Annotated in this window: 165 protein-coding genes, 3 tRNA genes and 3 pseudogenes; 86 read left to right on the top strand and 85 right to left on the bottom strand. The window is 71.8% G+C overall.

Annotated features, from left to right (window positions below; translation table 11 throughout):
• From ACZ6CL_RS27680 to ACZ6CL_RS27665, 4 genes are all read right to left on the bottom strand, one after another.
• The coding region (locus ACZ6CL_RS27680; protein ID WP_468940091.1) for a type I polyketide synthase at nucleotides 1–9383 on the bottom strand (9383 nt) is incomplete at its 3' end.
• A gap of 349 nt (nucleotides 9384–9732) precedes the next feature.
• Complete coding sequence (locus ACZ6CL_RS27675) at nucleotides 9733–11277, bottom strand: PH domain-containing protein (RefSeq protein WP_468940088.1); 1545 nt, start codon at nucleotides 11275–11277, stop codon at nucleotides 9733–9735.
• Nucleotides 11274–11774 (bottom strand): PH domain-containing protein, encoded by a 501-nt coding sequence (locus ACZ6CL_RS27670; RefSeq protein ID WP_468940085.1) that lies wholly within the window; start codon nucleotides 11772–11774, stop codon nucleotides 11274–11276. The genes ACZ6CL_RS27675 and ACZ6CL_RS27670 overlap by 4 nt, the downstream gene beginning before the upstream one ends.
• A gap of 70 nt (nucleotides 11775–11844) precedes the next feature.
• A complete protein-coding gene (locus tag ACZ6CL_RS27665; RefSeq protein ID WP_468940083.1) occupies nucleotides 11845–12477 on the bottom strand; it encodes a hypothetical protein in 633 nt (210 codons plus the stop codon).
• A gap of 170 nt (nucleotides 12478–12647) precedes the next feature.
• Here ACZ6CL_RS27665 and ACZ6CL_RS27660 point away from each other — a divergent pair, with 170 nt between their 5' ends.
• A complete protein-coding gene (locus ACZ6CL_RS27660; RefSeq protein ID WP_468940081.1) occupies nucleotides 12648–13892 on the top strand; it encodes a sensor histidine kinase in 1245 nt (414 codons plus the stop codon).
• Nucleotides 13885–14517, top strand: a complete 633-nt coding sequence (locus ACZ6CL_RS27655; RefSeq protein WP_468940078.1) for a response regulator transcription factor — start codon at nucleotides 13885–13887, stop codon at nucleotides 14515–14517. The genes ACZ6CL_RS27660 and ACZ6CL_RS27655 overlap by 8 nt, the downstream gene beginning before the upstream one ends.
• Nucleotides 14518–14572: 55 nt before the next feature.
• On the opposite strand, the gene ACZ6CL_RS27650 is transcribed toward ACZ6CL_RS27655, so the two are convergent.
• The 9 genes from ACZ6CL_RS27650 to iolC form a co-directional block, all read right to left on the bottom strand.
• Nucleotides 14573–17395: an AAA family ATPase gene (locus ACZ6CL_RS27650; protein WP_468940075.1), complete on the bottom strand. Its 2823-nt coding sequence runs from the start codon at nucleotides 17393–17395 to the stop codon at nucleotides 14573–14575.
• Nucleotides 17396–17503: 108 nt separating this feature from the next.
• Nucleotides 17504–18265 carry a thioesterase II family protein gene (locus ACZ6CL_RS27645; RefSeq protein ID WP_468940073.1) on the bottom strand — a complete coding sequence of 254 codons (762 nt, stop codon included), beginning with the start codon at nucleotides 18263–18265 and terminating at the stop codon, nucleotides 17504–17506.
• A gap of 122 nt (nucleotides 18266–18387) precedes the next feature.
• Entirely contained in the window at nucleotides 18388–20508 is a 2121-nt protein-coding gene (locus tag ACZ6CL_RS27640; RefSeq protein ID WP_468940070.1) for an FUSC family protein, read from the bottom strand.
• 84 nt (nucleotides 20509–20592) lie between these two features.
• On the bottom strand, nucleotides 20593–21036 hold the full coding sequence (locus tag ACZ6CL_RS27635; protein ID WP_468940067.1) for a hypothetical protein: 444 nt from the start codon (nucleotides 21034–21036) through the stop codon (nucleotides 20593–20595).
• 141 nt (nucleotides 21037–21177) lie between these two features.
• On the bottom strand, nucleotides 21178–22674 hold the full coding sequence (locus ACZ6CL_RS27630) for a CoA-acylating methylmalonate-semialdehyde dehydrogenase (protein ID WP_468940064.1): 1497 nt from the start codon (nucleotides 22672–22674) through the stop codon (nucleotides 21178–21180).
• 28 nt (nucleotides 22675–22702) lie between these two features.
• Nucleotides 22703–24580 carry a 3D-(3,5/4)-trihydroxycyclohexane-1,2-dione acylhydrolase (decyclizing) gene (gene iolD / locus ACZ6CL_RS27625; RefSeq protein WP_468940062.1) on the bottom strand — a complete coding sequence of 626 codons (1878 nt, stop codon included), beginning with the start codon at nucleotides 24578–24580 and terminating at the stop codon, nucleotides 22703–22705.
• Entirely contained in the window at nucleotides 24577–25491 is a 915-nt protein-coding gene (iolB, locus tag ACZ6CL_RS27620; protein ID WP_468940060.1) for a 5-deoxy-glucuronate isomerase, read from the bottom strand. The genes iolD and iolB overlap by 4 nt, the downstream gene beginning before the upstream one ends.
• A 78-nt stretch (nucleotides 25492–25569) precedes the next feature.
• Complete coding sequence (locus tag ACZ6CL_RS27615) at nucleotides 25570–26448, bottom strand: Cgl0159 family (beta/alpha)8-fold protein (RefSeq protein ID WP_468940057.1); 879 nt, start codon at nucleotides 26446–26448, stop codon at nucleotides 25570–25572.
• 42 nt (nucleotides 26449–26490) lie between these two features.
• Nucleotides 26491–27438, bottom strand: a complete 948-nt coding sequence (gene iolC, locus ACZ6CL_RS27610; protein ID WP_468940054.1) for a 5-dehydro-2-deoxygluconokinase — start codon at nucleotides 27436–27438, stop codon at nucleotides 26491–26493.
• A 292-nt stretch (nucleotides 27439–27730) separates the two neighbouring features.
• On the opposite strand from iolC, the gene ACZ6CL_RS27605 reads away from it, so the two are divergent.
• From ACZ6CL_RS27605 to ACZ6CL_RS27570, 8 genes are all read left to right on the top strand, one after another.
• Nucleotides 27731–28741, top strand: coding sequence for a sugar ABC transporter substrate-binding protein (locus tag ACZ6CL_RS27605; protein WP_468940051.1), 1011 nt, complete (start codon nucleotides 27731–27733; stop codon nucleotides 28739–28741).
• Between the two features lie 7 nt (nucleotides 28742–28748).
• Nucleotides 28749–29819, top strand: a complete 1071-nt coding sequence (locus ACZ6CL_RS27600; protein WP_468940048.1) for an ABC transporter permease — start codon at nucleotides 28749–28751, stop codon at nucleotides 29817–29819.
• A gap of 5 nt (nucleotides 29820–29824) precedes the next feature.
• On the top strand, nucleotides 29825–30700 hold the full coding sequence (locus ACZ6CL_RS27595) for an ATP-binding cassette domain-containing protein (RefSeq protein ID WP_468940046.1): 876 nt from the start codon (nucleotides 29825–29827) through the stop codon (nucleotides 30698–30700).
• A gap of 176 nt (nucleotides 30701–30876) precedes the next feature.
• Complete coding sequence (locus ACZ6CL_RS27590) at nucleotides 30877–31797, top strand: sugar phosphate isomerase/epimerase family protein (RefSeq protein ID WP_450873891.1); 921 nt, start codon at nucleotides 30877–30879, stop codon at nucleotides 31795–31797.
• An 82-nt stretch (nucleotides 31798–31879) separates the two neighbouring features.
• A complete protein-coding gene (locus tag ACZ6CL_RS27585) occupies nucleotides 31880–32899 on the top strand; it encodes a Gfo/Idh/MocA family protein (RefSeq protein WP_468940042.1) in 1020 nt (339 codons plus the stop codon).
• 91 nt (nucleotides 32900–32990) lie between these two features.
• Complete coding sequence (locus ACZ6CL_RS27580; RefSeq protein ID WP_468940041.1) at nucleotides 32991–33848, top strand: sugar phosphate isomerase/epimerase family protein; 858 nt, start codon at nucleotides 32991–32993, stop codon at nucleotides 33846–33848.
• Between the two features lie 86 nt (nucleotides 33849–33934).
• Complete coding sequence (locus ACZ6CL_RS27575; protein WP_468940038.1) at nucleotides 33935–34957, top strand: Gfo/Idh/MocA family protein; 1023 nt, start codon at nucleotides 33935–33937, stop codon at nucleotides 34955–34957.
• Nucleotides 34958–35096: 139 nt separating this feature from the next.
• Nucleotides 35097–35300, top strand: a complete 204-nt coding sequence (locus ACZ6CL_RS27570) for a helix-turn-helix transcriptional regulator (protein ID WP_385437676.1) — start codon at nucleotides 35097–35099, stop codon at nucleotides 35298–35300.
• A 4-nt stretch (nucleotides 35301–35304) separates the two neighbouring features.
• Here the strand turns inward: ACZ6CL_RS27570 and ACZ6CL_RS27565 are convergent, their stop codons facing one another.
• Entirely contained in the window at nucleotides 35305–37653 is a 2349-nt protein-coding gene (locus ACZ6CL_RS27565; protein WP_468940034.1) for an MMPL family transporter, read from the bottom strand.
• A gap of 176 nt (nucleotides 37654–37829) precedes the next feature.
• Between ACZ6CL_RS27565 and ACZ6CL_RS27560 the strand changes: the two genes are divergently transcribed.
• The 3 genes from ACZ6CL_RS27560 (at nucleotide 37830) to ACZ6CL_RS27550 (ending at nucleotide 41136) form a co-directional block, all read left to right on the top strand.
• Nucleotides 37830–38480 (top strand): TetR/AcrR family transcriptional regulator, encoded by a 651-nt coding sequence (locus tag ACZ6CL_RS27560; protein ID WP_468940031.1) that lies wholly within the window; start codon nucleotides 37830–37832, stop codon nucleotides 38478–38480.
• A 146-nt stretch (nucleotides 38481–38626) separates the two neighbouring features.
• Entirely contained in the window at nucleotides 38627–38848 is a 222-nt protein-coding gene (locus tag ACZ6CL_RS27555; protein ID WP_385437679.1) for a heavy-metal-associated domain-containing protein, read from the top strand.
• Nucleotides 38845–41136, top strand: coding sequence for a heavy metal translocating P-type ATPase (locus ACZ6CL_RS27550; protein ID WP_468940028.1), 2292 nt, complete (start codon nucleotides 38845–38847; stop codon nucleotides 41134–41136). Before ACZ6CL_RS27555 ends, ACZ6CL_RS27550 begins: the two co-directional genes overlap by 4 nt.
• Before the next feature lie 370 nt (nucleotides 41137–41506).
• Here the strand turns inward: ACZ6CL_RS27550 and ACZ6CL_RS27545 are convergent, their stop codons facing one another.
• Nucleotides 41507–42811, bottom strand: coding sequence for a citrate synthase (locus ACZ6CL_RS27545; protein WP_468940025.1), 1305 nt, complete (start codon nucleotides 42809–42811; stop codon nucleotides 41507–41509).
• Between the two features lie 174 nt (nucleotides 42812–42985).
• On the bottom strand, nucleotides 42986–45193 hold the full coding sequence (recD2, locus tag ACZ6CL_RS27540) for an SF1B family DNA helicase RecD2 (protein ID WP_468940024.1): 2208 nt from the start codon (nucleotides 45191–45193) through the stop codon (nucleotides 42986–42988).
• A gap of 206 nt (nucleotides 45194–45399) precedes the next feature.
• On the opposite strand from recD2, the gene ACZ6CL_RS27535 reads away from it, so the two are divergent.
• The 7 genes from ACZ6CL_RS27535 (at nucleotide 45400) to ACZ6CL_RS27505 (ending at nucleotide 55165) form a co-directional block, all read left to right on the top strand.
• A complete protein-coding gene (locus ACZ6CL_RS27535) occupies nucleotides 45400–46416 on the top strand; it encodes a LacI family DNA-binding transcriptional regulator (RefSeq protein WP_468940021.1) in 1017 nt (338 codons plus the stop codon).
• 83 nt (nucleotides 46417–46499) lie between these two features.
• Nucleotides 46500–48065, top strand: coding sequence for a sugar ABC transporter ATP-binding protein (locus ACZ6CL_RS27530; RefSeq protein WP_468940109.1), 1566 nt, complete (start codon nucleotides 46500–46502; stop codon nucleotides 48063–48065).
• On the top strand, nucleotides 48055–50004 hold the full coding sequence (locus ACZ6CL_RS27525) for an ABC transporter permease/substrate-binding protein (protein ID WP_468940018.1): 1950 nt from the start codon (nucleotides 48055–48057) through the stop codon (nucleotides 50002–50004). Before ACZ6CL_RS27530 ends, ACZ6CL_RS27525 begins: the two co-directional genes overlap by 11 nt.
• 98 nt (nucleotides 50005–50102) lie before the next feature.
• Nucleotides 50103–51029, top strand: a complete 927-nt coding sequence (gene rbsK, locus ACZ6CL_RS27520; protein WP_468940015.1) for a ribokinase — start codon at nucleotides 50103–50105, stop codon at nucleotides 51027–51029.
• Nucleotides 51026–51424 carry a D-ribose pyranase gene (gene rbsD, locus ACZ6CL_RS27515; protein ID WP_468940013.1) on the top strand — a complete coding sequence of 133 codons (399 nt, stop codon included), beginning with the start codon at nucleotides 51026–51028 and terminating at the stop codon, nucleotides 51422–51424. The genes rbsK and rbsD overlap by 4 nt, the downstream gene beginning before the upstream one ends.
• A 384-nt stretch (nucleotides 51425–51808) precedes the next feature.
• Nucleotides 51809–53929 carry a bifunctional polysaccharide deacetylase/glycosyltransferase family 2 protein gene (locus ACZ6CL_RS27510; protein ID WP_468940010.1) on the top strand — a complete coding sequence of 707 codons (2121 nt, stop codon included), beginning with the start codon at nucleotides 51809–51811 and terminating at the stop codon, nucleotides 53927–53929.
• A gap of 33 nt (nucleotides 53930–53962) precedes the next feature.
• Nucleotides 53963–55165, top strand: a complete 1203-nt coding sequence (locus ACZ6CL_RS27505; RefSeq protein WP_468940007.1) for an LCP family protein — start codon at nucleotides 53963–53965, stop codon at nucleotides 55163–55165.
• Between the two features lie 162 nt (nucleotides 55166–55327).
• Here ACZ6CL_RS27505 and ACZ6CL_RS27500 read toward each other — a convergent pair whose 3' ends face one another.
• Nucleotides 55328–56509: a serine hydrolase domain-containing protein gene (locus ACZ6CL_RS27500; RefSeq protein WP_468940005.1), complete on the bottom strand. Its 1182-nt coding sequence runs from the start codon at nucleotides 56507–56509 to the stop codon at nucleotides 55328–55330.
• Between the two features lie 218 nt (nucleotides 56510–56727).
• Between ACZ6CL_RS27500 and ACZ6CL_RS27495 the strand changes: the two genes are divergently transcribed.
• From ACZ6CL_RS27495 to ACZ6CL_RS27485, 3 genes are all read left to right on the top strand, one after another.
• On the top strand, nucleotides 56728–57108 hold the full coding sequence (locus tag ACZ6CL_RS27495) for a hypothetical protein (RefSeq protein WP_468940002.1): 381 nt from the start codon (nucleotides 56728–56730) through the stop codon (nucleotides 57106–57108).
• An 82-nt stretch (nucleotides 57109–57190) separates the two neighbouring features.
• Nucleotides 57191–57802: a SigE family RNA polymerase sigma factor gene (locus ACZ6CL_RS27490; protein ID WP_468940000.1), complete on the top strand. Its 612-nt coding sequence runs from the start codon at nucleotides 57191–57193 to the stop codon at nucleotides 57800–57802.
• Nucleotides 57799–58140: a hypothetical protein gene (locus ACZ6CL_RS27485; RefSeq protein ID WP_468939998.1), complete on the top strand. Its 342-nt coding sequence runs from the start codon at nucleotides 57799–57801 to the stop codon at nucleotides 58138–58140. The genes ACZ6CL_RS27490 and ACZ6CL_RS27485 overlap by 4 nt, the downstream gene beginning before the upstream one ends.
• Before the next feature lie 25 nt (nucleotides 58141–58165).
• Here ACZ6CL_RS27485 and ACZ6CL_RS27480 read toward each other — a convergent pair whose 3' ends face one another.
• Entirely contained in the window at nucleotides 58166–58672 is a 507-nt protein-coding gene (locus tag ACZ6CL_RS27480; protein WP_468939996.1) for a GNAT family N-acetyltransferase, read from the bottom strand.
• Nucleotides 58673–58829: 157 nt separating this feature from the next.
• Here ACZ6CL_RS27480 and ACZ6CL_RS27475 point away from each other — a divergent pair, with 157 nt between their 5' ends.
• On the top strand, nucleotides 58830–59234 hold the full coding sequence (locus ACZ6CL_RS27475; protein ID WP_468939994.1) for a cupin domain-containing protein: 405 nt from the start codon (nucleotides 58830–58832) through the stop codon (nucleotides 59232–59234).
• On the opposite strand, the gene ACZ6CL_RS27470 is transcribed toward ACZ6CL_RS27475, so the two are convergent.
• The 12 genes from ACZ6CL_RS27470 to ACZ6CL_RS27415 form a co-directional block, all read right to left on the bottom strand.
• Nucleotides 59222–59629 carry a DUF6336 family protein gene (locus tag ACZ6CL_RS27470; protein WP_468939991.1) on the bottom strand — a complete coding sequence of 136 codons (408 nt, stop codon included), beginning with the start codon at nucleotides 59627–59629 and terminating at the stop codon, nucleotides 59222–59224. The two genes, ACZ6CL_RS27475 and ACZ6CL_RS27470, sit on opposite strands and share 13 nt — an antisense overlap.
• Nucleotides 59630–59651: 22 nt before the next feature.
• Nucleotides 59652–60482: a sugar phosphate isomerase/epimerase family protein gene (locus ACZ6CL_RS27465; RefSeq protein ID WP_468939989.1), complete on the bottom strand. Its 831-nt coding sequence runs from the start codon at nucleotides 60480–60482 to the stop codon at nucleotides 59652–59654.
• Nucleotides 60479–61636 (bottom strand): dihydrodipicolinate synthase family protein, encoded by a 1158-nt coding sequence (locus ACZ6CL_RS27460; RefSeq protein WP_468939987.1) that lies wholly within the window; start codon nucleotides 61634–61636, stop codon nucleotides 60479–60481. Before ACZ6CL_RS27460 ends, ACZ6CL_RS27465 begins: the two co-directional genes overlap by 4 nt.
• Nucleotides 61633–62793: a Gfo/Idh/MocA family protein gene (locus ACZ6CL_RS27455; RefSeq protein WP_468939985.1), complete on the bottom strand. Its 1161-nt coding sequence runs from the start codon at nucleotides 62791–62793 to the stop codon at nucleotides 61633–61635. The genes ACZ6CL_RS27460 and ACZ6CL_RS27455 overlap by 4 nt, the downstream gene beginning before the upstream one ends.
• A gap of 163 nt (nucleotides 62794–62956) precedes the next feature.
• Nucleotides 62957–64747, bottom strand: a complete 1791-nt coding sequence (locus ACZ6CL_RS27450; protein WP_468939983.1) for a hypothetical protein — start codon at nucleotides 64745–64747, stop codon at nucleotides 62957–62959.
• On the bottom strand, nucleotides 64744–65331 hold the full coding sequence (locus tag ACZ6CL_RS27445; protein WP_468939981.1) for a hypothetical protein: 588 nt from the start codon (nucleotides 65329–65331) through the stop codon (nucleotides 64744–64746). The genes ACZ6CL_RS27450 and ACZ6CL_RS27445 overlap by 4 nt, the downstream gene beginning before the upstream one ends.
• A gap of 6 nt (nucleotides 65332–65337) precedes the next feature.
• On the bottom strand, nucleotides 65338–66213 hold the full coding sequence (locus tag ACZ6CL_RS27440; protein WP_468939979.1) for a carbohydrate ABC transporter permease: 876 nt from the start codon (nucleotides 66211–66213) through the stop codon (nucleotides 65338–65340).
• Complete coding sequence (locus tag ACZ6CL_RS27435) at nucleotides 66210–67172, bottom strand: carbohydrate ABC transporter permease (RefSeq protein ID WP_468939976.1); 963 nt, start codon at nucleotides 67170–67172, stop codon at nucleotides 66210–66212. The genes ACZ6CL_RS27440 and ACZ6CL_RS27435 overlap by 4 nt, the downstream gene beginning before the upstream one ends.
• Complete coding sequence (locus tag ACZ6CL_RS27430; protein ID WP_468939973.1) at nucleotides 67169–68461, bottom strand: ABC transporter substrate-binding protein; 1293 nt, start codon at nucleotides 68459–68461, stop codon at nucleotides 67169–67171. The genes ACZ6CL_RS27435 and ACZ6CL_RS27430 overlap by 4 nt, the downstream gene beginning before the upstream one ends.
• 74 nt (nucleotides 68462–68535) lie before the next feature.
• Entirely contained in the window at nucleotides 68536–69285 is a 750-nt protein-coding gene (locus ACZ6CL_RS27425; RefSeq protein WP_468939971.1) for a cupin, read from the bottom strand.
• A 5-nt stretch (nucleotides 69286–69290) separates the two neighbouring features.
• Nucleotides 69291–70247: a DUF6807 domain-containing protein gene (locus ACZ6CL_RS27420; RefSeq protein ID WP_468939968.1), complete on the bottom strand. Its 957-nt coding sequence runs from the start codon at nucleotides 70245–70247 to the stop codon at nucleotides 69291–69293.
• Between the two features lie 7 nt (nucleotides 70248–70254).
• Entirely contained in the window at nucleotides 70255–71430 is a 1176-nt protein-coding gene (locus ACZ6CL_RS27415; protein ID WP_468939966.1) for a Gfo/Idh/MocA family protein, read from the bottom strand.
• Nucleotides 71431–71701: 271 nt separating this feature from the next.
• On the opposite strand from ACZ6CL_RS27415, the gene ACZ6CL_RS27410 reads away from it, so the two are divergent.
• Nucleotides 71702–72775 (top strand): LacI family DNA-binding transcriptional regulator, encoded by a 1074-nt coding sequence (locus ACZ6CL_RS27410; protein ID WP_468939963.1) that lies wholly within the window; start codon nucleotides 71702–71704, stop codon nucleotides 72773–72775.
• 26 nt (nucleotides 72776–72801) lie between these two features.
• Here the strand turns inward: ACZ6CL_RS27410 and ACZ6CL_RS27405 are convergent, their stop codons facing one another.
• Together ACZ6CL_RS27405 and ACZ6CL_RS27400 are read right to left on the bottom strand one after the other, a co-directional pair.
• Nucleotides 72802–73293 (bottom strand): cupin domain-containing protein, encoded by a 492-nt coding sequence (locus ACZ6CL_RS27405; protein WP_468939961.1) that lies wholly within the window; start codon nucleotides 73291–73293, stop codon nucleotides 72802–72804.
• Between the two features lie 75 nt (nucleotides 73294–73368).
• Complete coding sequence (locus tag ACZ6CL_RS27400) at nucleotides 73369–74076, bottom strand: lytic polysaccharide monooxygenase auxiliary activity family 9 protein (RefSeq protein WP_468939958.1); 708 nt, start codon at nucleotides 74074–74076, stop codon at nucleotides 73369–73371.
• A 119-nt stretch (nucleotides 74077–74195) separates the two neighbouring features.
• On the opposite strand from ACZ6CL_RS27400, the gene ACZ6CL_RS27395 reads away from it, so the two are divergent.
• Entirely contained in the window at nucleotides 74196–74780 is a 585-nt protein-coding gene (locus ACZ6CL_RS27395; RefSeq protein WP_468939955.1) for a class I SAM-dependent methyltransferase, read from the top strand.
• 199 nt (nucleotides 74781–74979) lie between these two features.
• On the opposite strand, the gene ACZ6CL_RS27390 is transcribed toward ACZ6CL_RS27395, so the two are convergent.
• Complete coding sequence (locus ACZ6CL_RS27390) at nucleotides 74980–75306, bottom strand: hypothetical protein (protein WP_468939953.1); 327 nt, start codon at nucleotides 75304–75306, stop codon at nucleotides 74980–74982.
• A 206-nt stretch (nucleotides 75307–75512) separates the two neighbouring features.
• Here ACZ6CL_RS27390 and ACZ6CL_RS27385 point away from each other — a divergent pair, with 206 nt between their 5' ends.
• From ACZ6CL_RS27385 to ACZ6CL_RS27375, 3 genes are all read left to right on the top strand, one after another.
• Nucleotides 75513–76721 carry a methyltransferase gene (locus ACZ6CL_RS27385; protein ID WP_468939951.1) on the top strand — a complete coding sequence of 403 codons (1209 nt, stop codon included), beginning with the start codon at nucleotides 75513–75515 and terminating at the stop codon, nucleotides 76719–76721.
• Between the two features lie 74 nt (nucleotides 76722–76795).
• Entirely contained in the window at nucleotides 76796–77860 is a 1065-nt protein-coding gene (gene rutA, locus ACZ6CL_RS27380; protein ID WP_468939949.1) for a pyrimidine utilization protein A, read from the top strand.
• Between the two features lie 166 nt (nucleotides 77861–78026).
• On the top strand, nucleotides 78027–78824 hold the full coding sequence (locus ACZ6CL_RS27375) for a sugar phosphate isomerase/epimerase family protein (RefSeq protein ID WP_468939946.1): 798 nt from the start codon (nucleotides 78027–78029) through the stop codon (nucleotides 78822–78824).
• Nucleotides 78825–78855: 31 nt separating this feature from the next.
• Here ACZ6CL_RS27375 and ACZ6CL_RS27370 read toward each other — a convergent pair.
• The 3 genes and pseudogenes from ACZ6CL_RS27370 to ACZ6CL_RS27360 form a co-directional block, all read right to left on the bottom strand.
• A pseudogene (locus ACZ6CL_RS27370) lies at nucleotides 78856–79149 on the bottom strand (alpha/beta hydrolase); the annotation flags it as partial.
• Nucleotides 79150–79178: 29 nt separating this feature from the next.
• The gene (locus tag ACZ6CL_RS27365) at nucleotides 79179–79388 is read right to left on the bottom strand and encodes a hypothetical protein (RefSeq protein WP_468939944.1); all 210 of its coding nucleotides are present in this window, start codon (nucleotides 79386–79388) and stop codon (nucleotides 79179–79181) included.
• Between the two features lie 194 nt (nucleotides 79389–79582).
• Nucleotides 79583–80503: an EamA family transporter gene (locus tag ACZ6CL_RS27360; RefSeq protein ID WP_468939942.1), complete on the bottom strand. Its 921-nt coding sequence runs from the start codon at nucleotides 80501–80503 to the stop codon at nucleotides 79583–79585.
• 92 nt (nucleotides 80504–80595) lie between these two features.
• On the opposite strand from ACZ6CL_RS27360, the gene ACZ6CL_RS27355 reads away from it, so the two are divergent.
• Nucleotides 80596–81507: a LysR family transcriptional regulator gene (locus ACZ6CL_RS27355; protein ID WP_468939940.1), complete on the top strand. Its 912-nt coding sequence runs from the start codon at nucleotides 80596–80598 to the stop codon at nucleotides 81505–81507.
• Nucleotides 81508–81974: 467 nt separating this feature from the next.
• Nucleotides 81975–83888 (top strand): glycoside hydrolase family 3 protein, encoded by a 1914-nt coding sequence (locus ACZ6CL_RS27350; protein ID WP_468939938.1) that lies wholly within the window; start codon nucleotides 81975–81977, stop codon nucleotides 83886–83888.
• Nucleotides 83889–84375: 487 nt separating this feature from the next.
• Here ACZ6CL_RS27350 and ACZ6CL_RS27345 read toward each other — a convergent pair whose 3' ends face one another.
• On the bottom strand, nucleotides 84376–85788 hold the full coding sequence (locus ACZ6CL_RS27345) for a S28 family serine protease (protein ID WP_468939936.1): 1413 nt from the start codon (nucleotides 85786–85788) through the stop codon (nucleotides 84376–84378).
• Nucleotides 85789–85980: 192 nt separating this feature from the next.
• Here ACZ6CL_RS27345 and ACZ6CL_RS27340 point away from each other — a divergent pair, with 192 nt between their 5' ends.
• The gene (locus tag ACZ6CL_RS27340; RefSeq protein ID WP_385437732.1) at nucleotides 85981–86424 is read left to right on the top strand and encodes a hypothetical protein; all 444 of its coding nucleotides are present in this window, start codon (nucleotides 85981–85983) and stop codon (nucleotides 86422–86424) included.
• Nucleotides 86425–86531: 107 nt separating this feature from the next.
• Here ACZ6CL_RS27340 and ACZ6CL_RS27335 read toward each other — a convergent pair whose 3' ends face one another.
• Nucleotides 86532–90389, bottom strand: a complete 3858-nt coding sequence (locus ACZ6CL_RS27335; protein ID WP_468940107.1) for an ABC transporter ATP-binding protein — start codon at nucleotides 90387–90389, stop codon at nucleotides 86532–86534.
• 198 nt (nucleotides 90390–90587) lie between these two features.
• Nucleotides 90588–90869 (bottom strand): helix-turn-helix domain-containing protein, encoded by a 282-nt coding sequence (locus ACZ6CL_RS27330; RefSeq protein ID WP_468939933.1) that lies wholly within the window; start codon nucleotides 90867–90869, stop codon nucleotides 90588–90590.
• A gap of 55 nt (nucleotides 90870–90924) precedes the next feature.
• Between ACZ6CL_RS27330 and map the strand changes: the two genes are divergently transcribed.
• Nucleotides 90925–91692: a type I methionyl aminopeptidase gene (gene map / locus ACZ6CL_RS27325; RefSeq protein ID WP_468939930.1), complete on the top strand. Its 768-nt coding sequence runs from the start codon at nucleotides 90925–90927 to the stop codon at nucleotides 91690–91692.
• Nucleotides 91693–91804: 112 nt separating this feature from the next.
• Nucleotides 91805–92830 (top strand): helix-turn-helix domain-containing protein, encoded by a 1026-nt coding sequence (locus tag ACZ6CL_RS27320; protein ID WP_468939927.1) that lies wholly within the window; start codon nucleotides 91805–91807, stop codon nucleotides 92828–92830.
• Nucleotides 92831–93087: 257 nt separating this feature from the next.
• Here ACZ6CL_RS27320 and ACZ6CL_RS27315 read toward each other — a convergent pair whose 3' ends face one another.
• From ACZ6CL_RS27315 to ACZ6CL_RS27295, 5 genes are all read right to left on the bottom strand, one after another.
• On the bottom strand, nucleotides 93088–95823 hold the full coding sequence (locus ACZ6CL_RS27315) for a glycosyl hydrolase family 65 domain-containing protein (protein ID WP_468939925.1): 2736 nt from the start codon (nucleotides 95821–95823) through the stop codon (nucleotides 93088–93090).
• A 140-nt stretch (nucleotides 95824–95963) separates the two neighbouring features.
• Nucleotides 95964–96641, bottom strand: a complete 678-nt coding sequence (locus ACZ6CL_RS27310) for a response regulator (RefSeq protein WP_468939924.1) — start codon at nucleotides 96639–96641, stop codon at nucleotides 95964–95966.
• The gene (locus tag ACZ6CL_RS27305; RefSeq protein WP_468939921.1) at nucleotides 96638–97987 is read right to left on the bottom strand and encodes a sensor histidine kinase; all 1350 of its coding nucleotides are present in this window, start codon (nucleotides 97985–97987) and stop codon (nucleotides 96638–96640) included. The genes ACZ6CL_RS27310 and ACZ6CL_RS27305 overlap by 4 nt, the downstream gene beginning before the upstream one ends.
• A 10-nt stretch (nucleotides 97988–97997) precedes the next feature.
• On the bottom strand, nucleotides 97998–99185 hold the full coding sequence (locus ACZ6CL_RS27300) for an acyltransferase family protein (RefSeq protein ID WP_468939918.1): 1188 nt from the start codon (nucleotides 99183–99185) through the stop codon (nucleotides 97998–98000).
• Complete coding sequence (locus ACZ6CL_RS27295; RefSeq protein WP_468939916.1) at nucleotides 99178–100122, bottom strand: alpha/beta hydrolase; 945 nt, start codon at nucleotides 100120–100122, stop codon at nucleotides 99178–99180. The genes ACZ6CL_RS27300 and ACZ6CL_RS27295 overlap by 8 nt, the downstream gene beginning before the upstream one ends.
• Before the next feature lie 166 nt (nucleotides 100123–100288).
• Here ACZ6CL_RS27295 and ACZ6CL_RS27290 point away from each other — a divergent pair, with 166 nt between their 5' ends.
• Nucleotides 100289–100951, top strand: a complete 663-nt coding sequence (locus ACZ6CL_RS27290; protein ID WP_468939915.1) for a M15 family metallopeptidase — start codon at nucleotides 100289–100291, stop codon at nucleotides 100949–100951.
• A gap of 98 nt (nucleotides 100952–101049) precedes the next feature.
• Here ACZ6CL_RS27290 and ACZ6CL_RS27285 read toward each other — a convergent pair whose 3' ends face one another.
• Nucleotides 101050–101931 carry a DUF8189 domain-containing protein gene (locus ACZ6CL_RS27285; protein ID WP_468939913.1) on the bottom strand — a complete coding sequence of 294 codons (882 nt, stop codon included), beginning with the start codon at nucleotides 101929–101931 and terminating at the stop codon, nucleotides 101050–101052.
• Between the two features lie 117 nt (nucleotides 101932–102048).
• Nucleotides 102049–103035, bottom strand: coding sequence for an agmatinase (gene speB / locus ACZ6CL_RS27280; protein WP_468939912.1), 987 nt, complete (start codon nucleotides 103033–103035; stop codon nucleotides 102049–102051).
• 322 nt (nucleotides 103036–103357) lie between these two features.
• On the opposite strand from speB, the gene ACZ6CL_RS27275 reads away from it, so the two are divergent.
• The 3 genes from ACZ6CL_RS27275 to ACZ6CL_RS27265 all read left to right on the top strand — a co-directional run bounded on the left by ACZ6CL_RS27275 (nucleotide 103358) and on the right by ACZ6CL_RS27265 (nucleotide 106210).
• A complete protein-coding gene (locus ACZ6CL_RS27275; protein WP_365236484.1) occupies nucleotides 103358–103561 on the top strand; it encodes a cold-shock protein in 204 nt (67 codons plus the stop codon).
• 104 nt (nucleotides 103562–103665) lie between these two features.
• Nucleotides 103666–105252, top strand: a complete 1587-nt coding sequence (locus ACZ6CL_RS27270; RefSeq protein WP_468939909.1) for a DEAD/DEAH box helicase — start codon at nucleotides 103666–103668, stop codon at nucleotides 105250–105252.
• Nucleotides 105253–105400: 148 nt separating this feature from the next.
• Entirely contained in the window at nucleotides 105401–106210 is an 810-nt protein-coding gene (locus ACZ6CL_RS27265) for a phosphatase (protein WP_468939907.1), read from the top strand.
• Between the two features lie 77 nt (nucleotides 106211–106287).
• Here ACZ6CL_RS27265 and ACZ6CL_RS27260 read toward each other — a convergent pair whose 3' ends face one another.
• From ACZ6CL_RS27260 to ACZ6CL_RS27250, 3 genes are all read right to left on the bottom strand, one after another.
• Nucleotides 106288–107181 (bottom strand): acyl-CoA thioesterase, encoded by an 894-nt coding sequence (locus ACZ6CL_RS27260; RefSeq protein ID WP_468939904.1) that lies wholly within the window; start codon nucleotides 107179–107181, stop codon nucleotides 106288–106290.
• A 65-nt stretch (nucleotides 107182–107246) separates the two neighbouring features.
• Nucleotides 107247–108404 (bottom strand): acyl-CoA dehydrogenase family protein, encoded by a 1158-nt coding sequence (locus tag ACZ6CL_RS27255; protein WP_468939901.1) that lies wholly within the window; start codon nucleotides 108402–108404, stop codon nucleotides 107247–107249.
• Between the two features lie 52 nt (nucleotides 108405–108456).
• Nucleotides 108457–109143, bottom strand: coding sequence for an SACE_7040 family transcriptional regulator (locus ACZ6CL_RS27250; RefSeq protein ID WP_468939899.1), 687 nt, complete (start codon nucleotides 109141–109143; stop codon nucleotides 108457–108459).
• Nucleotides 109144–109227: 84 nt separating this feature from the next.
• On the opposite strand from ACZ6CL_RS27250, the gene ACZ6CL_RS27245 reads away from it, so the two are divergent.
• From ACZ6CL_RS27245 to ACZ6CL_RS27225, 5 genes are all read left to right on the top strand, one after another.
• Entirely contained in the window at nucleotides 109228–110880 is a 1653-nt protein-coding gene (locus ACZ6CL_RS27245; protein ID WP_468939897.1) for a carboxyl transferase domain-containing protein, read from the top strand.
• Nucleotides 110881–110911: 31 nt separating this feature from the next.
• Nucleotides 110912–113077: an acetyl/propionyl/methylcrotonyl-CoA carboxylase subunit alpha gene (locus tag ACZ6CL_RS27240; protein WP_468940104.1), complete on the top strand. Its 2166-nt coding sequence runs from the start codon at nucleotides 110912–110914 to the stop codon at nucleotides 113075–113077.
• On the top strand, nucleotides 113077–114009 hold the full coding sequence (locus ACZ6CL_RS27235) for a hydroxymethylglutaryl-CoA lyase (RefSeq protein WP_468939894.1): 933 nt from the start codon (nucleotides 113077–113079) through the stop codon (nucleotides 114007–114009). Before ACZ6CL_RS27240 ends, ACZ6CL_RS27235 begins: the two co-directional genes overlap by 1 nt.
• 3 nt (nucleotides 114010–114012) lie before the next feature.
• A complete protein-coding gene (locus ACZ6CL_RS27230) occupies nucleotides 114013–115179 on the top strand; it encodes an acyl-CoA dehydrogenase family protein (RefSeq protein WP_468939891.1) in 1167 nt (388 codons plus the stop codon).
• Nucleotides 115180–115270: 91 nt separating this feature from the next.
• A complete protein-coding gene (locus ACZ6CL_RS27225; protein ID WP_468939888.1) occupies nucleotides 115271–116287 on the top strand; it encodes an RICIN domain-containing protein in 1017 nt (338 codons plus the stop codon).
• On the opposite strand, the gene ACZ6CL_RS27220 is transcribed toward ACZ6CL_RS27225, so the two are convergent.
• A complete protein-coding gene (locus tag ACZ6CL_RS27220) occupies nucleotides 116288–117925 on the bottom strand; it encodes a beta-N-acetylhexosaminidase (protein WP_468939885.1) in 1638 nt (545 codons plus the stop codon).
• A 314-nt stretch (nucleotides 117926–118239) separates the two neighbouring features.
• Here ACZ6CL_RS27220 and ACZ6CL_RS27215 point away from each other — a divergent pair.
• The 4 genes and pseudogenes from ACZ6CL_RS27215 to glmS all read left to right on the top strand — a co-directional run.
• Nucleotides 118240–118791 (top strand): annotated as a pseudogene (locus tag ACZ6CL_RS27215) (RNA-guided endonuclease InsQ/TnpB family protein); the annotation flags it as partial.
• A gap of 156 nt (nucleotides 118792–118947) precedes the next feature.
• On the top strand, nucleotides 118948–119856 hold the full coding sequence (locus ACZ6CL_RS27210; protein ID WP_468939883.1) for a DUF4429 domain-containing protein: 909 nt from the start codon (nucleotides 118948–118950) through the stop codon (nucleotides 119854–119856).
• A 67-nt stretch (nucleotides 119857–119923) separates the two neighbouring features.
• Nucleotides 119924–120199: a hypothetical protein gene (locus ACZ6CL_RS27205; RefSeq protein ID WP_398300095.1), complete on the top strand. Its 276-nt coding sequence runs from the start codon at nucleotides 119924–119926 to the stop codon at nucleotides 120197–120199.
• Between the two features lie 90 nt (nucleotides 120200–120289).
• On the top strand, nucleotides 120290–122134 hold the full coding sequence (gene glmS, locus ACZ6CL_RS27200; protein WP_468939880.1) for a glutamine--fructose-6-phosphate transaminase (isomerizing): 1845 nt from the start codon (nucleotides 120290–120292) through the stop codon (nucleotides 122132–122134).
• 449 nt (nucleotides 122135–122583) lie between these two features.
• On the opposite strand, the gene ACZ6CL_RS27195 is transcribed toward glmS, so the two are convergent.
• The gene (locus ACZ6CL_RS27195; protein WP_385437768.1) at nucleotides 122584–123105 is read right to left on the bottom strand and encodes a universal stress protein; all 522 of its coding nucleotides are present in this window, start codon (nucleotides 123103–123105) and stop codon (nucleotides 122584–122586) included.
• A 572-nt stretch (nucleotides 123106–123677) separates the two neighbouring features.
• On the opposite strand from ACZ6CL_RS27195, the gene ACZ6CL_RS27190 reads away from it, so the two are divergent.
• The 4 genes from ACZ6CL_RS27190 to ACZ6CL_RS27175 all read left to right on the top strand — a co-directional run bounded on the left by ACZ6CL_RS27190 (nucleotide 123678) and on the right by ACZ6CL_RS27175 (nucleotide 126693).
• Nucleotides 123678–124094, top strand: a complete 417-nt coding sequence (locus ACZ6CL_RS27190) for a hypothetical protein (protein WP_468939878.1) — start codon at nucleotides 123678–123680, stop codon at nucleotides 124092–124094.
• Between the two features lie 490 nt (nucleotides 124095–124584).
• Nucleotides 124585–125913 carry a helix-turn-helix domain-containing protein gene (locus ACZ6CL_RS27185; RefSeq protein ID WP_468939876.1) on the top strand — a complete coding sequence of 443 codons (1329 nt, stop codon included), beginning with the start codon at nucleotides 124585–124587 and terminating at the stop codon, nucleotides 125911–125913.
• A gap of 5 nt (nucleotides 125914–125918) precedes the next feature.
• The gene (gene orn, locus ACZ6CL_RS27180) at nucleotides 125919–126527 is read left to right on the top strand and encodes an oligoribonuclease (RefSeq protein ID WP_468939873.1); all 609 of its coding nucleotides are present in this window, start codon (nucleotides 125919–125921) and stop codon (nucleotides 126525–126527) included.
• Between the two features lie 93 nt (nucleotides 126528–126620).
• A tRNA-His gene (locus ACZ6CL_RS27175) sits at nucleotides 126621–126693 on the top strand.
• Between the two features lie 51 nt (nucleotides 126694–126744).
• On the opposite strand, the gene ACZ6CL_RS27170 is transcribed toward ACZ6CL_RS27175, so the two are convergent.
• The 4 genes from ACZ6CL_RS27170 to ACZ6CL_RS27155 form a co-directional block, all read right to left on the bottom strand.
• The gene (locus ACZ6CL_RS27170) at nucleotides 126745–127029 is read right to left on the bottom strand and encodes a hypothetical protein (protein ID WP_468939870.1); all 285 of its coding nucleotides are present in this window, start codon (nucleotides 127027–127029) and stop codon (nucleotides 126745–126747) included.
• A gap of 96 nt (nucleotides 127030–127125) precedes the next feature.
• Nucleotides 127126–128130 carry an NADP-dependent oxidoreductase gene (locus ACZ6CL_RS27165; RefSeq protein ID WP_468939868.1) on the bottom strand — a complete coding sequence of 335 codons (1005 nt, stop codon included), beginning with the start codon at nucleotides 128128–128130 and terminating at the stop codon, nucleotides 127126–127128.
• A gap of 29 nt (nucleotides 128131–128159) precedes the next feature.
• Nucleotides 128160–129215 (bottom strand): aldo/keto reductase, encoded by a 1056-nt coding sequence (locus ACZ6CL_RS27160; protein ID WP_468939866.1) that lies wholly within the window; start codon nucleotides 129213–129215, stop codon nucleotides 128160–128162.
• 38 nt (nucleotides 129216–129253) lie between these two features.
• Nucleotides 129254–129940, bottom strand: coding sequence for an SDR family oxidoreductase (locus tag ACZ6CL_RS27155; protein WP_468939864.1), 687 nt, complete (start codon nucleotides 129938–129940; stop codon nucleotides 129254–129256).
• 88 nt (nucleotides 129941–130028) lie between these two features.
• Between ACZ6CL_RS27155 and ACZ6CL_RS27150 the strand changes: the two genes are divergently transcribed.
• Nucleotides 130029–130613: a TetR/AcrR family transcriptional regulator gene (locus tag ACZ6CL_RS27150; protein ID WP_468939862.1), complete on the top strand. Its 585-nt coding sequence runs from the start codon at nucleotides 130029–130031 to the stop codon at nucleotides 130611–130613.
• A 249-nt stretch (nucleotides 130614–130862) separates the two neighbouring features.
• Entirely contained in the window at nucleotides 130863–131978 is a 1116-nt protein-coding gene (locus ACZ6CL_RS27145) for a methyltransferase domain-containing protein (RefSeq protein WP_468939860.1), read from the top strand.
• A gap of 208 nt (nucleotides 131979–132186) precedes the next feature.
• On the opposite strand, the gene ACZ6CL_RS27140 is transcribed toward ACZ6CL_RS27145, so the two are convergent.
• Together ACZ6CL_RS27140 and ACZ6CL_RS27135 are read right to left on the bottom strand one after the other, a co-directional pair.
• A complete protein-coding gene (locus ACZ6CL_RS27140; RefSeq protein ID WP_468939858.1) occupies nucleotides 132187–132726 on the bottom strand; it encodes a GNAT family N-acetyltransferase in 540 nt (179 codons plus the stop codon).
• A complete protein-coding gene (locus tag ACZ6CL_RS27135; protein WP_468939856.1) occupies nucleotides 132711–133682 on the bottom strand; it encodes a hypothetical protein in 972 nt (323 codons plus the stop codon). Before ACZ6CL_RS27135 ends, ACZ6CL_RS27140 begins: the two co-directional genes overlap by 16 nt.
• Nucleotides 133683–134181: 499 nt before the next feature.
• Here ACZ6CL_RS27135 and ACZ6CL_RS27130 point away from each other — a divergent pair, with 499 nt between their 5' ends.
• Nucleotides 134182–134550, top strand: a complete 369-nt coding sequence (locus tag ACZ6CL_RS27130) for an ATP-binding protein (RefSeq protein WP_468939854.1) — start codon at nucleotides 134182–134184, stop codon at nucleotides 134548–134550.
• Complete coding sequence (locus ACZ6CL_RS27125) at nucleotides 134547–134726, top strand: hypothetical protein (RefSeq protein ID WP_468939852.1); 180 nt, start codon at nucleotides 134547–134549, stop codon at nucleotides 134724–134726. Before ACZ6CL_RS27130 ends, ACZ6CL_RS27125 begins: the two co-directional genes overlap by 4 nt.
• Before the next feature lie 33 nt (nucleotides 134727–134759).
• Here ACZ6CL_RS27125 and ACZ6CL_RS27120 read toward each other — a convergent pair whose 3' ends face one another.
• From ACZ6CL_RS27120 to ACZ6CL_RS27110, 3 genes are all read right to left on the bottom strand, one after another.
• Nucleotides 134760–135365, bottom strand: a complete 606-nt coding sequence (locus ACZ6CL_RS27120; RefSeq protein WP_468939850.1) for a histidine phosphatase family protein — start codon at nucleotides 135363–135365, stop codon at nucleotides 134760–134762.
• Between the two features lie 152 nt (nucleotides 135366–135517).
• Nucleotides 135518–135751: a hypothetical protein gene (locus ACZ6CL_RS27115; protein ID WP_468939849.1), complete on the bottom strand. Its 234-nt coding sequence runs from the start codon at nucleotides 135749–135751 to the stop codon at nucleotides 135518–135520.
• 106 nt (nucleotides 135752–135857) lie between these two features.
• Nucleotides 135858–136625, bottom strand: coding sequence for a Clp protease N-terminal domain-containing protein (locus ACZ6CL_RS27110; RefSeq protein ID WP_468939846.1), 768 nt, complete (start codon nucleotides 136623–136625; stop codon nucleotides 135858–135860).
• 86 nt (nucleotides 136626–136711) lie between these two features.
• Here ACZ6CL_RS27110 and ACZ6CL_RS27105 point away from each other — a divergent pair, with 86 nt between their 5' ends.
• The 3 genes from ACZ6CL_RS27105 to ACZ6CL_RS27095 all read left to right on the top strand — a co-directional run bounded on the left by ACZ6CL_RS27105 (nucleotide 136712) and on the right by ACZ6CL_RS27095 (nucleotide 139678).
• Nucleotides 136712–137284, top strand: coding sequence for a TetR/AcrR family transcriptional regulator (locus tag ACZ6CL_RS27105; protein WP_468939845.1), 573 nt, complete (start codon nucleotides 136712–136714; stop codon nucleotides 137282–137284).
• Nucleotides 137281–138717 carry an MFS transporter gene (locus ACZ6CL_RS27100; RefSeq protein WP_468939844.1) on the top strand — a complete coding sequence of 479 codons (1437 nt, stop codon included), beginning with the start codon at nucleotides 137281–137283 and terminating at the stop codon, nucleotides 138715–138717. The genes ACZ6CL_RS27105 and ACZ6CL_RS27100 overlap by 4 nt, the downstream gene beginning before the upstream one ends.
• A gap of 232 nt (nucleotides 138718–138949) precedes the next feature.
• Nucleotides 138950–139678 carry a hypothetical protein gene (locus ACZ6CL_RS27095; RefSeq protein WP_468939841.1) on the top strand — a complete coding sequence of 243 codons (729 nt, stop codon included), beginning with the start codon at nucleotides 138950–138952 and terminating at the stop codon, nucleotides 139676–139678.
• Here the strand turns inward: ACZ6CL_RS27095 and ACZ6CL_RS27090 are convergent.
• Together ACZ6CL_RS27090 and ACZ6CL_RS27085 are read right to left on the bottom strand one after the other, a co-directional pair.
• Nucleotides 139675–139947, bottom strand: coding sequence for a hypothetical protein (locus ACZ6CL_RS27090; protein ID WP_468939838.1), 273 nt, complete (start codon nucleotides 139945–139947; stop codon nucleotides 139675–139677). The two genes, ACZ6CL_RS27095 and ACZ6CL_RS27090, sit on opposite strands and share 4 nt — an antisense overlap.
• Before the next feature lie 205 nt (nucleotides 139948–140152).
• Nucleotides 140153–143053, bottom strand: a complete 2901-nt coding sequence (locus ACZ6CL_RS27085; RefSeq protein ID WP_468939836.1) for a glycoside hydrolase family 48 protein — start codon at nucleotides 143051–143053, stop codon at nucleotides 140153–140155.
• A 299-nt stretch (nucleotides 143054–143352) separates the two neighbouring features.
• On the opposite strand from ACZ6CL_RS27085, the gene ACZ6CL_RS27080 reads away from it, so the two are divergent.
• A complete protein-coding gene (locus ACZ6CL_RS27080) occupies nucleotides 143353–144846 on the top strand; it encodes a cellulose binding domain-containing protein (RefSeq protein ID WP_468939834.1) in 1494 nt (497 codons plus the stop codon).
• Nucleotides 144843–146273, top strand: a complete 1431-nt coding sequence (locus ACZ6CL_RS27075; RefSeq protein ID WP_468939831.1) for a glycoside hydrolase family 6 protein — start codon at nucleotides 144843–144845, stop codon at nucleotides 146271–146273. The genes ACZ6CL_RS27080 and ACZ6CL_RS27075 overlap by 4 nt, the downstream gene beginning before the upstream one ends.
• A 66-nt stretch (nucleotides 146274–146339) precedes the next feature.
• Here ACZ6CL_RS27075 and ACZ6CL_RS27070 read toward each other — a convergent pair whose 3' ends face one another.
• Complete coding sequence (locus ACZ6CL_RS27070) at nucleotides 146340–147383, bottom strand: LacI family DNA-binding transcriptional regulator (protein WP_468939830.1); 1044 nt, start codon at nucleotides 147381–147383, stop codon at nucleotides 146340–146342.
• Nucleotides 147384–147658: 275 nt separating this feature from the next.
• Here ACZ6CL_RS27070 and ACZ6CL_RS27065 point away from each other — a divergent pair, with 275 nt between their 5' ends.
• From ACZ6CL_RS27065 to qcrB, 5 genes are all read left to right on the top strand, one after another.
• Nucleotides 147659–148993, top strand: coding sequence for an ABC transporter substrate-binding protein (locus ACZ6CL_RS27065; RefSeq protein WP_468939827.1), 1335 nt, complete (start codon nucleotides 147659–147661; stop codon nucleotides 148991–148993).
• Between the two features lie 5 nt (nucleotides 148994–148998).
• The gene (locus ACZ6CL_RS27060) at nucleotides 148999–150015 is read left to right on the top strand and encodes a carbohydrate ABC transporter permease (protein WP_468939826.1); all 1017 of its coding nucleotides are present in this window, start codon (nucleotides 148999–149001) and stop codon (nucleotides 150013–150015) included.
• An 18-nt stretch (nucleotides 150016–150033) separates the two neighbouring features.
• Entirely contained in the window at nucleotides 150034–150939 is a 906-nt protein-coding gene (locus tag ACZ6CL_RS27055) for a carbohydrate ABC transporter permease (protein WP_468939824.1), read from the top strand.
• A 159-nt stretch (nucleotides 150940–151098) separates the two neighbouring features.
• Nucleotides 151099–152505, top strand: a complete 1407-nt coding sequence (locus tag ACZ6CL_RS27050; protein ID WP_468939822.1) for a glycoside hydrolase family 1 protein — start codon at nucleotides 151099–151101, stop codon at nucleotides 152503–152505.
• Between the two features lie 205 nt (nucleotides 152506–152710).
• Entirely contained in the window at nucleotides 152711–154309 is a 1599-nt protein-coding gene (qcrB, locus tag ACZ6CL_RS27045; protein ID WP_468939819.1) for a cytochrome bc1 complex cytochrome b subunit, read from the top strand.
• Nucleotides 154310–154331: 22 nt separating this feature from the next.
• On the opposite strand, the gene ACZ6CL_RS27040 is transcribed toward qcrB, so the two are convergent.
• From ACZ6CL_RS27040 to ACZ6CL_RS27030, 3 genes are all read right to left on the bottom strand, one after another.
• On the bottom strand, nucleotides 154332–155528 hold the full coding sequence (locus ACZ6CL_RS27040; protein ID WP_468939817.1) for a chitinase: 1197 nt from the start codon (nucleotides 155526–155528) through the stop codon (nucleotides 154332–154334).
• 115 nt (nucleotides 155529–155643) lie between these two features.
• The gene (locus ACZ6CL_RS27035) at nucleotides 155644–156540 is read right to left on the bottom strand and encodes a spermidine synthase (protein WP_468939816.1); all 897 of its coding nucleotides are present in this window, start codon (nucleotides 156538–156540) and stop codon (nucleotides 155644–155646) included.
• 109 nt (nucleotides 156541–156649) lie between these two features.
• A complete protein-coding gene (locus tag ACZ6CL_RS27030) occupies nucleotides 156650–157063 on the bottom strand; it encodes a hypothetical protein (protein ID WP_468939815.1) in 414 nt (137 codons plus the stop codon).
• A 186-nt stretch (nucleotides 157064–157249) separates the two neighbouring features.
• On the opposite strand from ACZ6CL_RS27030, the gene ACZ6CL_RS27025 reads away from it, so the two are divergent.
• Complete coding sequence (locus tag ACZ6CL_RS27025) at nucleotides 157250–158608, top strand: tetratricopeptide repeat protein (protein ID WP_468939814.1); 1359 nt, start codon at nucleotides 157250–157252, stop codon at nucleotides 158606–158608.
• A gap of 33 nt (nucleotides 158609–158641) precedes the next feature.
• Here the strand turns inward: ACZ6CL_RS27025 and ACZ6CL_RS27020 are convergent, their stop codons facing one another.
• The gene (locus ACZ6CL_RS27020) at nucleotides 158642–159235 is read right to left on the bottom strand and encodes a histidine phosphatase family protein (protein WP_468939812.1); all 594 of its coding nucleotides are present in this window, start codon (nucleotides 159233–159235) and stop codon (nucleotides 158642–158644) included.
• A 299-nt stretch (nucleotides 159236–159534) separates the two neighbouring features.
• Here ACZ6CL_RS27020 and ACZ6CL_RS27015 point away from each other — a divergent pair, with 299 nt between their 5' ends.
• From ACZ6CL_RS27015 to ACZ6CL_RS26985, 7 genes are all read left to right on the top strand, one after another.
• Entirely contained in the window at nucleotides 159535–160641 is a 1107-nt protein-coding gene (locus ACZ6CL_RS27015) for a phosphatase PAP2 family protein (RefSeq protein ID WP_468939809.1), read from the top strand.
• A complete protein-coding gene (locus ACZ6CL_RS27010) occupies nucleotides 160547–161806 on the top strand; it encodes a hypothetical protein (RefSeq protein WP_468940101.1) in 1260 nt (419 codons plus the stop codon). The genes ACZ6CL_RS27015 and ACZ6CL_RS27010 overlap by 95 nt, the downstream gene beginning before the upstream one ends.
• The gene (locus ACZ6CL_RS27005) at nucleotides 161797–163395 is read left to right on the top strand and encodes a hypothetical protein (RefSeq protein ID WP_468939806.1); all 1599 of its coding nucleotides are present in this window, start codon (nucleotides 161797–161799) and stop codon (nucleotides 163393–163395) included. The genes ACZ6CL_RS27010 and ACZ6CL_RS27005 overlap by 10 nt, the downstream gene beginning before the upstream one ends.
• Nucleotides 163392–164759, top strand: a complete 1368-nt coding sequence (locus ACZ6CL_RS27000) for an AAA domain-containing protein (protein WP_468939803.1) — start codon at nucleotides 163392–163394, stop codon at nucleotides 164757–164759. Before ACZ6CL_RS27005 ends, ACZ6CL_RS27000 begins: the two co-directional genes overlap by 4 nt.
• Before the next feature lie 175 nt (nucleotides 164760–164934).
• Nucleotides 164935–165300 (top strand): hypothetical protein, encoded by a 366-nt coding sequence (locus ACZ6CL_RS26995; RefSeq protein WP_468939801.1) that lies wholly within the window; start codon nucleotides 164935–164937, stop codon nucleotides 165298–165300.
• Nucleotides 165301–165460: 160 nt separating this feature from the next.
• Nucleotides 165461–166078, top strand: a complete 618-nt coding sequence (locus tag ACZ6CL_RS26990; RefSeq protein WP_468939799.1) for a bifunctional DNA primase/polymerase — start codon at nucleotides 165461–165463, stop codon at nucleotides 166076–166078.
• Between the two features lie 56 nt (nucleotides 166079–166134).
• Nucleotides 166135–166208: transfer RNA gene (locus ACZ6CL_RS26985), tRNA-Lys, on the top strand.
• A gap of 19 nt (nucleotides 166209–166227) precedes the next feature.
• On the opposite strand, the gene ACZ6CL_RS26980 is transcribed toward ACZ6CL_RS26985, so the two are convergent.
• The 6 genes from ACZ6CL_RS26980 to ACZ6CL_RS26955 all read right to left on the bottom strand — a co-directional run bounded on the left by ACZ6CL_RS26980 (nucleotide 166228) and on the right by ACZ6CL_RS26955 (nucleotide 171397).
• Complete coding sequence (locus ACZ6CL_RS26980; protein ID WP_468939798.1) at nucleotides 166228–167475, bottom strand: nucleotide disphospho-sugar-binding domain-containing protein; 1248 nt, start codon at nucleotides 167473–167475, stop codon at nucleotides 166228–166230.
• Nucleotides 167476–167488: 13 nt separating this feature from the next.
• Nucleotides 167489–168163 carry an SDR family NAD(P)-dependent oxidoreductase gene (locus ACZ6CL_RS26975; RefSeq protein ID WP_468939795.1) on the bottom strand — a complete coding sequence of 225 codons (675 nt, stop codon included), beginning with the start codon at nucleotides 168161–168163 and terminating at the stop codon, nucleotides 167489–167491.
• A complete protein-coding gene (locus ACZ6CL_RS26970; protein ID WP_468939793.1) occupies nucleotides 168160–168408 on the bottom strand; it encodes a hypothetical protein in 249 nt (82 codons plus the stop codon). Before ACZ6CL_RS26970 ends, ACZ6CL_RS26975 begins: the two co-directional genes overlap by 4 nt.
• A gap of 99 nt (nucleotides 168409–168507) precedes the next feature.
• Complete coding sequence (locus ACZ6CL_RS26965; RefSeq protein WP_468939792.1) at nucleotides 168508–169752, bottom strand: FAD-dependent monooxygenase; 1245 nt, start codon at nucleotides 169750–169752, stop codon at nucleotides 168508–168510.
• Nucleotides 169753–169760: 8 nt separating this feature from the next.
• A complete protein-coding gene (locus ACZ6CL_RS26960; RefSeq protein ID WP_468940099.1) occupies nucleotides 169761–170498 on the bottom strand; it encodes a cyclase family protein in 738 nt (245 codons plus the stop codon).
• 74 nt (nucleotides 170499–170572) lie between these two features.
• A complete protein-coding gene (locus ACZ6CL_RS26955; RefSeq protein ID WP_468052300.1) occupies nucleotides 170573–171397 on the bottom strand; it encodes an AfsR/SARP family transcriptional regulator in 825 nt (274 codons plus the stop codon).
• A gap of 249 nt (nucleotides 171398–171646) precedes the next feature.
• On the opposite strand from ACZ6CL_RS26955, the gene ACZ6CL_RS26950 reads away from it, so the two are divergent.
• The 3 genes from ACZ6CL_RS26950 (at nucleotide 171647) to ACZ6CL_RS26940 (ending at nucleotide 175653) form a co-directional block, all read left to right on the top strand.
• Entirely contained in the window at nucleotides 171647–171820 is a 174-nt protein-coding gene (locus ACZ6CL_RS26950; protein ID WP_468939790.1) for a hypothetical protein, read from the top strand.
• Nucleotides 171821–171834: 14 nt separating this feature from the next.
• Nucleotides 171835–174252 carry a TOMM precursor leader peptide-binding protein gene (locus ACZ6CL_RS26945; RefSeq protein WP_468939788.1) on the top strand — a complete coding sequence of 806 codons (2418 nt, stop codon included), beginning with the start codon at nucleotides 171835–171837 and terminating at the stop codon, nucleotides 174250–174252.
• A 150-nt stretch (nucleotides 174253–174402) separates the two neighbouring features.
• A complete protein-coding gene (locus ACZ6CL_RS26940) occupies nucleotides 174403–175653 on the top strand; it encodes a sensor histidine kinase (RefSeq protein WP_468939787.1) in 1251 nt (416 codons plus the stop codon).
• Between the two features lie 68 nt (nucleotides 175654–175721).
• Here ACZ6CL_RS26940 and ACZ6CL_RS26935 read toward each other — a convergent pair whose 3' ends face one another.
• The 3 genes from ACZ6CL_RS26935 to ACZ6CL_RS26925 all read right to left on the bottom strand — a co-directional run bounded on the left by ACZ6CL_RS26935 (nucleotide 175722) and on the right by ACZ6CL_RS26925 (nucleotide 179593).
• Nucleotides 175722–176327 carry a response regulator transcription factor gene (locus tag ACZ6CL_RS26935; RefSeq protein WP_468939784.1) on the bottom strand — a complete coding sequence of 202 codons (606 nt, stop codon included), beginning with the start codon at nucleotides 176325–176327 and terminating at the stop codon, nucleotides 175722–175724.
• Between the two features lie 132 nt (nucleotides 176328–176459).
• Complete coding sequence (locus ACZ6CL_RS26930; protein ID WP_468939782.1) at nucleotides 176460–178115, bottom strand: AMP-binding protein; 1656 nt, start codon at nucleotides 178113–178115, stop codon at nucleotides 176460–176462.
• Between the two features lie 212 nt (nucleotides 178116–178327).
• Nucleotides 178328–179593 carry a M6 family metalloprotease domain-containing protein gene (locus tag ACZ6CL_RS26925; protein ID WP_468939780.1) on the bottom strand — a complete coding sequence of 422 codons (1266 nt, stop codon included), beginning with the start codon at nucleotides 179591–179593 and terminating at the stop codon, nucleotides 178328–178330.
• 363 nt (nucleotides 179594–179956) lie between these two features.
• Here ACZ6CL_RS26925 and ACZ6CL_RS26920 point away from each other — a divergent pair, with 363 nt between their 5' ends.
• Nucleotides 179957–181882 carry a putative bifunctional diguanylate cyclase/phosphodiesterase gene (locus ACZ6CL_RS26920; RefSeq protein WP_468939778.1) on the top strand — a complete coding sequence of 642 codons (1926 nt, stop codon included), beginning with the start codon at nucleotides 179957–179959 and terminating at the stop codon, nucleotides 181880–181882.
• Between the two features lie 43 nt (nucleotides 181883–181925).
• Here ACZ6CL_RS26920 and ACZ6CL_RS26915 read toward each other — a convergent pair whose 3' ends face one another.
• The 4 genes and pseudogenes from ACZ6CL_RS26915 to ACZ6CL_RS26900 form a co-directional block, all read right to left on the bottom strand.
• The gene (locus ACZ6CL_RS26915) at nucleotides 181926–183005 is read right to left on the bottom strand and encodes an LLM class flavin-dependent oxidoreductase (RefSeq protein ID WP_468940097.1); all 1080 of its coding nucleotides are present in this window, start codon (nucleotides 183003–183005) and stop codon (nucleotides 181926–181928) included.
• Between the two features lie 241 nt (nucleotides 183006–183246).
• Nucleotides 183247–184270: pseudogene (locus tag ACZ6CL_RS26910) on the bottom strand (phospholipase C); the annotation flags it as partial.
• Between the two features lie 263 nt (nucleotides 184271–184533).
• A complete protein-coding gene (locus ACZ6CL_RS26905; RefSeq protein ID WP_468939775.1) occupies nucleotides 184534–185289 on the bottom strand; it encodes a maleate cis-trans isomerase family protein in 756 nt (251 codons plus the stop codon).
• Nucleotides 185290–185372: 83 nt separating this feature from the next.
• Nucleotides 185373–186338 (bottom strand): maleate cis-trans isomerase family protein, encoded by a 966-nt coding sequence (locus tag ACZ6CL_RS26900; protein WP_468939773.1) that lies wholly within the window; start codon nucleotides 186336–186338, stop codon nucleotides 185373–185375.
• 208 nt (nucleotides 186339–186546) lie between these two features.
• Between ACZ6CL_RS26900 and ACZ6CL_RS26895 the strand changes: the two genes are divergently transcribed.
• Entirely contained in the window at nucleotides 186547–187494 is a 948-nt protein-coding gene (locus tag ACZ6CL_RS26895; RefSeq protein WP_468939770.1) for a D-2-hydroxyacid dehydrogenase, read from the top strand.
• A gap of 52 nt (nucleotides 187495–187546) precedes the next feature.
• A complete protein-coding gene (locus ACZ6CL_RS26890; protein ID WP_468939768.1) occupies nucleotides 187547–188959 on the top strand; it encodes an amidase in 1413 nt (470 codons plus the stop codon).
• Between the two features lie 111 nt (nucleotides 188960–189070).
• On the opposite strand, the gene ACZ6CL_RS26885 is transcribed toward ACZ6CL_RS26890, so the two are convergent.
• Entirely contained in the window at nucleotides 189071–189580 is a 510-nt protein-coding gene (locus tag ACZ6CL_RS26885) for a DUF3830 family protein (protein WP_468939765.1), read from the bottom strand.
• 139 nt (nucleotides 189581–189719) lie between these two features.
• Here ACZ6CL_RS26885 and ehuB point away from each other — a divergent pair, with 139 nt between their 5' ends.
• The 6 genes from ehuB (at nucleotide 189720) to ACZ6CL_RS26855 (ending at nucleotide 193912) form a co-directional block, all read left to right on the top strand.
• Entirely contained in the window at nucleotides 189720–190634 is a 915-nt protein-coding gene (ehuB, locus tag ACZ6CL_RS26880; protein ID WP_468940094.1) for an ectoine/hydroxyectoine ABC transporter substrate-binding protein EhuB, read from the top strand.
• On the top strand, nucleotides 190631–191374 hold the full coding sequence (gene ehuC, locus ACZ6CL_RS26875) for an ectoine/hydroxyectoine ABC transporter permease subunit EhuC (protein ID WP_468939762.1): 744 nt from the start codon (nucleotides 190631–190633) through the stop codon (nucleotides 191372–191374). Before ehuB ends, ehuC begins: the two co-directional genes overlap by 4 nt.
• Nucleotides 191371–192021 carry an ectoine/hydroxyectoine ABC transporter permease subunit EhuD gene (gene ehuD, locus ACZ6CL_RS26870; protein ID WP_468939760.1) on the top strand — a complete coding sequence of 217 codons (651 nt, stop codon included), beginning with the start codon at nucleotides 191371–191373 and terminating at the stop codon, nucleotides 192019–192021. The genes ehuC and ehuD overlap by 4 nt, the downstream gene beginning before the upstream one ends.
• Nucleotides 192022–192043: 22 nt before the next feature.
• Nucleotides 192044–192814 carry an ectoine/hydroxyectoine ABC transporter ATP-binding protein EhuA gene (ehuA, locus tag ACZ6CL_RS26865; RefSeq protein ID WP_468939758.1) on the top strand — a complete coding sequence of 257 codons (771 nt, stop codon included), beginning with the start codon at nucleotides 192044–192046 and terminating at the stop codon, nucleotides 192812–192814.
• A 211-nt stretch (nucleotides 192815–193025) separates the two neighbouring features.
• Entirely contained in the window at nucleotides 193026–193787 is a 762-nt protein-coding gene (locus tag ACZ6CL_RS26860; protein ID WP_468939756.1) for an IclR family transcriptional regulator, read from the top strand.
• 51 nt (nucleotides 193788–193838) lie between these two features.
• Nucleotides 193839–193912 (top strand) — tRNA-Lys (locus ACZ6CL_RS26855).
• A gap of 52 nt (nucleotides 193913–193964) precedes the next feature.
• On the opposite strand, the gene ACZ6CL_RS26850 is transcribed toward ACZ6CL_RS26855, so the two are convergent.
• Genes ACZ6CL_RS26850 through ACZ6CL_RS26840 form a run of 3 tightly spaced genes read right to left on the bottom strand, consistent with a single transcriptional unit; the run spans nucleotide 193965 to nucleotide 195972 of the window.
• A complete protein-coding gene (locus tag ACZ6CL_RS26850; RefSeq protein WP_468939753.1) occupies nucleotides 193965–194183 on the bottom strand; it encodes a DUF2277 domain-containing protein in 219 nt (72 codons plus the stop codon).
• A 41-nt stretch (nucleotides 194184–194224) separates the two neighbouring features.
• Complete coding sequence (locus tag ACZ6CL_RS26845; protein ID WP_468939750.1) at nucleotides 194225–195094, bottom strand: alpha/beta fold hydrolase; 870 nt, start codon at nucleotides 195092–195094, stop codon at nucleotides 194225–194227.
• 23 nt (nucleotides 195095–195117) lie between these two features.
• On the bottom strand, nucleotides 195118–195972 hold the full coding sequence (locus ACZ6CL_RS26840) for a 4'-phosphopantetheinyl transferase family protein (RefSeq protein ID WP_468939747.1): 855 nt from the start codon (nucleotides 195970–195972) through the stop codon (nucleotides 195118–195120).
• A gap of 226 nt (nucleotides 195973–196198) precedes the next feature.
• Here ACZ6CL_RS26840 and ACZ6CL_RS26835 point away from each other — a divergent pair, with 226 nt between their 5' ends.
• A complete protein-coding gene (locus tag ACZ6CL_RS26835; protein ID WP_468939745.1) occupies nucleotides 196199–197110 on the top strand; it encodes an alpha/beta hydrolase in 912 nt (303 codons plus the stop codon).
• A gap of 93 nt (nucleotides 197111–197203) precedes the next feature.
• Here ACZ6CL_RS26835 and ACZ6CL_RS26830 read toward each other — a convergent pair.
• Nucleotides 197204–198577, bottom strand: a 1374-nt coding sequence (locus ACZ6CL_RS26830) for an ATP-binding protein (RefSeq protein ID WP_468939742.1), incomplete at its 5' end; no start/stop codon positions are given.

Below are 198577 nucleotides of genomic sequence, written 5' to 3'. Positions count from 1 at the left end.
GCACCGGCCGCCGTCAGATCGGCAGCCAACTCGCCAGCACCGTCAGCATCGGCACCGCGACGGCTCACCAGCAACAGCTGCCGCACACCATGAGCCGAGACCAGATGGCGAGCGAAGAGACCACCCAGAGACCCCGAGGCGCCGGTGACCAGCACCGTGCCGTCCTCATCAAAGGACGGAACGGAACCGGTGTCGCTGTCGGCGTCGTCGGCGACCGGCACCCGGGCCAGTCGAGGCGCGAGTACCGCGCCCCCGCGCACCGTCAACTCCGCCTCGTCCACGCCCAGCGCCGCAGGCACCGAACGGTACGAGTCCTCGTCACCGTCCACGTCCAGCAACACCAGACGGCCGGGGTTCTCCGACTGCGCGGAACGGAACAGGCCCCGCACAGCGGCGTGCGACAGATCCGCCACACCCGCACCCGGCACGGTCTCCACCGCACCCCGGGTCAACAGCACCAACCGCGCCCCGGCAAACCGCTCATCAGCCAACCACGACTGCAGCAAAGAAAGCATGGCCTGCGTCGCCTCGTGCACAGCCGACGCGTCGGCGCCGCCACCAAGACCAGCCAGCACCACGGTGCCCGGCACCGCCGCCCCGGCATCCACCGCCGCACTCAGCGCCGCCAGATCGCCATACGCCGCCACCCGGGCCCCAGGGCCGAACCCGCCCTCAAGCGCCGCGAGTTCACCGGCGTCCGCACCGAGGACCGCCCACTCGTGCGTCGCCGCGCCCGTCGCGGGCGCCGGAACGGCCGACCACTCCAGCCGGAACAGCGACTCGTGCAGCCCACCACGCGCCGCACGCACCTGGTCGGCCGAGGCCGCCCGCAGCGCCACGGACTCGACCGTGGCCACCGCACGGCCCGTGCCGTCGGCCACCAGCAGCGACACCGCATTCGTCGACTGCTCGGACAGCCGTACCCGCAGCGCACCGGCTCCCGCCGCGTGCAACTGCACACCGCTCCACGCGAACGGAAGCAGCGCACCCTCCGCCGACTCCGCCTCACGGGCAGAGTTGCCGAGGCCGATGGCATGCAGCGCGGCATCCAAGAGGGCCGGGTGCAATCCGAACGCCTCGGCCTCGGCGCCCGAGGTCAGCGGCGCGTCCTCGGGAAATCCGACCTCGGCGTAGAGGTCCCCACCGAGCCGCCACGCGCCCTTGAGCCCCCGGAACACCGGCCCATAGCCGAGCCCCTCCCCGGCCAACTCCGCATACAGCCCGTCGACCGCGATCGGCGTGGCGCCCTGCGGGGGCCACACGCCGAGTTCTTCCAGCTCAGCACCCCGAACGCCGACCGCAAGCACACCGGTGGCGTGCCGCGTCCACGGCTCGGCCCCGAGCGCGTCCTGCCGACGCGAATGCAGACTGAACGAACGGCGACCGGACTCGTCCGGCCCCTCCACCACGAGCTGCACCCGCACCCCGGTGTGCTCCGGCAGCACAAGCGGGGCCTCCAGGGTCAGTTCGTCCAGCCGCTCACACCCCACCTGCGCGCCCGCAGCGCTCGCCAGCTCCACGAAGGCCGTACCGGGCAGCAGCACGCTGCCCATGACCACGTGGTCGGCGAGCCAGGGGTGGGTGCGGGTGGAGAGCACCCCGGTGAGCAGGCAGCCATTGGCGTCCGCGAGCGCGACGGCGGCGCCGAGGAGCGGATGGTCGATGTCGCCCAGCCCGATCGACTCCGGGTCGCCCGCCGCCAGGGCGGCGGCGCTGGGCCAGTACCGCTGCCGCTGGAAGGCATACGTCGGCAGCTCGGCGGGCTCGACGCGGGTACGCGTTCCGCCGAAGACGGCGTCCCAGTCCAGCGGCACGCCACGGACGTACGCACGCGCGACGGCAGCCGTCAGCGCCTCGGCCTCGGGGCGGTCCTTGCGGCAGACGGAGGCGAACGCGGCGTCATCATCGCCGGTGACGCACTCCTGCGCCATGGCGGTGAGCACACCGTCCGGACCCAGCTCGATGTACGTCGTGACGCCCTGAGCCTCCAGAGCACGCACACCATCGAGGAACCGCACGGCCTCCCGGACATGCCGCACCCAGAAGTCGGCGGTCGCGATCTCCTCAGCGGAGACGACATCACCGGTCAGGTTCGACACGATCGGAATCCGCGGAGCCTCGTACGACAGCCCCTGCGCGACCTCACGGAACGCCTCCAGCATCCCGTCCATACGCGGCGAATGGAAAGCGTGGCTGACAGTGAGCCGCTTGGTCTTACGACCCCGCTCCTCGAACGACGCCGCGACCTCAGCGACAGCGTCCTCGTCACCCGCGATGACCACCGACGTGGGCCCGTTGAGGGCGGCAATGCTCACCCGCTCACCGAGCAGCGGCACCACTTCCTCTTCCGACGCCTGCACCGCGACCATCGAGCCACCCGCCGGAAGCTCCTGCATCAACCGCCCACGCGCCGCCACCAACGCAGCGGCATCCGCAAGCGACAACACACCCGCCACATGCGCGGCAGCCAGCTCGCCGATGGAGTGGCCGGACAGGAAGTCGGGCCGCACACCCCACGCCTCGACCAGCCGGAACAGCGCCACCTCCACCGCGAACAACGCGGGCTGGGTGAACCCGGTCTGGTCCAGCGCCTGGGCGTCGTCGCCGAACAGCACATCCCGCAGCGGCCGCTCAAGGTGCAGATCCAGATGCGCACACACCGCGTCCAAGGCATCCGCGAACACCGGGAAGGCGTCGTACAGCTCACGCCCCATCCCCAGCCGCTGGCTCCCCTGCCCCGTGAACAGGAACGCCACCTTGCCCTCAACCGCCGAGCCCTCGATCAGGCCCGACGCGGAGTCGCCCGCTGCCAGCACATCAAGCGTCCGCAGCAGCTCATCGCGGTCACCAACGCTGAGCACCGCACGCCGCTCCAGGGCGGCACGACCGACAGCCAAGGCGTGAGCGACATCGAGCAGCGCCGACTCCGGCCGCGTCTCGACAAACGCCCGCAACCGCACGGCCTGCTCCCGCAGCGCCTCGGCGTTCTTCGCCGACAGCACGAACGGCAGCACACCACCCAGGCCACGCGGCTCGACCACCCCACCCGGCTCATCGACCGGCGGCGCCTGCTCGATGATGGTGTGCGCGTTGGTGCCACTGAGTCCGAACGACGACACACCCGCGCGGCGCAGACGGCCCGTCTCCGGCCACTCCTGGGCCTCGCTCAGCAGCGACACCGCACCCGACGCCCAGTCCACATGCGGGGACGGCTCATCCACATGCAGCGTCCGCGGCAGCACACCATGCCGCATCGCCATGACCATCTTGATGATGCCCGCGACACCAGCCGCCGCCTGCGTGTGGCCAATGTTCGACTTGATGGACCCCAGCCACAACGGCCGGTCCCCATCCCGCTCCTGCCCGTACGTGGCCAGCAGCGCCTGCGCCTCGATCGGGTCACCCAGCGTCGTCCCCGTACCGTGCGCCTCGACCACATCCACGTCACCGGCCGACAGCCCCGCACCGGCCAGCGCCTGCCGGATCACCCGCTGCTGCGACGGACCGTTCGGCGCCGTCAGACCATTCGACGCACCATCCTGGTTGATCGCCGAACCCCGCACGACCGCCAACACCGGATGGCCGTTGCGCCGCGCGTCCGACAGCCGCTCGACCAGCAGCATGCCGACGCCCTCACCCCAACCGGTGCCATCCGCACCGGCCGCGAAGGCCTTGATCCGACCATCGGCCGCCAGCCCCCGCTGACGGCTGAAGTCCACGAACGCCTCCGGCGTGGACATCACGGTGACACCACCGGCGAGCGCCATCGAGCACTCACCACTCCGCAGCGCCTGCACCGCCATGTGCAGCGCCACCAGCGACGACGAACACGCGGTGTCCACCGTCACCGCCGGGCCCTCCAGCCCGAAGGTGTACGAGATCCGCCCGGACACCACGCTCGCCGCGTTGCCCGTGCCCAGGTGGCCCTCAAGCCCCTCGGGCGTGGCGGAGACGAGCCCGGCGTAGTCCTGCCCGTTGGTGCCCGCGAAGACGCCGGTACGGCTGCCGCGCAGCGCCACCGGGTCGATGCCCGCCCGCTCGAACGCCTCCCACGACGTCTCCAGCAGCAACCGCTGCTGCGGATCCATGGCGAGGGCCTCGCGCGGCGAAATCCCGAAGAACGCCGCGTCGAAGTCGGCGACGTCGTAGAGGAAACCGCCCTCACGCGCGTACGAGGTGCCCTGACGGCCCGGGTCCGGGTCATACAGCCCGGCCAGGTCCCAGCCACGGTCGGACGGGAACTCCGCGATCGCGTCCCCACCCGCCGTCAGCAGCTGCCACAGCTCCTCGGGCGAGCGCACCCCGCCCGGGAAACGGCAGCTCATCGCCACGATCGCGATCGGATCGTCATCGACGGCCACGGCCACATCGCCAGCCGCCCCCGTGGCGATCTGGGCGGCGCCGACCAGCTCCTTCCGCAGATATTCGGCCAGCGCGGCCGACGACGGGTAGTCGTAGATGAGCGTGGCGGGCAGCGCCAGACCGGTCGCGGCGCCGAGCCGGTTGCGGAGTTCGACGGCGGCGAGTGAGTCGAAACCCAGCTCCTTGAACGCACGCCCCGCCTCGACCGCGTCGGCCCCGTCGTGCCCCAGCACGGACGCGACGTGCGTACGGACCAACTCCAGCAGCGCACGGTCCTGTTCGGCGCGCGGCAGTCCGCTGAGCCGCTCCCCCAGGGGGGAGGCGGCATCGGCGTCGGTGATCACACGTCCGCCATACGGTCCGGCCACGGACTGCTGTGCGGCGGACTGCGGCGCGGCGACCTCCGGCAGTTCGGCGATCAGCGTGCTCGGCCGTACGGCGGTGAGGGTGCCGACGAAGCGGTCCCAGTCGACGTCCGCGACCGTCACGCACGTGTCATCGGCGTCGAGCGCCTGCTGAAGGGCGGCCAGCGCCAGCTCCGGCGCCATCGGCGGCAAGCCCTCGCGACGCATACGCCGCTCCAGCGCATCGTCGGCCGCCATGCCGCCGTCGGCCCACGGGCCCCACGCGACGGACGTCCCCACCAGCCCCTCGGCGCGCCGCCGCTCGGCCAGCGCGTCCAGATGGGCGTTGGCCGCCGCGTAGTTGCCCTGACCGGCCGCGCCCACCGAACCACTGATGGACGAGAAGAGCACAAACGCCGAAAGGTCCAGGTCACGCGTCAGCTCGTCCAGGTGGCGCGCGGCGTCGGCCTTCGCGCGAAGCACCGAGGCGAACCGCTCGGGGGTGAGCGAGTCCAGTACGCCATCGTCCAGGACACCGGCCGTGTGGAAGACGCCGGTCAGCGGCAGTTCCTCCGGCAGCGACGCCAGCAGCTCCGCGAGCGCGTCCCGGTCCGCCACATCGCACGCGGCAACCGTCACCCGCGCGCCCGACGCCACCAGCTCATCGCGCAGCTCCACCGCACCCGGGGCGTCCAGACCACGGCGGCTGCTCAGCACCACATGCTCGGCGCCACTGTCCACCAGCCATCGCGCCACCCGCGCGCCCAACGCACCCGTACCGCCCGTGACCAGCACAGACCCCGGGCCCGGACGCCACGAGCCACCCGACGACGCGGACACCGAAGCACGCACCAGCCGACGTCCGAACACGCCCGATGCCCGCACCGCGACCTGGTCCTCGCCACCGGCCCCGGCCAGCACACCCGCCAGCCGCGCCAACGCACGCTCATCCACCGACTCCGGCAGGTCAACCAGACCACCCCACCGCTCCGGCAGCTCCAGCGCCGCCACCCGGCCCAGACCCCACACCTGCGCCTGACCAGGCACCACCGCGCCATCGGAGCGCCCCACCGACACCGCACCCCGCGTCGCCACCCACAACGGCGCGCCGACACCCGCATCGCCCAGGGCCTGCGTCAAGGCGGCCGTACGCGGCAGCCCATCGCCGCCCCCGAGGGCCAGCAGCGACACCACACCCGTCACCGCCACATCGCCGACCGCCGCGCGCAGCCGCTCGGCCACCGCATCCCGGTCGTCGTCCCCGGCGGCCAGCTCGACGAGCCGCACGTCCACGCCGCGCTCAGCCAGCATCCGCGCCACACCCGCGGACCACACGCCCTCGGCCTCACCGGCCGGAACCACCACGACCCAGCAGCCACCCGGTACCCCGGCAGCAGCCGACCGGTCCCGCACCGGCCGCCACGTCACCCCATAACGCCAGCCCTCCACCGTCGAGCGCACAGCCGCCTGCCGCCGCCACGACGACAGCGCGGGCAGCACCTCACCCAGCGAAAGCCCCGGATCCACCTCAAGCTCAGCGGCCAGCGCGGCCACATCCCCGCGCTCCACCACGTCCCAGAAGCGCCCGTCGACCACACGGCCCGGCGCGGCGACGGCCGCCGTGGCGACCGGGGCGTTGAGCCAGTAGCTCTGGCGCTGGAAGGCGTACGTGGGCAGGTCGACCGTCGTCGCGCCGGTACCGGCGTACGGGGTGGCCCAGGCGACCTTCTTGCCCCGTACGTACGCCAGTGCCACGGCCGCGGTGAAGGTTTCGGCCTCGGGGCGCGCGCCGCGCAGCACCGACGCGTACCGAGCGCCCTCCGCCTCGGGCAGGCAGTCCTGCGCCATGGCGGTGAGCACGGCGTCCGGGCCCAGCTCCAGGAAGGTGGTGGCGCCCTTGTCGGCCAGGGTGCGGACACCGTCGAGGAAGCGCACCGCGTCGCGGACGTGGCGTACCCAGTACTCGGGCGAGCACAGCTCCTCGGCGGTGGCGGTCTGCCCGGTGACGGTGGAGACGACGGGGATGCGCGGGGGCGCGTACTCCAGCACCTGGGCGACGCGCCGGAATTCGGCGAGCATGTCGTCCATGAGCGGGGAGTGGAAGGCGTGGCTGACCGTGAGCCGCTTGGTCTTGCGGCCCTGCGCCTCGAAGCCCGCCGCGACCTCGGCGACAGCGTCCTCGTCGCCCGCGATGACCACCGAGGCCGGGCCGTTGAGGGCGGCGATGTTCACGCGCTCGGTGAGCAGCGGCGCCACCTCGTCCTCGGACGCCCGCACCGCGACCATCGCGCCCCCGGCGGGCAGCTCCTGCATCAGCCGTCCGCGCGCCGCCACCAGCGCGGCGGCGTCCTCCAGGGAGAACACCCCGGCCACGTGGGCGGCGGCGATCTCACCGATCGAGTGTCCGGCGAGCAGGTCGGGGCGCAGCCCCCAGGACTCGACGAGGCGGTAGAGCGCGACCTCGACGGCGAACAGGGCGGGCTGGGTGTAGTCGGTGCGGTCGAGGAGAGCCGCCTCGGGCGATCCCTCCTCGGCGAAGAGCACGTCGAGCAGCGGGAGTTCCAGCTGCTCTTCGAGGTACCAGCAGGCGTCGTCGAGGGCTTCGGCGAAGACGGGGTACGTGGCGTACAGCTCGCGTCCCATGCCGAGGCGCTGGCTGCCCTGGCCGGTGAACAGCAGGGCGAGCTTTCCGGCGGCGGGGGCGCCCCGGACGACGGACGGGGCGTCGCCGCCCGCGGCGAGGGTGCGCAGCGCGGCGAGGGCGCCGTCGCGGCCGTCGGCGAGGAGCACGGCGCGCTGGTCGAAGGTGGCGCGGGTGGTGGCCAGGGAGTGGCCGATGTCGGTGAGGGCGAGCCCGGGGTCGGACTCCAGCAGCGTGTGCAGCCGCTGGGCCTGGTCGCGGAGAGCGTCGGTGGTCTTGGCGGACAGGATCCAGGGCAGTACGGCGGGGGCCGGGGCGGGGTCCCCGGTGACCTCTTCGGCGTCCTCGTCGGCGGCGGGCGGCTGCTCGATGATGGCGTGGGCGTTGGTGCCGCTCATGCCGAAGGAGGAGACACCCGCGCGGCGCGGACGGCCGTGCTCCGGCCAGGGGCGTGCCTCGGTCAGCAGCTCGATGTCACCGGTGGTCCAGTCGGCGTGCGGCGTCGGCTCGTCGATGTGCAGGCTGCGCGGCAGCACTCCATGGCGCATCGCCATGACCATCTTGATGATGCCGCCGACACCGGCCGCGGACTGGGTGTGGCCGATGTTCGACTTGAGCGACCCGAGCCACAGCGGCTGGCCCTCCGCGCGCTCCTGCCCGTACGTGGCGAGCAGCGCCTGCGCCTCGATCGGGTCGCCCAGCGTCGTCCCCGTACCGTGCGCCTCGACCACATCCACGTCACCGGCCGACAGCCCCGCACCGGCCAGCGCCTGCCGGATCACCCGCTGCTGGGCGGGGCCGCTGGGGGCGGTGAGGCCGTTGCTGGCGCCGTCCTGGTTGATGGCGGTGCCACGGACGACGGCCAGCACCCGGTGGCCGTTGCGCTGCGCGTCGGACAGCCGCTCGACGAGCAGCATGCCGACGCCCTCACCCCATGCGGTGCCGTCGGCGGCGGCGGCGAACGGCTTGCAGCGGCCGTCGGCGGCGAGGCCGCGCTGACGGCTGAAGGCGATGAACGAGCCGGGGTTGGCCATGACGGCCGCGCCACCGGCGAGCGCCATGGTGCACTCGCCCGTACGCAGCGCCTGGACGGCCAGGTGGAGCGCCACCAGCGACGACGAGCAGGCGGTGTCGACGGTGACGGTGGGGCCTTCGAAGCCGAAGGTGTAGGCGATGCGGCCGGACGCGACGCTGGCCGCGTTGCCGGTGACCAGATAGCCCTCGAAGCCCTGCTCGGCCTCGTGCAGGCGGGGGCCGTAGTCCTGGGTCTCGGCGCCGACGAACACACCGGCCCGGCCGCCCCGGAGGGTCGTGGGGTCGATCCCGGCCCGTTCGAAGACCTCCCAGGAGGTCTCCAGCAGCAGCCGCTGCTGCGGATCCATCGCGAGGGCCTCGCGCGGGGAGATTCCGAAGAACGCCGGATCGAACTCATCGGCGTCGTGCAGGAATCCGCCTTCGCGGGTATAGCTGCTGCCCGCCTTGTCCGGGTCGGGGTCGTAAAGCCCGTCGAGATCCCAGCCCCGGCTCACCGGGAATTCGGAGATGACGTCTTTTCCGCCCGCGACGATATCCCAGAGTTCTTCGGGGGAACCGACCGAACCGGGGAATCGGCAGCTCATTCCGACAATGGCGATGGGCTCGTCGGCGGCGATCGGGGCCGTATCGGCGTCGTCCGAGGGAGCGTCGGAGGTGTCGTCGGCGCCGAGCAGGTCGGTGCGCAGACGGCGGGCGAGGTCGGCCGGGGTGGGGTGGTCGAAGGCGAGGGTGACGGGCAGCCGCAGCCCGGTGGCGGCGGTCAGCCGGGCGTGCAGGTCGACGGTGGCGAGGGAGTCGAAGCCCAGGTCGAGGAAGGGACGCTCGGGGTCGAGGACGTCCGGCGCCTTGTCCTTGAGGGCCTGTGTGACGACCTCTGCGACCCATGCGGTGAGGGCCTCGGCCCGCTCGGCTTCGGGAAGGGCTGCGAGGTGGTCCCGCCACGGGGAGGCTCCGTCGGGGCCGACGGCCGGTATTTCCGTGTGCTCGGGCGTCAAATCCACGGACTCACTCACCATCACGCGCCCCATTACCTCGCAAGACATACACCTAGACCGTAGGTCAGCCTTACACAGGGCAGGACGGCGGGATACCCCTTCAAACCCCCTATGGACCCCTATTGTTCCTTTAGGGCCCCGTATTCGCCGACCATCCCTTAATGGCCGCGCTTAGCTCACCAGAATGCATGAGAATTTCGGTGACGACAAGGAGTTCGAAGGAACGAGGGGCGTTCAGAAGCGAAGCGGGCCAGGGAAGCGAGCCGCGTCGGCGGGAAGGTGTTCAGAGGTGGAGGGGCGGCCTTTCGGTCCGCCCCTCCACCTCTCGGGGGATCGCCAGTTGGTCAATGGGTGGTCAACCGCGGTCCGGGGCCCGCTCGATGAATGGGGCGAGCAGCCCGGGGGCCGTGGTCTCGGCGAGGGCGATCCCCTGGCCTTCGGTCAGGTCGTACACGTGGTAGACGCCTTCACCGGCCGCGGTGGTGGCGCCGACGGTGAGCAGCCCCGCCCGGCGCTGGAAGGGCGTGCGGGAGATCTTCCAGCCGATGATCGCCTCGCGCTGGAGGGCGACGGTGCGGTGGGCGAACGTCCCGGCGGAGGTGACCAGATAGCGGCCGCGGAGCCCATGGCCCAGGGTGCGGTAGGCGTTGAAGGCGAACGCCACCAGGATCGGGACCAGGACGACACCGGTGATCACTCCGCCGATGACGAGCCCGGTGCTGAGCCACAGCCCCAGCCCCACCGGGACCGCCGCGATCAGGACCGACCAGATGAGGGCGCGGTTGACGCGGCGCCGCAGGGCGGCCCTGGGGTGCCGGGTGAGGCCCTCGCGCTCCATCAGGCCGGGTTCGTCCACCGGCAGCGCCTCGGCGGCGACCCGCAGCGCCTCGGCGCGCGGGGCGGGCGAGGTCAGGGCGCGACGCCTGCGATTCTCGTCCTCGCCGCCCAGGCCGCTGGCGACGGCGTTGAGCTTGGCGCCCCTGGCCCAGCGCAGCGGAATGGGCTCGACGAGTTCGAGGCCGCGCAGATTTCGTTCCGCGATGGTCACGGAGCGGGTGGCCAGCAGTCCGCGGCGGACCCGGAGCGCTCCGCCCTCTTCCCGGCGCAGCTCGTAACCGGCCCAGTTCTCGATGAACGTGGCGGTGGAGCCGACCATGCCGAGGGCGACGATGACGAGGACGGACACCAGGATCCCGTACCAGAGCGGAACGGAGCCGAAGCGGTGCTGGAGGTCCTTGACGATGCCGAGTTCGAGCGGGTTGACCTGCATCTCGTTCAGGGTGCGGTACACACTGCCCGCGGCGATGAAGACACCGCCGACACCCCAGACGGTGAGCGGACCGTAGCGCAGCCAGGACCAGTCCAGCTGGCTGAGCACACCGTCGTTGTCGGCCACCGCCGGAGACCGGCCCGCGTCGCGCAGGGCGATGATCCGGCGGCGCAGCTCGAGGGCCTCGGCCTTGGTGATGCCGTCGAGGGCGAGCTTGCGCGCGACGGCGTCGCTCTGCTCTCCGCTGTCGATCCGCAGCGTGGTGAGTCCGAAGACCCGGTGGACCGGGTTCGCGGTGAGGTCGACACCGCGGATGCGGCCGATCGGGAGCGAGCGTTCGCTGCGGAAGAGCAGGCCCTTGCGCAGCTCGAAGCGGTCCTCGGTGAGCCGGTAGCGGGTGGTGAACAGCCGCATCAGCCCGATGCCGCTGATGACCAGGAAGGTCACGAACAGCGACGCGAGGGTGATGATGACCTGGAGGTTGGTCTCGCCCCCGGTGACCGCGAGGCTGGCGAGGAACATGGCCAGCGGTGCGCCGAGGATGGACAGGTTGACCAGGAGCAGCCGGCGGTTCAGCCTCCCCCAGTCCTGGTCGACCGCGGGGGAGGACACCGTGGTATCAGGTGTCATGTGGCGTCCTCCGGGACCGACTCGACGCGCGCGGCCAGGTATTCGACCAGGTCCTGGGCGACGTTCTGGTCGATGCCCTTGATCTTCACCGCTCCCGAGGAGGAGGCGGTGGCCACGGTGACACCGGAGAGCCCGAACATCTGCTGCAGCGGACCGCGCAGGGTGTCCACCGTCTGGACGCGGGACAGCGGGACGACCCGCCACTGCTGCCACAGCCACCCGGAGGCCGCGTACACGGCCTCGTCGGTGGTCTCCCAGCGGTGGACCCGGTAGCGCCAGGCGGGCATGACGGCCATGTACAGCAGCCCGGGGACGCACGAGATCAGCGTGGCCCACATGAAGAACTCACGCGTCGGGGGGATGGTGGCCCACAAGATCCCGAAGGTGAGGGGCAGGGGCAGGGCGAACAGTGTCGACTGCAGCGTCCACCAGCCGATCGCACGGCGGTCGACCCGGTGACGAGGCGGACGGAGCCTCAGATTGTCATGGCGTTCCACTGTTTCACCCTGCTCTTGCTTCAGATGGGGTGCCGGGTGCGGGCCCGGCGGGGGTTTGCGGCCTATGTAATCAGGCTTCGGCCGATGCCTTGTCCGCGGTCTGCTGGGGCAGCTGGCCGCTTCCGGCGTCCTGGCCGATCCCGGCGCCCTGAGGACCGCTCCCGGTGCCCTGGCCGCTCCCGGTGTCCTGGGCCCGCAGCTTGCGCATCTTGGCCAGCAGGACGGCCGTGCGCGTCAGCACCATGGCCAGCGCCATGAAGATGAAGGCGTTGGAGTAGGTGTCCTGACCGCTGATCCCGTATTCGATGGAGAACTTGATCAGGCCCATGGGGAACCAGTGCTCGGCGCCGTAGACGAAGATGATGCGCCCGCTGGAGAGGATGATCCACACCACCGCGTAACCGATGCCACCGATGGTGTACAACGCGCCCGAGGCGGCGTCCTTATAGGCGGGCAGCAGTGCTCCGGCGATCAGACCGCAGATGACGCCGATGCCGACGCCGACGAGTTGCAGCGACAGGTCGTTGTCGCCCTTGGTCGGGAAGGAATGAACGAAGATCGCGATGACCACGGCCACGGCGATGATCGAACGCGCCATGCGCATCGTGGTGATGCGACGGCGGCCGAGGTCGGTCGCCAGGACGATAGTCAGAATCGTGCCGCTGGCGATCAGCGCGGCCATGAACTGGCTCAGCTGTGGCATATACGACGTTCTCCAAGCCAAGAGGGCGATGTGCTTCGTGGTGTGACGGCTGGTCGTCCCACCGGGATCAACGCTAGAAGCGGGCCCTGCGACGCGCGACGACTGAACGGTGGGTTCGGGCTGTCCACCGACCGGTGGACACGGGGGACACCCGTGGTAGTACTGAGGCCGTGCGCAATCACTCCCCCGGGGACGACTCGCCGACCGGCGCGTATTACGGCCCCGAGTCCGGCACCCGCTGGTTCGGCCTCTGGGACGGCTTCTTCGCCGTCTCCTACCTCGTCACCGCGGCCCTGCTGCTGCTCTCCGGCGGCTCCCAGGTCGACCACTCCCTCCCGATCGCCGCGCTGACCCTGATCGTGCCCTGGTACGCGGCGGTCGGCCGGGGGCTGATGATCGAGGCGAGCTACGGGCCGCGGAACCTGGTCTTCGCGCTGGTCCTGGTGGCGCTGTTCTGCGCCACCACGGCGTTCAACCTGATCGGCGCCTTCGCGCTGTTCGCGGTCATCCCGATGCTGATCATGAGCCTGCCGATGGGACCGGCGGTCGCGCTGGCCACGGTGGCCAATCTGTGCCCCGTGCTGGTGGTGGCGTTCGTCGGTGAGGACGTGGGCCTGAGCGTCTGGGAGGTGGTGCCCATCTCCCTGCTGAGCATCGCGCTGTCCTTGCTGCTGGGCATGTGGATCAAACGGGTGGTGCGGCAGAGCAAGGAGCGGGGGCTGCTCATCGAGGAGTTGCGGCGCAGCCGGGAGCGGGAGGCCCGGCTGTCCCACGAGGCCGGTATCTCCGCCGAGCGCGAGCGGCTGGCCCGGGAGATCCACGACACCCTCGCGCAGGGGCTGACCAGCATCATCAGCCTGGTCCAGGCGGCCGAGTCGGAGGTGTACGACGCACCGGACCAGGCGGTGAACCATCTGGCGCTGACCGGGCGGGTGGCCAAGGAATCGCTTGCCGAGGCCCGGGACTTCGTGGCCGCGCTCACCCCGCCCGCACTGCGCGGCGGCTCGCTGGTGCAGGCGGTGCGGCGGCAGGTGGACGGGCTGATCGCCGAAACCGGCCTGGAGGTGCGGTGCTCGGTCAGGGGCGACGAACAGCCCCTGCCGATGGCGGTCAGCGTCGTCCTGCTGCGCTCGGTGCAGGAGGCGATCGCGAACGTCCGCAAGCACGCCAAGCAGGCCCGTACGGTGGACGTGGTCCTGGTCTTCGACGATGACGGCATCCGGCTGCTGATCCGCGACGACGGCGAGGGCTTCACCCCGGACGGCACGCAGGAAGGGTACGGGCTGCGCGGAATGCAGGCCCGGATGGAGGAGATCGACGGAATGGCGTCCATCACCAGCAGCCCCGGGCGGGGCACCACCGTCGAGGTGAACGTGCCGGCGACGGCGCTGGCCGGGGAGGCAGTGCATGGCTGACCACGAGCCCATTCGGGTGCTGCTGGCCGACGACCACCCCGTGGTGCGGGAGGGCCTGAGCGCCATGCTGGATTCCGCCGACGGCATCACCGTCGTCGGACAGGCCGGTTCCGGTGAGGAGGCGGTGGTCCAGGCGAAGGCGCTGCGGCCGGACATCATCCTGCTGGATCTGCGCATGGGCGGGATGGACGGCGTCGAGGCCACCACGCAGATCCTGCGGCAGGTGCCCGGTTGCAAGGTCGTCATCGTGACCACGTACGAGGACGACTCCGACATCCTGCGCGCGGTGGAGGCGGGCGCCGCGGGCTATCTGCTGAAGGGCAGTTCACGCCAGGAGCTGATCGGCGCCGTGCAGACCGCCGCGCGCGGCGAGACGGTGCTCACCCCGTCCCTCGCGGGCAAGCTCTTCCGCAGCCGGGCGGCCGAGCCGTCGCCGCTCTCGGGCCGCGAGCGTGAAGTGCTGCGGCTGGTGGGCCAGGGGCTGACCAACGCCGAGATCGGCGCCAAGCTGTTCGTGGCCGAGGCCACGGTCAAGACGCATCTGCTGCGCTCGTTCAAGAAGCTCGGCGTCTCCGACCGCACGGCCGCGGTGATGACGGCCATGGAGCGCGGCCTGCTGACCTAGCCGCCTTCACAACCGTGCGGCCCTCACAACCGTGCGCCATCACGCCGTGCGGCCCTCACACCGTGCCGGTCAGGCTGCTGTCGGAGAGCTTGGCGGGCAGGTCCCGGCGCCGCTTGACGTTCAGCTTGCGGTAGATGCGGGTCAGGTGCTGCTCCACGGTGCTGACGGTGACGAACAGCTTCGAGGCGATCTCGCGGTTGGTGTTGCCGTGCGCGGCCAGCACCGCGATCCGCACCTCCGCCTCGGTCAGGGCCTCCACATCGCGCTGCGGCTCGGCCCCCTGGCCGGGCTGGGCGGCGGCCGCCACCAGCTCACCGCTCTCCGCGTGCCGGGGCATCAGCTCGCGGCACAGCGGCTCGGCGCCGCAGGACTTGGCCACGTGCCAGGCCTTGCGGACGAAGACCCGGCCCCGGTTGAAGTCGCCCATCGCGCGGTAGGCGCGGCCGAGTTCGCCGAGGGCGATGGCGAGCTGGATGCGGTCGTCGCCGCCCTCCAGGACCTCGACGGCCTCCTTGAGCCGGGGCAGCCGCTGCCGGAGCTGGTCGGTGCGGGCCATGACGACCAGCAGGCCGCCGCGCAGCCGCCCGTCACCGGCGCCCAGCCGCAGCTGCTCCTCGGCGAGGGACCGGGCCTGGGCGGGGTTGTCGAGGGCGAGCCACGCCTCGGCGGCGTCCAGCCGCCACGACGCCAGCCGGGGCGTGTCCATGCGCCAGGACTCGGCCAGTTCCCCACAGTCCGTGAAGTCGCCGAGGGCGGCGTGGTAGCGGCCGGTGGCCAGGTGGCAGCGGCCGCGGGCGCGCAGGTAGTACAGCCCGGGGACGGTGCGGAAGAGCCCGTCGGGGAGCGGCTGTTCGAGCAGCGCCATGGCCTCGTCGTAGTGGCCCATCCCGGTCTCGGCCTGGATCAGGGAGGACAGCAAGAGGCCGATGCCCACGCCCCAGCCCGGTGCCGGAATCTGCGCGAGGGCGCTGCGCGCCTGGTGCGCGGCCACCTGCAGATCGCCCTGGCGCAGCGCGATTTCGGCCCGTACGGCGGACAGCATCGCCTGCCAGGCGGGGACGCTGCGGGAGGAGCACTCGCCGAGCAGCCGCTCGCACCAGGACAGGGCGAGGTCCAGGCGGCCGGTGACGACGAGCGCGTACAGGGCGATGACCAGCGGCTGGAGCGTGTTGTCGCCGAGGTGGTAGCGCTGCAGGACGCGCTCGGCCTCAATGACCGCCTGATCGGCCCGGCCCTCGGTGAAGGCGGCGGACAGGGTGGCGGCGGCGTGCGCGTGGGCGAGGTCGGCCACGTCGTGCGGGGAGCCGGTGGCCTTCGTGGCCCCGGCGCCGAGGGTGGGGAGGCGGTCGCGCAGCGGCGGGCTGAGCATCGTCAGCCACTGGACGGAGGCGGAGAGGGCGGCGCTCATCGCGGGGTCACCGCCGTCGGTGCCCCCGGGGCCCGCCGCGCGGCTCAGCGCGGTGATGGCGTCGGCAGCCGTGTCCAGCCGCCCCGACCAGGCGAGGTACGAGGTGATGGGGGCGATGTCGCGCGGGGCGAGCCAGCCCTTCTCGACCTCCTCGGTGAGCGACGGCAGATACCCCTCGGCGACCGCCGGGCCGACCCGCCAGGCGACGCTGACGAGCCGCGCCTTGAGAGCGGTGCGGGTGGGACCCGGCTCGCACGCGCGATGGGCGTGTTCGAGGCAGCGGAGCGCGACGTCGAGTTCCTTCTGCACCAGCGCGTATTCGGCGGCCTCGCGCAGGACCGGGACGGTCCAGGGCTCGCCGTCCTGGTGGCCGCGGACCAGATGGCGGGCGACGTCGAGTGCGGAAGCGCCGTCGGCGTGCAGCAGCCGGGCGGCCCGGGCGTGCAGGTCGTGGCGGACGGCGGCGGGCGCCGCGTCGAGTACGGCGGTACGGGCGACTTCGTCGCGGAACCGGCCGTGGTCCAGGACGGCGCACTCGTGCAGATCCTGGACGCCCTGTTCGACCGTGGCGACGCTCAGATCGAGGAGGCTGCTCAGGTGCCGTGGGGAGCGGGCGTCGCCGAGGACGGCGACACCGCGGGCGATCGCCGCCACATCGGGCTCGCCCCGGTACAGACAGCCGAGGACGGCCTGCGCGAACGCGTCGCCGGGCGTGGGGCGCTGCAGGGCCTCGCCGTGTTCGCCACCGGCCCGCCAGTCGTCGAGCAGCGCGCGCAGCAGCAGCGGGTTGCCGCCGGAGAGGCGGTGGCACTCGGGGGCGAGCCGGGAGGCGACGGTGGCGGACAGGGTGCTCGACAGCGCCTCGGCGACGCCCGCCTCGGTGAGCATGGGCAGCCGCATGCGCACACAGTTGGGCTGGCGGAGCAGTTCGGCGTGGAAGGTGAGCTGCCGCTGGCGCAGCCGGGGGGATTCGGTGAGGACGATGAGCACCCTCGCCTGGCGGACCCGGCGCGCGAGGTGGAGAAGGAATTGCAGGGACTGATCATCGCCGCAGTGCACATCGTCGACGGCGATCACCAGCGTGCGTTCATCGACCAGCCGCAGCAGCACCGACGAAATCTGGGACATCACGTGCATGTGGGCCGCGGCGGTACTCTCCGGCCCCATGTCGGCCAGCAGGGCGACCGCCTCGGAGCGGACGTCCGGGGGCATGGCGGCGTTGTCGAATATCTTTCGGAGAATACCGAAGGGCAGTTCGCGTTCGGCCCGGGAACCGGTCACTTCGAGGAGCAACGCACCGCTGTCGATTGCCTGTTCGGCGAAGCTGTCCAGCAGCCGCGTCTTCCCGCTGGCCACCGCGCCGCTGACAAGCGCCAGCCGTCCTCTGCCCTGCGTCGCGCCGTGCAGCATTTCACGCAGGACGGAGAGGCGGCTCTCCCATTCGAAGAGATTTGCGGGCACAGGTCTCATTTCCCGACGAATCATCGCCTCACGCCCCCGGGGCCGATGGCGCCGAGGGCCTGAAACGTGACGTATGGCGATTCTTGCGTTTCGGTCGTGCGATACGAATCGGCCGGGTCAGGGACGTGACGCCGAAAGCGCCCCGGACAGCAGACTCGTGATCTCCGCCTGATGGTTGGCCAAGAAGAAGTGGCCGCCCGGGAACACCCGGATGTCGAACGCGCCGGTGGTGTGCTCCCGCCACGCCTGCGCCTCGTCCAGGCTGGTCCTGGGGTCGTCGTCGCCGGTCAGCACGGTGATCGGAGCGCGGACGACGGCGCCCGGCTCGGAGCGGTAGGTCTCAACCGCCTTGTAGTCACCGCGGATCGCGGGCATCACCATGCGCAGGATCTCCTCATTCCCGAGGACCCGTGCGTCGGTTCCGCTCAGCACCTTCATTTCGCGCACGATGCCGTCATCGTCGCGGCGGTGCACATTCTCGTCCCGGTAACGGGACGGTGCCCGGCGGCCCGAGGCGAAGAGGGCGACCGGGGAGAACTCCGGATCGGCCGCCTCCAGCCGCCGCGTCACCTCGAACGCGAGGACGGCGCCCATGCTGTGGCCGAAGAAGGCGATCGGCAGATCGAGCCAGGGCTTCAACTCCGCGGCGATGGCGTCCGCGTACTCGCCGATGTCCTCGATGCGCGGATCGAGACGCCGGTCCTGACGCCCCGGATACTGCAGCGAGAGGACGTCGACGGCAGGTGAAAGCGCTTGTGACACCGGGAAGAAGAACGGCGCCGAGCCCCCGGCGTGCGGCAGGCAGACCAGCCGCACGCGGCTCTCGGGTGCCGGATGGAACCGTCGTATCCAGACGCTGTCTGCTTGCTGAGCACCCATGTACGTGAAAAGTCTTTCCCTCATCGGGTTCGCGGTCGCAACAGCCGCTCACCCACCAGAAGATGCGTCAGAACAAGCTGCCCCCAAATGTTCTAACACGACAGTAGATGTAGGGGGCACCCCTAACGCTCGGGGCCACCCCCACGAGTGGGGTCTTGGAGTGCGGGCTGCTGCCGCGCGCCCCCGGCAAGCGCCTGCGCCAGGTCGTCCAGCGCCTCCACCAACAGCTCGGCACTGCGCACCGCGACCCCCTGCCGCTCCCCCGCGCGCTCCTGCCAGTGCTCCAGCGACTCCTGTACGGCGGTCCAGTCCAGCGGCCGCCGCTCCCGGACCGCCTCCACGGCCTTCGGAACCGCCGTCCGCAGCGCCGCCGCGAACTCCCCGGCCTCCGGCGACGGGGCCGCGTCGCGGTCCGGAAGATGCGCCTCCAGCAGCATGGTGACCCGGCCCGCGGTGGACAGCGCGGTCTGCGCCGCCTGCGCCGCCCGGGGGCCGAGCCCGCGGTGGCGCACCGGTTCCCGGCGGGCCCGGCCGTCCAGTTGCTCGTACTCGTTGCGGGCCGCCCGCTGGTCCAGCAGCGCCTCCCGCACCTGGCGGGGGCGGCGCTCGGCGGGGCGGGCGTGGGCGTCGAAGACAGCGATGGCGTACTGGCCGCCCGCGGTCAGCCAGTCGGCCAGCCGGTCGCGCAGCAGCGGGGTCTCCCAGGCGGGGAAGACCACGTACGAGGCCATCGCCATCAGCCCGCCCAGCAGCGTCAGCGCCACCCGCGCCTGAACGGTCTGGCCGACCTCCGCGCCCGCGATGCCGAGCAGGAAGACCACGTACGCGCTCACGCACAGCGAGGCCACGATGAAGCCGGTGCGCAGCAGCATGAACATGAAGGCCGCGCACACCACGGCCAGCGTGGCGCTCACATACGGGTCCGGGTGGGCCAGCGTCACCACAAGACCGCCGATCAGGACCCCGGCCAGAGTGCCGAAGAAGCGGGCGACCCCGCGCGAGAAGGTCTGACCGAAGTCCGGGCGCAGCACCATCACCGAGGTCAGCGGCGCCCAGTAGCCATGGCCGAACGGCAGGATGGTGCCCAGCAGATAGCCGCAGACCGCCACCACGGTGAGGCGCACCGCGTGCCGCAGGATGCGCGAGTCCCAGCGGACCTCGCGGCGCAGGGCGCGCAGCGCCACCGGCACCAGGCCGGGGACGGTCGGGCGGGGCAGATGGCGGCGGTCCTTGGTGCCCTCGGAGGTCACCGCCTCCACCCGCTCGTCCGAGGACTCCACGACGTCGTTCACCAGGGCCATCAGCTTCAGCGCGGCGCGGCGGGCCGCACCGTCCAGCATCGGGCCGCTCTCCGGCACCTCCAGCACCGCCATCGCCTCGGGCGGCAGCCGGACCGGCTTGTTCCGGCGGACGCCGTGGGCCACCGCGTCCAGCACGGTGGCGGTCGCGGCCAGCAGCTCGCGCACCCGGTCGCGCTCGGGCCCGAGCATCGGGGCGCCGACCACCGGGTCGGCCATCGACGCGAGCACCGGCCGGATCCGCTCGGCCAGCAGCCGGTAGCCGCGCAGCTGGCTCGGGCGCCGCTTCGCCGCGCGCGGGGTGACGGCGGCGGCGCTGCGGGCGTCCATCAGCGGCTGCGGGTCGAACGGCGCCTGCGGGTCGTGGCGCAGCCGCCGGGCGTAGTCGGCGACGCCGGCGAGCGCGTCCGCGAGGGCGTCGCGCTGCACACCCCAGGGCCGTACCGGGAAGAGCAGGATCAGCGCTGCCTGGACGACGCCGCCCAGTCCGATCAGCGCGGCGTGCTCCAGGGCGCCGAGCACCGAGGTGGGGAGGGTGACGGTGACCAGCATCACCGCGACCATCTGGGTCGACACCAGCCCGGAGACCGGGCCGACCGCCCACGACATGCCGGTCAGCAGCGTCCATACGGCGAGCATCACGACGAAGGTGGCGACGTGGGCGGCGGCCAGATAGCCGAGGAAGGTGGAGACCGCGAGCAGGGACGCCGCGGCGAGCGCCAGCTCCGGGCGGGGCCGCCAGCTCTTCTGGAAGATGGCGATCCCGGCGGAGAACGCGCCGAACGCGGACGACACCGCGAGGGTGGGCGAGCCGAACCAGAGGGTCAGCCCGATGACGATGGCCACACCGCAGGCGCCGCGGACCGCGACCAGCGGCTCCAGCCGGATGCGCTCGATCGTCAAACCGGCCTGGGCCGTCTGCTTCAGCGCGTGTGACCAGCTCATACGCCGAGACTACGACCTTGATCTGCAAGCGAGGAACCGGCCGTCTTTGGCTGATTCCTCGCTTTCCCGCCCTTTCGGCCCGCGTCAGCCCTCAGATGTTGCGCAGTCCACGTCGAGCAGCTCGATGGGCCGGGTCGCGTCGAGGTCGACGTACGCGGTGAAGGAGCCGGTCGCGCCCTGGCCCCAGTGGGTGGTGACCGTCGCCCAGCCGACCCGGGCGGACTGCGCCGTGGTCACCTCGCCGACCTCGATGTCCCGCGGCTCGTTCTGCGCGCACAGCAGCAGGTCGTAGTCGGGGGTCTCGGCGATCCGCTCCTTGAGGTGGTCGGAGACCAGGTTCTCGCGCTCCCAGGGGCGCGGCCCGTGGTTGCCGTAGAAGCCCTCCAGGAAGTGGTGGATCTCCTCGGCGGTGAAGCGGCCGTTCGGATCGGTCGTGGCGCCGTGCGCAGCGGCGGCCGCGGGCGAGCCCGCGGCCAGCACGAGCCCGAGGCCGAGCGCGGCCGCGGAGCAGCAAAGGGTGCGAAGCATAGGAGATCCCCCTGAATGTGGTCGTGTGCCCATTGTTCGGGCGAACACTCAAGAAGACCTACAGGAGGGGTAGATGGTTGCCCTGTGAACGGCGAAACCCCCGCCGGTCCGAGACCGGCGGGGGACGCGACCGTCAGGCGATCAGTGGTTCTTGGGGAATCCCAGGTTGATGCCGACCTCTTCCGAGGGCTCCGGCCAGCGGGTGGTGACGACCTTGCCGCGGGTGTAGAAGTGCACCCCGTCGTTGCCGTAGATGTGCTGGTCGCCGAAGAGCGAGTCCTTCCAGCCGCCGAAGGAGTGGTAGCCCACCGGCACCGGGATCGGCACGTTGACGCCGACCATGCCCGCCTCCACCTCCAGCTGGAAGCGGCGGGCGGCGCCGCCGTCCCGGGTGAAGATCGCGGTGCCGTTGCCCCACTTCGAGGAGTTGATCAGCTCGATGGCCTCGTCGTACGTCTCGGCGCGGACCACGCACAGCACCGGGCCGAAGATCTCGTCGCGGTAGGCGTCGGCGGTGGCGGGGACCTTGTCCAGCAGCGAGACGCCGATGAAGAACCCGTTCTCGTGGCCCTCGACCGAGTAGCCGGTGCCGTCCACGACCACCTCGGCGCCCTGGGCGGCGGCCCCGTGGACGTAGGAGGCGACCTTGTCCCGGTGCTCCTTGGTGATCAGCGGGCCCATCTCGGAGGACGGGTCGTTGCCGGGGCCGATGCGGAGCTTGGCGGCGCGGTCGGCGATCTTCTTCACCAGGTCGTCGCCGATGTCGCCGACGGCGACCACGACGGAGACCGCCATGCAGCGCTCACCGGCCGAGCCGTAGGCCGCGTTGATCGCGTTGTCCGCCGCGAAGTCCAGGTCGGCGTCGGGCAGCACCAGCATGTGGTTCTTGGCGCCGCCGAGCGCCTGCACCCGCTTGCCGTGCTCGACGGCCTTGGACTGGATGTACTTGGCGATCGGGGTGGAGCCGACGAAGCTGACCGCGGCGATGTCCGGGTGCTCCAGCAGCCGGTCCACGGCCACCTTGTCACCGTGGACGACGTTGAGCACACCGTCCGGCAGCCCCGCCTCGGACGCCAGCTCGGCCAGCCGGCAGGAGGCCGACGGGTCCTTCTCGCTGGGCTTGAGGACGAAGGTGTTGCCGCAGGCGACGGCCACCGGGAACATCCACATCGGCACCATGGCCGGGAAGTTGAACGGCGTGATGCCCGCGACGACGCCCAGCGGCTGACGGATCGAGGAGACGTCGACCCCGGTGGAGACCTGGGTGGACAGCTCGCCCTTGAGCTTCTCGGCGATGCCGCAGGCCAGCTCGACGATCTCCAGGCCGCGGGCCACCTCGCCGAGCGCGTCCGAGTGCACCTTGCCGTGCTCGGCGGTGATCAGCTCGGCGATCTCGTCGCGGTGGGCGTCCAGCAGCTCGCGGTACTTGTAGAGGATCGAGGAGCGCTTGGACAGCGAGATGGTGCCCCAGGACCGGTACGCCTCCTTCGCGGACGCGACGGCCGCGTCGACCTCACCGACCGAGGCGAGGGCGACCCGGGTGTCCTGGGCGCCGGTGGCGGGGTTGTACACCGGGCCGTGGTTGCCGGAGGTGCCCTCGACGGACTTCCCGCCGATCCAGTGGTTGACGGTCTTCATGGGTGCGGAGCCTTTCTCTCGAAAAACGTCAGAGGTGGCGGCGGCGGCCGGCGGCGTGCCGGTCGTACTCCTCGCGGGCCTTCACGGCGGCCGGGCGGCTCGCGGTCTCGGCTACGGGCACATCCCACCACGCCTGTGCGTCAGGGGCGCCCGACACTGTGTCGCCCGTTTCGGTCTCCACATAGACACATGTGGGACGGTCCGAGGCGCGGGCCGCCGCGAGCGCCTCGCGCAGCTCGGCCACGGTCGCGGCGCGCAGCACGTCCATGCCGAGCGAGGCGGCGTTCGCGGCCAGGTCCACGGGGAGCGGATCGCCGGTGTAGAGGCCGTCGGCGGACCGGAAGCGGTAGGCGGTGCCGAACCGCTCGGCGCCGGTCTCCTCCGACAGACCGCCGATCGAGGCGTAGCCGTGGTTCTGGAGGAGGACGACGTTGATGTTGATGCCCTCCTGGACCGCGGTGACGATCTCGGTCGGCATCATCAGGTACGTACCGTCCCCTACCAGCGCCCACACCGGGGTGTCGGGGGCCGCGAGCCGTACGCCGATGGCGCCCGGGATCTCGTAGCCCATGCAGGAGTAGCCGTACTCCAGGTGGTACTGGCGGGGCGAGCGGGCCCGCCACAGCTTGTGCAGGTCGCCGGGGAGCGAGCCCGCCGCGTTGATCACCACGTCGTCGTCACCGACCACCGCGTCCAGCGCGCCCAGCACCTGGGTCTGGGAGGGCCGTACGGAGGCGTCCTCGGCGGCGTACGCGGCGTCCACCCGGCGCTCCCACGCGGCCTTGCCGGTGCGGTACTCGGCCTCGTACGTCGTATCGACCCGGTGACCGGCCAGCTCGGCGGTGAGCGCCTCAAGGCCGGCGCGGGCGTCGGCGACCAGGGTGGTGGCGGCCAGCTTGTGGGCGTCGAATCCGGTGATGTTGAGGTTGAGGAAGCGGACGCCCGGGTCCGTGAAGAGGGTCGCGGAGGCGGTGGTGAAGTCGCTGTAGCGGGTGCCGACCCCGATGATCAGGTCCGCGGTGCGGGCCAGGTCGTCGGCGACGGCGGTGCCGGTGTGCCCGATGCCGCCGATGTCGGCCGGGTGGTCGTGGCGCAGCGAGCCCTTGCCCGCCTGGGTGGAGGCGACCGGGATGCCGGTGGCGTCGGCGAACGCCCGCAGCGCTCCCTCGGCCTCGCTGTGGTGGACGCCGCCGCCCGCGACGACCAGCGGGCGCCGGGCGGCGCGGATGGCCTGCGCGGCGGCGAGGGTCTCGGCGTGCTCCGGGACGGGGCGGCGCACGCGCCACACCCGGTCGGCGAAGAACTCCTCCGGCCAGTCGAACGCCTCGGCCTGCACGTCCTGCGGCATGGCCAGGGTGACCGCGCCGGTCTCGGCCGGGTCGCTGAGCACCCGCATCGCGGCGAGCGCGGCCGGGATCAGCGCTTCGGGGCGTACGACGCGGTCGAAGTAGCGGGAGACCGGGCGCAGCGCGTCGTTGACGGACACGTCGCCCGCGTACGGCACCTCCAGCTGCTGGAGCACGGGGTCGGCGGGCCGGGTCGTGAAGATGTCGCCGGGCAGCAGCAGCACCGGCAGCCGGTTGACGGTGGCCAGTGCGGCACCGGTGACCAGGTTGGTGGCGCCGGGCCCGATGGAGGTGGTGACGGCCTGGGCGGCGAGCCGGTTGGACTGGCGGGCGTAGCCGACCGCGGCGTGCACCATCGCCTGCTCGTTGCGGCCCTGGAGGTACGGCATGGTGTCCTGTCCGGCCTCCAGCAGCGCCTGGCCGAGCCCGGCCACATTGCCGTGGCCGAAGATGCCCCAGGTGGCGTTGATCAGACGGTGCCGCTGCCCGTCCCGCTCGGTGTACTGGTGCGCCAGGAACTCGACCAGGGCCTGGGCGACGGTGAGGCGGCGGGTGGTCATCGGGCGTCTCCTGCGGGAGCTTCAGGGGCTGCGTACAGCGGAAGGCGGGGGTCGACGGGCTGGTCGGGCCAGGTGGAGCGGATCCAGCCGTGGTCGGGGTGGTCGCAGATCAGCCAGGCGCGCTCCTCGCCGGGGCCCGCCATGACGTTGAGGTAGTACATGGCGTGGCCGGGCGCGGCGATGGAGGGGCCGTGCCAGCCGTCCGGGATGAGGACCGCGTCCCCGGAGCGGACCTCGGCCAGCACATCGGTGCCGCGGCCGCGGCCGGAGGGCGAGACGCGCTGGTAGCCGACGCCCTCGTTGCCGTGGGCCTCGGCGATCTCGAAGTAGTAGATCTCCTCCAGCTCGCTCTCCTCGCCGGGGCGGCACTCGTCGTGCTTGTGCGGCGGATACGAGGACCAGTTGCCGCCGGGGGTGAGCACCTCGACGGCGATGAGCTTGTCGCACTCGAAAACCCCGGCGGCGCCGAAGTTGTTGACCTGGCGCGAGCAGTTGCCGGTGCCGCGCAGCTCGACGGGGACGGCCGAGGCGGGCCCGTAGCGGGCGGGCAGCCTGCGCTCGCAGCGGGCGCCGGTGAGCGCGAAGCGGCCCCCGGCGCCGCTGGCGATCGTGGCGTGGGCGTCGCGCGGGACGTACGCGAAGTCGCTCACCCCGCTGAACACGCTCTCCCGGCCCTGGAGTTCGAAGGTCTCGCCCTCGGTGATCACCGTGCAGCCGCCGCTGAGCGGCAGCACGATCCACTCGCTGTCGCCGGTGGCCAGCTGGTGCGAGCCGCCGGGCGGCAGGTCGAGCACGCGCAGGCTGGAGTAGCCCCATCCGGCCCGCGCGGGGTCGATGTCCAGCGCGTACGGGCCGTCGGCCGCCTTACCGGCCTGCACATGGAAGCCAAGGGAAGATTCGTGGGTGGTCATGGCGTCAGTGTTTCCTCCGGTTCCGGGGCCGATGCAGAGCGGGCCGATGAAGAGCGGGCCTTCACAGCAGGGGCCGATTCACAGCAGGCCGACGGCGGTGTCCACGGCGGTCTCCACGCTGCCCTCCGCCGGATAGAGCAGCGAGCGGCCGACGACCAGGCCCTGGACGGTGGGCAGCCGCAGCGCCTTGCGCCACTTCTCGTACGCCCCCTCCTGGTCCTTCCCCACCTCGCCGCCGAGCAGCACCGCGGGCAGGGTGCTCGTCTCCATGACGGCGGCCATCTCGTCCGGGTCGTTGGTGACCGGCACCTTCAGCCAGGTGTACGCGGACGTCCCGGCGAGCCCGGAGGCGATCGCGATGGACTTGGTGACGGCCTCGGCGCTCAGGTCGTTGGAGACCCGGCCGTCTATCCGGCGGGAGATGAACGGCTCGACGAAGACCGGAAGCCGCCGCTCCGCCATCTCGTCGATGGCGCGGGCCGTGGTGAGCATGGTGCTGAGCGACCCGGCGTCGTCGTAGTCGACCCGCAGCAGCAGCTTCCCGGCGTCGAAGCGCAGCCGCTCGATGTCCTGCGGGCGGTGGCCGGTGAAGCGGTCGTCCAGCTCGAACGAGGCACCGGCCAGCCCGCCGCGGTTCATCGAGCCCATGACGACCTTGCCGTCGAGGGCGCCGAGCAGCAGCAGGTCCTCCAGGATGTCGGCGGTGGCCAGCACCCCGTCGACGCCCGGGCGGGACAGCGCCAGGCACAGCCGCTCCAGCAGATCGGCCCGGTTGGCCATGGCCAGCTTGTGCCCGCCGACGGCGAGGGCGCCGCGCGCCGGGTGGTCGGCGGCCACGATCATGAGTCGGCCGCTGTCGCCGATCAGCGGGCGGCGGACCCGGCGTGCGGCGGCCTCGGCGATGGCCTCCGGGTGGCGGCTGCGCACCGTCACGAGGTCGGAGATGCTGATACTCAAGAAGGGCTCCCTACTTGGGGTCCGGCAGAACGGCGAACCGCGTCACGATTGGCTGAGCAGGGCCTCGACCTCGGCTTCCGTCGGCATCGCGGAGGAGCAGGCGAGGCGGGACGCGACGATCGCGCCCGCGGCGTTGGCGTAGCGCATGATCCGCTCCGGGTCCCAGCCCGCCAGCAGCCCGTGGCACAGGGCGCCGCCGAACGCGTCGCCCGCGCCGAGTCCGTTGACGACGTCGACCGGGACGGGCGGGACCTCGGTGGAGGTGCCGTCGCGGTGCACGGCGAGGACTCCCTTGGGGCCCTGTTTGACGACGGCCAGCTCAACGCCCGCGTCCAGCAGGGCCTGGGCGCAGGCCACGGGTTCCCGGACACCGGTGGCGATCTCGCACTCGTCCACGTTGCCGACGGCGACGGTGGCGTGGCGCAGGGCCTCGGCGTAGAAGGGGCGCGCCGTCTCGGGGTCCTTCCAGAACATGGGGCGCCAGTCGAGGTCGAAGACGGTGATGCCGCTCTTGGCACGGTGGGCGAGGGCGGCGAGGGTGCTGCCGCGGCTGGGCTCCTCGCTGAGGCCGGTGCCGGTCATCCAGAAGATCCGGGCGGCGCGGACCGCGTCGAGGTCCAGCTCGTCGGGGTAGATCTCCAGGTCGGGGGCCTTGGGGCGGCGGTAGAAGTAGAGCGGGAAGTCGTCGGGCGGGAAGATCTCGCAGAAGGTGATGGGGGTCGGGTAGTCCTCGACCGGCGTGACGAAGCGGTCGTCCACGCCGAACCCCTGGAGTTCCTGGTGGATGTACTCGCCGAACGGGTCCGCTCCGGTACGGCTGATCACCGCGGAGCGGTGGCCGAAGCGGGCCGCGGCCACCGCGACGTTGGTCGCCGAGCCGCCCAGGAACTTTCCGAATGACTCGACCTGTGGCAGCGGCACTCCGGTCTGCAGCGGGTAGAGGTCCACTCCGATGCGGCCCATCGTGATCAGGTCGTACGGCTCACTCATGCGTGCCCCTTCGGGAAAGACGCAGCTCAGGATTGTCGTGGGCGAACACCGGGCCCCGCCCGGCCCCTTCAGGTCTAGACGGACCCACAGGCCGCTGTCAAGGATTTGTCATTACATTCGGACGTAACCACGAGACTCGCCCTGGAGTCGCCGCCCGTGCGTTATAGCCTCGTTACGTCCAGATGAAATGTTGTCATGACAAACTCTTGACAGGCGGCGTCCGCGAGGAGTTGGCTCCCCCTCATGCAACAGCTCTGTTAACACCGGACCTGGCTGAGAGGTGCTGGAGCACATGGACCTCAGATTCGACCGACGCCGCCGCGCGGGACTCACCGCCATCGCCGCCGTAACGGTTCTCCTCGCAACGGGGTGCAGCAGTCAAGGGGGCAAAAAGGCCCAGGACGCCGCGGATGACATCTCGGCGGGCAAGGCCAACACCCCCCGGATGAAGATCGCGATGATCACCCACGCCGCCCCCGGTGACACCTTCTGGGACACGGTCCGCAAGGGCGCCAAGGCGGCCGCGGCCAAGGACAACGTCAATCTGGTCTACTCCAGCAATCCGAACGGTGGCGACCAGGCCAACCTCATCCGCAACGCGATCAACCAGAAGGTCGACGGCATCGCCGTCACGCTGGCCAAGCCCGCCGCGATGAAGGGCGCGATCGCCAAGGCCGAGAAGGCCGGGATCCCCGTGGTCGGCTTCAACTCCGGCCTGGAGGACTGGAAGGCGCAGGGGCTGCTCGAATACTTCGGCCAGGACGAGAACCTCGCCGGTCAGGCCTTCGGCAAGCGCCTCAACGCGATGGGCGCCAAGCACAACATCTGTGTCATCCAGGAGCAGGGCCACGTCGCCCTGGAGGCCCGCTGCGCGGGTGTGAAGAAGACCTTCAAGGGCAAGACAGACACGCTCTACGTCAACGGGACCGACATGCCGTCGGTCAAGTCCACGATCTCCGCCAAGCTCAAGCAGGACTCCAGCATCGACTACGTCGTCACGCTCGGCGCGCCGTTCGCCCTGACCGCCGTGCAGGCCGCCAAGGAGTCCGGCGGCAAGGCCAAGGTCGCCACCTTCGACCTCAACAAGGACCTCATCGCCGCCGTCAAGAGCGGGGATGTGCAACTGGCCGTGGACCAGCAGCCCTACCTCCAGGGCTATCTGGCCGTCGACTCCCTGTGGCTCTACAAGAACAACGGCAACTTCAGCGGCGGCGGCGAGGCACCCGTGCTGACCGGCCCCGCGTTCGTCACCAAGGACAACGTGGAGAAGATCGCCAAGTTCGCCGCGAAGGGAAACCGGTGATCCGGCCATGACCCAAGCCGCCCCGCCCGCCGCCGCCATGCCACCGACCTCCCCCGCGGCGGCCCCAAAGACCCGCACCGCCGACCGCTCGCTGGCCCGCCGGGCCCTCGCCCGGCCGGAGATCGGCGCGCTGGTCGCCGCCATCGGCGTCTACGTCTTCTTCTTCGCCGTCGCCCCCACCTTCCGCCAGGCCGACTCGTTCGCCACCGTGCTCTACCAGGGCTCGACCCTGGGCATCATGGCGCTCGCGGTCTCCCTGCTGATGATCGGCGGCGAGTTCGACCTGTCGGCCGGTGTCGCCGTCACCTCCTCGGCGCTGACCGCGAGCATGCTCAGCTTCCAGATGACCGCCAACGTGTGGGTCGGCGTCGGGGTCGCCCTGATCGTTTCCCTCGGGGTGGGCCTGATCAACGGGCTCCTGCTGATCAAGACCGGGCTGCCCAGCTTCCTGGTCTCGCTCGCCAGCTTCCTGATGCTCCAGGGCCTCAACCTGGCCATCACCAAGCTGCTGACCGACAACGTCGCCACGAACGCCATCAACGACATGGACGGCTTCGACTCGGCCAAGGCGGTCTTCGCCTCCGACGTCCCGGTCTTCGGCGTCGATGTGAACATCACCGTGTTCTACTGGCTGGCCTTCGCCGCCCTCGCCACCTGGGTCCTGCTGCGCACCAAGTTCGGCAACTGGATCTTCGCGGCGGGCGGCTCCAAGGAGAGCGCCCGGGCGGTCGGCGTGCCGGTGAACCTCACCAAGATCGCGCTCTTCATGACCGTGGGCTTCGGGGCCTGGTTCGTCGGGATGCACCTGCTCTTCGAGTACAACACCGTGCAGGCCGGTGAGGGCGTCGGCAACGAGTTCTACTACATCATCGCGGCGGTGATCGGCGGCTGTCTGCTCACCGGCGGCTACGGCTCCGCGATCGGCGCGCTGCTGGGCGCCTTCATCTTCGGCATGGTCAACCAGGGCATCGTCTACGCCAACTGGAACCCGGACTGGTTCAAGTTCTTCGTCGGCGTGATGCTCCTGCTCGCCACGCTCGTGAATCTGTGGGTGCGCCGTCAGGCCACCAGGAGGTGATGGGAATGTCCGCCAACGACCTCACGAAGCCCGCCCCCGCCGCCGGGGCCGAGGAGACGGAGCCGGTCGTCCAGCTCAAGGGCGTCGGCAAGCTGTACGGCAACGTCCGGGCCCTGGACGGCATCGACCTCGACGTCCGGCCGGGCCAGGTGACCTGCGTCCTCGGTGACAACGGCGCGGGCAAGTCCACCCTCATCAAGATCATCTCCGGGCTGCACCAGCACGACGAGGGCGAGTACGTCGTCGACGGCAAGCCGGTACGGCTCCACAACCCGCGCGAGGCCCTCGACCTCGGCATCGCCACCGTCTACCAGGACCTGGCCACGGTGCCCCTGATGCCGGTGTGGCGGAACTTCTTCCTCGGCTCCGAGCTGACCCGCGGCCCCTGGCCCGTCCGCCGCCTCGACATCGAGCGGATGAAGGAGACCACCCAGACCGAGCTGTCCGCCATGGGCATCCACCTGGACAACCTGGAACAGCCCATCGGCACCCTCTCCGGAGGCCAGCGGCAGTCCGTGGCCATCGCGCGGGCGGTGTACTTCGGCGCCAGGGTGCTGATCCTGGACGAGCCCACCGCGGCCCTGGGCGTCAAGCAGTCGGGCGTCGTCCTGAAGTACATCGCGGCCGCCCGCGAGCGGGGCCTCGGCGTCATCTTCATCACCCACAACCCGCACCACGCGTACATGGTCGGCGACCACTTCTCGGTGCTGAGACTCGGCGCCCTGGAGCTGAACGCCGCCCGGGACGACGTCAGCCTCGAGGAACTCACCAACCACATGGCCGGCGGCACCGAGCTGGCCGCCCTCAAACACGAGCTGGCGCAGGTGCGCGGGGTCGATGTGGAGGAGCTTCCCGAGGCCGTCAACACCCCCTCGGCGTGACATGACGTACTGACATTACGTCCGAATGTCCTGACGAAGTCTTGACGGCCCCCGGCCCGGCCCGTAAAGCTGCCCAAACCAGCATGAATCGCGGGCCCCGACCACCATCGAGAGCAAGCGACCCGCACTGCCCCCTTCCCCGGTCCCCCCGGACCGGCGAGAGGAGACCCTCTTCCATGACTGCCGCCGCCTCCCCCGCACCCGCCCTGGACCGCATCCGGGTCGGCTCGGCCCCCGACTCCTGGGGGGTGTGGTTCCCGGACGACTCGCAGCAGGTCCCCTGGCAGCGCTTCCTCGACGAGGTCGCGGAGGCCGGTTACGAGTGGATCGAGCTGGGCCCGTACGGCTATCTGCCGACCGATCCCGCCCGGCTCACCGAGGAGATCACCCGCCGGAACCTCACGGTCTCGGCGGGCACGATCTTCACCTCGCTGCACCGCGGCCCCGACGTCTGGGACGCCACCTGGGAGCACGTCTCCCAGGTCGCGGAGCTGACCCGGGCCATGAACGCGAAGCACCTCGTGGTCATCCCCTCCTTCTGGCGCGACGACAAGACCGCCGAGATCATCGAGCCGCCCGAGCTGACCGCCGAGCAGTGGCGCCACCTGTCCACCGGCATGGAGCGCCTCGGCCGTGAGGTGCGCGAGCGCTTCGGGCTCGACATCGTCGTCCACCCGCACGCCGACACCCACATCGACGGCGAGGAGAACGTGGCCCGCTTCCTCGACGCCACCGACTCCGACCTGGTCAACCTCTGCCTGGACACCGGCCACTACGCCTACTGCGGCGGGGACAGCGTCAAGCTCATCGAGACCTACGGCGAGCGCATCGGCTACCTCCACCTCAAGCAGGTCGACCCCGAGATCCTGTCCGACGTGGTCAAGAACGGCGTGCCGTTCGGCCCGGCCGTCAAGCGCGGCGTGATGTGCGAGCCGCCGAAGGGCGTCCCGGAGCTGGAGCCGGTCCTGGCGGCCGCCCAGAAGCTGGACGTGGACCTGTTCGCCATCGTCGAGCAGGACATGTACCCCTGCCCGCCCGACCAGCCGTTCCCCATCGCCCAGCGCACCCGGCGCTTCCTGCGCTCCTGCGGCGCCTGACCCTCCGTCTCCTCCGATCCCCTCCGATCCCCTCGGATCTCCTCCCCTCCGCCGGACGAGCAGAAAGAGAAAAGAGACACCTATGACCCAGCAGGGCACGCTCGGGATCGCCGTCATCGGGACCGGCAAGATGGGCGCCGACCACGTCCGCCGCATCAACGACGTGATCAGCGGCGCCCGGGTGGCCGCCGTGGTCGACATCGACGAGGCGCGCGCCAAGTCCGTCGCCGACCTCTCCGAGGGCTGTCAGGCGTTCACCGACCCGGCCGCCGCCATGGCCGCGCCGGGCGTGGACGCGGTACTCATCGCCTCGCCCGGCCCCGCGCACGAGGCCGCGCTGCTCAGCGCGTTCGAGCACGATCTGCCGGTGCTGTGCGAGAAGCCGCTGACCCCGGACTCGGAGTCCGCGCTGCGGGTGCTGGAGGCCGAGCAGCGGCTCGGCCACCGCCGCGTCCAGGTCGGCTTCATGCGCCGCTACGACACCGAGTTCATGAAGCTCAAGGCGCTGCTCGCCTCCGGTGAGCTGGGCCGCCCGCTGCTGATGCACTGCCGCCACCGCAACGCGTCGGTGCACTCGTACTTCACCACCGAGATGCTGATCAACGACTCCGTGGTGCACGAGATGGACCAGTCGCGCTGGCTGCTGGAGCAGGAGATCGCCAACGTCACCGTGCTCAAGCCGACCCCCAACTCGAACGCCCCCGAGGGGCTGGCCGACCCCCAGCTGGTGATCTTCGAGACCACCGGCGGCGCGATCGTCAACGTCGAGATCTTCGCGAGCTGCGGCTTCGGCTACCAGGTCCAGGCCGAGGCGGTCTGCGAGCGCGGCACCGCGCGCGTCGGCGACGCCCACGGCATGCTCGTCAACCGCCCCGGCACCTGGGGCGGCGAGATCGCCCCCGACTTCGTGGCCCGCTTCGAGGAGGCGTACGACCGCGAGGTGCAGGCCTGGGTCAACGCCACCAAGCGCGGCGAGGTCGAGGGCCCGAGCGCCTGGGACGGCTACGCGGCGGCCGCCGTGTGCGAGGCGGGCGTGCGCGCGCAGATCACCGGTGAGCGCACACCGGTCGACATGATCGTGCGCCCCGCCTTCTACGCCTGACGCTCCCGGGCGGGCCGGTCGCCGCCACGGTCGGCCCGCCCCGGTCTCCCTATCCCACACGTTCTCCCTGGTGGAAAGGTTTCTCCTTCCAATGAAGATCGCCCTCGACCCGCATATGCTGCGCAAGGGCCCGCTGCTCGAACTCCCGGCCCTCGTCGCCGAGCTGGGCTTCGAGTACATCGAGCTGTCGCCCCGAGACGACTTCATCCCCTTCTTCAAGCACCCGAGGGTCGATGACGGCACGGTGCGGCAGTTCCGCAAGGCGCTGGACGCCGCCGGGGTGAAGATCTCCTCCGTACTGCCGCTGTTCCGCTGGTCCGGTCCGGACGAGGACGAGCGCCAGGCCGCCGTCCGCTACTGGAAGCGGGCCATCCAGATCACCGCCGATCTGGGCGTGGACAGCATGATCTCGGAGTTCAACGGCCGCCCCGAGGACCCCAGCCGCAGCGAGGGCCAGTTCTGGCGGTCGATCGAGGAGCTGCTGCCGGTCTTCGAGCGTGAGTCCATCCGGCTGACGCTGGAGCCGCACCCCGATGACTTCATCGAGGAGGGGTACGAGGCGATCAACATGATCCGGGGCATCAACCACCCCCAGGTGTCGTACCTCTACTGCGCCCCGCACACCTTCCACCACGGCAATGACGCCCCCGGCCTGATCAAGCACGCGGGCGATCTGCTCACCCATGTGCATCTGGCCGACACCTTCGATCACACCGCGTCCTCGGGGCTGCGCTACATCATCAACCCGCCCGGTTCGACGGCCCGTATCCACCAGCACCTGGACATCGGGCAGGGCGAGGTCGACTTCGACGCGCTGTTCGGCGCGCTCCGCGACAACGACTTCGACGGCACGCTGACCTCCTGCGTCTTCGCCTGGGAGGACCGCGCCCGCGAATCGTCCCTCTTCATGCGCCGGAAGATCGACGAATACCTCTCCTCCTGGAATTGACCGCTCTTCGAGGCCGACATGCGCGGCCCGACCCGTTCCACCGCCGCCACCCCATAACGACCCCGACGAGATGGGACGACACTCACATGCGCATCGGATTCCTCGGCGCGGGCCGCATCGGCGCCTTCCACGCCGCCGCCCTGGCCAGTACGGACGGGGTCGACGAGCTGCTGATCGGTGACGCCGACGCCGGGCGGGCCGCCGAGGTCGCCGAGCGCGTCGGCGCCCGGGCCGCCGTGTCGGTGGACGCGGTCTTCGAGGGCGGCATCGACGCCCTGGTGATCGCCACCCCGACCGTCACCCACGCCGAACTGATCACCCGAGCAGCACGCGCCGGGCTGCCCACGTACTGCGAGAAACCCATCGCCCTGGACCTCGCGGGCACGGTCCGCGCGCTGCGCGAGGTCGAACGGGCCGGGACCATGCTCCAGATGGGGTTCCAGCGCCGCTTCGACGCCGGGTACCTGGCCGCGCGCGAGGCGCTGCGGAGCGGGCGGCTCGGCCGGGTGCACACCCTGCGGGCCGTCACCTCCGACGCCTCGCCCCCGCCGCCGGAGTTCCTGCCCCACTCGGGCGGGCTGATCCGGGACTGTCTGGTGCACGACTTCGACGCCGTGCGCTGGCTGACGGGCCGTGAGGTGGTGGAGGTGTTCGCGTCCGGTTCGGACGGCGGCGCCGCCTTCTTCCGCGAGGCGGGCGACGTCGACACGGCGGCGGCGCTGCTCACCCTGGACGACGGCACGCTGGTCACCGCGACCGCCACCCGCTACAACGGGGCCGGTTACGACGTACGGATGGAACTGTCCGGGGAGCGCGACCAGTTCGTGGTCGGCCTGGACGACCGTACGCCGTTCACCTCGGCCGAACCGGGCGGTCCCCCCGGCCCCGCCCAGCCCTGGGCCAACTTCCTGGAGCGGTTCGAGGCCGCGTACCGGGCGGAGCTGGCGGCCTTCGTCAGGGCGGCCCGGGGCGAGGCCCCCAACCCGTGCTCCGGCCAGCAGGCGCTGTACGCGCTGCTGGTGGCCGAGGCGTGCGAGCTGTCCCGCCTGGAGCACCGCCCGGTCCAGCTCGCCGAGATCACCAAACGGATGTCCGACCTGGAGGCGTGAGCCCCCGGGCCGTCGCGTCACCCGGCGGTCACAGGCGTCACATCTCCGCGCGGCTTACGTCACAGGTGTTCAACAGCCCCTAGCCGCCCGTCACCCGGCCTCGTTCACCGGACACAGGCCGAGTGAAAGGGCGCGAGTGATGACCGATCGAAGGCTGTGGTCCTACAAGGAGATCGCCGCACATATCGGTGTGCAGACCGACACCGTACGGTCCTATCGCAAGCACGGTCACATGCCGCCCCCCGATCTGGTGGAGGGCGGCAAACCGTATTGGTACGCGGATACGATCCGGGCCTGGGTGGCCCGCAGACCCGGCAACCGCCGCGCCCGGCGCGAGGACTAGCGGGTCAGTGCGTACTCACCCGGTCCCGGCGCCGGTCCCCCTTTCCCGGGGCCGTGCCCGCCCCCTCGTCGGGTTCGCCGGAGGAACCACCGGACGCATCGCCGGAGGGGTTGTCGTGCGAAGGGGCGGACTCCCCCTCGCTCAGCCCGAACCGGGCGTGCAGGCGGCGCAGCGGGCCCGGGGCCCACCAGGTGGCGCGGCCGGTCAGCTTCATCACCGCCGGTACCAGCAGGCTGCGCACCACCATCGCGTCCATCAGCACGGCCAGGGCGATGCCGAGGCCGAGCATCTTGGTGTTGGTGACCCGCGAGGTGCCGATGGCCACCATGACCACGGCCAGGATCAGCGCCGCCGCCGTGATCAGCCCGCCGGTGCGCCGCAGTCCGAACTCCACCGCCGCCTCGTGGTCCCCGGTGCGCTCGTACTCCTCCTTGATGCGTGAGAGCAGGAAGACGCCGTAGTCCATGGAGAGCCCGAAGGCGACGCAGAACATGAGCACCGGCAGGGTCGTCTCTATGTCTCCGGAGCTGGTGAAGGCCAGCGGCCCGGACAGATGCCCCTCCTGGAAGACCCACACCATGGCGCCGAACATCGCGGTGAGGCTGAGCGCGTTGAGCAGCACGGCCTGGAGCGGGATCAGCAGGCTTCCGGTGAGCAGGAAGACCAGCAGCAGGGTGACGGCGATGATGATCGCGCCCGCCCAGGGGACCCGGTCGCCCAGGGATTCCTTGGTGTCCACCAGGACGGCGGCGGTGCCGGTCACGGAGGTCTGGAACGGGGGGCTTTGGGCCCGGATGTCCCGCACCAGGTCCTGGGTGGCGGGCTCCACGCCCTCGCCCTTGGGCTGCACGCTGAGATACGCCGCGCCACCGGCCGCGCGCGCCGCTTCGGCCGGGCCGGGCTTGCCCACCTGGCGGCCGTCCGCGAAGTGACCGGCCGGGCTGTCCACCCGCAGCACCCCGGGGAGGGCGGAGACCTTGGCGCTGTAGTCGGCGAGCGCCGCGGCGCCGGGCTTGCCCTCGGCGAGGATCTCCACCCCGCCGCCGGGTCCGCCCGCGAAGCCGTCCCGGATGTGCTGCTGGACGACGTGGGATTCGGCGCCGGAGGGCAGCTGGCGGTCGTCCGCGGTGCCGAACTCCACCCGCAGGAAGGGCAGCCCCAGCGCCACCAGCCCGGCGACGGTGGCCAGGGCGAAGAGGGGGGCGCGCCGCATCACCAGCCGGGCGAACCGGCCCCAGCCCGCGCCCGGTTCGGCCTTGGCCGCGGCCCCGTCGGTGGGGCGGCCGCGGCGCAGCAGCCGGGTGAGGTCCCACTTGTTGACGCGGTCGCCGAGCAGGATGAGCGCGGCGGGCAGCACCACCAGGGCGGCGGCCGCGGCGATGAGCACCACGGCGATGCCCGCGTAGGCGAAGGAGCGCAGGAAGTACTGCGGGAAGACCATCATCGCGGCGAGCGAGACGGCGACGGTGAGCGCCGAGAAGAGCACGGTCCGCCCGGCGGTGCGCAGGGTGGTGGCCACGGCCGGGAGGGTCTCGCCGCCCGCCGACAACTCTTCGCGGAAGCGCCGCACGATGAACAGGGCGTAGTCGATGGCGAGTCCGAGGCCGAGCGCGGTGGTCAGGTTCTGCGCGAAGACCGAGACGTCGGTGAACTCGGTGAGCACACGCAGCACGGCGTCGGTGCCCAGGATCGCGATGACGCCGATGCCGAGCGGCAGCAGGGCGGCCACCGCGCTGCCGAAGACCATGACGAGCAGCACCAGGGTGACGGGCAGGGCCATCATCTCGGCGCGCAGCAGGTCTTCCTGGATGGTGGTCTGCATCTCCTGCTTGACCGCGACGGGGCCGCCGATGGAGACCTCGACCGGTCCGTGCTGCCCGCGGAGGTCGGGGGCGATCCGCTCCAGCGCCTTGCCCGCGGCGTTCTCGTCGCCGGTGACGCGCGCGGCGATGAGCGCCTCGCCGCGGTCCTTGCTGCGCAGCACGGAGGCGCCGGTGTCCCAGTAGGAGGTGACGCCGGTGACGTCCTTCTCGCCCGCGAGCTTCTTGGCGAGCGCCCGGGCCTCGGCGGCGACCGCCGGGGCGTCCACCTTCTTGCCGCCGCCGTCGACGAGCAGGATGAGGTTGGGCTGGGAGGCGGGGAAGTGCTTCTCCAGCGCCTTGGTGGCGTACGAGGACTGGGACGCCGGGTCCTCCCAGCCGCCGCCCGACAGCCGGTCGGCGACTCCGCTTCCGGCCACGACGGCGAGCGCCGTGAAGAGCAGGGCGATCAGCAGGGACAGCCGCGGTCTGGCGGTGACCAGGCGGGTCCATCCCCCGATCCGCTCGCCGGGCGGCCGATTGACGTCGGTCATGACGCGGTGTCCCCTTCGCCTGAGCCCATGCGGCCGCCCCCGCTCGGGCAAGCGGACAGGCGGGCAGCATGGGTCGCTGATTGCCACGGACTGGCAAACACGAGCGACCGCTCGCATTTCTCAAGAATGCGAGCGGGCACTCGTGTTTGTCAATCGCACATGGGAAGCTGGGGATTGTGACCGAGAGCCAGGCAGCCCGACCCGCGAACCCTCGCCGCAGGCAGGCGCGCGGCGAGCGCAGGATCCAGCAGTTGCTGGACGCCGCCGCCAGCGTCTTCTGCCGCACCGGATACACCTCCGCGAGCACCAACGCGATCGCCCGCGAAGCCGGGGTCTCCCCCGGCACGCTGTACCAGTTCTTCCCGAACAAGGAGGCCATCGCCGTCGAGCTGGGCGACCGCCTCACCCAGCAGATGCGGGACACCCACGGTGTGGCCTTCTCCGAGGAGAACGCCGCGCTGCCGCTCGGCGAGATGCTGGACGTGGTCCTCGATCCGATGATCGAGTTCAACTGCGCCAACCCCGTCTTCCTCACCCTGATCTGCTCCTCCGACACCCCGGGCACGGTCGCCGAGGAGCACGCGGCGCTGGCGGCCACGCTGCAGACCCGGGTCGAGGAGCTGATCGGCGCCTACGCCCCCGAGCTGCCCCCGGAGCGCCGCACGCACATCGCGACCATGGGGTTCGCCCTGTTCAAGGCCGGGCTGGAGCTGATCCTCTCCCATGAGGGCGAGGACCGGGAGGCGTACATCACCGAGCTGAAGAACTGCCTGTACGGGTACCTGGCCCCCGTCGTCGGCACCGAGGCAGCGCCGATCCGGCACTGACCGCCACCACCCGGCAACCTTTCCCCTGTGGCGCCCCGGCTTCCGGGAATACCCCCTAGGGGTATAAAGTTGGAGTGACAGGAGGCGCTGCGCCAACCGGCGTCCCTCGCGTACCGTCAGCCACTCCCCCACTCAAGGAGAAACCCATGAGCTCCGAGGCGAACACCGTCACCGCCGTCTACCAGGTGACCGGCATGACCTGCGGCCACTGCGAGGGTGCCGTCGCCGAGGAAATCGGCGCCCTCGACGGCGTCAGCTCCGTCAAGGCCGTGGCCTCCACCGGCCAGGTCACCGTGGTCTCGACCGCCCCGCTGGACGCCGAAGCCGTCCGCGCCGCCGTCGACGAAGCAGGTTACGAACTCGCATGACCCTCACGGCTCCCGCCGCCGGGCACGAGGCGCGGGTCGAGCTGGCCATCGGCGGCATGACCTGCGCTTCCTGCGCGGCGCGCATCGAGAAGAAGCTCAACCGGCTGGACGGGGTCACCGCCACGGTGAACTACGCCACCGAGAAGGCCCAGGTCTCCTACGGCAGCGGGGTCGAGGTCGCGGACCTCATCGCCACGGTCATCAAGACCGGCTACACCGCCGAGGAACCGCCCCCCGCCGAACCGGAGCCGGCGCCCGAGGCCGACGGCGCCGAGGCCGGGGCCCCGGCGCCGGGCGGGCGCGACGCGCTGCGCCACCGCATGCTCGTCTCGCTCCTCCTCTCCCTGCCGGTCGTGGTGCTGGCGATGGTGCCCTCGTTCCAGTTCGACAACTGGCAGTGGCTCTCCCTCACCCTCGCGGCGCCCGTCGTCATCTGGGGCGGTACGCCCTTCCACAAGGCCGCCTGGACGAACGCCCGGCACGGCGCGGCCACCATGGACACCCTGGTCTCCCTCGGCACCCTCGCGGCGCTCGGCTGGTCCGTGTGGGCCCTGTTCTTCGGCGACGCGGGCATGTCCGGCATGCGGCACGGCTTCGACCTCACCGTCACCCGTGCGAACGGCTCGTCCTCGATCTACCTGGAGGCGGCCGCCGGAGTCACCACCTTCATCCTCATCGGCCGCTACCTGGAGGCGAAGTCCAAGCGGCGGGCGGGGGCGGCACTGCGTGCCCTGATGGAGCTGGGCGCGAGGGACGTCACCGTGCTGCGCGGTGGCCGTGAGGTGCGCGTCCCGGTGCGCGAACTGGCGGTTGGCGACCGCTTCGTCGTCCGCCCCGGCGAGAAGATCGCCACCGATGGCACGGTGGTCGAGGGCAGCTCGGCCGTCGACGCCTCGATGCTGACCGGCGAGTCCGTTCCGGTGGACGTCGTGGTGGGCGACACGGTCGCGGGCGCGACCGTCAACACGGCGGGCCGCGTCGTCGTGGAGGCCACCCGGGTCGGCGCCGACACCCAGCTGTCCCGGATGGCCCGCCTGGTGGAGGACGCGCAGAACGGCAAGGCCGAGGTGCAGCGGCTCGCCGACCGGGTCTCCGGCGTCTTCGTGCCGGTCGTGCTGCTGATCGCCGTGGGCACCCTGCTGGCCTGGTGGCTGACGACGAACGACGCGACCGCCGCGTTCACCGCCGCCGTCGCCGTCCTGATCATCGCCTGCCCGTGCGCCCTGGGCCTGGCCACCCCGACCGCGCTCATGGTCGGCACCGGCCGCGGCGCGCAGCTGGGCATCCTCATCAAGGGCCCCGAAGTGCTGGAGTCGACCCGCCGGGTGGACACCGTCGTCCTCGACAAGACCGGCACCGTGACCACCGGCAGGATGCGGCTGCACCAGGTCATCCTGGCGCCGCGCACCAGCGAGGACGAGCTGCTGCGGCTCGCGGGCGCGCTGGAGCACGCCAGCGAGCACCCCATCGCCCGCGCCATCGCGGACGGCGCGGCGACACGCACCGGGGCGCTCCCGGTGCCCGAGAGCTTCCATTCCGTGCCCGGGCTCGGCGTCCAGGGCACCGTGGACGGGCACGCGGTGCTCGTCGGCCGCGACAAGCTGCTCGCCCAGTGGTCCGTCGACCTGCCGGAGGAGCTGGCCGCCGCCAAGGCCACGGCCGAGGCGGAGGGCCGTACGGCGGTCGCCGTGGCCTGGGACGGGCGCGCCCGGGGCGTCCTGACCGTCGCCGACGCGGTCAAGGAGACCAGCGCCGAGGCCGTCGCCCAATTGCGCGCCCTCGGCCTCACCCCGGTACTGCTGACCGGCGACAACCGGCGCGTGGCCGAGTCGGTCGCGCGCGAGGTCGGCATCGACGAGGTCATCGCCGAGGTCCTGCCGGAGGACAAGGTCGCCGTCGTGAAGCGGCTGCAGGACGAGGGCCGTACGGTCGCCATGGTCGGCGACGGGGTCAACGACGCCGCCGCCCTGGCCACCGCCGACCTCGGCCTCGCCATGGGGACGGGGACGGACGCGGCGATCGAGGCGGGCGACCTCACCCTCGTCCGGGGTGACCTGCGGGTGGCCGCCGACGCGATCCGGCTGGCGCGGCGGACCCTCGGCACCATCAAGGGCAACCTGTTCTGGGCGTTCGGCTACAACGTCGCCGCCCTGCCGCTCGCCGCGGCGGGCCTGCTCAACCCGATGATCGCGGGCGCCGCGATGGCGTTCTCGTCCGTGTTCGTCGTGAGCAACAGTCTGCGACTGCGGTCCTTCACGGCGTCCACGGTCTCCACCGAGTCCCCATAAGCCGCACAACACCCATACACAAGAGCCCTGATCTTTGAATCGGGGCTCTTGCCCTTTACGCCCGCATATGGCAAGAGACGCAGATCACAGGCAACCCAACGTAACCATTGCGGGGGGTCGCGAGTCTAATGGGGCGGTGAGGATACGTCTTGGGGGACGCATCCTGCTACGCGTGGCCGGGGCGACGTGCCCGGGGAGCTTTGAGCGGCCCTCCCGTACGTACGCGTCCCGGCAGATCGCGTCCGCACAAGCCCGTAGGGGCCCACTGAACGCCCGGGCCGGATCCCGTGGGGGGAATCCGAACCGGGACAAGGGAAGCGCCCCGCTCCGACCCGTGGGGGGATCGGCAGCGGGGCGCTTCTGACTCTCTTTAGCGCTGCTCCACCGGGACGAAGTCGCGCTCGACGACGCCCGTGTAGATCTGGCGCGGGCGGCCGATGCGGGAGCCCGGCTCCTTGATCATCTCGTGCCACTGGGCGATCCAGCCCGGCAGCCGGCCGAGCGCGAACAGCACGGTGAACATCTCGGTCGGGAAGCCCATCGCCCGGTAGATCAGACCGGTGTAGAAGTCCACGTTCGGGTAGAGCTTGCGCTCCACGAAGTAGTCGTCGGCGAGCGCGTGCTCCTCGAGCTTGAGCGCGATGTCGAGCAGCTCGTCGGACTTGCCGAGCGCGGAGAGGACGTCGTGCGCCGCCGACTTGATGATCTTCGCCCGGGGGTCGAAGTTCTTGTAGACGCGGTGCCCGAAGCCCATGAGCTTCACGCCGTCTTCCTTGTTCTTCACCTTGCGGATGAAGGTGTCGACGTCGCTGCCGGACGCCTGGATGCCCTCGAGCATCTCCAGCACCGACTGGTTGGCGCCGCCGTGCAGCGGGCCCCACAGGGCGTTGATGCCCGCCGAGATGGAGGCGAACATGTTGGCCTGCGAGGAGCCGACGAGCCGGACCGTGGAGGTCGAACAGTTCTGCTCGTGGTCGGCGTGCAGGATCAGCAGCTTGTCGAGCGCGCTGACCACGACCGGGTCCAGGTCGTACTCCTGCGCCGGGACCGAGAACGTCATCCGCAGGAAGTTCTCGACGTAGCCGAGGTCGTTGCGCGGGTAGACGAACGGGTGGCCCACCGACTTCTTGTACGCGTACGCCGCGATGGTCGGCAGCTTGGCCAGCAGCCGGGTCGTCGACAGGTTTCGCTGCTTCTCGTCGAACGGGTTGTGGCTGTCCTGGTAGAACGTCGACAGCGCGCTGACCACGGAGGACAGCATCGCCATCGGGTGGGCGTCCCGCGGGAAGCCGTCGTAGAACCGTTTGACGTCTTCGTGGAGCAGCGTGTGGCGGGTGATGTCCTCGCGGAACGCCGCGAGTTCGTCGACCGTCGGCAGCTCGCCGTTGATCAGGAGGAAGGCCGTCTCCACGAAGGAGGCGCGCTCCGCCAGCTGCTCGATGGGGTACCCGCGGTACCGCAGAATGCCCTGCTCGCCGTCCAGATAGGTGATGCCGGACTTGTACGCGGCGGTGTTGCCGTAACCGGAGTCCAGGGTCACCAGACCGGTCTGGGCGCGCAGCTTGCCGATGTCGAAGCCCTTGTCACCAACGGTGCTGTCGACCACCGGGTAGGTGTATTCGTCGTCTCCGTACCGCAGTACTACAGAGTTGTCGTCGCTCACGTCATCCCTCACCGACGTCTGGTTCTCTTCCTCGAGGTGCCCTGACTCCCCCCACCTTCCCCTACTCGGGTGACGAATGTGCACTCGGGGTCGACTGAAGGGCCTTTTGGCGGCACTCAGTGCCGCCCACACGGCCATCCTGCCCCGTTCGTCACCGTTCGGAAACCCTCTTGACACCCTCGACTCCTATGTCCCGCCGAGCCGGTGATCCAGCGCCGTACAGCGTCTGCCCGCCGAGACGGTACGCACCGCCTGCCCGAGCGCGCGGCGCGAGCCGACCAGCACCACAAGGCGCTTGGCCCGGGTCACCGCCGTATACAGCAGGTTCCGCTGCAACATCATCCAGGCCCCGGTGGTCACCGGGATCACGACGGCCGGGTACTCACTGCCCTGGGAGCGATGGATGGTCACCGCATAGGCGTGAGCCAGTTCGTCCAGCTCGTCGAAGTCGTACGGCACCTCCTCGTCCTCGTCGGTCAGCACGGTCAGCCGCTGCTCGTCGTTGTCGAGGGAGGCGACGACTCCCACCGTGCCATTGAAGACCCCGTTGGCCCCTTTTTCATAATTGTTGCGGATCTGGGTCACCTTGTCGCCGACACGGAAGACCCGGCCGCCGAACCGCCGCTCCGGAACGTCCGGCCGGGCCGGGGTGATGGCCTGCTGCAACAGTCCGTTGAGCGTGCCCGCGCCCGCCGGTCCGCGGTGCATCGGGGCGAGGACCTGCACATCACGGCGGGGGTCGAGGCCGAACTTGGCGGGGACGCGGCGGGCCGCGACATCCACCGTGAGCCGCCCGGCCTCCTCCGTGTCGTCCTCCACGAAGAGGAAGAAGTCCGACAGGCCCTGGGTGATCGGCGGGGTCCCGGAATTGATCCGGTGGGCGTTGGTGACCACCCCGGACTGCTGGGCCTGGCGGAAGATCCGGGTCAGCCGGACGGCGGGCACCGGGCTGCCGTCGGCCAGCAGGTCGCGCAGCACTTCCCCGGCGCCGACGCTCGGCAGCTGGTCCACATCCCCCACGAACAGCAGATGGGCACCGGGCGGGACCGCCTTGACCAGCTTGTTGGCCAGCAGCAGATCGAGCATCGAGGCCTCGTCGACGACCACCAGGTCGGCATCCAGCGGGCGGTCCTTGTCGTACGCCGCATCCCCGCCGGGCTTCAGCTCCAGCAGCCGGTGCACCGTGGACGCCTCGGCGCCGGTCAGCTCGGCGAGCCGCTTGGCGGCCCGGCCGGTGGGGGCCGCGAGCACCACCTTCGCCTTCTTGGCGCGGGCCAGCTCCACCACGGACCGCACGGTGAACGACTTGCCGCAGCCGGGGCCGCCGGTGAGCACCGCGACCTTCTCGGTGAGCGCGAGCCGCACCGCCTGGCTCTGCTCGGGGGCCAGGTCGGCGCCGGTGCGCTGGGCCAGCCAGCCCAGCGCCGCGTCCCAGTCGACACCCTGGAAGGCGGGCATCCGGTCCTCCTCGGTGCGCAGCAGCCGCCGCACCTGCCCGGCGAGCGAGATCTCGGCGCGGTGGAAGGGCACCAGGTAGACCGCCGAGACCGGCTCGCCGTCCTCGGGGCCCGGCACCGGCTCGCGCACCACGCCCTCGTCCTCGGTGGCCAGCTCGCCCAGGCAGTCGATGACCAGGCCGGTATCGACCTGGAGCAACTTCACGGCATCGCCGATCAGTTGCTCCTCGGGGAGATAGCAGTGGCCCTGGTCGGCGGACTGGGACAGCGCGTACTGCAGACCGGCCTTGACCCGGTCGGGGCTGTCGTGCGGGATGCCGACCGACTGGGCGATCTTGTCGGCGGTGAGGAAGCCGATGCCCCAGACGTCGGCCGCCAGCCGATACGGCTCGTTCTTCACTATCGCGATCGACGCGTCGCCGTATTTCTTGTAGATCCGCACCGCGATGGAGGTGGAGACGCCGACGCCCTGGAGGAAGACCATCACCTCCTTGATCGCCTTCTGCTCCTCCCACGCCGCGGCGATCATCTTGGTCCGCTTGGGACCCAGCCCCGGGACCTCGACCAGCCGCTTGGGCTGCTCTTCGATGACGTCGAGGGTGTCGACGCCGAAGTGCTCGGTGATCCGGTCGGCGATCCGCGGACCGATGCCCTTGATGAGACCCGAGCCCAGATAGCGCCGGATGCCCTGCACGGTGGCGGGCAGGACGGTCTGGTAATTCTCGACGGTGAACTGTTTGCCATATTGCGGATGAGAACCCCAGCGGCCCTCCATCCGCAGCGACTCGCCCGGCTGCGCCCCGAGCAGCGAGCCGACGACGGTCAGCAGATCGCCCGAGCCACGGCCGGTGTCGACCCGGGCCACCGTGTACCCGTTCTCCTCATTGGCGTAGGTGATCCGCTCCAGAACCCCTTCGACCACCGCGAGTTTGAGCATGCACCGACCGTACCGCCGGGGGCGGACACCTGGTCAGGGCGGACGGCGATCCTGTGGATAACCCGGGGTGAGCGGCAGCACCCCGGAGGGAACGGAACATCACGATCCGATTGCGGGCCGTTCCGGCATCTTGCCCCGGCCCCATGTAATCGATTCCAATCTCCTCGGCGTCATCGATGTAATCGATTCCACGAGGAGGTGGGGCGATGCCGGCCATCAAGGACGTGGCGCAGCGCGCCGGGGTCTCCGTCGCGACGGTCTCCCGGGTGCTCAACGACCACCCGGCCGTCCGTACGGACACCCGGGACAAGGTGCTCGCCGCCGTCGCCGACCTCGACTACCGGCCCAACGCCGTCGCCCGTTCGCTGCGCACCCATCAGACCCGCGCCCTCGGGCTGGTCATCAGCGATGTGCTGAATCCTTTCTTCACCGAGCTGGCCCGCTCGGTCGAGGACGCGGCCCGGGACCGGGGCTACAGCGTGGTCATCGGCAACGCCGACGAGCGGCCCGACCTCCAGGACCACCACGTCCGCACCCTGGTGGACCGCCGCATCGACGGCCTGTTGGTCAGCCCCACCGACGGCGGCTCCCCGCTGATGCTGGACGCCGCCCGCGCCGGAACCCCCATGGTCTTCGTCGACCGCTGGATCGAGGGCGAGGGGCTGGACGAGGTGCCCGTGGTGCGCACCGACGGCGGGGCCGCGGTCCGCGATCTGGTCGCCCATCTGCACGCCCTCGGCCACCGCAGGCTCGCCATCATCGCGGGCCCGGCCGCCACCACCACCGGACGCGAGCGGGTGGACGCCTTCCGGTCCGCCCTGCGCGAGTTCGGCCTCGCCCTGCCCGCCGATCACATCGGCCAGGGCGACTTCCAGGCCGACAGCGGGCGGCGGGCGACCGCCCGCTTCCTCGATCTGCCCCAGCCCCCGGAAGCGATCTTCGCCGCCGACAATCTGATGGCGCTCGGCGCGATGGACGAGATCCGCTCGCGCGGGCTGCGGGTGCCCGACGACGTGGCGCTCGCCGCGTTCGACGACATCCCGTGGTTCGTCCACACCGATCCGCCGATCACCGCCATCGCCCAGCCCACCGGAGACCTCGGCCACGCCGCCGTCCGCGCGCTGATCGACCGCGTCGAGGGGCGGCCCGCCGCATCGGTGACCCTGTCCGCCCGCCTGGTCCCCCGCCGCTCCTGCGGCGAGCCCGAAGGGAGCACGCCATGACCACGACGCCCAGCCCCGAGCCGGAACCGGCGCCGCCCGCGTCCGCGGACCACCCCTCGGACCACGGGGCCGAGATCCTGCGGATGGAGGGGGTCCGGAAGACGTTTCCGGGTGTGGTCGCGCTGGACGGCGTCGACTTCGACCTCCGCCGCGGCGAAGTGCACGTACTCCTCGGCGAGAACGGCGCGGGCAAGAGCACGCTGATCAAGATGCTCTCCGGTGCGCACCGCCCCGACGGCGGCCGCGTGCTGGTCGACGGCAGCCCGGTCCGTATCAACGGGGCGCAGGACGCCGAGCGGTTGGGCATCGCCACCATCTACCAGGAGTTCAACCTCGTTCCCGACCTCAGCGTCGCCGAGAACATCTTCCTGGGCCGCCAGCCGCGCCGCTTCGGGCTGGTCGACCGTACGGCAATGGACGAGCGGGCCGCCGAACTCCTCGCCCGCGTCGGCGTGGACGTCTCCCCGCGGACCCGCGTCCGTGACCTCGGGATCGCCCGGCTGCAGATGGTCGAGATCGCCAAGGCGCTCTCCCTGAACGCCCGCGTGCTCATCATGGACGAGCCGACCGCCGTGCTCACCACGGAGGAGGTCGACAAGCTCTTCCGTATCGTCCGGGCGCTGCGAGCGGACGGCGTGGGCGTCGTCTTCATCACCCACCACCTGGAGGAGATCGCCGCTCTGGGCGACCGGGTGACCGTCCTGCGCGACGGCCGCAGCGTCACCCAGGTCCCGGCCACCACCGACAGGGACGAGCTGGTGCGGCTGATGGTCGGGCGGTCCATCGAGCAGCAGTACCCGAGGGAGCGCCCCACGGCCGAGAGCGCGGCCGAAGACGAGGGCGACGGGACGCCGTTGCTGAAGGTCCGGGGGCTCGGCCGTGGCGGCAGCTTCCAGGACATCGGCTTCGAGGTGCGCGCCGGGGAGGTGGTCGGCCTCGCCGGGCTCGTCGGGGCGGGCCGCACCGAGGTCGTACGGGCGCTCTTCGGCGCCGATCCGTACGACACCGGCACCGTCGAGGTCGCGGGCGTACCGCTGCCCCGCCATGACGTGGTCGCCGCGATGGACGCCGGGATCGGCCTCGTCCCCGAGGACCGCAAGGGCCAGGGGCTGGTCCTGGACGCCTCCGTACAGGAGAACCTGGGCCTGGTCACGCTGCGCGGAGCCACCCGCGCCGGGCTCGTCGACCGGGCCGGACAGCGCCGCGCGGCGGAGCGCGTAGCCGGGCAGCTGGCGGTCCGGATGGCCGGGCTCGACCAGCGGGTGCGCACCCTGTCCGGCGGAAACCAGCAGAAGATCGTCATCGGCAAGTGGCTGCTCGCCGACAGCAAGGTGCTCATCCTCGACGAGCCGACCCGCGGCATCGACGTGGGCGCCAAGGTCGAGATCTACCAGCTCATCAACGAACTCACCGCGTCCGGCCACGCCGTCCTGATGATCTCCAGCGACCTCCCCGAGGTGCTGGGCATGAGCGACCGCGTCCTGGTCATGGCCCAGGGCCGGATCGCCGGAGAGCTGACCGCGCGGGAAGCGACCCAGGACGCCGTCATGGCCCTGGCAGTGAAGGACGTCAAGGGCGTCGAAGGAAGCACAGACGGCGACGACGAAGGAGTCGGCGCCAACGAAAAGGAGGGCTCCCGTGGCCACTGACACGCTCGCGTCCACGAAGGACCCCGGGGGCCCGGCCGTGCTGCGCCGTGTGCTGCTCGACAACGGCGCGCTGAGCGCCTTGGTGCTGCTGGTGGCGGCCATGTCGCTGCTGTCCGGCGACTTCCTCACCACCGACAATCTCCTCAACGTCGGCGTCCAGGCGGCGGTCACCGCGATCCTCGCCTTCGGCGTCACCTTCGTCATCGTCTCCGCGGGCATCGATCTGTCGGTCGGCTCGGTGGCCGCGCTGTCCGCCACCGTGCTCGCCTGGTCGGCGAGTTCACAGGGGCTGCCGGTGTGGCTCGCGGCGCTGCTCGCCGTCGCCACCGGTGTCGCGTGCGGCCTGGTCAGCGGGGCGCTGGTGTCCTTCGGCAAGCTGCCGCCGTTCATCGCCACGCTCGCGATGCTGTCGGTCGGCCGGGGCCTCGCCCTCGTCATCTCGCAGGGCAGCCCCATCTCCGTCCCCGACTCGGTGTCCGGCCTCGGCGACACGCTCGGCGGCTGGCTGCCGGTCCCGGTGCTCGTGATGATCGCGATGGGTCTGATCACCTCCGGGGTGCTGGGCCGTACGTACGCGGGCCGCGCGATGTACGCGATCGGCGGCAACGAGGAGGCGGCCCGGCTCTCCGGCATCCGGGTGGGCCGTCAGAAGCTCGTCATCTACGCCCTGTCCGGCGGCTTCGCCGCGATCGCGGGCGTCGTGCTCGCCTCCCGGCTCTCCTCCGCGCAGCCGCAGGCGGCGGTCGGCTACGAACTGGACGCGATCGCCGCGGTCGTCATCGGCGGCGCGAGCCTGTCCGGCGGCGTCGGCAAGGCGTCCGGCACGCTCATCGGCGCGCTGATCCTGGCCGTGCTGCGCAACGGGCTCAACCTGCTGGAGGTCTCCGCCTTCTGGCAGCAGGTCGTCATCGGTGTCGTCATCGCGCTCGCGGTGCTGCTCGACACGGTGCGACGGCGTGCCGGGGCCCGGCCCGCGGCGCCGGGCGCGTCGGCCGGCGGGCCGTCCGGTGGCGGTCGTAAGGCAGCCATGAACGCGGGGAAGTTCGCGGTGGCCGCCGTGGTCGTCGCCGCCTTCGCCTTCGGTTCGTCGCTGTGGCACTCCGGTTCGGCCAGCGGGGCGAAGACCAAGGTGGGGCTGTCGGTCTCGACCCTCAACAACCCCTTCTTCGTCCAGCTCAAGGCGGGTGCCCAGGCCGAGGCCAAGCACGCCGGGATCAGCCTCACCGTCACCGACGCCCAGAACGACGCCTCCCAGCAGGCCAATCAAATACAGAACTTCACCAGCCAGAACATGAAGTCGATCATCATCAACCCGGTCGACTCCGACGCGGCGAGCCCGTCCGTGAAGACCGCCAACAAGGCCGGTATCCCGGTGCTCGCCGCCGACCGCACGGTCAACAAGGCGGACATCGCGTCCCTGGTGGCGTCCGACAACATCGAGGGCGGCAAGCTCGCCGCCAGGACGCTGGCCGAACGGCTCGGCGGCAAGGGCAAGATCCTGGTCCTCCAGGGCGTCGCCGGTACGTCGGCCTCGCGCGAGCGCGGCCAGGGCTTCGCGGAGGGGCTGAAGGAGTACCCGGGCATCGAGGTCGTCGGCAAGCAGCCCGCGGACTTCGACCGCACCAAGGCCCTGGACGTGACCACCAACCTGCTCCAGGCCCACTCCGGCGTCGACGGGGTCTTCGCCGAGAACGACGAGATGGCACTCGGCGCGATCAAGGCGCTGGGCTCCAAGGCGGGCAAGTCCGTCAAGGTCGTCGGCTTCGACGGCGAACCGGACGGCCTCAAGGCGGTGCGGAACGGCACGCTCACCGCGACCGTCGCCCAGCAGCCCGAGGAGCTGGGGCGGCTGGTCGTACGGAACGCGATCCGGGCCGCGAAGGGTCAGAAGATCGCCGGGACGGTCAAGGTCCCGGTGAAGGTCGTCGCGGCGAAGTGACGTCTCCGGCGACAGCTGACAAAAATCGGCTGACGCGTAACAGCTGACAGGTATCGGCTGACAGCTGACAATCTTGGCCGTCTGAAAGGACATACCGCATGCACGACTACGACCTGCTGGTCGTGGGGTCGGCCAACGCCGATCTGGTGGTCGGCGTCGACCGCCGCCCCGGGGCCGGGGAGACCGTCCTCGGCTCCGACCTGGCCGTCCACCCGGGTGGCAAGGGCGCCAACCAGGCCGTCGCCGCCGGCCGCCTGGGGGCCCGTACGGCCCTGCTGGCCCGGGTCGGCGACGACGGCCACGGCCGACTGCTGCTGGAATCGCAGCGCGAGGCCGGGGTCGACACCACCGGCGTCCTGGTCGGCGGCGCGCCCACCGGGGTCGCGCTGATCACGGTGGACCCCTCGGGCGACAACAGCATCGTGGTCTCCCCCGGCGCCAACTCCCGGCTCACCCCCGAGGACGTACGCGACGCCGGGAGCCTGCTGGCCGCCGCCCGCGTCGTCTCGCTCCAGCTGGAGATCCCGCTGGAGACGGTCGCCGAGGTCGTCCGCACGGCGGACGCGGGCTTCGGCGACCGGCCCGGGCCCCGCGTGGTGCTCAACCCGTCGCCGCCCGCGCCCCTGCCCGCCGATGTGCTCGCCGCGTGCGATCCCCTCGTCGTCAACGAGCACGAGGCGCGCTATCTGCTGAGCGACGACCCGGCCGGGGACGCCACGGACCCCGAGGCGTGGGCGGCGGCGCTGCTGGCGCGCGGCCCGCGCTCGGTGGTGGTCACCCTGGGTGGCGAGGGCGCGCTCGTCGCCGAGCGCGACCGTACGGTCCGGGTGCCCAGCCTGCCGGTCGACGCCGTGGACACCACGGGCGCCGGTGACGCCTTCACCGGTGCGCTCGCCTGGCGCCTGGGCGTCGGCGACGACCTGGAGACCGCCGTCCGGTACGCCGTACGCGTCGGCGCGGCCGCCGTGACCCGGGCCGGGGCGCAGGTGTCCTTCCCGACCGCCGACGAGGTGGCGGCCCTGTGAAGCGTGCGGGGATCCTCAACCGTCATCTGAGCGCCGGGCTGGCGCTGCTTGGCCACACCGACACGGTGATGGTGTGCGACGCGGGGCTGCCGATACCGTCCGCCGGCCCCGTCGTGGTCGACCTGGCCTTCACGGCGGGGGTGCCGTCCTTCGAGCAGGTGCTGGCCGGGCTGCTGGACGAGCTGGTGACCGAGGGGGCGATCGCGGCGCAGGAGGTGAGCGAGTACAACCCCTCGGCGATGGCCCTGCTGGACGCGTACTTCCCGTACCCGGCGCTGGATCTCGTGTCGCACGAGGAGCTGAAGTCCCGTACGGCCACGGCGAAGCTGGTCGTACGGACCGGTGAGACGCGGCCGTACGCGAACGTGCTGCTGCGCTGCGGCGTGCCGTTCTGAATTCATCCGGTGCGGCGCCGGCGAAATGCATTCCACGGCAACGTGAATTACCGCATTACGGCTCGCGGTTGACGAGGCTGGCGATTCGATCACCGAATACGGCGGCCTGTCAACCGCCCCCGGCGCCGCTGGCGCCCTTCCGCCATAAGTGAGTTCTTTGTCACGGCAGACCAACCGGTCAGTAAGAAATCCGGGGTAGCGCCGAAATGGCCGATCGCTACACTCCCTCCACATGTGTAAGGCCAGCCGGAACCGCAAACGACAGAAAACCCGTCTCATAGCGACAAGTCATCGCCTCATGGCGGTGGCCTCCGTGCCCGGCCCCGCGCCGGGCCGAAGACGGATCGTCCGGGCCCTCCGGCGGGCGGCCCCGGGCCTCAGCGGATGAGCCGCAAGCCCAGACGCCGGCACGCCGCGGCCCGTGATCCACGCGGACACTGGCTGTTCCTGATCATCGTCCTCCCTGTGATGTTCGCCATCCTGATGTTCCAGGGGTGGACCGACAACGAGATCGACGCCGCGAAGACGCGGCGCCCCTGCGCCACCCCCGCTCCCCGGGCCGTGGACAAGGGAGGGCCGGTCCTGCGCGTCAAGGACGGCAAGGTGTCGTCCGCCTCGGTGCCCGCGCGCACGGCGGCGCTCACGTTCGACGGCGGGCCCGACCCCGTGTGGACCCCGCGCCTGCTCGACCTGCTGCGCAAGCACCACGCGCATGCCACGTTCTTCCTCTACGGCGCCAAGGCGGCCGAGTACCCGGACCTCGTGCGGCGGATCAAGGCCGAGGGCCACGAGGTCGGGTCGAACACCTACACCGGCGCCGACCTGGGCACCGCGTCCCCCACCCGCACCCGGCTGGAACTGTCGCTCACACAGTCCGCCCTGGCGGGCTCCTCGGGCACCCGCACCCGGCTGCTCCGGATGCCCCAGACGACCGCGATGGACACCCTGTGCGGTGCCGAGTGGAAGGCGGCACAGCGCGTCGCCGCGGACGGATACACCCTGGTCACCGCCGACCGGTGGCACCGCAAGCCGTCGCAGGGCGTGGTCCGGCAGTTCAGCCAGACCGAGACGGCGTACCAGGAGACGAAGAAGCTGCTCGGCGACCGGCGCGTCCACCGGTTCACCACCGTGACCGCCGGGGTCGGGGCTTCCCCGGGCGACACTCCGGCGTCCACCTGGGAGCGCTGGCAGGGCCATGCCCTGCTCTGGGCCGGCACCATCGGGCGGGCGTTCACCGACGCCATGGCCTGGGTGCTCGCGATCGCCGGCGCGCTGGGCCTGCTCCGGCTGATCACCCTCGTCTTCTTCGCCCGCGCACACGTCCGGCGGCTGACCCGCTTCCGCCCCGGCTCGCCCTGGCTGCGGGAGGTCAACGACCCGGTGACGGTGATCGTCCCCGCGTACAACGAGGAGGCGGGCATCGAGGCCACCGTCCGTTCGCTGCTGGCCTCCACTCATCCGTATCTGCAGGTCATCGTGGTCGACGACGGGTCGACGGACCAGACGGCGGACCTCGCCACCTGGATCGACGACCCCCGGCTGTCGGTGATCCGGCAGGTCAACGCGGGCAAGGCGGCCGCCCTCAACATGGGGCTGGCGCACGCGGCCCACGAGATCATCGTCATGGTCGACGCCGACACCGTCTTCGAGCCCGACGCCATCCACCAGCTCATCCAGCCGCTCGCCCACCCGGCCATCGGCGCGGTGAGCGGGAACACGAAGGTCGGCAACCGGCGCAGCCTGCTGGGCCGGTGGCAGCACCTGGAGTACGTCTTCGGGTTCAACCTCGACCGCCGGATGTTCGAGGTGCTGGAGTGCATGCCGACCGTCCCCGGCGCCATCGGCGCCTTCCGGCGGGACGCGCTGCTGGGCGTCGGCGGGGTCAGCGAGGACACCCTCGCCGAGGACACCGACCTGACCATGGCCCTGTGGCGGGCCGGCTGGCGGGTGGTGTACGAGGAGACGGCCGTCGCCTGGACCGAGGTGCCCACCTCGCTGCGCCAGCTGTGGCGGCAGCGCTACCGCTGGTGCTTCGGCACGCTCCAGTCCATGTGGAAGCACCGGAAGGCCGCCGTCGAGCTGGGCCCGGCCGGGCGCTTCGGGCGCCGGGGGCTGTCGTACCTGGTCCTCTTCCAGGTCCTGCTGCCGTTGATCGCGCCGGTCGTCGATCTGTTCGCCCTGTACGGTGCGCTCTTCCTCAGCCCCGCGCAGTCGGCCGGGATCTGGTGCGCGTTCCTCGCCGTGCAGCTCGTGTGCGCCGGATACGCGCTGCGGCTGGACGGGGAGCGGATGCGGTCGCTGTGGTCGATGCCCTTCCAGCTCTTCGTCTACCGGCAGCTGATGTACCTGGTGGTCATCCAGTCCGTGGTCGCCGCCCTGCTCGGCACCCGGCTGACGTGGCACCGCATGCAGCGCTCCGGCACCGCCGCCCAGCAGCTCGATGCCCAGACGGACCACCGGGACCTCGCATCGAGGTGGCGACATGAAGAACGCTCGTCCATTTGATGTAGGACTGGTGAACATGCAGACTGGCGCGCCATGAACGAGTGGCCGGGCGGGTGGAGCGACATGAACCAGTACGGCGGCGGAACGGAGTCGCCGCATGTCATTACAGGCGTGACCTCCGTCCGCCCGGCGACCGCGGGGCGGCCCGCCATTCCGGCCCAGCGCGGGGGCGGTCCCACGCCCCCGCGGTCCGGGGCGGGCTCCGGCGCCGGGCCGGGCATCAGACGCAGACAGCCCAAGCCACCCGCCAGCCGGCGCCGCCGCATCGCGCGGGCGGTGGCCCTCCTGGTCTCCGTGCTGCTCCTGGCGTCCGCGGGCACCTACGTCTGGGCCGACAGCACCCTCAACCGCGAGGTCGACCTCGGCAAGACCGCCGCGGACCGCCCGCCGCACGGCGAGGGGACCAACTACCTCATCGTGGGCTCCGACAGCCGCACGGGACTGTCCGGCGCGGCCAAGAAGCAGCTGCACACGGGCTCCGCCGACGGCGGCCGCACCGACTCGATGATGGTGCTCCACACCGGTGCCCACGGCAGCACACTGATGAGCCTCCCCCGCGACTCCTGGGTGACCATCCCCTCCTTCGTCCGCCCCGAGACCGGCAAGCACTACCGCGCCGCCCGGAACAAGCTGAACGCGGCGTACTCCCTCGGCGGCCCCGATCTGCTCATCCGCACCATCGAGCACAACACGGGTTTGCGCATCAACCACTACGCGGAAATAGGTTTCGCGGGATTCGTGGGACTCGTGAACGCGGTCGGCGGCGTGGACATTTGCGTGAACAGAAATGTACGGGACGAGAAGTCGGGCCTGAATCTGAAGGAGGGCTGTCACACACTCGACGGAACCAAGGCACTCGCATTCGTCCGGCAACGCCACCAAGAGGCCGAGGGCGACCTCGGACGGTCCAAGAATCAACAGAAATTCCTCGCCGCGCTCGCCCACAAGGCCGCCACGCCGGGTGTCGCGCTCGACCCGTTCACGATGTTTCCGACCCTGCGCGCGGGGCTGGACACGCTCATCGTCGACAAGGGCATGGGGATGCCGGAACTCCTGTCACTGTTCGAGGCGATGAAGGGTGTGACGGCCGGTGACGGGCAGCGGGTAGGCGTCCCCGTCTCCAGCTTGGGCTTCCGTACCTCGAAGGGCAGCGCCGTACGGTGGGACACCGCCCGGGCCAAGAAGCTCTTCGGCGAACTGAGGCACGACCGCCCGGTCAGCGCCGACCCGCGCTAGCACGACACGTTCGAGGGGCCCGGTCCGTCGACCAGGCCCCTCGTTTCCCCCTCCTCAGGGCTTCCTCCGAATCCCCCCAGATCCCTCCCCGGGAAGCCCGATGCCAGGTACGACCGCCCTAGGCGCGGAAGGGTTGCACAGCTTTCGGAAGTTATCGATCCGTTACTTCGGGCCGGTCTTCCGGCCCGGTCCGCAGAACTCCGCCTCGATCACGTCGAAGTAGCGGGACGAGTCCGGGAGCCAGTCGCCGTTGGCGTTGAACGTCAGCTGATGCCTGCCGTCCTCCGTGCCCACCACCGCCGACAGCGAGCCATTGGTACGGCCGGTCTTGCCCACCACCGTCACACCGCAGGTCAGGGTGGCCGTCTCGACCCCGAGCCCGTACCCGATCCCGCCCTCCGACGGCACCTCGTTCAGCATCTCGTCCAGCTGGGCGCGGGGCAGCAGCCGGCCGCGCATCAGGGCGCGGTCGAAGCGGCCCAGGTCCTCGGCGGTGGAGATCAGCTCGCCCGCCGCGCCCAGCCAGCTCATGTTCTGCTCGGTGGCGTCGTGGACAGGGGCGCCGGGGGAGTCGTCGTGGAGCCAGGAGTACGCGACGGGGTGCGGCCTCGGCATCTTCGGCCAGGTGCCGGGGAACGACGTCCCGCGCAGCTTCAGCGGCTTGATGATCCGCCGCTTGGCCTCCGAGGCGTAGGAGTGGCCCGTCACCTTCTTGATGACCATTCCCGCGAGGACGTAATTGGTGTTCGAGTACCACGGCTCCCCGCCCGGTGCGGAGTGCGGCGGGTGCTTCATCGCGACGGCCACCAGGTCCTCGGGCGCGTAGGTGTCGTAGCGGTGCTCGGGGAAGCCGCTGCCGGAGGCGTTGACCTGGAAGTCCGGGTCCTCGGTGTAGTTGTAGAGGCCGCTGGTGTGGTTGAGCAGGCTCCGCAGGGTGATCGCGCTGCCGTCGTTCCCGTTGCCCCGCACCACTCCGGGCAGCCACTTCTCGACCGAGTCGTCCAGGCTCAGCCATCCCTCCGCCTCCAGCTGGAGGATGACGGTCGCGATGAACGGCTTGGTGATGCTCGCCGCCCGGAAGTGGTCGTCGGGCGACCGTTTCCGACCGGTGTCGGTGTCCGCGTGCCCCGCCGCCCCGAACCATCTCTTCCCGTCCTTCCACGCCATGGCCGCCACTCCGGGCATCCCGCCCTTCTCCACCCACGCCCGCAGCGCGTCCCGCGTCGCCTCGTGGCCGTCCTTCGGGGCGGCCGGGGCCGCGTGCGCGGGCGTGAGGGTGGTGGCGCCCACAGCCAGGCTCACCACCAGGGCGCATAAGCCCGTGCGTATCGCTCGCTGACTCATCCGTAGACCTCCGGGTCACCGGTGGGCCCATGTGGCCCCGGGTGGGAATGACGCGAGCGGTGTCCCCGGGGTTGATCCAAGAATTTCCGGGGGCGGCGACAACCTCGGGTGGGGCCGCACGTCTGGTGGGGTGAAGGCGAATTCCGGGACGGGTCTTCCGATTCCCGGTCCCGCCTGACTCATCAGCGTTTTCCCGATGTTCCTGGAGTCGTTGACCTATGCGGCACATCCGCGCCAAGAAGCTGAACCGCCCCGTACGCACCTGGGTTCTGGGGTCGGCCGCCGGTATCGCCCTGCTCGTGGGCGGTGGCATGGCCGCCCAGGCCGCCACCGGCGGCCACGCACGGCCCGCCGAGTCGAGCACGCCCACGCCGGGCCCGGCCGAGCCCAAGCCGGTGCCGTCCGCCCCGGAGGCGAACGAGCCCAAGCCGGTGCCGTCCGCCCCGGCATCCACCCGGCCCGAGCCGGTGCCGTCCGTACCGGCCGACCCCGCCGAGCCCAAGCCCGTGCCCTCCGTACCGGCCGACCCCGCCGAGCCCAAGCCCGTGCCCTCCGTACCGGCCTCGACCCAGCCCAAGCCGGTCCCGGCCGACAGCTAGCCGTCAGCCCGTCAGCAACGGATGGGGCAGGGCCGGATCCGGAGTCGGCCCTGCCGCAGCACCGACGAGGTGAACGAGGACGATGCAGCTCACTCTTGTCCTGCCCTGGTGGGCCCGGCTGCTTCGCCGTGCCCGGACGACCGCCCCGGCACCGGGGGCGCGCCTCCGGCTGCTGAGGCCGGTGGACACCCAGGACGACGAGGAACCACCGCCCACGCTGGCCGATCTCTATCGGGCCCGGCGGCTCGACATGATCCGGCTGGCCATCTTCCTGGTGGACGATCTGCACACCGCCGAGGACGTCGTCCAGGACGCGTTCGCCGCCGTCTGCCGCCGACACGGCGCACGGCTGGACGACCTCCAGGACGCACACGCCTATCTGCACACCGCGGTGGTCAACGCCGCCCGCTCGGTGCTGCGCCGACGGCGTACGGCCCGGGCGTACACCCCGCCGTACCAGGGGCCCACCGCGCCGGTGGATGAGCCGCTGCTGCTCGCCGAGGAACACCGGCAGGTGCTCGACGCGCTCGCACACCTCACCGCGCGCCAGCGTGAGGTGCTGGTGCTGCGCTACTGGTCCGATCTGTCCGAGGCGCAGATAGCCGAGAGCCTCGGCGTGTCCCGTGGCACGGTGAAGTCGACCGCGAGCCGTGCGCTCGGCACCCTGGAAAAGCTGCTGGAGGCGGGCCGATGAGCGCTCACCCACCGATCGAGGAACGGCTGCGCGCCGCGCTCGACGCCCGTGCGCGGCTCATCAGCGCCCACGACCTGTCCCCGGCCCGCCCCCCGACCGGCCGGGCGTGGGGGACCCGGCGGATACGCCGCGTCGTGTCGGCCGTAGCGGTGAGCGCGGCGGCAGCCGCGGCCGCCCTCGCCTTCCTGCTGCCGTCCGGCTCCGGCTCCGACTCCCCCGAACGCCCCCACCACCCGGCGCCGCCCGCCCGCGACCCGGCCCCCACCAGCGCCACACCGGAGCCCGTCCCGTCACCGGGCGAGCCCCGGTCGCGCCCTTCGCCCTCCCAGCCGCGCTGAGCCGGAGATCCCTACGGGCCGGTGGTCAACGCGCCTGGTAGCGGGCCGTGTTCTGGTCGGGTGGTGTGCGGGTGCCGTTGCGCTGGAAGCCGGACTTCTCCAGCACCCTGATGGAGGGCGGGTTCGACAGCTCCACGGTGGCGTGCACCGTGTGGACGCCCGGCGCGCCGAGCGCGAAGGCGGTGAGGGCGCGGGTGGCCTCGGGCGCGTAGCCGCGGCCCCGGCGGGAGGGCACGATGCCGTAGCCGATTTCGACGGCGCCTTCACCCGGTGGCCAGAACAGACCGATCGAGCCGACCACCAGACCGGTGGCCCGCTCGATGATCAACCGGTGGCCGTACGGACCCAGCCAGGCGGGGTGTTCGGCGAAGAGCCCGGCGATGACGTGGTCGCCCTCGGCGGGGAAGTCACCGGCCCAGTGCGGTGGCCGGACGCCGTCCAGGACGGCGGTGACCTCGGCGGCGGTCCATGACCGCAGCACGAGGCGGTCGGTGGTCAGGTCAGGGTGAGTCGGTGGGACGGAAGAAAACACGCGGTGCTCCTGGTCGATCGGAAGGCCCGGCCGTGCGGGGCCGGACGAGGGCATGCTGATGAGGGCTGCTGGCAGCCATATTCATCAAGCTCCCTCGTCACCGATGAGCACGCGTCTCTCGCGCCGCGCTTACCCTAGCCTGCTAGCTTCCGGAGACATGAACGACAGCGTGTACGTGGGCAACGCGGGCAAGGACGCGGCCCTGGACCGGGGGTGGATCCTCGGGCACTTCAAGGATGCCGACGACCCTCGCCACAGTGCGGACGTGGAGATCAAGTGGGGTGTCCACCCGCCCGGGGACGAGCGGGCGCGGTGGGTGCGGGGTGAGGAGCGGACGGCTCTGCTCGTGCTCATCAGCGGCCGCTTCCGCGTGGAGCTGCCCGGTCGCAGCGTTCTCCTGGAGCAGCAGGGGGATTACGTCGTGTGGGGGCACGGAGTCGACCACTCCTGGGTCGCGGAGGAGGAGTCGGTGGTGCTGACGGTGCGGTGGCCGTCGGTGCCCGGTTACGCGGTGCCGCGTGAGGACGAGGCGGCGGCGGACGGCGGGCGTCAGCTGCCGTAGAGCCAGCTGTCGAACGCCGCCTCGTCGACCACGTCGTACAGCCCGAACGCGGCGGGCGCCAGGACCAGGGCCACGATGCCGCAGCGGACCATGGCCGGGGCCATGATCGTGACGCCCTCCCACTGGCTGGTGATCGAGCGAAAGTCGCGCCACCGACGGATGTCGCCGCCGCAGCACGCCCAGAAGAACGCGCCGAACACGACGAACACCCCGCCGAAGACGAGCGCGACGCCGCCGACGACCGCGAGGAATTCCTCCCGGTCGCTGTGGTCGCCGACGCACCACATGGCGATCAGCAGGACGACGATCGATGCCAGTCCGTACAGCGCACCGCGCAGCAGGACGTCACGCACCCGCAGCCGTGGCTGGGTGATTCCGCGCTCCCCCGAGTTCATGGCCGCACCCTATCCGGCGCGGCTACAGCACCAGCGCCCGGTAGCGGTCGGCGACCTCGGCCAGGACCTCGGCGCCGTCGCGGGCCCAGAGGTCCGGGTTGAAGATCTCGACCTCGATGGGGCCGTCGTAGCCGGTCGCGTCGACCTGTTCGCGGAACCAGCGGAAGTCGACCGCGCCGTCCCCGAGCTGGCCCCGGCCCAGCAGCACGCCCTCCGGCAGCGGCGTGATCCAGTCGGCGAGCTGGAACGCGGCGATGCGGCCCTCGGTGCCCGCGCGGGCGATCTGGGCGGCCGCGGTGTCGTCCCACCACAGGTGGTAGGTGTCCACGACGACGCCGACCTGGTCGGCCGGGAAGCGGGTCGCCAGGTCGAGGGCCTGGGCGAGGGTGGAGACGACACAGCGGTCGGAGGCGTACATGGGGTGCAGGGGCTCGATGGCGAGGCGGACTCCCCGCTCGGCGGCGTACGGGCCCAGCTCCCCCAGCGCGTCGGCGATGCGCTCACGGGCGGCGAACAGGTCGCGGCTGCCGGACGGGAGGCCGCCGGAGACCAGGACCAGGGTGTCGGTGCCGAGGGTGGCGGCCTCGTCGATGGCGGTGCGGTTGTCGGCCAGGGCGGCGGCCCGCTCATCAGGGTCGATCGCGGTGAAGAAGCCGCCGCGGCACAGCGAGGTGACGGTCAGCCCCGCGTCCCGGATGAGCCGGGCGGTGGCCTCCACGCCGTACTTCTGGACCGGCTCGCGCCACAGGCCCACGCCCGAGACGCCCGCCTTGACGCAGCCCTCCGCCAGCTCCGGCAGCGACCACTGCTTGATGGTCTCCTGGTTGAGGCTGAGACGCGGTACGGAACTCACTGGGCGACTCCATGAACGTTCAGCAGGTGCTTCATACGGGACTCGGCCAGCGCCGGGTCCGGGAACAGGCCCAGCCCGTCGGCCAGTTCGTACGCCCGCGCCAGGTGCGGCAGCGAACGGGCCGACTGCAGGCCGCCCACCATCGTGAAGTGCGACTGGTGGCCCGCCAGCCAGGCCAGGAAGACGACGCCCGTCTTGTAGTAGCGGGTCGGGGTCTGGAAGAGGTGGCGGGAGAGTTCCACGGTGGGGTCGAGCAGGGCGCGGAAGCCCGCGGTGTCGCCCGTGTCCAGGCGGCGTACGGCCTCGGCGGCGAGCGGGCCCAGCGGGTCGAAGATGCCGAGCAGCGCGTGGCTGAATCCGTGGTCGTCGCCCGCGATCAGCTCGGGGTAGTTGAAGTCGTCGCCCGTGTAGCAGCGGACGCCGTCCGGGAGGCGGCGCCGCAGGTCGACCTCGCGCTGGGCGTCGAGCAGGGAGACCTTGATGCCGTCGACCTTGTCGGGGTGGGCGGCGATCACGTCGAGGAAGGTACGGGTGGCGGCGTCCAGGTCGGAGCTGCCCCAGTAGCCCTCCAGGGCCGGGTCGAACATCGGGCCCAGCCAGTGCAGGACGACCGGCTCGCGCGCCTGGCGCAGCAGGTGGCCGTAGACGTCGAGGTAGTCGTCCGGACCCTTGGCGGCGGCGCACAGGGCGCGGGAGGCCATGAGGATCGCCTGGGCGCCGGACTCCTCGACGACGGCGAGCTGCTCCTCGTACGCGGTCCGCACCTCGGCCGCCGTGCGGTCGCCGGGGGCCAGCTGGTCGGTGCCGACGCCGCACGCGATGCGCCCGCCGACCGCCTTCGCCTCGGCCGCCGAGCGCCGGATCAGTTCGGCGGCGCCCGCCCAGTCGAGGCCCATGCCGCGCTGCGCGGTGTCCATGGCCTCCGCCACGCCGAGCCCGTGCGACCACAGGTGGCGGCGGAAGGCGAGGGTGGCGTCCCAGTCGACGGCCGCGGGACTGTCGGGGCTGACGTCGGCGTACGGGTCGGCGACCACATGGGCGGCCGAGAACACGACGCGGGAGGTCAGAGGGGACCCCGTCGTCAGGGACAGCGGCTCGGTGCGGGGCTCATAGGGGCGGGGCGCGCCGCCCGGCCCGGGCAGGTGGAGGGTCACCGGCTCAGCTCCGGGACGTCGAACCGGCGGCCCTCCGCGGAGGACGCGAGGCCCAGCTCGGCGAGCTGGACGCCGCGGGCTCCGGCCAGCAGGTCCCAGCGCCAGGGCTCGTCCAGGGCGACATGGCGCAGGAACAGCTCCCACTGGGCCTTGAAGCCGTTGTCGAACTCGTCATTGTCCGGGATCTCCTGCCACTGGTCGCGGAAGGACTCGGTGGCCGGGAGGTCCGGGTTCCACACCGGCTTGGGGGTGGCCGAGCGGTGCTGGACGCGGCAGTTGCGCAGCCCCGCGACGGCCGAGCCCTCGGTGCCGTCGACCTGGAACTCGACCAGCTCGTCGCGGTTGACGCGGACCGCCCAGGAGGAGTTGATCTGGGCGATGGCGCCGCCTTCGAGCTGGAAGATGCCGTAGGCCGCGTCATCGGCGGTGGCGTCGTACGGCTTGCCCTGCTCGTCCCAGCGGGTCGGGATGTGGGTGGTGGTCTGGGCCTGGACGGTGCGGACGGGGCCGAACAGCTCGTGCAGGACGTACTCCCAGTGCGGGAACATGTCGACGACGATGCCGCCGCCGTCCTCCGCGCGGTAGTTCCAGGAGGGGCGCTGGGCGCTCTGCCAGTCGCCCTCGAAGACCCAGTAGCCGAATTCGCCGCGGATGGAGAGGATCGTGCCGAAGAAACCGCCGTCGATGAGCCGCTTCAGCTTCAGCAGCCCCGGCAGGAAGATCTTGTCCTGGACGACGCCGTGCTTGATGCCCGCGGCCTGGGCGAGCCGGGCCAGTTCGAGGGCGCCGTCGAGGCCGGTGGCGGTGGGCTTCTCGGTGTAGATGTGCTTGCCCGCCGCGATGGCCTTCTTGAGGGCGTCCTCGCGGGCGGCGGTGACCTGGGCGTCGAAGTAGATGTCGACGGTGTCGTCGGCGAGCACGGCGTCCAGGTCGGTGGAGACGTCGGCGACCGGGTCGAGGCCGTGGCGCTCGGCCATCGCCTTCAGGGCGTGCTCGCGGCGGCCGACGAGCAGGGGTTCGGGCCACAGCACGCTGCCGTCGCCGAGGTCGATGCCGCCTTGTTCGCGGATGGCGAGGAGCGACCGGACGAGGTGTTGGCGGTATCCCATCCGGCCGGTCACACCGTTCATGGCGATCCGCACGGTCTTGCGTGTCACGTGGCTTCGTCTCCTCACCAGAGTCTGCAGAGAGTCGTAGTAAGCGTCGTCGTCGGCATCGTAGTAATCGCTTCACAGTAAGCGCTTACTAGTGGCTACGCTAACCGCCCCCGTCACCCCTGTACAGAGCACACACAGGGGTGACACAGGGGCAGTCAGCGCTTCACCGCAGAGTCAAGCGATAGTCGAGAGGCGAACGCCCGGTGATCAGCACGCGCAGCCCGGACACCGGCAGATCGCCGCCCATCCAGGTGTAGCGCTCCCCCGGGTCCACGACGGCGGGCTGGCGCGGGCCGCTGCCGTTGCCCGGGCCGAAGGTGATCACATCATCGCCGGACGTGTACGTTCCGTACCCCTTGACCAGCTGGTACGTGTCCTTCTGGCCGGGCACGGGCTCGACCCCGGTGAGCTTTCCGCCGGCGCGGAAGCACAGTTCGAGGGCGAGCGGGACGTCGGACTCGCCGACCTCGACGTCCAGGTTCCAGCCGCCGTCCGCCTCGGCCGCGCGGACCTCGGTGTGCAGGGTGCGCCACTCCTTGGGGCGGTGCGGGAAGTCCATCGCGGACCAGAAGCGGCCGTCGTTCGTCAGCGGATAGCGGCCGTCCGGACGGCGGTGCTGCGGCGGCAGCGGCAGGTGGTATCCGGCGCGTACGTCCGCCCACAGCCGCCAGCCGTCCGCCGTGCGTTCGACGTCCTCGGCGCGGAAGTGGCCGAGCGAGAAGAACTGCGGGGACAGCCGCAGCGAGTCCAGGATCGCGGCGCCCTTGCGCCACTTGAAGAAGGTCGGGTTGGTGGACAGGCCCGAGGAGATCGCGTGGACGTCGGGGAAGTCCGTACCGCCGAAGAGCGACGTACGGGTGGCGCCCCGGCCGATCCGCACCAGCCCGCTGTCCTTGTCGCGCCACGTGAACTCGGAGGGCGCCGCGGTGGCCTTCGGCAGCGGCGCGGCCAGCTCCGGTTCGTCCAGCACCTCGGCGAGGAAGTCCCCGAGCGGGGTCTCGTCGAAGGTCTGGTCCGCCCCGCGCCGCTGGACGGTCTCGGCCATGGCGGCGAAGCGCCCGTCCTTCTCCCGCAGCGCCAGCGCCCGGTACTGGAGCCAGTACTCGGACAGATGCTTGACCGTCTTCTGGTCCTGGCGGCGCGAATGCACCGTCTCCACGTCGCCGTTGGGCTCCACGAGGTGGAGCGTGGCCTCCAGGTTGCGGCGCACCGTGTCGTACAGCTTCGGGCGGTCGGTGAGCCGGGCGAGGGTCAGCAGCGCGGGGTTGGTGACGATGGGCGCGTACGTGGCGCTGCGCTCGCTGTACTGGCCCGACGCGTACTGGTCGATGCCCTCGGCCAGCCAGGCGTCGATGCGGCGGGTGTAGCGGGCGTCGGGCCAGAAGGAGTGGACGCGGGCCAGTGCGGCGCACACCTTCCAGCGGTGGTTGGGGGTGTGCAGCCCGCCGGTGGCAAGCCCCGAACCGGCCTTGCGGAGGATCGTCTTCAGGGTGGCGCGGATCTTCGCGGTGGACGCGTGGTCGTCGTCGTCCAGCAGCCCGTAGAGCAGGCCCAGGTCCACGATCGAGAACGCGGTGTCCGGCGGGGAGTGCACCGCGCCCTGGTCGAAGAGACCGTCGTCGAACTGGGCGGCGGCCAGGGCGTCGGCGAGCCGGGTCATGGGCGCGATGAGCGCCGCGTCGTGGTGGTGCTCGGCGTCGGACCACACATGGACGGAGGTGAGCAGGCGCAGGCTGCGGGCGGCGGGGCGGGCCTGGCCGAGGTTGTTCAGCTGGGCGAGCGTGGCGTCGAGCCCGTCCACGACCTCGGCCACCCGCTTGTCGGCGGCCTTGGTGAGCAGGTCCAGGAACGGCTTGTCGGTACGGCCGGTGGCGGACGCCCCCGGGGCACCCGCGGCGAGCAGTCCGCTCGCGGCGGCGGTTCCGGCGAGGAAGTGACGGCGAAGCAGGCTCATACGTGGTGCTCCGTGGCTCTGGCGGCGATCGCGAGCGGGCCGGGGACGAGGAAGAGGAGGGGTGGGTAGGCCCAGGCGCAGACGGCGGCGGTGGCCACGGCCAGCAGCAGGACGAGGCTCGCGCGGGGGGCGCGCACGCTGGCGTACGCGGCCGAGCGTAGCGCGCCGCGCCAGCTCGTCGCCGACTCGGGGCGGGCGCAGGCGCGCAGCAGGACGACGGTGAGCAGCCCGCCGACGACGAGCAGGGCGGGCCGGAAGACGGCCGCGCCGGGCAGGCCCGCCCCGGCTGCGAGCGCGTTGAACAGCAGCAGCGCGCCGCCGAGCAGCATCCCGGCCCCGGCCAGCAGGTCGCCGGTGCGCAGCCGGGCCCGCAGGGCGCGGAGGTAGCCGCCCGCGGTGGCGGGGGCGTCCTCCCGTACCCGCCGGTCGAGGACGGCGCAGGCAGTCGACATGGCGGCGGGGGCGGTGATCAGCGGGAGCGAGGCGGCGGCGGTGGCCAGCCCCACCGCCAGGACGTCGGCGAAGAGGGCGAAGCGCGGGCCGGTCAGCTCGCCCGGTTCACGGGTGGTCGCGGAGGACGGCATGGCGGCTCACCCCTTGATTCCGGAGTTGGCCATGCCCTCGACCAGGAACCGCTGGAAGGCGAGGAAGAAGAGCACGATGGGCAGCAGGGCGAAGACCGACATCGCGAACATCGGGCCGAACGCCGACTGGCTGGAGGCGTCCACGAAGGAGCGCAGGGCCAGGGTCAGGGTGAACTTCTCCGGCTCGAAGAGGTAGATGAGCTGGGTGAAGAAGTCGTTCCAGGTCCAGATGAAGGTGAAGATCGCGGTGGTGATCAGCGCGGGCCTGGTCAGCGGCAGGATGACGCTGAAGAAGGAGCGGAAGGGCCCGCAGCCGTCGATCCGGGCCGCCTCCTCCAGCTCGCGCGGCAGTCCGCGCATGAACTGGACGATGAGGAAGACGAAGAAGGCGTCGGTGGCCAGGAACTTCGGCAGGATCATCGGCCAGTAGGTGTTCACCATGCCCAGCTGGTTGAAGATGATGTACTGCGGGATGAGGATCGCGTGGTGCGGCAGCATGATCGTCGCGATCATGAAGGCGAACAGCGGCCCGCGCATCCGGAACCGCAGCCGGGCGAAGGCGTACGCGGCGAGCGAGCAGCTGATGACGTTGCCGAGGACGGCGCCGCACGCGATGAGCAGCGAGTTCCACAGCAGCTGCCCGACACTGACCTCGTTCACGCCCTCCATGGCGGTGGTGTAGTTGCTCCACTCCAGATGGCTGGGGAGCAGCTTGAGGCTGGCGATGACCTCGTCGGCCGGTTTGAACGAGGTGGCCAGCAGCCAGGCCAGCGGATACAGCATCACCAGCAGGATGGCGACCAGACAGACGTGCAGCACGATCCGGCCGGTGGAACGCCCCTGGGCCACAGGCGCGTTGGTGGTGATCGGGGCGGTGGTCATCGGGCCCCCTCGTTGTTGTCGTTGGCGTAGAAGACCCAGGCCCGGGAGGTCCGGAAGAGGATCGCGGTGACGACGCCGATGGCCAGCAGCAGCGCCCACGCCATGGCGGAGGCGTAGCCCATGTGGGAGGCGGTGAAGCCGCGGTCGTAGAGGTAGAGGGTGTAGACGAGGGTGGAGTCGGCGGGGCCGCCCTTGCCCGCGCTGACCGCGAAGGCCGGGGTGAAGACCTGGAACGCCTGGATCATCTGGAGCACCAGGTTGAAGAAGAGCACCGGGGAGAGCATCGGGATGGTGATCGAGCGGAACTGCCGCCACCAGGAGGCCCCGTCGACCGCCGCCGCCTCGTACAGCTCGGCGGGGATCTGCTGGAGCCCGGCCAGGAAGATCACCATGGGGGCGCCGAACTGCCAGATGGTCAGCAGCGCGACCGACAGGATCGCCCAGCCCGGCTTGTTGATCCAGCCGCCGATGTCGATGCCGACGCCGGAGAGGAGGTTGTCGACGGTGCCGCCGTCGTTGAAGATCGCCCGCCAGACGAGCGCGATGGACATCGACGCGCCGAGCAGCGAGGGGGCGTAGAACGCGGAGCGGTAGAAGCCCTTGCCGCGTTTGACGGACTTCAGCGCGATCGCGACGGCGAGGGCCAGCACCAGCTGCAGCGGCACCGCGATCACGACGTACGTCAGCGTCGTGGTGACCGAACGCCAGTAGCGGGGGTCCTCCGTGAACATCTGCGTGTAGTTGCGGAGGCCCACCCACTGCGGGGCGTCGAACATGTCGTAGTCGGTGAACGACAGGTACAGCGAGACGGCCATCGGCAGCAGCGTCAGCACGGTCGCGCCGATCACCCATGGCGACAGGAACACCCAGGCGGCGCCCTGCCTCTCGCGCTTCGGTGCCCGCTTGGCGCCCGCGGCGGGGGGCGCGGCGTCCTGGGGGCGGGTCGCGGTCGCGGTCATTGCCTCAGCTCCGCCTTCGCCTCGGTGATGTAGTTCTCCGCCGCCTCACGCGGCGACAGGCGCTCGTACGACACCTGGTCGTAGTCGCGCGTGAAGGTGGACTGCAGCGAGGCGTCGCCCTTGGGCGGCGCGGCGGGGGGATCCTTGAGCTTGCCCTCGAACTGCTTCTGGTACGCGGAGACGACCTGGTCGAAGCCCTCCAGCTTGGGCAGCACCTTGTCCCGGATGGTGTCGTTGGCCGGGATGCCGCGGGTGGCACCGAGGATGGCCCCGGCCTTCGAGTCGTTGAGCAGGAAGTCGATGAACTGGGCGGCTTCCTTGGGGTGCTGGGTCTTGGCGGACGCCCCGAAGAACATCGACGGCTTGTAGTACAGGGCGGGCTTGCCGTCGTCACCGGCGGGCAGCGGGGCCAGCTTCAGCCCCTTCCCGACGATCGGGTCGTAACCGCTGGAGGGGGCGTCCCAGTTGAAGTCGGACACGGACTTCAGGCGGCCGAGCGGGGTGTTCTCCACCGAGCCGTCCATCTGCGTCGTCTGCTCGGCGGAGGACACCAGGCCCTCCTTGCGGAGCTTGCTGCAGAACTCCCAGTAGCGGGTCAGGTCGTCGGCCGTGAAGCCAAGACCACCACCCTCGGTGTAGAGGGCCTTGCCCTGGCCGCGCAGCCAGATCTCGAAGACGTCCTCGCTCTGGCCCGGGTCGGTGGAGCCCACCCGGCCGCCGATGTCCTTCTTCGACGCCTTCAGCTTGCGCATCGCGTCGGTCCAGTCGGCCCAGGTCCAGTCGATCGTCGGCTCGGGGACGCCCGCCTTGCGCCACAGCGCCGCGTCGTACGGCATGGCCTCGGCGCCGCGGGCGACCGGCAGCGCGTACTGCTTGTCCTCCACGACGCCGGTGGCCAGCAGCCCCTTGTCGATGTCGGCGGTGCGCAGCTCGCGGTGCTTGCCGAGGTCGAGCAGGATGCCGGAGGTGGCGTACTGGTTGATCTGCCGGTAGTCCAGCTGCATCACATCGGGTGCGTCGCCGCCCGCGGCCTGGGTGGCGAGCTTCGCCTTGTACGTGTCGAAGCCCGCGAACGACGTGCTGATGTCGACGTTCGGATGGCGCTTCTCGAACAGCTTGACGGCCTCCTCGGTGCGGGCCGCCCGGTCGGGGTTGCCCCACCAGGTGAACCGCAGGGTGACCTTGCCGCCCGAGCCACCGCCCTCACCGCCGCCGCAGCCCGTGAGGGTTCCGCCGAGTGTGAGGACGAGAGCCAGGGCGCAGGACACCTTTGTCCTTTTCTTGCGCATGGCCGGACCGACCTCCCTCCTGTGATGTGCCGATGTGCCTGTTCGTGCCTGTTCCTGTGGGGGGATGCCGGTGCTTATTCGCCGTAGTACGGGAGCGTCGCGCCGGGCAGTTCGTACTCGTCCCGGCGGCCGCACATGCCGTACCCGCCGCGGCGGCTGGGCCCGGTCGCGGTGACGCGCGCCTCGGCGAGGTGGGCCGGGTCGCCCGCGGCGAGCGCGGTCAGCTGCTCTCCGGTGCGCTGGGCGGCGGCGAGCGCGCCGTCCCGCCAGCGCGGCTCCCAGTCCTTGACCTTGGGCGCGACGATCCGCACCGCCGCCTCGTGGAAGGCGCGCAGCGGAGCGTCGTCGCCCTTCTCGGCGGCGGCGCGCAGCGCGAGATAGCCCTCGACCGCCAGGTCCCGGCGGCGCCGCGCGGCCGCGTCCGCCTCCGGGCCCTCCTTGGCGGGCAGCGCGGCGGCCGCCGCGTAACGCTCGGGGTCGGCCAGCACCTCGGGCGGGAACGTGAACACCGCGTCCCCGGCCTCGGGCAGCCCGCTGTTCTGCATCAGCACGGTCACCTTGAGGCCGCCGCCCTGCACCATGCGGTGCACGGTGCCGGGGGTGAACCACACCACCGCGCCCGGCTCCAGCGGCGTCTCGGTGAAGCCGTCGGCGACGGTCAGGGTCTGGACGGCGCCGCGCCCGGCGGTCACCACGTACGCCTCGGTGCAGGCGAGGTGGAGGTGGGGGCTGCCGCCGCAGACGCCGTCGGCCGCCTCCCAGTCGTACGCGCTGATGTGGGACATCCCCACGCCACCCGGCAGCGGGGCGGGCATCGCGGTCATGTCGCTCACCACCCGTGGTTCTTGAGGTAGCTCTCGGCGCGCGTCCGGTCCCACGCGCCGTCGGCGACCACCACGCGGTAGCGGTAGCCGAAGGACTCCCCCGGCGGGAGCTCGAACTCCTCGAAGAACGCCCAGGAGGGGGCGACCGAGGGGATCGGCTCGGAGCGCACGAACCAGTGCGAGGCGTGGATCGCGTCAGCGTCATCCAGGTTTTCGGGGGCGTGCGCGAACAGCAGCGTCGAGTGCGCGTCGATGGCGTCGTGCTCGGCGGTGAACGCGACCCAGGGGGCGTCGGCGGCCGGGGTGCCCATCAGGTCCGAGGCGCCCGCCTCGCCCTCTCCGCCGCGCCCGTCCGGGCCGAAGGCGTCGCCGCCGGTGAAGTCGCGGGGGCCGCGCCAGTTGAGCCCGGTGTACCCGGCCATCTCGCGGCCCGCGGTGGTCGGGGAGCCGAAGTGCAGCGCCTCGCCGCGGATGTTGGTGAGGCGGATGGACCAGTCCAGGGCCCAGGTGCCCTCGTCCGGCTCGACCGAGTGCAACTCGATGGTGCGCGCCTCGCGCGCCCACTCCTGGCCGCCGTTCTCGACCCAGGTGAGCCGCTCGGTGAAGCGCAGCCGGTCGTCGGTGACCGTGAACTCCTCGAAACCGTCGTGCCGCATGGAGCCGACGCGCTCCTCGACCCGCTGGTAGCCCTGGTCGGGGCCGAGGTAGGAGTTGCCGCCCCAGAAGTTCTGGCCGGACAGATGGCTGGAGGTCATCTGCAGGCCCTTGTGCCAGCGGTGGTCGTTCGGCCGGTAACCGGAGACCGGGCTTCCGGCGAGGGTGCGCAGCGGGTGGGCGTACGGCTTACGGGCCTCGAAGGCGTCCGGGTCGGGCGCGTAGACGTAGGCCATCAGCTCGACGCCGCCGGAGGCTACCGAGATCCGCTCGCCGTGGGTGTGGGTGACGGTGATCTGCTGGGTCATGACGGCCTCAGCTCTCCTTCTTCGCGGCGTTCAGGGCCTTCGGAGCCCACTCGGGGTGGCTTCCGTGCATGGCGTCGTAGTACGGGTCGCCGGGCGCGATCTCTCCCGCGTGCACGGGCTGCCCGGTGAAGGCCGCCTTGTAGAGCGCGGCGATGAATTCGAGGGTGCGGCGCGCGTCCGGGCCGCTGCCCGGGGGCCGTACGCCGTCCCGCATCGCGTCCAGCAGCCCGGCCAGCTGGGCGGCGTGCGAGCTGGGCAGATCGGCGGCCGGGGTGCGCCAGCGCTCCTGCCGGGCGGGCTCGTCGCGGACGTGCGGGGCGGGGGTGTACACCCAGTCGTCGTTGCGGTGCCCGTAGAGGTGGGTCAGCTCGACGGTGGCGTCCGCGCAGTCGACGCGGATGCGGCTGACCTCGTCGGGCGAGAGCACGCTGTTGACGACGGTGGCCATGGCGCCGTTCTCGAAGCGGACCAGGGCGGTGGACACGTCCTCGCTCTCCACGTCGTGCACCAGCCGCCCGGCCATGGCGCGGATCTCGGTCCAGTCGCCGAGGAGGTGCAGCAGCAGGTCCATCTGGTGGATGCCGTGGCCCATGGAGGGGCCGCCGCCCTCGCTGTCCCAACGGCCGCGCCAGGGCACGGCGTAGTACGCGGTGTCCCGGTGCCAGGTGGTCTGGCAGTGCGCCACCAGCGGGCGGCCCAGCGCCCCGGTGGCCAGCAGGTCCTGGGCGTGGACGGCGCCCGAGCCGTAGCGGTGCTGGAAGACCACGGACGCGTACGGCCCGCCCGCCTCCTGTTCCGCGGCCGCTATCTCGTCGTACTCGGCGAGCGTGAGGCACAGCGGCTTCTCGCACAGCACCCACGCACCCGCTTTGAGCGCGGCCACCGTCTGCTCGCGGTGGAGGGACGGCGGGGTGCCGATGAGCACCAGGTCGGGACGCTCGGCCTGCAGCATCGCGGCCACATCGGTATAACCGGCCACGGTGAATCCGGCGCTGTCGGCGGCCGTCGCGCGGAAGGCGTCGAGCCGTTCCGCGTCCACATCGACCGCGGCGACCAGCTCGACGCGGTCGGCGTGATCGCGCAGGGCGGGCAGATGACTGCCCGAGACGATGGCTCCGGTGCCGATGACCGCGGCACGGATGCGGGCGGGTGCTGCTGCGGCGGCGGACTGCGGTGTCGCCATGGAGTGAGGCTCCTCGCCAACGGGACGGAAAGCGCTTGCTGGGGGTCGACCCTAGGCACGGTCCGGATGTCAGGACAAGACCCCGGCGAGCAGATTCCCGCGCCCGTTCCCGGTTCGATATGCGATGGCCGCGACGGCGCTGACCAGTGAGACGATGGACCCGGCCCCACCAGGGGTGCCAGGCATCGGGAGCCCGGCATGATCGGCAAGACACCCCCTTGCGCACGCGGTGTCCCACCAGTGACCCAGGTGACCATCCAACGGAGGAAACATGGCAGTGACCCTGGCCGATGTGGCCGCACGGGCTCGGGTCTCGGCGGCGACCGTGTCGCGCGTCCTGAGCGGCAACTACCCGGTTGCCGAATCGACCCGGGCCCGGGTACTGCGCGCCGTCGAGGACCTGGAGTACGTGGTCAACGGCCCGGCAAGCGCTCTCGCCGCCGCCACGTCGGATCTGGTCGGGGTACTGGTCAACGACATCGCGGACCCCTTCTTCGGCATCATCGCGGGCGCCGTGCAGTCCGAGATGGGCGCTCCGGGCCCGACCGGTGTCAACGGCTCCAGTGGCGAACCGGGGCGCGGCGCCGAGAAGCTGGCCGTCATCTGCAATACGGGCGGCTCGCCCGAGCGCGAGCTGAACTACCTCACCCTGCTCCAGCGGCAGCGCGCCGCCGCCGTCGTCCTCACCGGCGGCGCGGTCGAGCACCCCGACCACGCCGCAGCGGTCGCCGCCAAGGCGTCCCGGCTCGCCGCCTCCGGCACCCGGGTGGTGCTGTGCGGGCGGCCCCCGATCGGGGACGCGATCACCCTCACCTTCGACAACCGCGGCGGCGCCCGCCGCCTGACGGAGCATCTGCTGACCCTCGGCCACCGCCGCATCGGCTACGTCGCGGGCCCCGCCGACCGCACCACCACCCGCCACCGGCTGGAGGGCCACCGCGAGGCCCTGGTCGCGGCCGACCTGGCGGGGGACGCGGAGCAGCTGACCGTCCACGGCCTCTACGACCGCGCCTCCGGCTACGACGCCACCCTCGAACTCCTGCGCCGCGACGCCGGTCTGACCGCCATCGTGGCCGCCAACGACACCATCGCCCTCGGCGTCTGCGCGGCCCTGCGCGACCAGGGCCTGCGCATCCCCGAGGACGTCTCGGTGGCGGGCTTCGACGACCTCCCCTTCAGCGCCGACGCCGTCCCCGCCCTGACCACGGTGCGGCTGCCGCTGCACGACGCCGGGGTACGCGCCGGACGCCTCGCCCTCGGCCGCGAGGCGCAGCCGCCGGGCGGGGTGGCCATGGTGCGCGCCGAACTGATGGCCCGCGCCTCGACGGCCCCGCCGAAGCGCTGACGGCTTCGCCTGCGGGGCGGGGTCGTTTACGCGGAGCCCTCCAGGGCGGCACGCCATACGGGGCTGTCGACGTAGTGGTTGTCGAAACGGTCCGCGGACTCCGCGATCTCCTTCGGGTCGGCCTCCCCGCGCATGACCCGGCCGAGCAGCCGCAGGTAGTCGAACCGGCCCATCCCCGGGGTGAACACGAACAGCACATCCGCCTCCGCGCCGGGCGCCGCCGCGAAGGCGTGCGGGGTGTGCGGCGGCACCGCCAGGAAGTCGCCCTCGTCGAGGGCGGTGACCTCCTCGCCCACCAGCACGCGCAGGGATCCGCCGATCACGAAGAACAGCTCCGTCGCCCTGGTGTGCAAGTGGGCCGGTGCCCCCACGGCTCCCTTGGCGAAGCTGGACCGATAGCTCGTGAAGCCGCCGGGGGTGCCGTCCGACTCGCCCAGCAGGGTCATCACACTGCTCGGATCGGCACAGGTCTCGGCGTCCGCGCGGCGGGTCAGTACCGCCTCGTTGTCTGCAGTCATGGGGTGACCGTACGGCCTGGAATGACCCGCGACGTGGGTCATTCCAGCACCGAAATCCCGGGCCAATTACGGAGGTCAGCCGCCGGGGAAGATCACATCACTGCACGAGTAGAAGGTCTGGTCGAAGTGGCTGGCCTGCCAGACCATGAAGACCACATGGCGCCCGGTGCGCCCGGGGGCGTTCACCGGGATCGAGACCGTGACCCCGTTGAGGCTGGGCTCGGTGGAGGGCTCCCCCGCCCCCGGCGCGATCTTGCCGGTCTGGGCGACGAGTTCGAGGTTGCTCCAGCGCAGCGGCTGGGTGACCGGGTCGTAGCCCTGCTTGGTGACGTAGACGCGGTAGTAGTCCGCGCCGTGTTTGGCCTGGTCGTGGTTCTTGAACGTAAAGCTGTTCCCGACCGAGGTGGCCTCCCACTTCCCGGGCACGTCCATCGCGTTGTACCGCCCGGACGAGGTACGCCCGGCGCTGCACAGCTGCCCATCGGGCAGCGCGGCCTGGTGATTGCCCGCGACGCCCTCGCGATAGAGCCCGTTCCAGTTCCACATGGCGTTGGTGTCGGCCTGCCACGCCTGCCAGCACATCGGGTCCTTGGTCTTCATCTCCGGATTCTGGAAGTCGCCGCCCCACCGCTTCCAGCACCCGTAGTTGCGCGACGCCGGGCCGATGGCCGACCCGTGTGCGGCGGCGGTGTCCACCAGCGCCACGGTGGCCAGCAGCGTCGCGGCGGACGCGACAGCCGAGGCGCGAAGACCCCAGCGACGAACATGCCCATGACAATTCACTGCGCCTCCAGCTCCGCTTTCGGGGGTGTGCGCGGGAGCGCTCCCATGCTAGGACGGGGATCATGAGGCGGCCATACGTATGACGGGGACGTCATCGGCCGGGAGTAGGGTCCGCTCGCATGGTGTTGAACTACAACGACCACTACCACCCGCTGCTGCTGAAACAGGTCCCGGCCGGGGCGCGCACGGCCCTGGACGTCGGGTGCGGCACGGGCCGCTTCGCACGGCTGCTCGCCGCACGGGGGCTGTCGGTCGACGGAATGGACACCAACGCCGACGTCCTCGAAGCAGCCCAGGCAATCGGTGGCGGCCCCCGGTACCGCCAGACCGACGTACGCGAGGCGCGACTACCCGACGCCCACTACGACGTCATTTCCTGCATCGCCAGCCTCCACCACATGCCGTTCGACACGGTGCTGACATTGCGGAAGGCCCTCGCGCCGGGCGGTGTCCTGACGGTGCTCGGGCTCTACGCGATCAAGACGCCCGCCGACTTCGTATGGGCCTTCCCCGCGAAGTCCCTGCTCGAGGCGCAACGCCTCCTGCCCGCGCGCCACCGCCCCGCCCCCTCCGTACAGATGCCCATGGTCTGGCCGCCCCCGCTGACCTACGCCGAAACCCGCACCGAAGCCACCCGCCTTCTCCCCGGCTCCACGCTGCGCCGCCTGTTCTTCTGGCGGTACCTGCTGGTGTACCGGGCCTAGCGCGCCGATGAGTTCCGCCTCCGGGGCCCGTCTGCCTTCTGGATCAACGATGACCGAAGGAGACGAGATGGGTCACGGCTCAACGCCCGGCGGGCGCCCGCAGCGGGTGTTCGCGTTCTTGTTCTGCTCCTTCGATTCGCCGTGGTGGGCCGGTATGTACGGCTCACGGCGGAACGGGCGACGTAGGCGGCGCGCCGCGTCAATTCCTGCGGCGACGCCTTTGTCCATAGGGGCCGTGCCGATCGTGTGCCCGCCATTCCTCCTCGTGAATGTCACGGTCTCCGCTGGCCGCCCTGCTTCCGGGAGCCGCGATGGTCTCCCCGCGTTCGATCCTGGCCGTCATCGAGGCGAGAGAGCGGTCGGCGCGTTCATCACTGAAGCGACCGCCGGCGCGCTCGGGCAGCGGTTCCGGCGGGAGCGGCGGGACCGGCTTGTTGGCGATCTGCTTGACCTTGTGGCGCTGCGGCGCAGGCGTGGCGTTCTCTGCCTTGGCGCCGTTCTGATGCGACCGTGACGTACCGCTCACGCATGCCCCCTGTGTCGCTGAAAATCCCCTCACTGCGTGTAGAGATCATTCCCCGAAAGGAGTGCGAGAAAACGGGAGTTGACCCCCTCGGATGCCTCCTTCCACCTGGCACTGACGATGGCTCAGACGGCCTGCTGTCAGTGACATGAGCGACCCCGTCCTGGAAATCGCTCGCGCCGAGGCGGCCGTGCCGGAAGGATCGGTTCATGCGCGCCGCGGGTGCGCACCGCACAAGAGCAAAGGTGTATCCCCTGAGCACGCAGCAGGTCATCGAGTGGACCGAGGACGGCCAGCCGCAGGCCGCCGCGTGGCGGTCCGAGAGCGGTGCGCCGCCGCCGCGGCGCGTCACGCTCGCGGACGACCGGATGACGGCCGACGCCGCGTACCGCCTCGTCTGCGAGGGCACCGCGCTGCTGTGGCGCGGCGACTACCAGGGCGCCCGGCAGTTGCTCGCCGCGCTGGCGCGGCGGGTGGACCGGGGGCCGCGGCGGCCGCGGGGGCGGCGTGGACCGGCGGAGGGCGCGGCGGAGGCGTTCCACCGGCACCGCCAGGAGCAGGGGCGGCGGGCCCGGCTGCTGGGGATGCTGCTGGTGCCGCTCGACGCCGACCTCGCCGTACCGCTGCGCCGGGCGCCGGACGTACGGGAGGCGTGCGCGCAGGCGTACGGCGCGACGCAGGGCCCGTCGGTGGTCTCGCTGCGGGAATTACTCGGTCTGATCGGCGCGCATGAGTGGCGCGAGAAGGGCGTCGAGATCCCGGCGCTCGGCGGCGACCGGATCCATCCGTACTACGGGGTCTTCTCGCCGGTGCGCGGCGAGTACGTCGACCTGGTGACCGAGGCGCCGCTGCCCGCCTCGCGGGCGGCCGCTTTCGACATCGGCACCGGGACGGGCGTGCTGGCCGCCGTGCTCGCGCGGCGCGGCGTCGAGCGTGTGGTGGCCACGGACCAGGACGCGCGGGCGCTGGCGTGCGCGCGGGAGAACGTGGCGCGGCTGGGGGTCGCCGAGCGGGTGGAGGTGGTCCGGGCGGACCTGTTCCCGCCGGGCCGCGCCCCGCTCGTGGTCTGCAACCCGCCCTGGGTCCCGGCGCGCCCCAGCTCGCCGGTGGAGTACGCGGTGTACGACCCGGGCAGCCGCATGCTGCACGGCTTCCTGAACGGGCTCGCGGACGCCCTCACCCCCGGCGGCGAGGGCTGGCTCATCCTCTCCGACCTCGCCGAACACCTGGGGCTGCGGACGCGCGAGGAGTTGCTGGGTGCCATCGAGGCGGCGGGGCTGCGGGTCGTGGACCGGCTGGACACCCGGCCCGTCCACCCCCGCGCCGCCGACCCCGGCGACCCGCTGCACGCGGCCCGGGCGGCGGAGGTGACGTCGCTGTGGCGGCTGACCACACAATGCGACGATGGGACGAGGTGACGGGACGCCACATTCTCGTCGCCTTTTGCATGTGACGAGTTGTATGCGACGAGAACGACCCGCTGAGGAGCGGCATGGACATCGGCGTCTTCATCCCCATCGGCAACAACGGCTGGCTCATCTCGAAGAGTTCTCCGCAGTACATGCCGACCTTCGAACTGAACAAGGCCATCGTGCGGAAGGCCGAGGAGCACGGGCTCGACTTCGCACTGTCGATGATCAAACTCAAGGGGTTCGGCGGCGATACCGAGTTCTGGGACCACTGCCTGGAGTCGTTCACGCTGATGGCTGGCCTGGCCGCCGTGACGGAACGGATCAGGCTGTACGCCTCGACGCCGATCCTCGCCCTGCACCCGGCGATCACCGCGCGCATGGCCGCGACGGTCGACTCGATCGCCCCCGGCCGGTTCGGCGTCAACATCGTCACCGGCTGGGCGCCCGGCGAGTACTCCCAGATGGACCTGTGGCCCGGGGACGAGCACTTCGGCAACCGCTACGCCCGGGCCGCCGAGTACGTGACGGTCATGAAGGAGCTGTGGCAGGAGGGCGTCAGCGACTTCAAGGGCGAGTTCTACGCCATGGACGACTGCGTGCTGTCGCCGCGCCCGGCGAACGGGCACATCGACATCGTCGCCGCCGGGCAGAGCACCACCGGTATGAAGTTCGCCGCCGAGCACGCCGAGTACAACTTCATCCTGGGTAGCGGCGTCAACACCCCGCTCGCGCTCTCGGACACCACGGCCACGCTCGTGGACGCGGCGCGGGAGACCGGGCGCGACGTCGGGGCGCTCTCGCTGTTCATGGTCATCGCGGACGAGACCGACGAGGCCGCCCAGGCGAAGTGGAAGGACTACCACGACAACGCCGACCACGCGGCGCTGGCGTACATGGCGGGGGAAACGGCCACGGACACGACCTCCGACGGCTCCTCGACCGCCCGGACCATCTCGCTGCCCGAGGGCGCGGTGAACTTCAACATGGGCACGCTCGTCGGCTCGTACGAGACGGTCGCGGCGATGCTCGACGAGGTCGCCGAGGTGCATGGCACCAAGGGAATCATGCTGGTGTTCGACGACTTCCTCGAAGGTCTCGAGAACTTCGGTACGCGCATCCAGCCGCTCATGAAGTGCCGGTCGTGACGTCCCGGTCTTGAGGTCCCGGTCTTGACGTAGGGCGCCGCCTTTCGGCACGGCGGGATTGACCGCGCCCCCGCCGCTGCCTAGCGTCCGGAATGAAGATCCGGCAGGAAGGTACCCGCCCTCCGGAAGCCACCTCCGGAAGCCCCTCACCCCCACGGAGCCCCCCATGAAGCTCGCCTTCTCGACCCTCGGCGTCCCCGGCCTGCCCATGCCCGACGTCACCCGGCTCGCCGCCGCGAACGGGTACCACGGTGTCGAGCTGCGCGCGCACCCCGAGGAGCCCGTGCACCCCGGGATCGCGCCGGACGAACGCGCCCGGGTGGCGGCGGAGTTCCGGGCCGCCGGGGTGGAGATCCTGACCGTCGCCGGGTACGTACGGGTCGCGGCGGAGGGCCCCGACGAGCCGGTCCTGACCGGGCTGCGGGACCTGATCAGGCTCGCCCACGACCTGGGCGCCCGCAACGTCCGCGTCTTCCCGGGCGGTGGCGACCGGAGCGCCGCCGAGGCCGACGCCTCGGCCGCCGCCCGCCTCGGCGACGCCGCGCCGTACGCCACGGAGCTGGGCGTACGGCTGCTGCTGGAGACCCACGACTCGCACCGCACCGGCGCCGACGCGGCCCGCGTCCTCGGACCCGTCGGGCACGGCAGCGTCGGCGCGATCTGGGACGTGATGCACCCCTGGCTGGGCGGCGAGGACCCCGCCACCAGCTACGCGGCGCTCTCCCCGCACCTGGGCTACGTCCAGGTCAAGGACATCGCTTCCGCCGAGGACACCACCCCGCTGCCGCTGGGCGCGGGCGTGCTGCCGCTGACCGAGTGCGTGGAACTGCTCAGCCGTGAGGGCTGGGACGGCTGGCTGTGCTGGGAGTACGAGAAGCGGTGGTACCCGGGGGCCCAGGACCTCCCGCCGCTGCTGGGCCCGGGCCGGGACCACCTGCTGCGGCTGCTCGCCGACGCGGCCTGATGTACGGGCCGGCCGCGGCGCAGCGGCTTCCGTCGCGCGGCACCTTCAGCGCCGTGAGGTAGCCGTCCATCGCGTCGCGGGTGCAGTCACTGCGCCCGTAGACGCTGTGTCCCGCACCCTCGTACGTCAGCAGGACCGTCGTCCCGCGGGTCTGCCGGTGCACGTTGGTCACCCAGGAGTAGTTGTTCGCCGGGTCGTGGCGGGAGTGCATCAAAAGGATCTTGGGGGCCTCGGTGACGCGCAGGCGGTGTTGCGGGGTGTTCACCTCGTCCGGCCAGCCGACGCATCCGGCCACCGCGCGGTGAATCCGGGGTGAGCCGCGCATGTGCGGCGCGGCCCGTCGTTCGGCGGCGGTCAGGCGTGCGTGGTCCGGCCCCCTGGGCGTTCCCAGCCGATGGGAAGGCGCAGGGTTGCGCACTCGGCGGTGGTGTACTCGGGGCACGGTTTCCAGCCGATCGAGGACGGCGGTTTGGGGATCGCCGATCTTTCTGACGTATCGGCGTCCGCCACGCCCGCGCCCAGCGCCATCGCTGCGGCGGCGAGCGCCTTGGTGAACGGTCGCACAGATTCCTCCTGTTGCTCCTTCGAACGCGGATCACAGGAGTGGCCACCCTCGGCGAACCCTCGCAGCAAGGCGAGGGGGCCACAACCGTCCCTGGGCGGGATCAGGGGGATCCTGGAGCCGCCCGGAGCGGGCGGTCAGGGTCGCCCCCCCCCCCGGCGGAACCGGGGGAAGCCCGGACGCGGCGCGTCGTAGGTCAGCGCACCTCGGCGGCCCCCGCCCGGACCGGCTCGCGCGGGAGCGGGCGCGGACGCACGTGCAGCCGTGCCGACGGGAGCGACGTCAGCGCCACGCCGCCCACCAGCAGCGCCGCCGCCAGCCAGCGCAGCGGGCTGACCCCCTCGCCCAGCAGCAGCGCCGCCGAGGACATGCCGAAGACCGGCACCAGCAGGGAGAAGGGGGCCACCGTGGAGGCGTCGTACGTGCGCAGCAGGAAGCTCCAGACGCCGAAGCCCAGCACGGTGGCGCCCCAGGCGACGTAGACGATGGCGCCCGCCCCGGCCCAGTCGAGCGTGGCCAGCGCGTGCAGGCCGGGGTCCGCGCCCTCGAACATCAGCGACAGCCCGAGCAGCGGCAGGACCGGCACCACGCTCACCCACACCATGAAGCTCAGCGGGTCGGGCGGGGCGGCCTTGCGGGTGAGGACGTTCGACACGCCCCAGAAGGCCGCCGCCGCGATGACGAGGACGAAGCCGAGCAGCGGGCCCGACGTGCCCTCGTCGACGGCGGCCACGGCGATACCGGTGAGCGCCACCGCCATGCCGAGCAGCCGTCGGCGGCCGGGGCGTTCGGCGAGGACGACGGCCGCGAACAGCGCGGTGAACACCGCCTGGATCTGCAGCACCAGCGACGACAGCCCGGCGGGCATCCCCTCCCGCATCCCGATGAACAGCAGCCCGAACTTCCCCACGCCCAGCGCCAGCCCGACCCCCGCGATCCACCGCCAGGAGACCCGCGGCAGGCCGACGAAGAAGATCGCGGGCACCGCCGCCACCAGGAAGCGGAGCGCGCAGAAGAGGAGCGGCGGGAAGTGGTCGAGGCCCACCTCGATGACCACGAAGTTGACGCCCCACAGGGCCGTGACGAGCACGGCGAGGCCGATGTGTACAGGTCGCATGAGTCGAGGATCGGGTGGCGGGACCTTTTAGCACCAGCGCGAATGACTTCATGGTTGGATGCAGCATCCGTAAAACGTGAGAGGGGGCGGCAGTGCTGGATCTGTCCCGGCTGCGGGCGCTGCACGCGGTGGCCGTGCACGGTTCGGTCAGCGCGGCCGCCATCGCGCTCGGCTACACCCCGTCCGCCGTCTCGCAGCAGATCGCCAAGCTGGAGCGGGAGACCCGGACCACGCTGCTGGAACGACAGGGCCGCGGCGTCGTCCTCACCGACGCGGCCCAGCATCTGGCCGCCACCGCGCAGCAACTCCTCGCGATCGTCGAACGGGCCGAGACCAGTCTGGAGGAGCGGCGCGGACAGCCGACCGGTCGGCTGGTGATCGGCGCCTTCCCGTCCGCCGCGCGGGGGTTGATGCCCGCCGTACTGGCCCGGCTCGCCGCGGAACACCCGACGCTGGACGCCCGGCTCGTCGAGGTCGACCCGCACCTGTCGGTGGACCTGGTGGCGCAGGGCGTCATCGACCTGGCCGTCGCCCACGACTGGGACATCGCCCCACTGCCCGCCCCGGACGGGCTCCGGCGGGCGGCCATCGGGGACGACCTGTGCGATGTCCTCGTACCGGTGGGGCATCCACTGGCGGGGCGCGCCCCCTTGCGGCGGACGGATCTGGCGGGCCAACGGTGGATCTGCCAGCCGCCGGGGTCGGTGTGCCACGACTGGCTCGTACGGACGCTGCGGGCGTCCGGCAGCGAACCGGATCTGGCGTACCAGGCGGCGGAGAACCACACCCAGATCGCCCTGGTGGCGGCGGGCCTGGGCATCGCCCTGATGCCCCGCCTGGGCCGGGGCCCACTGCCCGAGGAGGTCCGCGCGGTACCGCTGGAGCCGGTGCCGGTACGCCGCCTCTACGCCCTCTGGCGCGAGGGCGCCGCCCGCCGCCCCGCGATCACCGAAACGGTGGCGGCCCTGAGCGAGGCATGGCCAAGCCGCCCCGCCCCCGCCTGACCCCTCCGGCGGGCGCCTGAGGCGCGGCCCGTGCCGCGGGTCCCGGGGTGCCCCCGGTTGGCCCGCCGCGGAACCGACCCGCCCGGCGGGGCGTCCAAGCGGCGTGCTGATGGGGAGTCTCCGCAATGCGGTATCGGCCTCGCTGCTGGCTGCGTCGCTGACCACCCCCCTCGCCGCCTGCGGCCGTCAGCGCCCCGCCGCCGACGCGCACCCCTCCCAGAGCGTCGGCGGCACGGGCCGCATCGACACCGGGCTGGCCCACGTGGCCACCACGACCACCGGATGCGCCCGGTGGCCGTCCGCAGCCCCGCACCGCCCCGTTTCGCCACCTCATGACGACCGAAGACGTCTGATCATGAACGAAGTTGGACCGAATCACCGGTTCCCATTGACCGGGCCCCACCGGGCACACCAGCGTGTCATATGAACGCCAGTCACCCCCTCCAAAGATCATGGAAGGAGTGCGGGTGCACAAGCCGACCTCGCGCCGCACCCTGCTCGCCGCGGCGACCGCCGCCGTCGCCACCGCCTGCAGCCCGCGGACGCTCAGCTCGCCCGAGACGTCCGCATCCACGTCCGCGTCGACAGGCGCCCCCGCCACACCGGAGTCCTCGTCGTCGGCTCCGCGCCGCCCCGCCCCCACCCGGAGCAGCGACCGGGACCGGGATCGCGCCTCGGCCCTCCTCGGCCGTATGACGCTCGATCAGAAGATCGGCCAGCTCTTCGTCCTGTCGGTGTACGGACACTCGGCCACCGCGCCCGACCCCGCCGACGCCGCGGCCAACCGCGAGAAGTACGGCGTCGGCAGCGCCGCCGAACTGGTGGCCAAGTATCACCTCGGCGGGATCATGTACACCGAGTGGGCGCACAACATCCGCAGCCCCCGGCAGGTCGCCGCCCTCTCCAACGGCCTCCAGAAGGCCGCCCTCGACGGCTCGACCCCCGTGCCGCTGCTCATCTCCACCGACCAGGAGCACGGCATGGTGGCCCGGATCGGGGCCCCCGCCACGCTGCTCCCCGGCGCGATGGCGCTCGGCGCGGGCGGCAGCGTGCCGGACGTACGGGCGGCGGCCCGGACCGCCGGGGCGGAGCTGGCCGCGCTCGGCATCCGGCAGGACTACGCGCCGGACGCGGACGTCAACGTCGACCCGGCCAACCCGGTGATCGGCATACGCTCCTTCGGCGCCGACCCCAAGGCGGTCGCCCGGCTGGTCGCGGCCCAGGTCGAGGGGTATCAGCGCGCCGGGGTCGCGGCCACCGCCAAGCACTTCCCGGGGCACGGCGACACCTCCGTGGACAGCCATGTCGGGCTGCCGACCATCACCCACTCCCGCAAGGAGTGGGAGCGGCTGGACGCCCCGCCGTTCCGCGCCGCGATCGCCGCCGGGATCGACTCCGTCATGACCGCGCACCTGCTGTTCCCCGCGCTCGACCCGGCCGACGACCCGGCCACGCTCTCCCGCCCCATCATCACCGGCGTCCTGCGCGACGAACTCGGTTACGACGGCGTCGTCATCACCGATTCCCTCGGCATGCAGGGCGTGCGCGAGAAGTACGGCGACGCCCGGGTGCCGGTACTCGCGCTGAAGGCGGGCGTGGACCAGTTGCTGACCCCGCCCGACCTGCCCGCCGCCTGGAACAGCGTGCGCACGGCGGTACGGAAGGGCGAGATCAGCGAGGCCCGGCTCGACGCGTCGGTGCTGCGCGTCCTGGAACTCAAGGCGCGGCGTGGGCTGTTGGACGAGCCGTACACCAGCGGCCGCGCGGTGGACCGTACGGTGGGCACGCGCGCGCACGCCGAAACCGCCGCCCGGATCGCGGACCGCACCACCACGCTGATCACCAACCGCGGCGGGCTGCTGCCGCTGTCCCGGCGCCGCCACCGCGAGCTGCTCGTGGTCGGCGTGGACCCCGCCGCCCCGACCGGCACCGGCGGCCCGCCGACGGCCGTTCTCGCCCGCGCCCTCGGCGCACTCGGCTTCACGGCGAAGTCCCTGTCCACGGGCACGGGCAGCGCGCCCGATCCGTCCCCGGGGCGGATCGAGGAGGCGGTCGCGGCGGCGCGCGAACGGGACGCGGTGATCGTCCTGACCCGCGACGTCGACGCCGGGTCCGGGCAGCGGCGGCTGGTCTCGGAGCTATCCGCGACGGGGGTGCCGATGGTCCACGTCGCGCTCAAGGCCCCGTACGACATCGCCCAGTTGGGCAACGACCCCGCCGCGTCGCTGGCCACCTACGGCTGGACGGACGTCGAGGTGCGCGCCGCGGCCCGGGTCATCGCCGGAAAGCGGAACCCACGCGGCCGCCTGCCGGTCGCCGTGCGGCGCGCGGATGCCCCGTCCCGGGTGCTGTACGCGATCGGGCACGGGCTGACGTATTGAGTCGCGGCGCGGGCAATCCCCCACCCCGCCCCTACGGGGCCTCGACGCGAGGCTGAAGCCCCCGCCGATCCCCGGGTGCCCCAACCCCGGCTGGCCCCGGCCCGGGCAGCGCCTGAGGGCGGCGCACGGGCCCCGGTGGGCGCGGGGGCGTGTCCGCCGAGGGCTGACGCGGGCTGTCTCAGGCGGCGAGGTGGAAACTGCGGCCACGCCGCCTGAGGACCGCGGGCCCGGGCCGGGGCGCAGCCCCCGCCGCGGGCTCCGGCCCCGGGCGGGGGCTGTGCCCCGGGCGGGGGCTGTGCCCTCGGGCGGGGGCTGTGCCCTCGGGCGGGGGCTGTGCCCTCGGGCGGCGGGCGCGCCCCTGGCAGGGCCGCGCGCCCCCGGGGTGGCCCGGACCGCGCCGGGCCACCCGCCCGGGTGGTGGAGGCGGGGTCAGCCCACCGGGCGTGGCACGCCCCCGCCCGCGCGGGGGCCCGGACCGCGCCGGGGCTTACGGCCGCAGGGCCGGTTCGCGCTCGGTCTCGCGGTGGTCCAGCTTCGCGTTGGGGCGGGCCAGGGGCTTGGAGGTGGCCGGGACGCCCGCCCACTTCTGGACGGCCGCCGTCGCCTTCGCCTTCTCGTCGGGCGTCAGCTGGGCGATGTTGGCGCCGTGGTTGCCGCCGGGGGCCGTGTAGACGTAGGAGTCGCGCGCGCCCTTGCCCGGGCGGAACGGTTCGGCGCCCCACGGGTCGTTCTCGCCGTAGACGAACAGCATCCGCTTCGCGTCATGGCGGACCCAGCGGTCCACGTCCCGCATCGCGCCCGGCTTGAAGCGCATCGGAATGTCGCGCGGGACGTAGTTGCGCGGGTTGTAGATGCCGGGGTAGCGGAGCAGACCGTCCAGGTGGGGGGTCTTGAAGGTGGGGGCGCCCAGTTCGGTGCCCGCCTGGTAGTAGTACGGGGTGTAGGTCTCCAGGCCCTGGTCGGTGTAGGCCGAGAAGCCGGAGATGTCGTCGATGAACGAGTACAGCTCATCGGTCGAGGCGGTGGCCGCGGGGACATCCGCGCAGTCCTTCAGCAGGTGGTACTGCCAGAAGGCCCACACCAGGTCGAGGACGACGTTCTCGTACGCCTTGTCGGCGCTGCCGACGACCGTGAAGGTCTGCTTCTCCTCGTCGGCCCACTTCTGGTAGCGCGCCACGATCTCGTCGCGCCGCACGAGCGCCTCGCGCTGGACCGCGTTCAGCTTGGTGCGGCATTCGGCGGTGCCGACGCCCGCGAAGAAGCGGTCGTAGGCCGAATCCTCGTTGTTGACGACGTCGTTGGGAGCGACGTAGGCGATCGTGCCCGCCATGTCGTTCGGGTAGAAGCGGCGGTAGTAGGTGGCGGTCATGCCGCCCTTGCTGCCGCCGGTGGCGAGCCACTTCTTGCCGTAGACGCGGTGCAGCGCCCGGTACAGCCGGTGCTGGTCGCTGGCGGCCTGCCAGATGTCGAGCTTCGACCAGTCGGCGGGCTGCGGTCGCGACGGCGTGAAGAACCGATACTCCATGGACACCTGGTTGCCGTCCACGAGCTGCGTGGGCTCACTGCGGCGCGGCGTGGTGTTGACGTTGTAGCCGGAGGTGAAGAACACCGTCGGCCGGTCGGTGGCCTTGTGCAGCAGGGTGAACCGCTGCTTGAAGGTGCCCTTGGACGGATGCCGGTGGTCGACCGGCTGCTGGTAGGTGAAGACGAGGAAGCGGTAGCCGTCGTACGGCTGCTCCTCGACGAAGCTCATCCCGCGTATCGCCAGGACGCGTTCCTTGATGTCCGGCTCGGCCGCGCTGGCGGGGGCGGCCGCTGCCGCCGGCGCGCCACCCGTACCGGCGCCGACCGCCCCCACGATTATCACCAGCGACAACAGCCATCTGAGCGCCTTGCCCATTCGCCCTCCCCTTGTATGCACACCATGGGTGCACATCACTTGGTGCACATGATTCGCACAGGTCGCCGAGAACCTATCGGGGCACAGACGGAGTGGCTAGGGGCGTCCGATCACGCCAACCAGCCGCCGAATACGGAGAGTTGTTACCGTCACCCCCTTTCGTAGCGGGCTGTGATGGCGCATCCTGCTGACATGGACCGAGACGAACGGCACGACCGGAGCGAACGGGCCGAGCGGCTGACGCAGTATCTGACCGAATTGCAGGAACGAATCGATCCGCGCTCGCTGGAGCTGCTCATGCGGCTGCTGCGCGAGCTGAGCACCTCACCGGCCGTCCGCGGGGGGACGTACGAACTCGGCATGGGGCCCGAGGAGAAAGAGCTGTTCACCCCCGCCCTCCAGGCCGAGCTGCTGGTGCTGTTCGGCCTGCTCACCTCCCAGGACGAGCGGGTGGTCGTCGACCTCGGCGACAGCCCGCACGCCAAGGGCATGAAGGTGCTGGTGCCCCAGGAGCGGGCCCAGGACCCCGACTTCCTGCACCGCCACAAGCAGCGGGTGGCGGCCGAGGCGGAGCAGCGGGAGGCGGACCGGCGCGAGGTGGAGGGCATCGCGAGGGCGAGCGGCATGGAACCGTGACGTCACGGTACGTGATGAGCGGTGAACGCCGAGAGTTACCGGCCGTATAGTTCACGGCCGGGCGGCGCACTCATGAGGCGGCCGTACCCGCCCCGACGGCGGGGGCGTTACGCCCCCACCGGGGCCGTCTCTCCCGTGAAGGTGCGCCACAGCTCGGCATACCGGCCCCCCGGCCGCGCCACCAGCTCCTCGTGCGTACCGTCCTCGACCACCCGTCCGTGATCCAGGACCACCACCCGGTCCGCGCGGGCCGCGGTGGTCAGCCGGTGCGCGACGACCAGCGTGGTGCGACGGCCCGCCAGCCGGTCCGTGGCCTGGTTGACCAGGGCCTCGGTGGCCAGGTCGAGCGCGGCCGTGGCCTCGTCGAGCAGCAGGATGTCCGGGCCCACCAGCTCGGCGCGCGCGAGCGCGATCAGCTGGCGCTGCCCGGCCGACAGATTGCGCCCGCGCTCGGAGACCGCGTGCAGATAGCCGCCGTCGAGCGAGGCCACCATGGCGTGGGCGCCGACCGCCCGCGCGGCCGCCTCCACGTCGGCGTCGCTCGCGCCGGGACGCCCGTAGGCGATGGCGTCGCGCACGGTCCCGGGGAAGAGATACGGCTCCTGCGGGACGACGCCCAGCCGGTTGCGGTACGCGGTGAGGTCCAGCTCGCGCAGATCCGTGCCGTCGATCCGTACGGCGCCGCCGGTGGGGTCGTAGAAGCGGGCCACCAACTTGACGAGCGTGGACTTGCCCGCGCCCGTCTCCCCCACGAACGCGACCGTCTGCCCGGCCGGGATCGTGATGTCGATGCCCGACAGGGCCTCCTCGCCGTCCCCGTAACGGAAGTGCACGTCGTCGAAGGCGACCTCGCCACGGACCGTCCGCACCGCACGCGGGTTCTCCGGCGCGGGAGTGGTGGTCGGCTCCCGCAGCAACTCCTGGATGCGGCCCAGCGACACCGTGGCCTGCTGATAGCCGTCGAACACCTGGGAGAGCTGCTGCACGGGCGCGAAGAACAGGTCGATGTAGAGCAGGTAGGCGACCAGCGCGCCCGCCGTCAGCGTCCCGTCACTGACCCGCCCGGAGCCGACGATCAGCACCAGCGCGGCGGCGGTGGACGACAGCAGCTGCACGAACGGGAAGTACACCGAGATCAGCCACTGTCCGCGCACCCGCGCCTGCCGGTACGCGTCGCTGCGCCCGGCGAACCGCTCCCCGCCGACGCGCTCGCGCCGGAAGGCCTGCACGATCCGCAGCCCGGCCACGCTCTCCTGGAGGTCGGCGTTGACGGTGCCCACGCGCTCACGGGCGAGTTCGTATGCCCTGACGCTCTTACGGCGGAACACGAACGTGCCGATGATCAGCGGCGGCAGGGTGGCGAACACCACCAGCGCCAGCTGGACGTCGATCACCAGCAGCGCGACCAGGATGCCGAAGAAGGTCAGCAGGCTGACGACGGCGGTGACCAGTCCGGTCTGGAGGAACGTCGACAGCGCGTCCACATCGGTGGTCATCCGCGTCATGATCTTGCCGGTCAGCTCGCGCTCGTAGTAGTCGAGTCCGAGCCGCTGCAACTGCGCGAAGATCTTGACCCGCAGGGAGTAGAGCATGCGCTCGCCGGTGCGCCCGGTCAGCCGCGTCTCCCCCCACTGCGCGGCCCACTGGGCCAGGACGACGACCAGCGCCAGCCCGGACGCGGCCCACACCGCGCCCAGCGCGAGGCGCTGGACGCCCTGGTCGATGCCGTGCCGGATGAGCACGGGCAGCAGCAGTCCGGACCCCGCGTCGATGGTCACCAGCAGCAGACAGAACAGCAGCGGCGCCCCGAACCCGCGCAGCAACCGCCGCAGCCCGTACGCCTCTTCGGGTTGCGCGGCCCGCGCCTCGTCCACATCGGGCGTGTCGGTGGCGGGCGGCAGGGCCTCGACCTTGGCCAGCAGCTCGGGCGTGGCGGGCATCCCGGCCAGCGCCCCGGCCACCCCGGGGGCGGGCGCGGTGGCGGTTCGCGTTTCTGGGCCCTGTTGGCCGTCCCCGTCGCGCCGCACCCATAGCTCCGGGGTAATGCCGCCCTTGGCGCCCGGTGCGGCATGCGCGGGGTCGTCGCCGCCGCGCGCCGTCGGGCGATCCCCGTTCCCGTCACGGCACGGCTCGACCAGCCCGGTGGCGGCGGCCTCGCCGCCGAACGCCCCGGCGAGCCCCGCCGCCGCCGGATCCGCGTGCTCCGGGTCGTCACCGCCGCGCGGCCGTACGGCGAGGTGACCGGCCGGGTCGCGGGTGATGCCGCTCAGCTCGTCCGGGTCCGTCAGCAGGCGGCGGTACAGCTCGCAGCGCTTACGCAGTTCGTCGTCCGTGCCGACGTCCACCAGGCGGCCGCCGTCCAGGACGGCGATGCGGTCGGCGAGGGCGAGGGTGGAGAGGCGGTGGGCGATGAGGAGAGTCGTACGGCCCGCCATGACGCCGCGCAGCGCCTCGTGGATCTCGTGCTCGACGCGCGCGTCGACCGCCGACGTGGCGTCGTCGAGGACGAGCAGCCGGGGGTCGGTGAGGATCGCGCGGGCCAGGGCCATGCGCTGGCGCTGGCCGCCGGAGAGGGTGAGGCCCTGCTCGCCGACCTGGGTGTCGTAGCCGTCCGGGAGGGCGGAGATGAAGCCGTCGGCCTGGGCGGCCCGGGCGGCGGCCCTGATCTGCTCGTCGTCGGCGTCCGGCAGCCCGTAGGCGAGGTTGGCGCGCACGGTGTCGGAGAAGAGGAAGCTGTCTTCCGGAACGAGCCCGATGGCGTCCCGGAGCGACGCGTACGTCAGCTCGCGCACATCGTGGCCGCCGACCCGCACCGCGCCGTCCGTCACGTCGTAGAAGCGGGGCAGCAGCAGGGACAGGGTGGACTTGCCGCTGCCCGAGGCGCCGACCACGGCGACCGTCTCGCCCGGTTCGACGCGCAGCGACACATCGGAGAGCACGGGCCGGTCGGGGTCGTAACCGAAGGTGACGTGATCGAATTCGACCGTCGCGGGCGCGTCCGCGGGCAGTTCGCGCGCGTCCGGGCGCTCCTGGATGACCGGTTCGGTGTCGATGAGTTCGAAGACCCGCTCGACTCCAGCCCGGGCCTGCTGGCCGACGGTCAGCATCATGGTGAGCATCCGCACCGGGCCGACGAGTTGCGCGAGATACGTCGAGAAGGCGACGAACGTGCCGAGGGTGATCTGCCCGCGGGTGGCCATCCAGCCGCCGAGGGCCAGCATCGCGACCTGGCCGAGGGCGGGGACGGCCTGGAGGGCGGGGGTGTAGCGGGCGTTCAGCCGGACCGTGCGCAGCCGGGCGGCGAAGAGGCGGCGGCCGACCTCGCGGAGCTTGCCCGTCTCCTGGCCCTCCTGGCCGAAGCCCTTGACGACGCGGACCCCGGTGACCGCCCCGTCCACCACCCCGGCGACCGCGGCCGCCTGCCCCTGGGCGTACCAGGTGGCCGGGAAGAGCCGGACGCGGCTGCGCGAGGCGAGCACCCACAGGGCGGGGGCGACGGCGAGGGCGACGACGGTGAGCAGCGGGGAGAGCACCGCCATCACGACGATCGAGACCAGGAAGAGCAGCACGTTGCCGATCATCATCGGCGCCATGAAGAGCAGGCTCTGGATCAGCTGGAGGTCGCTGGTGGCGCGGCCGATGATCTGGCCGGTGGACAGCTCGTCCTGGCGGCGGCCGTCGAGGCGGACCAGCGACTCGTACATGCCGGTCCGCAGATCGTGCTGGACGTCGAGCGCCAGCCGTCCGCCGTAGAAGCGGCGGACGTAGGTGAGGGCGTAGACGACGAGGGCGGCCACGATCAGCAGGATCGCCCAGGGTGCGAGCGCCCGGTCGTGCTGGACGATCACCTCGTCGATGATCAGCTTGGTGACGAGCGGGACCAGCGCCATGACGCCCATCCCGGCGAGCGAGGACCCGAGCGCGAGCAGCACGTTGCGGCGGTACCGCAGGCAGAGGCGGGTCAGCCGCCGCGCCCAGCCCCGATCCGCGTCCGCATGGCCGCTTTTGCCGTGCTCGTTCTCTTCGTCGCGTTTGTCGCCCTTGCTGCCCGCCACTCGTGACCTCCCGGTTTCCACTGCTGCCGGAAGGCCCAACACACAGGTGTGCGGATTTCATCCTTCCGCAACAAACCCGACCGGGGCGCGGGGCTTCACACGGGGTCGCTAGGCCGCCTCGTCGCGCACCCCCTCCTCCGGGGCGGCGGCCGCGGCACAGCGCGCGGCGATGTCGTCCAGCCGCAGACCGAGGGTGGCGGCGAGGGCGGCGATGGTGAAGAAGGCGGGAGTCGGCGCCCGGCCGGTCTCGATCTTGCGGAGGGTCTCCGCCGAGATCCCGGCCCCGGCGGCGACGTCCGCCATGCTGCGTTCGCCGCGGGCCTGCCGCAGCAGGACACCGAGGAAGCGGCCGCGTTCACGTTCCAGGGGAGTGAGAGGAGTGCGCACCATGACCGTGATACTAATACCGGTATAAGAATTGGGTCGCACTCAGGGAGGCCACACCGTGGTAGAGATCAAGACGGACGCGTCACTGGACGCCATGCGGGAGGCGGGCCGGGTCGCCGCGGGCATCCTCACGGCGACGCGCGAGGCCGCCGCCATCGGCGTACGCCTGCGTGAACTGGACGAGGTGGCCCGGGAGGTGCTGCGGGACGCCGGGGCCAGCTCCCCGTTCCTCGGCTACCGGCCGCACTTCGCCGCGACCCCCTTCCCCGCGGCCATCTGCGCCTCGGTCAACGACGCGATCGTGCACGGCATCCCGGACGGCTACCGGCTGCGCGACGGCGACCTGGTGTCCATCGACTGCGGCGCGGTCGTCGACGGCTGGGCCAGCGACTGCGCGATCAGCTTCATCGTCGGCACCGCACGCCCCGAGGACCTGCGGCTGGTCGAAACCGGTAAAAAGGCCCTGGAAGCGGGCATCGCCGCGGCCGTCGTCGGCGGCCGGATCGGCGACATCGCGCACGCCATCGGCAGCGTCGGCCGGGCGGCGGGCTACGGCATCCCCGCGGACTTCGGCGGCCATGGCGTGGGGCGCGAGATGCACGAGGACCCGCCGGTGCCCAACGAGGGGCGGCCGGGACGCGGCTACCGGCTGCGGCACGGGCTGGTGCTCGCCATCGAGCCGATGCTCATGGCGGGCGGCCGGGACGCGTACCGGGAGGACGACGACGGCTGGACGCTCCGTACGGTGGACGGCAGCCGGGCGACGCACAACGAACACACCGTGGCGATCACGGACGACGGCCCCCGGGTGCTCACCGCGCCCTGAGGGGCACACAGATCGCCCACTCATACGGACGGTTGACTACCGGATCGTTCAGCGAACACTTATGGAGGCCGACTAGGGTCGCATCAGGCGATTGCCGCACAGCAGAAGGGTGATGATCGAGATGGACATCCAGATCGACGACATCCCGCCCTCGGAACGGTTCGCGGCCTGGCGCGCCCTGTGCGAGGGGCCGATGGTCCCGATGGAACTGCGCAGCGCCCACGAGGACGACTTCAGGGCGACCATGTGGGGCATGGACCTGGGCCGGGTCACGGTGGCCGGGTCCTCCTTCCCCTCCCTGTGGACCCAGCGGACCAGGACCCATATCCGCCGGTCGGATCCGGAGTTGTACCACCTCCAGCTGAACCTCCGCGGGGAGGCCGACATGGAGCACGGGGGCGAGACGACGACGCTGGGCGACCGGCAGTTCATGCTCACCTGCACCTCCCTGCCCTACGAGGGAGCCATCGCGCGCGGCAGGACCGACGAGTTGACGATCGGTATCCCGCCGTCCCTGCTGCCGTTCCCGGCGGCCGACCTCAACAAGCTGCTCGGACGGCAGCTGTCGGGGCGGACCGGGATCGGCGCCCTCCTCGCCGACGTCCTCATCCGGCTGGGCGCGGAGCACGCCGCGTACCGCCCGGCCGACGCACAGCGCCTGGGCACCGTCGTGGCCGATCTGCTGACCGCGCTGCTCGCGCACGAGCTGGACGGCAGCGACGCGGAGACCGGGCCGTCGACCGTCCGGATGGCCCCCGAGAGCCACCGGAACGCCCTCGTCCTGCGGATCCAGGACTTCGCGCGACGGAACCTGCACACGTCCGATCTGACCCCGGCCTCGATCGCGGCGGCCCACCACATCTCGGTGCGCTACCTCCACCGGCTCTTCGAGCGGCAGGGGCACACCGTCGCCGCCTGGATCCGCGCCCAGCGGCTGGAGCGCTGCTGCCAGGACCTGGCCGATCCCGCGCTCAGCGGCACCCCCATCCACGCCATCGCCGCGCGCTGGGGCTTCAGCCACGCGGCGGATTTCAGCCGCGCGTTCCGCGGCACGTACGGCATGCCGCCCCGGGAGTTCCGCCGGACGGCGCTGTCGCGGGGAACGCTCGAACCGCAGGGCGCGCGCGAGGGAGAGTAAGCAGGGCCTCCCCCCGTCGAAGCCCTGCTCACCGTCGGCAGGACCTCCCCCCGTCGAAGCCCTGCGCACCGTCGGCAGGACCTCCCCCCGTCAAAGCCCTGCGCACCTTCCCTGATCAGGATGGACCGGCAGCCGCCGAATGTCGTTGGCACGCAGTGCACAGTTCTTGATGCTCCGTGCACTGCACGCGCGCCGCGCACCAAGCGCGCGACGTGCACCAGACGCGCGCCGCGCACCGCGCGCGCCCGGTGCCGGTGTCACTTGGTGACCTTCAGCTCCTCGATGCCCGCGCGCTTCTTGTCGTCCGCCGAGCGCAGCGTGACGCGGACGTAGCGGGCCGGACCCGTCGCACCGTCGCGCCAGTGCCTGCCGTCCAGCGAGGTCTGGGTGCGATGCGCGGCGGGGCGGGTGCTGGTCCACTCCGGGGTGACCTCTCCGATCCGTACGGTCCGGCCGAGGTCGGCGGTGAGCGTGCCCCGGGCGGCGTTGGGCACCCAGGCGGTGGCCGCGTTGCCGTCGAGGGCGGCGCCCGGCTCCATGCCCGGCTCCCGCGAACTCGCCGTCGCCTCCTGGCAGCGGGCGAGGTTGGTGGTGGGGGTGAGGTCCGGGCGGCGGGTCTTGAGGACGGCGGGGGCGCCCTCGCTCACGACCTGCTTCCCGCCCTGCGGGGTCTCGATGTCGAACGGCGCACCGGCGGTCAGCCGCACCGTCGTCTCGTGCGGGCCGATCGCCACGTCGTACGTACGGCCCTGCCAGCGCAGTCCGCGCAGCGTGACGCCGTCGCGGAGCTGTGGCGGCAGCATCGGGTCGAGCCGCACCGTGTCCTCGCGCATCCGCATCCCGGTCAGGCCGTGCGTGAAGACCTGCAGGAAGCCGCCCTTGCCGGTGAGGAAGTCCTGCGCCGGGGACCCGGCCAGCGGGTCATTGGCGCCCGCCTTCTCGCCGCGCGCCTCCGAGAACTGGTCGAACGGGCCGCGCACGAACGGCTTGATGGAGCGCATCAGATACGTGTACGAGGAGCAGCCGGGCTCCCCGATGGACGCGGCGTCGATCGCGTGCACCGAGTCGGTCATGGCCGGGCCGTCGGGGTCGGTGCGCGCCGCGTAGTAGTCGAGCGTCTTCGCGGCGGACTGCCCGGACATCGGCCACTCCAGCGGATACATGAGCAGCACGGTGTCCGCCTGCTTGATCAGCGAGCCCTTGTAGCCGTCGTACTGTCGGAAGACCTGCTTCTTCTTGTCGTACGGGATGCGCAGCTTGTCCGCGATCCGGGCCCAGGCGGCGGGCGGCTTCTCGCCGAGGACGCGGGCGGCGCGGGCGGCGTCGCGCAGGGCCGTGGCGGCTCCGGCGTTGGTGAACACCGCGTCGTCCACACCGTTGCTGTACTCGTCGGGGCCCGCGACGTCTCTGATGGAGTAGCTGCCGTCGTCGTTGCGGGTGGCGCGCCCGGCCCAGAACTCGGCGATCCCCTTGAGCACCGGCCAGCCGCGCTCGCGCAGCCAGGCGGCGTCCCCGGTGGCCTGGAAGTACTGCCAGGCGGCGAGCGCGATATCGCTCTGGAGGTGGTTCTGGGTGCGGCAGTGCGGCGGGTCCCAGCTGTGGCATTCGCTCCACAGCCCGCCCTTGCTCGCGCTGGTCCAGGGGTAGAAGAGGCCGGGGTAGCCGAGCTTGCGCGCGTTGGCGCGGGCCCCGGCGCGGGTCTTGTAGCGGTACTCCACCACGGACTTGGCCAGTTCCGGGTGGCTCGCCAGCAGCCCGGGGTACATCCAGGTCTCGGCGTCCCAGAAGACCAGGCCGCCGTAGTTGTCGCTGGTCAGCCCGGTCGGGGAGATGCTGTTGCGGGAACCGGCGCGGGTGGCGGACAGCAGCCCGTACTGCGCGGAGCGCACCCAGCCCTGGAGGTCGCGCTGCCTGCGGCCGCCGATCTCGATGTCGGAGCGCCAGAGCTTCCGCCAGGCGGCGGTGTGCTCGGTGAAGAGCGCGGGCCAGCCGCGATCGGCGGCCCGGCGGGAGGCGGCGACGGCGTCGGCGCGCGGGGCGTGGGAGGTCAGCGCGGTGTCGACGCCGACGTACTTGGTGAACTCGTAGGCACGGCCCTGGCGCACCGGGAAGCGGACGCCCTGCCGGGCGCTCAACTTGCCCTCTGCCTGCGGCCGTTGCTCGTTCGCCTTCTGTCCGTTCGCCTTCTGTACGTTACGGCCGGGCCGCAGGGTGGACGCGACGGCGCCGTCGGTCTTGGTGCCGTCCGTGCGGAAGGCCACATCGACCGTACGGTCGCCATGCGTCCCGCCGCCGGTCTGCGTCATGCGCCGCGCGCCGCGCCCGTCGATGCGGTCGGTGACGGTGGCGTCGCCGCTCCAGTGCGGGGTCATGCGCAGTCGGACGGCGCCCACGTGGGCGTCGTTGCGGTCGGCGAGCACGTCGTAGGTGAGGTCGGTCGCGCGGCCGTCGGACGCCGTCCAGGTGAGCGACGTGCGGACGAAGCCGCAGCGCAGGAAGACGGTCTGCCGGTAGTGCGAGATGCGCCCGGCGGACGTGCCGGAGCCGAAGGTCTCCGAACCCTTGCCCCCGGTGGCCACGTTGAGGGTGGACCAGGTGGGGATGGCGGCGGCGACCTGCCGGTTCTCGGTGGTCTTCTTGTTGTGCCCGTACAGGCCGGAGACGAACGAGCCGTCGTACCGGGGCGTGAACAGCGGCCATCCGGTCTTGGCGCCGCCGCCCGTGTAACCGGTGCCGTTCGGTGGCACGCGCTGCCCGAGATAGCCGTTGCCCACGTACGCGTGGTAGCTGTCCTTGGGGTCGATGCGGTCGGAGGTCTGCGCCCAGCCGTCGGACGGCCCACGCGCACATCCCCCGCCGCCGGCACGGGCCGCCGCTGAGGAGTGGGATTCGGGAGCGGCGGACGCCGGGGGCACGGCGGCGATCAGCCCGCAGACGAGCAGCGGGGCGATCAGCCGGGCGGCGCGCGGCAGCCGGGGGTTGGAGTACGTCATTGTTCTCCGTCGTGGTTCGCCGGTGACGGTCGCAGTGACGATAAAGAGGTGAACACAACAGGTCAATGGATGGAGCAACGCCTTCACTAACTGAACACGCGTTCATGGGTCAGGACGCGGGTGGTCAGAACCGGGGGTGGTCAGAACGCGGTGGGGCGCACGAGACCGGTCTCATAGGCGAAGACCGCGGCCTGGGTCCGGTCGCGCAGCCCCAGCTTGAGGAGGATCCGGCCGACATGGGTCTTCACGGTCTGCTCCGCCACCACCAGCCGGGTGGCGATCTCCCCGTTCGACAGGCCCTGCGCGATCAGGGTCAGCACCTCGGTCTCGCGCTCGGTCAGATCACCGACGCGGTTTTTGAGCGGAGCGCGCGGGGCGGCGGCGGATACCCGGGAGAACTCGGTGATCAGGCGCTTGGTGATGTTCGGGGCGAGCAGCGCGTCCCCGGCCGCCACCACCCGTACCGCATGGGCCAGTTCCTCCGCCGACGCGTCCTTCAGCAGAAACCCGGACGCGCCCGCGCGCAGCGCCTCGTACACATACTCGTCGAGGTCGAAGGTGGTGAGGACGAGGACCTTGACGGTGGCGCCGTCCGGTTCGGTGAGCCGACGGGTGGCCTCGATGCCGCCGAGCCCGGGCATACGGATGTCCATCAGGACTACATCGGGGGCGAGTTCGGCGGCCTGGGCGATGGCGCCCTCACCGTCCACGGCCTGGCCGACGACCTCGATGTCGGATTCGGCGTTCAACAGCACCGTGAAGCCCTGGCGGACCATGCTCTGGTCGTCGGCGATCAGGACGCGGATGCTCGTGGTCATACGGGATCCTCGACGGTCTCGGTTGCCGGAGCGGCTTCGGTGGCCGGGGCGGCTTCGGCGGCGTGGCGCATGGGCAGGACGGCGGTCACCTCATAACCCCCGTCCGGCGTGGGGCCGGTGGCCAGCTCACCCCGCAGCATCGCGACGCGCTCACGCATCCCGAGCAGCCCGTGCCCTGCGCCCGGCGAGGGCGGGGTGGGCCGGTCCGGGGCGGTGTTGACGACCCAGACGGTGAGCCCGTCCGGGTGGTACCCGATCTCCACCCGCACCTCCGCCCCCGGTGCGTGCCGCATCACGTTGCTCAGGGCCTCCTGCACGATGCGGAACGCCGACAGCTCGAGGCCCGGCGGCAGCGGCCGCCGCTCTCCACTGATCTCGGTGGTGATCGCGACCCCGGTCCCCCGCACCGTGTCCACCAGTTCGTCCAGCCGGTCGAGGGTGGGCTGCGGGGCATGCCGGACGCCATCGGCGAGGGCGTCCTCGGAGCGCAGCACACCCAGCACCCGGCGCAGCTCGGTCAGCGCCTCGACCGCGCTGCGGCGGATGCCCGCGAGGTTCTCCTTCAGCTCGTCGGAGGGGTTCTCGGCCAGATGCGGGGCGACTTGCGCCTGGATGGAGATCACCGACATGTGGTGGGCGACCACGTCGTGCAGCTCCCGGGCGATCCGGTTGCGCTCCTCCAGCAGGGTGCGCCGGGCCCGCTCCTCGGCGGTCAGCTCCTGCTGCTCGACCAGCCGCGCCCGGGCCACCCGGCGGCCGCGCAGCGCGGTGCCGACCACCACGGCGGTCGTCAGGACCGAGACGAAGAACCCCGCGTCGCTCTCGGGGGACGGCACCGGCTCGATGGAGACGCGGGAGACCAGGCCCACCAGCACACTGATCGCCAGCACCTCGACCGCTATGCGGGGGCGGGTGCGGAGCGCCAGCAGGAACAGCACCAGGGCCTGGACCGTCAGCCCCTCGCCGGACCAAGGGAATGTCGTCTCGGAGATGGACCCGGGCCTCGCGGTCAGAGCGATCACCACCGTCACGGCCGTTATCGCCCACCACGCCGGGACCGGCCGGAACAGCGCCGCCGCGAGCGCCACGGACTGGACCGCGGCGAGCAGGACGCCGACGCCCTGGCCGAACCCGTAGAACTCCCCGTACTTGTCGACGCACGCGATGAACAGCACCACCGCGCCCAGCACAACCGGAAGCGCCAGCGCGGGCAGCCAGTCCAGCCAACTCGGTCCGCCCCGGCGGGGCAGCGGATCGGCCGCCGTCGTCCACAGGTCCTCGCGCAGGATGCCCGGAACCGCCCGCAGCCCCCGCGTCACCTTCACCACCCGCCCCCGCCCCCTCATGGACGCGACCCTATCCACGCCGCACCGCCCCCACGCCCCTCCGCGCCTCCCTCACAGACCCACCCGGGCGACCCTCGCGCACCACCCGGCCTCCCGTGCGCGGCCTGCCCCGCTCGTACGCGCCGAACGCGGCCCGGCATATCAGCAGCGCCGCCGCGAACACCGGAAGCCACATCAGCCGGGCCGCCAGCCAGCCCGGCTCGTCCGGCACGGTGTGCAGACCGGACAGCGGGCCGGCGAACCGCAGCATGGTCGAGGTGACGGCCATCATCGCAGTCTGGTGCCACAGGAAGATGGTCATCGCGGAGACGTTCAGCAGCGCCACCACCGCCCACACGGCGGGCCGCGCCAGCACCCGTCGCAGCGGGCCGAGCAGCAGCAGCGCCGCCCCGCACTGGGCCAGGCCGAAGGTGACGGCGGCCAGGGTCGGCGGGTTGAGGTTGGATATCGCGGCGCCGGGCACCCCGACCATGGCCGCCGGATAGCCGCCGAACAGGACGAGAGCGGCCGTGACCGCCCCGCCCCCGAGCAGCAGCACCCAGCCGGTCATGCGCCCCCGCAGCCCTCCGCGCGCCCACGCCGCGCCCAGGCAGTACGGGACCAGCCAGCCCGCCGCCAGGTTGATCCAGCCGAGCCAGGCGGGCCCGTCGAAGCCGAAGCGGTACAGGTCGACGTAGAGGACGGCGGCGAGCGGCCACAGCGGATGCAGCCGCGCCACCAGCGGGGTCGCCGCCGTGAGCGCCGCGAAGACCAGCAGGAACCACAGCGGTGACAGCACCAGCTTGAGCAGGGTGTGCAGGGTCGTCAGCCCCACCCCCGAGGCCAGCATCGCCCCCGCCGCCAGGGACCACACCGCCAGCACCGCGGCGACCGGCCGGAACAGCCGGGCCATCCGGGCGCCCAGCCACTGTCGGTACGTCACTCCCTTGGCCTGCGCGCACGCATGGCTGCGCGCGCCCATCTGCCCTCCCACCAGGAAGAACACCGCGAGGGTCTGCAACACCCAGGAGAGCGGTACGAGATGGGGCTGGTACACCAGCGGGCTGGCGGCCCGCAGCGTGCCGCTGTCGGCGACGAGAGCGGTCACCAGCCAGTGGCCGAGCACCACGCCGAGAATGGCGAACGCGCGCAGCGCGTCCACGGCGCGGTCGCGGTGGGGCGGGGTGGCGGCGTCGATGCGCCGGATCAGCTCACGCACGGCCGTCCCCCACGATCCGGGCCAGGCTCCGCAGGCTGGTGGAACCGGGCCTCAGATAGTCGCTGTGGCCACCGCCGCCCGCGTCGAATATCCGGGCGCCGAACCCCTTCGAGACGGGATCGGTGCCCAGCCCGACGGTGGTGAACAGCAGCGGAATCCGCACATGCGGGACGCCGCCGATCCAGTCGTGCGCGCCCCGGCCCGCCCAGACCGCGGCCCGGGTGTGCAACTGGCCGACGCTGTCGGCACCGACGCCGGGGCTGCCGTACAGAACGATGCCCGCGACCGCCACCCCGGACGCGGCCCGGGCGCAGACCAGGGAGCCGTAGGAGTGGCAGAGCAGCGATATCCGGGCCCGGGGCACGGTGGTGGCCAACTCCCCGACGAAGGAGGCGAGCCCGGGTGCCGCACGGTCGGCCCGCCCCGCCGTCAGCACCTCGGGGCTCACCGTGCCGGGCGTCTCGTACCCGAGCCAGGCCACGACGGCGCCCCGCTCCCCCAGCTGGTGCCGCAGCGCGAGGGCCCCGGCGCGCAGCCGCCCGTACCGGTCGAGGCTGGTGTCCGAACCCGGCACCAGGACCGCGACCCGCGCGGCGCGCGAGAGATCCCCGAAGACTTCGACGGAACGGCCCCCGTCCCGCCCGTCGAAGGAGAGGAACTGCCGCGCCCGGTCCGCCATCCCCCGCAGCGCGGCCGCCCGCCGCCGGTCCCCGTGATCCGCGGCCATCCGCTCGGCGGCCCGTATGTCCGCGCGGTGGGCCGCATACCGCGCGTCGAGGGCGGCGGGTGTCGCGGCGGTCAGCGGAGGCAGCTCCGAGGGTGCGGGCGCCGGGACCGCCGCGGGCCGCGCGGCTCCCGCCACCGGCACGGCCACCGAGGCCGCGACGAGCACACCGAGCAGAGTGCGGCGGAGGCGGCCGCGCACACGGAATGCCATCGCTGTCCCCTTCCGTACCGGATGTCGTATGCAGGAAAAGTACGGAGCAGGGCGGGTAGTTGGCGTCACTCCGGGGAGTGCACTCGCCACGTAGCTCTCAGGTATTACGGGTACGACGCGGGGCCGCGCCGCGCAGGAGTGGCCCCGCGCCTGCGACGATCAGTCCATGTCTGAAATCACCTTGATGTCCGACCCGAGGGTCGCGGCCGTGCCGGTCAGGGAGTGTGGTGAGCCGCTGGCGGACGTACGCCGCGCACCGCGGCTGCTGGTCGACGGGCGGGCGGCGGACCCCGCCGGGGCGTACGCCTATCTGCGGCGCGGCCTGCTGGAGCGGCTGCTGACGGCGCAGTCGGCGCTGCCGCCGGGGCTGCGGCTGCTGTTCATCGAGGGCTACCGGCCGCCGGAGCTGCAGCGGCACTACTTCGAGCGCTACTCGGCCCGGCTGCGCGCCGCGCACCCGGCCTGGTCCGGCGGGGAGATCCGGGCGGCGGCGAGCCGCTACGTATCGCCGCCCGAACTCGCCCCGCACAGCGCGGGTGCCGCCGTCGACCTCACCCTCGCCGACACGGACGGGCGCGAGCTGGACATGGGCACGCCCTGGGACGCGACCCCGGAGGAGAGCGCCCGCGCCTGCTACACGGAGGCGGTGAACATCCCCGCCGAGGCCCGTGCCCGCCGGGACGCCCTGGTCGCGGCGCTGACCTCCGCCGGTCTGGTGAACTACCCCACCGAGTGGTGGCACTGGTCCTACGGCGACCGCTACTGGGCCCTCCACACCGGCGCCCCGGCGGCGCTCTACGGCCCGCGGGACCTCCCGGAGGCGCCGTAACCGTGCGGGCGGCCGGGACGCAGCGGCACCGCCCCGGCCGCCGCCAGGGGAGGAGACGGTGTCCGGGGCGGCACGGTGAGCGCGACTACCGCGAGGGATCAGCTGGGGTCAGTGACACCTCCGGAGTCCAGTTCGGCGGCGTCAGCGGTGTACGTACGCCGGTAGAGGTGGTTGTCGCGGCCGCGGATGAACAGCTCGATGTTGCCCTGCTTACGGCAGACCGCGGCCGGGTTGTCGTCGGTGCCCGCGATGCCCAGGTCGAGCCAGGCGCTCCAGGTCTGGCCGTTCCAGTAGCGGTGCAGGATCTGGTGGTCCTGGCCCTTCGCGAAGACATCCAGCCGGTCCGGGCCCCAGGTGCAGACGCCCGGGCCGGAGAGGAAACCGGTTCCGATGTCCCGCCAGGTGGACCAGGTACTGCCGTTGAGCACCCGGTGCCACAGGGTGTTGCTGGCGGCGCCGCGCGCGACGAGATCGACCCGGCCGGTGCCCCAGGACGCGGCACCGACGGTGCCCTGGATGGTGCCGCCGATGTTGTTGAACGGCCCCCAGCCGGCGTCCGGCAGCGCGGTCGCGTGGAGGACCTGGTTGGTTTCGTTCAACCCGAACAGATCGATCCGGCCTTCCCGGGCGGAGGCGGCGGCGAGCCCGCTCCAGATCTTGGTGGCCTCGTTGGTGGCCGACCAGCCGCCCTCCCAGCCTGAGCCGTCGATGTACGTCCTGCGGTACACGGACTGCCCGTTGCCCACGCCGTAGACGGTGTAGCGGTCGGGCCGGTAGGCGATGATCGCCGGATCGTAGGCGAACGGGCCGCCCAAGTCGCTCCAGTCGCCCCAGCCGCCGGACTCGGTCCACGACCGGTAAGCGATCTTGTTGGTGGTGTCGCGGGCGACCACGGTGATGCGTTCGGTCGTCCGGGACGCCGCGCTCGGCGCGGACAGGATCGCCCCGCCGACGTCCTCCCAGTCGGTCCAACTTCCCATGCAGGCCCTCCGTTTCACGCGATTCCGCTGATCGGAGAGGCCATTGGAGCGGCAGCCGCTAGAGACCCCGTGGAGGATGACACCAGCACGCCCGCCACAGCTGGCCCGCCAACGCCCTCAGGCGGTGCGCGAGGCCGCGATCTGGCGGGCCATGATCGTCGTCAGCTCGTACGCCGTGTGGGACGCCGCCACCGCGGTGATCTCCGCGTGGTCGTACGCCGGGGCGACCTCGACCAAGTCGGCGGAGACCAGGTGGCAGTCGGCCAGGCCGCGCAGGATCTCCAGCAGCTCGCGGGAGGTGAGGCCACCCGCCTCGGGCGTGCCGGTGCCGGGGGCGTGGGCCGGGTCCAGGACGTCGATGTCGATGGATATGTAGAGCGGGCGGTCCCCGATGCGCTGCCGCAGCTGGTCGGCGACCTCGTCCACGCCGCGCCGCATGACGTCGGCGGAGGTGACGACGCCGAAGCCCATCTTCTGGTCGTCGTCCAGGTCCTGCTTGCCGTACAGCGGACCCCGGGTGCCGACGTGCGAGAGGGCGGCGGTGTCGAGGATGCCCTCCTCGACGGCGCGCCTGAAGGGCGTGCCGTGGGTGTACTCGGCGCCGAAGTAGGTGTCCCAGGTGTCCAGGTGGGCGTCGAAGTGCAGCAGGGCGACCGGGCCGTGCTTACGGGCGACCGACCGCAGCAGCGGGAGGGCGATGGTGTGGTCGCCGCCGAGGGTCATGAGCCGGGCGCCGCTGTCGAGGATGTCGTCGGCGGCGGCCTGGACGGTCTCCACCGCCTCGTCGATGTTGAACGGGTTCGCGGCGATGTCCCCGGCGTCGGCGACCTGGGCGAGCGCGAAGGGGGAGGCGTCCTGCGCCGGGTTGTACGGGCGCAGCAGCCGGGACGCCTCGCGGATGGCGTTGCCGCCGAAGCGGGCGCCGGGGCGGTAGGAGACGCCGGTGTCGAAGGGCACCCCGACCACGGCGACGTCCGTGGTGCCGCCGACCTCGTCGATACGCGGCAGCCGGGCGAAGGTGGCGGGGCCCGCGTAGCGCGGGATGCGGGAGGAGTCGACGGGGCCGACGGGGGCTGCGGTGGGCTCACGGTCTGCTGCGGTCATGCATGCGAGCGTAGGCAGGGCGGCCGTTCCACCACATGTACGTTCCCCAGCACCAAGCCCGGGCGTTTTGGACACCGCGTCCATTGCCGCGTGACCGGCGTCTCTCCCCGTCCGCCCCCATCCGTACCTCCCCGTGCGGGCGCGCGCGTGTTAGAGTTGTGGTAGTTGCAGTTTTGGTACCCATGAACGTTATGTGCGCCTGACGGGATGTAGCCTCAGGCGCATTTTTGTTTTAACCGGTCATTTCCGGATGGGGTCAATGCGGCGACGCGGGTTCCGCGAGGTGTGGAATCCGGATCGGCCCCCATTGAAGGAGAATGACATGGCCACCGGCACCGTGAAGTGGTTCAACTCGGAAAAGGGTTACGGCTTCATCGAGCAGGACGGCGGCGGCGCCGACGTCTTCGCCCACTACTCGAACATCGCCACCCAGGGCTTCCGTGAGCTGCAGGAAGGCCAGAAGGTGTCGTTCGACGTCACGCAGGGCCAGAAGGGCCCGCAGGCCGAGAACATCGTTCCCGCCTGACGCAGCGCATACCGCGAGCCGGGGCCCGCACCTGAAGAGGTGCGGGCCCCGGCTCGTGCCCGCTTTCCGCGGGCCGATCCCCGCCCGTTCCAGGAAGGCGCCGCATGAGCCGTTACGCCCGCTCGCCCCGTAAGCCCCGGTCACACTCCCGCTCCCCCGTTCGTACCAGCCGTCCCTCCGACGGCGGCAACGAATTCGCCCTGCCGCCCGGCACCACCCCGGTGCTGCCCGCCGTCGCCACCTTCGCGGAGCTGGACCTTCCGGATGGCCTCGCCGCGGAACTGACGCAGCAGGGCGTCACCGTGCCGTTCCCGATCCAGGCGGCCACCCTCCCCAGCGCTCTCGCGGGCCGTGACGTCCTCGGGCGCGCGCAGACCGGCTCCGGCAAGACCCTGGCCTTCGGCCTGGCGCTGCTGGCCCGTACCGCCGGACAGCGCGCGGAACCCCGGCGTCCGCTCGCCCTGGTCCTAGTGCCGACGCGGGAGCTGGCCCAGCAGGTCTCCGACGCGCTCACGCCCTACGCCCGACGGCTGCGGCTGCGCCCGGCCACCGTGGTGGGCGGGATGTCGATCAACCGGCAGGCCAACGACCTGCGCAACGGCGCCGAGGTGGTCATCGCGACCCCGGGCCGCCTCCACGACCTGATCGACCGCGGGGACTGCCGCCTGGACCAGGTGCGCATCACCGTCCTCGACGAGGCCGACCAGATGGCCGACATGGGGTTCCTCCCCCAGGTGACCCGGCTGCTGCGGCAGGTGCCGACCGACGGCCAGCGCCTGCTGTTCTCCGCGACCCTCGACGGCGCCATCAGCCGCCTGGTGCGCGAGTTCCTGACCGACCCGGCGCTGCACTCGGTCGACGCCTCGGCGGGCGCGGTCACCACGATGGAGCACCATGTGCTGCACATCGCGGACACCGACAAGCGCTCCGTCGCCACCCGGGTCGCCGCGCGGGACGGCCGTGTGATCATGTTCCTGGACACCAAGCACGCCGTCGACCGGCTGACCCGCCACCTGCTGGCCAACGGCGTGCGGGCGGCGGCGCTGCACGGCGGCAAGTCCCAGCCGCAGCGCACCAAGACCCTGGAGCGCTTCAAGACCGGCGACGTCACCGCGCTGGTGGCCACGAACGTCGCGGCCCGCGGCATCCACGTCGACGACCTCGACCTGGTCGTCAACGTGGACCCGCCCGCGGACCACAAGGACTATCTGCACCGCGGCGGGCGCACCGCCCGCGCGGGCGGCTCCGGCAGCGTCGTCACGCTCGTCCTGCCCGACCAGCGCCGCGAGATGACCCGGCTGATGTCCGCCGCGGGCATCACCCCGAACACGGCCCGGGTGCACTCGACCGACGCCGAGCTGACCCGCATCACCGGCGCCCAGGAGCCGTCTGGCGTCCCGGTGACGATCAGCGCCCCGCCCGCCGAGCGGCAGGCGTCCGGCCCCCGGCAGGCACGCCGCGGCGGCGGGCGCGGCTCCGGCGGCGGATCGGGCCGGGGCTCCGGCGGCGGGGCTGGACGTGGTTCCGGTGGCGGATCGGGCCGCGGTTCCGGCGGTGGAGCCGGGCGCGGTTCCGGTGGCGGTGGAGCCGGGCGCGGGTCCGGTGGCGGCGCGACGAGCCGGGGATCCGGCGGCGCGTCGGGCCGTGGCTCCGGCGGCGGGTCCGGCCGTAGCCGCCGTCCCAGCCGGTAGGGGCCGTCCCAGCCGGTAGGGGCCGTCCCAGCCGGTAGGGGCCCGGCGCGCCCCTACCGGGGCTCGCCGGGGCGCCCCCGGCTCGCCATGGCCGCGTCACGCCCACACGGCGAGCAATGCACCCCATTTCCCTGACCCAGGGGCGACAATGGGCCACATGCCGATACCCAGTACCGTGCCCAGCCGTGCCGAGCTGATCGACCATCTCGTCCGTACGCGCATCGCGGGTGACGTCGCCACCCCGCGCGAGAACAACCTCTCCCACTACCGCAAGCTCGCGAACGGCGACCGCCACTACTGGCTGGGGCTGGAGCTGGGCGACCGCTGGGTGGACGAGCAGGACGTGCTGGCCGTCATGGCGGAGCGGTGCGGAGTGATCGACGACCCGGAGCACCGCACCGGGCAGGACACGATCGACCCGGAGCTGACCGTCGGCGCGCTGGACCGGATGGCGTCGGTGCTGCGGAAGGCGGCGGAGGCGCGGGAGCGGGTGCTGTTCGCCACGGGCCACCCGGGCGGGCTGCTGGAGGTGCACAGCGCCACGGCGTCGGCGCTGCACGCGGCGGGGTGCGAGATCGTCGAGATCCCGGGCGGGCTGCACGCGGACGAGGGATACGTCTTCCAGTTCTGCGACGTGGCCATGCTGGAGCGCGGCGCCACGCTGTGGCACACCCACTCCCCCGCCCCCATGGCGGCCATCCTGGACGGGCTGGCCCGGGAGGGGCGGCCGCTGCCGGACCTGGTGGTCGCCGACCACGGCTGGGCGGGGTGCGCGGGGCAGCGCGGCATCGACGCGGTGGGGTACGCGGACTGCAACGACCCGGCGCTGTTCCTCGGCGAGGCGGAGGGGACGCTTCAGGCGGTGGTCCCGCTGGACGACCACGTCACCGATCCGAAGTTCTACGCGCCGATGACGGCCTACCTGCTGGACGCGGCGGGGCTGACGGCCCAGTTCTGACGCGCGCCGCCCGGGGACGCGCGTCAGGCCGGCCATACGCCGGTGTTGACGCGCGTCACCTCGCCCCACCGCGGGGGCTACTTCTTCGGGCGCGGGACCCGCATGACCCCTTCCTGGATCACCGAGACGGCCAGCCGCCCGTCGGCGGTGAAGATGCGGCCCTTGGCGAGGCCGCGGCCACCGGACGAGGACGGGCTCTCCTGGTCGTACAGCAGCCAGTCGTCCACCCGGAACGGCCGGTGGAACCACATGGCGTGGTCGAGGCTGGCGCCGACGATGTCCCCGACCGCCCAGCCGCCGCGGCCGTGGGCGAGGAGCACCGAGTCCAGCAGTGTCATGTCGGACACATAGGTGGCCAGGCAGACGTGCAGCAGCGGATCGTCGGCGACGCCGTCCAGTTTGCCGTCGGTCCGGAACCAAACCTGCGACTTCGGCTGACGGGGCTGTCCGACGCTGCCGTACGGCGGAGCGTCCACGTACCGCAGGTCGACGGCGGCCCGCGCCTGCAGCATCCGGTCGACCACCCCGGGCCCGGCGAGCAGGTGCTCGTACCGGGGCAGCAGCTCTTCGGCGGTGGGCAGCGAGAGCGGGTCCGGTACCTCCGGCATCGGCTCCTGGTGCTCCAGCCCCTCCTCGTGCAGCTGGAAGGAGGCGGACAGGTGGAAGATCGGCTGCCCGTGCTGGACGGCGACCACGCGGCGGGTCGTGAAGGAGAAGCCGTCGCGGATCCGGTCGACCGTGTAGACGATCGGCGCCCCGGGGTCACCGGGCCGCAGGAAGTAGGCGTGCAGCGAGTGCGGCGGACGGTCATCCGGGACCGTGCGGCCCGCGGCGACCAGGGCCTGGGCGGCCACCTGGCCGCCGAAGACCCGCGGCACGAGGGGTGCGGCATCGCTCGTGCCGCGGAAGATGTCCTCTTCGATCTGTTCGAGGTCGAGCAGGTCGAGCAGGCTCTGTAGTGCGTCATTCATGGTTCAAGCAGTCTTGCAGACCCGTGTTGCGACACCGTTGCCGATGGGCGTGCACATGGCGACCGTCACAACCCCATCGACTTGGCGACGATGGACCGCATGACCTCGCTGGTCCCGCCGTAGATGCGGGTGACGCGGGTGTCCGCGTACAGCCGGGCGATGGGGTACTCCATCATGTAGCCGTAGCCGCCGTGCAGCTGCAGGCACTTGTCGATGACGACGGCCGCGCGCTCGGTGGTGAACAGCTTCGCCGAGGCGGCGTCGGCGGCGGTCAGCTCGTCGGCGTCGTGCGCGTCCAGGGCCCGGTCGACGACCGCCTGCATCGCGTCCACCTCGGCCTTGCAGTCGGCCAGCGTGAACTTGGTGTTCTGGAAGGTCGCCACGCTCTTGCCGAAGACCTCGCGGTCCTGGACGTACGCCTTGGCGAACTCGACCGCCGCGGCGGCCTGCGCGTACGCGCCCACGGCGATGCCCAGGCGCTCCTGCGGCAGGTTGTGCGCGAGGTAGCCGAAGGCCTTGCCCTCCTCGCCCAGCAGGTCCTCCACCGGCACCTTGACGTCCGTGAACGACAGCTCGGCGGTGTCGGACGTCTTCAGCCCCAGCTTCTCCAGCTTGCGGCCGACCGCGTAGCCCTCGCTCGTGGTGTCCACGACCAGGATGGATATGCCCGCGCGGCGGTCCTCGGGGGTGGCGGGGGCGGTCCGGGCGCAGACCAGGACGCGGTCGGCGAGCACGCCGCCGGTGATGAAGGTCTTGGCGCCGTTGAGCACGTAGTGGGTGCCGTCCTCGGACAGCTTGGCGGTGGTCTTCATGCCCGCCAGGTCCGAGCCGGTGCCCGGCTCGGTCATGGCGATGGCGGTCATCAGGTCACCCGAGACGAAGGAGGGCAGCCAGCGCCGCTTCTGCTCCTCGTTGGCGTACTTGAGGATGTACGGGAGACAGAGCGCGGTGTGGACGCTGCTACCGCCGAAGCTCACCCCTGCGCGGGCGGTCTCCTCGGTGATGACCGCGTTGAACTTGAAGCTGGTCTCGCCCGCGCCGCCGTACTCCTCGGGGACCTCGATGCCGAAGATGCCCAGCTCGCCGAGCTTCTTGTAGAAGTCGCGCGGCGCCTGACCGGCCTCCCGCCACTCCTCGTAGTACGGCACCACCTCGGCGGCGATGAAGTCGCGGATGGTCTCCCGGAATGCTTCGTGGTCCTCGTTGAACACCGTGCGACGCATCTCTGCGGCCTCCCTCTGGCTAAGCGCTTGCTCAGCCGAAGCTACCGGCCAGTTACCTCCCCTGTCCAGAGCCGTCCGAGGCGTGGGCGGCGCCGTCCGAAGCGTGGGCGCCGCCGTCCGGGGCGTGGGCGGCGCCGTCCGGGGCGTGGGCGGCGCCGAACGCGCCCAGGGCCAGGCGGTGCAGCAGGGCGGCGGTGGCCTCGCGGCCGGGGAGGGCGCCGGGGCGGCCCAGGTGCGGGGTGGAGTTGAGCAGCCCGAACACGGCGTGGACGCAGGCCCGGGCGTCGGCCTCGGAGAGCCCCGGATAGACCTGCCGGACGACCTCGACCCACAGCTCCACGTACTGCCGCTGGAGCGAGCGCACCAGCTTGCGGTCGGTGTCCCGGAGCCGGTCCAGCTCGCGGTCGTGGAGGATGATCAGCGGGCGGTCGTCCAGGGCGAAGTCGATGTGGCCCTCGATGAGCGAGTCCAGCACCGCCGCCGGGGCGTCCCCGGCCTCCGCCGCCTCCGCGGCGCGCCGCTTGCCGCCCGTCAGCAGCCGGCCGCTGATGCCGACCAGCAGCTCCGCCAGCATCGCCTCCTTCCCTGCGAAGTGACGGTAGAGACCGGGGCCGCTGATGCCGACCGCCGCGCCTATCTCGTCGACGCCGACGCCGTGGAAGCCACGCTCGGCGAAGAGCCGGGCGGCCTCCTTGAGGATCTGTTCGCGGCGGGTCGGTGCAGGGGCTTGCGTACTCATGGAAGCAATTCTAGACAGCGGGGTTAGTGGTCGTTAACCTGATGGGTGAGTTAACGACCACTAACCGCGAGGGGGCCCGTAGCGATGGAGCAGGCACCGGTGCTGCGAAGCGGCGCCGATCCGGGGTCCGACGCCTGGCAGGCCAATGAGGCCGCGCACCACGAGCTGGCCGCGCGGCTGCGCGAGAAGCTCGCCGCGGTCCGGCTGGGCGGCGGCGAGAAGGCGCGGGCCCGGCACACCGCGCGCGGCAAGCTGTTGCCGCGCGACCGGGTGGACACCCTGCTGGACCCGGGCTCGCCGTTCCTGGAGCTGGCGCCGCTCGCCGCCGACGGGCTGTACGAGGGTCAGGCCCCGGCCGCGGGGGTGATCGCCGGGATCGGGCGGGTCGCGGGCCGCGAGGTGGTCGTCATCGCCAATGACGCCACCGTCAAGGGCGGCACGTATTACCCGATGACGGTGAAGAAGCATCTGCGCGCCCAGGAGGTCGCGCTGGAGAACCGGCTGCCGTGCGTCTATCTGGTCGACTCCGGCGGCGCCTTCCTCCCCATGCAGGACGAGGTCTTCCCGGACCGCGACCACTTCGGGCGGATCTTCTACAACCAGGCCCGGATGTCCGGCGCCGGAATCCCGCAGGTCGCGGCAGTGCTCGGGTCCTGCACGGCGGGCGGCGCCTATGTCCCGGCCATGAGCGACGAGGCCGTCATCGTGCGCGGCCAGGGCACGATCTTCCTGGGCGGGCCACCGCTGGTGAAGGCGGCCACCGGCGAGGTCGTCACCGCGGAGGAGCTGGGCGGCGGCGAGGTGCACTCCCGGGTCTCGGGCGTCACCGACCACCTCGCGGAGGACGACGCCCACGCGCTGCGCATCGTCCGTACGATCGTCGCCACCCTGCCGCCCTCCCCCACCCAGCAGGGCGCGCCGCCCTGGCCGCTCACGGCCTCCCAGGAGCCCGCGGTCGACCCCGCGGGGATGTACGGGGCGGTCCCGGTCGACTCCCGCACCCCGTACGACGTGCGCGAGGTGATCGCGCGGGTGGTGGACGGCTCGCGGTTCGCCGAGTTCAAGGCCGAGTTCGGGACGACGCTGGTCACCGGCTTCGCCCGGATCATGGGCCACCCGGTGGGCATCGTCGCCAACAACGGCATCCTTTTCTCCGAATCGGCCCAGAAGGGCGCCCACTTCATCGAGCTGTGCGATCAGCGCGGCATCCCGCTGGTCTTCCTGCAGAACATCTCGGGCTTCATGGTCGGCCGCAGCTATGAGGCGGGCGGCATCGCCAAGCACGGCGCCAAGATGGTCACCGCCGTCGCCTGCACCCGCGTCCCCAAGCTGACGGTCGTCATCGGCGGCTCGTACGGCGCGGGCAACTACTCGATGTGCGGCCGCGCTTATTCGCCGCGCTTCCTGTGGATGTGGCCCAACGCCAAGATCTCCGTGATGGGCGGCGAGCAGGCCGCCTCCGTCCTCGCGACCGTCAAGCGCGACCAGCTGGAGGCGCGCGGCGAGAAGTGGAGCGAAGAGGACGAGGAGGCGTTCCGGGCGCCGGTCCGCGAGCAGTACGAGACCCAGGGCAGCGCGTATTACGCCACGGCCCGGCTGTGGGACGACGGGGTGATCGACCCGCTGGAGACCCGCACGGTGCTCGGTCTCGCCCTCACCGCGTGCGCGGGCGCCCCGCTGCCCGACCGCACGGCCAAGGAACCCGCGGCGCCCGGCTACGGCGTCTTCCGGATGTGAGGGGATGCACCCGATGAGTGCGGCGCATGCGATGTTCGACACGGTCCTGGTGGCCAACCGCGGGGAGATCGCGGTGCGCGTCATCCGCACCCTGCGGCGGCTCGGCGTCCGTTCGGTCGCTGTGTACAGCGATGCCGACGCCGACGCCCGGCACGTCCGGGAGGCGGACACGGCCGTGCGGATCGGCCCGGCGGCCGCCGCGGAGAGCTATCTGTCGATCGGGCGGCTGCTGGAGGCGGCGGCCCGCACCGGCGCCCAGGCCGTCCACCCCGGCTACGGATTCCTCGCGGAGAACGCGGCGTTCGCCCGCGCCTGCGCCGACGCCGGGCTCGTCTTCGTCGGTCCCCCGGCCGGGGCCATCGAGCTGATGGGCGACAAGATCCGCGCCAAGGAGACCGTGCGCGCGGCCGGGGTGCCCGTGGTGCCGGGCTCGTCCGGCAGCGGCCTCAGCGACGCCCAGCTCATCGACGCCGCCCGGGAGATCGGCACCCCCGTGCTGCTCAAGCCGTCCGCGGGCGGCGGCGGCAAGGGCATGCGACTGGTGCGGGACGAGGCGCTGCTCGCCGACGAGATCGCGGCCGCCCGGCGCGAGGCGCGCGGCGCGTTCGGCGATGACACGCTGCTCGTCGAGCGCTGGATCGACCGGCCGCGCCACATCGAGATCCAGCTCCTGGCGGACGGCCACGGCCAGGTGATCCACCTCGGCGAGCGCGAATGCTCACTGCAGCGTCGCCATCAGAAGATCATCGAGGAGGCGCCCAGCCCGCTGCTGGACGAGACCACCCGGGCGCTGATGGGCGAGGCCGCGGTGCGGGCGGCGCGCTCCTGCGGCTATGTGGGCGCGGGCACGGTGGAGTTCATCGTGCCGGGCGCCGACCCGTCCGCGTACTGCTTCATGGAGATGAACACCCGCCTCCAGGTCGAGCACCCCGTCACCGAGCTGACCACTGGGCTGGACCTGGTGGAGTGGCAGCTGCGGGTCGCCGCGGGCGAACCACTGCCCTGCGGGCAGGACGGCATCGCCTTCAGCGGCCATGCGGTGGAGGCCCGTATCTGCGCCGAGACCGCCCGGGCGGCGGGCGACGGCCGGGTGGACTTCCTCCCGTCGGCCGGTCCGGTGCTCGTCCTGGACGAACCGGCGGGCGAGGGGGTGCGCGTCGACTCCGGGCTGAGCACCGGCACGGAGGTCGGCACGGTGTACGACCCGATGCTCGCCAAGGTCATCGCCCACGGCCCGGACCGCCCCACGGCCCTGCGGCGGCTGCGCGCCGCCCTGGGGTCGCTGACCGTCCTCGGTGTGGACACCAACACCGGCTTTCTGCGGCGTCTGGCCGCCCACCCGGAGGTCGTCTCGGGCGAGCTGGACACCGGTCTGGTCGACCGCGCGGCGGCCTCGCTGCTCCCGTCCACGGTCCCCGACGAGGTCTACGCGGCGGCGGCGCTGCTGCGGCAGGCGGCGCTGGAGCCGCACGCTTCGCGGGGCGATGGCGCGGGAGGCGGCGGCTCGGGTGCGGAGGTCTGGGTCGATCCGTTCTCCGTGCCCACCGGGTGGCGGATCGGCGGCGAGCCCGCCTGGACGGTCCACCGGCTGCGGATTCCCGGCCATGACCCGGTGACGGTCCGCGTGCGCGGCCGGGCCCACGGCGCGCGGGTGCGCATCGAGCACCCGGATGCCGCGGAGGCGGACGACGCGCGGCGCCCCGCCGCAGACCACACGGCGGGGACCGGCAGCGGCGGCGCCGCGGCTGCCGAGGCCGACGCTTCGGCCCCGGGCACCGCGGCCCGGCTCGTGGGGATGGACGACGGCTCGGTCCTGCTGGACTTCGGCGGGGTCACCCACCGCTTCCGGCACGCCGCAGACGGCGCGAGCCACTGGCTGGGGCGGGGCGGGGATGCCTGGCGGGTGGCGGGGCATGACCCCATTGAGGAGGCGCTGCGCGGCGGGGCCGCCGCCGCGCACGCCGGGGAGCTGACGGCCCCCATGCCCGGCACCGTCACCGTCGTGAAGGCGGCCGTCGGGGACGAGGTCACCGCGGGCCAGGGCCTGCTGGTGGTCGAGGCGATGAAGATGGAGCACCTGGTCTCCGCCCCGCACGACGGGACCGTCACCGAGCTGGAGGTGACCCCCGGCAGCACGGTCGCCATGGACCAGCTGCTGGCGGTCGTCACCCCCCGCGAGACCGAGGAGCGTGAGTGATGACCCTCCCCATGACCGTCCCGGCCCCGGGGCTGCCCGCCCGGGTGCGTATCCACGAGGTGGGGCCTCGGGACGGGCTGCAGAACGAGAAGACGCTCGTGCCGGTTGCCGTGAAGGCCGAGTTCATCCGGCGGCTGACCGACGCGGGGCTGACCACCATCGAGGCCACCAGCTTCGTCCGCCCGGAGTGGGTGCCGCAGCTGGCCGACGCCGAGCAGCTGATGCCGTTGATCGACGATGTGCGCGCCCGGCTCCCGGTGCTGGTGCCCAATCAGCGCGGTCTGGAGCGCGCGCTCGCGCTCGGCGCGCGCGAGATCGCCGTCTTCGGCAGCGCGACCGAGTCGTTCGCCAAGGCCAACCTCAACCGGACGGTGGACGACGCGCTCGCCATGTTCGAGCCGGTGGTCACCGCGGCGCGCGAGGCGGGGGTGACCGTGCGCGGCTATCTGTCGATGTGCTTCGGCGACCCCTGGGAGGGCCCGGTCCCGGTCTCGCAGACCGTGTCCGTCAGCCGCCGCCTGATCGACATGGGGTGCGACGAGGTGAGCCTCGGCGACACCATCGGCGTGGCCACCCCCGGCCATGTGCGGGAGCTGCTGGCCACGCTGGGCGAGGCGGGCATCCCCGCCGACCGGCTGGCCGTCCACTTCCACGACACCTACGGCCAGGCCCTCGCCAACACCCTCGCCGCGCTCCAGCACGGCGTGACCACCGTCGACGCTTCCGCGGGCGGCCTGGGGGGCTGCCCGTACGCGAAGAGCGCCACCGGCAACCTCGCCACCGAGGACCTGGTGTGGATGCTCGACGGCCTCGGCATCGAGACCGGGGTCGACATCCGCCGTCTCACCGCCACCAGCGTGTGGATGGCCCGGCACCTGGGCCGACCCAGCCCGTCCCGCACCGTCCGCGCCCTCTCCCAGAAGGAGATGTGAGTCATGGCGATCGACCATCGTCTCTCCCCCGAGCACGAGGAACTGCGCCGCACCGTCGAGGCGTTCGCGCACGATGTGGTCGCCCCGAAGATCGGGGAGTACTGGGAGCAGCATGAGTTCCCGTACGAGATCATCCGCGAGATGGGCCGGATGGGGCTGTTCGGGCTGCCCTTCCCGGAGGAGTACGGCGGGATGGGCGGCGACTACTTCGCGCTGTGCCTTGCCCTCGAGGAGCTGGCCCGGGTGGACTCGTCCGTCGCGATCACCCTGGAGGCCGGGGTCTCGCTCGGCGCGATGCCGATCTTCCTCTATGGGACGGAGGAGCAGAAGCGCCAGTGGCTGCCGGGGCTGTGCTCCGGCGAGACCCTGGGCGCCTTCGGCCTGACCGAGCCGGGCGGCGGCTCCGACGCGGGCGCCACCCGCACCACGGCCCGGCTGGACGAGGCCACCGGCGAGTGGGTGATCAACGGCACCAAGTGCTTCATCACCAACTCGGGTACGGACATCACCGCCCTGATCACCGTCACCGCCGTCACCGACCGCACCGAGGACGGCCGCCCCAAGATCTCCTCCATCATCGTGCCGTCCGGCACCCCCGGCCTCACCGTCGCCGCCCCGTACTCCAAGGTCGGCTGGAACGCCTCGGACACCCGCGAGCTGTCCTTCGCCGACTGCCGCGTCCCGGCCGCCAACCTGCTCGGCGACCTGGGCCGGGGCTACGCCCAGTTCCTCCGCATCCTCGACGAGGGCCGTATCGCCATCTCCGCCCTGGCCACCGGGCTCGCCCAGGGCTGCGTGGACGAGTCGGTGTCCTACGCCAGGACCCGCGAGGCCTTCGGCCGCCCGATCGGCGCCAACCAGGCCATCCAGTTCAAGATCGCCGACATGGAGACCCGCGCCCATATGGCCCGCGTCGCCTGGCGCGACGCGGCCTCCCGCCTGGTGCTCGGCGAACCGTTCAAGAAAGAGGCGTCGATCGCCAAGCTGTACTCCTCCGAGAGCGCGGTCACCAACGCCCGCGAGGCGACCCAGATCCACGGCGGATACGGATTCATGAACGAATACCCGGTGGCCCGGATGTGGCGCGATTCCAAGATCCTGGAAATCGGTGAGGGGACGAGCGAGGTGCAGCGGATGCTGATCGCACGGGAGTTGGGGTTCGCGAGCTGAATCGGTTCCCTGCCGGGGTGGTTGACGGTGCAACCGGTGTGGCGCGAAAGGGCGTTGTTACCCGAGCAGCGCACCGTCACTATGTCGGACCATGGGGAGCCAGGGGGAATACGAGCCGCGCATTGCGCGGAACGCCGCTGAATTCGTCGCGCTGCTGCGGGAGTTGAAAGACAGGTCGGGGCTGACCTATCGGCAGCTGGAGGAGCGCGCCGCCGAGCGCGGCGATGTGCTGGCACGCAGCACCTTGGCCGATGCGCTTCGTGCCAACGCTTTGCCGCGCACCGAAACGCTGACGGCATTCCTCCGCGCCTGCGGGGAGGAAGATCGCGTCGGGGAATGGCTTGAGGCTTATAACGATATTGCCGCAGGCCGCACAAGCGTTCGCACAGAAATCGCCGCGCCGGACTCCGATGAGCCGGACTCCGATGAGCCGAACCTCGATGAGCCGGAGCGGAGAGAACCATTACCGGAAAGCCACCGGGGCGTGCCACGTGGCCGGCTGATCGGCGCGGTGCTGGCCGTGGTGGTCGTGGGCGCGGCGGCCTCGCTCGCGGTGGCCATGACGGCCGACGACGGCGAGCCGGCGGCGCGGGGCACCGCCGCGCCGTCCGCCCAGTCCGCTCCGGCCACCCCCGCCCCCGGCACCTACCGCATTCGCTCCGTGGTCTCCTCGCTGTGCCTGTCCGAAGTGGAGAGCAAGAGCGGGGGCAGCATCTTCCAGGCCGACTGCCGTCGTGGCATTCCGGTGTACGCCCTGGAGGAGTCGGCCGACGCCACCGTCCGGCTCCGGTCCCTCCATCCCGTCTTCGGCTACGGATGTCTCGGGGTGGGCCAGGGCAGCACCAAGGGAGGCACGCAGATGATGGACGACTACTGCGGCCACCGGGGCACGGCCGAGTGGTTCCGTATCCAGCGGGTCACCAAGCCGGTGAGCGGCTACCGGATCAGGCCGGTCCACACGGACCAGTGCGTGTCGGTGCCCGGCGGGTCGACCCGTAAGGGAGACCCGGTGCTCCAACTGCCCTGCGCCGCCGACGACACGGGCCAGGTCTTCCGGTTCGATCCGGTCCGGGCGCCGACGGCGATTCCCTCCATCACCAGTAACTGATCACCCGGCGGCAGGCCAGGGCACCTGCGGGGAGCGGTAGTAGTCGATGCCCATCGCGTCCCAGCGGGGCGCCTGCGCGGCGAGCCGCAGCCGGTAGTCGTCCCAGTTGTGCGTGGACCGCGGGGACCAGCCCAGTTCGGCGATGCCCGGGAGGCGGGGGAAGGCCATGTACTCGATGTGGTCGCTGGTGGAGAGGGTTTCCGACCACAGCGGGGCCTCCACGCCGAGGACCGAGGACGACGGGGCACCGGCGATGTAGCTGCCCGGGTCCCAGTCGTAGGACTGCTTCGTCTCGACGTATCCGGCCCAGCTGAGCCCCAGCGGGGTGGTCGGGTCGTACTTCATGTCCAGGTAGGCGCGGTTGGCGGGCGAGAGGATGAGGCGGGTGCCGTTCTTGGCGGCGTCGGCGACCTCCTTCTCGTTTCCGCTCGTCCCCCAGTACTGGGCGACCGCCCCCTTCGCGGGCCGGGCGCCGGTCAGCTGGTGCCAGCCGAGCACGGTCTTGCCGTACTTGGCGACGATCGGCTGGACCCGGTCCATGAAGGCCACGTAGTCGGCGTGGCTGGTGGAGTGCGCCTCGTCGCCGCCGATGTGGAGGTAGCGGCCGGGGGTGAGGGTGGCGAGTTCGCGGATGACGTCGTCCACGAAGTCGTACGTCACCTCCTTGGGCACGCACAGCGAGCTGAAGCCGACCTCGGTGCCGGTGTAGAGCGGCGGGGCGACGCCGTCGCAGTTGAGGTCGGCGTAGGAGGCGAGCGCCGCGTTGGTGTGGCCGGGCAGGTCGATCTCGGGGACGACGGTGAGGTGACGGGAGGCCGCGTACCGCACGATCTCCCGGTAGTCGGCCTTGGTGTAGTAGCCGCCGGGCCCGCCGCCGACCTGGGTGGAGCCGCCGTAGGTCGCCAGCCGGGGCCAGGAGTCGATGGCGATCCGCCAGCCCTGGTCGTCGGAGAGGTGCAGATGCAGCTTGTTGATCTTGTAGAGGGCGAGCTGGTCGACGTACGCCTTGACCTGCTCGACGGTGAAGAAGTGCCGGGAGACGTCGAGCATCGCGCCCCGCCAGGCGTAGCGCGGCACGTCGGTGATGGTGCCGCCGGAGATCCGCCAGGGGCCGGGCTGGCGGGTGGCGCGTTCGACGGAGGCGGGCAGCAGCTGCCGCAGCGTCTGGATGCCGTGGAAGAGCCCGGCGGACGTGCGGGCGCTGATGGTGATGGCGCGCCGGTTCACCTCCAGCCGGTAGCCCTCCGCGCCGAGCCCCTTCGCACCGGGCGCCTTCGCGTCGCGCTGTCGCTCGTCCGCCACGAGCCGCAGCCGGATGCCGTCCGCGCCGCCGCGCGCGGTGACCGGCAGCCGGTAGCCGGTGGAGGGGCGCAGCACGCCCGCCAGATAGTCGCCCGCGGTGCGCGCGGCACGGGACTGGCCCACCCGGATCGGGGTCGCCGAGCGAAGCGTGTACGGGCTCTTACCGGGCCGTACGGAGGCGGGCGCGGGCACGACCCGGTCCAGCGGGACCGGCGCGGCGGCGGAGCCAGAAGCGGAGGCGGCTGAGGAGGCGGGCGAGGCGCTGGCGGCGGTCCCCGCCCCCGCCGCCACGGTCAGCAGGAGGGAGCACAGCAGCCGAGCACGGCGTCGTCTCACCTGGCTCCTCCCAGAATGCCCCGGCCTTCAGCTTCAGGCCGGGGAGGAATCGGACTCCTGCGGAGCAGGGCGGGGATGGCCGAGTCGCCGGTAGGGCGCTTCGGCGTCCACCCCGCATCGTTCCGGGGCAGGTCACACACGCCAGGAACTCTCAACTGTCGTACCTCCCGTTTAGATTGGCGATCGTGTCTGTCGAAGCGAAGACCAGTGAGGGCGCCGGGTATGCCCGGTGGACCTACCGGCTTCGCGTGTCCGCCGGTGCCCGCGTAGCGCTGGAGGCGGAGTGGGACCGGTGCCGGTGGGTGTGGAACGGGCACGGCGCCAAGGCCGCGGCGAAGCTGGGCCGGTACCAGCGGATGATGGCCCGCTGCCGCGCCCCGAAGGGCAAGCCGCAATCGAACGGCTACCGCGCCGCCAAGCGGCCGGCGGCGAAGCCGCACAAGAAGATCGCCCGGCAGCGGCAGGACACCGCGCGTAAGTGGGCGAAGAGGGTTGTGCGTGACCATGACGCGGTGGCGGTGGAGGACTTCCGCCCGAAGTTCCTCGCCAGAACGTCGATGGCGCGTAAGGCGGCCGATGCCGCCACCGGCGCCACGAAGGCGGCCCTGATCGAGATGGGCCGCAAGCACCAGCGGGATGTCCGGCTGGTGCACCCTGCGCACACCACCATGGACTGTGCGCGATGCGGAGCGAGAACCAAGCACGCACTACCTCTCTCGGAACGTACCTACGCCTGCGTCGCGTGCGGAGCCGTGTCCCCCAGGGACAAGAACTCCGCCCGCGTGATGCTCGTCCGGGCTGGTCTGAACCCGGCTGGTGTCGAGGGCGTAAGACCTCCCGGACCGCCGGTCCGGAAGGCAGCCTGAGCCAGAAATCTCCCGCCTTCAGGTGAGAGCAGCCAAAGGGGTTCCCTTCAACGAAGCGTCGCATCGTGGGTACCGCGACATCTTGCGTACCGCGGCGTCCAGTTGGGGTCAAGGTGTAGACCAATGTGTCGCTGCGCGGCTGTCAGAATCCACCCCATGGCGGAAATCACCCAGCGCGATGGTGCTTGGACCTTTGACGGTGAGTCGGTACGGATCGTCCCCGGGCGGGACAAGAGCGTGCACCTGGTGCGGCAGGCGCTCGGCGAACTGACCGTGCCCCTGGAGGCGCTGGCGGGCGTCGCGTACGAACCGGGGCGGAAGTCCGGTCGGCTGCGACTGCGGTTGCGTCCGGGCGCCGATCCGTTGGCGCAGGCCACCGGCGGCAAGCTGCCGGACGCGGCCGATCCGTATCAGCTGTCGGTCGGCGCGGACCGCACCGGCGCCGCCGAGTACCTGGTCGACGAGGTCCGGCAGGCCCTGCTGCTCGACCAGGTGCCGTCCGGACCGCCCTACCGCTATCTGCTGCCCGGTCCGCCGGTGCCGCTGTCGGCGACGGCGGGTGACGCCACCGTGTCCTTCGACGGTGAGCGGATCCGGCTGGAATGGAACTGGAAGACGGAGGAGTCGAAGAAGTCGGGCGGCCCCCGCACCATCCCGCTGGAGGACCTGGCGGCGGTGGAGTGGTTCCCCGCCGCCGGACTGGAGAACGGCTTCCTCCGCTTCACCGTGGACAAGGCGACGGCGACGGCCGCGCCCAAGTACGACCCACACGCCGTCGTCCTGTACGGCTTCCGCAAGGATCCACTGATGGCGCTGGTCGCGGCCGCCGTCACGGCCCGGATGCCGCATCCGTTCGCCCCGCCGGAGCCCGCCGACGCACCCCCGGCCCCGGCCGCGGCTCCCGCGGGACGTCAGGAGACGGAGGGCGACGACGGTGACGCGGATCACGACGCCCTGCTGCGACGTCTGCGCGAACTCGGCGATCTTCACCGGAGCGGGATCCTCACCGAGGAGGAGTTCACCACCGCCAAACAGGCCGTCCTCCGTCGGTTTTCTCGCCATTAAGACCGGAGCCTGCCCGATATCGGGCAGGAATCTTGCGAAACACCCCGAGGGGTCGCAGTATCTACGGATGCTCGATCGCCGTATGTCCCACGATGACCTCATCGACCATCTGGTCCGCAGCACGCCGCTCAGCCGCGGCGAGGCGGCCCGGGTGGTGCTGGACGTACTGGCGTACTTCGACGAGACGACGGAGGAGTTCGTCCGGCGACGCCACCGCGAGCTGCAGTCCGGCGGACTGACCAACACGGACATCTTCGAGCGGATCACGGCCGAGCTGCCGTACCGCGCGGTGGCACCGCCCGAACTCTCGCTGCGCCAGCTGCGCCGCATCGTCTACGGCTGACGTCACCACCACGCCCGGACCGGCGGCCGCCACCGCCGGAGCGACAGGGCGAGCATTCGTGATCGATTCAATCGGGAGGGCCTGAACACCATGTGCGGAATCGTCGGATACATCGGGAAACGCGACGTGGCACCGCTGCTGCTGGAGGGGCTGCAGCGGCTGGAGTACCGCGGCTACGACTCCGCGGGCATCGCGGTCCAGGCCAAGCCGGTCAAGGGCGCACAGAACGGGCAGAACGCCGCCGGGCTGAAGACCGCCAAGGCCAAGGGCCGGGTCCGCGACCTGGAGGCCAGGCTGCCCAAGCGCTTCGCGGGCACCGCGGGCATCGCGCACACCCGCTGGGCCACCCACGGCGCACCCAATGACATCAACGCCCACCCGCACCTGGACGCGGACGGCAAGGTCGCGATCGTCCACAACGGCATCATCGACAACGCCGCCGACCTGCGCGCCAAGCTCGCCGCCGACGGCGTGGAGCTGATCTCCGACACCGACTCCGAGGTCCTCACCCACCTCATCGGCCGCTCGCAGGCGGACACCCTGGAGGAGAAGGTCCGCCACGCGCTCGCCATGGTCGAGGGCACGTACGGCATCGCCGTGCTGCACGCGGACTTCCCGGACCGCATCGTCGTCGCCCGCAACGGCTCCCCCGTCGTGCTGGGCATCGGCGAGAAGGAGATGTTCGTCGCCTCGGACGTCGCCGCGCTGGTCAGCCACACCCGCCAGGTGATCACCCTGGACGACGGCGAGATGGCCACCATCAAGGCCGACGACTACCGCACCTACACCACCGAGGGCAGCCGCACCGCCCCCGCGCCGGAGACGGTGGAGTGGGAGGCCGAGTCGTACGACATGGGCGGCCATGACACGTACATGCACAAGGAGATCCACGAGCAGGTCGACGCCGTGGACCGGGTGCTGCGCGGCCGGATCGACGACCGTTTCTCCACCGTCCGGCTGGGCGGGCTGAACCTGGACGCGCGTGAGGCGCGCGGGGTCCGCCGGGTCAAGATCCTCGGCTGCGGTTCGGCGTACCACACGGGCTTGATCGGCGCGCAGCTGATCGAGGAGCTGGCCCGGATCCCCGCGGACGCCGAGCCCGCGAGCGAGTTCCGCTACCGCAACCCGGTCGTGGACCCGGACACCCTCTACATCGCGGTCAGCCAGTCCGGCGAGACGTACGACACTTTGGCGGCCGTCCAGGAGCTGAAGCGCAAGGGCGCGCGGGTGCTGGGCGTCGTCAACGTCGTGGGCAGCGCGATCGCCCGCGCGACGGACGGCGGCGTGTACGTCCACGCGGGGCCGGAGGTGTGCGTCGTCTCCACCAAGTGCTTCACCAACACCGCCGTCGCCTTCGGGCTGCTCGCCCTCCACCTCGGCCGGATCCGCGACCTCTCGGTCGCCGACGGCAAGCGGATCATCGCGGGGCTGCGCAAGCTGCCCGAGCAGATCGCCGAGGTGCTGCGCGGCGAGGACGAGATCAAGAAGCTCGCCGCGGAATACGCGAATGCAAAGAGCATGATGTTCGTCGGGCGGGTGCGCGGCTACCCGGTGGCACGTGAGGCCTCCCTGAAGCTGAAGGAGGTCTCCTACGTCCACGCCGAGGCGTACCCGGCCTCGGAGCTGAAGCACGGGCCGCTCGCGCTCATCGAGCCCGAGGTGCCCACCGTCGCGGTGCTGCCGGACGACGACCTGCTGGAGAAGAACCGCGCGACGCTGGAGGAGATCAAGGCCCGCAGCGGCCGGATCCTCGCGGTCGCGCACCAGGAGCAGGACAAGGCGGACCACACGATCGTGGTACCCCGCAACGAGGTCGAGCTGGACCCGATCCTGATGGGCGTCCCGCTGCAGCTGCTGGCGTACCACACGGCGCTGGCCCTCGGCCGGGACATCGACAAGCCCCGGAACCTGGCGAAGTCGGTGACGGTGGAGTGACTCCGGAATAGCCCTGGGCTGGCCCTGGAGCAGCCCTGAGGCGCCCTGGAGTTGATCGCCGATCGGCGTGCCCCCGCGTGTGCCACCACGCACGCGGGGGCCGCCCCTTGGGCCGGCGTCGCCCTCCCGCCGGCGCTGGCCACCGCGCGGGAACCGTCACTTCCCGCCCGGCGCCACGCCGAACGGTTTATGCCCGGCACATGTGCCCAATCCACCTCTACGCGCGGGTAGTTTCGGTGGGTGTCAAGAGGGTCCTGGGGCATCTCGGCTGCCCGGAAAGGGAGTTGAGGCTGTCCAGTTCTGAACGTCCGCCCGGGCCGGTGCCCATGCGGAGGTTTCAGCGCGGGGCCACTGGAGAAAAGCTTCGGGCCCCGTACGCCGGGGCCGGAGCCGGAGCCGGGGCCGTAGGCTGAGCCCGGGCCCCGGGCTCAGGGAACGAGGTTCCGGGCTCAGGGGATGACGACGACGGGCCGTTGCGCACGCCGCGCGAGCCGCCCGGCGACCGAGCCGAAGATCCGCCCCACCAGCCCGTGCGTGGAGCCGACCACGATCGCGTCGGCCGCGTACTCCCGGCCGACCTCCTCCAGCTCATGACAGATGTCGCCGCCCCGCTCGACGAGGATCCACGGCACCTCGGTGAGGTGCTCGGCGCAGGCCAGCTCAAGGCCCAGCACCTCGGTGCGGTGATCGGGAACGTCGACGAAGACGGGGGGCTCGCAGCCCGCCCATACGGTCGTCGGCAGCCGGTTGGCCACATGGACGATGATCAGACCTGAGCCGGAGCGCCCGGCCATGCCGATGGCGTACGCGAGGGCGCGCTCGCTCGATGTGGAACCGTCGAATCCGACCACGACGCCGTGCTGGAAGGCTGGATCGCAGGAATGACGTGTTTCTTCCGCCGCTTGGGGGTGCGCCAGGTGATCGGCGACCCGCTTGCGGTCCGCGGGTTCGGGGATTTCGTGACCGGCCATCGGTGTCTCGGCGAAGGGTGTCCTCGTGCGGAGGGATACGGCGGGGACTCAGGTTGAAGTTGGCGGGGGACTAGAGCTCCGCTAGAGCTTGAGACGAGCGCCGAACGAAAAAAATCCGTCCGGGATTCATCTTTCCAAGCCCTTACCCCCAAGGGTACGGCGCCATTCCTCGCCTGCCCAGAGGTTGCCCCGGCAGCGGAGCGGCCGAAGCGTTCCCCGGAGCATGCCGGAGGGCGGCCCGTAACGCAATGCCCCAAGTGGTCCCGACTCAGGCCCCGCCGACCCCTCGCGTACGCCGTGCGGTCGCCCGGCAGTGACCTGTCGGCAGGCGGGACGTTGTAGTAGCCGCGGAGCGATCGCCTCCGTACGGAACAAGCCCGGGCGGGCCGCACCGGTCGCCGCTACGACCTCCCCACGGGCCCCGGCGGACGCCGGGGCCGACCCGCGCCGGAGCCCCGTTCTACCGCTCTTCCACCGTCCGCCGACCCGCCTTCCCCTCGTCTGTCCACCACCTGTCCACCGCCGTCCACTGCCCTCCACCGCTTGTCCACCGTGCGAGAGGAGCCGCCACCGTGCCAGGCATCCGTGAGTACGACGCCCCCGGCGTCCCGCCCGGCGCCCTGCCCGGCGACGGCGCGCGCGGCGGCGCCCGGGGCGACACCCGAGGCGACCCCCGTGCCAGTGGCCCCGGCGGCGGCCCCGGCCATGACCCCGGCGGCGGCCCCGACTGTGACCCCGTGAACGAGGTCATCCGCTGGTCCGCCTTCGGCTGCGCCGTGGTCCCCGCCGTCCTCCTGCTCTGCGGATCACCCCTGAGCGGCGCGGCGGGCGCCGCCGTGGGCCTGGCCGCCGTGACCGCCGCCAGCCGTTCCCTTCTGCGCTACTACGAACGCGCGGCCGCCCGCTTCGACGCCGGTGCCGCGAGCCCGCACCGCGGGCGGCACAGCCGCACCGGCATCGGGACGCACCGGGGCGGTCGGCGGAACTGACGCCGGGGCCCGGTCCGGCGCGGCCCCGGCAGCGTCCCGGAACACCCTCGGAAGCGCGCCACGTCGTACTCCGTAGACACGACCGCGACGCGGCATGAGCCGGTCGTACGCCGGTCGAAGGACCCGTCCGCACGTCTGCGCCCGCTAGTTTTCGGCCAACTTCGCATCCCAGTTCTTCCCTTGGCAAACGCCATGCTCAACCCCCTTCCGGCCAGCGCGGAAAGGGGTACGAGCCACCCGTACCCCCTACGGGAAGTGGGCGTCAGCAGAAGGCCCACTTCACAGCGAGGGCTACGAGTGCAACGCTTCGTGATCGAATGCTTCGCGCCAAGTTGTCATGTCGACATAGTGGCGGGTGGTGAACTGGTCACGGCGACCACACGCGACACAGTAGATTCGATCTTGGCCATGACCGGCGGGGGAACCGTTCAGGACCGAGGGGAAACGTGCAGGACCGAGAGGACGCGACCACCGAGGGGGGCTTAGAGCCATGAGCCAGGACTCCACGACCGTACCGGAGACCTCGCGCAAGCTCTCCGGACGCCGCCGACGAGAAATCGTCGCGGTGCTGCTGTTCAGCGGCGGACCGATCTTCGAAAGCTCCATCCCGCTCTCCGTCTTCGGTATCGACCGGCAGGACGCCGGAGTCCCTCGGTACCGATTGCTGGTGTGCGCGGGCGAAGATGTGCCACTGCGAACGACTGGCGGACTGGAACTGACCGCACCGTACGGCCTGGAGGCGCTGTCCCGGGCCGGCACCGTCGTCGTACCGGCCTGGCGGTCGATCACCCAGCCGCCACCGGCCGCCGCGCTCGACGCGCTACGCCGCGCGCACGAGGAGGGCGCGCGCATCGTGGGCCTGTGCACCGGGGCCTTCGTACTGGCCGCCGCGGGGCTGCTCGACGGCCGCCCGGCGACCACGCACTGGATGTACGCGCCCACGCTCGCCAAGCGCTACCCATCCGTCCACGTGGATCCGCGCGAGCTGTTCGTGGACGACGGCGACGTACTGACCTCGGCGGGCACCGCCGCCGGGATCGACCTGTGCCTGCACATCGTGCGCACCGACCACGGCGCGGACGCCGCGGGGGCCCTGGCCCGCCGGCTCGTCGTGCCGCCGCGCCGCAGCGGAGGACAGGAGCGCTACCTGGACAGGTCGTTACCAGAGGAGATCGGCGCGGATCCGCTCGCCGAGGTCGTGGCGTGGGCGCTCGAGCATCTGCACGAGCAGTTCGACGTCGAGGCCCTGGCCGCCCGTGCCTACATGAGCCGGCGCACCTTCGACCGCCGATTCCGATCGCTCACTGGGAGCGCTCCACTGCAGTGGCTGATCACCCAGCGGGTGCTCCAGGCCCAGCGGCTCCTGGAGACCTCCGACTACTCGGTCGACGAGGTCGCCGGGCGCTGCGGCTTCCGGTCCCCGGTGGCGCTGCGCGGGCACTTCCGGCGGCAGCTGGGGTCCTCCCCGGCCGCCTACCGGGCCGCCTACCGGGCCCGCAGGCCCCAGGGCGGCGCCCCGGAGCGCGGTCCGGACCGGCTGGACCGGCTGGAGCGGGCCGAACGGCTCGGCGGAGGCGACCGTGCCGAGGTGCTCGACCAGCGCCCCGGTGAGCACGCCATGCCGCTGCGCCGCCCCGGTGCGCCCGTCACCCATACGGGTCACCACCATCACCCTCCGCACTCGCCGCATCCACCGGGCGGTACGGAACCGGGCAAGCCGGAATCCGATGCGTACGCCCCACGCCTGCCCGAGCAGGCCACGGGCCGCGCCCCAGGTCGTCCGACCCTGCCCGGCCAGCGGGAACGCCCCGTAGGGTGAGACGTATGAACGATCGCATGGTGTGGATCGACTGCGAGATGACCGGGCTCTCGCTGTCGGACGACGCGCTCATCGAGGTGGCCGCGCTGGTCACGGACTCCGAGCTGAACATCCTGGGCGACGGAGTGGACATCGTTGTCCGGCCGCCCGCCCAGGCGCTGACCACCATGCCCGAGGTGGTGCGGGAGATGCACACGGCTTCCGGGCTGCTCGCGGAGCTGGACGGCGGGACCACCTTGGCCGATGCCGAGGCCCAGGTCCTGGCGTACATCCGCGAGCACGTCCCGGACGTCGGCAAGGCCCCGCTGTGCGGAAACTCGGTCTCCACCGACCGTGGCTTCCTCCTGCGGGACATGCCGACGCTGGAGGCGTACCTGCACTACCGGATCGTCGACGTCTCGTCGATCAAGGAGCTGGCCCGCCGCTGGTATCCGCGGGCCTACTTCAACAGCCCGAAGAAGAACGGCAACCACCGCGCACTCGCCGACATCCACGAGTCGATCGCCGAGCTGCGCTACTACCGGGAGGCCGTCTTCGTCCCCCAGCCCGGCCCGGACTCGGACACCGCGAAGTCCATCGCGGCCCGCCACGTCCTGCCCGCCCGGCAGCCGTAGCGACTCGCTCCCGGCGCGTACGAAAGCCGGGAGCGAGCACCCCCGCCGACCCTGTATAGTTTTTCTCGGCCGGTGCGGAAAGCAGCGGTCATGGTGGGTATAGCTCAGATGGTAGAGCACCTGGTTGTGGTCCAGGATGTCGCGGGTTCAAGTCCCGTTACTCACCCTGCACGATCGAAGGGCTGACCTGACAGAACAGGTCAGCCCTTCGTCGCGTTTACGCGGTGCCCGCCATCTGCCGCTGACGCTCGCCGTTGGCGTGCGCCTTGTCCAGCAGCGAGCCTTCTTCCTGCTCGTAGTGGGACAGGGCGATGCCGAGGCCGAAGAAGGTGGGCGCCCACTCGCCGACGAAGATCCCCCACCGGTCGGCCCGGTCGAGGCCTCGGCCGGGCTCGGCGCGGAGCGAGGCGGCCCACGTCAGCATGGACAGTCCGATGGAGGTGACGGCGGCGGTGTAGGCGTGCTCGCTGCGCAGTCCCATGTCGTGCAGCTTCTTGATCATGGCGGTGCTCCTCCGGGAGGTTCCCCCCTCGGGTCCACCCCCGTGTGCCCAGGCTCGGGCGAGTGACACAGGACGAAGCGAGTTGGTCGCGTGCCCTCAGGTCATCGCGACGACGACCTTGCCGGCCTTCGCACGGCCCTTCTCGACGTACTCCATGGCCTCCCGGGTCTCCTCGAAGGGGAAGACCCGGTCGACGACGGGACGGATCGTCCCGTCGTCGATGAGCGGTGTGAGGGCGCGCAGCTGGTCGCCGTCGGCCCTCATGAACAGGAACGAGTACGTGACGTGGCGGCGCTTGGCGCGGCGCCGGGTCGGGAAGCTCAGCGCGCTCATCGCGATGCGGAGGGCCGCGTTCGCGCCCAGCTCGCGGGCGAAGGCCGCGTCGGGAGGCCCTGCGATGCCGATGACCATCCCGCCAGGCTTGAGCACCCGCAGGGACTTCTTGAGCGTCTGGCCGCCGAGGGGGTCCAGGACGACGTCGTAGCCGTCGAGGACCGTCTCGAAGGCCTGCTGCTGGTAGTCGACGACGATGTCCGCGCCGAGCGACTTCACCAGGTCGGCCTTGGCCGTGCTCGCGGTGGCGGCCACGTGCGCGCCCAGATGCTTCGCCAGCTGGACGGCGATGGTGCCGACGCCTCCGGCGCCCGCGTGGATGAGGACCCTCTGGCCCGGCCGCACCTGGGCCCGCTCGACCAGCGCCTGCCACGCGGTCAGCGCGACCAAGGGGAGGGACGCGGCCTCTGCCATGGTGAGGGTGACCGGTTTGAGCGCCACGTCGTCCTGGTGGACGGCGATGAGTTCGGCGAACGTGCCGATGCGGTCCTTGCCGGGCCGCGCGTAGACCTCATCGCCCACCGCGAACCGTGTGACGGCCGATCCCACCTGGACCACCACCCCGGCGAGGTCGTTGCCCAGGATGAACGGGAGACGGTACGGCAGGATCGCCTTGAAGTCCCCGTCGCGGATCCGCAGGTCGAGCGGGTTGACGCTCGCCGCGTGAACGCGGACCAGCACGTCGTCGGCGCCCACCCGTGGGTCGGGCATCTCGCCGAGTCGCACCCCGGCCGCGTCGCCGTACCGCTCGACTATGAAGGCTTTCATCGTCGTCTCCGTTGCTTCGTCTTCGGGCCTCAAGCCACTGGTGAGGCTGGGGCGCTGACGCGGCTGGGGTCGCCTCCCTGGATGCCGCCCAGGGAGGCGGCGATCGCCTCGTGGGGGACTCCGGGCGGCGCCGCGCTGACGTCCGACAGACGGGCGAACCGCTCCGGCGTCAGGTGGACGTCGAGAGCGCCCAGGTAGCTGTCGAGCTGGGCGAGGCTGCGCGGCCCGATGATCGGGACGAGCGTGGTCGCGGACCGGGCGGCGCGCTCCCGCACCCAGGCCACCGACACCTGGGCGGGCGTCACACCGGTCTCCTCGGCGACGGCCAGGACGGTGTCGACGACGGCGGTCTTCTGGCCGGTGCTCTCCGTGTGGATGACCGCTCCGAGGTCGCTCAGCCGGCCCTCGGCGCCGTGGCGGTACTTTCCGGTGAGCAGTCCGCCGCCGAGCGGTGACCACAGGGCGGCGCCGAGGCCGAGGCTCTCGGCCATCGGCAGCAGCTCGCGGTCGGCGGTGCGCTCGACGAGGCTGTACTCGTTCTGGATGCCCACGATGGGCGCCCAGTTCTTCAGGTCCGCCAGCGTCACCGCCCGGGAGACGCGCCAGGCGGGGAAGTTGGACAGGGCGGCGTGGTGGATCTTGCCGGCACTCACCAGGTCGTCGAGCCCGCGCAGGATCTCCTCCATGGGCGTCAGCTCATCGGGGAAGTGCACCCAGAGCAGATCGACGTAGTCGGTGCCCAGGCGCTTCAAGCTGGCCTCCACCGAAGCGACCATGTTCTTGCGGCTGTTGCCCGTCCCGGAGACGCCCGGCTGCGGCGCGGCCCCGAGGGTGAACTTGGTGGCCAGGACGAAGTGGTCCCGGTCGGCGGCGACGAACTTCCCCGTCAGCTCTTCCGATTCGCCGAACTGGTAGGTGTCCGCGGTGTCGAGGAAGGTGCCGCCCGCTTCGGCGAACCGGTCGAAGATACGGCGCGCCTCGTCCGGCTCGGCACCCGCGCCCCAGCGGGTGCCGAAGTTCGCCGTACCGAGCGCGTACTCGGATACGCGCAGCCCGGTCCTGTGGCCGAAGGTTGTGTAACGCATCAGATGTCCCTCATTCAAAGGTTGGCAGGGGGTGCGCCTCAGACGGCGTTCGGCGAGGCCGCCAGGCTCTGCCTGACCTGCCGGGTGACCTCGTCGGCGAGGATCTCGGGCAGCCCCGTCTCGACGCCGTTCAGGGCCTGTGCGGCGACCTCGGCGGGGTCGGCCTTCTGGTCGGCGGGAACGCCCGCGGCCATGTCGGTGTCCATGTAGCCGACGTGCAGCGCCGAGACGGCGATGCCGCGGGGCGCCAGTTCCTCCCGGGCCGCGTCGGACAGCGCCCAGGCCGCCGCCTTGGTCGCGGCGTAGGCCCCGAGGGGGGCGGGGTGCAGCCAGGACAGGACGGACAGGACGTTGAGCACGGCGCCGCCGCCGTTGCCCTCGATGACGGGGGCGAAGGCCCGCGTCACGGCGAGCGGACCGTAGAAGTTCGTCTCCATCTCCCGGCGCACGTCGTCCGGGCCGCCCGCGATCAGCGGCGTGGCGGTGGAGATGCCCGCGTTGTTCACCAGCAGGGTCGCGTCGGACGCGGCGCGGGCCGCGGCCCGGATCGACTCCTCGTCCGTCACGTCCAGCCGCAGCGGGGTGACACCCGGCAGGTCCACCGCCTCGGGGCGCCGGGCCGCCGCGTACACCTTCGCCCCGCGCTCCACCAGCTGGGCGGCCAGATGCCGCCCGAGCCCCCGGTTGGCGCCGGTGACCACCGCGACCGCGTTCTTCAGTTCCATGGCTACTCCCAATCGAATTAGATTGCGAGCATAATCTAAAGCACGCCCTAGAATGGATGTCAATCGACATCCAATCGGGAGGTGGCTGATGGGCCGCGTATCGCAGGCGCAGGCGGAGGAGAACCGCAGGCGGGTCGTGGACACCGCCTCCCGGCTGTTCCGGGAGCAGGGCACCCACATCAGCGTCGCCGACCTCATGAAGGCGGCCGGTCTGACCCACGGCGGCTTCTACAAGCAGTTCGCCTCCAAGGACGCGCTCATCGGCGAAGCCACCGCCCATGCCTTCGAGGGGCTCACCCGGCAGCGCGACGACGGGCTGGAGCAGTACGCCGGGCAGCGCGAGGCCGCCCAGCGCGCGCTGATCGACGCCTACCTTGCCGCCGAGCACCGCGACAGCGCGGCGGACGGCTGCCCCGCCGCCGCGCTCGCCGCCGACATGGCGCGCGAACCCGAGGACCACGAGGCCCGCCGCGTCTACACCGAGGGCGTGGGTGACTTCGCCGAGTGGCTCGCCACCGAGGACGAGGACGGCCTCACCCGGCTGTGCACGATGCTCGGCGCCCTCGTCCTGGCCCGCGCCACCAAGGGCTCCCCGCTCTCCGACCAGTTCCTCACCGCCGCCCGCACGGCCTTGACGGCTGATCAGCCGGATGGCCGCCAGCGGCGCGCATAAGTCCCGTACGCCGCCAGGGATCCGCCGGGGCGCGCGCACCCCGGCGCCGCTCGCCCCAGAGCGCCCGTGCGCCCTGCCGCGCGCCCCGGTCCGGCATCACCATGGACGCTCACGCCTCATGACGAAGGGGACCGAACCCGTGGGGAAGCACGAGAAGCCGCCGCCGGACACGAGTCAGGGAAAGCCTCCGCCGGGCAATTCCGATGGACAGGTGCCGCCACCGCAGCCCGGGAACGGGACGCACCGGAAATGACCGGCCACGAGGGGCCGCGCGCCGCGCTGGACGCCGTCATGGAGCGGCGCGGCGCGTGGCCCGAGCGGTCCCCGTGGATCCGGGCCGCCGTCGCGGCCGTACCGCGGCACGCCTTCGCGCCGGACCGGCTCTGGCGGTGGACCGGGCGGGCGTACGCGCCCATCGAGCGCGGTAGCGCCTTCGAGGAGTGGACGGCCGAGGTGTACGGCTCTCCGGACACGGCCGCGGTCACCGAGATCAGCGGGGGCGCGCCGGTCTCCAGCCTGTCCGCGCAGGGCGTCGTGGTCGACATGCTCGACGCGCTGCTTCTGGAGCCCGGTCACCGGGTGCTGGAGCTGGGCACCGGTACCGGGTGGAACGCGGCGTTGCTCGCGCGGCGAGCGGGCTCCGTGGTCAGCGTCGAGGTGGACGCCGGGCTGGCGGCCGCTGCCGCCGGGCGGCTCCAGCGGGCTGGGGCGGATGTGGAGGTGCGGGTTGCCGATGGCGCCTCGGGATGGTCGGCGGGTGCGCCCTACGATCGCGTGATCGCCACCTACGCGGTCGACCGCGTCCCGTGGGCGTGGGTCGAGCAGACCCGGCCGGGCGGCCGGATCGTCGTCCCCTGGGGGTGGCTTGGGCATGTCGCGCTCACGGTGGCGGGCGACGGCCGGTCGGCCAGCGGCCGGGTGCGGGGCCTGGCCACGTTCATGCCCGCCCGCGGCGCAGACCTCGGCCGCACCTTCGAGCAGGTACGCGAGGCCGCCCCGCACGCGGACGAGCGGCCGTTCACGCGGCACCTGACACCGCTGCGCGACGACTGGCACCTGCGGTTCGCCCTGCGCGTCTCCGTGCCGGACGTACAGATCACGACCGCCGAGGACGAGGACGGCCTGAACGCCTGGCTGCACGACGGCTCGACGTCCTGGGCGATGCTCGCCGCAGTCGGCGACGGTACGACACTCGCCTACCAGGGCGGGCCCCGGCGCCTGGCGGACGAGGTGGAGCGGGCCTGGGACGGGTGGCTGGCCGAGGGGCGTCCCGAGCTGTACGACTTCGGCCTGACGGTGACGCCCGATCAGCAGTACGCATGGTGCCGCGACGCCGGGACGGGCCCCCGCTGGTCGGCGGCGTAGCCAGAACCGAGAGCGGGGAGCCTGGCACGTCAACACTCCCGTCAGCTCGTGCGGCGCCGCCGCGCATTTGTATCGCCCCTCGGACTGGAAGCCGGCGTCGCCTGGTGCGGCTGGGCATTCCTCAAACGAGGCGATGCTCCTGGGATGTCCGCCATCAGCACCGGGGTAACTATGGTCGCCCCGAACATCATGGGCACCCGCAGCCGGTTCAGCTCAGCGGCAGTTCCGCCAGCATCACGGCGAACACCGGGGAGTCAGCGAAGGGCTGGTCCTCGCCCACCTTCCGGAAGCCCCAGGATTCGTACAGGGCCTGCACCCGGGGGTGTTCGACATCCACAAGCAGGACGACGAGATCCTCGGCGCGCTTATCCAGCAACACGCGGGTCAGCCGTTCGGACACGCCCTGCTTCCGCCACTTCGGGATCACGGCCAGCTCGGAGTACGAGAAGGTCAGGTCCTTCTCCGGCGCCGGGTCGAGGTGCTCGCGCCACCACTCGCGACCAGGGGTGCCCGGGGCACCGTAGGCGAAGCCCACGGCCTCGTCGCCGTCGTACGCGATCACACAGGCGAACCCGGGGCGGCCGCCCCAGTGGTCCACGAACCAGGGGAAGCGCTGATTGAACTCGTCCTCCATCGCGTCCCCCATAGCGATGGCGTGCACGTCGATCAGCGTCTGGCGGATCTCCGGGAGGTCGGCGTGGGTGAAGTAACGGACGTCCAGATCGGCGGCGCTCAAGCTCGGCTCCATTCGGTTCGGTAGCGGTCGGCCCACTCCCGGGCGACGCTCGCGTCCGGGGCAAGGGTGATCAAGTCCCGGTGGTAGTCGCCGAGAAGAGAGCGCATGCGCCCGGGGATCGGGTGGCCGGACATCAGCGTGAAGACGGTGGAGGCCGTGGCGCACGCCTGGTCGATGTCCCGTTGGTGGAGCTGGGTCAGGGCGAGCCGTGCGGTGGCCAGGGCACGGTTGCGGCGGAACGCCTTCGGGATACTCGCCAGGGCCTGGTGAGAGGCGGCCTCGGCCTCAGCGGGTTCGCCGATCTTGTCTCGCACGATGGCCGTGAGGGCCAGCAGTTCGGCGGGCCCGTAGAAGGCGGTCCAGCTCGGCCGGGGATCACCCAAGGACGCCTTGCCCAGCGCCTCCTGGGCACACCCGAGGGCCCGTATGGCGGCCTGTCGGTCGCCCAGGTTGGAGTGGGCGAGCGCGGTCCGGGCGTGGGCCAGGGATCCGTAGAACGGGTCCCGCCGGGCGACGGCCGTCGCCTGCGCCGCATAGCCGGAGTCGACGGCCTCGGTATACGCACCACGATGGTGGGCGAGGATGGAGTACAGGTTCCAGGCGTCCAGCTCGGCGGTGGAGTCCTTGGCCATCCCGGCTAAATACAGCGTCCGATCCAGCAGGCTCCGGGCCCGGTCGGTCTGCTTGGCGTCGATGGCAGACCAAGCGGCCATGGACATGTAGCTGGCGGCCACGCTGAACAGCCTCTGGCGGATGCGCTGGGAGGCACCCAGCTTCTGCTTCTCCAGCGCCTCGGCCGCCCCGGCAAGGGCCCGACGCTCCAGTTCGTCGTGACCTCCCCGTTTGGCGTCCAGCACCACCAGGGCGTCCAACCCGGAACGGAGCCGGATCACGTCGGAGGTGCCTACAGAGTGCTGAGCGACGAGGGGAACGGCGACCGCGGCCGTCGTACCGGTAGTGGCAGTCAAGAAATTCCGGCGCCTCACGGGCTCCTCCGGTTCGGTGGCGGGACATCTTCGGACCGGTGGGACGAATCCCAGCACTTCGGCGGTACACCCGAATACTGCCTCTAACGCCGCTCTCTGCCGAGGGTGCGGCCATCGGGTTTTTCCGGTCAGCCAGTGGCGGACCGTCCGGTCGCTCACCGTGCCTTCGTGGCCGTTGCGGTGCAGATGAGTGTTCACCGCGTCGGCCAACTCATTCTGGGTGAGCCCGCTCTCGCGCATGGCGTTGTTGAGGCGTTCGTTCCCCTCCATCTACCCACCGTAGCCACTCAAACCCCCTCGGTGAGAAGAGCCGGTCGATAATTTCCGGTTGCGTGGATTGCGCATCCGGATGACCTTTCCTCTTCGCGCGCGGCGAGCCGTCGTTCACTCAGGCAAGGCCGTTCACTTCGCACTTACTGAGGTCCTGATGCCCGTGACCGCCACACCTCGCCCCAAGGGGCACCCCGGATATTCACAGACCATGCGACGCGTACCGGAGAGCGCGGAAGCCGCCCGCAGGCTCGTGCGCACCGCGCTGGCCGCCTGGGGCCAGGAGGAACTGATCGATGATGCGGTGCTGGTGATCACCGAGTTGGTCTCCAACTCGGTCAACCACGCCCGCCTGGAATCGATCCGGGTCGTCATCACCCGGCCGTCCGAGGAGTTCATCCGCCTCGGTGTTTCGGACCGGACCCGGTCCGTACCGCTCCTGCGGACGGACTCGGGCGGAGAGAGCACCAGGGGCCGTGGGCTGCTGATCGTCGACGCCCTCGCTGAGCGATGGGGTACGGATCGGTACCGCTGGGGCAAGCAGGTCTGGGCCGAGATGAAGTGCGAGGCGGCCGCGTGAAGGACGGGAGGGTGTGGGTGGGCGACCGGGTCCGCGACGAGGACACCGGCCGGTACGCGGTCGTCTCGGACGTACGCGGGGGCAAGACGTACATCCTCAGGGCGCTGGCCGGAGGCAGGGAGTGGACCTCCGAGAACCCTGAGCGGCTTACGGTGACCGTTCCGCGACAGGAATAACTCCCGCCCTCATCGGCGCCCGGCCGGGGCCGGTCAGGCGATCGGCTCGGTGCCCCAGTGCGTGACCGTCCAGCCGTGGTGGGGGTCGCCGGTCAGGGTGACGGTCTGGGTGTTCTCCAGGGGGTTCCGGGCGGCGAACGCGGCGTCGATGTTGAGGGCGCGGGCGGCGGTCCAGGTGCGGATGGCCGCGCCGTGGCTGATGACGGTGACACACTCCGCTCCCGAGGCGGCGATCTCCTCGATCACCTCGTCGTAGCGGGCCAGGGCCTCCTCGCCGGTGTCGCCTCCCGGCATCGGCAGGTCGGTCTGACCGGCGGACCAGGCCATCACCGTCTTGAGGTAGAGCTGCACGGACTCGCTGTCGTCGCGCATCTCCAGGTCACCGGCGCGCAGTTCGCGTATGCCCTCGCGGACGACGACCTCCAGGCCGCGGGCGTGGGCGAGGGGGGCGGCCGTCTGCTGGGCGCGGTGGAGCGGGGAGGCGTACAGGGCGTCGATCCGTTCGTCCGCGAGGCGCTCCACCAGGGCCTCCGCCTGCTGGCGGCCGAGGGGGGTGAGGTCCGCGCCCGGCAGGTCGGTGTCCAGGGCGTGGATGACGTTGGAGGAGGTCTGGCCGTGGCGGACGAGCAGGAGGCGCATGAGCGGGGGCGTCCTTCCGGGGAGCGGGCGCGGGGTGCGGCGCCCGGCCGCTGAGCCGGGCCGCCGTCCTCATCGTCGCTCAGCCGGTCCCGGGGAGGGAACACGCGACGGGGTCGCGCAGCTCACACTCCCCGGGTCAGGAGGGGTGCGGCTCAGCCGTCGGCCGGAGCCGGATGTCGTACGGCCTTCTTCACGGCGGCCTCCAGCTCGGCCCGGCTGAGCCCGGCGTCCCGGGCGTGTTCGGTGACGGCGGCCTGCACGGTGACGGCGGCGTCGTACCAGTGCTTCCACTGGGTCTTGTGGTCGGCGTCGGCGAGACCTGCCAGTTTGGCGTACTCGGCGTCGGCGGCCTGCTGGAGGGAGATGATTCTGTCGGGGATGTCCACGCGTTGGATCATAAGTCCGACGCTTCGGGCGTATGTGCGTACCGCTCACCCCACGCCGCCCGCGCTACTCGTTCGGCGGGCGGCACCCAAGGAGTGTGTACGCGGGCTATGACTCCTTATCGGGGAGGGCCGCCTGGATCTGCTCCAGCATCTGGGCGATGGCCCCCTCGGCGGCGGCCTTGTCGATGCCCACGCCGCTGAGCACGCCCGAGCCGTCCTCGTGTTCGAGGAGGGCGAGCAGGATGTGCTCGGTGCCGACATAGTTGTGGCCCAGGCGCAGGGCCTCGCGGAAGGTGAGTTCCAGGACCTTCTTGGCGCCCGCGTCGAAGGGGACCAACGCGGGCATGGAGTCGGCGGCGGGCGGGAGGGCGGCGGTGGCGGCCTGGCGGACGGTGTCCAGGAGGACGTCCTGGGCGACGATCGCCTTGGCGGCCAGGCCGTCGGGCTCGGCCAGGAGGCCGAGGACGAGGTGTTCGGTGCGGATCTCGGCGTTACTGGCGGCGCGGGCCTCGTTCTGGGAGGACACCACGACGTTCCGGGCGCGGGAGGTGTAGCGGCCGAAGCCCTGGCTGGGGTCGAGGTCCTGGGCGGCGGAGCCCTTGGGGACGAAGCGCTTCTGGGCCGCCTGCCGCGTCACGCCCATGCTCTTGCCGATATCGGTCCAGGACGCGCCGGAGCGGCGGGCCTGGTCCACGAAGTGGCCGATGAGGTGGTCGGCCACGTCACCGAGGTGGTCGGCGGCGATGACCGCGTCGGTGAGCTGTTCCAGGGCGTCGGTGTGGGTCTTCTTGATGGCCTCGATCAGGTCGTCGAGGCGTACGGGGTTCGTCATGTCGGTGGGCTGCGGGTCCGAGTCCGGGTTCCGGTTCGTCATGTGTCAACTATGAGTTGACAGTCCCCGTCGTGTCAACCCGTAGTTGACAGTAGACAGCGTCTACTAACGACTGGTAGACACTGTCTATGAGCGAAGAGGACGGGGGCCTGCGGACCCGACTGGTCGATGCGGGCGTCGAGTTGGTGGGCCGGGAGGGCGCGGCGGCCCTGTCGCTGCGGGAGATCGCGCGGCAGGCCGGGGTCTCGCACGGGGCGCCCCGGCGCTACTTCCCGACGCATCTGTCCCTGCTGTCGGCCATCGCACGGCGCGGCTTCGACGAGCTGGCCGGACAGGCCGGGGCGGCGATCGGGGACGGGCGGCGGGAGCCCCGGGAGCAGCTGATGGCGCTCGGGCGGGCCTACCTGGAGTTCGCGCGCACCAACCGCGGCATGTTCGAGCTGATGTTCCGTCACGATCTGCTGGAGAGCAACCAACTGGGGCTGCGGGAGACCAGTCTGCCACTCTTCGAGGTGCTGGTGGGGCTGGTCCGCCGGGTACGCCCCGAGGCGGAGGCGGGCGTCGTCGCAGGTTCCCTGTGGGCGAATCTGCACGGCATCGCGCAGCTGTGGGAGTGGGGCAGCCTGCCGCTCGCCACCGGTACGGAGGACGTCGAGCCGTTGCTGCGGGCGGCGATGGACGCGCATCTGGGGACGGCGTGAAAACGCGGCAGCGGCAGCGGCTCACCCTCGTCGGCAGCGTCACCGGCGCCGTCATCGTCGCCCTCGACGGCACCGTGCTGACCGTCGTCCAGCCCGCCCTGCAGCGCGATCTGCACGCCTCGTTCGTGCACGTGCAGTGGACCAGCACGGGCTATCTCATCGCCGTCGCCAGCCTGCTGGTGTTCGCCGGGCGGCTCGGCGACCGGTACGGACACCAACGGGTGTTCGCGGTCGGCACGCTGGGCTTCGCCGCCGCGTCGGCGGGGATCGGGATGGCGCCCGGCGTCGGCTGGGTGATCGGACTGCGCGTCGCCCAGGGCGTATTCGGCGCGCTGCTGCAGCCCGCCACCCTCGGCATGCTGCGCGCGGCCTACCCGCGCGACCAGCTCGGGATGCCGATCGCGCTGCGTACCAGCGCCATCGGGGTGGCGGCCGCCGCCGGGCCGATCGTGGGCGGGGCGCTCGCCGCGCAGTTCGGCTGGCGGTCGGTCTTCTTCCTGAGCGTGCTCCCCGCGGCGGCGGTCGGCGTGCTGGCGCTCGTCGTACGCGTCCCGGCGGACGGGCCGGACGCGCTGGACGGGCCGCGCACCGGTGTGGCGCTCGACCTGCCGGGCGCCTGTCTGCTGGCGCTGTCTCTCGTGTGCCTGGTCCATACGCTCGCCGCGATACCGGAGACCGGCTGGACGGCCGCCACCGCGCTCGGCTTCCTCGCCATGGCGGCCGCCGGGGGCGCGTTCACATGGCACGCGCGCCGTACGCCGAGCCCGCTGGTGCCGCCCGGCGTGCTGCGCTCGGCGACGGTCGCCTCGGCGCTCGGCGTGCTGGTGGCGGCGTCGGCGGCGCTGTTCGGGGCGCTGTTCGTCGGCACGTACTTCCTGCAGGACGTCCTCGCGCTGGACCCGCTGGAGAGCGGACTGCGGGTGCTGCCGCTGGCCGCGACGATGGTGCTGGGCGCGCCGGTCTCGGCGGTCCTGGCGCGCCGGTACGGACCACGGCGTACGGCGGTGGCGGGGATGGCCCTCGTCGCGCTGGGCATCCTGTTCTTCTCCCGGCTCGACCGGGCGGCGACCGCCTTGGAGATCGGCGGCTGCTTCTTCGCGCTCGGGGCCGGTTTCAGCACCGTGATGGTCACCGCGACGGCCGTCATCGTGCGCCACGCGCCGCTGGAGCACGCGGGGGTGGCGGGCGGGCTCCAGCAGACCGCCATGAACATCGGGCCGACGCTGGGAGTGGCCGCCGCGACGATGCTGCTGCGGCTGCCGGGCGGCGGGACCTTCGCCGCCGCGATGGGGCCCGCCCTGGCCGCCCTCGCGGCGGTGGCGGCGCTGGGCGCGCTGCTGGCCGTCGCACTGCCCGGCCGGATGCGCTCGGAGGCAGGTGCGCGCGACGCGGACAGGGCCCGCGTGACGGAGACAGGGGCCGCGCGGAGCTGAAGGAGAACGCCTCGGCTACGACCGGTACTCGGCCCCTCGTCCTGACCCATGTACGACAGCACCGGCTTCAGCTGGCCGGAGGGCCAGACGGTGGCCCCGACGAGCGTCTACGGGCGGCCACCACTTCCTGGCCATGGAGCGGCCGGGTGATGTGGCCGCCGATACGCGGGCGTTCTTCGACGCGGTCTAGGCTGCCGGTGCGCGGGTGAAGGACGAATGCAACGGGGGCGGGATGTTGTTCAAGAAGACGGTGGCCGGAGCAGCCTGTGCCGCGGCCGTGCTGGTGACGGCGGGCTGTGGCGGCGGCTCCGGCGGACAGGCGGAGGGGAAGGCATCGCGGCAGGCGGATTCCCCTTCCCCGAGCCCCACGCCCACCGCGAAGCCCCTGTCCGCCGACGTCCTGGGCGAGGCGCTGCTGACCCCGGAGGACATGCCCGCCGGGTGGAAGGTGGACGAGGAGCACCTGGACGGGACGTACCAGACGGACCGGCGGAATTTCCAGGGGTGGAAGAGCCCGTCCGCCTCCTGCAACGCCTTCGTCGCCCGTACGAACCGGGCCATCGGCAAGCCCGCGGCCGGGGTCGGGCGGTCACTGGAGAACGACGAGTTCGACAACCTGGAGACGCGGATCACCAGCTACCGCGACGACCTCGCCGCAGCGCAGAACATCAGCCAGCTCCGCAAGATCCCCGCCGCGTGCCGCGAAGGAGGCAAGGCTGCGGGCGCGAAGATGGAGTTCAAGCACTGGGCGGCGCCCAAGGCGGGCGAGGAGTCGGTGGGCATCCAGATGAACGCCATGGGCTTCCCCTTCAACGTCGTGCAGATCCGGGAAGGCGCCACGGTCGCCGAGCTGACCTTCTCCCCCAGCAGCGACACCGCCTTCGTGCGGGACCTGACCCAGAAGGCGGCGGCACGGCTGAAGGCCGCGGCGCAGCCCTCGACGCAGCAGGGCACGCCTTAGGCGCGCCCCTCGTGCTGTGGTGGGTGGCGGGGCCACCAGGGGGTCCAGGTGAACTTGTCGCCGCCCACCCAGCGCACCACGTCCGGGTCGTCCAGGTCGATGTTGTCCAAGCCGAGCTGGCGGGCGATCTCGATGATGTCCAGGACCGAGTGCGCCTTGCCGACCAGCTCCCCCGCGACCTCCACCAGGCGGTAGGGGGGATCGTCGTGCTGGACGCCGAGCACCACCATCGTGGGCCGGGTGACGCGCGGGCTCTCGCTCTCGGTCATGGCTCCACGCTGCGGCCGGGGGGCCGTCGCCGCACCCCTGGATGCCCCAGATGGGCGAATCCGCGACGCCTCGACGCGGCAGCGGAAAGGCGGGGAGGCGGAAGGCGGGAAGGCGGAAGACGGGAAGGCGGAAGACGGGAAGGCGGGGCCCCCGACCCTGAGGGCCCCGCCGGTCCGCCACGGGGTCACGCCCCCGCGAGATCCGCTACTCGAACAGCTCCCCGTACGAGCCCATCGCCAGCGCGATGTCCGCCTGGGCCCAGAAGCGGTGGTACGTGAAGCTCGGCACCGCGCCGCCCTTCAGGTACGCCTCGACCTTGGACCAGGCCGGGTCGTTCTTGTAGAAGGAGCGGATCGACAGGAAGGTCGAGCTGGAGTCGATCTTGTCGCCATTGGGCATGGTGCCGGTCCAGCCGCTGGGGATGTAGACCGGGTCGTCGAAGCGGTTGTAGTCGGCGCGGGACTCGGGGACCGCGATGCCCAGCGCGTCCTGGTGGTGGTTCCACATGCCGTCGAGGAGCGCCTTGGCGGTGTTCTTGGCGGCGGTGTGGCCCGACTTGGCCGCGTAGTACGACAGCGTCTTGGCGTACGCGGCGGCCACGCCCACGTCGTTGGTGTAGTCGGTGACGGTCACGTGCAGGCCCGTGTTGGCGCCGGGGCTGGACGCGTTCCAGGTGTCGGGCTGACCGGACCACTGGAGGTTGGACGGGAACTGGTAGGTGCCGTCGGGGTTGATGGTGGTCTTGGACAGCGCCCAGGTGACCCACTTGTCGAGGACGGCCTTGGCCGAGGCGTCACCGGTGCGGTTGTAGTACTCGGCGACACGCTCCATGGACCACGCCTGGAAGCCGAACCACTGGTTGGACGGCGGGTCGTGGTAGACCGGCTTCTCGTCGTAGTACATGCCGTAGAACGTGGACTTGCCCGCGGGCGGGGTGGCGTAGCGGCCCTGCCAGCTGTTGGTGGCGCCGCCCGCGATGGCGCCCTCGCTGGACTGGAGCCACCGGTAGAACTCGACCTGCCGCTTGAGGCTGGTGGACCAGTCGCTCGCGCCGGTCGCGGACTTGGGCTTGAGGTCGGCGTACGAGCTGAGCGCCCAGGCCGCCATGGGGTTCTGGTAGCCGCCGTGGGCGTGCGAGGAGCCGATGCGCCAGGCCCACCCGGCGGAGGTGTCGGTGGCGCCGCCCCAGGCGTAGTACCAGGAGAGCAGATAGCTGGAGCTGTTCTTGCCGCTGCCCGCCGGGCAGGTGGTCTCGCCGACGCAGTTGCCGACCTTCTTGAAGTACTTGTCGTACATGGCGTAGCGCAGGTAGTCGCCCATCTTGGCGGCCTTGGCGATGTTCCCGGAGATCTGGCTGCCCTTGCCCTGCGCCTTGGCCCACTCGGAGGCCCAGTAGGCGGCCTGGACGACGCGGGCGTCGGCGTCGGGGGCGTTGGTGAACTTCCACTGCTTGGAGTAGGAGGCGTCGCCGGTGAACAGGTCCAGATAGCCGTTCTTGCCGCCGTACTTGAAGCCGTCACAGGTCGGCTGGGTCACGGTCTCCCAGACGGACTCCTGCGGGCCGCGCTGGAAGGTGTTGACGTAGGACGGGCCGGTGTCGGAGGGGCCCGCCTCGCACTTGCCGGGCGAGTTGCCGTAGCCGTACGTGTTGTCGACGTCCTGGATCCAGTGCATGCCGTAGACGTCGTCGGTGCCGTACGCGCTCTTCAGCTCGGCCGCGATGGGGTCCTGCCCGACCGGCACGTTGCCGTCGAGCTTGGACGGGTACTGCGAGGGCTGGTCCCACTCGGGCGCGTAGGTGGCGGGCTTGGAGGCGTTGTAGAAGCTGTTCGTCGGCTGGTCGGCGTGGGTGGGGATCATGTACTTCTCCATGGTGTCCCACGCGGAGTTGAACTTGGTCCAGTCGCCGGTGACCTTGCCGTACATGGCCTGGAGCCAGATCAGATAGCTGTACGCCTCGGACGTCGTCTCATGGCCCTGGTCGGGCGCCTCGACGATCAGGGTCTCCACGGAGTGGTACGGGATGCCCTCGGGCGAGAAGTAGCCCGCCGACGGCGCGGTGATCTTGTTGTACAGCTCCAGGAAGCGGGCGTCGTACGTCTTGGCGGCGGCCAGCTGGGTGACGGTGACCTCGGCCTTGGTGTGACCTGAGGCGGTCGCGGTGAAGGTCGCGGAGCCGGTGCCGGAGTTCGAGGCGGCGACCGTCACCTGCTGGGCGGTGTTCCAGTTGGCCGGGGTGAAGGTGAGGCTGCCGCCGGAGGAGACGGTCAGGCCCGTATTGCCGGACGTACGGGCCACCGCGACCGTCACGTCGGCGGACGGCCTGGTGGACAGCCGGAGGCCGAAGGTGCCGGTCTTGCCCTGCTCCACGCCCAGCTGGGCGGGGCTCGCGACCAGCGCCGGACCGGCCGCGACATGGATGCCGACGGGGGTGGACTCGGCGGACGCGCCCTGGCTGTCGTAGGCCTTGGCGTACAGCGAGAAGTCACCCGCCGGGACGTCCGCGTAGTCGAAGCTGTACGGCGAGGTGGTGTCGGTGCCCAGCAGCTTGGTGTCGCTGTAGAACTCGACCTTGGTGACGCTCGCGCCGTCGGCGGCCGCGGCGGTGGCCGCCATCGGGACCGTGCCGCCCGCCGAATAGACGGCGCCCGGGGCGGGGCTGGTGAGGACGGTGATGGGCGGCTGGTGGGCGCCGCGACAGGTGACGCCGTTGACGGCGAAGGCGGTGGGCGCGGCGTTGGTGCCGCTGTAGCTGAACTGGCCGCCGGTGGTGACGTTGCCACCGGCCGCGATGTTCGCGTTGTGGGCGGCGTTCTTGACGGTGATCGTCTTGCCGGACTGCGACCAGGTGCCGTTCCAGCCGTTGCCGAGCTTCTGGTTGCCCGCGTAGTCGTAGGTCAGGGTCCAGCCGTTGATGGCCTCGGTGCCGGGGTTGGAGATCGTGAGATCGGCGGTGAAGCCCGAGCCCCAGTCGTTCGTCTTGTAGTCGACGTTGCACTGCACGGCTGCGGCGGTGTCGGCGTGGGCGGGAGCGGCACCACCGGCGGCCGTCATGGCCACGGGCAGCGAGAGGGCCGCGGCCAGCGCGGTCACCAGCCGTCTCATCCGCCGACGCGCCCCTGACAAGGGTGAGCCTCGCTGTACGCGCATGGGGGACCTCCACGCGGGTTCGGAAATTGGGGGGGGGATGTGCGAACCAGTGGGAGCGCTCCCAAGCGTCCGTTCCCTCTGAAGAAGTGTCAAGTCTTTGAACAAGACGGGCCGTTCGAACGACTTCGACCGATTAATCTCTGAACGAGTCTGTTGACATGTACGCCACTGGCGCTACCGTCAGCTCAACCAGTGGGAGCGGTTCCAGCAGTCAGCGCCGCACGGGACGGCGCGAGCACCCGAGGAGTCGCTCCATGCGAGCACCACCGCGCCTTTACGCCTTGGCGGCCGCCGCGTCGCTCACTCTGGCGGGCACCGCGGGCACCGCCGCCGCGTCCGGCACCTCCGTCGCACCACGGGCGGCGGCCGCCTGCACTGTGGCGTACACCGCCGCCAGCCAATGGGGCGACGGCTTCCAGGGCAACGTCACGATCACCAATAACGGAGCCGCGCTCGACCGCTGGACCCTCACCTTCGACTTCTCCGCCGGACAGAAGGTGACCCAGGGGTGGAACGCCACCTGGTCGCAGTCCGGGACGACGGTGACCGCGGTCAACGCCGCCTGGAACGGGAAGATCGCGACGGGCGGCAGCGTCAGCGCCGGGTTCACTGCCTCGTGGTCCGGGTCCAACCCGGTGCCGTCGGCGTTCAAGGTCAACGGCGTGGCGTGCGACGGCGGCTCCGGCCCGACGGACCCCACCGACCCGACCGATCCCCCACCGGGCCAGGGCGGCACCCCGCCGAAGCTGCGCGTCGCGGGCAACACGTTCGTGGACGAGAACGGGGCCACCCGGCGACTGCTGGGAGTCAACCGCTCGGGCGGTGAGTTCATGTGCGTGCAGGGGCGGGGCATCTTCGACGGGCCGATGGACGACGCGTCCGTGAAGGCCATCGCCGGGTGGAAGGCGAACGCGGTCCGCGTCCCGCTCAACGAGGAGTGCTGGCTCGGCCTGTCGCACATCAACTCCGCCTATCGCGGCGCCAACTACATCAACGCCGTGAAGGAGTACGTCACCCGGCTGGAGGCCAACGGCCTCACACCGATCCTCGAACTCCACTGGAGCCACGGCCGGTACACCGGCGGCGACAACCACTGCCCGGACACCGAGTACGCCACCTGCCAGAAGCCGATGCCGAACGCCCAGTACACCCCGGCGTTCTGGTCCTCGGTCGCCGAGACCTTCAAGGGCGACCAGGCCGTGGTCTTCGACCTCTTCAACGAGCCGTTCCCGGACCGCGCCACCTCCGACCTCACGGCCGCGTGGAAGTGCTGGCGGGACGGCGGCAGCTGCCCCGGCATCGACTTCCAGGTCGCCGGGACGCAGAGCCTGGTCACCGCGGTACGGGCCACCGGCGCCCGGAACGTGATCCTGCTCGGCGGCCTCGCGTACTCCAACGACACGCGCCAGTGGCTGACGTACAAGCCGAGCGACCCGGCGGGCAACCTCGCCGCCGCCTGGCACACGTACAACTTCAACACCTGCTCCAGCGAGAGCTGCTTCAACGAGCAGCTGGCCCCGGTGATCGCCCAAGTCCCCTTCGTGGCGGGTGAGATCGGCGAGAACACCTGCTCACACGGCTATATCGACCGCGTCATGGCCTGGCTGGACGCCAAGCACGCCTCGTACCTCGGCTGGACCTGGAACACCTGGGACTGTTCCTCCGGCCCGTCCCTCATCAGCGATTTCAACGGCACCCCGACCGCTTTCGGCATCGGATTCCGCGATCACCTGAAAGGACTGTCATGAGCCGCATCACCTCACCTCCCCCACCTTTCCAGAGGCCCCGTAGCCGCACCCGCGCGGCCGCCTTCGCGGGCGGCGCGCTGCTGGCCGCCACCGCCCTGACCGTCGGTTCGCTCGCGGGCACCGCCTCGGCGCAGGCCGACGGGACCGCCAAGGCCGCCGCGAAGGCCGCCGCGAAGGTCGACAACCCGTACGCGGGCGCCAAGGTGTACGTGAACCCGGACTGGTCCGCCAAGGCCGCCGCCGAACCCGGCGGCTCCAAGATCTCCAACCAGCCGACCGGCGTCTGGATGGACCGCATCGCCGCGATCAACGGCACCTCCGGGGCCCGCGGCCTGCGCGCCCACCTGGACACGGCACTCCAGCAGTCGGGCGGCAGCCCCACCGTCGTCCAGCTCGTCATCTACAACCTGCCGGGCCGCGACTGCTCGGCGCTGGCCTCCAACGGCGAGCTGGGCCCGACGGAGATCGACAAGTACAAGACGCAGTACATCGACCCGATCGCGTCGATCCTGCGCGAGTCGAAGTACGCCAACTCCAATCTGCGGATCGTCACCACCGTCGAGATCGACTCGCTGCCGAACCTGGTCACCAACACGGGTGGCCGCCCGACCGCCACGCCCGAGTGCGACACCATGAAGGCCAACGGCAACTACGTGAAGGGCGTCGGCTACGCGCTCAACAAGCTGGGCGCCGTCGGCAACGTCTACAACTACATCGACGCCGGACACCACGGCTGGATCGGCTGGGACGACAACTTCAACCCCTCCGCCCAGATCATGAAGCAGGCCGCGACCGCCGAGGGCAGCACGGTCGACAAGGTGGCCGGCATCATCGTCAACACCGCCAACTACAGCGCCCTGAAGGAAAACAACTTCACCATCAACGACAACATCAACGGGACCACGGTCCGCCAGTCCAAGTGGGTGGACTGGAACCGCTACGTGGACGAGCAGTCCTTCGCCCAGGCCTTCCGTCAGGAACTGGTGAACGTCGGCTTCCCGTCGAACATCGGCGCGCTGATCGACACCTCCCGCAACGGCTGGGGCGGCTCCGCCCGCCCGTCCGGCCCGGGCGCCAAGAGCGACGTCGACACGTACGTCAACGGCGGCCGCTACGACCGCCGCATCCACATCGGCAACTGGTGCAACCAGTCCGGAGCCGGGCTCGGTGAGCGGCCCAAGGCATCGCCCGCCGCCGGGATCGACGCGTACGTGTGGATGAAGCCCCCGGGCGAGTCCGACGGCGCCAGCTCCCAGATCCCCAACGACGAGGGCAAGGGCTTCGACCGGATGTGCGACCCGACGTACACGGGCAACGCGCGCAACGGCTACAACATGTCGGGCTCGCTCGCGAACGCGCCGCTGTCGGGCCACTGGTTCTCGGCCCAGTTCCAGCAGCTGCTGAGGAACGCCTACCCGGCGCTGTAACCCGTTCTACCGGCCCCGCTCGCGTTTCGCAGCGCGTGAGCGGGGCCGACCCGTTCCCCGGTCCGTTTACGACGACTCGCGCCGCACCAGCTGGGTCGGCAGCACCACCTGGGGACGCTTGGAGGGGCGTTCCGAGGAGCCTTCGATCTCCTCCAGCAGCACCCGCACCATCGCCCGGCCCATCTCCTCGGTCGCCTGCCGGACGCTGGTGAGCGGCGGGTCCATGTGGCGGGCGACCGCGGAGTCCTCGAAGCCGACCAGCGCGACGTCCTCCGGGACCCGCCGCCCGGACTCGCGCAGCACCTGGCGGGCTCCCGCGGCCATCACGTCCGAGGCGGCGAAGACCGCGTCGAGTCGGGGCCGCAGCTCCAGCAGCTGGCGCATCGCCCGGCGGCCGCCCTCCTCGGTGAAGTCGGCGGACGCCACCAGCTCCGGCTCCCGGCCCGCGGCCCGGACGGCGGCGCGGTAGCCGTCCAGACGGCACTGGGCGACGTACATGTCCAGCGGTCCGGTGATGGTGGCGACGGTGGTGCGGCCGCGCCCGATGAGGTGCTCCACCGCGGACTGCGCGCCGCCGGTGTTGTCCGAGTCGACGTACGGCACCGATTCGTGCGCCGAGCGGCGTCCGCTGAGCACCGCGGGCATCTCGAGGCGCTCCAGCAGGTCCGGCAGCGGGTCGTCCGCGTGGACGGACACCAGCAGGACGCCGTCGACCCGGTGCGCGGAGAGGTAGTCGGCGAAGCGCTGGCGCTCCTTGGGGGTGCGGATGAGGGTCAGCAGCAGCTGCAGATCGGTGTCGGCCAGCTCGGCGCCGACACCGCGGATGATGTCCGAGAAGTAGGGTTCCGCGAACAGCCGGGTCTCCGGCTCGGGTATGACCAGCGCGACGGCGTCGGCCCGGTTGGCGGCCAGCGCGCGGGCCACCCGGTTGGGGACGTAGCCGAGTTCGGCGACGGCCTGCTCGACGGCCGTACGGGTACGGTCGCTGACCCTCGGCGAGCCGTTGATCACCCGGGAGACGGTGCCGCGGCCGACGCCCGCGCGGGCCGCGACCTCCTCGAGGGTGGGCCTGCCGCGCCCCGCACCATGCCGCCGCCGGGTTCCTGCCATCTCGCGCCTCCAGCCTCCGTACCCAGCAGATCCACCCACGTGGGCGCCTGCGGTGGACATTCAACAGCAGTGCGGTTTCCGGAAGTTGTTCCGCTCTGTCCCTTGACACCCCAGCGGGGAGCCGCAACCCTTCAACACATCAACCTGGGAGCGCTCCCACAGTACCTGAGTCATACACAACCCGCACGCTGCCCGCCCGTGCCGATGCATCTCAAAGTCCCACGGATTCCCCCTTTTTGGCCGGGAGCGGTACGTCAGGGCGCTAGGAGGACGAAATGCGCAGGATCACTGGTACGTACCGCAGCAGAGCGGTGGCCCTCGCGGCCATCGCCGCATTAGGGGCCGGACTGCTCAGCGGCTGCGCCGACGACGGCGACAGCGACACCGACAAGTCCGGCGGCGGGGGCGGGGGCGGCGGAAAGACCAAGATCATTATGGGTCTCTTCGGCACCATGGGCTTCAAGGAAGCCGGTCTCTACGACGAGTACATGAAGCTCCACAAGGACATCACGATCGAGCAGACGGTCATCGAGCGCAACGAGAACTACTACCCGCAGCTGCTCAACCACCTGAGCACGGGCAGCGGTCTCGCCGATGTCCAGGGCATCGAAGTCGCCAACATCGCCGAGGTCGTCCAGACCCAGGCGGATAAGTTCGTTGATCTTTCGAAGACAGAAGGCGTCAAGAAAGAGAACTGGCTCGACTGGAAATGGCAGCAGAGCATCACGAAGGACGGTAAGGCGGTCGGTCTCGCCACCGACATCGGCCCGATGGCGATCTGCTACCGCAAGGACCTGTTCCAGAAGGCCGGGCTGCCCACCGACCGTGAGAAGGTCGCCCAGCTCTGGGCCGGGGACTGGAACAAGTACCTGGACGCGGGCAAGAAGTACATGAAAAAGGCCCCCAGCGGCACGGCCTTCGTCGACTCGGCCGGCGGCGTCTTCAACGCGGCGGTCGCGGGCAACGCGGAGCGCTACTACAACAAGAGCGGCAAAATCATCTACAAGGACAGCCCTGCGGTGAAGGACGCCTGGGAACTCGCCACCAAGGCGGCCACCGGGAAGATGACCGCCAGGCTCCAGCAGTTCCAGAAGAGCTGGGACCAGGGCTACGCCAACGGGCAGTTCGCCACCGTCTCCTGCCCGCCGTGGATGCTCGGCTACATCCAGAGCAAGGCCGGGGACAAGGCGAAGAACCAGTGGGACGTGGCCGCCGCGCCCAAGCCCGGCAACTGGGGCGGCACCTTCCTCGGCGTGCCGCAGGCGGGCAAGAACAAGGAAGAGGCGGCCAAGCTCGTCGCCTGGCTGACCGCACCCGAACAGCAGGCGAAGCTGTTCAAGGAGCGCGGAAGCTGGCCGAGCGCCCAGGCCTCGTACTCCCTGCCGGACGTGAAGGACGCCAAGCACCCCTACTTCGCGAACGCGCCGATCGGCTCCATCTTCACCAAGGCCGCCCAGGGCATCCCGGTCCAGGTGCTGGGGGCGAAGGACCAGATCATCAACCAGAACCTCGTGGACATCGGCCTCCTCCAGGTCGACCAGCAGGGCAAGTCCCCTGAGGAGGGCTGGAAGGCCGCCACCAAGACGATCGACAACGCGCTGGACCAGTGACCGGAATGCCCACCACCTCCGGTACTGCCGCGCCCCCCGCAGGGCGGGGGGGCCCGGCCCCGCGCCGCGCCACCCCGGTGGCGCCCCTCGATCCCCGGGAGCAGCGGCGGCGCGCCTGGCGCTCCCGCCGTCACCACTGGGACGTGAAGTGGAGCCCGTACGCCTTCGTCGCCCCGTTCTTCGTCTTCTTCTTCGCGTTCGGGCTCTTCCCGCTGGTGTACACGGGCTGGTCCGCGCTGCACCGGGTGGAGCTGACCGACCCCACCCATATGGAATGGGTCGGGATGCGGAACTTCTCCCGGCTGTGGGAGGACGAGTTCTTCTGGAACGCGCTCCAGAACACGTTCACCATCGGGCTGATCTCCACCGTGCCGCAGCTGATCATGGCGCTCGGGCTGGCGCATCTGCTCAACTACAAGCTGCGGGGCTCGATGTTCTTCCGGGTCGCCATCCTCACCCCGTACGCCACCTCCGTCGCCGCCGCGACGCTGGTGTTCGTGCTGCTCTTCGGGCGCGACTACGGAATGATCAACTGGGCACTGGGCCTGATCGGCCTCGACGGGATCGACTGGCAGAACGGCACCTGGTCCTCGCAGTTCGCCGTCTCCACGATCGTCATCTGGCGCTGGACCGGCTACAACGCGCTGATCTACCTGGCCGCCATGCAGGCGGTGCCGCACGATCTGTACGAGTCGGCGTCGCTCGACGGCGCCTCCCGCTGGCAGCAGTTCCTCCATGTCACGATCCCCTCGCTGCGCCCCACCATCCTGTTCACCATCGTGGTGTCCACGATCGGGGCGACCCAGCTCTTCGGTGAGCCGCTGCTGTTCAACGGCAGCGCGGGCGCGACCGGCGGGCCCAGCCACCAGTTCCAGACGCTGGGGCTGTACATGTACGAGCAGGGCTGGGTGAACCTCCATCTCGGCCGGGCCTCGGCCATCGCCTGGACCATGTTCTTGATCCTGCTGCTGATCGCCGCGGCCAACTGGCTGGTGCAGCGACGGCTGCGGAAGAGCCAGTGAGGGAGACGAGGGACCACCATGACCGCCACCATGTCTTCCCGGACGGCGTCCGCACCACCCGCACCGCCCCCGGCCGGGCGGAAGGGCCGTAACCGCGCGGGCAGGCAGCTGCACGGCGGGAAGATCACCTACGCCGTGCTGACCCTGTTCACCCTCGGCTCGCTCTTCCCGCTGGTGTGGACCGCCATCGCCGCGTCCCGCACCAACACCCGGCTCGCCGAGACCCCGCCGCCGTTCTGGTTCGGCGGGAACCTGTTCCACAACCTCGATGTGGCGTGGAACGACGCCAATATGGGCGAGGCGCTGCTGAACACGACCGTGGTGGCCGGGACCATCGCGACCGGCACCGTGCTGTTCTCGACCATCGCGGGCTTCGCCTTCGCCAAGCTGCGCTTCCGCTTCAAGAACCTGCTGCTGATGCTCACCATCGGAACGATGATGGTGCCGCCCCAGCTCAGCGTCGTGCCGCTGTACATGGTGGTCGCGAAGCTGGAGTGGACCGACCATCTCCAGGCCGTCATCCTGCCGACGCTGGTGACCGCCTTCGGGGTGTTCTTCATGCGGCAGTACCTCAGCCAGGCGCTGCCGACGGAGCTGATCGAGGCGGCCCGGATGGACGGCGCCGGCAGCCTGCGCGTCATCTGGCACGTGGTCTTCCCGGCGGCCCGCCCGGCCATGGCCGTGCTGGGGATGCTCACCTTCGTCCAGGCGTGGAACGACTTCTTCTGGCCGATCATCGCGCTCACCCAGACGGGCAACCCCACCGTCCAGGTCGCGCTGAACGGACTGGGCCGCGGCTATGTCCCCGACCAGTCCGTGATCATGGCGGGGGCGCTGCTCGGCACCCTGCCGCTGCTGATCGCTTTCGTGCTCTTCGGCAAGCAGATCGTGGGAGGCATCATGCAGGGCGCGGTCAAGGGCTGACCACCCGTCCAGGGCGCGTGGGCTGACCACCCGTCCAGGGCGCGGCCTGTGGCCGAGCCACCCAGCGCACGGCCACGGACCGCGCCCTCCGCCCGCACCGCCATCGCCTCCCTCTCCCCCGTCCCTCCCCGCATCACGACCTCGAATGGGAGCGCTTCCATGACCCTTTCCTTCCCGCCCGGATTCCTGTGGGGCGCGGCCGCCGCCGCCTATCAGATCGAGGGCGCCGCGCAGGAGGACGGCCGCACCCCGTCCATCTGGGACACCTTCAGCCACACCCCCGGCAAGGTGCTCGGCGGCGACACCGGCGACGTCGCGGTCGACCACTACCACCGCTACCGCGAGGACATCCGGCTCATGGCCGACCTCAACCTCGCGGCCTACCGCTTCTCGGTCTCCTGGTCACGCGTCCAGCCCACCGGCCGGGGCCCCGCCGTCCAGCGCGGGCTGGACTTCTACCGCGGGCTGGTGGACGAGCTGCTGTCCGCCGGAATCCAGCCGGTGCTGACCCTCTACCACTGGGACCTCCCCCAGGAGCTGGAGAACACCGGCGGCTGGCCGGAACGCGAGACCGCCGAGCGGTTCGCCGAGTACGCCGGGATCGTCGCGGAGGCGCTGGGCGACCGCGTCGAGTACTGGACGACCCTCAACGAGCCGTGGTGCAGCGCCTTCCTCGGCTACGGCTCCGGAGTGCACGCCCCGGGCCGCACCGAGCGGCTCGCCCCGCTGCGCGCCGCCCACCACCTGAACCTGGCCCACGGCCTCGGCGCCCAAGCGCTGCGGGCCGCCCTCCCGGCCCGCGCCCAGATCGCCATCAGCCTCAACCCGGCGGTGATCCGCCCGCTCACCCAGGACCCGGCCGACGTGGACGCTCAGCGCCGTATCGACGCGCTGGCCAACCGGGTGTTCAGCGGGCCGCTGCTGCGCGGCGCGTATCCGAACGACCTCATCGAGGACACGGCGGCTATCACCGACTGGTCCTTCGTCCGCGATGGCGACCTGGCCGTCATCAAGCACCCCCTCGACGCGCTCGGCATCAACTACTACACGCCCTCATTGGTATCAGCCGCCACCGACAACGGGGGCCAGGCCGCCCGGCACGACGGCCACGGGGCCAGCGCCCACTCCCCCTGGCCGGGCTCCGAGCGGGTCGCCTTCCACCAGACGCCGGGCGAGCGCACCGAGATGGGCTGGACCGTCGACCCGACCGGGCTGTACGACCTGCTGATGCGCTACACCCGGGAGGCGCCGGGCGTGCCGCTCTACATCACCGAGAACGGCGCAGCGTACGACGACAAGCCGGACGCGGACGGGCACGTCCACGACCCGGAGCGCATCGAATACGTGCGCGCCCACCTGGCCACCGCCCACCGGGCCATCGCGGACGGCGCCGATCTGCGCGGCTACTTCCTGTGGTCGCTGATGGACAACTTCGAATGGGCGTACGGCTACAGCAAGCGGTTCGGCGCGGTCTACGTCGATTACCCCACCCAGGCCCGCGTCCCGAAGTCCAGCGCCCGCTGGTACGCGGAGGTCGCGCGCACCGGGGAGCTGCCGGACGCGTAATCCGGACGCGTCGTCCGGACGCGTCATCCGGACGCGTCATCCGGAGCGCGGGAAAAGACCGCGGCTCCGCCCAGCCTGGGGGGGGTGGGCGGAGCCGCTTATTCCTCCCCGCGCGCAACCCGCACTCGCCCGAATGGATTACGGCGTGGTCCACACGCCCGGCCGACGGGGCGGACGGCGGACGGGGCTGGTAAATGCATGAGATATGAGCAAAGCAAAGGGCGAGTCACTCGCCGGGTGGTTCGACGGGCGGGTCGGCCTCTTCTCGATGGCCAAGGCCAATCTGCGGAAGGTCTTCCCCGACCACTGGTCCTTCCTGATCGGCGAGATCGCCCTGTACACGTTCGTCATCATCATTCTGACGGGCGTCTACCTGACCTTGTTCTTCGAGCCCGCCATGAACGAGGTCGTCTACCACGGCCGCTACGAGCCGCTCAACGGCATCCGCATGTCCCAGGCGTTCGAGTCCACGATGGACATCAGCTTCGACGTGCGCGGCGGCCTGCTCATGCGGCAGATCCACCACTGGGCGGCCGTGCTCTTCATCGCGAGCATGATCGCTCATATGATGCGGACGTTCTTCAACGGCGTCTTCCGCAAGCCACGCGAAATCAACTGGCTCTCCGGCGCCGGACTGCTCATCCTCGGCATGTTCGACGGCTTCATGGGCTATTCGCTCCCCGATGACCTGCTGTCCGGCACCGGGCTGCGCTTCATGGAGGGCGCGATCCTGTCGGTTCCGATCGTCGGCACGTATCTGTCGTTCTTCTTCTTCGGCGGGCAGTTCCCCGGGACGATCGTCATCCCCCGACTCTTCACCCTCCATGTGCTGCTCATTCCCGGTATTATGCTCGGCCTGCTGGCCCTCCATATGATCCTGCTCGTCTATCACAAGCACACCCATCACCCCGGGCCCGGCAAGAAGAACATGAATATCGTCGGTCCCCCGCTCTGGCCGGTCTATGTCGCCAAATCCGGCGGGTTCTTCTTCCTCGTCTTCGGCATCACCACCCTGATGGCGGGCATCGCCCAGATCAATCCGATCTGGGCGTACGGCCCCTACCGGCCCGACCAGGTCTCCACCGACGCCCAGCCCGACTGGTACATGGGCTATTCCGAGGGGCTGATCCGGCTGATGCCGGGCTGGGAGATCAATCTGTGGGGCCACACCCTGGTCCTCGGTGTCTTCATCCCCCTGGTGGTCTTCCCGCTGGTGCTGCTCGCCATCTGGCTCTATCCGTTCCTCGAAGCGTGGATCACCGGCGACAAGCGCGAACACCATCTGAACCAGCGCCCGCGCAACGCCCCCACCCGCACCGCCTTCGGCGCCGCCTGGATCGGCCTGTACACGGTTCTGCTGGTCGGCGGCGGCAACGACCTCTTCGCGACCCACTTCCATCTGTCGATCAACGCGATCACCTGGGCCGGGCGGATCGGCTTCTTCGTGGTGCCGCTCGTGGTGTTCGCCATCACCCGGCGCGTCTGCCTCGGTCTGCAGCGGCGCGACCGGGACATGGTGTTGCACGGCCGCGAGACCGGCGTCATCCAGCGGCTGCCGCACGGCGAGTACATCGAGGTGCACGAGCCGCTGTCACCGGGCGAGCGGTACACGCTGACGGCCTACGAGCAGTACGAACCCCTGGAGCTGCCACCGGCCGTGGACGGCGCCGGGGTCGAACGGAAGCTGTCCCGCTCGGTGCGGCTGCGGGCGCGGCTGTCCCGCTTCTACTTCGGCGACGGCGGCCAGATCGCCAAGCCGACGGCCGAGGAGTACCGGGAGCATCAGGAGACCCCCCACCACTAGGTCGTGTCCGGGGCCGGTGCGGTCAGCCCCGGTAGCCGCCCAGCGCCTTGGTGAACGCGAGCGCGTCCTGCTCGACCGAGCTGCAGATCGCCGAAGCCGACTTCTGGGCGCCGCCCGCGCACTGCTTGTCGCGGGTCGCGGACCACATGGACAGCTTGCCCAGCCCCTTGGTCCGGGCGAACCGCACCAGCTGGGTGGCGTCCTCGACCGTGAATATCTCGACCTTGACGTCGTTGACGCCGATCATCGGGGTGACGGCGACGGCCTTCCACGCCGCCTCGTCGCTCAGCTTGAGCGCGCTCTTCAGCTGCTTCTGCGTCGCGGTGGCCGCGTCGATCGCGTACTGGCCCATGTCGCCGTCGTAGAAGGTGCCGTAGTCCATGGCCATGATGTTGACGGCGGAGACCTTCACCCCGTTCTTCTCGGCGTCGGCGACCAGCTCGGCGCCGTCCCGGGTCAGGCCGGTGGGCATCACGGGGAGGGTGAAGGAGACGTCCAGGCCGGGCTGCTCCTTCTGCAGCGCGGCGATGGCCCGCGCCCGGCGGGTGTTGGCCGCGGCGTCCTTCAGCGCCTTGCCCTCGATGTCGAAGTCCACCTTGGTGAGCTTGAACCGGTCCACCACCTCGCCGTAGGCCGCGGCCAGCTCGTCCACCGAAGAGCAGGCCAGGGCCAGTTCGTTCCCGGACTGGCCGCCGAAGGAGACCCGTATGTCGCCGCCCTCCGCGCGCAGCGCCTCCGTCTGCCGGGCCACCTTGTCGCCGCCGAGCGCGGTTCTGCCGCCCCACTGGGGAGTACAGCCGCCGCCGGGGGAGACGAAGCCGAGCGTGAACTCCTTGACGCCGGTCTTCTTCGCGGTGCCGACCATGTCGTAGGGGACGTGGAGCGAGGTGTCGATGTACGGCGCGAAGCGCGCGTCCACCGCCTCCCCCGCCCCGTCGCCCTGCTGCCCCGGTGTCGTCCCCGGGGGCGTGCCCGGCGTCGTGCTGGGTGTCCCGCCCGGCTCGGTCCCGGGTCCCGTCCCCGGCCCCGTAGTCCCGGGTCCCGTCCCCGGCCCCGTACCCGCTCCCAGGTCCGGTGCCTCGTTCACCGACTCCCCGCCACCGACCGCGCCGCTCAGCGCGAACGCCGCACCGCCCGCCACGAGGACGACGGCGGTCGCGCCGATCGCCATCGTGCTCCGGCCCACGCTGCGGCGACGGCGGTACCTGCGGCTCATCATCTGCCTACCCTGCGTACGGAGTTGGGTGGTCTACGGGGGCACGCTAGCGAGCGGACCGGGAACACACGACCGGATCTGTGGAATGCGACAGTTTTAGCGCTCGAAGACAGCGGCTTCAGCGCTCGAAGGCGGCGGCCGGCGGTGCCGGGGACCGCGTGGCCGTCGCGTCGGTGACCGCGACCGCGCCACCGGTGAAGTCCGCGAGCGCGCGGCCGTGTTCGACCCGGGCGGGGTGCGGGTCCACGGCGGCGCGGCGGGTCAGCTCGGCCACCGGCAGCTCGTGGTCGGCGGCCAGCAGGACGGCGTTGCCGAAGCGGCGGCCGCGCAGCACGGCGGGGTCGGCGGTCAGACACACCTCGGCGAACGCGGCGCGGGCGGTGGCGATCTGGGCGCGCAGATGGGCCAGCGGCGGGCCGTCGGCGAGGTTCGCCGCGTACAGCCCGCCGGGGCGCAGCGCCCGGCGGACCTCGGCCAGGAACTCCAGGCTGGTCAGATGCGCGGGGGTGCGGGCCCCGCTGAAGACGTCCGCGATGACCAGATCGGCCCACCCCTCGGGCACCTTGGCGAGCCCGGCCCGGGCGTCGGTGCCCCGCACCCGTATCCGGTCGCCGGGGCCGAGCGGCAGCTCGCGCCGTACGAACTGGACGAGCGGGGCGTCGATCTCGACGATCTGCTGGGTGGAGCGGGGCCGGGTCGCGGCGATGTAGCGGGCCAGCGTGAAGGCGCCGCCGCCCAGATGGACGGCCTGCAGCGGGCGCCCCGGCGGGGCGGCGAGGTCGGCGGCGTGGCCGAGCCGCCGCTGGTACTCGAAGTCGAGGTGACCGGGGTCGTCGAGGTCCACATGGGACTGCGGTTTGCCGTCCAGCAGCAGCGTCCAGCCGCGGGGGCGGTCGCGGTCCGGCACCAGCTCGGCGAGGCCCCCGTCGACGGGCGCTGTGATCGGCTCGGGGGTACGCCCCCGGCCCGCCGCGCGCCCGCGCTCCGCCGCTCGCTTCTTCGTGCCTTTCGCCATGTGCCCCAGTATGAGCCGGGCCACCGACAGCCGGGCCACCGCCCGGCGGCGGGCTGGCGGCGAGGCTTCTGGCGGGGGGCTCCTGGCAGCGGGACTGCTGACAGCGGGACTACTGGCAGCGGTCGACGGCCTCGATCGTGCGGGCCGCCTCACCGAGCGCGGCCCGCAGCTCCGCGGGGTCGGTGGCGCCGGTGTACGCGGCGTCCGGCGGCACCAGCCAGTGGGTGGCGCCCTGCCCCGAGGCGCCGCCGTCGCTTATGCGCATGCCGCGCCCGGCCGTCTCGGTGCAGGCGCTGCCCGGCATGTCCCAGCCGTCCGCGGTGCCGGGCGGCACCAGGAAGCCGAGGGTGTCGCAGGCGTTGTCGTGCATCACGGGGCCGAGGCCGTCGCAGCCGCGGCGCAGGATGTCCACCGCTTCCAGCCCCTGGCGGGCGGGCACGGTGACCAGATCACACTCCTGGCGCGGGTGATGTTGGGCAGTCGTCCGCGAGCGGCTGATATCCACTCCGGCCTCCCTCTTCATCGGGTTGCTCAGGGTTCAACGCTCGGCAGTGTCAACGGCTACGGCCGAATGCCGCCGTAAAGGATGGCAGTTCATGGCAGATCGCGGGCGACTTGTCTTTATTGCCGGGAATATCCGAATGTCCGGAACGTCGTAACCGGTACGGTTCTCCCCCGCCGACACGGCAGCACCGTAGGGAGGGTCACCTTGAGGCCGCTTCCGGAATCCTCGCCAGCCTCGCCAGCCACGTCCCCCCGCCCGAACACCGCGTTCCGGCTGTTGCGCGGGCAGCTCTCACCGGCCGAGTTCGCGGCGTCCGTACGGCGCGCGGCCCGCGAGATCGGCGAACAGGTCTCCTGTGACGCGCGCTATATCGGCCGCGTCGAGTCGGGGGCGATCCGCTGCCCCAACTACGCGTACGAGCGCGTCTTCCGCCATATGTTCCCCGGCCGCGCCCTCACCGACCTCGGGTTCACCCCGCGCGAGGCGGTCCGGGGCCGCCCGGTCGGGCCCGCCGCCGTTCCGGCACCCCGCCCGGAGCCGGAGCCCCGCGCCCCGGCCGACATCGACGTCTTCGAGGAGAGCGAACTGCTACGGCGTGCGTTCGTGGCCGGCGGGGCGGTGGCCGCCGCCGAGGCCGTGCGGACCTCCCGGCGGGCCGGGCAGGCCGAGGTGGCCGCCGTGGAGGAGGCCGTGCGCCGCATCCGGCTGCTGGACGACCGGCACGGCGCGGACAGCCTCTACGTCCACACCGCGCGCCCGCTGAGCGCCGCGTACGCGCTGCTCGACGCGGGCGGCCACGGCCGCTCCGTGGTGGAGCGGCTGTACGCGGGCGCGGGCGAGCTGGCCATCTCGGTGGGCTGGCTCGCCCATGACTCCGGACGGCTCACCGACGCCCGCTCGCACTACGCGGAGGCGCTGGCCACCGCGCGCGTCACGGGCGATCCCGCGCTCGAGGCCCACGCGTTCTGCAACACCGCCTTCCTGGCCCGCGACGCGGGCCGCCCGCGCGAGGCCGTACGCGCCGCCCAGGCCGCGCAGCGGGCCGCACGGCGGCTGGCCTCGCCCCGGCTGCTGTCGCTCATCGCGCTGCGCGAGGCGGGCGGCCGGGCCTGGCTGGCCGACCGCGGCGGCTGCGAACGGGCCCTGCTGCGCGCCCAGTCGCTCTTCGGCCGCGGCCCCTGCGACGACGACCCGGAGTGGATGACCTTCTTCGGCGAGGCCGAACTGGAGGGCTTGGAGGCGCAGTGCTGGTCGGCGCTGGGCGACTGGGGGCGCGCGGCGGAGCACGCGCGCCGCGCGGTCTCCCTCCAGAAGCCCCATTTCACCCGCAACATCGCCCTGTTCACCACGGAACTGGCGAACGACCTGGTGGCGGACGGCGAGCCGGAGGCGGCCGCCGCGGCGGCGGGGCGCGCCCTGGGCCTGCTGAACCAGGTCACGTCCTCCCGGATCCGCCGCATGCTGGAGGACACCGCCCGGCTGCTGCGCCCGCACGGCCGCAACGCGTCGGTCGCGGACTTCCTCGCCCGCTATCAGCAGGCCCACCGTGAGAGCCCGGTCTGACGGCGTGGCCGCGGTGGCGGGAGGTGCGGGAGGTCAGGCCAGGTGCCCGGTGTCGTTCCAGCGCTCGATGGCCGGTTCGCCGTACGCCCATCCCAGGATCGACAGGGACGTGGGGTCGAGGCGTATGCGGGCCGCGAAGGAGACGTCGTAGCCGAGCCAGCGGGCCCCCAGGGTGCGCAGGATGTGGCCGTGCGCGAAGACCAGCACATCCCGGTCGGCGGAGCGCGCCCACTCCACCACCGCGTCCGCCCGGGCTGTGATCGCGGCGAGCGACTCGCCCTCCGGGACGCCGTCGCGCCAGATGAGCCAGCCGGGGCGGACCGCCTTGATGTCGGCCGGGGTCATCCCCTCGTAGGCGCCGTAGTCCCATTCCAGCAGGGCGTCCCAGGCCTGCGCCCGGTCGCCGAAGCCCGCCAGGTCGCAGGTCTCCTGGGCGCGTACGAGCGGGCTGGTGCGCACCTCGGCGTCCGGCAGCCCCGCCCAGGCGTCCTGGTGGAGCCGCTCGCCGAGCAGTTCGGCGCCGCGCCGCCCCTCGTCCAGAAGCGGGATGTCCGTACGGCCGGTGTGCTTGCCCAGGAGCGACCACCGCGTCTGTCCGTGCCGGGCCAGGAGGATGCGTGGTGCCATGGGGTCGCCTTTCACCGGATGACGTGCCTGCCGCGCGCCCCGTGCGCCGTGCCACGCGACCGCCCGCGGATACCTGCGCTCTACGCGCCCTGGGGAACGGATCGCTGTCCGTTCGTTGTCCATCCATCATCGCGCACGTGATCGAGAGGCAACCTCGGGGGGACTCCTGACGTCTTCCTCCTCGCGCGGTTATCAACCGTGGGTCCCCGGGGGCGGTGCGGGGGCCGCCTCGACGACACCGTACGGTTGACCGCGCGCCATGTTGTGGCCGCCTGACTTTTGACTGGGAGAGCGTCCGGATGCCCCAAGCAGCGCCCCGTGACGGAGCGACACTGGGAAGTCAGGCCCGTTGGTGGACCGAGCTGCCGCTGATCGCGGTGGTGTACCTCGCGTACGCGGGCGGTCGGCTTCTGGGCCAAGGCGATGTGTCCACGGCCGTCGACCACGGCCTGGGAATCCTCCGTTTCGAACGGCAGCTCAACATCGATTTCGAGTCGCCGCTCAACGATTTGTTCACCAAGCACGCCTGGATAGGCATACCGGCCGACTTCCTGTACGCGTCACTGCACTACGCGGCCACCCCGGCGGTCCTGGTATGGCTGTGGAGGCGCGGCCGGAACTCGGACTACCGCTTCGCCCGCACCTGGCTGCTGATCACCACGATGATCGGCCTGGTCGGGTTCGTCGTGGTGCCGACCTGCCCGCCGCGGCTGCTGGAGGCGAGCCAGGGCTTCGTCGACACGATGGCTCAATACAGCTCCTACGGCTGGTGGGGCGGTGACGCGTCCGCGCCGCGCGGCATGGGCGGGCTCACCAACCAGTACGCGGCGATGCCGAGCCTCCATGTGGGCTGGGCGCTGTGGTGCGGAATAGCGCTGTGGTGGCAGGGGCGCTCGGTGTGGTCGAAGATCGTCGCCGTGGTCTATCCGCTGGTCATCACCCTCGTGGTGATGGGCACCGCGAACCACTACTTCCTCGACGCGGCCGCCGGTGCCGCCGCCGTCGGCGTCGGGGCGCTGCTGACCCGGCCCGCGCTGCGGCTCGCTCAGACCCTCCGCGGCCGCTTCCGCCCGGCCCGCGCCGCCGCGGCGACCCGGACCGCCGACGCCGCGCCCGAAGCCGCGGCAGGCGCTGCCAGTGGTGCTTTCAGCGACGCTTCCACGGGCGCGGCCGCTGCCGGAACCACCGCCGGAATCCCGGCCGGAAACCCCGGCGCTGCCGCGAATGTCAGTGACAAGTGCGAGACTTCGGCCCGTGAACGGGAACGGATCCCCCGACAGCAGGGCAGGGGCGCGGACACGCAACGTACGGGTGGCGGCGACGGCGGCGGACGGCAAGCCGGTGCCGGTGCCGGCCACGGCCGGGGAGCCGGTACGGGCGACGGCGCTGCGGCACCAGCTCGCTGAGCTGCGCGGCCCGTCCGCCGTTCCGCATCCGATGGACGCCCGCGCGCTGGCCGCGCTGGCGGCCAACCCCGGCTGCCGCCGCCGCGCGCTGCTCGACGGCGCCGGGGTCGACAAGGGGGCGCTCGCGCGGGCGCTCGGAGCGCCCGCGCCCTTCGGCCAGTCCCAGTTCGCGCATCAGCGCGGCAACACCTTCGAGGCCCACGTCAAGGCCGACCGCGGCGCGCTGCTCATGCGGCTGCTGCACGAGCGGCTGGCCGACGGTTCGGCCGCGCCCGATCCGGACACCACCGCGGCCCCCGAGCTGACCGCGGCCGGTCCCCAGGGGCGTACGGCCCGTACGGCGCTGGCGCTGCGGGAGGCCACCGCGGCGGGCCGGTGGGCGCTGCTCGACCATCCGATGGTGAGCCTGGACGTCGCGGGCTCCCCCGCCTTCCTGGAGCCGGACGCGGTCGTGGTGCACCCCGACGGCTCCTGGACGGTCGTCGAGATCAAGTCCTTCCCCATGGTGGACGGCGCGGCCGACCCGGCCAAGGTCGGCGCGGCGGCCCGGCAGTCGGCCGTCTACGCCCTGGCCCTGGAGCGGATCGCGGCCCATCTCGGGGAGGCCACAGAGGGCCCGGAGGGCAAGCAGGAGGGCGTCTGGGCCCGCGTGCGGCACGAGGTGCTGCTCGTCTGCCCCAAGGACTTCTCCAACCTGCCGACCGCCGAACTCGTCGATGTGCGCAAGCAACTCGCCGTAACGCGGCGGCAGCTGGGCCGCCTCACCCGGATCGAGGAGATCGCCGCCGCCCTCCCCGAGGGGACCACCTTCGACCTGCGGCTCGCCGAGGACGGCCAGACCGCCACCCGGCCCGTCGAGGAGCTGACCGCCGCGGTCGAGTCGGTCGACGCGGCGTACGCGCCGGAGTGCCTGTCCACCTGTGAGCTGTCCCTCCACTGCCGGGAGCGGGCCCGGGCGGCGGGCGCCGTCGAGTCGCTGGGGCGCGGCGTGCGGGGCGAGCTGGGCGGGCTGACCACGGTGGAGGCCGTGCTCGCGGCCGCCCTGGAATCCGGCGGTCCGGAGCCCACCGGCGACCCGGCCGTGGACACCCTGCGGCGCGCGGCGGCCCTGCGCGCCGAGGCCCTGGCCACCGCCGCGCGGCCCGTGGAGGCGGCATGTCGCTGATCACCACGCTGGCCCGGATGGAGGCCGTCCGGGAGGGCCGGGCGCGCCCCCTCGCCACGGTGCGGCACCGGCATCTCTCCCAGCGGCCGCTGGCGTTCGTACCGCTGATCACCGCGGGCGAGACGGGCGCGCCGCTCGGCGCCCTGGTGGGCACCGACCGGGACGCGCCGCGGCTGCTGATCGTGGCGCAGCCGCGCAACCGTGATCTGCGGTTCGCGTTCCTCGCCGATCTGGCGGAGGAGATGCTTCCGTACCTGGACGGGTACGCGGACGACGTCGAGCTGGAGGAGCGCAAGGAGACCGACCCGGAGACCGGGAAGAAGGTGCCGGTCCAGGTCGAGCTGTGCGCGGACGCGCCGCAGCTGCTGGTGCCCAGCGGGGCGGGCGTGGCGTTCGTCCGGCTGCTGGGCCGGTCGATGCGGTTCCGGCGCACCGCCGAGCAGGATCCGGAAACGCCGTTCCCGGCGCCCCCGCGCGTACCGCTGCTCGGCCGGTGGCTGACGCACTACGGGGAGCGGTCCCGGGTGCCCGGCTCCTCGCTGCTGCTGTCGCTGACCGAGCTGCTGGGCCGGCACTGGGCGACCGGGCAGAGCAATCTGGAGGACCAGCATCTGGGGTCGCTGCTGGCCTGGATCGACCCGCCGGAGGGCGTCCCGGGCGCGGAGGCGGCGCTGCACACCGAGTCGGCGCGGGACGGGGACGGGCAGCTGCTGTACCCGCCCGCGGGCCCCGCCACCGATCCGGCCTTCGACAACAAGCTGCTGGCCCCGGCGATCTCCCGGTACGACGCGGCGCGCTCCGAGGTGACCGGCGGCGTGGCCGGGGGCGAGGCGCGGCTGCGGGCGGCCGAGGCGGAGCTGCGCGAGCTGATCGCCTCCCAGCTGACGCCCACCTGGGACGCGCTGTGGCGGGGCGTGGATCTGCTGCGGGAGCTGCCGGAGGGCGCGCGGGTGGCAGACCGCTGGAAGCGCGACCGCTGGTCGTACACGGGCCACCGGGACCGCGTCCGGGCCGGTGAGCCGCCCCAGCCGAAGCGGGACGACGCGGTGACGGCAGCCCAGAAGCTCGCCGCGCGGGAGACCGCGCAGGCCCAGCTGGACGCGCAGGAGGCGCTGGACGATCCGCTGGTCATGGCGGGGCGGCGGCTGTCCGGGGAGGCGTTCGCGGGCGAGGTCACCGAGGTGGAGATGGCCTGGTCGGAGGCGAAGGTGCCCCGCCCGCGGCCGCTGGTCACGGTGCGCACCGAGGACCGTCCGCATCTGGCCGAGCGGATCAAGCTGTACCGGGTGATGGACGACGGCCGGACCCAGACCGGGGAGTTCGCCGGGGACGCCGAGCCCGCGGAGGACCCCGGGGTCGCTTCCGCCGCGTTCGTGGTCCGGCTGACCGGGGGGATGGGCCGGGGCAAGGAGCCGGAGCCGGGTTCGGTGCCCGAGCCGGGCGACCGGGTGTGCTGGACGCTGTTCGAGCACGCCCCGCGCGGCGGTCCCGACCTGCCTGACCCCGAGAGCACGCCGTGGACCCACGGCGGCCCGCCGGACCCGGCCATGCAGGACGCCGACCCCGTGACCGAGGAGGACTATCTTTGATCGCCACGGACCGGGCGGCCCGTACGGGGAAGGGCAAGCCGTTCGACCCGTCGGCCGCGGCCGCGCGCGCGACCGACGCGATCCTGCACGACACCCTGCACGGCACCCACCGCGGTGTCGTCGTGGACTCGCCGCCCGGCGCGGGCAAGTCGACGCTGGTCGTCCGGGCGGCCCGGGAGCTGGCCGCCGCCGGACGGCCGCTGATGGTGGTCGCGCAGACCAACGCGCAGGTGGACGATCTGGTGGACCGGCTCGCCACGTCGGACCCGGACCTTCCGGTCGGCCGTCTGCACAGCAGCGATCCGCATCCGTACGACCCGGTGCTCGACGAGCATCCGGCGGTGCGCTGCTCGGCGAAGGTCGCGGATCTGGCGGGGCTGGGCATCGTGGTCTCCACGGCCGCCAAGTGGGCGCACGTCAAGAACGTCGAGCCGTGGAGCCACGCGATCGTGGACGAGGCGTACCAGATGCGCTCGGACGCGCTGCTGGCCGTCGCGGGGCTCTTCGAGCGGGCGCTGTTCGTCGGCGACCCCGGGCAGCTCGACCCGTTCAGCGTGGTGGGCGCCGATCAGTGGGCGGGGCTCTCGTACGACCCGTCGGCGAGCGCGGTGACCACGCTTCTCGCCCACAATCCGCGGCTTCCGCAGCACCGGCTGCCGGTGTCCTGGCGGCTGCCCGCGTCGGCGGCGCCGCTGGTCTCGGACGCGTTCTATCCGTACACGCCCTTCCGCAGCGGTACGGACCACGGTGACCGGCGGCTGAGGTTCGGGGTGCCCTCGGACGGTTCGGGTCCTGACCGGGTGCTGGACGAGGCCGCCGTCGCGGGGTGGGGGCTGCTGGAGCTTCCGGCCCGCCGTACGCCGCGCACCGACCCGGAGGCGGTGGCGGCCGTGGCCCAGGTGGTCCGGCGGACGCTGGACCGGGGCGGCGCGGCGGTCAGCGAGCGCGCCGACGAGCCGGTGCCCCTGACCGCCGACCGGATCGCGGTCGGCACCGCGCACCGCGATCAGGCGGCGGCCGTGCGGGCGGCCCTGGCGGGGCTCGGAGTGTCGGGCGTCACCGTCGATACCGCGAACCGCCTCCAGGGACGTGAGTTCGATCTGACGGTGGTACTGCACCCGCTGTCCGGCCGCCCGGACGCGACGGCTTTCCACCTGGAGACCGGCCGGCTGTGCGTGCTGGCGTCGCGGCACCGGCACGCGTGCGTGGTGGTGTGCCGGGCGGGGGTGGCGGAGCTGCTGGACGAGCATCCGTCGACGGAACCGGTGCAGCTGGGAGTGACGGTGAAGTTCCCGGACGGCTGGGAGGCGAACCACGCGGTCCTGTCGCACCTGGCCGAACACCGCGTCTCCTGGCGGCCCTAGGGCGCGTCCGCGGACGTCCCGCCCGGGCCCGGGGCCCGGACAGGGCGCTGGGTTCGGAGGTGGGGTCGGTGGGGAGACACCCCTGGTGGGGGCGGCGGTCTTGCCTCCCGCGCGACAATGGGAGCAGGACGCACCGCGAACCGCACGTGTCTCACGACCCAGGAGGAGAGATCACATGCCCGAGCCGGATCCGGCGGGGGGCCCGACCAGCGCCGCGCCACGGCGCATGAAACCGGCCGCGCTGCTCTTCGAACCGACTGCCGCCGTCAAGGACGAGGCGCACTTCTTCGACCTGGAGTCGATCGAGGATCCGCGCGAACTGCTCGCCCGCTCGACCGAGCTGGTGCTCGCGTTCCGCGCGGCGACGGACCGGGCCATGGAGTTCCAGGCGATGGCGGCCGCGCAGCTCGCCGACCCCAGACGGTTCGACCGGCTGACCCCCGCTGTGATCGCCGAGCGGGCGGAGTGGACCGAGGACTACGCCAAAAAGATGATCGAGTTCGGTCGCGAACTGATACAAAGCGGCGAGCTGCCGGACTGATGGGCGTACTCCGCACGGGAAACCCGCACGAACGGGCCGCGTCCTGCCGCGATCATGCGCCGGGGGCATATGCGGGCGGAAGGTACCCCATCGCCCCGCGCCATGTCCTGGTTTTGCCGCATCCCCCGACACCTCTCCTGCTGACGGTAATTGTAGAAACATGAGCAGAACGCCTCGGGACTCACTTCACACCGCCGCCTACGTCACCCCGGCCGGCGCGGACTGGCTCGCTTCCGCCAGCCGGTCCCCCCGCGGCATCCACGCGCTCTGGGCGCAGCATCCGGCGACCTCGGTCCCGCTGCCGTGCGGCACCGCGTTCGACGTCGTCAGCATGGACCCGCTCTTCGGGCGCCGGGTGGTGAGCCGGTTATGGACCGACGGCCCCGGCACCGGTCCGGTGGCCGCCCAGGGCGGCCGGGTCCTGCTGTTCGCCACCCCGGGCTCGGCCCAGCGGCTGCCCGCGCTGCTCGGCTGGGAGGAGTGGGGCGGCGCGGCACCCCCGCTGCTCTGCTACGGCTGGGGCGACACGGTGACCGTACCGCCGCTGTACCCCCTGGACCCCGGCCCGGCGGAGCCCGAGCCCCCGGCGGAGATCGCCTCGTACGACGCCCCCTCGCCCCGCTGGCTCGTCGCCCCCGACGTCCGCAGCCCCTGGCTGCCCGGACCCGAGGTGCTGCTGTGGGCCTGTGTTCGAGCGGCCCGGACGCTGCGTGCCACGGTCGGCACGGACGCCGACGGCACGGCTGTGACCAGCGCACCCGCCCTGTTTCCGGGCTGAAAGATATCGATTTTCACTTCGCCTGACCCGGGTGCTAAGGTCTTCTACGTCAGCAGGCGCCGCTAGCTCAGTTGGTTAGAGCAGCTGACTCTTAATCAGCGGGTCCGGGGTTCGAGTCCCTGGCGGCGCACCGACATGCGGAAGGCCTCTCACCGAGCGTGAGGGGCCTTTCGTGTGTCCTGGGTGCCCTCGGGGCGGCCCGTCAGCCGCGCGACCGCCGCCTCGGGGCCGGGCATCGAGCGGGCCTCCTCCCGCAGCGCGCGGGCCGCGACCACGTACGAGGGCTGCTCCAGCAGGGCGAAGAGGTCCCGGGCCAGCTGGGCACCGGCCGCCCGGGCGATGCGGGGCGAACCACCGAGCAGGTCGGCGGGGGTATGCGCCCCGGCGCCCGCGAGGGCCACCCGCACGCCGTTGAGCTGCTGCTCGGGGCGGGGCGCGACGATCAGCTGCGGTACCCCGGCCACCGCCGCGGCCAGGACGGCGGCCCCGCCGCCCTGGTGGAGCACCGCGCGGCAGCCCGGCAGCACCCGGTGCGGCGGTCCGGCGGGTGGGCGCCCCTGGGCGGCGCTGCCCAGCCGGACGACCTCCACCCCGCGTGACTCGGCCGCCCGCAGCGCCGTCCGCACGGCTTCGGGCGGACCCGCGGCGTCCTCCCACACGACGCAGATCCGGGCAAGCCCGGGGCGGGCGGAATCGTGCGGCGGCTCGCCCGCCGCGCCGTACGCCCCCTCGTACGCCCCGTGCGACGACTCGTACGGGGACTCGTACGGGACGAACCGCACCGGAAGGCGCCGCTCCGGCGACGGCAGCGCCAGGCTCGGCGGGCAGGGGTCGAGCCACAGCTCCGGTTCGCGCGCCGGATCCGCCCCGTAACGCCGCATCAGGCGTGCGTAGCCGGGCAGCGGCGGGCCGTCCAGCCGCTGCCGGTCGAGGCGCGGCAGCGCCGTACTCCCCCACAGCTGGCCGACCGCTGGCACGCCGAGCGCCGCCGCGGCCACCGTGCCCGCGTACGTGCTCGCGTCGTGCACCACCAGCTCCGGCTGCCAGCAGCGGGCGTAGGCCACCAGCCCCTGGGCCATGGCCTCGGCGATGGCCACCCGCTGGTCGCCGAGGGCGCGCAGCACCCCGTGCTGCTCCGGGCCGAGCACCCCGGGCCGCACCGGCCAGTCCGCGGGCCAGATGCCGCGTGAGCGGCGCGCCACGGCCGGTGACACACCGAGCGCGCGGGGCAGCACACCGGCCGGGACCGGCATCAGCCCGGCCCGGGCGACCGCCGCCGCGCAGCCGCCCGGGACCGCGACCCGCACCTGGTGCCCCGCCGCGAGGAACGCCCGCGCGAGCGGCACCAGCGCGACCAGATGCCCGCCCGGGGCCCAGGTCGTGAACAGGACGCGCACGATCCCTCCCCGGTCAGCCGCCTGTGAGCGTGAGGGTGTGGCCGGTGAGATGGGTGTTGGCCGCCGAGCACAGGAACAGCAGGGTCTGCGCGGCGGCCCCGGCCCCGGAAGGCGCGCCCTCCGGGCACACCGCGTTGACCAGCACTCCGTCCGCCGCCACCTGCCCGCTCAGGCCGCGGGCCAGACCGTGCAGCCCGGCCTCGGCAGCGCCATGGAACTCGTCGGGCACCCGGCGCGAGGACACCAGCGCGATCCGGCCCCACCCGCGCTCCCGCATCCCGACGACGGCGCACTGCACCGTGCGGATCACCGGGGCGAGGCTGTCCGCGACGACCGGCAGCCAGTCCCCCTCGGGGATGTCCTCGAAACGGGCGCGCGCGTCGGATCGCGCGCCCCGCCGCCAGGCGTTCGCCACCAGGACGTCGAGCGCGCCCCAGCGCTCCTCGACGGCGGCCACGACCCAGCGCGGCGACGCGGCGTCCTCCAGGGCGTACGGCACGGCGAAGGCCCGGTTGCCGTCCGGGCCCGCCAGCTCGGCGGCCAGCTCCTCGGCGGCCCCGCGGCGGTTCCGGAAGGCGAGCGCCACCCGCGCGCCCTGCGCCGCGAAGGCGCGGCCAGCGGCCTGACCGATGGCGCCGGTGGCGCCGGTGACCAGGACCGTACGCCCGTCCAGACCGAGGTCCATCATGAGCGCGCCACCGCCGCCCGGTCCGGCGCTCCCGCCTCGGCCAGCGGCACGCCGAGCCCACTCGCCCGGGGCGCGGTCGCCGCCGCGAGGGCCGTGGCGGCGGCATCCCGCACGTCCACGAAGTCCCAGCGCCCCGCCGACGGTTCCTTGGCGCGGCCGTACGCGCTGACCGCACGCTGAACCGCGCCGCCCAGAGCGCCGGTGCCGCCCAGCACCACGACGGGCGGCCCGGCTGCGTGTGACACCCTCGGCACCATCGGCGCCCTCCTCGCGGTCGTTCCCGGCGGGGTGCTGGTGAGAACAGCCATGGTCGCCGCCATGACTTGAGCCCGCCTCGATCCGGGTCATGGGCGCCCGGACACCCTGGCATCCATGACGCGGATCGACGGACCGCCGAACGCGATGCGTTGGAGCATCTTGCGGTGCAGCGGGGTGTGGCGCAGCGCCCGGGCGAGATGGGGGCGCACGCGGGTGGCGAACGCGCTGCCCGAGAGCAGGGCCCGGCTCTGCCGGGTCTGCATCCGTATGACGGCCGCGACATCGGGTCCCCGGCGCCCTTCGAAGGCGGCGAGCCGATCCGCGCCGAGGTCGCCCGCGGCCAGGGCGCTGACCAGTATGGGGTGCAGCACCACCGCGTCCTGGATGGCGAGGGTGATGCCCTGAGCGGCGATCGGGCCATGGGTGTGGGCGGCGTCGCCGATCAGCACCAGCCCGTCGTCCACCCAGCGCCGGGCACGGGCCGAGAAGACGTCCAGCAGTCCGAGGTCGCCCAGGGGGCGGACCTGTTCGCGGATGGCCGTCGCGTACGGCGGTACGGCACGCGCCAGCCGCTCCCTGATCCGGTCCGGGCCGAGCGCGGTGAGGGCACGGTGGCCGTGCAGCGGCAGCGTCCAGCCGAGGTGAACGCGGTCCGGCCAGGAGCCGTAGACCACCACCGGGCCGTCCCCGGTGCGGAACACCCGCACCTCGCGGAGCGGCGGGGCGTCCGCGCCGCCCGCCCTGAGGGTGCAGCACAGCAGCACCTGGTGCAGCGCCTCGGTGCGGCCCGCGCCGATTCCGGCCAGCCGCCGGACCCGGGAGTACCGCCCGTCCGCGCCGATCACGGCCCGGGCCCGCACGGTGCAGCGGCCGTCCGGGCCGTCGGCGGTGACCCCGGCGATCCGCCCGTCCCGCCAGACCAGACCGCCGACCCTCCGGCCGGGCAGATAGCGGAAGCCGGGCGAGCGGCGGCAGTGGGTGAGGAGTTCGTCCAGCAGATGCGTCCGGGGCAGGGACAGCAGATGGTCGTACGGGGCGGGGAGGAGGCGGTAGTCGGCCTCCAGCAGCATCCGGTGGCCCTCGAACAGCCGGAACCGGTCGTGCTCCTGGGCGCCGCGCGCCCGCGCCCCGGCGAGCACCCCCAGCTCGTCCAGCAGCGCCAGCGCGCCGGGCTGCAGGATCTCGCCGCGGGACTCCCGCTCGTGCGCGCGGGCGCGCTCCAGCACGGTCACACGCGCCCCCGAGCGCAGCATCAGCAGCGCGAGGACGAGCCCGGCCGGGCCGCCGCCGACCACACAGACCTCGGTGTCGACCTCTTGATGTGCCGTCACCACCGGGCTCACCCCTCGTCGAGGAGGGCCACCGCGCGGGTCCAGCCCGCGCCCGCGCCCGCGATCTTCACGGGGAAGCAGGCGACCCGGAACCCGGTGGGCGGCAGGGTGTCCAGCCGCGCCAGCCGCTCGATCTGGCAGTACTCCCGGCGGCGGCCCGCGAAGTGCGCGGGCCACAGCGCCGACCGGTCGCCGGTGGCGTGGTAGCGGCGGATCATCTGGCGGAAAGGGGCGTCGAGGCTGAACGCGTCGGTGCCGATCACCCGGACCCCCAGGTCGAGGAGGTAGTCGGTGGCGGGGCCGTCGAGGCCGGTGAAGTCGGTGAAGTAGCGCGGCGTACCGGCCCAGCAGGCGGCGCCGGTGTGCAGCAGGACGATATCCAGCGGGCGGGGGCGGCAGCCGGTCCGGGCGAGCGCCTTCTCGATGTCCTCGACCCCGGCGGTGCGGGTGTCCGGGTCGGCGCCGGTGATGTCCAGGACATGGGCCGGGCGCAGGAACCACTCCAGTGGCATCCGGTCGATGACGCGCGACCTCCCGCACGCGCCGGTGGAACCGCCGGGCGCGGGGGCGTCCACCGGTGTGGACAGATCGATGATGCGCAAGGCGCCCCCTCGGCTGGTGTCGGACGGGCGGTGTCGGACGGCTGGTGATCGGACGGCTGGTGATCGGACGGGCGGTGCGGACGGGCGGGCGGGAAACGGGAAATGCACTACGGCTCCGCTTGCCCGCGCGGGGGGATCGGGCAGCGGAGCCGTAGCAGACCCGGCTGAAGGGCGGCGCCGGGCGTTTCGGGGGAGGGTGGACCGTACGGCGGGGCGGGTCAGGCGGCGAACAGGTCGAGCACCGGCCGACGCCAGTGCCCCTCGAGGTCGACGTCGAGCGCGGGGTCGGAGGCGAGCACCGCCTGCTGGAGCTTCTGCAGCCGCGGCGAGGGCTCAAGCCCCAGGTCCTCGACGAGCCGGGCGCGCAGCCCCTGGTAGACCTCCAGTGCCTGCCAGGGCCGGCCCGCCCGGTACAGCGCGGCCATGCACTGGGCGTGCAGCCCCTCGTGGAGCGGATGGCGGGCGGTCAGCTCGGTCAGCTCGGTCAGCAGCTCGGCATGGCGGCCCAGCCGCAGATCGGCCTCGATACGGCGCTCCAGAACGCCCAGACGGCTCTCCTCCAGCCGGGCCAGCTCGATCTCCAGGACCGGGCCGACCCGCACGTCCACCAGCGCCGGACCGCGCCAGACCGCGAGCGCCTCGCGCAGCAGCAGGGACGCCTCGACATCGTCCCCGGCGTCGAGCGCGTCGCGCCCCGCGGCCACCAGTCGGTCGTACTCATGAATGTCAACCGCGCCCGGTTGCGCCTCCAGGACATAACCGCCGTACCGGGTGGCCAGCACGTCCTTCGACGCCTGCGGCGCCTGGGGGCCGTAAGCGGCGGCCAGCCTGCGGCGGAGCTGGAGGATGTACGTCTGCAAGGTGGTGGGCGCGCTGCGCGGCATCTGTGTGCCCCAGATTTCCTCCATAAGAGTGGGCACCGGCAGCATCTGGTTGGCGTAGACGGAAAGCAGTGCAAGGATCTGCCGCGGCTTGCCCGCGCTGGGCACGATCGACTGACCGCACGCCTCGACGCTCAGCGGCCCCAACACCTTGATGTCCATGGTCCTGTACCTCCGTCAACGGTCCGTCAGGTGCCTCCTGGCCGCGCGGCCGTGCCATCGAGGCACAGAAAAGACTCGCGGGTGAGCGGTGCATCCGACCAGTGCCGGAATACCGAACTCGGTATGAGTCCTGGGAGATCGACCCATGACAAATTCACACCCTGGCGATGACGGCGGCACTGACCCGCGGCGGCGGCCCCGCCGCGGCCGCCGGGCCACGACCGCCTCCCACCCCGAGGAGAGCCTGTGATGACGGAAGCCTCCATCCCCCCGCAACCCACGCGGTCCCCGGACGGCACCGCCGTCCTGGAGGGCTTGGACGACCTGGACAGCCTGGACGACCTGGTCATCGAGGACCTGACCGACGCCTCCTGGGAGGCCGTCGCGCCGCGCATCTGCATCTGCACGGTCAGTGGGGAATGAGGGAGCGGGGACACATGGCGGGCGAACTGGGCTTCACCCCGCATCTGCGGGTCGAACCGGTGCCGGGCGAGGCGGTCTACCTGGTCTCCGAGCACGGCGTCACCGCGCTGCACGGGCGGGCGATCGCCGCGCTCGCGCCGCTGCTGGACGGGTCGCGGGACCTCGCGCACATCCTCACCGAGGCCGCCCGCGCGCCCGGCCTGCCGGGGGCGGTGCCCGCCGGGCAGGCCGAGCGGGTCATCGCGCGGCTGCGGGCGGCCGGGCTGGTGTCCGTGCGGGAGCGTACGCACGCCCCTGGGCCGGAAGAGGCGTACTGGGAGCTGGCCGGGCTGGGCGGCGGCGACAGCGGCGGTGACGGGCGCTCCATACGCCCGGCCGGGGCCTCCGTGGCGTCGGTGATCCTCGGTTCGGCCGATCCCGCCGAAGTCGTCCGGGCGCTGCGGGCGGCGGGGCTGCGGTCGGCGGCCGGGGTGAACGAGGCAGATGAAGCGAATGAAGCGGATGGAGCTGACGAGCCGGACGACCGGGCGGCGGCCCCGGCCGCGCAGGGCCGGGAGTGCCGATGGGCCGTTCGTCAAGTCGGCCCGCGTCAACATGGCGCCGCCGAACTCACCCTTGTGGTGTGCGACGACTACCTCGATCCGCGGCTCGCCGCCGTCGACGCCGCCCATCGCGCCGCGGGCCGCCGCTGGCTGCCCGTCAAACCGGTGGGCACCCGGGCCTGGCTCGGCCCGTTCCTCGGCGCCCCCGACGACCCGTGCTGGGCGTGTCTGGCCGACCGGCTGTGGCGGGGGCGGCAGGCCGAGGCGTACCTCCAGCGCAGGCTGGGCCGCCCGGGCCCGGTGCCGCGGCCGCCCGCCTCACTGCCCGCGAGCCGCGCGGCCGCGCTCCAGCTGGCCGCGCTGGAGGCCGCCAAGTGGCTGGCCGGGCACCGGCATCCGGGCCAGCGGGCGCTGTGCACCCTGGACAGCCTCACCGCCACCGTGGACCGCCATCCGCTCGCCCGTCGCCCGCAGTGCGCCGGGTGCGGGAATCCGCTGCTGGTCGCGGAGCGGATACGGGCGCCGCTGGCCCTGCCGTCCCGGCGTGAACCGCGCTACGCCGACGCCGAAGACGCCTCACCGCTGCGCGTCATGGAGCGCTATGGCCATCTGGTGGACCCCGTCACCGGGCTGGTCACCGAGATCCGCCGCGATCCGCGCGGCCCGGCGTTCCTCAACTGCTACCACGCGCGCCACCCTTCGTACGCCGCGTACGCCGCGCACGCCGGAGCGCCCACCCCGCCGAGCGGCCTGGACGCCGTGCGCGCCGGACTGCGGGCCGCCGCCCACGGCAAGGGGCGGACCGCCGAGCAGGCCCGGGCGAGCGCCCTGTGCGAGGCCCTTGAGCACTACAGCGGCCACTTCCAGGGGGACGAGCCGCGCCAGCGCGCCCGCTACCGCGCGCTGGACCCGGCGGAGGCGGTGCATCCGGACACCGTCCAGCTCATGGACGCACGGCAGTTCGCGCGGCCGCTCGCGGGCCAGGGGGCGCCGCGCCACCGCGTCCCCGACCCGTTCGACGAGGACGCCGAACTCGACTGGACGCCGGTGTGGTCGCTCACCGCCGAGCGGCACCGGCTGCTGCCCACCGCGCTGTTGTACTACGGCGCCCCGCAGCCCCCGGGACAGCGCTGCTGCCGGGCGGACTCCAACGGCGCGGCGGCCGGGGCCACTCTGGCCGACGCCGTCGTACGGGGCTTCCTGGAGCTGGTGGAGCGGGACGCGGTCGCCCTGTGGTGGTACAACCGCACCCGTCAGCCCGCGCTCGCCCTGGACGGCTTCGACGACCCGTGGCTGGCCGAACTGCGCCGCGCCCACGCCGGTTTGCGGCGCGAGGTGTGGGCGCTGGACCTCACCACCGACTTCGGCATCCCGGTGGTCGCCGCGCTCTCCCGCCGGACCGACAAGCCCGCCGAGGACATCACCCTGGGATTCGGCGCCCACTTCGACCGGCACGCCGCGCTGTGCCACGCCTTCGCCGAGCTGAACCAGATGCTGCCCGCGGTGGTCGAGGCCCGCCCCGACGGCGGCGGATACGGCGCGGCCGACCCGGAGGCGCTGCGCTGGTTCCGCACCGCGACCACCGCCAACCAGCCCTATCTGACGCCCGGTCCGGACGCGGCGCCACCGCCCGCGATGGCCGCTCCCCCGGACGGCGATGCCCTGGCTGCCGTCCGGGAAGCCGTCCGCGCGCGCGGGATGGAGCTGCTGGTGCTGGACCAGACCCGGCCGGACGTGGGGCTGCCCGTGGCCAAGGTGCTGGTGCCCGGACTGCGCCCGCACTGGCCCCGGTTCGCCCCCGGCCGCCTCTACGACGTCCCGGTGTCCCTGGGACGGCTGCGGCGGCCGACTCCGTACCGCGCGCTGAATCCCATTCCCCTTTTCCTGTGATTCCTCCTGTGATTGCCGGTGACAACCCGTAACTCTGTGTACACCATGAGACTTCTCCGCACCCCCTCCTCCCCCATAAAAGATCGGATACTCTCGGGCAAGCCGCCCAATCCGGCCCGACCATCCGGAGGACGAGTGCAGAGGAGCCTCTTGCCCGACGATGCCGGGAACAAGCCGCCACGCGACCACGACGACTTGGCGCCGCGCCTGGCCGTGGTGATCACGGTGATGGTGCTCCTGCTCTACTTCACCGTCGCCGTGACCTACGTGGTCGAAGGGCTCCCCCCGGGGAGCGCGGTGGACGCGGTGGTGCGGATGCTGGAGATCCTGCCGGTGCTCGCCGTGCTGCTGGGCATCCAGCTGACCCACTCCTTCCCGGCGCTCGCGCCCCGGCTGGCCGCCGCCCGGCACTGGACGCTGCTGCTCCAGACGGTGCTGACCTTCCTGCCGTTCGCGCTCTTCGAGCAGGCGTGGCTGGGCATGCCCGGCTTCCTGGCGGGCTCCGCGCTGCTGGTGCTGGCCCCGGCGGCGGCCTGGCCCGCGTTCGCCGCGATCCTGGTGATCACCGATGTGCTGCTGTTCCAGGTGGGATTCGGCTGGGACAAGGTCGCGTACACCACGGTGTCCACGACGATCACCGGGCTGGTGGTCTTCGGCCTCTCCCGGCTCTCCGGGCTGGTCGCCGAGGTATCCCGGTCGCGCGCGGAGCTGGCCCGGCTGGCGGTCGCCCAGGAGCGGCTGCGGTTCGCCCGGGACGTGCACGACCTGCTCGGCCTCAGCCTCTCCACCATCACCCTCAAGTGCGAGCTGGTGCACCGGCTGGTGCCCCGGCAGAACGACCGGGCCCAGCAGGAGCTGGCCGAGATCCTGCAGACGTCCCGTCAGGCGCTGGCCGACGTACGGGCGGTGGCCAGCGGCTACCGCACGATGTCGCTGGCGGCGGAGGCGGAGACGGCGCGGTCCATGCTGGCCGCGGCGGGCATCCGGGCCACCGCGGACATCGGCTGCGGACCGCTGCCCGAGCGGGTGGACACGGTGCTGGCGAGCGTGCTGCGCGAGGGGCTGACCAATGTGCTGCGGCACAGCAAGGCCGAGCACTGTGCGGTCACCGCCCGGCGGGCGGGCGCCACGGTGCGGCTGACGCTGGTGAACGACGGAGTGGGCAAGCCGTCCACCCTCCTGCGGGCCGACGGCGTCGCGGGCACCGCCGGAGCCGACGGCGGCAGCGGGATCGGCAACCTCCGGGTGCGGCTGGCGGGGCTCGGCGGGCGGCTGTACGCGGACGTACGGGCCGACGGCCGGTTCGAGCTGCGGGCCGAGCTGGAGGTGTCCCCACAGCCGCCGCGGGGCGGGCGGGGGCGCGGCACGGAGGAGGAGTTCGGCCCGGCGGTGACGGCCTAGGGGATGTCGTGCCGATCATGCCGGGCTCCCCGACGCCTGGCACGACAAGACACCCCTAGCGGATCGCTTTACAGCCAGCCCGCCTCGCGGGCGATCCGGATGGCGTCGACCCGGTTGCGCGCGTTGAGCTTGGTGACGGCCGAGGTCAGGTAGTTGCGGACGGTCCCCACCGACAGGAAGAGCCGGGCCGCGATACGGGTGGCCTCCTCGCCCTCGGAGGCCATCCGCAGCACCTCCAGCTCGCGCGGGGTCAGCGGCTGCGGGCCGTCGTCCAAGGCGGCCAGGGCGAGTTGGGGGTCGATGACCCGCTCGCCCCGCGCGACCGCGCGAATGGCGTCGCACAGGGTGGCCGGACTGCTGTCCTTCAGCAGGAATCCGGCGACACGGGCCGCGAGCGCGCGCCGCAGATTCCCGGGGCGCCCGAGGCTGGTGAGCATCATCGTCCGGCATTCGGGAACGGCGGTGTGCAACTCGGCAGCGGCCGTCAGCCCGTCCACTCCGGGCAGGTCGATGTCGAGAATCGCGACATCCGGACGGAGCTGACGGGCCCGGGGCAGAATGTCAGCGCCGCTGGAGAATTCGGCCACGACCTCGATATCGGGTTCGAATTCCAGCAGGGCGACCAGTGCCTTGCGCAGCATATGCATGTCTTCGGCAATGAGCACTCTGACCATTTCGCCCCGCCCCTTCCCCACCGGCCCCCGCCGACGATTATTCCCCCACGTGTCCGGGGATCACGGCTCTTTCCGTCTGATTCCCTCTGTCGAACAGACGTATAGTTTTCCGAGTTGTCATCCCGCCGCAGTTCAGGCCGCGCCGCCCCGGCACGGTTCGGTGGGGACCGGCGCGTACTCCGCGTACAGGGTGCGCAGTTCACCGCGCAGATACCACTCGCGCAGCATCGAACGGCGGACCTTCACCGCTCCGTCCCGGCGCACCGTCCCGGGGCGTACGAGCAGCACCGCGCCGGTGGTGACGCCGAACTCCTCCGCCACCCGGGCCCGGACGCGGGCGGCGAGCCGGGGCAGGCCGGTCCGGGCGGCGCTCGCCGTACGGACCTCCTGGACGACGACCAGCGGCCCGGCGCCGGGCCCCGCGCAGAACACCCGGGCCGACCCCAGGGCCCGCCCGCAGACGAGCAGTTCACGCTCGACGTCCTGGGGGTGCAGGGTGATCCCGTCCACGAGGAGGCCGTCATGAACCCGGCCGGTCATGCGGATGCCGCCGTCCGCCGCGAGGCCGAGGTCACCGGTGCGCAGGAATCCGTCCGGGCCGTCGGCGGCGCGGGCGGCGAAGAGCGGCACGGTGTCCAGCGGCCGCCCCCAGTGGCCGGTGGTGACGGCGGCGCCGCGCGCCCAGATCTCCCCGGCCGCCCCCTCGGGCTGCCGACGGCAGGTCTGCGGGTCGACGACGCCGAACTCCGCGCCGGGCACCGGGGTGCGGCCCTCGGCGATCAGCAGGGGCGTGCCTTCGGCGGGGGCGTATCCGGCGACCAGGGTTCCGGGGCGCAGCCCCGCGGCGGCGTAGCGGCGGGCGAAGGCGGCCATGGTGGCGGGCGAGACCGGTTCCCCCGCGTTGAGCGCGGTCCGGCAGCGGGAGAGGTCGAGCCCGGCGGGCTGTTCGTCGGCGGCGAGCGCGGCGCAGCGTGCGTAGTGGGTGTCGGGGGCGACGGTTTCGGTGATGCCGTGGCGGCTGATGGCCCGCAGCCAGGCGGCCGGGTCGGTACGGAACGGGCGCGCGGGCAGCGGGACGGCGGTGGCGCCCAGCCACAGCGGGTGCAGCACCTGGCCGATCAGGCCGGGGGCGTGGCGGCGGGGCAGCCACCCGCCGATCCGGGAGCGCGGGCCGGTGCCCAGGGTGGCCCGCAGGGCGTGCATGGTGGCGAGGAGGTTGCCGTGGGTGAGCCGGGTGCCGCGCGGGGCGGTGGCGGGTCCGGAGTCGTACGCGAGCAGGGCGAGGCTGTCGGGATCGGTGCGCGCGGGCGGGGCGGGCCCGTCGGCGGCGCGGTCGGCGGCATGGTCCGGCGGCAGCCTGTCGACGGGCAGGCAGGTGATGTCGGCGCGGCCGACGAGCGAGAGGCGGCGGGAGGTCTCGGTGGCGTGCGCGGTTTCGGTGAGGACGAGGTCCACGCCGGCGTCCCGGGCGATCGCCGCGGTGCGCTCGGCGGCGGTGCGGGACGCGGTGGGCGCGGGCACGGGGACGGCGACGGCGCCCGCGTAGAGGCAGCCGAGCAGGGCGGCGGCGATATGCGTGCCGGGGTCCATGACAATGAGCACCCGGCGCCCGGCGGCGTCCCGTCCGCGCAGCCAGGCGGCCACGGCGGCGGCGCGGGCGTCGAGTTCGGCGTAGGAGATCCGCCGCTCGCCGCCGCCTCCGTCCGGGTGCGCCAGCGCGACGCTGTCGGCCCCGCCGCCCCGGGCCCGCTCTCTCAGTGCCTCGGCCAGATTCGCGTGTCGTGGCATGGTCGCTCCCGGGCGCCGGAGATCAAAACGAGGCCACAGTTTCGGAGCGCCACCTCGAACACTGCTTGATCACCGTTCGGACGCGGTGGCGGGCGCTACTGTGCGACGGCCTGGGTGTGGTGTCCGGCGGACCTTCGTGAATCAGGCCGCGGTGTCCGGTGCGGGGGCGCACAGCGGCGCTCGCGGCCCCGCGACGATCCGCCCGGCAGGCCTCACGTGCGCTCGCCGCGGGTGACCTGGACGGCCCAGGAGCCGCCGGTGGCACGGCCGGTGACGGTCACGCGGACCGCTTCCTCCCGGGCCAGCAGGGAGTCGCCGACGCCGAGCGGGGCGTCGGCCAGCTCGGGGTAGACGGACTCGTTCCAGCAGGCGGAGGTGGCGGGGTGGCCGTCCAGCACGCGGACCGGGCCCTCGCCCGAGGCGGCGTCGTTGCGCACCCGGTAGACCAGGACGCCTTCGGTGCAGGTGCCCGCGTCGTTGCCGTACGCGCCGCGTGCCTCGATGGCCAGGGCGGTGGTGGGGCCGGTGCGGACCACGACCAGCCGGGTGCGGGTGTCGGTGCCGGGGCGGCCTTCCATGGGGGCGCCGAGGGGCTGGAGGGTGTACATCTTCGGGCCCAGGGCGCGGGCGCAGGCCACCTGCCGCCCGGTGAGCCAGCCGAGCTTCCACTTGTGCCAGCCGAAGGGGTCCGGGGAGAGGCCGAACTGGCTGCCCATCAGGTCCCAGTCGCCGACGTAGGTGTCCCAGTCGCCGCTGTTGTCGGTCGTGCTGGGCCGGTGGTAGAGGTCGGGCAGGTCGAAGACGTGCCCGGTCTCATGGGCGAGGACGTTGCGATCGGGCGGATGGTGCTCGAAGACGGTCACCAGGCGCCGTAGATCCTTACCGTCGGCGCGCAGGGGCCGTTCGAAGTTGACCACTTTGGTCGCGTCGGCGTCGACGCCCGGGGCGTCGGGGTCGGCGACGAGGTAGACGATGTCGTAGCGGCCGAAGTCCACGTGCGGATCGGCGGCGCGGATGGCGTCGCGCAGATACGCGGCCCGGCGCGCGGAGTGCCAGTCGCGCTGTATGGCGTACGCGGTGGACGCCTTCGGCATGGTGATCCAGCGCCGCATCGGGTGGACGCGCAGCGAGAAGCGTCCGTAGGAGGCGCGCTGGAAGAAGTCGCCGGTCGCGGGGGTGTGGTCGGCGGCCAGCCGGGCGGGGGTGACCTTGGGGGCGGCGTCCGGGAAGGACAGGAAGACCATGGCCGCGCGGAGCGAGCGGACCGGTCGGGGGTAGTTGCCGTTCCAGCCGTCCAGCCCCTCGGAGTGGTGGGCGCCGGTGCGCTCCAGGGCGCACGGCCCGCCCGCGCCCACGGCCGTGGCGGGACCGGCCACCACGGTGGTGGCGATCAGGGCGCTCAGCGAGGTCAGGACGGCCTGGGCCCGGCGCAGCCGCGGCGGCCGCGGCGCCCACGCGGACGCTTGAGGACGCGCCATGCCGACCTCCCGGGCGTAGAGGGAACACCCACTCCACCCTGGGTCGGATTGGCGCGGTACGCCCTGTTCGACTGGACCGGTCGAGTGAAGAGGCCGGGATGCGGGTACGTAACAGACGGTCACATCCGGTCAAGCGGGCAGTGCGCCCGCGCAGAGTCGAACAGATACGACCAAACACCTTGTCAATGCGGCGGTGATCGCGATGGCGTCAATGGAACGCGCGGAGTACGAGCCTCTATGATCGGCACATTTCCAGCGGGGATTACCTATTCAGGCGGGCTCTTGCCGCCTGCCCGGCACCCGGTGTGAGAGATGCACGAGACGTGTACGACACAGATGACATACCTGGACCAGACACACGCCATGCGGGAGCGAGCGGTGAGCGGAACCCCCGACTGGCAGGGCCGCGCGCCCGGCGCGACGCTGCCGACGATCACTGAGCGTAATACGCCCCCCAGCGCTTCCCCCATCGGGGCGAGCGCTGACACGCCCTCGGGCACGCCACGGGGCGCACAGCGGGGCGCACCACTGGGCGCGCCCCCGGGCACACCGCTGGGCACACCCCCGAACACGCCCCCGGGCGCACCGCCGGGTGCCGCGCCCAGCGACTACCGCGCCGCCTTCAACGCCGCGCGGCTCGCCATGGCGGTCATCGACCGCGAGGGCAGGGTGCTCGACGCCAACCCCGCGCTGGGCGCCCTGCTGGGCGCCGACCCCGCCCAGCTGGCCACCCGTGGCGCCGCCGAGCTGGCGGAGCTGCGCGAGGACGCGCGCACCTGGAACGACTACCGCGAGGTGCTGCTCGGCCGCCGCGAGCGGATGACGTGCACTCGTCGGCTCCATCACTCCGACGGCCATGCCCTCTGGGCCGAGATCACCGTCGAACCGGCCCCGGACAGCTGCAGTCTTCTGCTGTCGATGGCCGACATCAGCGACCGCCGGGACCTCCAGGGGAGGCTGCGCCATCTGCAGATGCACGATCCGGTGACCCGGCTGCCCAACCGGAACCTCTTCTTCGAGCGGCTGGCCGCCGCGCTGGAGGCGGGGGCGTACGACCGCGCGGGCACCGGCCGGATCGGGCTGTGCTACCTCGATCTGGACGGCTTCAAGGCGATCAACGACACCCTCGGCCACCGGGTCGGCGACCGGCTGCTGCGGGCGGTCGCGCTGCGGCTCACCGAGTGCGCGGCGCCCGGCGACCATCTGGTGGCGCGGCTCGGGGGCGATGAATTCGCCCTGCTGGTGCGGGAGTCCAGCGGCACCGAGCAGGTGTGCGAACTGGCCCGCTCGGTGCTGGCCGCGCTCCAGCGGCCGTTCGACGTGGGCGGGCAGCGGCTGTCGGTGTCGGCGAGCATCGGCGTCGTGGAGCGGCCCGCGGCGGGCACCCACACCACCTGGCTCATGCAGGCCGCGGACACCACGCTCTACTGGGCCAAGGAGGACGGCAAGGCGCGCTGGACCCTCTTCGACCCCGAGCGCAACGCCCACCGCATGACCCGTCAGGCGCTGTCCAGCACGCTGCGGCCGGCGGTCGAGCGGGAGGAGTTCGTGCTGGACTACCAGCCGCTGGTGGGCCTGGTCGACGGGGTCGTCCGGGGCGTGGAGGCGCTGGTGCGCTGGGACCATCCGCAGTTCGGCCGGCTCTCACCGAATCGGTTCGTCTCGCTGGCCGAGGAGAACGGCGCGATCGTGCCGCTCGGCCGCTGGGTGCTGCGTACCGCTTGCCGCCAGGCCCGCGCCTGGCAGCAAGCCCATCCGCGGCATCCGCTGGTGGTCAGCGTCAATGTGGCCGTGCGTCAGGTGTGGGACTCCGACCTGGTCGCCGACGTGGGCACGATCCTCGCCGAGACGGGGCTGCCGCCGCGGCTGCTCCAGCTGGAGCTGACCGAGTCGGCGGTCATGGGCTCGGCGGGCCGTCCGCTGCAGGCGCTCCAGCAGCTGAGCGACATGGGGGTGGCCATCGCGATCGACGACTTCGGCACCGGCTACTCCAACCTGGCCTATCTGAGCCGGCTGCCGGTCTCCACGCTCAAGCTGGACGGCTCCTTCGTCCAGGGCTTCCGGGCCGAGGAACACCCCAATCCGGCGGACGAGACGATCGTCCGGGCGCTGGTGGAGCTGGCGCACCGGCTGGGGCTCACGGTGGTGGCGGAGTGCGTGGAGAGCGCGGAGCAGGCGGAGCGGCTGGGAGGGATCGGCTGCGACACCGGTCAGGGCTGGTTCTACTCCCGCCCGGTCCCGCCCGACCGCATCCCTCCCATGCTCCCCGCCTGCCCGCTCTCCCCTTAGGCGCTCCCCGTAGGCGCTTACGCGGGCGCGTCCGGTTAGGCGCTTACGCGGGCGCGTCCGGCAGGCCGTACGCGTCCGCGATCATGCCGTACGAACGGATCCGGGCCTCCCGGCCGTGCGCCGTCGTCGTGATCTTGAGTTCGTCCGCCCCGGTCCGCTTGACCAGGTCGTCCAGCCCTTCACGCACCTCGTCCGGCGTCCCGTACACCACGTTGGCCAGCCAGCTGTTGACGAAGTCACGCTCGATCTCGCTGAATTCGTGGGCCTCGGCCTCCTCCGGCGACGGCACCAGGCCGGGGCGCCCGGTGCGCAGGCGGATCATGGAGAGGGCGCCGGTGAGCACCTGCCGGTGGGCCGCCTTCTCGTCCTCGGCCGCGAACGCCGAGACGCCGATCGACGCGTACGGCCGGTCCAGCACCGCGGACGGCCGGAACGACTCGCGGTAGAGGTCGAGCGCGGGGATCGTGTTGGCCGCGGAGAAGTGGTGCGCGAAGGAGAACGGCAGGCCCAGCTGGCCCGCGAGCCGGGCGCTGAAGCCGCTGGACCCCAGCAGCCACACCGAGGGGCGGTCGGCGGACTGCACCCCGCCGGGGACCGTGCCCTGGACGGGGCCGGGCACCGCGTGGATACGGGCGTACCGGTGGCCGTCCGGGAAGTCGTCGTCCAGGAACCGGACCAGCTCGGCGAGCTGCTGCGGGAAGTCGTCAGCGCCCTCGCGCAGCCGCTCGGTGCGTCGCAGCGCCGCCGCGGTCGCCCCGTCGGTGCCGGGGGCGCGGCCGAGGCCGAGGTCGACCCGGCCGGGGGCGAGTGCCTCCAGGGTGCCGAACTGCTCGGCGATGACGAGCGGGGCGTGGTTGGGCAGCATCACCCCGCCCGAGCCGAGCCGGATCCGCTCGGTGTGGGCGGCCAGATGGGCGAGGATGACGGCCGGGGAGGAGCTGGCGACGCCCGGCATGGAGTGGTGCTCGGCCACCCAGAAGCGGTGGAAGCCGCGCTGCTCGGCGAGCCTGGCCAGCTCGGTGGTGGTCCGCAGGGCCTGGGTGGCGGTCAGCCCGCTGCCGACGGTCGCCAGGTCCAGCACCGACAGCGGTACGGGCGCGCTGCCCCGGGGGTTGGCCCGGATGGTCTCGCGCTCTTCGGCGCGGCTTTCGTCGCGCTCGTCGTCTCGCCGGTCCCGCTCATCGGCCACGGTGGCCCGCCTCCCTGATCGCACTGCGGTACTGCATCGTCTACCGCGCACCATCAACCGGATGAAGGCTCCGGTTTATTCCCGGCCCGGGACCCGGGGGTTCCGGGCCCCGAGCCGGGGGCGTGTCAGGCCGTACGGCGGCGGCGCAGCACCAGGACGGTGGCCGCGGTGCCGACTTGTTGGACGTGCTGTACGGGGAGATCACCAGCAGCGGCTGGCGCGGGCCGGGACCACAGCGGTCCTGGTAGCCGCCGGCCGGGCGGGGAGCGGACTGGCAGGCGGGGCTGTCGGTCGCCTGGCCGTTCGAACCGGCCGTGGTGTCGCTGGATCCGTTGGTGGGCTTCGCGTACGCGTGGTCGTACCAGCCGTCGCTGTCGTCGTAGGCGACGACGATCGCGGTGTCCTTCCACTGCGGCGACTTCTGGATCGCGTTGATCTGCTTGACGAGGAAGTGCTGCTCGTCGACCGGGTCCGAGTAGCCCGCGTGGCCGTCCTGGTACTCGGCGGCCTCCAGGAAGCTGACCGCGGGCAGATGGCCGGTCTTGAGGGCGGCGTCGAAGTCGGTCAGGTCGTAGTTGTGGTTGGCCTGACCCTGGTGGCCGATCTCCGAGACGCTCTTGGGCGGCAGGTGATGGGGGTTGGCCGTGGACTTGTAGTACTGGAACGGCGCGTGGTGCGGGCTGTAGTCCACCAAGGAGGCGCCGCCGAACGTTGGTGTGGGTGGTGCCGGAGCACTTGGCGTAGCTGCCCTGCTTGCCGTCCCAGGCGGTGCTGGGCCGGAAGCCGCCCTGGAACCAGCCCCAGCTGACGTCCTCGGCGTTGAGCAGGTCGCCGATGTTCTTGCCCTTGAGCAGGCCGAGGGCGCTGCCGCTGGTGTGGTCCTTGTCCGAGCAGTCGTCGAAGGCCGGGTCCGGGTCGTTGATCATCGTGCCGACGCCGTGGGCGTCCGGCGAGGACACGGTGGCCGGGTCCGGCTTGTCGGTCTGCTCCGGGTCCTCGGTGGAGGACTTCGGGTCGGTGGAGACGATGCCATGGGTCTGACCGGAGACCAGCTCGATGGCGCCCGGGCTGGACGGGCCGTAGCCCGAGCTGAACGAACGGTCACTCAGGGTGTAGTGCTGGGCGTAGTTCCACAGTCCGGTGACCGTGTTGCCGTCGTAGTAATCCATCACCAGACCGGGCTCGCCGAACAGCCCGGTTCAGGTCCTGCTGGGTGACCGGAACGGCGGCCGGGCCGCCGCCACGGCCACCGCGGCGGTGACCAGCAGCGGGCGTTGCGACCGGGGAGGGAGGGAGGGAGGGAGGGAGGCGGCGCACGGCTGCATGCAAGCAGATTCCGGGAAGCGGAATACTGCCGGGATCGTCCGGAGAGAGGGAATTCCCGCCCGGTTCACCGATCCGTCACCACTCGCTCCCTTTCTCCGCCACCGTCGCCGCCCGCTCCTCTGCTTCCCCGCTCTCCTCAGCCGCCCGCGGCGAACAGCGCGCCCAGCCGGTCATGGACCGGCCTGCGGCCCAGCAGCCGCAGCCCTTCCCAGACCGTGACCTGATTCGCCGTGAGCACCGGCTTGCCCAGGTCCGCCTCCAGATCGGGCAGCCAGGCGGCGGTGTGCAACGCGGTGTCCGGCAGCAGCACCGCCTGGGCGTCGGGATGGTCACCATGGCGGGCCATCCGCAGCACCTCGTCCTTCCCCCAGGTGCCGACCTCGGCGGCGGTGATGATGCCGCTGCCCTGGGTGGAGACCACCTCCGCGCCCGCCGCCTTCAGAAACGTCCTGAAGTACTCCGCGACATCCTCCGGGTAGGTCGCGGCGATGGCCAGCCTCTCGACGCCCAGCGCCTGCACCGCGTGGGCGAAGGCGAAGGAGGTGCTGGAGGCGGGCAGCACGGCCGTCTCCTCCAGCTCGCGCACCTGCTCCCGGGCGCCCTCCCAGCCGAAGACGAAGCTCGCACTGGTGCAGGCCCAGATCACCGCCTGGGCGCCGCGCTCCTTCAGCTCGGCGACCCCGGCCGCGAGACGGGCCCCCGAGCCCATTTCCAGCAGGGCGTCCACCCGGTGGGCGTCCTCACCGATGTCGGTGTGGACGAGCGGGAGCCGCACGCTGTCGCCGAGCATCCCCTCCAGGCGCGGATAGTCGTCCTCGGCGGAATAGCCCGGGTAGAGAAAGCCCACCGTGTCCGGCGTCTGGTGCGTCGTCCGCTGCGTCGCGTCCGTCATGACTGCCTCCTTACCTGCGGCCCCCGTGGGCGCCGCCCCTGCACTGTCATTTGTGATACACCGCAGCCGCCCGGCAGGTTCCCTCACATCGCAGACGGACCTCCCGAGTCGTCGAGGAACGGGCCCTCGCCGATCCCCGGCCCGAACCCCGGGTCGAGACCGTCCGCCGGATCGACGTCCGGCCCCGGCGACGCGGCCCCGGCCAGCGCCGCTTCCGGCTCCGGCTCGGCATGCGCCACCGGATTCGCCATCGGGGGCATCGAGGCCATCGGGTCGGCCACCATCGACGACGCCATGCCCGCCGGGCCCCGCCGCGCGGCCGGGTCCAGCAGCGCCTGGTACGGGCCGACCGCCTGGGCACCGATCTCCCGCAGCGCCGCCCAGACCGTCACCTGGTTGGCCGACAGCACGGGCATCCGCAACTCCGCTTCCAGCTGCGGAATCACGTCGTACGTCGGCAAGTTGGTGCAGCTGATGAAGAGCGCGTCGGGCGACCCGACCACCGCCTCCCGCGCCATGTCGACCACGTCGCGGTAGGGGACCTTCCAGATGTGCCGGGTCAGTCCGAGATAGGCCCGGCCCGTCACGGTGATCCCGGCCTCGCCCAGGTACTCCTCCAGCGAGTCGGTCACCGACCGGGTGTACGGGGTCACCACCGCGACCCGCCGGGCGCCGATCTCCCGCAGCGCCTCCAGCAGGGCGCCCGAGGTGGTGAGCGAGGGCAGCTCGCCCGCCTGTGTCATCGCCGCGCACATCGCGCGCTCGCCGGCCACGCCGCCGACGAAGCTGCCCGAGGTGCAGGCGTAAGCCGCCACTTCCGGTGCGACCGCGCTCAGCGCCCGCACCGCGTCCTGCAGGGTTTCGTGCTCGCTCACGAGCCGTGCCAGGTCGAGACTGACCTCGACCGGGACGAAGGGTGTGCGGGTGAGGTGCAACGAGACCTCGTCCGGCACCCAGCGCCATAGTTCGCGATCAAGCGCGAAGTCGAACGGTGCGACGACACCCACGCCACGCTGCGGCTGCGGGCCACCCAGAAAGGAGACGTCCATATATCGAGCCCCAATACAGAAAGGGAGGGCTGGACCATTGGCCAGAGATATAAGAGAGAGCACCGGCCTGATGCCGGGACGTCGGGACAGATCCGTTGTTGACGACGGTAGTTTCCGCTGCCTAGCGTGGTCAATCCCCGCAAACCTTGGCGCCTGCCCCAACTAACGTCAGCCAAACTCACCCACGTTTCGAAACGGTTTCCCGCCTATGTCCGAAAGCACTGTTGTCGTCTTCGGCGAGCAGCCCCCGGTCCGGCTGGACCGGCTGGCCGGCCGGGCCCAGGTCGTGGTGTGCGACGAGAAGACCCTGCCTGACGCCCTGCCCTCCGCCGATGTCCTCCTGGTCTGGGATTTCACCTCCGACGCGGTACGCGACGCCTGGCCCGGCGACGGCCCCCGGCCGCGCTGGGTGCACACCGCGAGCGCCGGGGTGGACCGGCTGCTGAGCCCCGAACTGACCGCGTCCGACACCGTGTTGACCAACGCGCGCGGCGTCTTCGAACAGCCGATCGCCGAGTACGTCGCGGGCCTGGTCATCGCCATGGGCAAGGACTTCCTGGGCAGCTGGGAGCTGCAGCGGCAGCGCCGCTGGCAGCACCGCGAGACGATGCGCCTGGCCGGGACGCGCGCCGCCGTCATCGGCGCCGGGCCCATCGGCCGGGCCATCGCCACCACCCTGACCGCGCTCGGGATCAAGGCCGACCTGGTCGGACGCACCGCCCGCCCGGGCGTACGCGGCAACGACGAGCTGCCCGAGCTGCTCTCGCAGGCCGACTGGGTGATTTCCGTCGCCCCGCTCACCGACGCCACGCGCGGCATGTTCAACCGAGCCGCCTTCGCCCGGATGAAGCCCACAGCCCGGTTCATCAACGTCGGACGCGGCCCTCTGGTGATCGAGGACGACCTCAAGGCCGCCCTGGTCGGGCGGCAGATCGCGGGCGCCGCGCTGGATGTGTTCGAGAACGAGCCACTCGCCCCCGACGACCCCCTGTGGGACGTGCCCGGGCTCTTCGTCTCGCCCCACATGAGCGGCGACACGGTCGGCTGGCGCGACCACCTCGCCGACCAGTTCCAGGACAACTACGACCGCTGGAGCGCCGGAGAACCCCTGCTCAACATCGTCGACAAGCGCCTGGGATACGTACCGGTGGACTGATCGCACGGCCGGACCGGTCAATACGGTCCGCACGATCTGAACGGAGAGCTGGATGACCGACCTGCACGACCTGACAGCGGTTCAACTCCTCGAGCGGTACGGCTCCGGCGACCTCTCCCCCGTCGAGGCCACCCGAGCCGCCCTCGACCGGATCGAGCAGATCCAGCCGAGGGTCAACGCCTACAGCCGGGTGGACGACGAGGAAGCGCTGCGCCAGGCGGAGGAGTCCGCCGAACGGTGGCGGCGTGGCGAACCGGCGGGGCTCCTGGACGGCGTTCCGGTGTCGGTGAAGGACATCCTGCTGATGCGCGGCGGCCCCACGCTGCGGGGGTCCCGTACGGTGCGCACGGACGGGCCGTGGGACGAGGACGCGCCCGCGGTGGCGCGGATGCGGGACCACGGGGCGGTGTTTCTCGGCAAGACGACCACACCGGAATTTGGCTGGAAAGGTGTCACGGACAGCCCCGTGTACGGGGTGACGGGCAACCCGTACGACCCCGGGCGCACCGCGGGCGGCTCCAGCGGCGGCAGCGCGGCGGCGGTCGCGCTGGGGGCCGGCCCGCTGAGCCTTGGGACGGACGGGGGCGGGTCCGTCCGCATCCCCGCGTCCTTCTGCGGGATCTTCGCGCTCAAACCCACCTATGGGCGGGTGCCGATCTATCCCGCCAGTGCGTTTGGGACGCTCGCCCATGTGGGGCCCATGACCCGGGACGCGGCCGATGCCGCCCTGCTGATGGATGTCATCACCGGGGCGGACTGGCGCGACTGGTCGCAGCTCGGCCCCTTCGGGGGGAGCTTCCGGGAGGCTCTTACGGGGGGCGGCGGCGCGGTCGACGGGCTGCGGGTCGCGTACAGTCCGGCGCTCGGTGGTGGGGTTGTGGTCGACCCCGAGGTGGCCGCGGCGGTGCGGCGGGCCGTGGACCTGCTGGCCGAGATGGGCGCGGTCGTGGAGGAGATCGACCCGGGCTTCGAGGATCCGGTGGAGGCCTTCCACACGCTGTGGTTCAGCGGTGCGGCGCGAGTGGTGCAGCCGCTCGGGCAGGAGCAGTGGGAGCTGCTGGATCCGGGGCTGCGGGAGGTGTGTGCCCAGGGGGCCTCGTACAGCGCGCTGGACTATCTGGCGGCGGTGGACGTGCGGATGGCGCTCGGGCATGCGATGGGGCGCTTCCACTCCGCGTACGACCTGCTGGTCACGCCTACGTTGCCGATCACCGCCTTCGAGGCGGGGGTGGAGGTTCCCGAGGGGTCGGGGCACGCACGGTGGACAGGGTGGACGCCCTTTACCTATCCCTTCAATCTGACGCAGCAGCCGGCGGCGTCGGTGCCGTGCGGGATGACGGCGTCGGGGCTGCCGATCGGGGTGCAGTTGGTGGGGGCGCGGCATGCGGATGTGGAGGTTTTGCGGGTGGCGCACGCGTTGTATGGGGCGGGGGTGGCGGAAGCCGTGCCCCCGCCGGTGGGGTGACGGGAACACATCTTGTTACGGGGGCTCCGCCCCCGCGCCCCCGCTCCTCAAACGCCGGAGGGGCTGGATTTGCCGGGCCCGGGGGCACGGAGCCCCGGGCCCGGCGAAGGCTCACGCTCGGCGGAAGCTCAGGGTTTCGCCCAGGGCACCCGCTCGCCAGAGGTCTTGGCAGGCGTCGGCCATGCGGTCCAGGCCGTCTACCACCGAACCCCAGACGATGCCCGGGACCCAGCCCGCGTCGCCGTTGATGAGCAGGTTGTTCCGCTCGTAGAACAGCGCGAGGTCGATCACCTGGCGCTTGCCCTGGTGCTTGGCCTGGGCCTCGTAGCCGTAGGACTTCGTGCCGAGCTGGGTGTCGGAGAACGTGAAGTAGCACAGGTCCCCGGGGATGGGTGTGATCGTGGGGTTCTCCAGCGGTGGCTCCTCGGGGGCGAAGGGTGGCAGCAGCGCGTAGATCTCGTTCCGCGCGTACTTGGCGTGATAGACGTCACCCCCCAGCGGCAGCGCGTTCCAGACGGCCTCGCAGGTGATCGGCGCGCGGTCGTCGAGGAGTTTCGCGGTGCAGGTCACTCCACGCTTGTCGAGCGAGACCTCGATGAACCGGTCGGCTCGGTCAACCATCGACATTCCTCCAGGTCGCTTCGGAACAGTCCTTACCCGTCCCTACCAGTCCTTCCCCAGGGGGCCTACCCCGCATCGTCTGTATCAAGGGCTGGAAACGACCCGCATATATTTCGTGAGTTCGGGTAGCCGCGCGCCCATGGCTCCACCACGTGGGAAAGATATCGATAACAGAGCAAAAGGGGCATCCCGTCGATCGCTTCTGGTCGGCGGCGCGGCCCTTGGCCTACTGGGCGCGGTCGGCTGTAGCCGGGTGTCCAACACGGACGCCAAGGATGGGGGCAATCTGCTGGAGCGCCTGCGGGCGCAGGGCACGGTCCGACTGGGAATTGCGGGGGAGATCCCATTCGGCTACATCGACAAGAACGGCGACTTCACCGGTGAGGCACCGGAGATCGCGAAGGTCATCTTCAAGCGGCTGGGTGTGGACAAGGTCCAGCCGGTGCCGACCGAGTTCGGCTCGCTGATTCCGGGGCTCCGTTCGCAGCAGTTCGACGTGGTCTCCGCGGGGATGTACATCAACCCCGAACGCTGCGCCCAGGTGATCTTTTCCGACCCCGACTACCGCATGCGGGACGCGTTCATCGTCCGCAAGGGCAACCCGAAGAACCTTCACAATTACGACGACATCGTCAAACAGAAGGCCAAAATGGCGACCGGCACCGCTTATGCCGAGATCGATTACGCCAAGAACGCCGGGGTCAAGGAGAGCGACATGCTGATCCTCCCGGACCAGCTGGCCGGTCTGCTGGCGGTGGAGCAGGGCCGGGCCGACGTCTTCGCGGGCACGACCGTGACCGTCCACAACGTGGTCAAGCAGCGGAACAGCAAGCGGGCCGAGGCGACCGAGCCGTTCCAGGCCATGCTCGACGGCAAGCCGGACATCGGGGCGGGTGGCTTCGCCTTCCGGCCGGAGGAGACCAAGCTCCGCGACGCCTTCAACGTCGAGCTGCACAAGATGAAGAAGAGCGGTGAGCTGTTGCGCATCGTGCGGCCCTTCGGTTTCACCGAGGGCGAGATGACCGATCTGACCGCCGAGGAGCTGTGCAAATGACGGCCGGTCTGTGGGAACACTGGCTTCTTCCGGGCGTCTGGATCACGATCCAGCTGACCCTGTTCAGCGCCGCCTTCGCCCTCGCCGTCGCGTTCGGCATCGGCATGGCGCGCACGTCGCGGCTGCGGATCGTCCGCTTCCTCACCGCCGCGTACGTGGAGATCTTCCGCGGTACGTCGGCCCTGGTGCTGATGTTCTGGCTGGCCTTCGTGATGCCGCTGGCCTTCGGCTGGCAGCTGTTCCCGATGTGGGCGGCGGTGCTGGCGATCGGGCTGAACTACGGGGCGTACGGCTCCGAGATCGTCCGCGGCGCGATCGCCTCCGTGGCGCCCGCGCAGGGTGAGGCGGCCATCGCGCTGAGCTTCACACCCGCGCAGCGGATGCGGCGGGTGATCCTGCCGCAGGCGATCCCCGAGATGATCCCGCCGTTCAACAACCTGCTGATCGAGATCCTGAAGGCGACGGCGCTGGTCTCGGCCGTGAACGTCGCCGACATCACCTTCGCCGCCCAGCTCTCCCGGCTGGCGACGGGTGAGAGCGCGCAGATCTACACGATCATCCTGGTCCTCTACTTCGTCCTGGCGTTCATCCTGACCCGGCTGATGCGGCTGCTGGAGCGGCGCGCCAAGGCCAACCTCGGCCAGGCTCCGCCCAAGGCCTCGCTGGTCACGCGCAAGCTGATCGGCAAGCAGGAGACCGAGCAGTCGCGCAACATCGTCGTCGGAGGAGGTGCCCAGTGAAGTGGGACTGGGACGTGGCCAAGGACTTCCTCCCGCAGCTGGGCCACGGGCTGCTGATCACGCTGGAGGCCACCGCCCTCGGCTCGGTCCTGGCGTTCGCGCTGGGGCTGGTGTGGGCGATGGCGCTCCGTTCGCCGACCCGCTTCGTGCGCTGGCCGGTGTCGGCGGTGACGGAGTTCATCCGCAACACCCCGCTGCTGGTGCAGCTGTTCTTCTTCTTCTACGTACTGCCGACCTGGGACATCAAGTTCTCGGCGCTGACCACCGGCGTGATCGCGCTCGGGCTGCACTACTCGACGTACACCGCCGAGGTCTACCGGGCCGGTATCGACGGTGTGCCGGTGGGCCAGTGGGAGGCGGCCACCGCGCTCAGCCTCTCCCGGGGCCGCACCTGGCAGGCGGTGATCCTGCCGCAGGCGATCCGCCGCGTGGTGCCCGCCCTCGGCAACTACGTCATCGCGATGCTCAAGGACTCCCCGATGCTCGCGCTGATCGGCGTCGTCGACATGCTGCAGAAGGCGCGGGGCGAGGCCTCGTCGTCCTTCCACTACATCGAGCCGTTCACGATGGTCGGCATCGCCTTCATCCTCATCGCCTATCCGGCATCTCTTCTCATGCGAGCCCTGGAGCGTCGTCTTGGCCACTGAAACCGACCACACGAATCCTGCCGTGGACGGCAGTGAACTGATCCGCTTCGACAAGGTGACGAAGCGCTTCGGTGCCAATACGGTCCTGGACGACCTCGACTTCTCGGTCTCCTCCGGCAAGCACGTCACCCTCATCGGCCCGTCCGGCTCCGGCAAGACCACGATCCTGCGGCTGCTGATGACGCTGCTCAAGCCCGACGAGGGCACGATCAAGGTCGACGGGGACTACCTCACCCACGAGGACCGGGGCGGCAAGCTGGTCCCGGCGGGCGAGAAGCACACCCGTGAGGTGCGCAAGAAGATCGGCATGGTCTTCCAGCAGTTCAACCTCTTCCCCAACATGCGGGTGCTGCGGAACATCACCGAGGCCCCGGTGCACGTCCTGGGCCTGGACAAGGACGAGGCCGAGACGCGGGCGCGGGAGCTGCTCGACCTCGTCGGCCTCGGCGACAAGTGCGACATGTACCCGACGCAGCTGTCCGGCGGGCAGCAGCAGCGGGTGGCGATCGCCCGGGCGCTGGCGATGCGGCCGCAGGTGATGCTGCTGGACGAGGTGACGTCGGCGCTCGACCCGGAGCTGGTGGCCGGGGTGCTGGACGTCCTGCGGGACATCGCCCATACGACGGACATCACCATGCTGTGCGTGACCCACGAGATGAACTTCGCGCGGGACATCTCCGACGACGTGCTGATGTTCGACGCGGGCCGGGTCATCGAGTCCGGTCCGCCGGAGAAGATCTTCTCGGAGCCGGAGCACGAGCGGACCCGGGAGTTCCTGAGCGCCGTGCTGTAACGGCGCGCCATGGCCCCGCCGAACGACAGGGGGCGATATGGGCGGTCTGACGGTGGCACATGCCATCGCTCAACTTCCGCTCCGTATCGCCCCCTTGGCGGCTATCGTGGAACGAAGCCGCCTCCCGTCGGGCGCCTGTGGGCTACCCCACGGCCGTGACCCGCAGCGACGGCGATGAAGCAAGCGGTCACCACCTGCGAGAGGGGACGCCGTGGTGCTGGGGCCCGAACCGATCGCACCGCTCCGCTCGGTGCGGCACGCCCTGCGCGTCCTGGAGGTCGTCGCCCGGCACTCCAGCGGGGTGAGTCACGCCCGCATCGCCCGCGAGACCCGGCTGCCGAGCGCCCGGCTCACCGAGCTGCTGCGGATGCTGCGCCGCGAGGGGTACGTCGAGCAGATCACCGACGGGGCATACATCGGCGGCGCCTCCCTCACCCTGCTGGACACCGGCGCCCCGGAGCGCGGGCATGCCGTCGAGGACAAGCTGCAGAAGTCACTCACCGCGCTCCGCGACTCGGTGGGCGCGGCGGTCTACTTCAGCCGCTACGTGGACGGCGAAGTCAAGATCACGCAGTACGCGGACGGGCCGCGCACGCCCCGGGTCAACGAGTGGGTGGACTTCCGCTCCGCCGCCCACGCCATGGCCGTCGGCAAATGCCTGCTCACCCAGCTCGACCAGGACGGCCGCCGCGACCACCTCGCCCGCCACAAGACGGTGCGGCTCACCTCACGGACGACGACCAGCGAGAAGGTGCTCTTCCGCAAGCTGGACAGCCAGCCGCCCACCGTGCCCGTGCTCGACCTGCAGGAGTACGCCGTGGGCACGGTCTGCGCGGCCGTCCCGGTGACGGCGGGGCACACCGTCGGCTGTCTGGCCCTCTCCCTCCCCCTGGAGCGCGCCCACCGGCTGCACCGGGCCGCCTACCTGCTCAATCGGGAGGCGGCCCCGATGCTGCTCTCGCTGACCATCTGATGTTGGTCAAAAGCACCCTCCCGGACCAGGTAGTATTTACTTCGTCAGCAGGCGCCGCTAGCTCAGTTGGTTAGAGCAGCTGACTCTTAATCAGCGGGTCCGGGGTTCGAGTCCCTGGCGGCGCACCTGATCGACTGAATGGCCCGGTTGTTCTCGGCTTCGAGAGCGCCGGGCCATTCAGCTTGTCCGGCCGCCCCTGACCTCCAGCGTGCCCAGCAGCTCTCCGGTGGCGGCGGCGATCGCCTCGACCGCCCGGTCGAAGGCCTCGGCGTTGTGCGGGGCGGGCTGGCGGAAGCCGCTGATCTTGCGTACGTACTGCAGCGCGGCGGCGCGCATGTCCTCCTCGGTGACCGATTCGGCATACGGCGGGCGCAGTGTCTTGATGGATCTGCACATACCCATGACGGTACGCCGAGGGTCCGACAACGCGTACGGCTTCACGGGCTGGGCCAGTCCGGGGCGTCGCCGTCCAGCATGAAGGTGCGCATCAGCGCGGCCAGCCGGTGGGGCTGGTCCATCGGGATCAGGGTGTAGCTGTCGGGGATCTCCACATGGCGGCCCTGCGGCAGCATGGCCGCCAGCCGGAGGCCGTGTTCCGGGGGCATCACGCGGTCCTCGGACGCCCATGCCACCAGCGCGGGGCGGTCGAAGCCGCGCAGCCGCTCGGCCCAGCGCAGCAGCTCCGCGGCGGGCGGCACGCCGAGGACGTACTTCCGCAGGTCGCGGCGGATGTCCGGGGACGTCCACAGCGGCCGGAACCAGGCGTCCATGACCTCCGGCGGCACCGGGCGCTTGGTCATCCAGCCCCAGGTCATCGGAAGCCGCCGGAGGGGGTGCAGCTTGAGCAGGGAGAAGGCGGTGCGCAGACCGCCGGGGAGGCGGGCGGAGGTGTGGAGGTTCTTGCCGGGCAGGCCGGGCGGGAAGTTCTCGAACGCCTCGCACGAGGTGATGACCAGCCGCCCGATCCGCTCGTCGCGGCCGTCCGCGACGAGGGCCTGGGCGCCGCCCCAGTCGTTCATGGCGAGGGTGACGTCCGTGAGGTCCAGCCGCTCCAGGAATTCGGCGACCAGCCGGGCCACGCCGAGGACGGACAGATCGGCGTCGGGCCGCATGGGACGGCGGTGGCCGCCCAGCGGCAGGGTCGGGACGACGCAGCGGACGCCGGGGCGGAGCGCGGCGACCACCTCGCGCCACAGCGAGCCGTCCATGGCGACGCCGTGCAGCAGCACGGCGACCGGCCCCTCACCCCCGGTGTCCTCGTACTCGATGGTGCCTGCGGAGAGTTCCACCTCGTCACGATGCGACATATGTCCGAAGGTACCCGACCCGTTCACCCGAGCCGCAGACCGGAGAAGGTCACGGCCGGGGCGGCCTCGGCGCGGACGGCGACGGCGGCGTGGTAGCCGGGCGGGGCGGGCAGGTCGGCGAAGGCCCAGCCGGACGGGAGGGACGCGTCGGCGGGCAGCGGGGCGCCGAACTGGTCCGCGAGGCCGACGTAATGGGTCCGCAGCCCGCCCGGCAGCCCGGTCCCGATGCCCTTCAGATACGCCTCCTTGCGCACCCAGCAGCTCATGAACGCCCGCTCCCGCCGCTCCTCGTCCGGCAGCGCGGCGATCGCCGCCCGCTCGCCGGGGTGCAGCTGGCCGATCAGTCCGTCGAGCCGGTCGCCGGAGCGCCGGGGGCTGCGCTCCTCGATGTCGGCGCCGACGGGCGCGCCGCCCGACACCGCGCACAGCGCGGCGTCCCCGGCGTGGGAGAGCGAGAACGCCAGGGTGGTGTCGCCCGCGAGGGCGGGGCGGCCGTGCGGCTTCTCGCAGTCCGGCATGCCGCAGGTCTCGCGGGTGAACTCGATGTCCGCCGGGTCCGCCCCCAGATATCCGCCGAGCAGGGTCCGCAGCCCCACATGCGAGGTGAGGTAGCGCTCGCGCGCCGTCGCGTGCCGCATCCCCGCGGCGCGCTCCCGCTCGCCCGCGTCCAGCGTCCGGTCCGCGACCGCGGCGGCGGAGGAGGCGTACGGCGGGATGTGCAGCAGCCATACGGCGACCTCGCCGGGGCCGGGGCGGTCCTCGGGGCGGGGCGGGGCGGCGAGCGGCCCCCAGGGATCGGCGGTGTGGGCGGCGGGATCGTCCACCGGGGCGTCGGCCTGGTCGTCGGCCTGGCCCTCAGCCGGGCGTATGAGCGGCACTGTTCCGTTACCTCCGTTGGAGTTCATCCGTGTCCGCCGTCCGGCGTCCGTCCACCGACGACGGTACCCACCCGTCGCGCCCGCAACGCCCGTGCCGCGACGCGACGTTGCCGTAGGGGAACGCCCGGTGACTTCGGACACGTTCACATCACGGCTGGCCCGGGCACCGGGTGACACCACTACGATCGCGCACGACCGGGCACGATCTGTGATGGGGGTTTGCGATATGGCGACGGGATTCCTGACGAAGGCGGCCTCCGCGGCGACTCTCCCGGTGGCTCCGCTCTACGGTGCCTTCCTCTCGTACTTCATCTATCACCCGCCCCGGCGGCCGCATCACAAGAAGCCCGAGGACCTGGGCCTGACCAGCACCGATGTCCAGGTGCCGCTGAACGGGAAGCCGCGCGGGCTGCATGTGTGGCTCTGCCCGGGCGACGCGGCGCGGGTGGTGGTGCTCGGCCACGGGCTGGGGCTGAGCAAGTCGGCGAGCCTGGCCCAGGCGCGGCTGCTGAACGAGGCGGGCTACACGGTCGCCATGTTCGACCACCGCAACCACGGCAAGAGCGTCTCGGACCCGGCGTGCTGGGGCATGAGCGACCGTCACACCGACGATGTGGTGGCCGTCATCAAGCATCTGCGCGCGATGGACGAGTACGCGGCGGCGCGCTTCGCCGTCTTCGGCTTCTCCATCTCCGCCTTCCCCTCCTTCTACCTGCTGGGACGGGCGGCGGAGTGCCCGGTCGACGCGGTGATCTGCGACAGCGGTCCGGCGCTCGAACTCTCCCCCCTGTTCCGCAACTTCGTCGCGGCCGACGGGCTGCCCATCCCCGGCCCGCTGCGCACCGGGCCCTCCCGCAAGGCCCTGGAGCTGGTCGCCGCGTCGTCGGCCCTGGCGATGCTGCGGGTGAAGTGGCCGCCGAAGGCGGAGGGGGCGTACGAGCGGACGCCGATGCTCTTCCTGGCCGGTGAGCGCGACACGATGATCCCGGCCGCGGGGGTGCACGCGCTGGGCGAGCGCTATCCGCTGGCCGAGGTGCACACGCTGCCGGACACCGACCATCTGCAGGGCATCAAGTCCCAGCCGGATGTGTACGCGGACACGGTGCTGGGCTTCCTGGAGCGGACGCTGAAGGACTGATCGGCTCGGAAACACCGGCAGGCCCCTCCCCCGCTGACGGGGTGGGGCCTGCCGATGAGGGGAGCGAGGTGCGGCGTCCGTCCTTGATCTCCGTCAGTCCTTGATCTCGCAGATGACGGCGCCGGAGCTGATGGAGGCGCCCGTGTCCGCGTTCAGGCCCTTGATGACCCCGGCGCGGTGGGCGTTGATGGGCTGCTCCATCTTCATGGCTTCGAGGACGACGACGAGGTCGCCCTCGGCCACGGTGTCGCCCTCGGCCACGGCGACCTTGACGATGGTGCCCTGCATCGGGGAGGCGAGGGCGTCGCCGGAGGCTGCCGAGCCGCCCTTCTTGACCGCCTTGCGCTTGGCCTTCTTCGACCCGGCGGCCGGAGGAGCGGCGGCCACGCCGAGGGAGGCGGGCAGGGAGACTTCGAGTCGCTTGCCGCCGACCTCGACGACCACGGTCTCGCGCCCGATGGCCTCGTCCTCGTCGGTGTCGGCGGGAGCGGCGGCGAAGGGGGCGATGGTGTTGTGGAACTCGGTCTCGATCCAGCGGGTGTGGACCGTGAACGGGTCGCTGGTGAAGGCGGGATCAGTGACCACGGCCCGGTGGAACGGGATCGCCGTCGCCATGCCCTCGACCTGGAACTCCGCCAGCGCGCGAGCGGCCCGCTGCAGGGCCTGCGTACGGGTGGCGCCGGTGACGATCAGCTTGGCCAGCAGCGAGTCCCACGCCGGGCCGATCACCGACCCCGACTCCACACCCGCGTCGAGCCGCACACCCGGACCGGACGGCGGGTCGAAGACCGACACCGTCCCCGGCGCCGGGAGGAAGTTGCGGCCCGGGTCCTCGCCGTTGATGCGGAACTCGAAGGAGTGGCCGCGCACCTGCGGGTCGTCGTAGCCCAGCTCCTCGCCGTCGGCGATGCGGAACATCTCGCGGACGAGGTCGATGCCGGAGACCTCTTCGGTGACCGGGTGCTCGACCTGGAGACGGGTGTTGACCTCCAGGAAGGAGATCGTGCCGTCGAGGCCGACGAGGAACTCGACGGTGCCCGCGCCGACGTATCCGGCTTCCTTGAGGATGGCCTTCGAGGCGCGGTACAGCTCGGCGTTCTGCTCCGGGCTCAGGAACGGCGCGGGGGCCTCCTCCACCAGCTTCTGGTGGCGGCGCTGGAGGGAGCAGTCACGGGTGGAGACGACGACCACGTTGCCGTGGGTGTCGGCCAGGCACTGGGTCTCCACGTGGCGGGGTTTGTCGAGGTAGCGCTCGACGAAGCACTCACCGCGGCCGAAGGCGGCGACGGCCTCGCGGACGGCCGAGTCGTACAGCTCGGGCACTTCCTCCATCGTGCGGGCGACCTTCAGACCACGCCCGCCGCCACCGAAGGCGGCCTTGATCGCGATCGGGAGCCCGTGTTCCTGGGCGAAGGCCACGACCTCGTCCGCGCCGCTCACGGGGTCGGGGGTGCCCGCGACCAGGGG

It is taken from the genome of Streptomyces sp. NPDC041200 (assembly GCF_055591805.1).
Note: the sequence above shows the minus strand (reverse complement) of the source record. Positions and strands in the feature narration are given on the sequence as shown.

Excerpts from the sequence above, each read along its gene's own strand:
- ACZ6CL_RS27675 (WP_468940088.1), bottom strand. The coding sequence starts at position 11,277 with ATGACACCTGATACCACGGTGTCCTCCCCCGCGGTCGACCAGGACTGG.
- ACZ6CL_RS27665 (WP_468940083.1), bottom strand. The coding sequence starts at position 12,477 with ATGCCACAGCTGAGCCAGTTCATGGCCGCGCTGATCGCCAGCGGCACG.
- ACZ6CL_RS27655 (WP_468940078.1), top strand. The coding sequence starts at position 13,885 with ATGGCTGACCACGAGCCCATTCGGGTGCTGCTGGCCGACGACCACCCC.
- ACZ6CL_RS27650 (WP_468940075.1), bottom strand. The coding sequence starts at position 17,395 with ATGAGACCTGTGCCCGCAAATCTCTTCGAATGGGAGAGCCGCCTCTCC.
- ACZ6CL_RS27645 (WP_468940073.1), bottom strand. The coding sequence starts at position 18,265 with ATGGGTGCTCAGCAAGCAGACAGCGTCTGGATACGACGGTTCCATCCG.
- ACZ6CL_RS27640 (WP_468940070.1), bottom strand. The coding sequence starts at position 20,508 with ATGAGCTGGTCACACGCGCTGAAGCAGACGGCCCAGGCCGGTTTGACG.
- ACZ6CL_RS27635 (WP_468940067.1), bottom strand. The coding sequence starts at position 21,036 with ATGCTTCGCACCCTTTGCTGCTCCGCGGCCGCGCTCGGCCTCGGGCTC.
- ACZ6CL_RS27630 (WP_468940064.1), bottom strand. The coding sequence starts at position 22,674 with ATGAAGACCGTCAACCACTGGATCGGCGGGAAGTCCGTCGAGGGCACC.
- iolD (WP_468940062.1), bottom strand. The coding sequence starts at position 24,580 with ATGACCACCCGCCGCCTCACCGTCGCCCAGGCCCTGGTCGAGTTCCTG.
- iolB (WP_468940060.1), bottom strand. The coding sequence starts at position 25,491 with ATGACCACCCACGAATCTTCCCTTGGCTTCCATGTGCAGGCCGGTAAG.
- iolC (WP_468940054.1), bottom strand. The coding sequence starts at position 27,438 with ATGAGTGAGCCGTACGACCTGATCACGATGGGCCGCATCGGAGTGGAC.
- ACZ6CL_RS27605 (WP_468940051.1), top strand. The coding sequence starts at position 27,731 with ATGGACCTCAGATTCGACCGACGCCGCCGCGCGGGACTCACCGCCATC.
- ACZ6CL_RS27600 (WP_468940048.1), top strand. The coding sequence starts at position 28,749 with ATGACCCAAGCCGCCCCGCCCGCCGCCGCCATGCCACCGACCTCCCCC.
- ACZ6CL_RS27595 (WP_468940046.1), top strand. The coding sequence starts at position 29,825 with ATGTCCGCCAACGACCTCACGAAGCCCGCCCCCGCCGCCGGGGCCGAG.
- ACZ6CL_RS27590 (WP_450873891.1), top strand. The coding sequence starts at position 30,877 with ATGACTGCCGCCGCCTCCCCCGCACCCGCCCTGGACCGCATCCGGGTC.
- ACZ6CL_RS27585 (WP_468940042.1), top strand. The coding sequence starts at position 31,880 with ATGACCCAGCAGGGCACGCTCGGGATCGCCGTCATCGGGACCGGCAAG.
- ACZ6CL_RS27580 (WP_468940041.1), top strand. The coding sequence starts at position 32,991 with ATGAAGATCGCCCTCGACCCGCATATGCTGCGCAAGGGCCCGCTGCTC.
- ACZ6CL_RS27575 (WP_468940038.1), top strand. The coding sequence starts at position 33,935 with ATGCGCATCGGATTCCTCGGCGCGGGCCGCATCGGCGCCTTCCACGCC.
- ACZ6CL_RS27570 (WP_385437676.1), top strand. The coding sequence starts at position 35,097 with ATGACCGATCGAAGGCTGTGGTCCTACAAGGAGATCGCCGCACATATC.
- ACZ6CL_RS27565 (WP_468940034.1), bottom strand. The coding sequence starts at position 37,653 with ATGACCGACGTCAATCGGCCGCCCGGCGAGCGGATCGGGGGATGGACC.
- ACZ6CL_RS27555 (WP_385437679.1), top strand. The coding sequence starts at position 38,627 with ATGAGCTCCGAGGCGAACACCGTCACCGCCGTCTACCAGGTGACCGGC.
- ACZ6CL_RS27550 (WP_468940028.1), top strand. The coding sequence starts at position 38,845 with ATGACCCTCACGGCTCCCGCCGCCGGGCACGAGGCGCGGGTCGAGCTG.
- recD2 (WP_468940024.1), bottom strand. The coding sequence starts at position 45,193 with ATGCTCAAACTCGCGGTGGTCGAAGGGGTTCTGGAGCGGATCACCTAC.
- ACZ6CL_RS27535 (WP_468940021.1), top strand. The coding sequence starts at position 45,400 with ATGCCGGCCATCAAGGACGTGGCGCAGCGCGCCGGGGTCTCCGTCGCG.
- ACZ6CL_RS27530 (WP_468940109.1), top strand. The coding sequence starts at position 46,500 with ATGGAGGGGGTCCGGAAGACGTTTCCGGGTGTGGTCGCGCTGGACGGC.
- rbsK (WP_468940015.1), top strand. The coding sequence starts at position 50,103 with ATGCACGACTACGACCTGCTGGTCGTGGGGTCGGCCAACGCCGATCTG.
- ACZ6CL_RS27510 (WP_468940010.1), top strand. The coding sequence starts at position 51,809 with ATGAGCCGCAAGCCCAGACGCCGGCACGCCGCGGCCCGTGATCCACGC.
- ACZ6CL_RS27505 (WP_468940007.1), top strand. The coding sequence starts at position 53,963 with ATGAACGAGTGGCCGGGCGGGTGGAGCGACATGAACCAGTACGGCGGC.
- ACZ6CL_RS27500 (WP_468940005.1), bottom strand. The coding sequence starts at position 56,509 with ATGAGTCAGCGAGCGATACGCACGGGCTTATGCGCCCTGGTGGTGAGC.
- ACZ6CL_RS27495 (WP_468940002.1), top strand. The coding sequence starts at position 56,728 with ATGCGGCACATCCGCGCCAAGAAGCTGAACCGCCCCGTACGCACCTGG.
- ACZ6CL_RS27490 (WP_468940000.1), top strand. The coding sequence starts at position 57,191 with ATGCAGCTCACTCTTGTCCTGCCCTGGTGGGCCCGGCTGCTTCGCCGT.
- ACZ6CL_RS27485 (WP_468939998.1), top strand. The coding sequence starts at position 57,799 with ATGAGCGCTCACCCACCGATCGAGGAACGGCTGCGCGCCGCGCTCGAC.
- ACZ6CL_RS27475 (WP_468939994.1), top strand. The coding sequence starts at position 58,830 with ATGAACGACAGCGTGTACGTGGGCAACGCGGGCAAGGACGCGGCCCTG.
- ACZ6CL_RS27470 (WP_468939991.1), bottom strand. The coding sequence starts at position 59,629 with ATGAACTCGGGGGAGCGCGGAATCACCCAGCCACGGCTGCGGGTGCGT.
- ACZ6CL_RS27450 (WP_468939983.1), bottom strand. The coding sequence starts at position 64,747 with ATGAGCCTGCTTCGCCGTCACTTCCTCGCCGGAACCGCCGCCGCGAGC.
- ACZ6CL_RS27445 (WP_468939981.1), bottom strand. The coding sequence starts at position 65,331 with ATGCCGTCCTCCGCGACCACCCGTGAACCGGGCGAGCTGACCGGCCCG.
- ACZ6CL_RS27440 (WP_468939979.1), bottom strand. The coding sequence starts at position 66,213 with ATGACCACCGCCCCGATCACCACCAACGCGCCTGTGGCCCAGGGGCGT.
- ACZ6CL_RS27435 (WP_468939976.1), bottom strand. The coding sequence starts at position 67,172 with ATGACCGCGACCGCGACCCGCCCCCAGGACGCCGCGCCCCCCGCCGCG.
- ACZ6CL_RS27430 (WP_468939973.1), bottom strand. The coding sequence starts at position 68,461 with ATGCGCAAGAAAAGGACAAAGGTGTCCTGCGCCCTGGCTCTCGTCCTC.
- ACZ6CL_RS27425 (WP_468939971.1), bottom strand. The coding sequence starts at position 69,285 with ATGACCGCGATGCCCGCCCCGCTGCCGGGTGGCGTGGGGATGTCCCAC.
- ACZ6CL_RS27420 (WP_468939968.1), bottom strand. The coding sequence starts at position 70,247 with ATGACCCAGCAGATCACCGTCACCCACACCCACGGCGAGCGGATCTCG.
- ACZ6CL_RS27415 (WP_468939966.1), bottom strand. The coding sequence starts at position 71,430 with ATGGCGACACCGCAGTCCGCCGCCGCAGCAGCACCCGCCCGCATCCGT.
- ACZ6CL_RS27410 (WP_468939963.1), top strand. The coding sequence starts at position 71,702 with ATGGCAGTGACCCTGGCCGATGTGGCCGCACGGGCTCGGGTCTCGGCG.
- ACZ6CL_RS27405 (WP_468939961.1), bottom strand. The coding sequence starts at position 73,293 with ATGACTGCAGACAACGAGGCGGTACTGACCCGCCGCGCGGACGCCGAG.
- ACZ6CL_RS27395 (WP_468939955.1), top strand. The coding sequence starts at position 74,196 with ATGGTGTTGAACTACAACGACCACTACCACCCGCTGCTGCTGAAACAG.
- ACZ6CL_RS27385 (WP_468939951.1), top strand. The coding sequence starts at position 75,513 with ATGCGCGCCGCGGGTGCGCACCGCACAAGAGCAAAGGTGTATCCCCTG.
- rutA (WP_468939949.1), top strand. The coding sequence starts at position 76,796 with ATGGACATCGGCGTCTTCATCCCCATCGGCAACAACGGCTGGCTCATC.
- ACZ6CL_RS27375 (WP_468939946.1), top strand. The coding sequence starts at position 78,027 with ATGAAGCTCGCCTTCTCGACCCTCGGCGTCCCCGGCCTGCCCATGCCC.
- ACZ6CL_RS27360 (WP_468939942.1), bottom strand. The coding sequence starts at position 80,503 with ATGCGACCTGTACACATCGGCCTCGCCGTGCTCGTCACGGCCCTGTGG.
- ACZ6CL_RS27345 (WP_468939936.1), bottom strand. The coding sequence starts at position 85,788 with ATGGGCAAGGCGCTCAGATGGCTGTTGTCGCTGGTGATAATCGTGGGG.
- ACZ6CL_RS27340 (WP_385437732.1), top strand. The coding sequence starts at position 85,981 with ATGGACCGAGACGAACGGCACGACCGGAGCGAACGGGCCGAGCGGCTG.
- ACZ6CL_RS27330 (WP_468939933.1), bottom strand. The coding sequence starts at position 90,869 with ATGGTGCGCACTCCTCTCACTCCCCTGGAACGTGAACGCGGCCGCTTC.
- ACZ6CL_RS27320 (WP_468939927.1), top strand. The coding sequence starts at position 91,805 with ATGATCGAGATGGACATCCAGATCGACGACATCCCGCCCTCGGAACGG.
- ACZ6CL_RS27315 (WP_468939925.1), bottom strand. The coding sequence starts at position 95,823 with ATGACGTACTCCAACCCCCGGCTGCCGCGCGCCGCCCGGCTGATCGCC.
- ACZ6CL_RS27310 (WP_468939924.1), bottom strand. The coding sequence starts at position 96,641 with ATGACCACGAGCATCCGCGTCCTGATCGCCGACGACCAGAGCATGGTC.
- ACZ6CL_RS27305 (WP_468939921.1), bottom strand. The coding sequence starts at position 97,987 with ATGAGGGGGCGGGGGCGGGTGGTGAAGGTGACGCGGGGGCTGCGGGCG.
- ACZ6CL_RS27295 (WP_468939916.1), bottom strand. The coding sequence starts at position 100,122 with ATGGCATTCCGTGTGCGCGGCCGCCTCCGCCGCACTCTGCTCGGTGTG.
- ACZ6CL_RS27290 (WP_468939915.1), top strand. The coding sequence starts at position 100,289 with ATGTCTGAAATCACCTTGATGTCCGACCCGAGGGTCGCGGCCGTGCCG.
- ACZ6CL_RS27285 (WP_468939913.1), bottom strand. The coding sequence starts at position 101,931 with ATGGGAAGTTGGACCGACTGGGAGGACGTCGGCGGGGCGATCCTGTCC.
- speB (WP_468939912.1), bottom strand. The coding sequence starts at position 103,035 with ATGACCGCAGCAGACCGTGAGCCCACCGCAGCCCCCGTCGGCCCCGTC.
- ACZ6CL_RS27275 (WP_365236484.1), top strand. The coding sequence starts at position 103,358 with ATGGCCACCGGCACCGTGAAGTGGTTCAACTCGGAAAAGGGTTACGGC.
- ACZ6CL_RS27270 (WP_468939909.1), top strand. The coding sequence starts at position 103,666 with ATGAGCCGTTACGCCCGCTCGCCCCGTAAGCCCCGGTCACACTCCCGC.
- ACZ6CL_RS27265 (WP_468939907.1), top strand. The coding sequence starts at position 105,401 with ATGGGCCACATGCCGATACCCAGTACCGTGCCCAGCCGTGCCGAGCTG.
- ACZ6CL_RS27260 (WP_468939904.1), bottom strand. The coding sequence starts at position 107,181 with ATGAATGACGCACTACAGAGCCTGCTCGACCTGCTCGACCTCGAACAG.
- ACZ6CL_RS27255 (WP_468939901.1), bottom strand. The coding sequence starts at position 108,404 with ATGCGTCGCACGGTGTTCAACGAGGACCACGAAGCATTCCGGGAGACC.
- ACZ6CL_RS27250 (WP_468939899.1), bottom strand. The coding sequence starts at position 109,143 with ATGAGTACGCAAGCCCCTGCACCGACCCGCCGCGAACAGATCCTCAAG.
- ACZ6CL_RS27245 (WP_468939897.1), top strand. The coding sequence starts at position 109,228 with ATGGAGCAGGCACCGGTGCTGCGAAGCGGCGCCGATCCGGGGTCCGAC.
- ACZ6CL_RS27240 (WP_468940104.1), top strand. The coding sequence starts at position 110,912 with ATGTTCGACACGGTCCTGGTGGCCAACCGCGGGGAGATCGCGGTGCGC.
- ACZ6CL_RS27235 (WP_468939894.1), top strand. The coding sequence starts at position 113,077 with ATGACCCTCCCCATGACCGTCCCGGCCCCGGGGCTGCCCGCCCGGGTG.
- ACZ6CL_RS27230 (WP_468939891.1), top strand. The coding sequence starts at position 114,013 with ATGGCGATCGACCATCGTCTCTCCCCCGAGCACGAGGAACTGCGCCGC.
- ACZ6CL_RS27225 (WP_468939888.1), top strand. The coding sequence starts at position 115,271 with ATGGGGAGCCAGGGGGAATACGAGCCGCGCATTGCGCGGAACGCCGCT.
- ACZ6CL_RS27210 (WP_468939883.1), top strand. The coding sequence starts at position 118,948 with ATGGCGGAAATCACCCAGCGCGATGGTGCTTGGACCTTTGACGGTGAG.
- ACZ6CL_RS27205 (WP_398300095.1), top strand. The coding sequence starts at position 119,924 with ATGCTCGATCGCCGTATGTCCCACGATGACCTCATCGACCATCTGGTC.
- glmS (WP_468939880.1), top strand. The coding sequence starts at position 120,290 with ATGTGCGGAATCGTCGGATACATCGGGAAACGCGACGTGGCACCGCTG.
- ACZ6CL_RS27195 (WP_385437768.1), bottom strand. The coding sequence starts at position 123,105 with ATGGCCGGTCACGAAATCCCCGAACCCGCGGACCGCAAGCGGGTCGCC.
- ACZ6CL_RS27185 (WP_468939876.1), top strand. The coding sequence starts at position 124,585 with ATGAGCCAGGACTCCACGACCGTACCGGAGACCTCGCGCAAGCTCTCC.
- orn (WP_468939873.1), top strand. The coding sequence starts at position 125,919 with ATGAACGATCGCATGGTGTGGATCGACTGCGAGATGACCGGGCTCTCG.
- ACZ6CL_RS27170 (WP_468939870.1), bottom strand. The coding sequence starts at position 127,029 with ATGATCAAGAAGCTGCACGACATGGGACTGCGCAGCGAGCACGCCTAC.
- ACZ6CL_RS27165 (WP_468939868.1), bottom strand. The coding sequence starts at position 128,130 with ATGAAAGCCTTCATAGTCGAGCGGTACGGCGACGCGGCCGGGGTGCGA.
- ACZ6CL_RS27160 (WP_468939866.1), bottom strand. The coding sequence starts at position 129,215 with ATGCGTTACACAACCTTCGGCCACAGGACCGGGCTGCGCGTATCCGAG.
- ACZ6CL_RS27155 (WP_468939864.1), bottom strand. The coding sequence starts at position 129,940 with ATGGAACTGAAGAACGCGGTCGCGGTGGTCACCGGCGCCAACCGGGGG.
- ACZ6CL_RS27150 (WP_468939862.1), top strand. The coding sequence starts at position 130,029 with ATGGGCCGCGTATCGCAGGCGCAGGCGGAGGAGAACCGCAGGCGGGTC.
- ACZ6CL_RS27145 (WP_468939860.1), top strand. The coding sequence starts at position 130,863 with ATGACCGGCCACGAGGGGCCGCGCGCCGCGCTGGACGCCGTCATGGAG.
- ACZ6CL_RS27140 (WP_468939858.1), bottom strand. The coding sequence starts at position 132,726 with ATGGAGCCGAGCTTGAGCGCCGCCGATCTGGACGTCCGTTACTTCACC.
- ACZ6CL_RS27130 (WP_468939854.1), top strand. The coding sequence starts at position 134,182 with ATGCGACGCGTACCGGAGAGCGCGGAAGCCGCCCGCAGGCTCGTGCGC.
- ACZ6CL_RS27120 (WP_468939850.1), bottom strand. The coding sequence starts at position 135,365 with ATGCGCCTCCTGCTCGTCCGCCACGGCCAGACCTCCTCCAACGTCATC.
- ACZ6CL_RS27110 (WP_468939846.1), bottom strand. The coding sequence starts at position 136,625 with ATGACGAACCGGAACCCGGACTCGGACCCGCAGCCCACCGACATGACG.
- ACZ6CL_RS27105 (WP_468939845.1), top strand. The coding sequence starts at position 136,712 with ATGAGCGAAGAGGACGGGGGCCTGCGGACCCGACTGGTCGATGCGGGC.
- ACZ6CL_RS27095 (WP_468939841.1), top strand. The coding sequence starts at position 138,950 with ATGTTGTTCAAGAAGACGGTGGCCGGAGCAGCCTGTGCCGCGGCCGTG.
- ACZ6CL_RS27090 (WP_468939838.1), bottom strand. The coding sequence starts at position 139,947 with ATGACCGAGAGCGAGAGCCCGCGCGTCACCCGGCCCACGATGGTGGTG.
- ACZ6CL_RS27085 (WP_468939836.1), bottom strand. The coding sequence starts at position 143,053 with ATGAGACGGCTGGTGACCGCGCTGGCCGCGGCCCTCTCGCTGCCCGTG.
- ACZ6CL_RS27080 (WP_468939834.1), top strand. The coding sequence starts at position 143,353 with ATGCGAGCACCACCGCGCCTTTACGCCTTGGCGGCCGCCGCGTCGCTC.
- ACZ6CL_RS27075 (WP_468939831.1), top strand. The coding sequence starts at position 144,843 with ATGAGCCGCATCACCTCACCTCCCCCACCTTTCCAGAGGCCCCGTAGC.
- ACZ6CL_RS27070 (WP_468939830.1), bottom strand. The coding sequence starts at position 147,383 with ATGGCAGGAACCCGGCGGCGGCATGGTGCGGGGCGCGGCAGGCCCACC.
- ACZ6CL_RS27065 (WP_468939827.1), top strand. The coding sequence starts at position 147,659 with ATGCGCAGGATCACTGGTACGTACCGCAGCAGAGCGGTGGCCCTCGCG.
- ACZ6CL_RS27060 (WP_468939826.1), top strand. The coding sequence starts at position 148,999 with ATGCCCACCACCTCCGGTACTGCCGCGCCCCCCGCAGGGCGGGGGGGC.
- ACZ6CL_RS27055 (WP_468939824.1), top strand. The coding sequence starts at position 150,034 with ATGACCGCCACCATGTCTTCCCGGACGGCGTCCGCACCACCCGCACCG.
- ACZ6CL_RS27050 (WP_468939822.1), top strand. The coding sequence starts at position 151,099 with ATGACCCTTTCCTTCCCGCCCGGATTCCTGTGGGGCGCGGCCGCCGCC.
- qcrB (WP_468939819.1), top strand. The coding sequence starts at position 152,711 with ATGAGCAAAGCAAAGGGCGAGTCACTCGCCGGGTGGTTCGACGGGCGG.
- ACZ6CL_RS27040 (WP_468939817.1), bottom strand. The coding sequence starts at position 155,528 with ATGATGAGCCGCAGGTACCGCCGTCGCCGCAGCGTGGGCCGGAGCACG.
- ACZ6CL_RS27035 (WP_468939816.1), bottom strand. The coding sequence starts at position 156,540 with ATGGCGAAAGGCACGAAGAAGCGAGCGGCGGAGCGCGGGCGCGCGGCG.
- ACZ6CL_RS27030 (WP_468939815.1), bottom strand. The coding sequence starts at position 157,063 with ATGAAGAGGGAGGCCGGAGTGGATATCAGCCGCTCGCGGACGACTGCC.
- ACZ6CL_RS27020 (WP_468939812.1), bottom strand. The coding sequence starts at position 159,235 with ATGGCACCACGCATCCTCCTGGCCCGGCACGGACAGACGCGGTGGTCG.
- ACZ6CL_RS27015 (WP_468939809.1), top strand. The coding sequence starts at position 159,535 with ATGCCCCAAGCAGCGCCCCGTGACGGAGCGACACTGGGAAGTCAGGCC.
- ACZ6CL_RS27005 (WP_468939806.1), top strand. The coding sequence starts at position 161,797 with ATGTCGCTGATCACCACGCTGGCCCGGATGGAGGCCGTCCGGGAGGGC.
- ACZ6CL_RS26995 (WP_468939801.1), top strand. The coding sequence starts at position 164,935 with ATGCCCGAGCCGGATCCGGCGGGGGGCCCGACCAGCGCCGCGCCACGG.
- ACZ6CL_RS26990 (WP_468939799.1), top strand. The coding sequence starts at position 165,461 with ATGAGCAGAACGCCTCGGGACTCACTTCACACCGCCGCCTACGTCACC.
- ACZ6CL_RS26975 (WP_468939795.1), bottom strand. The coding sequence starts at position 168,163 with ATGATGGACCTCGGTCTGGACGGGCGTACGGTCCTGGTCACCGGCGCC.
- ACZ6CL_RS26955 (WP_468052300.1), bottom strand. The coding sequence starts at position 171,397 with ATGGACATCAAGGTGTTGGGGCCGCTGAGCGTCGAGGCGTGCGGTCAG.
- ACZ6CL_RS26950 (WP_468939790.1), top strand. The coding sequence starts at position 171,647 with ATGACGGAAGCCTCCATCCCCCCGCAACCCACGCGGTCCCCGGACGGC.
- ACZ6CL_RS26945 (WP_468939788.1), top strand. The coding sequence starts at position 171,835 with ATGGCGGGCGAACTGGGCTTCACCCCGCATCTGCGGGTCGAACCGGTG.
- ACZ6CL_RS26935 (WP_468939784.1), bottom strand. The coding sequence starts at position 176,327 with ATGGTCAGAGTGCTCATTGCCGAAGACATGCATATGCTGCGCAAGGCA.
- ACZ6CL_RS26930 (WP_468939782.1), bottom strand. The coding sequence starts at position 178,115 with ATGCCACGACACGCGAATCTGGCCGAGGCACTGAGAGAGCGGGCCCGG.
- ACZ6CL_RS26925 (WP_468939780.1), bottom strand. The coding sequence starts at position 179,593 with ATGGCGCGTCCTCAAGCGTCCGCGTGGGCGCCGCGGCCGCCGCGGCTG.
- ACZ6CL_RS26920 (WP_468939778.1), top strand. The coding sequence starts at position 179,957 with ATGCGGGAGCGAGCGGTGAGCGGAACCCCCGACTGGCAGGGCCGCGCG.
- ACZ6CL_RS26905 (WP_468939775.1), bottom strand. The coding sequence starts at position 185,289 with ATGACGGACGCGACGCAGCGGACGACGCACCAGACGCCGGACACGGTG.
- ACZ6CL_RS26900 (WP_468939773.1), bottom strand. The coding sequence starts at position 186,338 with ATGGACGTCTCCTTTCTGGGTGGCCCGCAGCCGCAGCGTGGCGTGGGT.
- ACZ6CL_RS26895 (WP_468939770.1), top strand. The coding sequence starts at position 186,547 with ATGTCCGAAAGCACTGTTGTCGTCTTCGGCGAGCAGCCCCCGGTCCGG.
- ACZ6CL_RS26890 (WP_468939768.1), top strand. The coding sequence starts at position 187,547 with ATGACCGACCTGCACGACCTGACAGCGGTTCAACTCCTCGAGCGGTAC.
- ACZ6CL_RS26885 (WP_468939765.1), bottom strand. The coding sequence starts at position 189,580 with ATGGTTGACCGAGCCGACCGGTTCATCGAGGTCTCGCTCGACAAGCGT.
- ehuB (WP_468940094.1), top strand. The coding sequence starts at position 189,720 with ATGGCTCCACCACGTGGGAAAGATATCGATAACAGAGCAAAAGGGGCA.
- ehuC (WP_468939762.1), top strand. The coding sequence starts at position 190,631 with ATGACGGCCGGTCTGTGGGAACACTGGCTTCTTCCGGGCGTCTGGATC.
- ACZ6CL_RS26850 (WP_468939753.1), bottom strand. The coding sequence starts at position 194,183 with ATGTGCAGATCCATCAAGACACTGCGCCCGCCGTATGCCGAATCGGTC.
- ACZ6CL_RS26845 (WP_468939750.1), bottom strand. The coding sequence starts at position 195,094 with ATGTCGCATCGTGACGAGGTGGAACTCTCCGCAGGCACCATCGAGTAC.
- ACZ6CL_RS26835 (WP_468939745.1), top strand. The coding sequence starts at position 196,199 with ATGGCGACGGGATTCCTGACGAAGGCGGCCTCCGCGGCGACTCTCCCG.